Raw genomic sequence first — 224,263 nt, forward strand, 5'->3', positions numbered from 1 at the left:
CGGTGTGATGGCAACAAAGCACTGGTTTTCGATCGCCCGCGCGCGCGCCGAAAGATGCACGCGATTGAAACCCCAAAGCGTATCGGTGCAGGAGGGCGACAGGATCAGCCAGGCACCGGCTTCCACCTGCGCCCGCGCCAGCATGGGGAATTCGACGTCATAGCATATGGAAATGCCGATGCGGCCCCAGGGCGTCTCGAACACCTGGGGCTCATCCCCCGCCGCGACATGCCATTCTTCGTTCTCGAAGCGGGTCATGACCCGCTTTTCCTGAAACTGCACGACGCCATCGGCCGAGATGAAGGGCGCACGGTTGCGGACAAGACCGTCGCGCAGCATCGGCACCGAACTGCCGAGCAGCCAGATACGATGGCGCGTGGCCGCCTGCCGCATGATCTCGACGATACTCTCAGCCCTGATCACGATCGCGTCGCGTTCCGAGACGGCGTCACCGGCATCGGTGAAGGCAGCGGCCAGTTCCATGGCGGCGTATTCAGGCAGGACCAGCATCTGGGCCCCGTCTTCCTTCGCGGCACGGATGATGTCGTCGATCTTGACCTCGAAATCATCCAGGCTGCGCAGACGCTCGATCGGGTATTGCGCCAAGGCGAGGCGAAGGCGGGTCACGGCAATGCTGCTCCTGTCAGGGATTTGAGCCAGAAGGAAAGGCGATGTGCCGTTTCCTCGTCCTCGCCCACATCCCGCCAATGCATCAAACAGCGGAGCTGGGGGTAAGGCGTGAAGCCGCGCTTGCGCCAGAAGGCATCAAGCGGGACAGCATCCTCCGGCTTCGCCGGATGATCGGCCGGGCGCTGAACCGCGCAAAAGGCAGCAAAGTCGCAATCCGATACCGCGCGCGCATGAGCCTCACGCTCGGCAAAAAACCGCACGCCTGCCCCCGTCCCACGATAGTGGCGCAGCAGGATCGATTCGCCGAAATAGAAGACGCGGTCTATAGCAATGCCGGCGGCCAGGAAGGGCGCCTGAACATTGGGCGTCTCATCCGTAAGCGGCAGGCAGGTTGATGCGCCAACCACCGCGTCACCGTCCAATGCCAGCACAACGCCGGCGCGCGGGCTCAGCGCATAGGTGCGGAGATAGGTTTCCTCATAGGTCCGGTCACCTTCATACAGATAAGGCCAGTCGCGAAAGACCGTGATGCGCAGCCGGGCGAGTGCCGGCACGAAGGGAAGGACATCCGCACCGCTGACGGTGCGGATGGTCAATGCTGTTTCGCTCATCCGCAGGCATTGCCGCGCAGGATGACGGCGACGACGACTTCACCCGCACCGGTGCCAGACGGACCCATCTGGAAAGTCGCCTCGCAGCCCATCGTAACGACCGTGGTAGGTTGATACCAGCCGCCGCCCCAACCGCCGCCCCATGGGCCCCAAGGCCCGCCGCCCCAGCCAAAGCCGGGACCACCGCCGGGGATAACCTGGGTACTCTGCCAGTCATAGGCGAGGTATTTGATACCGCCGGTGGTGATGCTGCGCTGGGGCACGCCCAGGCCCTGGACCAGGGCCGTTTCCGGCTGGCCGATATAGGCGTGCAGCCGCTGAGACAGCGTCGGCCCGGTCTGGCAGCCAGCAAGGCCGAGAAGCGAAAGGGCGCCGAAGACGCCGAAGCGGAGTGTCGAGTAGCGCATCCGAATATCCTACCGGGAAGCGAGGCCTGCCTGCTAGCATGGCGTCATGAACGTCGCCATGCGCAAGCTCATGACCCTGGCCGAGTTCCTGTCCTGGGAGAACCGGCAGGAGCTACGCTACGAGTTCGACGGGTTCCAGCCGGTCGCCATGACCGGCGGAACGGCGGCGCATGCGGGCATTCAGGTAAACATTCTGAGCGCTTTGGCAACGCGGCTTCGTGGAAAGCCATGCCGTGCCTACGGCTCTCATCTTAAGATCGAGGTCGCCGGCCGGATCCGCTATCCGGATGCCTTCGTCATCTGCACGCCGGTCGCCAATGAAGCGCTTGTCGTCGCCGAGCCTGTCGTCGTGTTCGAGATTTTGAGCCGCAGCACAGCCGCGACCGATCTTTTCGCCAAGAATGCCGAATATCGCGCCACACCGAGCATCCAGCGCTATGTCATTCTGGAACAAGGCAAGGCGGCCGCTATGGTGTTCACGCGCGAGGGCGAGAACTGGCTGTCGGAGATCCTGACCGATAAGGATGTCCTGCCTATGCCGGAAATCGGCATCGAAATCCCGCTCACGGAATTCTACATCGATATCGACCTCAGCACCCCGCCCGAGGGCGACACGGTCGAGGTATGACACTTGCCTCCGACCTCATCGCTTTCACGCTCGCGGCATCGCTGCTGACGATCACGCCCGGGCTGGATACCGCGCTGGTGTTGCGGACCATCGCGGCAAGCGGACCCGGCCAGGCTTTCAAAGCCGCCTGCGGTGTCGCCCTTGGCTGTTTCGCCTGGGGACTGATCGTGGCCGCCGGGCTCGGTGCGCTGCTGGCGGCCTCCCACCTTGCCTATGAAGCGCTGCGCTGGGTCGGCGCCTTGTATCTGTTCTATCTCGGCGGAAAGCTGATCCTGTCGCCAAGGCGCGAGGGGATCGAACTGCGCGACGCCCGCATGCCCGTCGCCCCCCGCGTCTGGCTGCGCGGGTTTCTGACGAATATCCTGAACCCCAAGGTCGGCATCTTCTACGTGTCATTTCTGCCGCAATTCATCCCCCCACATGCCAGCGTGCCGGTGATGATCGTGGCGCTTGCCGCCATCCACGTCGTGCTTGGTATTGCCTGGTTCGGTCTGCTGATCGCGGCCGCGCGCTCGCTTCTGCCACTATTGCAGAAGCCGCGTGTGGTGGCCGCGATGGACCGGCTGACCGGCTTTGTATTCCTCGGATTCGGCTTGAAACTCGCGTTCAGCGCGCGCGTCTAACCGGCATCCTGCGGCAGCCACTGCACCTGGTCGATGCGGTCCGCCCCGGACGCGATCATCGCCAGACGGTCGAAGCCGAGCGCGATGCCGGCGGCAGGCGGCATCCCGTATTCCAGGGCCGCCAGAAAATCCTCATCCAGCGCCCAACCTTCCTCGCCATAGATCGCCCGCCGCCGTGCGCGATCTTCCATGAAGCGCGCCCGCTGCTCGGCCGCGTCCGTCAGTTCCACGAAGGCATTGGCGAGTTCCATGCCGCAGACGAAGAGTTCAAACCGTTCGGCGACGCGCGGATCTGAAGGGTCCCTGCGGGCGAGGGCCGCCTGCGCCGCCGGCCAATGGGTGAGGAAGGTGGGGTTGGCCTGGCCGATCGCGGGCTCCACCTTCGCGAGCAGGAGCCGGAAGAAAAGGTCCTCCCAATCCTCCCCTGCCCGCAGCTTTTCCCCCGCGGACGCGGCTAGGGCGGCTGCGTCCGCCGCCGTGCCGAGCAGATCGGCGCCGAGATAGCGCTGGAACGCGTCGGCGACCGTCAGATGTTCCATGTGTGACAGCTCTGTCGTGACCCCCTGAGACGTCACCACCGGTGGCAACACGGCGCGCAGAAAGGCCGAGGTCTCAGCGATCAGATCATCCATGCCGGCGCCGGGATTGTACCATTCCAGCATGGTGAACTCGGCCGCGTGGCGGCGGCTGCCCTCCCCGTTTCGCCAGACACGGGCGAGCTGGAAGATAGGGCCAGCCCCCGCCACAAGCAGACGCTTCATGGCAAATTCGGGACTGGTATGGAGGAAAAGCGGCGTGCGGCTGCCGTCGACCCCGATACGCTCCGTGCGGAAGGCCGAAAGATGGACCTCCTCCCCTGGCGCCGGCACCGCATAGGGCGTCTCGACCTCGGTATAGCCGCGTGCCGCGAAGAAGGCGCGGGTCGCGGCAAGCAGCAGGGATCGCCGCCGCAGGAAGGGTTGCCGGGCGGCAAGGCTTTCAGGATGCCAGACGGGTAAGGAGGCCATAACCTAGCCGGTTAGCATTTCCCGCCAGCGATCACGATAGGCGCGGAGCGCATCGGCCTGCGGCAATGCCTCAGACCCTGCCGCATGATGTTCCTTGGGCGGGATGAAGCCCGCCAGCCAAAGCACAGCCGCCGCGATACCGCCGCGTGTGCCGCTGGGCAACACCACATCGGCCGGGCGCAGGCTGGCGAGCAGGCCCGGAAAAAGCGGATTGGCGGCGAAAGGCCCATCGACCAGGATGGCGCCCTGCGTGCCGAGATGATCGAGGATAAAATCGGCCATCAGCGCGCAATAAAGCGTCGCGAGGGCCGCGCGGCCGGCGGGCGACAGGCCCTCATCCGCGATCAGCTTGCCGTCCCGTCCCTGACAGGGGCCGGCGAGGGCGAAGCTCGGCAGCGCCGTGGCTCCCGCCTGCAAGACCTCGGTGAGTGCGCCGATGTCTGGCGCGACGGCGCGACCGGCCTCTCCCGCTATCGCCGCATATTCCCGTCCACCCATGAAACGCGCCGTGGGTGTCGGCACGCCGAGTGCATCGACATTGGCGAGCATGTCCTCCGTCTCATGCAGAAGCGAGAGATCCGCGCCCTTGGCGAGAATGATGCACCAGGTCCCGCTGGAGATGACGGAGAAATTCTCGGCCGTATCGCGCGCAACGCGATGAGAGAGGTAGGAGGCGTTGGAATCGTGAATGCCACAGATGATCGAACAATTGTCTGGCAGACCGGTTGCCTCCGCGATCCCTACCCGCAAAGGCCCAAGCACCGCGCGTGCCGGCTGTATCGGCGGCATCAACGGCCCCCAGCCTTGCTGTGCCACCAGCGTGGAAAACCCTTCCGCAGCCGGATTCCAAAGATCGGTGTGGCAACCAAGCGAGGTCACTTCAGACGCCGCCACACCGCTCAACCGATAGGACCAATATTGCGGATAGGGCAGGATGTATTGCGTGCGGAAAAAAACATCCGGCAACAAGCGCTGCACGGCGAAAATCTGCGTGCCGAGATTGAGCCCGGCAGGAAGCCCCGGCGACAAGGTTTCCGCAAAGCTTGGGCGCAATGCGCGATAATCAGGCAGGATCTTATCGTAGCAGCTATCTTCGTAATCGGGCGCGAGCAGCACTTCGCCGTCCCGTCCGACCAGAACCATGGCGGCACCATGCGCCACGGGTACGATAGCGCGAATGCGATGCTTCTCGGATGCAGCCGTCAATTCGGCGATCAGCCAGGATTCGATGCCATGGACGTCAAGCTGCTTCGCGAAAGGCGCGACATCTGCCGTAACGATCGCGGGCGACGGTCTCTCCACCGACCAGAAGGTCCGGCCCGTCTCTTCCACCAGCATCAGCTTGGCATTGGTCTTGCCGATATCGATAACGGCCACCAGGGCAGACATGGCAGATCAATCCAGGTGAAAGACAGGGGTTAGCGGCACCACAACCGGCGATGAATCGGGATTGGTCGCCATGATATCGCCCATGTGTTTCCACCAGCGCTGCATCACCGCATGGGCCGGAAGCTCTGCCATGCGGTGATCCACATTCCGGCGCAGGACCGCGAACAGGGCGTGGGTCTCGGGATCCAGAAAGATCGAATAATCGCTGATCCCGGCTTCATGCAGCAGCGCCACCAGATCCGGCCAGATCTCATCATGCCGGCGCGTATATTCTGCCGCCTGACCTGGATTGAGCTGCATGCGGAAAGCGATCTGTTCCATTCCTATCGCCCCTAATGCCGCCGGCGCCGGCCGGAATAGCCAACGATGGAGGAGAGGGCCACGACCCCGATCAGCAAGCCGCCGGTGACGATGGCCAGCACGATACCCGGCACATTGAGCAGCGAGAGCCCAAAGGTCACAAGACCGATGAGCAGGGCAGAGAGCACGACGCCGAGAATGGAGCCCTGACCGCCATCGATGGAAATGCCGCCGAGGATCACCATGGTGATGACCTCCAACTCCCATCCCGTCGCGATGGAGGGGCGGGTGGAGCCGAGGCGGGAGGTCAGCAGCACCGACGCCAAACCCGAGACCGCGCCGAGGAGCACAAAAATCCAGAACTTGTAGGCATCCACGCGAATACCCGAGAGGCGGGCCGCCACCGGATTGGCCCCGATCGCGAAAATGCGCCGGCCGATCACCGTCGTATGCAGGACAATGGCGAAGACGATGGCGAGGGCCGCGAACAGCACCAGCTCGAAGGACACCGGTCCCCAGACATAGCCCTGGCCGAAATAGGCGAAGTCCGGCTTATAGGATTTCAGCACGCCGTCGCCGATGACGGCATAGGCGATACCGCGAAACAGGCTGAGCGTGCCGATGGTCGCGACGATGGAGGGAACACGGAAGACCGTGACCAGGACGCCGTTGATCCCACCCGCGAAGACCCCGACGACGATACCGGTGACGCAGACCATAGGCGTGCCGAACCCGGCCTTGGCAACAAGACCCATCAGCACCGAGGCCATGGCCATCGTGCTGCCCACGGAAATATCGATCTCACCGGCGATGATCAGCAACGCCATGGGCAGCGCCATGATGGCGCGTTCGGTGAAGTTGAAGCTGGCGTCGGACAGCGTCCAGGGGCTCAGAAAATAGGGCGAGAGTTTCGTATTGAGCAGGAAGTCGGCGATGACGACGAGGCCGAGCAGCGTTTCCCAGCGCAGCAGTCGTCGCCAGGTGAAAGGTTTGGACGTCGTCCTGCGCGTCGGCACGGAGGAAGAGAGCGTGCTCATGACGATGCCTCCGCGCGCTCAAGTATCTTGCGGCCATGGTTCTTGCGATAGCTGCCCGCGTTCAGGATGACGGCGACGGTGATGACGAAGCCGCTGACGGCCATCTGAAAAAACGGGGAAATGCCGACGACCGGCAGGGCGTTCTTGATGATGCCCAGAAACAACCCGCCGATGACGACGCCGACAACCCCGCCGACACCGCCGGTGATGGAGACGCCGCCGATGACGCAGGCCGCGATGACCTGAAGCTCGAAGCCCGAGGCGACATCGGTATAGGCGACCGCGAAGCGCGCAACCCACAGATATCCGGCCAGACCGGCAATGGCCCCCGAGAGCACGAAGGCAAGGCATTGCATGCGGCCGACATCGATACCGGCGTAACCGGCCGCATTCGGATTATTGCCGGCGGCATAAAGGTTACGACCCGAAACCGTATAGCGCAGAAACAGCCAGGCCAGCACCGCGACCAGCAAGCCAATCCAGCTCAACACGGAAATGCCGAGAATGGGAAAGCGCACGAAACTGAGGAAGAAGGGGGACATCTGGCCGCTATTCACCCAGGCGCCGCCGGAGACGAGATAGACGCAACCGCGATAGACCGACAGCGTGCCGAGCGTCACGACGATGGACGGGATACGGACCTTCCAGACCAGAAGCCCGTTGAACAGGCCAAGGGCCGCGCCCATGACAATCGCGATCACGAGGACGGGCAGAATACCCGCACCCGGATAATGCGCGTTGAACAGAGCGACGACCATGCCGGTCAGTGCCGCATTGGCCGCGACCGACAGATCAACACCGCGGGTGAGCAGCACGAACATCTCCCCCACTGCCAGCATGATCAGCAGCGCCGTGTCATCGACCAAGGACTTGAGATTGTCGATGACCAGGAAACGCGGAAAGGCGATGGTAACGAGAGCGAGCAGAAGTAAAGTCAGCAGGCCGAGGCCTACCTCATGCGGCAATCCGCGGCGGACACCAATAAGCTTAAGCATCGGTTGCTGCCTTCACAATGCTTTCGGGGGTCGCTTCCGCGCGCGTGAATGTCGCGCGCAGCCGGCCGCGTCGCATGACAAGAATACGGTCCGCCATGCCCATGACCTCGGGAAGTTCGGAGGAGACCATGATGATGCCAAGGCCTTGGGCCACCATTTCCCCCATCAGGCGATAGACGGCAGTCTTGGCGCCGACATCGATACCCTTGGTCGGCTCATCCATGATGAGCACGCGTGGATTGGTAGCCAGCCATTTGGCGATGACGACTTTCTGCTGATTGCCGCCGGAGAGTTCCTCCAGCCGCTGGCTGACGCCAGACGTCTTGATCTGCAGCTGCGTCACGTAATCCTCGGCCAGCGCACGCTCGTCCGAACGGCGCATGAAACCCTTATGCGACAGATGCGACAGCGACGGCAGCGCGATATTGCTGGTGATGGGAAAGCGCAGAATGCCGCCCTGAATCTGCCGGTCTTCCGGCACATAGGCGATACCGGCGCCGATGGCATCTTCCGGCGCTTTGATGGTGAGACGGCGCCCTTCCAGATTGATCTCGCCATGGTCGGCGCGCGTCAGGCCGAAAATCGCCTGCATCACCTCGCTGCGCCCGGCACCGACGAGGCCGTAGACGCCGAGGATTTCACCGCGCTTAAGGCCGAAGCTGACATCGGCGAATTCCTCGCCGCGCGACAGCCCTTCGACACGGAACAGTTCCTCGCCGATCGGGACGGTAGTTTTCGGAAAGATCTGATCGACCGAACGGCCGACCATCATGGCGATGAGCTGATCGCGGGAGACATCGCGGATCAGCCCCTGCCCCACCGCCGCACCGTCGCGGAAGACCGCGAAGCGATCAGCGACATCGAAAATTTCCTCGAACTTATGGCTGATGAACAGTATGGCGCGGCCTTCCGCCTTCAGCCGCCGCACGATCGTGAACAGCTCCTCCACCTCGCGATGCGACAAGGCGGCCGTCGGCTCATCCATGATGACGATGCGGGCCTCGTTGGAGAGCGCGCGGGCGATTTGCACCAGATGCTTCTGCGCCACGCTCAATTGCCGCATGGGCATGCGCGGATCGATGCGCGGATCGAGTTCTGCCAAAATGACGCGAGCGCGTTCGCGCATCGTCGCCCAATCAACCATGCCGCGTTTGCGCGGCCGGTCGGTGACGAAGATATTCTCGGCGACCGAAAGATCGTCGAAAACAACCGCTTCCTGGTGAATGGCGCTGATGCCGAGACGACCGGCATTGTCGGCCGAGCCGATATGCACGGGTTCGCCGTTGAAGCGGATATCGCCGCCATCGGCGTGATGCACGCCCGTCAGAATCTTCACGAGCGTTGACTTGCCGGCGCCGTTTTCGCCGATCAGCGCGGTGACTTCACCGGGATAGAGGTCAATCTCACCCTTCACCAAAGCGCGCACGCCGGCGAAGGATTTGGTGACGCCTGCCAGGCTGAGTATCGGTTCGCTCATGCGAGCATCCACCTTCATTTGTCATGCGCGGGGTCAGTCTGCGCATCTACTTGACCGAGTAGATCCCCGGGCCAGGCCCGGGGACGACACCAATCAAAACGCGACTTAGAAGATCTTCGCGAATTGCTCGACGTTCGACTTGTCGTACGTGAAGGGCACGGCCATCGCACCCACACCATTCGCGTCGAAGGTAATCTTGCCCATGCGGCCGTCCGGCAGGCTGTTGCCCGGTCCCTTGGCCCCATTGACGAGATCGACCGCGACATAAGTCGTGGCATAGCCCAGATCGATCGGATTCCAGATCGCAAAGCTCTTGATGGAACCGGCTTCGACATGGCCTGCGCATTCGGACGGCAGGCCGAGGCCGGTGACATAGACCTGGCCGACCTTCTTCGCGTCTTCCACGGCCTTGGCGCTGGCAACGATGCCGACGGAGCTGGGCGAGACGATGACCTTAAGGTCCGGATACTTCTGCAGCAGCGCCGTCGCTTCGCGGTAGCTGTCATCGGCCAGATCATTGCCGTAGACGGTGGAGACAAGATCAAGCCCGGGATACTGGGGCAGATACTTCTTCATCACCGCGATCCACGCATTCTGGTTCGTCGATGTCGGCGTCGCGGAGACGATGGCGAACTTGCCCTTCCCGTCCGGCGCGGCGGCGGCAGCCAGCTTGTCCAGCGCCTGGCCGATCAGCTCATCGGAGGAAGGGGCCACATGGACAATGCGACCGTCCTGGCCGACCGAGGAATCATAGGAAATGACCTTGATGCCCCGAGCCATGGCGCGCTTGCAGATGGGCACCAGTGCGTCCGGGTCATTGGCAGAGATCGCGATGGCATCGACATGCTGATCGATCAGCGACTGGATGACTTCGATCTGGCCTTCCGCCGTGGTCGAGGTCGGGCCGGTGAAGATGATCTTCACATTGCCAATCTGCTTGGCAGCCTCTTCCGCACCCTTGTCAACGGCAACGAAGAAGCCGTTGCCGAGCGACTTCGCGACCAGACCGACACGAATTTCGCCGGCCGCGCGTGCCGAGCGGGCAAATCCCGCCGGGATGGCGGCCGCACCCAAAGCGGCGGCGGTCGTCTTGATAAATCCTCTACGGTCCATGATCATTCCTCCCTTTATTGTTTCGACGTTTTGCCGTCGTTTAGGCGATCATCTTGTGGCGATTACTAGGCGACGTGCAACAATCCTTTTCCCACGGGCTCGGCGCCCGCTTCGTCCGGTTCCACCACGATCGTTTCTATGCCGGCCGAGCGCAGAACCTCCAAATCCTCCGCAGCCGCCCCGCTATCGGTGATCACGGTTGTGATCCGCGAAAGTGGCGCGACGACCATCGAAGAACGCTGGCGCAGCTTGCGGCTGTCCGCCAGAATAACAAGCTTTTCGGCGCATTCCAGCAGTTTGATCTGCGCCTGAACGATGAGCGGATCGGTCTCCATCATGCCGAAGCTATTGAGCCCGTAGCAGCCGGTCAGCAGCACCCGGCCCCAGAAATGTTTTGTCGTGTCATGATCGAAAGGGCTCAACACGATATTCTGCTGCGGATAGATGGTGCCGCCGGGAATGGTGATCCGGTGGCGATTGTCCTGCATCAGCTCAGACGCCAGCGAAAAGGAATTCGTCAGAATATCGAGTTTCAGCTCACCCAGAAATTCCACAAGCCGATAGGTTGTCGTGCCGCCATTGATGACGACACTATCGCCAACCTCCAGCAGGCCCGCGGCAGCGCGCGCGATGGCGCGCTTTTCAGCGAAGCAGACACGCTCTTCCGTCGCGAAATGCACGGCGCCGAGATGGGCCTGGTGGCGTGGCCGCAAAGCCTCCGCCCCGCCGCGCACGCGGCGCACCTCCCCCCGATCGGCCATGGCCGCGATGTCGCGCCGGATGGTGGCTTCGGAAGCCACCAGCAGCTCGACAAGCTCCGTCACCGAGACGACCGAACGGTCCTCGACCAGATTCAGGATGATACGATGGCGCTCGCGCTCAAGCACGGACGGTTGTTTCCCCATTGGTTGACCGCAGAAAGCGTCAGAAACGCGCATCCGTCAAGCATCTTCTTTCAGATAATGATCGTTTTTTATCGAAGATGGTTGATCATGAGCGAAGATGGGGTTAGGAGAACCAGAACGCCAAGCGGAAACCGGCCGCATCTACCGGTGAAAAGCGGACCAGCGGGAGGATCGAATGGACGCGCTCGACCATGTATCTTTGCTAGAGAATCGTTGGGATGACGCGACGGCGACGGGGCTGAGCCCCGAGGCGCTGCTGGTCTACCGGTCCAATCTGCTCGGTTCGGACAAGCGCATCACCAATTACGGTGGCGGCAATACCTCCTCGAAGATCGCGATGAAGGATCCGCTGACCGGTGAGACGGTGCAGGTCCTCTGGGTCAAGGGATCGGGCGGCGATATCGGCAGCATCAAGCTCGATGGTTTCGCGACGCTCTATATGGACAAGCTCCATGCGCTGCGCGGCATTTATAAAAGCACCGACCAGGAAGACGAGATGGTCGGGCTCTACAATCACTGCACGTTCAACCTGAACCCACGTGCGACCAGCATCGACACCGCCCTGCATGGGTTCATCAATCATCCGCATGTCGATCACGTTCACCCCGACGCGATCATCGCCATTGCCGCCTCGGCCGACAGCCGTGCGCTGACGCAGGAGATCTTCGGCGAGGAGATCGGCTGGGTGCCCTGGCGTCGCCCGGGTTTCGAGCTTGGCCTTTGGCTGAAGAAATTCGCCGATGAGAACCCGCAGGCGAAGGGCCTGGTTCTGGAAGCCCATGGCCTCTTCACCTGGGGCGAGACCCAGAAGGAATGCTACGAGACGACGGTTGCCACCATCAATAAGGCGACTGCCTTCCTGGCCGAGCGCAGCCGCGGCAAAGTCATTTTCGGCGGTGCGCGCATCGCGCCCGCAGCACCTGACACCCGACGCGCGGTCGCCGCCAGCCTGATGCCGGTCATCCGTGGCCTGATCAGCAAGGAAGGGCCGCTGAAACTCGGCCATTTCGATGACAGCCCGGAAGTGCTGGAATTCGTCGGGTCGAACGCGCTGGCGGAACTCGCTCCGCTCGGCACCTCCTGCCCTGACCACTTCCTGCGCACCAAGATCGCACCGCTGGTGCTGGATTTCGATCCGGCGACCCAGACGGTTTCCGACATCCTGCCCGCTCTGCCGGCAGCGCTGGAAGCCTACCGCGCTGGCTATGCCGCCTATTACGAACGCTGCAAGCACGATAATAGCCCGAAGATGCGCGACCCCAATGCGGTCGTCTATCTCATCCCCGGCATCGGCATGCTGACCTTCGCGGCCGATAAGGCAACGGCGCGCATTGCCGGCGAGTTCTACCGCAATGCCATCAATGTCATGCGCGGCGCCTCCACCGTTTCCACCTATCGCGGCCTGCCCGAGCAGGAAGCCTTCGACATCGAATACTGGCTGCTGGAAGAAGCGAAGCTGCAGCGCATGCCGAAGGCGCGCGCCATGGCCGGCAAGATCGCCTTCATCACCGGCGGCGCCGGCGGCATCGGCATGGCCTCCGCCCGCCGGCTGATGCAGGACGGCGCTTGCGTCATGATCTGCGATATCGACCGTGAGGTTTTGGAAACCTCCCGCCAGGAACTCGCCAAGACATATGGCGCCGATAATGTCGGCACCGTCTGGGCCGATGTCACCAAGGAAGATGCGATCATCGCGGCCTTCCGCGAGACGGCAGCGGCCTTTGGCGGGCTAGATGTTTGCGTCTGCAATGCCGGCATCGCTTCCGCCGCGCCGCTGGAAGATACCTCGCTGGCCCTGTGGCAGAAGAATATCGATATTCTCTCGACCGGCTATTTCCTGACCTCGCGCGAAGCCTTCCGTCTCATGAAGGATCAGGCCATCGGCGGATCCATCATTATGGTCGCGAGCAAGAACGCGCTTGTCGCCTCCCCCGGCGCCGCCGCCTATTGCACGGCCAAGGCCTCCGAACTGCATCTGTCGCGTTGCGTGGCTTTGGAAGGCGCGCCGCTCGGCATCCGTTCCAATGTCGTGAACCCGGACGCCGTGCTGCGCGGCAGCCGCATCTGGAAGGGCGAATGGGGCGATCAGCGGGCGGCCTCCTACCAGAAATCCTCGCTGGAGGAACTGGATGAGGTCTACCGTCAGCGCAGCCTGCTCAAGCGCAGCGTCTATCCTGAGGATATCGCGGAGGGCATCGCCTTCTTCGCCTCCGAGATCTCGGCCAAGTCCACCGGCAATATCATCAATATCGATGCCGGCAACGCCAACGCCTTTACGCGGTGAGCATCATGGATCAGATCATGTCTCCGGCACTGGACACAGACTTCATCGCTTCCCAGAACGCGCCGCTGGCGGCTGCCGTTCAGGAGGAGTATGACGCGCTCGGCCGCACGCTCGATCGGCGCGGCATCGATATCGCGGCGATCACAAGCGCCGTCGCGGCCTTCGCTGTCGCCTCGCCCAGCTGGGCTGTCGGGTCAGGCGGCACGCGCTTCGCGCGTTTCCCCATGGGTGGCGAGCCGCGCAATATCTTCGACAAGCTGGAGGATTGCGCGGTCGTCAATCGGCTGGCCGGTGCGACGCCCACCGTCTCGCTGCATTTCCCCTGGGATGAGGTCGATGACTTGTCGGGGTTGAAAGACTTCGCCGGCACGCTGGGTCTTGGCTTCGATGCCGTCAACTCCAATACCTTTCAGGATCATCCGGGCAATGCCTTGCACCCGCTATCCTATAAATATGGCAGCCTGAGCCATACCGATCCGGCCGTGCGCGCGCAGGCGGTGGCTCACAATATCCATTGCGCGGAACTGGGTGCCAAGCTCGGCGCCCCGGCGCTGACAATCTGGCTGGGTGATGGGTCAAACTTCCCCGGCCAGTCCAATTTCACCCGCGCCTTCGAACGCTATATCGATAGCGTGAAAACCGTCTATGCGTCCGTGCCGGGTGACTTCAAGCTGTTCCTTGAACACAAGATGTATGAGCCCGCCTTCTACTCGACGGTCATCCAGGATTGGGGTTCTTCGCTTCTCGCGGCGCAGGCCGTGGGTGAAAACTGCCTTTGCCTGGTCGATCTCGGCCATCATGCGCCCAATGTGAATATCGAGATGATCGTGGCGCGGCTGGTGCATGCCGGAAAGCTTGCCGGCTTCCACTTCAACGATTCGAAATACGGCGACGACGATCTGGATGCCGGTGCGATCGAGCCCTATCGCCTGTTTCTCGTCTTCAACGAGTTGGTGGACGCCGCCTATCGGAAGGCGCCGGGCTTCGCGCCGTCCTATATGCTTGACCAGTCGCATAACGTCACCGACCCGATCGAAAGCCTGATGACGAGTGCGGTGGAGGTGCAGCGCGCCTATGCCCAGGCGCTGCTGGTGGATCGCTCGGCGCTGGAAGGCTTCCAGGACGCGAATGACCCGATGATGGCGAGCCAGACCCTGAAACGCGCCTTCACGACCGATGTGCAGCCGATCCTGGCCATGGCGCGGCTGCAGAAGGACGCCGCCATCGACCCCGTCAGCGCCTATCGCGCCAGCGGCTATCGCGCGGCCGTCACCCGCATTCGCCCCGCCAAATCCGGCGGTTCGGGCGGGATTGTCTGAGGGGCGCCCTCTGCCTTGGATCCTGATCGGGCCGCCCGCGGGTTGTCGGCTGGCCGATCAGGGTCCAATAATCAACCCGAACGGGCGCCAGCCCAGCAACCGGGAGACAGAATTCCATGAAACTGCTGCGTTTTGGCCCTATGGGCTCGGAAAAACCTGGCCTTCTGGACGCTGACGGCCAGATCCGCGACCTGTCGGGCGTGATCGCCGATATCACGCCGGATACGCTGTCGCCCGCTGGCCTTGCCAAGCTGGCGGCGCTGGAGCCCACCAGCCTGCCGCTGGTCGACGGCAGCCCCCGCTACGGCGTGCCTGTGAAGAATGCCGGCAAGTTCATCGCCATCGGCCTGAATTACGCCGATCATGCCGCCGAATCCGGCATGCCGATCCCGAAGGAGCCGATCGTCTTCACCAAGGCCATCACCTCCCTCTGCGGCCCTAATGACACGGTCGTGATCCCCAAGGGATCCGTGAAGTCGGACTGGGAAGTGGAACTCGGCATCGTCATCGGCACCAAGGCGCAATATGTGGACGAAGCCTCAGCGCTCGACCATGTCGCCGGATATTGCGTCATCAATGACGTCTCCGAGCGCGAATGGCAGATCGAACGCGGCGGGTCCTGGGACAAGGGCAAGGGCTGCGATACGTTCGGCCCGACCGGCCCCTGGCTGGTGACGAAGGATGAAGTGGGTGATGTGCAGTCGCTCGACATGTGGCTGGACGTGAACGGCAAGCGCATGCAGACCGGCACGACCAAGACCATGATCTTCGGCGCCGCGACGCTGGTTGCCTATGTCAGCCAGTTCATGACCCTGCTGCCCGGCGATATCATCACCACCGGCACGCCGCCCGGCGTCGGCATGGGCATGAAGCCCGAGCCCGTCTTCCTCAAGCCCGGCGACGTGATGACGCTTGGCATCGAGAAGCTGGGTGAGCAGCGGCAGGATGTCGTTGCCTGGTCGCCCACGTAATCTGAAACCATGACCGTCGCCCTGGCCATTCCCTGCTTCATCGATGCCTTCTTCCCGGAAGTCGGCATCGCCAGCCTGGAGCTGTTGGAACGGCTTGGGGTCGATGTCACCTATCCGCAGGGTCAGACCTGCTGCGGACAGCCGATGGCGAATAACGGCTGCCAGGGCGCGGCGAAGGGTGCGGAAGCGCATTTCGTCGATCTGTTTGGCGATTTCGACGCGGTCGTCATGCCCTCCGGCAGCTGCGTGCATCACTTGCGCGACCATCTGGACGCGGTGCCGCAGACCGACCGTGTGAAGCATGTCCGCGCGCATACCTACGAACTCGTGGAATATCTGCATGACGTCTTGCAGGTGCGCGATTTTCCCTGGGCGGAATTCCCCCATAAGGTCGGGCTGCATAACAGCTGCGGCACCCTCCGATCCCTGCGCACGGCCAGCATGTCGGAGATGGGCGAGACGCCCTTCTCCAAACCGCTCGACCTTCTCCATGGCGTGCGCGGCATCGAAGTCGTGATGCCCGCACGACCTGACGAATGCTGTGGCTTCGGCGGCACCTTTTCGGTCGCCGAGGATGCCGTCTCCGGCCGTATGGGATTGGACAAGGTGCGTGATCATCAGCAGGCCGGTGCGGATTACATCGTCTCGGCCGATACCTCCTGCCTCATGCATCAGCAGGGCTGCGCCAGGCGCGCCGGCTTGCCGTTGCGCTTCATCCATATCGCGCAAATCCTGAACGGCGCGCGGGCATGAGCGCGGGCACCGACAAAACCAAACCGGTCGATCACGCCGGGGCGGCAGCGGCCTTCGTGGCCGATACGCCGCATCTGGCCTTCCATGACCGGCGCTTGTGGGAATTGCGCCAGAAGCGCGACGGGCAGATGCATGTCATCCCCGAATGGCAGGAACTGCGCAGCCTCGCCTCTGCCATCAAGGAACATACGCTCAGCCGTCTCGCCGATTACCTGGAGCAGTTCGAGGCGCAAGCCAAGGCACGCGGTGTCACCGTGCATTGGGCGAGAAACGCCGAGGAACACAATGCCACCGTGCTGCGCATCATGCGCGAGCACAAGGCTAAGACGCTTGCCAAGTCAAAGTCGATGTTGACGGAGGAGTGCGAGATGGCACCCTTCCTGGAGCGTCACGGCATCACCATCACTGAGACCGATCTGGGTGAGCGCATCCAGCAATTGGACGGACAGGCGCCGAGCCATATCGTGGTACCCGCAGTGCACAAGCTGCGTGAAGATGTCGCGCGCGTCTTCGCCCGCACCATCGGCGGCGACCCGAATAATGCCGATCCGAATGCCTTGGCAGAACATGCGCGTGTCACCACGCGGCCACTGATGCTGGATGCCGATATCGGCATGACGGGTGCGAATTTTCTGGTCGCCGAAACTGGTGCCGTCGTTGTCTGCACCAACGAAGGCAATGCCGATCTCTCGGCCAATATTCCGAAAGTGCATATTGTCTCGGCGGGAATCGAAAAGCTGATCCCGCGTCAGGCTGATCTGGGCGTCTTCATACGCCTGCTGTCGCGCAGCGCGCTCGGCTCCCCCATCACGCAATATACCTCGCATTTCCGGGGCCCGCGCGCGGGCGCGGAGATGCATATCATCCTCGTCGATAATGGTCGGTCGCAGCGGCTGGGCGAGGAAGATTTCTGGCCGAGCCTGAAATGCATTCGCTGCGGCGCCTGCATGAATACCTGCCCGGTCTATCGCCGCTCGGGCGGTCTCAGTTATGGCGCCGTCTATTCCGGGCCGATCGGTGCCATCATCAACCCATCCTATGACCCGATGCGCTATTCCACCCTGCCTTTCGCCTCCACGCTCAATGGCAGCTGCACCAGCGTTTGTCCGGTCAAGATCAATATTCATGACCAGCTGTATAAATGGCGACGGGTGATTGCCGAGCGCGGATTGCTGCCCAAGAACAAGGCTTTGTCGCTCCGCATCGCGGGCTATGTCTTGGCTTCGCCGCGTCTTTACCGACTGGCGACCGGGGCGGCCCGCATGGCGGTGCGTCATTTGCCCCGCGCGCTGCTGTACAGCAAGCTGAATTCTTGGGGCCGCGACCGCGAAGTGCCGGCAGCCCCAAAAGAGAGTTTCGCGGCCTGGGCCGCACGCAATCGCCCAGTGAAGCGATGAGCGCACGCGAAGATATTCTGGCACGACTGCGTGAGCGCCGGCCGGACGGTGAGTTTCCGTTGCCGGTGCTGCCAAGCTTTCCTGGGATCGAGGGCGATCTTGTCGCTGCCTTTCAACAGAATCTCGCCGCCATGGGCGGGCAATGCGTGCATCTGCCTGACCGCGAGGCGCTGGATCCCTTCCTGTGCGCGCGCCTTGGTGCCAGCCGATTGATCCGCACCTCCACCGACGAATTGCCGGGCTTCGCCCGTACCGATGCGGTGACAGATCCGCGTGATCTGGAAAACGTTCATACGGGCATCGTGCGGGCGCGCTTCGGCGTGGCGGAGACCGGATCACTCTTCCTCAGCGGCCGCGAGTTACAGGTGAATACCATCGCCTATCTCGCTCAGCATCTCGTCGTGCTGCTGGACCCGGCGGCCATCGTCCCCGGCATCGCGGATGCCTATCTGCGGGATGACTTTACATCCACCAACTATGTCTCGCTGATGACCGGGCCATCGGCCACCGCCGATATCGAGGGTGTGATGATCCGCGGCGCCCAGGGCGTGCGCAGCCTGACGGTTGTGTTTGCAAAGCCTATCTTCACAGACCCGACACGACCAGCGGATGCCCGGCAAGCTTAGCGTCACGCGTCAGCAGGCGCATGCCTTCTTCCTGCGCTTGCACAAGCAACAGTTCATCGAACGGATCTTTGTGACTGATGGCATGCGCGAGCGTCGCCGCGGCGTGGCGTGCAATCAATGGCATGAGTTCCCAATCAATCGCCTCCGCGAATGCCATGACGGCGTCGGGATCGAGCGGACCTTTGCGCGCGCCCGAGATATGAAAGCTGTGCCACTTTAACCGAAGTTCCCATACCGACACGGCCGAGAGCACGATCGGCATATCGGTTTCCGCCATCAATCTGCGTTCCGCATCGGTCAGAGAATCCGGATCGAGCGCCGCCCAAACAGCAATATGCGTGTCGAGCAGGAGTCTCACTCTTCCAGACCCAGCACCTGCCGACTGAAGGCGGGTTCGTCAAAATCGGCCGGCATTGTCACCTTGACGCCGTCCAGACCAAGGTCGCGACGGATGCGTTCAGCCTTTTCGAAATCCATGCCCGCGGGTCGCGCGACCGCAACCAAAGCGACGAATGGCACGCCATGCTTGGTCACGATTACCCGCTCGCCACGCGCGGCGGCGGCGGCCGCTTCAGCGAAGCGCGCTTTGACCTCCCGGATCGAAAATTCCATGGCGCATCCTCCGTCGCACAGACGCCCTTACCTGCGTCATGCCGACACTAGCAGGATGACGCATTGAGGTCACCCAGTGACTACAATTTGATAGAAGCCTCTGATTTTGCCACCGCTCATGTCTGGTCACGCCTGCGCCTGAGCATTGCGACCAGGGCCGCCAGCACCGCCGGCATCTGACGGCGCGAAGGGTAGTAGAGGAAATACCCTGGAAAAGGCGCCGACCAATCCTCCAGCACCCGTACTAAACGGCCGGCGGCGATATGCGGCAGCGCTGAACCTTCAATGACATAGGCGATGCCGAGCCCCGCCATCGCCGCATCCAGCATAACCAGCGGGTCATTGAAGGTCAGCGGACCGCTGACCTTGATGGCGATTTCGCGCCCGTCACGCTCGAAATCCCAGTCCATCGGCTGGCCGGCTGCCGCCATGCGCGCATTGATACAGGCGTGCTGCATCAAATCCTGCGGCACTTGCGGCAAGCCATGCTCGGCCAGATAGGCCGGCGAGGCCAAGACCGCCATGCGCAGCGGCGCGCTGACGCTGATGGCGATCATGTCCTGTTCCAGCTTTTCGCCAATGCGGATGCCAGCATCGAGGCGTTCGGCGATGATGTCCCGCCGCTGGTAATCGATCACCACTTCCACGCCGGCCTTGGGGTGGCTCGCCAGGAATGCGGGCAGCACCGGACGGATCACCGTCTCGTAGCCATGGCGGGTTGCGGTGATCCGCACCGTGCCGGCGACCGCATCTCGTGCCTGCCCCAAACGGTCAAGCGCACCGTCAATCTCCTCCAGCGCCGGCGCCAGCGTCTGCAGCAGTTGGGCCCCGGCCTCGGTGAGAGCGACGCTTCGGCTATTCCGCTGCAACAGCCGGATGCCAAGGCGCGCTTCCATCGTCTTGATTTTGTGGCTGAGGGCGGAGGTGGACAGCCGTAACTCGGCCGCAGCCCGGGTAAAGCTGAGCGTGCGGGCGATGGACGCAAAGGCAGCGAGATCATCCAAGCCTGCTCGGTTCATCATTCTGTCCTGCTCAACAGCTCATCCTAATCATGCCAGCTCATAAAATGATCGACCAAAGCCTAATTTCCCGCTCAAGGCTGGCATTCGGCCCGCCACGAAGGAGCAAGGACTATGGCTGGAGCAGAAAACAAGGTCGTTTTGATCACAGGCGCGTCGAGCGGCATCGGTGACGGCACGGCGCGCCTATTGGCCGCGGCCGGCGCCTGCGTCGTGCTGGGCGCGCGACGCATCGACCGGCTGGAGTCGCTCGCCGCCGAAATCGCCGCTGCAGGCGGCACCGTGCGCGCTCGCGCGCTGGACGTGACGGACCGCGACGACGTGGAAGCCTTCGTCGCCTATGCCGCCAGCGAATTCGGCCGGGTCGATGTGATCGTCAACAATGCCGGCGTCATGCCGCTGTCGCCGCTGTCGGCTTTGCTGGTCGATGAGTGGAACTGGATGATCGACGTGAATATCCGCGGCGTGCTGCATGGCATCGCGGCCGTGCTGCCGCGGATGGAGGCCCAAGGATCGGGCCAGATCATCAACGTCTCCTCCATCGGCGGCTTTACCGTTCAGCCTACGGCGGCCGTCTATGCCGCCACGAAATTCGCCGTGCGCGCGATTTCGGAAGGGTTGCGCAAGGAGAACGGCATCATCCGCTGCACCTGCATCTATCCGGGCGTGGTGGAATCCGAACTCGCCGAGACCATCACGGACCCGGTCGCCCGCGAACGCATGATTGCCTATCGCAAGACGGCCATCGGTGCGGACGCCATCGGGCGCGCCGTGCTCTATGCCATCGAGCAGCCAGCCGATGTCGATGTGAACGAGTTGGTCGTGCGCCCGACAGCCAGCCAGGTCTAACGCGCGCCGGGTATCCAGACGCAAAAAGCCGGCGGAGGTTGCCCTCCGCCGGCTTTTTGCAATCCAGAGTGAAGAACGCTTACGCGCTCTTCGCCATGATCTCGTCCGCCACGTTGCGGGGGACAGGATCGTAGTGATGGAACTGCATGGTGAAGGACGCGCGGCCCTTCGTCATGCTGCGCAGGTGCGAGATATAGCCGAACATTTCCTTCAGCGGCACATGGGCACGAACGATAACCGTGGAGCCCGAGCTCTCCTGGTTCTGGATCATGCCGCGGCGGCGGTTAAGATCGCCCACCACGTCACCGACATGGTCGTTCGGGGTCGTCACTTCGACGTCCATGATCGGCTCGAGGATGATCGGGCCGGCCTTCTTCATACCTTCGCGGAAGCAGGCTTTGGCGGCGATTTCGAAGGCGAGCGCCGAGGAGTCGACGTCATGGTACTTGCCGTCAACCAGCGAGTATTTGAAGTCGACGGTCTGGAAACCGGCGAGCACGCCGGTATCGGCCTGCACCTTGATGCCCTTTTCGACCGCGGGAATATATTCGCGCGGGATCGAGCCACCGACGACCTTGTTCTCGAACAGAACGCCCTGGTTCCGCTCCTGCGGTTCGAAGATGATCTTCACTTCCGCGTACTGACCGGAACCGCCCGACTGCTTCTTGTGGGTATAGGTCTCGGTATGGGACTTGGAGATCGTCTCGCGATAGGCCACCTGGGGCGCACCGATATTCGCATCGACGCCATATTCGCGGCGCAGACGGTCGATGATGATTTCCAGATGCAGCTCGCCCATGCCGGACAGAATGGTCTGGCCGGTTTCCTGGTCGGTCTTGAGACGCAGCGAGGGATCTTCGCCGGCCAGCTTCTGCAGGCCGATCGTCATCTTCTCAACGCCTTCCTTGGTCTTCGGCTCGACGGAGATGTCGATAACCGGAACCGGGAAAGCCATACGCTCGAGCACGACCGGATCATCGGAGGAGGCGAGCGTGTCGCCCGTGCCGGTGTCCTTGAGGCCGACGAAGGCCGCGATATCGCCCGCGGAGACTTCCTTGATTTCAGCGCGCTTGTCGGCGTGCATCTGGAACATGCGGCCGATACGCTCGCGATGCTCCTTCGTCGTGTTCATCACGGTGTCGCCGGACTTCAGCGTGCCGGAATAGACGCGGACGAAGGTCAGCGTGCCGTATTTGTCGTTGATGATCTTGAAGGCGAGGCCGGAGAAGGGGGCGTCCGGATTGGCCGGGATGACGCGGCGGGCAGCGGCCTTCTCGGGGGTGTCTTCCTCGTCTTCGTCAGCCGCGACCTTGATGCCGGGGACGTCGATCGGGGACGGCAGATAGTCGAGAACGGCATCGAGCAAAGGCTGCACGCCCTTGTTCTTGAAGGCCGTGCCGCACAGAACAGGGCGGAAGGCGCCGGAAATGGCACCCGCCTTGATGCAGCGCTTCAGGGTCTCGACCGAGACTTCACCCTTGTCGAAATACTCTTCCATCGCCGTGGTATCGACGGACAGCGCGGTATCGAGCAGAAGCTCGCGATACTCGGCGGCCTTGTCCGCCAGATCGGCCGGAATTTCTTCGTCATGGAATTTCGCGCCGAGTTCGCCGCCTTCCCAGACGATCGCCTTCATCTCGACCAGATCGACGACGCCGATGAAGTTTTCCTCGATGCCGATCGGCAGCTGCAGCGGCAGCGCGACGATGTCGAGCTTTTCCTTCAGGGTGTCGAAGGCGCGGTAGAAATCAGCGCCCGTGCGGTCCAGCTTGTTGATGAAGATGACGCGCGGGACGTTGTAGCGGTCGGCCAGGCGCCAGTTGGTCTCGGACTGCGGCTGCACGCCGGCCACGCCCTCGATGATGAAAATGGCGCCGTCGAGCACGCGCAGCGACCGGTTGACCTCAATGTTGAAGTCGATATGGCCGGGCGTGTCGATGATATTGATGCGGTGGTCTTTCCACTCGCAGGTCACTGCGGCGGAGGTAATCGTGATGCCGCGCTCACGCTCCTGGTCCATGTAATCGGTGGTCGTATTGCCGTCATGGACCTCCCCGATCTTATGGGAGACACCGGTGTAGTAAAGAATACGCTCGGTCGTCGTCGTCTTGCCGGCGTCGATATGCGCAGTGATGCCGATATTCCGGATCAAACCAAGCGGCGAGGTGCTGGTCACGATTTGCCTCCATGCAAGAAAAGCGCGGCAAGGGGGCGGCCCCGCGCGCTCAGTCACGTCCCAGCCCATTGCCGGTGATTTCGTGGTGTCTTTTGCTCTAGCGGCCAGGGAATATCAAGTCGTACGGCGTTGCGACTGGCGAAAGGCAGCTCGGCCGCTAGAATGCGCTTCGATTGTGAGAAAAGGTTCGCCCATGGATCAAGGCTTGAGATTGGCGGCAGCCGTCAGCGAAACGCGCCAATGGGACAGGCTGATGCGCCTGGCTCGGATCGGCGCCATTGCGGGTGACGGGGTCAATCGCCAGGCCCTGACGGCGCTGGACCGCGAGGCCAGGCGGCTGATGATCGCCTGGGCCGAGGAAGCTGGGGCCAGTGTCTCGGTCGATGATGCGGCCAATCTCTGGTTCCGGGTCGAGGGGCGCTTGGCTGATGCGGCGCCGGTCCTCACCGGCAGTCATATGGACAGCCAGCCTGCCGGCGGTCGGTTCGACGGCATGTATGGCGTCATGGCCGGGCTGGAGGTGCTCTGCGCGCTGAAGGATAGCGGTGAGACACTCGACCGGCCGCTTGAGGTCGTCGCCTGGACGAATGAGGAAGGCAGCCGCTTCGCACCCGGCTGCATGGGCAGCATGGCCTGGGCCGGGGTCAAGCCGTTGGCGGCCTTCGCCGAAACGCGCGATGCCGAAGGTGTGCGCTTCGCTGATGCCTTGGCCGAGCAACTGGCGGCGGAGGCCGATCTGCCACGCCGGCCGCTCGGCGGGACAGTGCATGCCTATATAGAGGCGCATATCGAACAGGGTCCGAAGCTGGAGGCCGAGGGGCTGGATATCGGCGTGGTGACCGGCATTCAGGGCAGCCGTTGGTTCACCGTGACGGTGATGGGGGATTCGACCCATGCCGGCACGACGCCGGTCTCCCTCCGCCGGGATGCGATGCAGGGGGCGGTTCGTGCGATCATGGCGCTCAACACGCTGACTGCTGATCCTACTGACGTGCTGCGCTTTACGGTGGGCAGTCTGGTGGTCGAGCCCGGCTCCTCCAACAGCGTCGCTGGCATGGTGCGGTTCACGATCGACCTGCGCCATCCCGATGCGGCCGTTCTGGCTGAAAAGGGCGACGCCATTGCGGAGAGCATCGCCCGCGTCATTGCCCCCTGCGACGCCAAGGTCGAGGAACGGTTTTCGGCGACACCTCTCCGTTTTGATCCGGAGTTGGTGGCTAGCGTGCAGGGAGCGGCTGACGCGCTGGGCCTGCGCTGGGCCTTAATGCCCTCAGGCGCCTTCCATGACGCGCAGCTTGTGGCCAGCGCCGTGCCGAGTGCGATGATTTTCGTACCGAGCCATAAGGGCATCAGTCACAATCCCGCCGAATTTACCTCTGCCACGCAATTGGCAGCCGGAACCCGGAGCTTGGCGGCCAGCTTGGCGCAACAAGCCAAGATCACGAAGTAGTTAAATTTAATCAATATTAAAGCCAAGTCTCTGTATGACCACGACATGAAACGTGCGTGCCTTGCCGTCATTTTGCTGCATTTGCTCACTTATTTGTATCGGGCTTACTAAGAAATGGGTATAGGGGACGGGCTCGCATCGATGCCGCAACCTTGTCTTTGCCTTCTTTCCACCGCGCGCCGGTGGTGTGGTTGCAACGCTGGTCTGATCGAGCTTTGGCATGGCGCCGTAAGGAAAAGCCGGCCTGTTGAAGGGTGAAAGAGAGATGGACGCTGCAGATCCGCATTCGCCTGAGGGATCGGGCCGCATCAATGAAGCATCGCTGAGCCGTGAGCCAGGTCTACATACCTGGCTGGTCGGGGCTCTCGCGATCGCGCGCTATCACGGTATCGACCTGGATCCGACGACGTTCCGGCTGGATCCGTCCACCCCTGTCCCATCTCCCGCCGTTCTGATCGAATGGGTGCGCGAACAGGGCATGTGGGCCAAGGCCGTTCGGCTGAAATGGCAGCAGCTGTTGCGTCTCGAATCGGCCGGTCCTGTCATGCTTCTCATGAAGGATGGCGGTGCCGTTCTCATGGTCGAAGCGGATGCGGCGCGCAATGTCGTCTTCGTCAAAGAACCGACGGTTTCCGGGACCGGGGTCGCCGTTCCTGTGGACGAACTCCGCCTGTCTCAGGTCTGGGAAGGCGAAGTCGTCATGATGCGCCCCCAGCGCAATGATGAGGAGCAGGATATACCGCTCAGCTTCGGCTTTCTGACGAAGCTCGTCATGCAAGAGCGCAGCATTCTACGCTCCGTCGCCTTTGCCTCCTTGATCATCACCTTTCTGACGATCATACCGATTTTGATCGTGTATTCCGCAGTTCAGCGGATCATTGAATATCACAGCATGAGCACCCTGCTGCTGGTAACGATCATTCTCATCGTGGCCACGCTGCTTGATGCCATCATTGAGCATGCACGCGGAAACCTCCTGCAGGTTGCCTCGACCCGAATTGACGCAAAAATTCAGCTTTTTGTCTTCAAACGTTTGTTGTCCTTGCCGCTGGACTATTTCGAACGCACGCAATCAGGCGTCATCGGGCAGGCGATCAGCAAGGTTTACCAGATTCGTGAATTCATCACCGGTCGTTTGCTGAATACCTTTATCGACGCATCAATGCTGTTGATTCTGTTGCCCCTGATGTTCTTCATGCAGGCGACGCTGGCCTGGACGATTGTCGCGGCTGCTGGGCTGATCATGCTCGTGATCGCCTGTTTCCTCCGGCCTCTCCGTATCGTAACGGGCCGTGTCTCGGCCGCTGAATCACGCAAATTCTCGGTGCTTGTCGAAAGCCTTCACGGCATCAAGACAGTGAAGTCGCTGGCGCTGGAATCCGCGCGTTATAGCCAGTGGGACGAATACGTTGCCCAAGCAGGCGACCTCCGCCTGCAAGCCGGCCGGCTGGCACTTTGGCCCGCCACACTCACCCTGCCGTTGCAACGCTATTGCCAATTCGGCGTCATGCTGCTCGGTGCCTATATTGCCGTCACGACGCAAAACAAGGCCGAAATCGGCTCGCTGATGGCCTTTACGATGATTTCCATGCGCGTCGCCGGCCCGCTGATCGGCTTCACTAAGCTCATGCAAGACTTCGAGGATGTGCGCGCCACGATGGGCGAAGCCCAAATGGTTCTGAACACCCCCCCTGAAGTTCGCGGCATCGATCGTGGTCTGCGCCCGACCTTTGCCGGCGCCATCGAATTCGACAATGTGGCCTTTACCTATCAAGGCTCGCAGCGCCCGGCTCTCAATGAGGTCAACTTCTCCGTGCCGCCGGGTACGATGCTGGGTCTTGTCGGGCGCAGCGGCTCGGGCAAATCGACCATCACCCGCTTGCTGCAGGGTATCAGCCGCGATTACACAGGCTTCGTGAAGATCGATGGCGTGGAACTGCGCTCGATCAACCTGCGCCATCTGCGCCGCAATTTCGGCGTCGTGTTGCAGGAAAACTTCCTCTTCCGCGGTAGCATCCGCGACAACATCATCGGCGGCCGTCCCGGTCTGACGATGGAGGATGTCGTCCGTGCCGCTCGCTTGGCCGGCGCAGAGGAATTCATTGAACGCATGCCTCAGGGCTATGACACGTTTATTCAGGAAGGCTCGCCAAATCTCTCCGGTGGCCAGCGTCAGCGTTTGGCCATTGCCCGTGCTCTGATTGTCGACCCCCGCCTCATGATCCTCGACGAGGCAACCTCGGCCCTCGATCCCGAGAGTGAAGCGCTGGTCAATGCTAATCTGAAGCGCATCGGCTCCGGCAGAACGATGGTGATCGTCTCCCACCGCCTCGCCTCTCTTGTCGATTGTAACGCCATCATCGTCATGGATCAGGGCAAGGTGCTCGACGTCGGCACCCATGCCGAACTCGTCGAACGCTGCTCGGTCTATCGGATGCTCTGGCTGCAGCAGAACCGCCACATGACGGAAAATCAGGGAAATACGCGCCATGGCTCGCCAACTCCTGTCCTCGCACAAGGCGACTGATCCGCAGGGAGACGCGCTGGCGGTGCTGGAATTCCAGTCCCCGACCAGTGCGTTGATCGCTACCCCGGTTCCCAGATCGGCGCGAAGCGTGTCGCTTTGGGTTGGCGTTGCTGTCATCGCCTCGATCGTCGCTGCGTCGGTCATCAAGATCGACAAGGTCGTGACCGGCCAGGGCAAACTTGTCTCCACTGAGCCCACAACGTTGATCCAGCCGCTCGACACCTCGATCGTGCGTGCGATTTACGTGCAGCAAGGCCAGCGTGTCACGAAGGGGCAGCTTCTGGCTGAGCTGGACCCGACCTTTGCGGCGGCGAATCTCAAGGCTGACCAGGAACAGGTGGATAGCTATACGGCGCAAGTGGAGCGTATACAGGCGCAGCTCGCGGGCAATCCTTACGTGCCAAGCGTGTCAAATCCCAATACAGCTTTGCAGCTTGAGACCTATAATCAGCTGCAGGCCCAGTATACGGCGGGCGTCGCTAACTTCGACCAGCAGATTGCGAGCCTGAAGGCCCAGCTGAACCAGTCGGAATCCGATATTCGGCAATATGCCCAGCGTCTCGAGCTTGCGAATAATGTCGAGGCGATGCGCCAGCAATTGCAGAAGATGCAGGTCGGCAGCCGTCTGGACTCTCTCGCTGCCGCCGACAGCCGCATCAGCATGGCAGGCAACTTGGCCGATGCTCAAGCGAGCGCTAATAAGGCCATTGGCGATATCGCATCCATTCAAGCCCAGCGCGATACCTATATTCAACAATGGAATGCCAATCTGTCACAGCAGATTCAGCAGGCGCAGAACTTATTGGCTCCGGCTCAGCAGAGCCTGACCAAAGATCTGCGGATGCATCAGCTGATCATGATCAAGGCGCCTAATGACGCCATCGTCCTCAATCTCGGCCAGACATCAGTCGGCTCCGTGTTGCAGGCGGGTCAGCAGTTCATCAGCCTAACCCCATTGGGAACGCCGCTTGAGGCGGATATCGTTCTCAGCGGGCAGGACACCGGTTACGTGAATGCTGGTGACAAAGTCGATGTTAAGCTCGACAGCTTGCCCTTCCTTCAATACGGCAAGCTCACGGGCGTCGTCCAATACGTGAGTTCGGACTCCTTCAATCCCGAACAGGTTCAGTCCGGTGCGGTTAAGGATGTCACTGGCTCGCTGCCGCAAGGTCTTTTCTACATGGCGCGCGTCAAGATTCTGCAGAACGATCTGCACAACACGCCGCCGGGCTTTGAACTTGCACCAGGCATGCCGCTTGCAGCGGACGTCAAAATCGGCAAGCGTACCGTCACCGAGTATATGATGAAGCGCGTGCTACCCGCCTTCACCGATGGGATGCGCGAGCCTGATTAAAGAAGTCTAGCTTTCCAAGCGCTAAACAGCCTGCTTTACCTGGATGGCGGTCCGTTTCATCCGGAGCGTCGGCAACTCGCCGGATCTCCATCCAGGGCGTAATAGAGGACAAGAGCTTTGGTTTTCGGCTGGCTGAACCTCGGGGGTGCGTCGGGGCTACTTAAAAAAGGTGAAGCCGCGCTCGAAGCGGGGGATCTGGACGCCGGATTTAAGCTCGTCGCCCGCGCTGCACAGGCGAAACTGCCAGCCGCGGAATATCGCATCGGCCTGTGCTACCTCCAGGGCAAGGGCGTGCCGGCCAGCCGCGCGGAAGGTCGCCGCTGGCTGGAGCTTGCCGCGACTCAGGGCAATCGCGACGCGCAATCGGCAATCGCGACGCTGCTGGTCACCGGTGACGTCGATGAAAACGCTTCCCGTCGTACGGGGGGTCTGTTTACCGATTCCGCTCCCGCGCAGCCCGACTTCATCGCGGCCGAGGGCTGGGCGCGACGCGCGGCAGAGGCCGGCTCGGCCGATGGTCAGGCGCTCCTGGGCTATATCCTGACGGCAGGCCCCGAAGCCATCCGCAACCTGGATCAGGCTGAACACTGGTACGGCCTGGCCTCCGAGGGCGGCAATCCGCAGGGCAAGCTTGGCCTTGGCCTCGCTATCTTACGACGCGCCGGCACCAATCCGGCGCTGCAAAAGCCCGGCATTGCGGCGCTGGTAGACGCCGCCGAGCTTGGCCTGCCGATGGCGCAGTACCTTCACGGCGTGCTGTTGGAACATGGTGTCGGGCTGACGCAAGACATCCCGGCGGCTGTGGGACTATATCAGAAGGCAGCGGCGACCGGCCTCCGCTCAGCCATGGCCCGCCTCGGTCTGGCTCTGCTTGAGGGGCGCGGAACCAAAAAGCCCGATCCGATCACCGGGGAATCCTGGCTGCGTCGTGCGGCACTTGCCGGCGATGTCGAAGCCGCCGCCATGGTCGGCGACCTTTACGCCAAGGGCGGCGACTTGCCGCCGAATTTCGCGGAAGCCGCCGTCTGGTTTCAGCGAGCGGCAGAAGGCGGGCACTCCATGGCCGCCCGCGCCCTCGGCATGCTCTATCTGACCGGTGCCGGCGTCCCTCGTAACGCGGATGAAGCGGCGACATGGTTCGAGCGCGCCGCCAGTTCCGGCAATGTCGCGTCACAGGTCGATCTCGCCAATTTGGTCCTGCAAGGTTCCGTGCGTGACGGCGATCCGGATCGCATGCGCTCCTGGTTCGAGCAGGCGGCCGAAAGCGGTGATCTTGTCGCCGCCTTCAATTTCAGCGTCTGCCTGGCGCGTGGTTTTGGCGTCGACCGCGACCCGGAGCGCGCGGCCTTCTGGATGCACCGGGCAGCAGACGGCATCGTAAATGCGCAGTTTCACTACGGCCGCATGCTGCTGGACGGCAGCGGAGTTCCTGTCGATCCGGCTGCCGCCCGTGCCTGGTTTGCAAAAGCCGCCGATGCCGGGATGGCAGACGCACAAGTTGCGCTCGCCGAGATGCTGGTCAACGGCCGCGGCGGCGAGCGTAATCATTTCGAGGCCGCCCGCATGTTCCAGCGCGCCGCCGATCTTGGTCATGGCGGTGCCATGTTCGGCCTTGGCGCGCTATACGGCGGCGGTCACGACTTGCCGGTGGATCGTGCCGCCGCATTACGCTGGTTCCGCCAGGCCGCCGAACGCAGCCACCCCACGGCACAGCTCATGCTCGGCCGCTACCTGCATCGCGGCCTGGCAAGCCCGCCCGATCTGGAGCAAGCGCAAGTCTGGTTCAAGCGCGCGCTCGACAACGGCGTCAATGAAGCGGCCACCGAGCTTGCACAGATCAACGCCGAGCAGGCGGCCCAAAACCGCCCCGGGCCGGTCGAATTGGCGCCACCGACCATGGCAAATACGGAGAAGGTGACGCGCGCACCGGGCCCGCAGCTTCTCCATAACTGATCATCCATGCCCCCGCGTAACAGGCCTCCGCTGGCAGCTTCGCTGGCCAACCTGAAATCCGACTGGCTGCTGTCCGGACCACGGAAGCATAATCGCCCTGAAGTTATCGGGCTTGCGATCGACGCCTGGGAGCGTGGCGAGAAAGCGCTGGCCAAGGGTGATCTGGCAGCCGCGCGCTTTGCTCTGGAGCGCGCGACCCGCCTCGGGCCTGACGATACACAGGTGCGGTTTCTGTTGGGCATAACCATGCTGCGGCAAGGTGATCCAAGCTGCGTCAGCGTCTTTCGCGCTCTCATTCCTGATTCAGATACCCAGCCAGCTCACCGCGGCTTGCTCTCCGCTCTGATGCTCGGTGGAGATCGTGAGGAGCAGATCGAAGCCGCAGGCGCGTTGCTGTCCCGCTTCGCAGCGCCGAAGGACGCCGATTTCAGCCGATTAGCGAGTGACCTTGCGCTGCGAGCCGGGCGTGCCGGCTGGTGCGCGGCCGACGCCGATGGACGCGTCACCCTTGTCTGCGACAAGCTCGTCGAATTCCGTCTGGATGGCGAACTGGTCCGGCCGAAACCTGACCGCAATCGGCGCTTCACCCTTCCCGCCAGCTGGACCGCCGCGCGCAGCCTTACGATCACGGCGGCGGCCCAGAACCTGCTGGGCAGTCCGATCGACCTCACCCGTCACCGTATCGTAGAAGGCTTCGTCTCTGTCGAGGATGGCGATCTCAACGGCTGGGCATGGTGTCCGGCCAATCCGGACACCGCGGTCCTGCTGTCCGTCGAGCAGGCGGACGGACGCAAGCTGCCTTTGACGATCAAAACCGGCGAACCCGCACATTTCCCTGACCGAGATGGGCTTTCCCTGCCCCTGGCCTTCCGGGTGCCGGCTGCAACTCTCCTGGCCTATCCCGGTCTTTTGCATATCCGTGACCGCTATGGGCGCGACATCACCGGCAGCCCGATCGACCCCGGCCGCTGGACGCGCTCTGCCGGCTACTCGGCTGAGCTGATCGGGCAATCACCCGGCCAAAACAGGAAAACGGACAGTCGGCCGGCGGAAAGATTGGTGCTGCCGATATGGGTCGACACGCCGCCGCCTGAACGTCACGCCAAGGCCAGCTCCGCACGAGGCACGGCGTCCCCCGCCGTTGTCATTCCGGTTTATCGCGGCCTTGACATGACGCTGCGCTGCCTTGCTCGGGTCTTCGCGACGGTGCCCCGTGGCACCAAGATCATCGTCGTCGATGACGCAAGCCCCGAACCCGCTTTGGCAGAAGCGCTCGATGCGCTTGCCCGCAAGCGGCGCATCCATCTTATCCGCAATCCGCGCAATCTCGGCTTTCCCGGCAGCGTCAATCGGGGCATCGCCGCAGCCGGTGGCCGCGATGTCGTATTGTTGAACAGCGACGCCCTGGTGCCACCGGGCTGGCTGACACGTCTGCGTGATGCCGCTCGCTCCGCGCCTGACATCGGAACGGTCGCGCCGCTGTCGAACGACGCCACAATCCTCAGCTATCCGCGCGTGAATACGGTCCAGGCACCGCCCGAAGAGGAACGGCTCGATGAGATCGATGCCTTTGCCCAATCCGCGAATGGCGGCGATGTGGTGGAGATACCGACCAGCGTCGGCTTCTGCATGTATGTGCGAGGGGCCTGCCTGGAAGAGACCGGGGCCTTCCGCGAAAACATCTTTGCCCAAGGCTATGGCGAGGAAAATGACTTCTGCCTGCGTGCGCGCCATCTCGGCTGGCGCCACATGGCTGCCACCGGCATCTTCGTCAGCCATATCGGCGGCCAGTCTTTCCGTGCGGCGCGCGTCCATCTTTTGAGGCGCAATCAGGCTCTTCTCGAACGCCTGCATCCCGGTTACGGGGCTTTGATCAGCCGGCACAATGACGCCGATCCGCTGGCACCGGCCCGCGCGCGGCTTGATATGACCCGGTGGAAAGCGTGGCGGCGGCCCAAACACCGCCCGCCATCCGTCATCATCATCACCCATGACGAGGGCGGCGGTGTCGAACGGCAGATCGGGACGCGCATCCGCGAGCTGGCAGCCAAAGGTTTAGCCGCGATCATCTTGCGACCGCAGGCAAATGGCATCTGCCAGATCGAGCCCGGAACCGTTGAAGGCGATGCCTGGCACGACGATTTCCCTAATCTTTGCTTCAGCATTCCCGATCAGATGAAGGAACTTCTGAGTTTCTTAAGATTTGAGCGCTCGCAACATATCGAGCTGCATCATCGCCTGGGACATGATCACGCCCTTCTGGAATTGCCGAAACGGCTTGGCATACCGCTTGACATCTACGTGCATGACTATGCGGCGATTTGCCCGCGGGTCACGCTGGTCACCACGACCCAGCGCTATTGCGGAGAGCCAGACACCGTCGAATGCGAAGCCTGCATTGCCGATCTTGGCAGCAGGCTGCGCGAAGACATCCCGGTCGCGGCGTTGAGGCAACGGACGGCCAATGATTTCGCGGCCGCGCGGCAGGTGATCTTCCCTGCGGCTGAAGTCGAGAGGCGCTTTCGCCGCTATCTCGGACAATTCGACAGTGCTGTCAGACCCTGGGAACAGGACGGACCGATCGTACGGCGCCTGCGACCCGCTAAGCCCAACAGAGACCGCAGTCGGACCCGTATCGGCATCATCGGCGCCATCGGGACGGAAAAGGGCTATGATGTATTGCTGGCCTGCGCGCGCGATGCGGCAAGACGTCGCTTGCCGCTCGATTTTATCGTTATCGGCTTCACCCATGACGATGTCCGATTGATAGAAACAGGGCAAGTGCAGATCACTTATCGTTTCTCACAGGAACGCGCTGTAGAAGAGATTGCGGCTCAAGATTGCGATTTGGCCTTTATTCCGTCGATTTGGCCTGAAACTTGGTGCTTTGCCTTGAGCGATGCGTGGAAAGCTGGCCTGAAGACTGCTGTATTTGACATAGGAACGCCTGCGCAACGGGTGCGTGAGACGGACAATGGCTGGGTACTTCCCCTTGCCCTGCCGCCTTCTAATCTTAACAACATGCTGATTTCTTTAGCCCAATCCGAAAATTAGCTAACTGGCCATATTGCGATCGGATCAGGGGCAAGGCACAAATCTAATCTGCATGCGAGACAGTGTCCGATTTTGATCGTTGCCTGTCCCGCTGCAAACCGCAGTCGATTCGTACAAAGAGGCGTCTATGTCACAGACAGACCGGCAAAGCCCTGCGCGCGCAGCCGAAAACCGAGTGCAGGAGCTGCGGGCTTCCGCTCATCTCATGACGCTCGACAGCGGTGTCTTCTGCCTTGTCCATGGCTCCCCGAAGCCGGCCGATCAGCAATTGACCGGCGTGCGGGTCTCGGCCATTGATCCGACCGACAGCACGATCAGCATCGCGACTTTCCGCCCGGACGGCTGGCTGACCGGTGGCGGCGATTCGGCCTTGATCCGCGTTCTGTCCGAATCAGCCCAAATCCTCATCACCATCTATCAGCCGGTGGGCAGCCTGGAAGGCGCGCCCAAGCTGCGCGTGCTACGCCTGTCGGAAGCTGCGGCCGAAGGCAATCTAGCTGCACCCGGCACCGCACCTGCGGCCATCCGCAAGCCAACCGCCGTGCTCAGCGATTCTCACGATATGATCGCCCATATCCAACGTACCGGCGACGTCGGCAAAAGCTTTGGAGACTGGATGGGCGAGCCGGGCAGCGAGATGGCCATTGAAGGCTTCAGCCTGACAGCACCCGAAGGTTTGGAGCCTGGCGACATCACCTATCAAGCGGTACTCGGTCGTGGGTGGCTTTCGCCCTGGAACGAGGCTGGCCAGTTCTGCGGCAGCCGCGGCATGGCGCTGCCTATCCTGGGGTTCAAGCTGAAGCTGAGCGAAGCGGCGGCAAAGCGCTTCACCCTTTCCATTTCCGCGTCCTTCCTGGACGGCACCAAGCTCGACGATCTCGGCAGTGACGAAAGCGTCGAGGCCCCGTCCCTGTCCCCGCTGGAAGCCTTCCTCATCGACTTGAAGCCGAAGGTCAGCAGCAAAAAGGTGCCTGAGCCGGCCAAGCCCGCCTCGCGTCCCGCACTGGCGCCTGCCCCGGCCCCGGCCCCGGTGGTTAAAGCGAAGCTCGCACCCGCGCCGGCCCCCGTTGCGAAACCAGCCGCAAGACCGGTCGTGAAGACTCCCACCAAACCCACCAAACGGTCTCGCTAAATCGAAATCCTGGCCTGGCGCTCGATTACCCGGTTCGACACCAGGGCCAAGGCTTTTTCGTGCAATAGGATCGGGAATAGGACTGGCGTCGTTGCGCTTTCTTTTCGTTCACCAGAATTTCCCCGGTCAGTATCTACATATCGTTCGGTATCTGACTGACCGTCAGCACGACGTCGCCTTTCTCTCCGAACCGAATGCCAACCACATGGCGAATGTGCGCAAGATCGCGTACGTCTCCCCGCGCGCCTCGGACGCCCGCATTCACGAACATGCCCGCGAATTCGAACTCGCCATCCGCCGCGCGGAAGCGGCGGCGACCGCTGCCCGCCAGATTAAAGCGCTGGGATTCAAGCCGGACATCATCATCGGCCATCACGGCTGGGGCGAACTTCTGAACATGCCCGATGTTTTCCCAGGCGTGCCGATCCTGGGCTATTTCGAGTTCTTCTATAATCTCGTTGGGCAGGACGTCGAATTCGATCCGGAATTCCCTATGTCCGAAAGCCGCAAGCCGATGGTACGGACAAAGAATGCCGTCAATCTGCTCGCCTTGTCGCTGCCCGGTGCGGAAGGGCAATCTCCGACCCAATGGCAGCTTGGCACTTATCCCGAATGGGGCAGACAACAGATCACGCTGCTGCCGGAAGGCGTGGATCTGGAAACTTGCAGCCCGGCACCACCACGCGCCAGCCGCCGCATGACCTTGCCCAACGGCGTGCAACTCGGCGCGCGCGACAAGCTTGTCACTTTCGTCGCGCGCAATCTGGAACCCTATCGCGGCTTCCATATTCTTCTGCGCGCCCTGCCGGCACTGCAAGCGGCAAGGTCGGACGTCCATGTCAGCTTCGTGGGTTTCGAGCAGCAGGGCTATGGCGCAATGCCCGAAGACGGGTCGAGCTGGCGCGAATTCCTGATGCGCGAGATGGCGGGAAAGCTCGACCTCGACCGGATCCATTTTATGGGCCAGGTGCCCTACGACACCCATGTGGCATTGCTGCGCCGGTCTGACGCGCATGTCTATTTCAGCTATCCCTTTGTCGCCTCCTGGTCGCTCCGTGAAGCCATGGCGATCGGCTGCGCCATCATCGGCAGCGATACCGCGCCGGTGACGGAATTTATCAAGCATGAAGAAACCGGCCTGCTGACACCCTTCCTGGAACCCGGAAAGTTGGCCTCCAGCATTCTGCGGATGCTGGAGGAGCCGAAGCTTGCCGAGCGCCTGCGCCATAACGCCCGCGCCTGGGCCGAGGCCAATCTCGACCGCGATGCTTATCTGCGCGCCTATGCCGGCCTGATCGAACGCATGACCGGCCAACCGGTGGAGCCGCCAGCAGTCCCGGTCAAAGCGAAGGCGCGGCCCGCCCAGACAAAACACGTCCTGGCAAAGCCGGCCCAGACAAAACAAGTCCAGGCGCGGCCGGCCAAGGCAAAGCCCGGCAAGCCTACCCGGCGCTGACCACGCGTCAGCGCCGGGACAAGGCGCCGGTCTTCCAAAAGAAGCGCAGGGTCAGCATCAGGGCTGCCAAGGTCAGCCCACTCATGAGACCGAACCAGACGCCGCGCACGCCCATATGCAGGCCGAAGGCGAAGGCCGCGCCGAGCGGAATGCCGCAGAGCCAATAGGCAAGCACCGCCAACAGCATTGGCACGCGCGTATCTTCCAGGCCACGCAGCGCCGCCATGGCAACCGCCTGCGTGCCGTCCGCGAATTGAAAGAAACCCGCCAGCACCAGAAGCGACGCGCCGAGGGCCGCGACCGCCGGTATATCGGTGAAGGCGCCGGTGATCGCATGCGGCAGCAACTCCATGCAAAGCCCGCTGCAGGTCTGGGTGCAGAGCATGACGATGAAACCCGCGAGTCCGGCGCGCAGGATCGCAGGCTTGTCGCGGGCGCCGACGGCACGGCCGACTCGCACCGTGACGGCGAGCGACAGACCGAGCGGCACCATGAAAAACACGGCCGAGGTCATCAGCGCGACCTGGTGTCCCGCAACGGCCACTGCGCCGAATTGACCGACCATGAGGGTTGCGACCGAGAACATGCAGACTTCCATGACGATCGCGACCGCAATCGGCGCGCCGACGCGGATCAGGCGGCTGATCACGGCGGGATCGATGCGAAAGGCCTCCGCCGTCCATTCCACCATCGGATAGCGGCCCGAAAGCCCGACCCAGAGCAGATAGAACAGCGCTTCCATCGCCAGCACGAAGGAGATGGCGATCCCCGCGCCCATCGGCCCATAGCCGCCGACGAAACCGAGCCCGGGCAGGTGGGCACCTTCCATCAGCAACCAGGCGGCCGGCACCAGGAAAGCGAGCCCGGCGCCGCCCACCAGCATGGTCGGCCGGGTCATGGACAAGCCTTCCGAAAGACCGCGGCAGGCCGCGACGATACCAAGCGCGGGGACCGAGAAGGCAGCGCCGTGCAGGAAGGCGGAGATACCCGGCAGCACCGCAGGCGGCAGATGCATCAGCGTCGCGAAAAGGGGGCCGGCAACCGCAAGCACGATACCGCCGAGCGTGCCGAAGCCGAGGCCGAGCAGCAGCGCCTGGGCGAAGACATGCCCGGCCTCATGCTCCCGGCCCGCGCCATGGAGCCTGGAGATAGCGGGCTGGCTCGACATCATGAGGCCGATCACCGCCATGAAGACGACGATCCAAAGGCTGCTGCCCAGCGCGACCGAAGCCATGACGGTCGCACCCATATGGCCGCCGACCATGGAGAGGATGACATCGGTGCCGATGCCGAAGAGCTGCCCCAGGATAAGCGGCAGCGCGAGGAGGACGAGCGTCCCCACCTCGCGGGCAAAAGGCCGCGCCTTCGGGGCGCGCAAAATATCGGTCGTCATTGGGTAACCTGTCGTTCAACCCAGCGTTCGGATGGGACGCTGGCAAACCATGAAAGCCTCGGCAGAAGCGATTTCGCGAAGCGAAGCGCTCTGGGCCTGAGATGCGTCAGCCGGGGATCATAGATCCGAGGACAAAGTCCTCAGCCGCGTACGGGCCAATCGGCGGTCGGATGACGCATGGTTCCAAAGGATCGGCGGTGATCGGCTTCGATGTAGCTATCCATCTGTGACCCTCCGCCGTTTCCAAAGTTGAACAATTTTTCAATAGCGTATCGATGCCTTGGGCGGCAATACGCGCGGCACGGGGGCTGCCCTGCCCATACAAACCAGTCGGCGCCCCTCACGACCGCGCGATTTGGGCTGTCGGGCGGATCGGGCTAAGGCTTCACGCTTATGCCGCTTCGGCTAAAGCGTTTCCTGTTCGCCTAGGCTCACAGGCGCCGCTCTAGATCATTGTTTTGCGAGCATCTTCACCCGGCCAGATGAGTCCATCTGACGGGATCTGCTCTGGGAGAGAATATGCTGCTTGTCCGCCCGACCCTTGTCGCCGCCTGCCTGCTCGCGGCGACAGCCCTCTCGCCCTTTGCCGCCCTGGCGCAGACGAATACGGCGACGACGCCGGCGGCCCCACCCGCGGCCGTGCCGCCCGGCCTCATCGGCGCCTGGGGATCGGATAGCAGCTGCACCGGCGATGTCGCGATCTTCCGGGCCGATGGTACGGTCATCAATCCCGGCGCACCCGACGGCGCGACGGCGCTGTCCTTCACGGTGAGCGGTGACGGCATCACCCTCAGCGACGGCAAGCAGAGCGGCACCTTCGCCTTCGCCCTTTCCGATCAGGCGGTCGCCTGGTCGAACGGCGCTTCCATGGTGCTGAAGGAACGTTGCGCCGATCAGGCGCCTTTTGCCGCCGCGCTGAACACGGCCGCAAATGCCCCCGGCAACGCCGCGACGATTCCCGCTGGCCCCTTGCCCGACCAGATCAGCGCACTCGCCGGCCAACCGCTGACTGTCCAGGGCAATCCGGTGCAGATTCAATCCGTGCAGAGCCATGCACCGAAAAAGGCCATCTACACGAATATCACGGCCCTGCCCGACCCCCAGGCAATTCCCGGAGACGCAAGGCTGTACTATCGCATCTTCCCGACCGCCGCTGCCGCCGCCAGCTATGTCTCGCTCGCCGCCGACGATCAGGCGAGCTTCCTGCGGGAGCCGCACGGCGCGGGCTTCTTTTCGACGGCCTCCGCGACCGATGAAGGGCCGCAGGGCAGCAAGCCCACACCCGTCACCATCGACTGCCTCCGCTTTCATCCCAAGCGCTTGCAGAAGGTCGTCATTTCCTGCTTCGCCGCAATGCCGGGCAGCAAGCTTGTCGCGGGTGCGGAGCAAAGCTTCGCTCTGCCGCCAGGCAAGACGATCGACCCAAAGGATATGGGGCAGCAGGACAATCTGACGCAGGTGTTGTCCCTGACCGGTCTTTCCATCGGCAAGCTGCGCGGCTTCCTGGCTGATCACCCGCAGCCCTGAGCAGCGCTCCGGGGATTGACGGGCGGCCCGGTTTTGATAGGAGCCTCGCTGGCCGCGCCTCGCCGACCGTCTGGCCTGGGCAGACAAGCCCTAGAGTCTGTCAGGTTTAGTTGGAAACGCCAAAAAATCTGTCGTGCGCGGGCCTAGCCGGCCGCACCCCGACCCGCGCATCTACCCGACGCAGCAAGCAATCGGCCGGCTGGGCGCCGCGGCGGGTAGGTCCGGGGCGCGTAGCCCGCGCAACAAGTGCGCGGATGACAAATTATCTATTAAAACCTGACAGACTCTAACGCCGCGCGGTCGCGTGACCGGACATTTCGTCGCCCGCTGATGCCGGCAGGCGCAGCGCCAGCAGCGCTGCCGGCACCATGAAAAGGGCGACCACGACAAAGGCGACCGAGAAATCCGCGAGCCGGGGATGCGGCTTGCCGGCGATAGCGCCTGACACGGCCAGCGCGGCCGCGCCGACGGTGACACCCAGGGTGATCGATAGCTGCTGCAATGTACTGTAGAAACTCGTCGCCCGGCTCATCCGTTCCGGGCTGATATCGGCATAGGCGATAGTGTTGTAGGCCGTGAATTGCAGGGAGCGGAACACGCCCCCGATCAGCAATACGGCATAGATCGCGATGATCGGCCAGCCTGGGCGAAAGGTGGCTGTGAGCCCAAGGACCACCGCCGAAATCCCTGCATTGACCGACAGCACGCTGCGAAAGCCGAACCGTTGCAACATGGGCCTTGCGACCGGTTTCGTCACCAGCGCCCCGGCCGCGCTGATGAAGGTGATCAGGCCGCTCTGAAACGCGCTGAATCCGAAGCCCAACTGCAGCATCAGCGGCAACAGGAAGGGCATGGCACCGATGCCGATGCGAAACAGCGAGCCCGCATAGACGGAGACCGCGAAAGTCGGCACGCGCATGAGGGTGAGGTCGAGCAGCGGATGGGCGTGGTGGCGGGCGTGCAGGACATAGCCCAAAGCGCCGAGGGCGCCGACGACCGTCAGTACCACGGCCGCGGACGGCGGCAAGGCGCCACGACCAAAGGACGATAATCCCATGATCAGCCCGGCCATGCCGATGCCCGCTAGGATCTGGCCGACGAAGTCGAACTGGCCGGGGTCCGTCCGCTCATCCTCCCGGATGAACCGCGTGACGAGCAAGACGCCCACGATGCCGATCGGGATATTGATGTCGAAAATCCAGTGCCAGGACAGCGTCGTCACCAGGAACCCGCCGACCGGCGGCCCGATAACGGGACCGAGCAGGGCGGGCATGGTGAGCCAGGACATGGCGGCAACCAGATTGGTCTTGCCGACGCGCCGCAACAGCAGCAGCCGGCCGACCGGCACCATCATGGCCCCGCCCAGGCCTTGCAGGATGCGCGCAGCGACGAGCATCGCCAATGACTGGGATACGCCGCAGAGCACCGAGGCCAGCGTGAACACGATGATGGCGGCGCGAAATACTGCGCGGGCGCCGTAGCGATCCGCGACCCAGCCGCTGGCTGGAATGAAGGCCGCCAGACTGACGAGGTAGGAGGTGATGGCGATATTCATCGTCACCGGCGAGACGTCGAAGGCTTTCGCCATCGTCGGCAATGCCGTCGCTACCACCGTCGAATCGAGATTCTGCATGAAGAGCGCGCTGGCGACGATCAGCGCCGCCATGCGCATATCCCGCGGAAGACCCTGTCTCCGCGACCGCGATGATCCGGGTTTCTTGCCCGGATCATCCTGCGATGTCAGGCGGCTGCGCGCCGCAAAAAGACTGCGGAGCGCCGCCAGCAACCTTTAGGCCTCCACCTCAGTCCCGTCCTGGCTCCAACGGGTGTGGAAGCTGCCGTCCTTATCGAGACGCCGATAGGTATGGGCGCCGAAATAGTCGCGCAGACCCTGCAGAAGGTTGGCCGGGCCACGCGCCCGGCGCAGACCGTCGTAATAGGCGAGCGCGGAGGAGAAGGCCGGCACAGCGACACCGTTCTGCACGGCCAGCACGATGACGCGACGCCAGGCGTCTTCCGCCTTCACCACGGCGTCACGGAAATAATCGTCCAGCAGCAGGTTCGAGAGATTGGCGTCACGGTCATAGGCTTCCTTGATGCGATTGAGGAAGCGGGCACGGATGATGCAGCCGCCGCGCCAGATGGTCGCCATATCGCCCAGTTTCAGATCCCAGCCGTATTGGGCGGAAGCGACCGCCATCTGCTCGAAACCCTGGGCATAGGCCACGATCTTGGAGGCGTAGAGCGCGTCGCGGATGGCGTCGATCTCGGCCCGGTCAGGATGGCGCGTGGCGACCGCCGCATGCGGCAGTTTCTTCTCGGCCTCGCCCCGCATGGCGCGACGACCGGACAGCGCACGGGCGAAGACGGCCTCGGTGATCGCGGTGACAGGCACGCCGAGTTCCAGCGCATTCTGCGCCGTCCAGCGACCCGTGCCCTTCTGCTCGGCTTCGTCCACAATGCTGTCGACCAGCGGCTTGCCGGTGCTGTCGGTCTTGCGGAGGACGGCAGCCGTGATTTCGATCAGATAGCTGTCGAGATCGCCTGCCTTCCAGTCGGTGAAGATGTCGCTCATGGCGGTCGCGTCGAGGCCGTACAGCGTCTTCATGAGGTCATAGGCCTCAGTGATCAGCTGCATATCGGCATATTCAATACCGTTATGAACCATTTTCACGTAATGGCCGGCGCCGTCCGAACCGATATAGGTGCAGCAGGGCACGCCATCGACCGAAACCGCCATCTTGGTGACGATCGGCGCGATGCGCTCATAGGCCGCGCGGTCGCCGCCCGGCATCATGGACGGGCCTTCCAGCGCGCCTTCCTCACCGCCCGACACGCCCATGCCGATGAAGCGGATATTGGCATCCTCGCAGCGCTTAAAGCGGCGGGCAGTGTCGGTATAGAGCGAGTTGCCGCCGTCGATGATGATGTCGTCCGGCTCCAGCTGGGCGATCAGATCCTCGATCATGTCATCGACCGGCTTGCCGGCCTTGACCATGATGATGACGGCGCGGGGCTTGGCCAGTGAGGCCACGAAATCCTCGATCGCATGCGACGGAAAGAAGCGGCCTTCCGAGCCGTGTTCGGCGATCAGTTTGTCGGTGCGTTCGTGATTGCGGTTGAAGACCGCAACGCCGAAACCCTTGCGCGCCGCGTTGCGGGCGAGGTTGGCGCCCATGACGGCCAGGCCGAGGACGCCGATATCGGCGCTACCGGTCGCAGATTGGTTAGACATCTTTCGCTACTCTCCCTTGGGATCAGGCTTTTTGCCGCGCAAGGGCGCCCCGTCTGTGGGGGCCTTAGCGCGCGGATTTGGTATGGAGACAGCCTACCGCGCTGGCGCTCAGATGCCAGGGGGTGCCGCCGCATAGTACATCGGCGGATAGGATCGCTGTCTTCGGATATCGTGATTGGACAGGGCCTGCGGTCGCCCACGGTCTGGCTCAGACATGACAAGGGGAAGAAAATTGTCCGACCTCGCGAAAGAGAATTGCATACCCTGCCGCGGCGGCGTGCCGCCCTTACCGCGTGAGGAGGCCGAGGCCTTGCTGCGCGAACTGGCCGGGTGGCGGCTAAACGCGGATGCCACCCAGATCGCGCGCGATTTCAAATTCCCGGATTTCGCGACGACCCTAGCCTTCATCGTCCATATCGGCGCGACGGCCGAAGGCGCCGGGCATCACCCCGATATCGCCTTCGGCTGGGGTTACGCGACGATCGCGCTGCATACCCATGCCATCGGCGGCTTGCAGCGCGCGGATTTCGTGCTCGCCGCCAAGATCGACGCCTTGCCGCTAGCGAAGAGCGCCGGCTGAGGCTGCTCTCGCGCTAGAGTTTGTCTGATTTTAACTGAAGCTTGTCCCTGATATCGTCATGCCCGGCCCCAGAGCCGGGCATCCATTCGTTGGGGCGCCCAAGGACTGGATGACCGGGTCAAGCCCGGCCATGACGGGGCAAGGGGTCGTTTCCACCTAAACCTGACGGACTCTAGGCGGGCAGAAGACCGGCGATACGGTAGCTGTCGATCAACTGATCGAAGAGCGCGATATCCGCGCGACTCCGCGCCACGATCTGAGCGCCGGCGACAGCGGCATATATAGCGCGGGCCCTATCCTCGCTGTTCTCGGCGCGAACGATGGAGGCCTCGGTCAGTCGCTTGCTCAGCCAGGCGACGTTGACGTCGGCGAAGGACTGAACCTCCTTCCGCACCGCTTCCGGAAGCTCGTCATATTCGGCGGCCATGAAACTGCCGAGACAGATCCGATTATCGTTCGCGAGCGACGTCCGGAAAATCTCGGGATAGCGGTGCAGGGCCTGCATCGGGTCCGGACTGGCGGCTGAGATCGCCTCCAGCTCGACCGCCGTATCCTCCCAATAGCGCTTGGCAACCGCTTCGCCGAGATCGGCCTTGCTCGGGAAATGGTAATGGATGCTGGCGGCCTTGATGCCGACTGTCGCCGCGATATCGCGGAAATTCAGGCCGCCATAGCCATAAGCCTTAGCAGCGTCTTTGGCAGCCGCCAGGATCGCTTCCTTGGCGCTCATACTCATGGTTTAGCCTTACCGCAGATCTATCTATCACATGGCAGATAGGCATTGGTGGGACAAGTTTCAGCACCTGAGCAAGTCGATCTGTCCCTAAAGCGCGGTCGCGAGCCCCCCGCCGCGCTTGTCGGTCAGCATGGCAGCGATCGCCCGGCGTGCCGGCGGCAGGACAGTGCCAAGGCCGATGATGGCGTGGCGCGCGATCCGCGCCGGCACGTCTTCCTTGCTGTAGAGCGTGGCGATGGCATTCGTGCCGGCGAATAGCGGGAAACTGGCGCGGCGATGACGGGATTCATAAGCCCGCAACGCGCCCGCCAGACCGGCATCGACGCCGGCCGATTTCAGCTCACCCGCCAGAATGGCGGCACCCGAAAGGCCGAGATTGAAGCCATGGGCGGTGACGGGATGCATGCCGACCGCCGCGTCGCCGATGAGCGCAAACCGCTGGCCCACGAAGCGATGGGCGAAGGTCGCGACCAGCGGGTAGGCATGGCGCGTGCTGAGGAGGCGCAGGTTGCCCAGCTTCCGCCGGGCAAGGCTGCGCTCCATCTCGGCCTCGAACGCGCCAGCCTCCATCGCCATCAGCTTGGCAATGTCGGTCGCGCTGCGGGTGATGACGACGGACGAAATCTGGCCGTTAACAGGAAGAAGGGCGGCCGTCTGCCCGTAATCGAACCATTCGACCGCCGTCTCATGATGCGGCGCCTCATGCGCCATGCGGCAGACCATCATCGACCGCTTGAAGTCATGCGTAATGGCGCCGATGCCCTGGCTTTTCCGCGACTGTGAAAACCGGGTGTCGGCGGCAACGGCCAACTTCGCCGTGATCGTCTCGCCATCAGCCAGACGCAGGGTGGCAAACTCCCGCATTACGGTCAGCTTTTCGAGCGCCGTGCCTGAGAGAAGGGCAATGCCCTCGGCTTGTTTGAAGCGCTTGAACAAAGCGCCGCGAATGAGGTGATTGGGGACAAGGAAGCCCAGCGGCTGGTCGCTCGTCTCCTTCGGGGGACTGAAGGTCAGCGCATGGGGCGCACGACCGTTCATCACCTGCGCGCGACGCAGCGGAGAGATGGATGCTCCCGGAATTTCGTCCCAGGCGCCCAGACTTTCCAGCACATGGCGGGAATGGTGGGTCAGCGCGATTTCCCGCCCATCGAAGGGCGGATCGGCGAGCACACTCTCCGGCTGACGCTCGACGATCGCAATGCGGAAGCCCTGGCCCGCGAGGCTTTGGGCGAAAGCGAGCCCGACCGGCCCAGCACCGATGATCGCGACGTCATACAAGGCAGCACACTCCCCGAATGCGGGTGGCAAGCCACCCGACCTCTTGTCTCACTATAATGCGGGGCGGCCCTCAGGGATGCGGGCCGCCGACGCATGGCCGCCTATATCAGGCGAGCTTGGCATCCGCCACGATGCGGACCATGGCGGCGAAGCCTTCCGGCGTCCAGGCCGACCGGCCGATGAAGAGCCCATCGACATTGGGCAGGCTGATGAGGCCGGCGCCGTTGGTCTGGGACACCGAGCCGCCATAGATGATGCGCGTGTCCTCCGCCGTCTTCTCGCCCCAGAGATCGACCAGCAAGGCGCGCAGCCCGGCATGGCGTTCGGCCACATAATCCGGCGGGGCGGCGTCCGACTGGCCGATCGCCCAGCGCGGCTCATAGGCCAGCACGACGCCCGGAATGGTCGCAGGCGTCTGCCCGGCAAGCGCCGTCATCACCTGATAGCGCAGCGTGTCGTCGGAGGTGCCAAGGCGCTTATCCTCGGCACTTTCACCCAGGCAGAGGATGGGCGTGAGATCAGCGGCCAAGGCGGCATCGACCTTGAGACGCACGCGTTCATAGGTCTCACCGAAATGCTGCAAACGCTCGGAATGGGCGAGTTCGGCATAGCGGCAGCCGACTTCCTTCAGCATCGGCGCCGAGATTTCACCGGTCCAGGAGCCGGCCTCATCCCAATGGATATTCTGCCCGCCGGTCTGCACAGGTGAGCCTGCGAAGCCGGCCGAGGCCGCCGAAAGCGAGACGAAGGGCGGCAGCACGAAAATATCCAGCCCCGCCGTTTTCTGCTCAGCCAGAAGCGCGCGCAGCCGCGCCGCATAGGTCAAAGCGGCCGCCGGACCGTGGTTCATCTTCCAGCCGGTACCAACCATGGGTTTGCGCATCTTGGCCTCTCTGTCGTCTATGCACGGATGAAGTCTTTCCATCCGCATTCCGTTGCTCGTGATTCCGCCCACCGATATCCCCGCATAACGGGATTGGACAGGCTATGATTGCCGTCATCGGCGCCGGACCGGCCGGCTTGATGGCCGCCGAAACCCTGGCGCAAGCCGGCGAAGCCGTGACGGTCTTCGACCAGATGCCGTCGGTCGGCCGCAAATTCCTGCTGGCCGGGCGCGGCGGCCTTAACCTCACTCATTCCGAAATTCTTCCGAATTTCCTGAACCGCTATGGCTCTGACGCATCGCCGCAGTTGATCGACGCCGTGCGGGCCTATCCGCCGGAGAGGCTGCGCATCTGGGCGGAAGGACTGGGCCAGACCCTGTTCGTAGGCTCCAGCGGCCGCGTCTTCCCGAAGGCGATGAAGGCAAGTCCGCTTCTGCGCGCCTGGTTGCAGCGGCTGGCGACCCTTGGCGTCACCTTCCGTCTCCGTCAACGCTGGCTTGGTTTCGCCGATGACGGCGCGCTGCTGTTCGAGGGCGCGGAGCCTCTGCGCGCCGAGGGCGTGGTGCTGGCGCTCGGCGGCGCGTCCTGGCCGAAGCTTGGCAGCGACGGCCATTGGACCGCCGTTCTGGCGGAAAACGGTATTCCCACTACCCCGCTGCGACCCGCCAATGCAGGGCTGCGCATCGGCTGGACCGAGCATTTCCGCGAGAAATTCGCGGGTACACCGCTGAAATCGGTCGCAATGCGGTGGCAGGATCGGGTCTCCCGGGGCGATGGTATAATCAGCACATATGGCATGGAGGGCGGGCTGGTCTATCCCCTGACCAGCGCCCTGCATGAAGCGACCGCTTCAGGCGGCAAAGTCGAGGTCGCCATCGACCTGCGGCCTGAGCTGAGCGAGCCGGCCTTGGCGGAAAAGCTGCGGCAGATCCGCCCGCGTGACAGCCTGTCCACGGGGTTGAAGCGCTGTCTGGCACTCGCCCCCAATGCCATCAGCCTGTTGCGGGAGGTGAGCCGCGATCTGCCGCGCGATCCTGGCCCGCTCGCCCATCTCATCAAGCATCTGCCGCTGACGGTCACCGGCACCGAAGGGCTGGGCCGCGCCATCTCCACCGCCGGCGGCGTCAGCTGGGATGAGATCGACGGCCGTTTCATGCTGAAGCAGTTGCCCGGCGTATTCGTGGCGGGGGAGATGCTGGACTGGGACGCGCCCACGGGCGGCTATCTGCTACAGGCGAGCTTCGCAACAGGCTTTGCCGCAGGCCAGGGAATGCTCGACTGGCGGAAGCCGGGTTGATAATCCCCACTCCGCCAAGGAGGCGCCTGACCGAGTCATGACGATAGCGATCGAGATGGGCCAGACGGCGGCCAATGCCCCTGCGGTCATGGACCTGGAAGAACTGCTGGCGACCCGGCTTCTGGTGCAGGGCAATTCCGGCTCCGGCAAGTCCCACCTTCTGCGCCGGTTGATGGAGCAGAGCGCGCCTTGGGTGCAGCAGGCGGTGATCGACCCGGAAGGCGATTTCGTGACGCTGGCCGATCGCTTCGGTCATCTGGTGATCGACGCCGAAGCGCATACCGAACACGGACTGCAACTGGCCGGGGAGCGCGCGCGCATGCATCGCGTCTCGACCGTCCTCAACCTGGAAGGGCTGGACGCTGAGAACCAGATGCGCCGGGCGGCGGCCTTCCTGGGCGGCTTGTTCGATGTCTCCCGCGACCATTGGTATCCCATGCTGGTCGTGGTGGACGAGGCGCAGCTTTTCGCCCCCGCCGTCGCGGGTGAGGTGTCGGACGAGGCCCGGAAACTCTCCCTCGGCGCCATGACCAACCTGATGTGCCGCGGCCGCAAGCGTGGCCTCGCCGGGATCATCGCGACCCAGCGTCTGGCCAAGCTCGCCAAGAATGTCGCGGCCGAGGCCTCCAACTTCCTGATGGGCCGCACCTTTCTGGATATCGACATGGCGCGCGCCGCCGATCTGCTGGGCATGGAGCGTCGTCAGGCCGAAGGATTCCGCGATCTGGAGCGGGGCCATTTCATGGCGTTGGGCCCGGCTTTGTCGCGCCGGCCTTTATCCCTGCGCATTGGGGACACCGAAACCGCGCCGCGCAATGCGACGCCGCGGCTGATGCCGATGCCGAATGCTGCGTTGGAAGACGCGGCCGCCGTCATTCTGGCCGCCCCGCCGCCTGAGGCGATGCGCGCCGCCATGCGCCGCGCGCCCGCGCCGCCGCCGCCCGATCTGCTCAGCCAGCTGATGGCCGCGAAACCGGCGGCGACCGAAGCAGCACGGGAGGTCGAGGTCGTACCACCCAGTTCCGAGGAAATCGCCGCGCGCCGAGCCCGGCTGGACGGTATCCTGCGCGCCATCCTGGCCGACCCCGAGGCCGGTTTCCGGGCCATCGGCGTGTTGTATCAGGATTTTCTGGTCCGCTGCCGCATCGAAGGATTGGGCGCCGGTGCGCCGGATCTATCGGCCTTTCGCCGCATGCTGACCCGCGCCCGCGCCGGTATCAGCGCGGACATGGCTGAGGATGCGGTGTGGCAGGATGTCTCGGCCCGCGCCTCCGTCCTACCCGAAGATATGCAGGGCATTTTCATGATGATTGCCGGTGCCGCGCGCGAAGGCGCCGCTTGTCCTGGCGACCCTGCCCTCGCCCGCGCCTATGGCACAAGGTCCCTCAGCCGCGCGCGGCGCCTGCTGACCTATATGGAGGAGCAGGGGCTGATCGTCTGCCAGACGGACGGCATCGGCCGGCGCATCGTGACGCTGGTCGAGCTTGCCTGGGCGACCGCACCCGGTGACCCGAATGCGGATGCCGCCCTGGCGGGTTGACCCGTCAGCTTACCGCCTGCTGCGAGACGGGCGTGAGCACGCGTTTGTTCGGCAGAAGCGCGCTGCCGACGACGATGATCGCCACATTGATCAGCAGGCAGACGAAGCCGGTGTTGAACCCGTCGAGATGGACATGCTCGACGTAAAACAGGATTGCCAGGACATCGGCGCAGAGGATGCCGGCCATGATGGCCAGCGGATTGGCCCGACGGAAGAAGATGATGGCGATGATGCCCGGAAAGAACTGGGTAATGCCGAAATACGCCGTATTCACCAAAGTCAGCATGAGTGACGGCGTGAGAAGCGTAAAAATGATCGACAACGCCAGATAGACGACGATGACGATCTTGGCACCGCTGCGCTGACGCGGCTCATCCAGATGGCCGAGCAGATTGCGCGAGACCAAGGGCCCGATGGCCAGGCAGATACCGGCCAGCACGACAAGACCAGACAAGGCCGCGCCTGATGCGACCAGCCCCAGCAGCCAACTCGGCAAAAGGTGCACTGCCGTCGTCAGCAGCGCCTGGTTGGGTGAACCAAGCTTGTAATTTTGCCCAATCGCGAAATAGGACGCGACGACCAGAAACGGAAACATCAGCATATAGAGCGGCATCACGATCTGCGTGCGGCGGATGGTCTGCTCGCTCCGCGCCGTGAAGATATTCGGGATGGAGAAGGGAAAGACGTAGAAGCCCATTGCCTGAAAGATGATGGTGGTGACCGAGAAGCGATCCTCCGCCGGGGTCATGTGATTGCGCACATGCTGGCTGGCGACCTGGAAGATATGGCTGACGCTGTCAGATGACGTCGCGGCGACGCCGATGACGACCAGCGACAGGACCAGCAGCGTGTCCTTGATGATCGAGACCATGGCCGGCGCGCGAATGCCGGATGCCGCGATATAGGCGAAAGCAAGCCCCGCCGAGATCAGCGTCAGGATCAATGGGTTGAACTGCCAACCCAGCACATGCAGCGCCAGGATCAGGCCGGTGAACTGCAATTGCCCCCAGGGGATCAGGAAGATGATGGCGGTAATGGTGACCGTCAGCTCAAGCGCGCGGCTGTTGAAATGGCTTTTGAACAGGTCCGGCAAGGTCAGCGCATTGTAGATTTTGCCCGCGCGCCAGATCCAGGGATTGAGGAAATACCCGATCGGATAGGCGAGGAGAATGTAACCCATGAACCAGATGGCGAAGCTCGGCCCCTTGGCATAAATGCCGCCGGGCAGGCCCAGCATCGTGCCGAGGCTGTAGATTTCGCCCGCCGCCAGAAAGAAGAACAGCGCGCTGCCGAACTGGCGTGAGGCGACGAGATATTCGCGGAGATCAAGCACGTTGTGCCCACGGACCGCAGCGAATGCCATGACCAGGGAGAGCGCGATGACGATCAGAAAGACGATGCTTGCCATTGTGTGATCTCCCTCAAACGCTATCGGGGCGATGGCGGTCGAAACAGAACCAGCAGATGGCGAGGCAGATTGCCGTCAGAATGAACCAGGCGAACATCCAAAGGTAGAGGAAGGGGATATTCCACAAGGTCCAGGAGACCTCATTTGCCAGCGGCACCATCAGCGCCACGGCGATAAAGGGAATGACCAATCCGATCACAACTCTCAACACGGCAAAGCCTCCTCGGTCTCAAGCTTTTCGTTCAAGCAAGATCACTGCCGTTTCTGGTTTTGGTGCGGACACAACTGAGTGATACGGCGGCAAAAGGAGGGATCCCCGGGTCAGGCCGATGGCGTCAGTGATATCGCGCCAATCGATACCACAAATCAAAATTGCCGATTGGCGTTATGTCTAGCCAGCAATCATAGCTTTGGGTCATCGGCCTGCACCCGGCAGGCTGGCAATGGAACGAAAAGATGGCAAACGAGATCATCTGGCCCGAGGGCTTTATCCCCGGCTTCTCCGATAATTTTGCATCGAATGAGGTCATCGTCGCAGGGCTGAGCGCGGCTGAGATATGGCCTTGGCTCAGCGAAGCTCCGCTATGGCCGCGCTACTATGCCAATGCCGCCGATATCGCATTCGACGGCGGAAAAGGCCCGCATCTGGAAGAAAATCTGCGCTTCCGCTTCAAGACCTTCGGCTTTCCGGTCGAAGCGCGCTGCACGGAATATCTGCCGCCAGCGGAAGGCCGGCCCGGCCGCATCGCCTGGCACGGCTGGGTCGGCGAGGACAGCGATGCGGAAAACCGTCTGGACGTTCACCACGCCTGGTTGATCGAGGATCTGTCCGGCGGCCGCGTGCGCGTGCTGACGCAGGAAACTCAGCAGGGCAAGCCGGCACGCGCACTGGCCGAGGCCAGCCCCAACCCTATGATCAACGGCCATCAGGACTGGCTGAACGGTCTCATCGGCGCAGCGCGCAAGGCGAAGGGACAGTAACGCCTCAGACCGGCAAGCGGACCCCCGCCCGCAGCCCACCCAGCGGACTGCGGGAGAGCACGATCTCTCCCCCGTGGGCACGCACGATATCGCGCGCGATGGTCAGGCCCAGACCATGGCCGCCGCTTGCCTCCCCGCTCTCGAACGGACGGAAGACCGCCTCCAGCCGGTCGGGCGCAATACCCGGCCCGTCATCATCGACCGTCACTTCCACCATATTGGCGGAGAGATAGGCGACGCCCACGGCGACATGCGGCGCATGTCGGCGGGCGTTATCGACCAGATTGGCGAGCGCTCGGCGGATCGCGTCGGGGCGGAGGAGCAGCACAAGATCCTGCCGGCCGTGCAGCGTGATGCGCGCCCCGGCGCGGCGGGCGCCTCCGACTACCTCTTCGAGCAGTGCCGAGAGATTGGTGATCTCGGTCTTCTCCTCGCCCTCGCCCCGCGCGAAGGCGAGATAGCCGCTGATCATGCGCTCCATCTCTTCGACATCCGTCGTCATATCCACGATATCGGGCTGAAGCTCAGGCGTCTTCGGCAGCATGGCGAGCGTCAGACGAAGCCGTGTCAGCGGCGTGCGCAGATCGTGGCTGACCCCCGCGAGCATATCGGTGCGCTGGGACAGGAAGCGTTTGATGCGCTCCTGCATGCGGTTGAAGGCAACCGCGGCCCGGCGCACTTCCCGCGCGCCTTCAGGCCGGATCGGGCCGCGATCCCGCCCCATGCCGAAGGATTCCGCTGCCCTGGCCAGGCGGCGGATGCCGCGCACCTGAATGCGCAGGAACAGGCTCGCCACGACAACCAACAGCACGGACGTGCCGAAAACCCAAAACGCGAACATGAGCAGCGAACCGGCCCAAAGGCGTTTGCGCGGAATATCCACGTGCACGACGCCGTTTTGCTGCTGCACGCTGACAATCACGAAATCAGGGTTCGATATCCAATCGGCCGTGAACGGCTTGCCGAGATGCTGGGCCAAGGCGCTGGACAGATCATCATCCATCGGCCCGAAGATATTGACGGTTTTGCCATGCTGCAGCCTGGCGCCGGGATCGAAAGCCATGGCCAGCTGAAATTGTTGCTGCACGTCATGCATAATGCGCCATTGCTGGGCCGGGTCCGGGCTGTGATCCAGCTGATCCAGCGTGAAGGCGATTTCGCCTGCGATGCTGAAGGCGAAGCGGCGCGAGACGATGCTGAGATGGCTGCCGTAGAAGACCTGCAATACCACCGCCTCCAGCAGCAGCACCGGCAGCAGGATGATCAGCAGGCTGCGGGCGAACAGACCGCGCGGCAGAAATTTCCGGAAGACGCGTTCAAAGGCCATGGTTCAGACGGCCTTCGATGCGGAGCGCCGCGTGCTCACAGACCCGGCTTCAGCACATAGCCCCGGCCGCGCACGGTATGGAGATAGCGCGGCTCGCGGCTGTCGCGCTCGATCTTACGGCGAAGCCGGGTGACCTGCACGTCGATGGCGCGCTCACCGGGCTCGTCCATGCCAAGCGCCTCGGCGATTTCCTCCCGCGACAGGATTTCATTGGGCTTGCGGGCCAGCGCCGTCAGCAGCGCGATCTCCCCACCCGTCAGACGGATCGGACCGCTCGCATTGCGTAGCTCGCCCCGGGCTGGATCGAATTCCGCCTCTCCCAGCCGGATCGGGCCGATATCGATCGCGGGTGAGTTCGCGACGCTGCCCGCACGTCGCAACAGGGCGCGGACACGCAGCACCAGCTCATAGGGGTCGAAGGGCTTGCCAAGATAATCATCCGCCCCGGCCTCGAACCCTGCGATGCGGTCCTCCGGCGCACCGCGCGCGGTGAGCAGCAGCACGGGCAGTTCCGGGTCGCCATTGCGGCGCAGATCATCGACCAATTCGATCCCGCTTTCGCCGGGCATGGTGACATCAAGCACCATGATGTCCGGACGGAGCGAGCGCAGGCTGTCACGGGCATGCGCCGCGTCCTCTGCCGCCGTCACCCGGAATCCGCGCTCTGTCAGATAGCGGACCAGCAGGCGCCGCAACTTCTCGTCGTCATCGACGACGAGAATATGGGCATTGAGGGTCGCGTCGGCCGGGGTAGAGGCGTTGCCGCTCATGGATGGTCCTTGGGAAAGTCTGGCTCAGGCGGATCGGGCGCGCAGCTCCCGCGCTGCCGCTTCCATCGCCGCAAGATGGGCCTGCCCCGTCTCATCCGTCAAAGCCCGCAACACGCGGCGGAACCCCTCCACCGCCGTGCTGCCGGCATCGCGATAGGCCCGCAGCAACAGATCGCGCTGCCGCTCGAACAGCTGCCGCTCCAACGCGGCGCCCTTGGCCGTCAGGCTCAACAGACGCTGGCGCCGGTCGACCCGGCCGGGCGCCTGGACGACATAGCCCTGCTCGATCAGTGTCGTCAGCACACGCGACAAACTCTGTTTCGTGATGCCGAGGATGGAGAGCAGGTCGGATACGCTCATCCCCGGCATGCGGGCGATGAAATGCAGCGCGCGATGATGGGCGCGGCCAAGCTCCAACCCATCCAGCACCTCGTCCGCCGCATGGGTAAAATCCCGATAGGCGAAGAACAGCATGTCCTGCGCCAAACGCAGCTCCTCCTCCCTCAAAAAGAGCAAGCCTGCGCCTGCATTCGATGGAGATTGGGCGCTCGGGGGCATAGCTGACATACAGGCAGTTTAAGGCAGCTTCATTGACTTAACAAGAATAGAGATCATAACTCCACCTTGTTTCGCGCAACAATATTTCGGAAATAACCCAAAATGGCGCTCATTCCTTTCGATGACCGCGATGGCATGATCTGGTGGAACGGGTCCCTTCGTCCCTGGCGCGATGCCAAGCTGCATGTCCTCAGCCATGGCCTGCATTACGGCAGCGCCGTCTTCGAAGGCGAACGCGCCTATGGCGGCCATATTTTCAAGCTCCGCGCGCATTCCGAGCGCCTGAAGCGCTCCGCCCAGTTGCTCGGCTACGACATTCCCTATTCGGTCGAAGAGATCGACGAGGCCTGTGACGCCGTGCTGGAAGCCAATGGCCTGACGGACGCCTATGTCCGCCCCATCGCCTGGCGCGGCACGGAGCAGCTGGCGGTCTCCGCCAAGCTCACCAGCATCAACCTTGCCGTCGCCGTCTGGGCCTGGCCGAACCTGTTTGGCGCCGACCGTATGAAGGGCGTGCGTCTGGCTTGGGCAGCGTGGAAGCGCCCGCACCCGGAGACGGCGCCCACCGCATCCAAGGCCGCCGGCCTCTATATGATCGGCACGATGTCGAAGCATAAGGCCGAGGATGACGGTTTCGATGATGCGCTGATGTTGGACTGGCGCGGCCAGGTGGCGGAAGCGACGGGGGCCAATGTGTTCTTCGTCATGGACGGCGCATTGCATACGCCGACACCCGATTGCTTCCTGGACGGCATCACCCGCCGCACGGTGATGGGCATCGCCCGCCGCCACCAGATCCAGGTCGTGGAACGCGCAATTCTGCCGGACGAAATCGGCCGGGCGAGCGAAGTCTTCCTGGCCGGCACCGCCGCCGAGGTCACACCTGTGCGACAAATCGGCGATCTGAACTTTACGCCGGGTCCGATCACCGAGCGTCTCTTGCGCGATTACGAGGCACTGGTTCAGATGTCGCCGCAGCAGGTCGCCGCTCTCGCCGCCTAGCGAGACGCCCTAGCCATGAGGAGCCCCGGATGAGCGAAAACTTGGTCGAAAAGGGTTCATCCGCGGGTATCGAGCCCTATGACGGGCCGGCCGGCGGCTGGGGCGCGCTGCGCGCCGTCGCGAAGGCGCTGCGCGAGCAGATGGATACCGTCTCGGGCGGCAAGCTGCTGCTGCGCAACAATCAGCCCAAGGGGTTCGATTGCCCCGGCTGCGCCTGGCCTGACCCGAAACACACCTCGACCTTCGAATTCTGCGAAAACGGCGCCAAGGCCGTGTCCTGGGAAGCGACCAAGAAACGCGCCACGCCGGCTGTGTTCGCCCAGCACAAGGTCGCCGACCTGCTGACCTGGACCGACCGCGATATCGAGAATCTCGGCCGGCTGACGCATCCGATGACCTATGACGCTGCCAGCGACACCTATGTCGAGATCAGCTGGGAGGCGGCTTTCGCGAAAATCGCCTTGGTGCTGAACGCCCTGCCCGACCCGAATATGGCCGAGTTCTATACCTCCGGCCGCGCATCGAACGAGGCGGCGTTCCTGTACCAGCTCTTCGTTCGCGCCTATGGTACCAACAACTTCCCCGACTGCTCCAACATGTGCCACGAGGCGACGAGCGTCGGCCTGCCGCAATCGATCGGGATCGGCAAAGGCACCGTCAGCCTGGAAGATTTCGACCATGCCGACGCGATCCTCTCGATCGGTCATAACCCTGGCACCAATCATCCGCGCATGATGACGACGCTGCGCGAGGCCGCGAAGCGCGGCGCCCCGATCATCGTCTTCAATCCGCTGAAGGAACGCGCGCTGGAACGTTTCGCCTCCCCGCAGGATCCGGTGGAGATGGCAACCTTCAGCTCCACCCCCATCGCCAGCGCCTATCATCAGCTGAAGGTCGGTGGTGACGCTGCAGCGCTGAAGGGCGTCATGAAGGCCGTGCTGGCGCTGGACGCGGCCGATATCGCGGCAGGCGGCACCGGTAAGCTGGACCGCGCTTTCATCGCCGAACACACCAACGGGTTCGAGGCTTTGCGCTCGGATCTGGAAACGACCGACTGGGCCGATATCGAGGCAGTCTCCGGCCTCACGCGGCAGGTTCTTGAGGATACGGCGCAGGTCTATTGCACGGCCAAATCCGTCATCGTCTGCTACGGCATGGGCGTCACGCAGCATCGTCGCGGCACCGAGAATGTGCAGCAGATCGCCAATCTTCTGCTGATGCGCGGCAATTTCGGTCGGCCGGGCGCCGGCATCTGCCCGTTGCGCGGCCATTCGAATGTGCAGGGCGACCGCACCGTCGGCATCGACGAGAAGGCACCGGCCGCATTGCGCGCCGGCATCAAACGCACCTTCGGGTTCGATCCGCCGGAGGCCAAGGGCCATGATGCGGTCGAATCGATCGAAGCGATTGCCGAAGGCCATTCCAGGGTGCTCGTTGCCCTTGGCGGCAATCTGGCGGTCGCCATGTCCGACCCGCTGACGACCTTCGCCGCCATGCGCAAGCTGGACCTTGCCGTGCATATCGCGACCAAGCCGAACCGGTCGCATCTTTTGGTGGGCCAGGAGAGCATCATTCTGCCCTGCCTCGGCCGTACGGAACTCGATATCCAGGCCGGGGGTGCGCAATCGGTGACGGTCGAGGATAGCATGTCCATGGTCCATGCCTCGACAGGCCGGCTGCCGCCGCCCTCCTCCGAGGTCCGCTCGGAACCCGCGATCGTCGCGGGGATCGCCAAGGCGGTGCTGGGCGACCGGCACGGCATCGACTGGGACGGCATGATCGCCAATTACGATCTGATCCGCGACAAGATCGAGGGCGTGTTTCCGGCCTTCAAAAATTTCAACGCGCGCATCAAGGAACCGGGCGGCTTCCGCCTGCCGCTGGCGCCGACCGAACGGAAGTGGCTGACGTCGTCGGGAAAGGCCGAGTTCCGGCTGTTCCCCGGCATCTACGAAGATCCCCGGCTGACCGATCCGAAGGTGCTGACACTGACGACGCTGCGCAGCCATGACCAGTACAACACCACGATCTATGGGCTGGACGATCGCTATCGCGGCATTTTCGGCCGCCGCGATGTCGTCTTCCTCAATGCCGATGATCTCGCCGCGCAAGGGCTGCAGGCGGGCGATCTTGTGGATGTGGCGGCAGAGCCGGAACAAGGTGAGACGCCCTATCCGGGTGCGGTGCTGAAGCGCCTGACCATCGTCGCCTATGATATCCCGCGCGGCTCGGCCGGTGCTTATTACCCGGAGGCGAATATCCTGATCCCGCTATCCCATCAGGATAAGCATAGCGGAACGCCGGGCTATAAATCCGTGCCGGTGCGGCTGACCCCGGTCACCCGCGCCGCCTGATCCTTGGCAGCCACCGGCGCGCCCTGGCTCCAGGCGCCGAAGGCCCGCCGCGCCTTTGCCTGGCTGCCATGGCGATTGGCATAGACCTGGGTGAACTCGGCGCCGAGCAGGAAAATCTGCGCCGAATAATAGACCCAGAGCAGCAGGATCACGAGCGCGCCCGCCGCCCCGTAGGAGGAGGAGACGTGGCTGCCGCCGATATAAAGCCCGATCCCGGCCTTGCCGACCGTATAGAGCACGGCCGTGAAGGCCGAGCCCACGAGCACGTCCCGCCAATAAAGCTTCTTATCCGGCAATACCTTGTAGACGGCAGCGAACAGAACCGTCGTGAAGACGAATGACACGGCGATATTGATCAGCGGCAGCATGAAGCCGACATCCGGCACCACCTGATTGATGCGCCGCCAGGCAGCCGCGATCGCAGCCGTAATGGCGAGCGAGACCAGCAGCAGGAAGCCGAGCGTCACGACCAGACCAAGGCTTTGCGCCCTTGCCCTGATCAGTCTCGAAACCGAGCCATGCGCCGAGGAATCGGTTTTCCAGATCACATTCAGAGAGGTTTGCAATTCCCCAAAGACGCCGCTGGCCGTCACCAACAGCATGACGATGGAAAAAATCGTCGCAATGAGACCGGTGCGGCGGTTGGCCGCGCTCTGGATCATCGACTGCACCAGGCCGGCCGCGTCCGCGCCCATCATGCCGTGCAGCTTCTCGAAGATCACACCGCGGGCCGCATCCTCACCGAAAACGAAACCGGCGATGGCGATGATGACGACCAGAATGGGAGCCAGGGAGAAAATCGTGAAATAGGCGATGGCCGCGCCCCGACTGAGGCAATTGTCCCCGATGAAGCTCATGATCGTGTCCTTGGCCATCTGCCAAGGGGCCATGGACTTGACCCTGGTGACGGCAGAAGACGCAAAACCCATAATCCCTACCCCGGCGAATGGTTCTTTAACCGAGATGAGGGGCCAGGACTGTCGATCAAGGCAAGAAGCGAAGCGGGGCGGGCGGATCGCGCCTGATCATCAAACTTTGACCGGCAACACCGCGCCGAGGAAGCGCCGGCAGGCGTCGCGCGCGGCCTGGCGGTCGAAACGGGCGTCGAGAAACAGGATATCCTGCCAGTAGCGATCGAGCAGGCCGGCAAAGGCGCGCGCCTGCACATCGGCATCGGCCGGACCAAGGCCAAGCTGGGCAAAACGACCGCGAATGGCGTCCATATACAGCGCATCGCGGTCGCCGCAGATTTCGGTATAGGCGGCGCGCCAAGGCGCCTCCGCCTGAAAGGCGAACCACACGGCTACATGGGCTGCGTCGGAAATGGCTGGATCGAAATTATGGTCGATGATGCCAGCGAGTGCGGCTTCCGCATCCTGGCCTGCTTCGGCAAGTGCCGTCTCCAACCCTTGCGCAAATTCCTCGGACAAAGTCCGTAGCGTTTCGACGAGGAGCGCTTCCTTGGTATCGAAATGGTGATTGACGATACCGGCGGTCAGCCCGGCCCCGGCCGCGACTTTCGCAAGCGTGGTGCCGGCAAGACCGTTACGCGCGATGATGGCGATGGCCGCTTCCACCAGATCGCGGCGGCGACCCTCGCGCGTGCCCCGCTCGTTCCGAATCGCCAGTTCCAAAACGCCGCCATCCCCGAAACCGGTCGGAAGGTGGAATAGGCGCACAAAGCCCGCAAGGGCTTCCCGGATTGGCCGCAGAATTCACGAGTCGCCGTCATCGGCGATCCGTGGGCCGTGGGGTTTTAGGTTTGCGAAGCCTGCGGCACGGCGATGGGACGAACGTCCCGCGCGCGGATGAGTTCCGGTGCTGGCAGGGCGGGGGGCCGTGTGATCCTGCTCACGGCCGGCGTGCCAGCCACGGTGCCGTGCTGGGGTCCGCCGCAGCTGCCGGCGCTGGTCCGCACCACATGCGGGGCCAGACCCTGACCCGCGCTGGTGATCTGGATGCTTTGCATGCAGCCACCGCCGACGCCGTTCGCAATGGAGATGAAGGTGTAACTCACCCCGTTGCTGCCGGCCGGCATCAGCGTGTGCATGCCGGGCAGATGCGGCCCCGTCATGATCTGCATGGCCTGCATCATCGCGGCCTGCCGTTGGTCCAGCATCGCCGAAATGCGATCTAGCCGGGCAAAGGGATCGGTTTGAGCGGAAGACGGCGCGAAGGGATTGCCCGCGGGCGAGGCCATCGCGTCCGTCGAATACGCCACGGGCATCACGGCACCGGGTGCGGGTTCGGTCTGCTGCTGCGCAGAGTCGGACAATTCGATCTGCGCGATCTGTCCGCCGGGAAGCTGCAGACGCAGCGTCTTGAAGCCACTGTCCCCAGCATAGGCGAGGCCGGCAAGACTGATTGCACCTGCCATCACGACACCAGCGAGGAGAAGGATGCGGCTAGGCTGCATGACGGGATTATCCATTACTTACGGTCCGTTTCTCAACCTCTACGGCAATTGCGCTATCGGCAGCTTAGCGGCCAGCTAAATTTCCTGTCATGCACCGTCAAGATGATGCGAGCGGCGCGACCAGGGCCGGTCAGCAGGACAGCTTCGGAATCGCCTTGGTCAGATTGGGGAAATCGAGCCGAAGCTCGCGCAACGCCGAAGCGTCATCGGCGTAATGGCCGTGCGTGGTCAGCGTCTCGGTCGGATAGAATTTCATATGGGTCCGGTTCAGGCGATAGAGCCAGACCTTGTAGCGATGCGGCGCGACATGCGGTTCGTCGCCCCAAATGAAATCCCAGACCGCCAGGCCGTAGCCGCGACGACCACCGAGGTCGCCGACATAGATGCCGCCCTCGGCCTGCGTATCCAAGGTCTTGGGCGTCCACAGGCTGAGCTTGCCGCGATCGGACCCGAAAACGATCGCCTCATAAGCGCAATCCGATCCGCCGGTTGCGGCGGCGACCGCCAGAACGGCCTTCGACGTCGCATCAGGCCCCGCCAGCACGGCGTAATGCACGGTCGGGTTCAAAGTCCCGTCCGCCCCTTGGGAGATGCGGAAGAAGCTGGACTGCGTGCCGCCGACCGTCGCGTTCAGCAGCACCTTGCCGTCCGGCCCTGCCAGCGCCACGCTGGGCAGGGCACCGACCGCCTTGATGGTGCGCAGCGTTACCGTGCCGATACCGGGAAAATCCACGTCGGAATGCTCGGCCCTGGCCCCGACGGACCCAAAGAGCAGCGTTCCCGCCAAGCCCAAAGCCAATGCACCGCTTCTTACGAAACGCATGGAATTTCCTGCCCTTACCAATCGACTCGGAAGTCTTACCCGAGAATCATGGTACCGACACCGCCTTCCGTGAAGAGCTCCAACAAGCAAGCGTGTTCGACACGACCGTCCAGAATGGTCGCACCCTTCACGCCGCCGCGGACCGCCGCCACGCAATTCTCGACCTTCGGGATCATGCCGCCGCTAATGACGCCACTGGCTATGCCGGCTTCGACCTGCGCGACCGTCAGCTCCGGCATCAACTCCTTATTCGCGTCCAGCACGCCCGGCACATCGGTCAGCATCAGCAGGCGATGCGCCTGCAGGGCCGCCGCGATGGCGCTGGCCGCCGTATCGGCGTTGATATTATAGGTCTGGCCGTCATCGCCGATGCCGACCGGCGCAATGACGGGCACCAGTCCGGCACCGGTCAGCGCATGGATGACGCGGATATCGATCTGCGCGGGCTCACCCACGAAGCCGAGGTCGAGCGCACGCTCGATATGGCTATCCGGATCGCGGACCATGCGCGTCAGCTTGCGGGCGCGGATCAAACCGCCATCCTTGCCGCAGATGCCAACGGCCAGCGCCCCGGCGCGGGTAATGAGCGAGGTGACGTGCTTGTTGACGGATCCGGCGAGGACCATTTCCACCACCTCGACCATCGCCTCGTCCGTGACCCTTAGCCCTTCGACGAAGGTCGACTGGATCTTGAGCCGGCTGAGCATGGCGTTGATCTGCGGGCCGCCGCCGTGAACCACGACAGGATTGATGCCGACCTGCTTCAGCGCCGCGATATCGCGCCCGAAGCTCGCCGACAGCACATCATCGCCCATCGCGTGCCCGCCGTATTTCACGACGATGGTGGCGCCGGCATAGCGACGGAGATAGGGGAGCGCGCGCGCGACGGTGGAAGCCTGTTCGGCCGCAAGCCGGTAGCGTTCGGAAGCGAAGCTCATCCCTGGTCCTTTCAGCATCTCTCAGGCTCTCGCGAGCCCGGCAGAAGCCTTTAGCCTTGGGAGATGGCGGGCGCCAGAGCCGCGAAGGCGGCGCGGGCTTCGGGAATGCCCATGCCGGTACGCGCGCTGGTAACAAGAATGGTCGGGAAGCCGGCCGCGTGTTTGCGGGCGAGCGCCGTCAGTTCCTCGGTCTTGCGCGCCAGGGCTCCGGGCTTCAGCCCATCCGCCTTGGTCATCACGATCTGGAAGGTGACGGCCGCTTTGTCGAGCAGTTTCATGACCGCCAGGTCAGAGTCCTTGACCTCGATGCGGCCGTCCATCAGCAGGGCCACGCGCGCCAGGTTGGGGCGGCCGCGCAGGTAGTTGAACATCAACCCTTGCCAATCTTCCTTCACCTTCTTCTCGGCCTGGGCATAGCCGTAGCCCGGCATATCGACCAGCACGAGGCGGCCGGAGAGATCGAAGAAATTGAGCTGGCGGGTGCGGCCCGGCGTATTGGACGCGCGCGCCAGCGTGTTCTGCCCGGTAATCGCATTGACGAGGGACGACTTGCCGACATTGGACCGGCCGGCGAAGGCGAGTTCGATGCCGCGCGGCTCGGGCAGCTGATCCAGGCTTTGTGACGCATAGAAGAAGTTGCAGGGCGCGGCGAAAAAGACGCGCGCGGCCTCCAGCTCATCCACGTCCGCCGGAGCGAGGTCGAGATTGAGACCCTCGACCTCCTCGCCATCAAGAGTCTTTACGGCCATCGGCGCGTCAGCCCCCCGCGTTCTTGCGTTCCGTGCGGATCATACGCGGCTTCTCAAGCCGCGTGCGGCGCATGATGTACCACTGCTGCGTGACCGAGAGCAGATTGTTCCAGCTCCAGTAGATCACCAGGCCCGCCGGGAAACGCGCCAGCATGAAGGTGAAGATGATCGGCATCAGCTGGAACAGGCGCGCCTGCGCGGGGTCCGGCGGCGGCGGGTTCATCTTCTGCTGCAGATACATCGTGCCGCCCATGATCAACGGCCAGACACCGAGATGCAGGAAGGGTGCGATCGCCGTCGGGTCCCAGGGGATGAGGCCGAACAGCGTGAAGATATTGGTGGGGTCGGTCGCCGACAGATCGTGAATCCAACCGAAGAAGGGCGCATGCCGCATCTCGATGGTCACGAAGATCACCTTGTAGAGGCAGAAGAAGACCGGGATCTGAATGACCATGGGCAAGCAGCCGGAAGCCGGATTGACCTTCTCGGAGCGATACAGGCCCATCATCTCAGACTGCTGCTTCGCCGGATCGTCCTTGTAGCGCTCGCGCACTTCCTTAATTTTCGGTGCGAGAAGCTTCATCTTGCTCATCGACTTGTAGGATTTGTTAGCGAGCGGGAAGAACAGCAGCTTCACGGCGAAGGTGAAGGCCATGATGGCGAGGCCGAAATTGCCGAGCACATGATAGAGGTAATCGAGCGCGAAGAAGATCGGCTTCGTCAGGAAGTAGAAGATGCCGAAATCGACCGCCTTGTCGAAGCTCGGGATATGGTACTCGGCCTCATAATGGTCGAGCAGCTTGACGACCTTGGCGCCGGTGAAGGCATGGCTGGTGGTCGAAGCGGAGCCGCCCGGCAGCACGGTCTGGGCTTGGGAGGACGTGAAATCGGCCTGGAAACCGTCCGTGCCGTTAGCGGTGATCGCGCGCACCGCGCCGGTCATATCGTCATGCTGATCGGGGATCAGCATGGTCGCCCAATATTTATCGGTGAAGCCAAGCCAGCCGCCGTCGCTCGTTTCGGAATAGCCGACGCCGTCATGCGTGGCGCCATCCTTCTGGATGGCCTTGTAGCCGAGTTCGTGCAGGGTGCCGTTGAAGACGCCGATCGGACCTTCGTGCAGCAGATAGAAGCCGGAGGTCGGCGGCATATATTCGCGGCGGATGCGCGACCAGGGGAACAAGGAGACCGGCTGGCTGGAGGCGTTCGTCACCTGCTGATCGACCGAGAACATGTAATGATCGTCGACGGCATAGGTGATGGCGAAGGTGAGCCCCTGCCCGTTCGCCCAGGTCAGCACCAGCGGCGTGCCGGGGGAAAGGGTCGTCTCGGAGGCGTGCCATAGCGTATTGGAATCGGGCAGACGGACCGGCTGGCCGCCGATCGTGGCGCCGGACGCGGCCGCCCAACCATACTGGACGTAATAGGGCTGCGCCTGATTCTGCGGCGAGAGCAGTTGCACGAGCGGCGACTTGGGATCGACCGTCTCATGATAATCCGTCAGCACCAGGTTATCGAGCAGCGCACCGCGCAGACTGATGCTGCCGTCCAGGCTCGGCGCCTTGATGGCGACGGTCGGCGAAGGCTCCGACGAGGCGGAGGAGGCCGAGGCCATCGCCATATTACCCATCGGCTTGCCGGACGCGGCCATGTCGCCGCTTTGCGACGTGCTGGCGATCGGCGGCGGCGCCTTGGGATGCGGCAGGTGCGGCGCCACCAGGAACTCGAAGCCGAGCAGGATCACGAGTGAAGCCGCGATCGCGATGAAAAGGCGCTTCTGTTCCATCAGCCAACAGGGTCCCAAGTTGAAGGCCGGGCAGAGCCCGGCGGCAAGCGGTGATCGTGGTCTTGGTCATCATGGCCGCAGCCATCATGAGACGGCACAGGGTCATAGCCACCCGGATGCCAGGGGTTGCACCGCAGAATGCGGCGCAGCGCAAGCCAACCGCCACGGACAGCCCCATACTCCCGCACGGCCTCGACTGCATAGTCGCTGCAGCTCGGGTGGAAGCGGCAATTTGAACCGAGGATGGGGCGGAAGACGATCTGCCAGAAGCGGAAGATGCCGATCAGCAGGGCGCGCAACAGAGTCGCGAGCATGTCGTTCATGCGCGTCCCGCTTCCGCGTTCGGCTCGGCGCCGGCTGTCACGCTGGCAGTCACCGACGGCTTGCTGGCCGTCGCGGCATTGCGGCGCGCGCGCGCCAAGGCCTTACGCACATCCTCGATCAGATCGGTGAAGGGCCGAGCAGCGGTCTTGTCACGGCCGATCACGACCATGTCGAAGCCGCGTTCGATATCGGGATCGAGGGCAAGGCGCACAGCCTCACGCAACCGCCGCTTGGTCCGGTTGCGAACCACGGCGTTGCCGACTTTCTTCGTGACGGTGAAGCCCACGCGAAAGGGCGCATCGTCATCGCGCGGCATGAACTGAAGCACAAGGCCTGGCATGGGCGCTTTCGCGCCCTTGCCGGCGACGGCCAGGAACTCCGCGCGACGTTTGAGACGTGGCGGCTGGCTCATGATCGAGTCGTCGCCACTCTCTCACTTGATCCCGAAGGGATCAGGCGGACAGACGCTTGCGGCCCTTGGAGCGGCGGTTGGCGATAACCTTGCGGCCGCCGACGGTCTCCATACGGGCGCGGAAGCCGTGCCGGCGCTTGCGGACGATCTTCGAGGGCTGATAGGTGCGCTTCACGTTACTCTCCAGTCTTTCCGGCCTCGGGCGGGCTCACCCGGCCGGGGGTCGGCAAAATTTTTGTCATCAACACAACACACGGGCGCCCCCACCTCTGACGGCAGCGGTCCCGTTCGGTCGGGCGGTATAGGGGGGTCTTCCTGCCGCCGTCAATGTGTAAGCATCTGTTGCCAGCTAAGACATTTCGCAAGATTTTATCCGCATGACGCTCTTTCCGCCGATCAATGACGCCAGACGGCCGCCACCCGGACATGGGTGTGCGCTGGCACTTCAGGGTGGCGCGGCGCATGGCGCTTTCACCTGGGGGGCCGTCGATCGGCTGCTAGAGGCCGGAAAACGCTTCGATTCGATCTGCGGTGTTTCAGCTGGCGCGATGCTCGGCGCCGTGCTGGTGCAAGGCATGGTCGAGAACGGCAATACCGGCGCGCGCGCCGCCATGCGCCGGCTATGGGAGGAGGTCAGCGCGATCGGGGCCATCGGCCCCCTGCAACGCTCACCCCTGGAACGTTTCCTTTATGGCTCCGATCTCAGCAGCAATGTCATGTGGGCAGGGCTGGAGACGGCGATGCGGCTTTTCAGCCCGCATCAGCTCAATCCGCTCGGCCATAATCCGCTGCGCCCGCTGATGCAGGACCTGCTGCGGCCGGATCTGCTCGCCGCCCCGGAAGCGCCACGGCTGTTCGTCGGCGTCACGGATGTCGAGACCGGCGCGCCGGTGATCTTCCGGAATGCCGCCATCACGGTCGAGGTGCTGCTCGCCTCCGCCTGTCTGCCACTGGTCTTTCCGGCGGTCGAGATCGACGGTCGCGCCTATTGGGACGGCGGCTATAGCGGCAATCCGCCGTTGGAACCCCTGCTCAGCCCTTTGCCGCATACCCTGTTCCTCGTGCGCGGCCAGCCCGCTCGGCGGCCGGGCGTGCCCCGCACCCCTGCCGAAATCATGAACCGGCTGAACGAAATCGCCTGCCATGCCGTGCTGGAGACCGAGCTGAACGCCCTGCCGCCCAGCATCGCGGTTATTACAATCGACGCCGATCCGGCGCTCGGCACCCTGCCCATATCAAGCAAATTCAACACGGATCGGTCCTTCCTTGCCGAGCTTTTCGAAGAAGGCCAGCGCGCCGCCGAACGCGCGCTTGAACAAACAGATCTGCAAACGGAACCTTTGCCTGCATGACCGATAACGAGACCCAGGACGCGCAGTCGCGCGAGCTAACAAGGCTTCGGCTGGAAGTCGCCGAACTCAAGGCCGTTTTGGGCGAGGACGGGTTTCGCCTGCGGCGCCTGGCAGAACTCGGCATGGCGCAAGCCAAGCTCAACCACGACCTGCGCAATGCCATCGCCCCGGCAATGATGGTCGCGGACCGGCTTAGCGAATCGGCGGACCCGAAGGTCGGACGGTCAGGCAAAATGATCGTCACAGCACTGGAACAGGCAGCCGCCCAGATTGCTTCGACGCTCGATTTTGCGGTCGATAAGCAGCCCGTGCTGGCGCATTCGGGCTTTCCCATCGCAGCAGTCATTGGGGAGCTGACGGTCGAGATCGGGCCCGAATTCGCAGCATTTCAGGTCGAAAACAGGATTGCGGTGGAGATCGAGATTACGGCGGATCGCGCGCTGATGCTGCGCGCCTTCGGCCATATGCTGCGCACCGCCGCGAAGGCTCAGGCGAAAACGATGGTCATTACGGCCGAGCGGACAGCCGACCAGCTTCACATCACGCTGCAGGATGACGGCCGTCCCTTCCGGGACCCTGGCGCCAATCCGCTGAGCGCCTTTTCAGGCGCCTTCCGCTACGGCAGCAGCGGCCTCGGCCTTGTCATCGCGCGCGAATTGATCGAGGCCCATGGCGGCCGCCTCACCCTGCTGCCCGACAGCGGCGCCGGGCGCACAGTGTTGGAAGTGACGCTGCCGGTTCAGATCTAGTTCCGAACCGGCCGTCTCATCAGCAGCGAGGCCGGCTAAGCCGCGCGCCCCATAATCATGTCCCGCCGTTCGATGCCGAAGGCAACGAGAACGGCGATGACCACGGCCACGACACCGGCCACACCCGCCAGCGCGTAGCTGTAATTGTGGTTGTAATGGGCGCCGATCGCCGTCTGCAGCGTCGCGTTATAGGACGCGAGGAAGTTGCCAAGCTGATAGACGAAGCCCGGAAAGGTGCCACGAATATCGGCCGGTGACAGCTCGTTGAGATGGGCGGGGATAACACCCCAGGCCCCCTGCACCATGAACTGCATCAGGAAGGCACCGAGCGCCAGCAACCAGGGCGAGTTGGAGAAAGCCCAAAGCGGGATGATCGGCAGAGACAGCACGGCGGCGATGACGATCGCGCGCCGTCGGCCGATCTTCTGCGACAGCGCTCCGAAGCAAAGGCCACCCAGCATGGCACCGATATTATAGGTGATGGCGATAGCCGTGATGGTCCCGTGGCTGAAGCCGTGCTGCACCTTCAGGAAGGCCTTGGGATAGATATCCTGCGTGCCGTGACTGAAGAAGTTGAAGGCCGCCATCAGGATCACCGCATAGACGGTGAGGCCCGCATGGCGGCGCAGCACCTCCATGATCGGTGTGCGCGGCCGGGCCTGGCGGGCATGCCAATCCGGGCTTTCCGGCACATTGCGGCGTATATAGACGACCAGCAGAGCCGGCAGGGCGCCGATGATGAACAGACCGCGCCAGCCGAGCCACTGGTTGAAGATCCCGTAGGCCAGCGTCGCCAGCAGATAGCCGCTGGGATAGCCCGCCTGCAGCAGACCGGAGACCCAGCCGCGCCACTTGGCCGGGACGCTCTCCATCGTCAGCGATCCGCCGACGCCCCATTCGCCGCCCATGGCGATGCCGAACAGCGCCCGCAGCACCATGAAGGCGAGCAGCGTCGGCGCCAGGCCGGAGAGCAGTTCAAGCGCCGAGAAGCACAGGATATTGGCCATCATCACGGGGCGGCGGCCGTATTTATCCGCAAGCCGCCCGAAGATCAGCGCACCCACGGCGCGCATCGCCAGGGTCAATGTGATGGCAAGGCTTGCGGTCGTCAGGCCGACACCGAAGGTCTTTGCCACGTCATCGAAGACGAAGATCATGATAAAGAAATCGAACGCGTCGAGCGTCCAGCCGAGATAGGCGGCAAGAACCACCTTACTGGCATTCCGGGTGTCGGACATCCATCCCTCACATTGTTCTTGTGACAGACAGGAGCCGACACAGTGCGGCGCCTGATGGCCCTATCCTGTCAGTTCAGACAGGAATTGCCAAGGCAGCGGCAATATTTGTGCTGGCGGCTGGCGCTTTACGGGTGGCGGTGGATGGGGTCGATCCAGGCAACAGATTCAGGTTTTTCGACGGGCTCGATATCAAGATTGACGACGACCGCCTCTCCGCCGCTGCGCACCAGGACGCATTCCAGCGGCTCCTCCGTGCCGGCATTGATCTCCTGATGGGGAACGAAAGGCGGCACGAAGATGAAGTCGCCGGGCCCGGCCTCGGCCACGAATTCCAGCGCTTCGCCCCAGCGCAGTCGCGCCCGGCCGCGCACGACATAGATGACGCTTTCCAGATCGCCGTGGTGATGGGCGCCGGTTTTGGCGTCGGGCGCGATGGTGACCGTGCCGGCCCAGATTTGCTGGGCGCCGTTGCGGGCCGCGTTGACGGCGGCAGCGCGCTGCATGCCCGGCGTATGGGCGGTATTGGGATCCAGCTGATCGCCGCGGATCACTTGCACGCCGTCATGCCGCCAGCGGGCGGGGCTGCCCTCGGCGCCCGGTTGCTCGCTCATGCCTGTTCACCCACGAAAGGATTGGTCTTCCGTTCCTGCCCGATGGTGGAGCGCGCGCCGTGGCCGCACAGAAACACGAAGCTGTCGTCGAGCGGCAACAGCTTCTCCCGGATCGAGGTCAACAGCAATTCGGAATCGCCATAGGGAAAATCCGTACGACCGACCGAGCCCCGAAACAGCACATCGCCGAAGATGCCGAAGCCGAGATGGCGGTCGACGAAGACGATATGGCCGGGCGTATGGCCCGGACAGAACAGCACCTCGAACTTATGCCCGGCAATGACGACATGGTCGCCCTCATGCAGCCAGCGATCCGGCGTGACGGGCCGGGCATCGGTCATGCCATAGCCCTCCCCCGTCACCTGCAACCCGTCGAGCAGGAACTTGTCCTCCTCGCTCGGCCCCCAGATCGGCACCGGCACGCCTTCGCGCAGGCTCAGTTCCTCCCGCAGCCGCGCGGCGCCGCCGGCATGGTCGATATGGCCGTGGGTGAGCAGGATCTGGTCGATATGCAGGCCGAAAGTGGTGATCGTCTCAAGCAGGCGATCGACGTCGCCGCCGGGGTCGATGACCACGCCATGCTTGGTCGCATCATCCCAGATGATCGTGCAGTTCTGCCGGAACGGCGTGACCTGCTCGACCGCGAGCTTCAGCTGGCTCAAAAGTGGACCTCACAGCTTTGCGTAGGTGACGAACGAACCGTCTCCCGCGCGGAAAGACAAGCCCACCCATTCCCAAGTCTCGCTGAAATAGGTGTCGAAATGCAAATCCCCCCGCGCGTTGAATTGCCGGGCGGGGATCTTGCGGCCGTCGGCGAGCGCGACCTGGCTGTCCCCTGCCGATGTCACGGTCGGGTGCATCAGGCGCCCATCCTCCGTATTGATCATCGGGCCGCGAAGCATGTCATGGTTCCACTGCGATGTCGGCAAAGCGCCCGGCGGCGCCTGATAGCCCTCCGGATGCGCCGTGCCGCGAACCATGAGATTGTCGCCCGCCTGCCAGCCCTGGGCGTAGAAATTCCGCCCGTTCTTTTGCGTCGTCGCTGCAAAGCTGAGCAGCCGGCCATTGTCCCAGGTCTCGGTTTCATGATGATGCAACCGATAGACCGGGATCATCGCCAGGGTGACGCGGATCGAAACGTCAACGGTCGCCGTCAGACGGTTGCCGGACTGCTCAAACCTGACCGTCTCACGCCCGATATGGCTGCCCTCGCGGATCAGATCGAAGGCCAGCTGGCCGCTGGGCGGCACCACCTGCGCGCGGGCGCTGCCCGTGGCGAGGAGCGCGGCACTGGCCGCGCCCATGCCGAGAACTGAGCGCCGACCTAGGGTTTTTTGCTCCAAATCCCGTTCGCTTCTGACCTTGATGACCATCTGGCTCGTCTCCCTTATGCGGTAAGGACCGTCGGCAGTCTGGCTTCGATGTGGCGCGCCCGGCGCCGAGCGCCAGAAGGCGCCGCACGACAAAGAGGTGGACGCGGTCGTTCCTCGGGCGGAAGCTGGGGACAGGCAGCAATTTTTGTGACAGAATATTGACCATGCGCCAGCTCCTCCTTTTGCGCCACGCGAAGTCCAACTGGGACGATCCTAGTCTCAACGACCATGACCGGCCGCTGGATGCAGAGGGTCAGTCCGCAGCCGTCGCCCTCCGCGCTGCGACCATCGCGCGGGGTTTGGCACCCGACCTTATCCTCGTCTCCTCCGCCCGTCGTACGCGCGAAACGCTGGAATTGCTGGAACCGCTGCCCGAGACGGTGCGCGTGCTGCGGACGAGCGAGCTCTACCTCGCCAGCCCGCGACAGATCCTGGACCAGATCGCGGATCTGCCCGCCGATACGGGCAGCGTGATGATCATCGCCCACAATCCCGGACTGCACGATCTGGCGATGATGCTGATCGGTCCGCATGCCGTCAGCCTGAGCCAGCCTTATACAATGCGCGTCGCACGCGGCTTTCCGACGGCAGCGTTGGCCGAGTTTTCGGTCGCCGGCTCCTGGCGGGACCTGCCGCAGGGCGCGCGGCTTGTCCGTTTCCTGACACCCCATGATTTACAGCAGACCGTTCAAGATAATGCCTGACACTACCGCCGTGATTACCGCTCCCGTCGTGATGCTGGAGCTTGTCTGCGCGCCCACTGCGCTGACCAAACTCACCCGGCATCCGGCGCTCAGAACCGCAAAGGTCAGGCGCCCACGCGCGCGCCCTTTCACCCTGACCTGGTACGACACGGCCAGCTATGCCCTGGCCGGACGGGACCTCGCGTTGGCCGATTGCGATGCCGAGCAGCTCTGGGAATTGAAGCGCCTCGGCCTTGGCTGGCCGCGTCGCCCCGGCATGGCGGCAGCGTCCATCGCGACCGCTGTCAACCCGGCCGGGCTGGAGGAAGCGGGATATGCGATCCCTGGACCGCTGCAGAAGACGGCCAGCCTGACGGGCGAGCGGCAGCGCTTCCCGGTTACGCGTGACGGCGTCGTGCTGGACTGCACGCTGATCACCGGTGAAGCCCAGCCGATCACGCCGCAAGGCGCGTCAGGCGCGTCCCGCCTTGTTGTGCGCCTGACGATCAGCGGACCGCTGACCAAGGCGCTCGACCTCGCCCAGGCTCTGGCCGCCGATCTGCCGATATTGCCTGCCTTCATGACGCTGCCGCAGGAAATGCTGCTGCTGCGTGGGGCCAAGCTGAAGGCCCTGCCCGCGCCTGCCCTCTCTGCCGAGATGACGACGACGGAAGCTTTCGCGATCATCGCCTCGGGCTTCGTGCAGACATTTCTGACCCGGCTGGAGCAGATCGAGGGGCGCAGCGGGCCCGAACCCGTACACCAGGCCCGCGTGACGCTGCGGCGGCTGCGCGCGCTCATGCTCGCCTTCCGTCCCATTCTGGGCGATGCCGAGGACAGACTGAAACCTCTGCTCGGCCGGCTGAAGACGGTGCTGGGACCCGCACGCGACTGGGATGTTTTCCTGTCGGAAACGGTGGACCCGCTGGCGCGCGCGCTGCCCGAAGCGGACCCGGCGATCGACTGGCTGCGGAGTGCTGCGACCGCCCGACGAGAGGCCGCCTATGCAGCACTGATCGACTGGCTGCGCCGGCCGGATTATCGCAGCCTCGTCTGGCGGCTTGTCGATCTCTGCCTCGGATCGGCCGAACCCGCCTTGCTCGTCGCAATCGACCAGCCGCCTGCCGCCGAGGCAGACGCGGCCTTGGCCGGCGAGACAAGTTCGCCCATTGTGATACCGGCCAGTACCGATGATCTGATCGGCAGCTTCGCCCAGCATTGCCTGGAGAGCCGTTGGAAAAAGACCATAAGGCCGGTCCGCGAGCTCATCCCTATGCCCCTGCCAGAGCTGCATGAGCTGCGTATCAAGTGCAAGAAACTGCGCTATCAGGCCGAGATGCTGCAGGACGCGCTGCCGGCCAAAAGCGGCCGCAAACTCATCAAACGGCTGACGGAAACCCAGGAGATCATGGGCTTGCTGAATGACGGCGCGGTCGCGACCGAACTGGCCGTCAGCTTAAGGCCTGGACAGGACATGGCTTTGCGCGAGCAAGTGCTGGCGGCCGAGGCGATCGGCGTCATTCACGGCTATAGCATCGGCCATACGCGAGACGGCCGCGCGGCCGTGATCGAGTCCTGGCGCAAACTGGCTAGGTTTGCCCCCTTCTAAGCCTAACGGCCAGTCCCTCACGCGCCAATTAAGACTCATGCTGCAAGCGCGAAGATTGCCAGGATCGCAGCACCGTCCTATGTCAAAGCTTCTCAAATCCGGCCTCTCAGGCGGCTAAGACAGCCGCCAGAGGCGCCGGCCACACGCACAACCTGAAGAATGAAGGGCGGCGGAATGAGCGACACACCCAAGGACGCGGTGACAGTCTCGCTAGAGGGAACGAATAAAACTGCGACGCTGCCGCTGTTGCACGGAACCATGGGGCCGCCGGTCGCGGATATCCGAAAGCTCTACGCCGATCTGGGAGTTTTCACCTTCGATCCGGGCTATGGCGGCACGGCGGCCTGCGCCAGCAAGATCACCTATATCGACGGTGACGAAGGCATTCTGCTGCATCGCGGCTATCCGATCGACCAGCTGGCCGAGGAATCGAGCTTCCTGGAAGTCGCCTATCTGCTGCTGAACGGCGAGCTGCCGACGGCCACCCAGGCGGAGGAATTCCACAAGGGCGTCACGCACCACACCATGGTGCATGAGCAGCTGCGCAATTTCTTCCAGGGCTTCCGCCGCGATGCCCATCCGATGGCCGTCATGTGCGGGGTCGTCGGTGCGCTATCGGCTTTCTATCACGACAGCCTGGACATCACGAACCACGAGCATCGCAATATCAGCGCCTTCCGGCTGATCGCCAAGCTGCCGACGATTGCAGCCTGGGCCCATAAATACTCGATCGGCCAGCCGTTCATGTATCCGCGGAACGATCTGAGCTACGCGGCCAACTTCCTGTACATGATGAACGCCGTCCCGGCGGAGCCCTACGAGGTCAGCCCGGTTCTGGCCCGCGCCATGGACCGCATCCTGATCCTGCATGCGGATCATGAGCAGAATGCGTCCACCAGCACCGTGCGTCTTGCCGGTTCGACGGGCGCCAATCCCTTCGCCTGTATCGCGGCCGGCATCGCATCCCTTTGGGGGCCCGCGCATGGCGGAGCGAACGAGGCCGTGCTGAAAATGCTCGCCGAGATCGGGCATAAGGACAATATCCCGGACTTCATCGCCAAGGTGAAGGACAAGTCCAGCCATATCCGCCTGATGGGCTTCGGCCACCGCGTCTATCGCAACTACGATCCGCGCGCGAAGATCATGCAGCAGACCTGTCACGAGGTTCTGGACGAACTCGGCATCAAGGACGAGCCGATGCTCGACCTGGCGCTGGAGCTGGAACACATCGCGACGACGGATCCTTATTTCGTCGAGCGTAAGCTTTACCCGAACGTCGATTTCTATTCGGGCATCATCCTGAAGGCGATGGGCATCCCGACCAGCATGTTCACCGTGCTGTTCGCCGTCGCCCGCACCGCCGGCTGGATCAGCCAATGGCAGGAAATGATCGAAGATCCGGCGAACCGCATCGGTCGTCCGCGCCAGATCTATACCGGCGCGCCGCTGCGCGATTACGTGCCGATCGACAAGCGCGGCTGAAACCGTCGCACTCGCTCAACAAAAAAGGCGCCCGGTTCTCCGGGCGCCTTTTTTGTTGCCGTCAGCGGAGCGCGATGCCTTTCTCTGCCATCACGGCCCTGGCACGATCGGGATAATCAGTGGTCAGCGCGCCGACGCCCCAATCGAGCAGGCGGGCCATGTCCTCACTCTCGTTCACCGTCCAGGGATTGACGAGAAGGCCAAGCGCATGGGCTTCCGCGACCTCGGCCTCGGTCAGCGCTGCGACATCCGGACCCCAGACGCGCCCACCGAGAGACGCGATCAGGCGAGGAATGGAACCGCCGAAATCCTCGGCCGATGCGCCATCCCACCACAGCCCTGCGGCCGCCTTGGTCTCGGCATCGGTCAGATAGCCGAGATCAAGCGCGGGTCGCACGCGGCGCAGATAGGACAGCACCCGGAAATCGAAGGAGATGATGCGTGTGCGGGCCAGCGCGGCCTGCTGATCCAGCACCGCCAGCACCGCCTCCGCCATCGCGTCCGGCGGCAAGGTGCGTTCAGGGTGATCGGGAAAGGTTTTGAGTTCGACCGCCAGATGCACCGAAGGGTCGAGCGCGATGACATCGGCCAGCCTGGGCAGTCGCACGCCATCTAAGCCCATCTGATTGGGAAAGGCCCTTGCCTGCGGACTGCCGGGCCGAATGCGGCCGACATCAAAGTCAGAAAGCGCGGCATAGGACAGATCGCGGATCAGGGCGCCGGGGGGCTCGATCCAGCTGCCATCGGGCCCCCGCGTGATCAGCGGGTCGAGGATCGGATCATGGCTAAGGATCGCAACCCCGTCCTGCGTCAGCGCGACATCCATCTCGATCGCGGTGACGCCGATTCCGATCGTGCCGAGGAAGCCAGGGATGGTGTTTTCGGGCCAGAGACCACGCGCACCGCGATGGCCATGCAATTCGATGCCGGGACGAGGCATGATCAGCCGGCGCGAATATCTTCCAGACGGCGCATCTGCCGGCCGGCGGCGTCGAAATTGGCGGGGTCCAGCCAAGCCTGGAAAGCCGCCGCCAGAGCCGGCCATTCGCCGTCGGTGATCGAGAACCAGGCGGTGTCCCGGTTCTGACCCTTGGCGACCATATGCTGGCGAAACAACCCCTCATAGGTAAAGCCGAACCGCAGCGCCGCGCGCTTCGACGGCTCATTGAGGTTGTTGCATTTCCATTCGAAGCGCCGATAGCCCAACACCTCGAAGGCGTATTGCGCGAACAGATAAAGCGCCTCGGTCGTCACCCGGCTACGCTGGATGGCCGGTCCCCAATGGATACTGCCGATTTCGATGACGCCATGGATGGGGTCGATGCGCATTAGCGCCTGACGGCCTTCGGTCCGGCCGGTCGCCTTGTCGATGACGGCGAAGAATAACGGGTCTGTCCCGGCGGCGGCTTTGCTCACCCAGGCGGCAAACTCAGCCTCGTCAGCGGGCTCTGACTCGAACAGATAACGGAAACGGTCTTCGGCGCCCGGCGCGCTCGCGGCGTCGAACAGATCGGGCGTATGGCGGAGGGGGTCCAGCGGCTCAAGGCGCGTATATTGCCCGTCCAGCGTAATACGCTCCGGGCGAGGAACGCCGGCCCAATCAGACAAAGACATGGGCAGCTTAACCTTTGGAGATCAGGGGCAGTCGCAACCGTCGGTCGGACCGTCATCGGCACGAACGATGTGATGGTCGATCCATTCGGCGACCAGCCGGTGCGCTTCCGTCAAAGAAGCTTCGGGATGATGGATGCGATAGAGGGTCGTGCAGGCGCGGAACGAGTCCATATCGCCATTACCGTGAACCATGAGTTCACGATATGCCGTCACGACTGCACGCTCACAACGCCGAGCGATGGTGCTTACGTCTCGCGCCATCCGAAAACCGCTCCTAAACTGGCTGGCCCACGCGCGCGGATCAGCCACTTCTCTTTATACGAAGGCTTGGTCTAACGCGAGAACTGGACCTATTCAAGGCAAGCCAGCATCGACAATAATGATGGCGGGACGCTGATGCCTATTCGCCACAAAAGGGATCTGCGCGTCCAATCCTTGCGACATGGCGGGAATCCGTTAGAAATCCCGCGATCTTTGGATCGGAGCACAGAATGACGGCCTTATCCCGCAAACTGGCAGGGCATGCGAGCGACTGGGACCGCGATGCGGCCATGACAGCCGCGCGAATCCTGCTCGAAATCAAGGCCATCAATTTCCGCCCGGAAGAGCCGTACACGCTGACCTCCGGCTGGAAATCACCGGTCTATATCGACTGCCGCCGCATCATCTACTTCCCGCAAGCGCGCACCAAGATCAGCCAGCTCGCGGTCGAGAAGATCCAACGCAATATCGGCTATGAGACGATCGAGGCGATTGCCGGCGGCGAGACGGCGGGCATTCCCTATGCCGCCTGGATTTCCGACCGCATGGGCCTGCCGATGTCCTATGTGCGCAAGAAACCCAAGGGTTTTGGTCGCAATGCGCTCATCGAAGGCGATGTCCCCGAAGGCAAGCAGACTTTGCTGGTCGAGGATCTGACGACGGACGGGCAATCGAAAATCCGCTTCACCCAGTCGCTGCGCGATGCCGGCGCGCTCTGCAACCATGCCTTCGTCGTCTTCTTCTATGGTGTCTTCGACGGCAGCATCGAGACACTGGCCGAAAACGACATCGCGTTGCATTACCTGACGACCTGGTGGGATGTGCTGGAAGCCTGCCGCGAGCGGCCGTATTTCCCCGAATCCTCGATGGCCGAGGTTCGCCGCTTCCTGGAATCCCCGGCCGCCTGGTCTGCCGCGCGCGGTGGCGCCACGTCCAACAAGGCGAAGCCTGAGGATTGACCTGCGTCGTCTGCCGCGGCGCATAGCAGCTGCAGTTTGACAGTTCGGAGACGGCCACCTAGAAGGCGCCTCCATTGCCGGGAATGTGGGTGATCAACGGCCTTCCGTAGATCGCCCCGCCACCCCAAGCGAAAGACCGCGACAGCCTGGGCCTTCGGGCCGATCTGTCGCCCTTTCGCTGCTCCCGATCTGATCAGCCGATCGTCGGAGGCAGGGGCGGACTACTGGCGCCATAGACGAAGGAGACGCGCATGACCAAGCGCACCGAAAGTAAGTTCAAGATTAACCGCCGCCTTGGCGTCAATCTGTGGGGCCGTGCCAAGTCCCCGGTTGCCAAGCGTGATTACGGTCCGGGCCAGCATGGCCAGCGCCGCAAGAAGCCCAGCGACTACGGCGTTCAGCTGATGGCGAAGCAGAAGCTGAAGGGCTACTACGGCAATATCAGCGAGAAGCAGTTCCGCAAGTATTATGAGGAAGCCGTGCGCCGCAAGGGCGACACCAGCGAAAACCTCATCGAGCTGCTGGAGCGCCGCCTGGACACCGTGATCTATCGCATGAAGTTCGCAGTGACCCCCTTCGCGGCTCGCCAGTTCGTCTCCCACGGCCATCTGCTGGTCAACGGCCGCCGCGTGAACATCGCGTCCTACCTCGTCTCCAATGACGATGTGATCGAAGTTCGCGAAAAGTCGAAGCAGCTTGCCGTCGTTCTCGACGCGACGCAGAGCGCTGAGCGCGACATTCCGGAATATCTGGAAGTCGACAATCGTTCGCTGAAGGGTCGTTACCTGCGCGCCCCGAAGCTCGCCGATGTGCCCTTCCCGGTGCAGATGGAACCGAACCTGGTCGTCGAATTCTATTCGCGTTGATCCAGGCTCGCAGCCAAATAAAAAAAGGGCGCCGCAAGGCGCCCTTTTTTGTTGGAGTGACTATGCCCGACAAGATCGAAACCCCGCGACTGGTCCTGCGGCGCATGACCCTGGCGGATGCGCCCGCGTTGCATGATTTCATGTGCGACGCGGAAACCATGCGTTATTGGTCCAGCCTGCCCCATGCCACGCTCGCCGAGACGGAAGCTTTCGTCGGCGATACCTTGGGTGCGGTGGCAGCCGGCACGTCCGATGATTTCCTGATTACCCACGGGGGCGCCATCCTGGGCAAGGCAGGGCTTTGGCATGGCAGCGAATTGGGGATTTTGCTGGGACGGCCGTACTGGGGACAAGGCTTTGCACAGGAAGCCTCGAAAGCCGTCGTGGAAAGAGCCTTCGCGCGCGGCAAGACCGAAATCGTCGCCGATGTCGATCCGCGCAACACGGCATCACTTAAAATGCTAGGTCGCCTAGGCTTCCAAAAAACGGGGGAAGCCAAGGCGACCTTTCGTATCGGTGAGGCCTGGGTCGACAGCGTCTATCTCAGCCTGACCAAAGACCAGTATGACAGCGCCAATCATCCCATCAGGTGAATGCGCCTGATGGGATAAGCCTTGGCCGATTACGGGACGTAATAGGCCGGGGGCGGCGCCGCGTAATAGACGGGCGGCGGGGGCGGCGCATAGACCACCGGCGGCGGCGCGTAATAGACGGGCGGCGGGGCCGCGTAGACCGGCGGGGCGGCAATGGCGCTACCGACAGCGGCACCGACGGCCAGGCCCAGAAGGCCGGCACCGACTGCAACGCCAGGTCCACCCCAGCCACCACCATGGTAATAACCACCGCCACCATGGTAGTAACCGCCGCCACCATGATAATAGCCACCACCACCGTGGTAATAGCCTTGGGCATTAGCCGAGCTCGCGACAGCCAGAGGGGCACCAAAGGCACCGATCATGGCAGCAACGGCCAAACCGCGCGCGAAGCGCGAATGCGACAAGAGTTTCATGTCAGAACTCCTTTCGACGTCACTATTGAGCAGGTTTGTAACACCCTGATTACCAACTCTGCCGCCAACGTCTTTGTGAGTTTGTAGATAGACAATGGTTGGGACGGATCTAGGGCAGGCTCGGCACAATGCCGCCGCAATGCCGCTCGTCCCTCCGCGATCAATCGGCGAAACGGCTGATGGAAACGCCGCCAACCTCAACCGGCATCTCAAAAAGGCCGCCCGCATCGGGAAATTCCCGGCGTTTCACTTCGTCACTCGGTAGCGCGGTTGTGATGAAGATCCGATCGCCCGCGAAGCAGGGCATGGTCGCATTCGGCACCGGCATGGCGATTTTTTCGACCAATGTGCCGTCCGGCGCGAAGCGGTTGATGACGCTCATGCCCGAGCCGGCCGACCAATAGACTCCATCCATATCGAGCGCACCACCGTCCGGCCGGCCCTCGGCATTGGGCACATCCGCGAAGCGGCGGCGATTGCTGATGGCGCCGGTCTCCGCATCGAAATCCCAGGTATCGATCCAGGGGCCGCGCGTATCGGAGTGGTACATGGTCCGCCCGTCGGCCGTCCAGGCGAGACCGTTGGAGTTCTTCAAGCCTTCGACCTTGATCTGGACCTCCCCGACCGGCGTGATGCGATACAGGTTGCCGGAAGGCAGACCGTCGGCGCCCTCATTGATGGTGCCGACCCAGAAACAGCCGTCCGGCCCGACCTTGCCGTCATTCAGCCGATTGGTCTGAGGCTCGTCGATCTCCGCCAGAAGGTCGAGGCTGCCGGTCGCCGTATCGAACAGCATGATCTTCTGCTTCTGGCAGACCAGAATGCGGCCCGAACGGCAGAGGGCGAGGCTGCCCAGAACCTCGGGCAATTGCCAGGTTTCCCGCGCATCGGTCGCGGGCGTGAAGCGGTGCAGACGACCGTTCGGGATATCGGTGAAATAGAGCTGCCCGGCATCCGCGTCCCAGGTCGGGCTCTCCCCGGTGCCGCATCCGCTGTCCCAGACGAGAGAGACTGTCCGCTGCGCCATCTACCCACTCCTAATCCCTGCGCGGGCGCCAGGAAGGCGCCCGCCTTTGGGCGAAATATGGGGTATCCCTCAGGCGGCGTCGACCTTCGGCCGGCTGCGGGCGAAGCTTTCGGCGTCGGGTTCGGTCGGCGCCGAGGTATCGCCCGAAGCCAGCGCCCGCAAAATCGCGTGACGCAGATTTTCAAGCTTGCGCTCGTTCTGAACCTTCAGACCGAAAACATCCTTGATATAGAAAACGTCGATCGCGCGGACGCCGTAGGTGCTGACATGGGCGGAAGCGATCTGCATGCCCTGCCCGGTGATCGCCGCCGTCACATCATGCAGCAGCCCGGGCCGATCGCGCCCATTCACCTCCACCACCGTATGGGTATTGGAGGCGTGATTATCGATGACAACGCGCGGCGGCACATGGATCGCGCGCATGCGCTGGCCCAGCAGCGCGTCCGACAGGCCGCGGATCTCATTTTCCATGCGCAGGCTACCGGCCAGCGCTTGTTCGATGAGCACGGACAGGCGGGCCAGGCGTTGGGGCGAGGCAAAGATGCCGCCATTCGCGTCCTGGATCCAGAAGGTATCCAGCGCCATGCCGTTGGTCAGCGTATGGATGCGCGCGTCGACGATGGACGCGCCGGCAATGGCGAGCGCTCCGGCAATCCGGCTAAACAGACCGGCATGGTCGGCCGCATAGACGGTGACTTCTGTCACCGCGCGATTGTGCAGCACTTCATGCTGGACGCTGAGCGGCGCCTGCCGGTGGCTGGCGTCACGGATGACGCGACCGTGACGCTCATGCGTCGCGGGATCGAAGCTCAGCCAATAGGCCGGATAGCCGAGATCGAGGAAGCTCGCGATATCCTCGGCCGTCCAATCGCTCAGCCGCTCGGCGGCAGCCTCCTTGGCGCGGGCCACGCGCACGTCCCGCTCGGTCGTGGCCAGACCGCCGGCCAGCACTTCCGCGACGCGGGTATAAAGCTCGCGCAGCAGCGTCGCCTTCCAGCCGTTCCAGACTTTGGGCGAAACCGCGCGCATATCGGCGACGGTCAGGACAAGGAGCAGCTTGAGACGTTCCGGCGACTGCACGGTATCGACAAGATCCAGAATGGTCTTGGGATCGTCGATATCGCGCTTGAAGGCGGTCTGGCTGAGCAGCAGGTGATGCAGCACCAGCCAGGAGACCATTTCGGTCTCCTCCGCCGACAGGCCCAGCATGGGACAGATATTGAGGGCGATTTCCGCGCCCAGCACCGAATGATCGCCGCCACGACCCTTGGCGATGTCATGCAGCAGCACGGCGGTATAAAGCGCGCGGCGGGATTGCAGGTGATCGACAAGGCTGGACGCGACGGGGGCTGCTTCCGTCAGTTCACCGCGTTCCAGAGAGGCGACGACACGCAGGGCCTCGATCGTATGCTCATCGACCGTGAAGACATGGTAAGTGTCGAACTGCATCTGGCCGACGATGCGCGCCCAGTCCGGCACGAGACGGCTGAGAATCCCGGTCTCGTTCATCAGCGACAGCCAGCGCGCCCCGTCCGACCGTCCGGTCTCACCGTCCTTGCCGCACAGCAGATCCATGAAGATCGCCATGGCCTGCGGATCGCGCCGCAGCTGGATGGTGGTCCGCTCGTTACGGATCATGGAACGCAGCGCCAGCGGATGGATGCGCAAATGCCGGTCACGCGCGAATTGCATGATCTTGAGCATGATGATCGGCGTTTTGGCGGCCGCATCGATATCGGTGCAGAGAAGCTGCCCGTCGGCCAGGATCACGCCTGCCTGCAGCAGAATCTGGTCGGTGGGTGCCACCACGGCCGGTGACCCACGGGCGACGCGGACGAGTTCCGGCTCCAGCACATGGGTGAGACGCGCGACGTCGCGGGCGGTCAGGAAGTAGTGGCGCATGAAGCGCTCCACACCGTCCTGAACGCCGTGCCGCGTATAGCCCATGCGCGCACCGACGATGGGCTGCAGATCGAAGGTCAACCGTTCTTCCGGGCGCCCAGCGACGTAATGAAGATGGAAACGGACGGTCCAGAGGAAATCCTGCGCACGGCGGAAGTGGCGCGCTTCCCGCAAGGTGAGCATGGGACCGTAGGGGCCATCGATCGACAGCAGATCGTCGACGTCAGCGATGTCATAGACGTAATTGGCGACCCAATGGAGGTAGTGCAGGTCGCGCATCGCGCCCCGGCCTTCCTTGACATTCGGCTCGACCAGGAAGGGGCTGTCACCGTAGCGGCGATGCCGGGCAGCGCGTTCCGCCTGCTTCACGCGAATGAACTCGGCCGCACCCAATTCCACGCATTGCGCGCGGAAGCGACGGCGGAATTCCTCGAACAGGGGCATTTCGCCGACCAGACAGCGGGCGTCGAGCAGCGTGGTACGCACCGTCGCGTCGCTCCGCGCCTCGGTCAGGCATTCCTCGACCGACCGGGTAGCGTGACCGACCTTCAGACCCAGATCCCACAGGAAATAGAGCATGAACTCAACCGAAGCGAGGGTCTCTTCGGAAGGGTCAGCCTCGGTCAGGAACAGCAGATCGATATCGGAAAAAGGCGCCAGATAGCCGCGTCCATAGCCGCCGGTGGCCACGACCGTCATGCGGTCGGGCGCGTTCGGCCGGGCCACCGAACCGGTATAGTCCATCAGCGCGATGACGACCGCGTCCATATGGTTGGCGAGTGCCGCCGCCGCCGTCAGGCCGGATAGTTCATCGCGCTCGAAGGCGAGCTGAAGCTGATGCTGGGTCCGGGACAGATGACGACGAAAGGCCGCCAGCGCCGCTTCGCGCGAAATGCTGCCGTCAGCGGCCGCGATTTCGGACAGGGCGTCGGTCAGGGTGGAGCTGGAAACGGTGTTATCGATGGACATTGTCACGATGCTAGAGAATCCGCGGCTGAGGCACCAGAAGCCAAATCCTTTAGGCGAAACAGCCAATCCAAAGCCTGGCGTGCGGTCAGCTGCTCAGGATCGATCTCGGCCAGCGCCTGACGCAGAAGATCCGCCTCAGGCTCCACGGCCAAGTCTGAACCGGGGGTGGCATCATGTTGCTGTTGCACCGCCGCAAACAAGGGCAATTCGGCAGATTGCGTCAGCGGACCTGCTTTTTCGAGACTGGCGAGCAAGGCGCCCGCCCGCTTGACGACCGGCGCCGGCACGCCCGCGAGGGCCGCCACATGCACGCCCCAGCTTCGCCCTGCTGCCCCTTTGGTGACTTCGTGCAGGAAAATGACGCTGCCCTTCCAATCCTTCACCCGCATGGTCGCAGGCTGCACTTGGGGCATTATGCCTGACAATCGGGCCAATTCATGGAAATGCGTGGCAAAGATCGCACGGCAGCGCACCGTATTGTGCAATGCCTCCAGGACTGCCCAAGCAATAGCCAGCCCGTCGAGCGTCGCGGTACCGCGGCCGATCTCATCCACCACGACCAGGCTGCGCGGACCGCCCTGGTGCAGAATGGCCGCCGTTTCCGTCATCTCGACCATGAAGGTCGACCGGCCACGGGCAAGATCGTCCGAGGCCCCGACGCGCGAGAACAAGCGATCGACCAGACCGATGGTGGCAGCGGCCGCCGGTACCGGCAGCCCAGCCTGGGCCAGGATGACGATCAAGGCATTCTGCCGCAGGAAAGTCGATTTACCGGCCATATTCGGGCCGGTCAGCAGCATCAGCCGCTGACCGGGCGAGAGCGCGCAATCATTGGGCACGAAGGGATTGCGCCCGGCGAGCGCTGCCTCGACCACTGGATGGCGACCGGCCTCGATCTGGAATTCCTCGCCCTCGGTCATCAAGGGACGCGACCAGCCCGTCTGCTCAGCAAGGCGCGCGGCGGCCTGCATTACGTCGAGCAAGGCCAGCGCCGCAGCACAGTCTGAAATGGCGTCGCGCGCCTGCATGACCGTCTCGACCAGACCGTCGAAGACGATCCGCTCCCGCGCGCCCGCGCGTTCGGCGGCGGCCGCGATTTTCTGATCGAGTTCGGACAGTTCGGTGCTGGTGAAGCGTGCGCCGGAAGCCAAACCCTGGCGCAACACAAGCTCGGGCCTGTCGCGCAGCTTTTCGGAAGCCGTGGCCGGCACCTCGATCACATAGCCGAGCTGGGCGTGATGCTTGATCTTGAGATTGGGGACGCCGTAGCGCTCCGCATAGTCCAGCTGAACGCGCGCGAGGATCTGTCGCTGCTCGTCGCGCAGGCTGCGTTCCTCATCAAGCGCCGCATCGAAACCGGGCGCTATGGCACGGCCGTCTTCCAACCGCACCGGCACCGGGTCCGTGAAGGCACCGACAAGGTATTGCCCGAGGTCAGGCAGCGCGCCCAGCGCCTGCCGTGCCGATTGCAGGATCGACGGCAGTTCGTCGGACATCAAAGCGCCGAGATTGGCCGCGACCGTCAGCCCTTGCCCGATCGCCGCGACATCGCGCGGACCCGCCTGGCCCAGCGCGACCCGGGCAAGCGCGCGGGCGAGATCAGGGGCCGCGCGCAGGCCGAGCCGCAATTCATCCGAGAGCGCGGTATGGGACAGCAGAAAATCCCAGCCGTCCTGGCGCGCGACGATCCCGCCGAGATCGGCGAGTGGCGCATGCAGCCAGGCGCCGAGCAGGCGGCTGCCGCCGGGTGTGCTTGTCCGCCGGATGGAAGCGAGCAACGTATGCTGGCTGCGATCACCCGCCCGCGTCTCGGTAATATCGAGGCTCACGCGTGTCGCCGCATCCATCGCCAGCACGCCGCGCTCCCCCTGCGGAGCAGGATGTGCCAAATGCGGCTGACGCCCGGCCTGAGTGAGGCGCAGATAGTCCAGCGCCATGGCGGCGGCCATCGCTTCCAGATCGGTGAAATTGCCGAAGGCATCGAGACTGGCGACATTGAAAGCCTGGGCCAGACGGGCGCGGGCATCCTCGGCCCGCGGCGGGGCGGGCGGCCAGTCGACACCGCGCTTGTCTTCCCAAGCGCCGAGCGGAATGGCGGCATCGGCCAGAATTTCAGCCGGAGCCAGACGGCCGAGTAGCGAGGCGAGATCGGCGCGCGATACCTGAGCCGTTTCGAACTGACCTGTCGAGATATCGAGCCAGGCCGCACCGATGAAAGCCGGCGCCTTTTCACGGCCGCGCGGTTTTTCGGCCTCGACCAGCGCCAGCAAAAGATTAGGCTGAGCCGCTTCCAGCAGCGCGTCTTCGGTCAGCGTGCCGGGGGTGATGATGCGTATCACTTCGCGCCGCAGCGGGGCCTTGCCGACACGTTTCTTGGGATCTTCCGTCTGCTCGGCCAAGGCAACGCGGAAACCGCGCCGGATCAGCCTGGCGAGATAGGCATCGCGCGCGTGGACGGGCACACCGCACATCGGGATGGGCTGGCCGCCATGCTCCCCACGCGCCGTCAGCGCGATATCGAGCGCCGCCGCGGCCGCCTGCGCATCGGCGAAAAACAGCTCATAGAAATCGCCCATCCGAAAAAAGAGCAAGGCATTGGGATGGTCCGCCTTCATGGCGAACCATTGGGCCATCGAAGGGGTCGCGCCGGCGGCACTCGGTATCTGCATAGATACTCTGTAGCCAGCCTGTCCTTATGGCGGAAGAGCTCTGGCAGGGACCTAGCCTTGCCCAAGGCTGCAGCGAGGACCGGGTAGCCAACACAGCTCGTTTGGCGCACAAAAGCAAAGGGCAAAAATTAAAAAACAAAACTGCAATGCGCCCGCAGCAATTCTTGCATTAATTCCAGCAACGACTAGTACATTTTTCTTCCATGCTGACAAAAATAAAAATTATAGGGCAATTGCTCGCGCGTGGATCATCCAAATTGATTAGTTTGTTATAAAAACCTTGAAACTTTTAGAATTTACCATAATTTTAAATCGAATACGAAACATAATATTGTCGGCCTTTAGAAAAAAGTTAGAGTATGGCTAATGAACATGTATTTATTATCTCACCTCAACTAGCCAGACATCTATCCCCCTCCCTTTAAGCTAAGGCGAAGACGCAAGATGGGCGCGAGCTTTTGCGGTGGCACGCGAATACTGACAACACGCGGGCGGGTCCGGGTCGAAAAACTGCGCCTGACCGACCAGGTTCTGACGTTGCAGCACGGCATCCTGCCGATCCGCTGGATCGGCCAGCGCGTCTATGGCCGGCACTTTGCTCGCCTCAGCCCGAACAGCATTCCCGTTAAAATCCAAGCACATGCGATCGATGATGGGGTGCCGTCGCGCGACCTTTTTCTGTCGCCGCTGCATAATCTGTTTATCGACGGCATCCTGGTCCCGGCCGAGACCCTGCTGAACGGCAGCACCATCACCCGCTGCGAGGAGATGGACCCGATCGCCTACTACAATATCGAAATGCCGGTTCACGCCGTGGTGCTGGCCGAAGATATGCCCGCAGAGAGCTATATCGACCGTGGCGACCGCGCGATGTTCATGAATTCAACCTCCTCCGGCGTCAGGGATGAGATGCCCAGCCAAGGCTGGAAAACCTGTGCGCCCATCCTTCAGTCTGGCCCTTTGGTTGACCGTATCCGCGCGCGCATCGCGCTGCGCGCCGGCATAACGGAGCCCGAAATTATGGAACGCCCGCAAGGCGGACCTTTGTCGGGCAAGGTGGAATGGGTCGATCGGGCGGTCTTGTCCGGCTGGGCTTGGCTGCCCGATCACCCTGATGTGCCGGTCGTGCTGGAGGTGATGGACAAGGGGACGATCGTCGCCGTTACGGTCGCGGACCAGTTTCGCAGCGATCTGCGACGCGCCGGTATCGGCAACGGCCATCATGCCTTTCATGTGGAGTTGCCTCGGCCACTCGATCCGCGCGAGCCGCACGAGTTGACAGTGCGACGTGCGGCTGATGGGAAAACCCTCAATGGTTGCCCGTTCAGCTTCTCCGCAATTGCGCCGTCCAGCGCGCTGACCGATCTCGATCTTGCCGCCATGATCGAAGAGGCCGATCTGCCCGAGACGTTGCGTGTGTTGGAATGGCTGGAACGCCAAGCCGTGAAACTGCATGCGCGCATGGTCGCGATAGACCCCGCAAATTCCACGACCGCGCCCGAGACCGTGATAACCCGTAACCGCCCTGGCCCGCGTCCCCGTCCGGTGCCTCGGCTGAGCGGCTCCAAACTCGCCCGTATGTAACGGCCACACGGTCGCCAGCGCTGTCACGCTGGGCTATGCATCGTGAGCCGGACAACAACCGGTTTGCATTGAGGCAGGGTGAGACAATGGCAGGTATCCCGACTTTCGCGACCGGTCCCGGTTTTCTCGGACGCAGCATCGCGGGCGTGGGGCCCAGCTTTACGGTCGCTGGCATTCCGCTCGATATCGGCGTCACCAATCGCGCCGGCGCGCGCTCCGGCCCGGGCGCCATCCGCCAGGCAAGCCGCATGCTGGTGGACGGTGAGCATCCTTATTTTTGGACCGATGTGAATGCCATGCCCATCGCTGATCTGGGCGAGTTTGAGATCGCACTCGGCGACCTGCCGAAAAGCCTGGCGCTGATCGAAAAGCAGGCGGCCGATATTCCGCATCTTCTCGCCATGGGCGGTGAGCACGGCATCACGCTGCCGCTGCTGCGCGCATTGCGCAAGCGCCTCGGCGAGCCGCTCAGCCTCATCCATTTCGACGCCCATGTTGATACCTGGGACGATAATTTTGGCCAGGTCTATGGCCATGGCTCGGTCTTCTACCACGCCATCAACGAGGGTCTGGTCGATCCGCATCGGATGATCCAGATCGGCATCCGCTCCCCGGTCCAGCGCGATGTCTGGGATTGGACGATCGGTCAGGGTGTCACCATCCTCTCCGCCCAGGATGTGCATGAGATGGGGGTCGCGGCGGTCGCGAAGCGGGCCATCGCGGTCGCAGGCCAAGACCGTCCCACCTATCTGACCTATGACGTCGATTGCCTGGACCCGGCCTTCGCCCCTGGCACTGGCACGCCGGAGATCGGCGGTCTCGCCTCCTGGCAGACCCAGGCCATCATCCGCCGCTTCACCGAAATCTTCTTCGTCGGCATGGATGTGGTCGAGGTTCTGCCCGCCCATGACGTGAGCGAGATCACCGCCCTCGCGGCCGCGACCGTGATGTGGGAATACCTCGCCCTTCTTGGCCGCGCGCAGGCCTGAGCGCGCATCATGCTCAATCTGCTGACCGATATTCCCGGGCTGATCGTCGGTCACGCGACCGACCTCGCCCTTGGCTCAGGCGTGACGGCCATCCTGTTCGACGAGCCCGCAACCGCGTCCGTCAGCATTCTGGGCGGCGCGCCCGGCAGCCGGGATACGGCGCTGCTGGAGCCTGAGATGACGGCCCTCAGGGTCGACGGTTTCGCGCTTGGCGGCGGATCCTGCTTCGGGCTTGATGCGGCCGGCGGTGTGCAAGCCTGGGCGCGGGAGCAGAAGCGGGGCGCCGTCTTCGGCGGCGTACAAGTGCCCGTGATCCCGCAGGCGATCGTCTTCGATCTCACCAATGGCGGCAACAAGGATTGGGGCCGGTTTTCGCCCTATCGCGAGATGGGCTATGCGGCGTGCGAGGCCGCGACCCGTGGCGCTTTCGCCCTTGGCACGGTCGGCGGTGGCACGGGTGCCACGACACCGCTCGTCAAAGGCGGCCTTGGCTCGGCCAGCGCCGAGACCCGCGCCGGTTACCGGGTCGCTGCCATCACGATCGCCAATCCGGTCGGCAATCCGCTGGTGGGCAAAGGCCCGCATTTCTGGGCCGCCCCTTTCGAACAAGGGGATGAATTCGGGGCACAGGGTTTTCCGGCCCATCCGCTTTCGGTCGAAGATCTGAAACTGCGGGCCAAGGGTATTCAGGACGAGGTCGATCCACCGACCGCGACCAGCATCGGGCTCATCGTGACGGACGCCCCGCTGTCCAAGGCGCAGGCCAAGCGGCTAGCGATCGCGGCGCAGGACGGCTTGGCCCGTGCGGTTCACGGCGCTCACTTGCCCTTCGACGGGGATACGATGTTCGCGGCCGCCACCGGACAAGGCGAAGCGGTGACGCCGCAGGTGCTGACCTTGCTATGCCATGCCGCCATGATGGTGACCGCCCGGTCCATCGCCCGCGGCGTGTACCAGGCGACCGCCCTGCCCTATCCTGGTGCCCTGCCGAGTTGGCGCGACCTGTTCAGGTAATCGCCTCGTATTCGGCGGCGAAGGAAATCAACCGCGCTTCCTTCCACAGGCGCCCCACGAACAGCAGGCCGAAACCGGCGCCGGAGGGGTAAAGCCCCGCCGGCACGGTGATTGCCGGCAATCCAGCGATATTGATCTCAGAGACCGCCGTTTCCAGGATCGGTTCAGGCGCATGGAGCAGCGGCGGCTCGGCTTGCGTTTGCGGCATGACCATCGCATCCAGCCGATGCGCGGCCATGACCTGCTTAAAGATCTGCAGATATTGCTCGCGGATCGCGAGGAAACGCGTGAGCGGCGGCGGGTCGCGATAATTCGCGACCAGATGCCGGAAATCCTCCAACTCCCACAGATAGCCGAGCGGGCCGGACGGATCGAAAGGATCGACGCCGGTGACGCGCTTCAGGCTCTCCAGCGAATTGATCGGGCTGTCGGGTCCGAAACCCGCCAGGTAGCGGTCGAGGTCATAGACGACCGATTCCTCGCCGCGCGGATCATAGGGCAGCGCGCTGACGAAATGCGCGAGATCGGCAAAGCCTGACCCCGCGAAAGGATCTTCGATGAGCTCCGCGCCGAGGGCCTTCAGCCCTTCGCAGGCGGTACGGAACAAAGCGTCGCTGGCAGGCGACAGAGTCGCATGGCGCCAGCCCGGCCCATAGAGGCCAAGCCGCTTGCCCTGCAGCGCGCCGGGTCGGATGGCGGCAGCATAGCCGCCCAGCGGCCGCCGCCCGATACCGGCGACGGTCTTCGGGTCCTCCGGCGTGTAACCCGCCAGCACATCCAGCGCGATCGCGGCACCCCGCACGGTCTGCGCCACCGGCCCCACGACATCGCGCGTGCTGTTCGCCAGCGGCATGATGCCGGAATTGGGCACCAGGCCGAAGGTCGGCTTGATCCCGACCAGCCCCTGGGCTGCAGCTGGGTTCTGGATCGACCCGCCGGTCTCCTCGGCGAGGCCGATCGCGGCATAGCCGGCAGCGACGCCGGTCGCCGACCCCGTGCTGCTGCCGCCGGGCGCACGCTCGGGCGCGATCGCGTTGAGCGTCGGACCCGCCCAACTGTCATTGGCATTGGTGCCACTGGCACTCATGACCGGGACATTGGTCTTGCCGAGCAGCAGGGCGCCCGCCGCGCGCATGCGCGCCACGACCGCACTATCACGCCGCGGGATGAGATCGATCCCGCCGGCCCGGACCGAGAGTTTGGACCAGCCGCCGGTCGTCGGCAGCCCGGCCATATCCATCGTGTCCTTGACCAGGACCGGGATGCCGGCCAAGGGCCCCACGGCCTCCCCCGCCGCCCGCCTGCGATCGATCGCCCGCGCATCCTCCATCACGCCAGGATTGGGCGTGATGATGGCGTTGAGGGTCTGATCCTCGGCCGCGATGCGGGCGAGCGACAGCTCGGCCACCGCCTCCGCCGTCACATCTCCGCGCGCCAGCGCGGCGCCAAGCGTTCTCACGGTCCAAGGCGGGGTCATGCACGTCTCCGTCGTCTTAAATCCATGGCGTCGCGCAAGCCGTCGCCCAGCATGTTGAGGCCAAGGACCGCGACTGCAATCGCCATGCCCGGAAATAACGTCAAAAATGGCGCGGTGTAGATATAGGTCTGCCCCTCGTTCAGCATACGACCCCAGCTGGGCGCGGGCGGCTGCGCGCCGAGGCCGACGAAGGACAGCCCGGCCTCGGCCAGAATGGCGAGCGAGAGCTGGATGGTGATCTGCACGGTCAGCACGCTGAGGATATTCGGCAGGATATGGACGCGGGTCACCGCGCCGCGACCACGGCCAAGGGCGCGGGCGGCACGGGCATAATCCTGCACCCAGATGACGCCGGCGGCGGTGCGGGTAACGCGCGCAAGCACCGGCGCGGTGAACACGCCGATCGCGATCATCACCGTATAGGCTCCCGGTCCACGCAAAGCCGTGATCATCACCGCCGTCAGCAGCGCCGGAAAAGCGAAAGTGAGGTCGGCGCCGCGCATCAGCAGCTCTTCCGTCCAGCCGCCGCGGGCGGCGGCCAGCAGCCCGGCCGGAATGCCGAGCGCCGCGCCGATGGCGACAGCGGCAAGCGAGACGATGATGGAGTTTTCGGCCCCCGCCATGATCATCGACAGCGTGTCCCGCCCGAACGCATCCGTGCCGAAGGGGTGCAGGCCCGAGGGCGCGGCCAGGCGATGCAGGATATCGATCGCGGTCGGCGCATAGGGTGTCCAGACCAGCGCCACCAGTGCGGTCAGAATAACAAGCACGGTAAGACCACCGCCGAGGAGAATGCGCAGATTGGTCAAGACCGGACCTTTGCCAATCTGGGGTCGATCACGGCGTTGAGCACATCGACCAGGAAATTGATCAGGATGACGAGGCCGGCGAAGAGAAGAACAAGGTCCTGCACCAGCACCAGATCACGCTGGCCGATGGCCTGGAACAGCAGCGAGCCGAGCCCAGGCAACGTGAACACGTTTTCGATGATGATTGTTCCAGCCAGCAGAAATGAGAATTGCAGACCCATCAGCGTGGTAACCGGGATCAGAGCATTGGGCACCGCATGCAGCCACAGGATAGCGCCTTCGCGCAGACCCTTGGCGCGCGCGGTGCGCAGATAATCCCGTAGCCCCACATCCAGCACAGCGCCGCGCGTGACGCGCGCCAGGATCGCTGCCTGCGGCACGGCGAGTGCGACGGTCGGCAGCACCAGCGCCTTCAGTGCCGCACCGGTGCCGTGCCACCAGCCGGGGAAGCCGCCCGCCGGAAACCACGTGACATGGACGGCGAAGATCAGAATGAGCAGCAAGGCGAGCCAGAAGTCCGGCACGGCGACGCCGATCTGGGTCGCCGCCATGATGCTGCCATCGACCGCCCCACGGCGGGAGGCCGCAAAAACGCCGATGGGAATGGCAAGCAGGGTCGCGAGAAGCATCGCGCCAATCGCGAGCGGGACAGTCACGGCGATGCGTTGCAGGATCAGCGTCGCGATCGATATGTCATAGGCCGTGCTGCGGCCGAAATGCCCGGTCAGCACGCCGCCGATCCAATGCAGGTAGCGCAGCCAGACCGGCAGATCGAGGCCGAGCTGGTGGCGCAGCGCCTTCAGCGTATCGGCCTGCGCATCCGGCCCCAGGATCACCAGCGCCGGATCGCCGGGCAGGATCTGCAGGACGACGAAGACGACGATGGAGGCGAAGAACAGTGCGGCGATCAGGGTGCCCAGCCGCCGCAGCAGAAAACCGCTCACTGCGCCCAGTACACCTGTGTCACGTCATCCGCCGGCATCGGATCGTTCGACCACATGCCTTTCAATTTCGCGTTCCAGATACCGATCTTGGGCAGGGCGAACAGGAATATATTCGGCTCATCCGCTGAAAGTTGACGTTGCAACTTCTCTACCAAAGCGGCCTGCTGCGTCGGATCCGTCGCTGCGATATATTGCGCGTAAAGCGCCTTATAGGCCGGGCTGTCGTAATTGAAGTAGTAATGCGGGCGGGCATAGATATCGAGATCGCGGGATTCGACATGCGCGATCACCGTTGCGTCGAAATCCGACTGGCTGAAAACCTGGCTCAGCCATTTCGCCCATTCGACGGATTCGAGTTTCACGTTGATGCCAACTTGCGAAAGATAGGCGGCAACCAACTGGCCGCTGCGCTGCGCGTAGCTCGGCGGCGGCATGGTGATGGTGAAGCTCATCCCTGGCTTGACGCCGGCTTCCTGCAGCAATTGCTTCGCCTTGGCGGGGTCGTAGGGATAAGCGCCGGACAGATCGACATAGTTCGGATCGCTCGGCGTGTAATGCGAGCCGATGACCTTGCCGTAACCGGAATAGGCGGCCTCGATGATCGCATTGCGGTCGATGGCATAGGCCAGCGCCTGCCGAAAACGGATGTCATTGAAAGGCTTGCGCGCATCGTTCAGCGCCAGGATGACCTTGCCTTCCGTGGTCCCGATATCGACGGTGAAACGCGGATCATGCTGGAATTTCACCACTGTCTCGGGCGCCGGAAAATCCGGATAGGCGTCGAGCGCGCCCGAGAGCAGAGCGGCCGTCGCCGCTGCCGGATCGGGGATGATGCGGAATGTCACGGCAGCGAGCTTGGGCGCTGGTCCCCAATAATGCGGGTTGCGAATCAGCTCGATCCGGTCGCCCGGCACCCAGCGGCTGAATTCAAACGGACCAGTGCCGACGGGATGCGTCTTGTTGGCGGCAGCCGATTTGGGCGCCACCATCACCGCGTCGCCCCAGGCCATATTGTAGAGAAAGGTCGAGGTCGGCTGCTTCAGCGTGATGACGGCCTGCAGCGGGCTCGGGCAATCGACCTTGGCGATCGGCGCGAATAATTGCTTCTGCGCATTGATGCTATCGGCCGCCATAGCGCGGCCATAGCTGAACTGGACGATGGAACAATCGAATTGCGTACCGTCCTGAAAGGTGACGCCGTTTTGCAGATCGAATGTATAGGTCAGCCCGTCGGGCGAGACGGTCCAGGACTTGGCCAGGCTGGGCACGACCTTGCCCGCCTCATCGATGCGCGTCAGGCCCTGAAAGATATTGTCATAGGTCACGTCACGAATGGCGCCGGCGGCACCAGCCGTCGGGTCCAGGCCCGGCGGCTCCAGCGCAATGCCGATCGTCAGGCTGTCGGGCGGTGCCGCCAGGGCCGGCACGGAGGCAAGACAGGTGCAAAGCCCCGCGAGCAGGGTTGAGGAACGCCAGAGGCTGGAAGTCTTCAACGGCCTGTCCTTCAGAGGTCTATGATGCGGCGCACACAGAAGATCATCGCCGCACGCCCTTGCCAAGGGCGTGCGGCGATGATCGTTCACCTGAAGCCGGCTGAGCCGCCCCTTCCGGCCGCGTCACCCCGCTTTGGCGACGCGACGCCATTCATGCAGGATGAACTCGGTATAGCCGTTCGGCTGGGTCCGCCCTTTGAAGACGAGGTCCGAGGCCGCCTTGAAGGCCGGGCCGTCGAACCCCGGCGCCATCGGTCTATAGAGTGCGTCACCGGCATTCTGACCATCGACGACGACAGCCATCCGGCGCAAAGCGGCTTCGACCTCAGGCAAGGTCACCACGCCATGATGCAGCCAATTCGCCAAATGCTGGCTGCTGATACGCAATGTCGCGCGGTCTTCCATCAGCCCGACGTCATGAATATCCGGCACTTTGGAACAGCCGACCCCTTGATCGACCCAGCGCACGACATAGCCCAGAATACCCTGGACGTTATTGTCGATCTCCTGCCGGATTTCCTCCGGCGACCAATTGGTGCCCTCGGCCACCGGGATCGTCAGCAGCGCGCCGAGCGAGGCCTGGGGACGGCTCGCGATCTCCTCCTGCCGCTCCACGACATCGACCGCATGATAATGCAACGCATGCAGCGTCGCGGCCGTCGGTGACGGAACCCAGGCCGTATTGGCGCCGGCGCGGGGATGGCCGATCTTCTGCTCCAGCATCTCCGCCATCCGGTCAGGGGCCGCCCACATGCCCTTGCCGATCTGGGCATGACCGCGCAGCCCGGCAGCGAGCCCGATATCAACATTGCGATCCTCATAGGCCTTGATCCAGACGGTGCCCTTCATCGCGCTTTTGCGCACCATGGCACCCGCCTCGATGGAGGTATGGATCTCATCGCCCGTGCGATCCAGAAAGCCGGTATTGATGAAAAACACACGGGTTTTGGCCGCTTCGATACAGGCACCGAGATTGGCCGAGGTCCGCCGCTCCTCATCCATGATGCCCATCTTGAGCGTATCGGGCGCAAGACCCAGCAAACTCTCGATCCGGTCGAAGACAGTATTCGCGAAAGCGACTTCTTCCGGCCCGTGCATCTTGGGCTTGACGATATAGACCGAACCCGCGCGGCTGTTGCGGATGCTGCCCGTCGACTGCAGATCATGCAGCGCGATCAGCGACGTCACCACGCCGTCAAGCAGATTTTCCGGAATCTCTTGTCCATCCTGCGTGAGCACTGCGTCCGTAAACATGTGATGGCCGACATTGCGCACCAGCATGAGGCTGCGGCCGGACAGCCAAAGCGTGCTGCCGTCCGGCGCCGTAAAGCGGCGGTCCTCTTCCAGCTTGCGCTCGATCCTGCGGTCGCCCTTGGTGAGCGTGGCGGACAGCGTCCCCTGCATGAGGCCGAGCCAATTGGCGTAGACGGAAATCTTATCCTCGGTATCGACCGCCGCGACGCTGTCCTCGCAATCCATGATCACGCTCAGTGCCGCTTCCAGCACGATATCGGCGACACCGGCCGGGTCATCCTTCCCAATCGGATGCGCGCGGTTCAGCAACAATTCCACATGCAGCCCGTTATGACGCAGCAGCACGGCCTCCGGCGCCTCCGGCTTGCCGCGATAGCCCACGAAAGCGGTCGCATCTTGTAACGGCCCGATGCCGGTCGCGACCAATGCGCCAGATTCCACGGTATAACCCTGGGCATCCGCATGACTGCCGCCGGCCAGCGGCGCGATTTGATCCAGCCAATCCTTGGCGTAAGCCACCACACGCTGCGCGCGGACAGGGTTGAGGCCGCGCCCACGCTCCGCCCCATTATCCTCGGCAATCGCATCCGTGCCGTAGAGCGCGTCATAAAGACTGCCCCAGCGGGCATTGGCGGCATTCAACGCGTAACGGGCATTGGTGATGGGGACGACAAGCTGCGGGCCGGCCAGCGTCGCGATTTCGGGGTCGACCGAGGCGGTCGTCACCGTAAAGGGCGCCGGCTCCGGATGCAGATAGCCGATATCGTTCAGGAAGCCGCGATAGGCGGCGGCATCGACCGCGCCCTTGTTATGCTGATGCCAGGCATCGATCTCGGCCTGCAGACTGTCACGCCTGGCCAGAAGCGCGCGGTTTTCGGGCGCCAGATCATGCACGAGCGCGGAAAAGCCCGCCCAGAAAGCGGCCACGTCCAGCCCCGTGCCCGGCAGCGCCTGGTTTTGGATGAAATCATGGAGCGGCCTCGCGACCTGCAGCCCATTCGCGTCAACACGATCCATTATGGCGATCCCTGTAGATGAGGCGCTTCAGATTTCGGTGTCCGAGGCTACTCTGCCATTGCCCCGCGCGGAAGCCGGCAGAAGCTCCGCTCGCAGCACTGTGCCTCCCCAGGCACCCAACCTGTCGGCGCCGATGATATCGGCCTCGGCGTGGCTTGAGCCCTTGACCAGAAGATCCGGCTTAAGCGCCAGAATCATCGCCAGCGGGCTCTCCTCCTCCAGCACGCAGACGAGATCGACCGCCGGCTGAGCGGCCAGCGCCATCGCGCGGTCGGCTGCACGGCGGGCAGGACGGCCGAGCGACCGCTTGGGCAAAGGCGGTTCGTCACCGTCGATCGCGACGATCAGCCGGTCGCAGGCGCCGCGCGCCTGTTCCAGCAGATGGGCATGACCTTGATGCATCCGGTCGAACTTGCCATGCGTGAATCCCACCCGCCAGCCACGCCGGCGCCAGCGCTCAGCCTGTTCGATGGCCGCCGCGGGCGTCACGATTTTGGTGTGGTCGCCGGTCTCGGGCGAGAGCCGCGCCTCGATATCGGGCAAGCGCGCGACCGCCGTGCCGACCTTGCCGACGACGATACCGGCCGCGACATTGGCAAGACGGGCGGCAATGGGCAGCGGCAGGCGCGCGCCCATGCCGGCGGCCAGAACGGCCGCGACGGTATCGCCGGCACCAGCGACGTCGTGCACGTCCAGCGCCTCGGCCGGGAAATGCCAGACCTCATCCGGCGTCACTAAGCTCATGCCGTGTTCCGACCGGGTGACGAGCACCGCGCCGATGGCAAAGCGCGCCAGCAGCGCCCGACCGGCGAGCATGATCTGTTCGTCGCTTTCGGCTGGCATACCGGTGACGGTGGCCAGTTCCCGCCGATTGGGCATGATGACGTCCGCGCCGCGATAGGCTTCGTAACCCTCGCCCCTGGGATCGACGATGATGGGCCTTCCGGCCTGCTTGGCAGCGGCAATGAGTTTCGCCGGCATGTCACCGGCCAGCACGCCCTTGTTGTAATCGGACAGCAGGGTGACGCTGGTGGCCGCCATGGCGTCGGTCGCGATCCGCAGCAGCCGCTCGGCGATCTTGTGATGCAGCGGCACCGGATCTTCCGTGTCGACCCGCAGCAGGTGCTGGCCTTGGGCCAGAAAGCGCGTCTTGACGGTAGTGACGCGCCGGCCCTGGACCAGCAGCCAGGGCTCTACCCCATTCTGCCGGCCGATCAGCGCCGTAAGGTCCGACCCTGCCATATCGTCACCCACGATCGAGACGAAGGCCGCGGCCCCGCCGAGGGCCGTGATATTGCGCACGACATTGGCAGCACCCCCGGGCAGGGAAAGTTCCCGCTGGACGCAAAGGACCGGGACCGGCGCCTCTAGGCTGATGCGCGTCGCCTCGCCATAGAAATACCGGTCGAGCATGGCATCGCCCACCACGAGCACGGACGCCCGGGCGAGTGCGCGCGCTGCCTCCAGCAGATCACGAGGCTTATCGCTTTGGAAGGATGGAGGGTTACCCGAAACATCGTTCATCATTCTGCAATAGCGCCCCTCCTTCCCGCCCGGTAGTGCAGAAAAAGGGGCAGGCCCAGGAGAGTGCGACGGCCGTGCCGATGGCAGGGTTGCTGGCAAGGCGTCACCGACGCGGGGTTCACATGAATTTCACGCATACGCGGCGGGTTGATCCGGGCGGGGGAGCATGGTAACTCGCCGCCATCCCGTTGGGGGATAGTTTAGCGGTAGAACTCCCGGCTCTGACCCGGGCAGCCTTGGTTCGAATCCAGGTCCCCCAGCCAGCGATTTTCCTGAAAATTGCCGCCAAAGCCAGGGCAGCTCAGCCGCTGACCTCCCAGGTCGACCTTACTGCCCCGCCAATCGGTAGACATCGACGTCATCCCGCCCGAGTTTGGCGCGAAGTGCCAGGTGGTAGTCCTTGGCCGTGTCAGCCAGCACGATCTGGCGGGCGGCTTCGTTTTCATCGCTATACGGCAAGCTGACGATCACCGTCGCCGGCCGGCTGTTCATGATGCGGTTGACCTCGGCCAGGGGATCGACGCCCAGCGCCTTCGCCTCCTCCAACCGCGACAGGTGGCTGGGGAAAGCGAACCGCGTCGCGATACAGGCATGGGTCGCGTTATAGAAAGCCGGATCGCCGCTATAGACATAAAGACAGCCTGCCGGGTCGATTGCCTGCGCAATCCTGTCGAACTGATGCGCCGAACCGTGATGCTTAAGACTGACCAGCATCATGCTCTCCCCCACCACAAAACCGATCGCGAGCATGGCGATCGCCGCCATCCGAAAGCGGGGACGCCCGAGCAGAGAGGCCGCCGCCGCTGCAGCCGGCACCAGAACCGGCAATAGATAATGGTGCAGATAGGTGCCGAAGATCAGCAGCCCCAGGATAGCGGCCGCGAGCCACAACCTGACGAAGCGGACGGCGTTTCGTGCGTCTGCCTTGGCATCAAGCAGAGGCAGGATGGCGCACAGAATCAAGGGCAGCAGCACGACCAGGATGAGCATCAGGCGCAGAAGCAACACGCTCCCCGCCGTATCCGCGCGCGAGAAGATCGATATGAAATTCGCAAAGATAAAGGCCTGGAATTGTCCCATGGCGAGATAGACGGCCGCCGCAAGCAGTGTCGGCAGCAGTGCGACCGCGATCCAGATCGTGCCCGAGGTCAGCGCATGTACCAAACCGCGCTCGCGATAGGCAAGAAACAGGAAGGTCAGTCCAAAGAACATACCTTCGAAGAGCGCGCTGTATTTGATCTGCATCGCCAGCCCCATCAGCAGCATGACGGCGCAGCCCGCCGCCAATAGACCGAGGAAGGGCGAACGGCGACCCAGCACGGCGCGCAGGGTAATCAAACCCGCGGCACAAACCGGAAGGTTGTAGAAAATGGGGGATTGGCCCGCACCGGCATGACCCAGATTGAGCCAGAGAATATAGGCCAGGCCGGCACAGACGGCGCCGAAGCTTGTGCTGAATTCTGCACTGATCCGTCGGATGAGTTCGGCTGTCAGCACAACGAAACCGGTGCCGACGATCTGATAGGCGAGCAAGCCATGGCCGCCCAAGGCGCGCATGGCCGCATAGAGCAGAAACAGTCCGACGGGTTTTCGGTCCCACAGATCGACATAGGGGATGGCGCCGTGGAGAATGCGCGAGCCGACGAGGAGATAGAATTCCTCGTCCGTATAGATGACCGGGTTGCCGAACATTGGCACCCGCGTCAGCAGCGCCGCGAGCAGAAAAATCAGTATTGGCGAGCGAAGCAGGCGCATGGGTCCCGGCGATCTCTATTGGCGCCCCTGCTTACACCGTTTCCCGCTACGGCGGGACCCCGGCGGGTCTTGGCGGTGAACCTCGCCCAGACCCGCCGTTACATTCGCCTTACGGCTTGGTGATAAGGCCCTTGATTTCCGGATACTTGGCCGTGATCGCGTCCCAGGTACCATTGGCCGCCAAGGCCAGGATGGCGTCGGAGACTTTCTTGTTCAGCGCATCATCGCCCTTACGCAGACCGCCACCGACGCCATAGCCCAGGATATCATTGCCCGGGCAGGTTGTTTTTACAACATAATCGGCGTTCTTGGCCAGGAAGGTCGCAAACGTGCTGATGCCTTCCTGAACATAGTCAATGCGGCCGCTGGACAGATCGGCCAGGGCATTATCGACCGTGTCATAGGTCTTCACCTGCACGGAATGCGGCGCCGCCTGCATATAGGAGGAGAAGATCGTCCCGGCTTGCACACCGATGACCTTGCCATTGAAGCTTGCCAGATTGCCGCAATCGACCTTCGTCGGATCGTCTTTCGAGCCGATCATGACAATCGCCGAGTTATAGTAAAAATGGGTGAAGTCGATGACCTTGCGGCGCTCCCCGTTGATCGTCATCGATGCCCAGACCATGTCGATCTGCTTCTGCTGAAGCGCCGGGACCAGGCCGTCCCAGGAAATCTCCTTCGTCTTGCATTCCGTCTTCATCTGCGCGCAGACGGCGGCGAGCATATCAAGCTCCCACCCATGCCACTTGCCGTCGGCCCCTTTCGAATAGAAGGGCGGATAGGATTCGTCGTCGAGCCCGACGGTGATGGAATCGGCATGGGCCTTGGACGAGACGAAGGGAACGGTTGCCATGCCGAGCAGGGGTGCGGACAGAAGAAGAAGTCGCAGAAGGCGTTTCATTCAGGGGAAAACCTTGATCTTGATGAAGAGAGCCGAAAAAAGCGCTCGCGACCAGTCACCCGAAGCCCGAGCCGAAATCGCGACGAACACTGAAAAAGCTATGGGCGGGCCAAAAGGACGGGACCGCAAAAACCTGCCTAAAATGACTTTTTTCTGGCGCCGGAGGCCATGAGTCGCAGCCTTTCTACCCGATAATGGTTGTTTCGTAGATCTGTCGGCTTTCTGCTCTTCAAGCCTTGGGATGGGATCATGCGGCGCCTAGGACGGCATCCAGGGAAGATATCAAGAACTGGCGCCGCCATTCCCCCGAGGCTTCATGGCTGATCCGATAGACGGTTTCGACCGCAAAATTCTGCGCCTGATCCAGCATGATTGTCACCTGAAAGCCGAAGCGATTGCCGAGGCCGTTGGCCTGTCCGCATCAGCGGTGCAACGCCGTCTGAAGCGGCTGCGGAGCGACGCGGTCATCGCAGCCGAAGTCGCCGTCCTCGACCGAAACCGAACCGGCCCATTGATGACTTTCATCGCAGGCGTCGAGATCGAACGCGACAATTACGATGCGCTGCCAAAATTCCGGCTTTGGCTTGCGAAACAGCAATCGATCCAACAAGCCTATTACGTGACCGGTCCGATCGATGTCATTCTGATTATCTTGGCTCAGGACATCGATGCGTTCGATTCCCTCTGTTCCCGTATGATGGCACAAAATCCGCAGATCCGCCGGATCAACACGAATGTCGTTCTCAACGTCGTGAAACTTGGCCTGAACCTGCCGATTGATCTGTTGACCTAGCACTGACCTTTATCAGACCAAAGCACAGCATCAGGTCAACCAGCCAGATTTTCATCCAATGAATATTTACAACCTGCAGTATTGCTTAGAATAATGCCTTTAAAAATTCACGAAAAGTGTTTTGTTTGTGAAACCTTGGGCATGACGAAAATTTGAACGCGCTGGCCCAAGTGAGTGGAGTATTTGGCGACCCTGCGCCAAAATCCTGACTTTGACCCAAATCAAGGCGAAGCTTGTACAATGCGCTAAGGTTCCGCGCATCGACAGTCCGGCTCCATCCGTGGTTGAGTAACGTCCTGCCTCAAGGATGCGACAGACATTCGGATGCAGGCGACTTGGACAAAGCTACCAGAGACGCTGCTTCGACAGATTGCCTCAAAAAACTTTGGTCTTGGAGATGTGCATGGCACCCGACACGCAGTCTATCACCGCCTATGGACCCGCTCGCGCGACGGTCAGTGGCGCGCCTTTGCAACCCGATGAAGTGCGCCGCATACAGCGCTACTGGGATGCCTCTCTCTATCTTTCGGCAGGCATGATCTACCTGCGGGAGAATCCCCTGCTCCGTGAACCCCTGAAGTCGGAGCATATCAAAAAGCGTCTGCTCGGCCATTGGGGTTCAGATCCGGGGATGAGCCTGATCTATATCCACATGAACCGGCTGATCAAAAAATACGATCTAGACAGCATTTTCATTGCGGGTCCCGGACATGGCGCGCCGGCCATCATCTCCAACGTCTATCTGGAAGGCTCCTATTCGGAAATCTACACCGATATCGGCCAGAACGAAGACGGTCTGCACCACCTGTTCAAGCAATTCTCTTTCCCCGGCGGCATCGGCAGCCATTGCACACCGGAAACGCCCGGATCCATCCATGAAGGCGGCGAGCTGGGCTATTCCGTCTCCCACGCCTATGGCGCGGCCTTCGACAACCCGGACCTGATCGTGACCGTGATGGTCGGCGACGGCGAGTCCGAGACCGGGCCGCTGGCAACGGCCTGGCATTCCAACAAATTCCTCAATCCCGTGCGCGACGGCGCCGTGCTGCCGATCCTGCATCTCAACGGCTACAAGATCGCCAATCCGACCATCCTCGCCCGCATTCCGCATGACGAGATCGAATACCTTTTCCGCGGCTATGGCTATGAGCCCTATTTCGTCGAAGGGTCGGACCCGGAGAGCATGCATCAGGCCGTGGCCGCCACGCTTGAGCATTGCGTGCAGGAAATCCGCCGCATCCAGACGGAAGCGCGTGCGAGCAGCGGGCCGATCCAGCGTCCGCGCTGGCCGATGATTGTGCTGCGCAGCCCCAAGGGCTGGACCGGCCCCAAAGAGGTCGACGGCCACAAGGTCGAAGGCTTCTGGCGCGCCCATCAGGTGCCGCTGGCGGAAGTGCATGAAAATCCGGCCCATCTGGCGCAGTTGGAAGCCTGGCTGCGCAGCTACAAGCCGGAAGAGCTCTTCGACGAGAACGGCTGTTTTATGCCGGAACTCGCGGCCCTGGCACCTGAGGGCGGCCGCCGCATGGGCGCCAATCTGCATGCCAATGGCGGTTTGCTGCGCAAATCCCTGAAGATGCCGGACTTCCGCAACTATGCTGTACCGGTCGAGACCCCCGGCCAGACCGAGGTCGGGCCGACCGCCGTGCTGGCCCAGCTGCTGCGCGACATTGCCCGCGACAATCCGCATAATTTCCGCGTCTTCAGCCCGGACGAGAATGCGTCAAACCGGCTGACCGCCATCTATGACGTGACCAAGAAAGTCTGGATGGGTGAGTATTTCCCGGAAGATGCCGATGGGACCGAGATCACCCAGGACGGTCATGTCATGGAAATGCTCAGCGAGCATACGCTGGAAGGCTGGCTGGAAGGCTATCTTCTCACCGGACGGCATGGCTTCTTCTCGACCTACGAAGCCTTCGTCCATGTCATCGATTCGATGTTCAACCAGCACGCCAAATGGCTGGAGAAGTCGAGCGAGCTGCCCTGGCGCGCCGATGTCTCCTCCCTCAACCTGCTGATCACCTCGACCGTCTGGCGGCAGGACCATAACGGCTTTACCCATCAGGACCCTGGCTTTCTGGATGTCGTGGCCAATAAAAGCCCGAGCGTGACGCGCATCTATCTGCCGCCGGATGCCAATTGCCTGCTCTCCGTCGGCGACCACTGCCTGCGCAGCAAGAACTACGTCAACGTCATTGTCGCCGATAAGCAACCGCATCTTTCCTATCTCGATATCGACGCGGCGCAAAAGCATTGCACCAAGGGTGCCGGTATCTGGGACTGGGCCAGCACGGACAAGGACAGCGAACCGGATATCGTCATGGCCAGCTGCGGTGATGTGGCAACCATGGAGTCGCTCGCCGCGACGGAATTGCTGATGGGGCATTTCCCGGATCTGAAAATCCGCTTCGTCAATGTCGTCGATCTCTTCCGGCTGGTGCCGGATACCGAGCATCCGCACGGTTTTTCGGACCGCGAATTCGATGCCCTGTTCACGCCGAACCAACCGGTGATCTTCAATTTCCACGCCTATCCCTGGCTGATCCATCGCCTGACCTATCGCCGCAACAATCACGTCAATTTCCATGTCCGTGGCTATAAGGAAAAGGGCAATATCAACACGCCGATGGAACTGGCGATCCAAAATCAGGTCGACCGCTTCACCCTCGCGATCGACGCGATCGACCGCGTTCCGTCCCTCAGACTGCGCGGATCGCATGCGCGGGAGACTTTGAAGGACCAGCAGATCGCTTGCCGCCACTATGCCTATGCCGAAGGCATCGATCCGCCGGAGATCGTCCATTGGACCTGGAAAGCGCGGGGCTGACACAGCCTCGGCAACAAAAGGCGGCCTCCGGGCCGCCTTTTTTATGCGCGGCCTCAACATAATCCCGAGCCCAGATCGGAACGCATGGCATCCGTCCGTGGACGCTGCCGCCGTGATGGCGGAGACTGCGCTGCCTATGTGTTGACGTCCGCCGCGATTGTTCGAAAGGTTCTCCGATGTCCGCTTATCCCGATACGCAGCTTTTCATTGATGGCGCTTGGGGGCCGGCCTTGGCCGGCGGGGTTCTGCCCGTGCTCAACCCCGCGACGGGCGAGCCGATCGGCACCCTGGCGCGGGCGGAGATCGCCGACCTCGACCGCGCACTCGCCGCCACCGAACGCGGCTTTCATATCTGGCGCAATACCTCGGCCTATGAACGCGCCCGCATCATGCGCAAGGCCGCCACCTTGCTGCGCGAGCGGGTGGAGGCCATCGCGTGGCTCATGACCCTGGAACAAGGCAAGCCTTTGGCCGAATCCAGGGTCGAGACCGCCGCCGCCGCCGATATCATCGACTGGTTCGCGGGCGAGGCGCAGCGTGCTTACGGCTGGGTCATCCCGCCGCGCGCCGGCCATATCATGCAGACCGCGGTGAAGGAGCCGGTGGGGCCGGTCGCCGCCTTCGCACCCTGGAACTTCCCGATCAACCAGATCGTGCGCAAGGTCTCGGCCGCCCTCGCGGCCGGATGCTCGATCATCGCTAAAGGCCCCGAGGAAACCCCGGCCTCCCCGGCAGCCCTCATCCAGGCCTTCCATGATGCCGGCGTGCCGCCGGGCGTGATCGGCCTGGTCTATGGTGACCCGGCAACCATCTCGACCTATCTCATCCCGCATCCCGTCATCCGCAAGATCACCTTCACCGGCTCCACCCCCGTCGGCAAGACGCTCGCCGCCATGGCCGGCCAGCATATGAAGCGCGCGACCATGGAATTGGGTGGCCATGCCCCGGCCATCGTCTTCGAGGATGCCGATCTCGATATCGCAGTGAAGCTGCTGGCCGCCAGCAAGTTCCGCAATGCCGGCCAGGTCTGCGTCTCCCCCACCCGCTTCCTGGTGCAGGAGCGTGTCTATGACCGGTTCGTCGCGGATTTCGCGGCGGCGGCCAGCGCCATCACGGTCGGCGACGGCCTGGCCGAGGGCACGGTGATGGGGCCGCTCGCCAATCCCCGCCGCGTGCAGGCGATGGAGGCTTTTGTGCAGGACGCCGTGCAGAAGGGCGCGACGCTCGTCACCGGCGGCGAACGTCTCGGCAATGCCGGCAATTACTTCCAGCCGACGGTGCTGAGCCGGGTGCCACTGGACGCGCGCGCCATGAACGAGGAACCTTTCGGTCCCCTCGCCTTGTTCCGGCCCTTCTCGACGCTGGATGACGTTCTCGCGGAAGCCAACCGCCTGCCCTACGGTCTGGCCGCCTATGCCTATACAAGCTCGGCCGCGACCGTACAGGCGCTGTCCACCCGGGTCGAAAGCGGCATGCTCTCGATCAATCATGCCGGGCTCGCGCTGCCGGAAACGCCCTTCGGCGGCATGAAGGATTCGGGCTATGGGTCCGAAGGCGGCGCCGAAGCCATCGACGCCTATCTCAATACCAAATTCGTCACCGTCGCTTGACCAAGGCGCGGCGCCGTCTTCGTGGATACTCCGCGCGGAAGCGCGAACCGGGTGACGGGGTGACGCCCCTTCCCCGGAACGGTTCCTCGTCGCTTGTCCGCTTTGTCTGATCCTTCTCCGCTCCCGCCAGGCCCGAAAGGACCCGGCACAGCGGCCGAAGTCTTCCAGGTTTTTCTGGGCCTGGGTCTGTCTGCCTTTGGCGGGCCGATCGCTCATCTCGGCTATTTCCGAGACGAATTGGTGCGGCGTCGGCGCTGGATCGACGAGGAAAGCTACGGCGATCTGGTCAGCCTATGCCAGTTCCTGCCGGGACCGGCTTCCAGCCAGGTCGGCTTCGCGCTTGGCCTGCTGAGGGCCGGTGGCTTGGCGGGCGGGATTGCCGCCTGGGCCGGTTTCACCTTGCCCTCGGCTGTGCTGCTGGTGCTGTTCGCGCTCGCCGCGCGCGATCTCCATGGGGCAGTCGCCCTCGGCCTGCTGCATGGGTTGAAACTGGTGGCCGTCGCCGTGGTGGCGCAGGCGGTCTGGGGTATGGCGCGGAGCCTGGCACCGGACAAAGCGCGGGCGGCGATTGCCCTTGTCGCCCTCGCGCTGACACTGATGGCGGGCGGTCTGGCCTCTCCCCTTGCCTGTATCGCGCTGGGTGCGGCGCTGGGACTGAGGTTGGATCGTAAGAGCCCAGCCGATGATGCCGGCCGCCTGACCTTTCCTGTCAGTCCGCGGACCGGCGCAATGGCGCTGCTGCTCTGCGCGATCCTGTTTCTGCTTAGCCTGATGCCTGCCGATACGACGCGGACGGCATGGTCTGTCTTTCGCGTTTTCTTCCATGCGGGCGCGCTGGTTTTCGGTGGCGGCCATGTCGTGTTGCCGCTGTTGCAACAGGCCCTGGTGCCGCGCGGCTGGATCACAGATCAGGATTTTCTGGCAGGCTATGGTCTGGCCCAAGCGGTGCCGGGGCCGCTCTTCACCTTCGCGGCCTATCTGGGAGCCATGATCGCCCCCGGCGGCCAAGCGATCGCTGGCGCCGCGGTCGCCCTCGCCGGTCTTTTCCTGCCCGGCATGCTTCTGGTCCTTGGCATGCTGCCCTTCTGGGACAAGCTGAGGCGCCGCCCCTATGCTCGCAATGCGATGGCTGGCGCGAATGCCGCCGTTGTCGGCGTCCTGGGCGCGGCGCTCTATAATCCTGTCTGGACAAGCGCCGTTATCAAGCCATCGGATTTCGTGCTTGCGACCCTCGGCTTCCTGCTGCTGACGCTGTGGCAGATCGCACCCTGGCGCCTTGTCCTGGTGCTGGCAGTTTTAGGTGCCGCGCAAGGATGGATACCGAACCTTTAGAGTCCGTCAGGTTTAGTTGGAAACGCCACCAAATCTGTCGTGCGCGGGCCTGGCCGGCCGCACCCCGACCCGCGCATCTACCCGGCGGAGCAAGCGATCGGCCGGCTGGCGCCGCGGCGGGTAGGTCCGGGGCGCGTAGCCCGCGCAACAAGTGCGCGGATGACAAATTATCTATTAAAACCTGACAGGCTCTAGCGTCAGGATAGGAACAAGGCTTAGCTGCGCTTGCCGATCGGCAAGGCATAGCGGCCGGGGCCGGTGACGTAGAGCAGCAGGAAGCCGCCGGCGATGCTGACATTCTTGAAGAAATTGATTTCGTTTTCGTATCTTGCTACGCCTGTCATCAACCAATATTTGTGGCCGATGAAACCGGTGGCGAGCGTATAAAGCGCCATCAGCACGGCCAGCGGCTGGGTGAAGATCCCGAGCAGAACCGCGATCGAAACGAAGAATTCGATAATGATCGCGACGACAGCCCCCAGGAAGGGCAAAGGCATGCCCGTCTGTGCCATATAGCTGACGGTACCAGCAAAATTCGTCATCTTGCTCCAACCGAAAATCAGGAACAGCAATACCAGCATCAGCCGTGCGACCAGCACCACTTCATCGCGAAACTGATGATTGCCTGAATTTTGCACGGGCCTATCCTTTATGCCGATTCAACAATGAATAGCGCCGAACACAAGCCGCGGCGCCCATGCCTTGCCTCTCTATGGGCGCTTCAGAAATGATTGGAAAGGGATCGCCACCGCGATCCCTTGTCCGGATCGTCAGCTTTGACCAGAGAACAGCGTACGCGTAGCGCCGCCGACCCATATCTGACCGTCGCCATCGCGCTCGATCTGCACACGTCCGGTACGCCCCAGAACCGTCCCCTGCGCCGCGATATAGGGACCGTCGACGCGGCCCGACGCGTAAAGCCATTGCGCGACCGAAGCGTTCAAGCTGCCGGTGACGGGATCTTCAATCACCGCGCCTTGCGTATCCGTGAACAGGGCGCGCACTTCGAACGCCGCTTCCTGCCCGATGGAATGCGGCCCGACGACGCCCACTTCAATGGACCGCGCATGGTGACGCTTCGGCTGCAAAGCCAGAACCTCGCCAGCGGAGCCGAGCATGATGCCGATCCAGCCAGGGCCGTTGTCGATCCAGGCGGCCTCGACAATCGCATCCCGACCGATATTGAGAAAATCCGCGATCTCCGCAATCTCGGCCTCGCTCGGCGGCCCGAAACGCAGCAAGGGCGGGGCCGCGAAGGCCAGACCTTGTTCCGACTGCCGGACGGTGATGAGGCCGGCGCCGCATTCCTGCACGATACGACCAGAGGTGCGCGGCTTGCCGCCGGCTTCCAGCCAGGCGTGGCAGGTGCCGAGCGTCGGATGACCGGCAAAAGGCAATTCCCGTGTCAGCGTAAAAATCCGCACGCGATAATCGGCCTCGGACGTCGTCGGCGGCAACAGAAACGTCGTCTCGGACAGGTTGAGCCAGCGCGTGATGCGCTGCATCGTCTCGGTATCCAACCCCTCGGCATCCGCAATCACGGCAAGCGGGTTGCCTGAAAAATCATCGCGGCCGAAGACATCGACCAGACGGAAGGGGCGGTTCATCGCAGCTCTCTTTCGTGATCCCAATTCATCATCCTAGGCAGCGGCCTTGGGACAAGGCCATCATCGACAAGGCATGACCGCCCCTGCCCGCCATCGCGCGAAGGCGGCCGGCATCTTGCATCCAGGCTTCAGCATTCTGACCAACCGTTTCGGGGGCGCGGTTGCCTCCGTCCGCAATCTGCATTGGAGCGTCTCTGCGATGACCGAAAGCCCTGCCCCCTCGCCTGCCATCGATCTTGTCGAACTCACGGTCGAAACGGCTCAGGCGGCCATGGCCGATGGCACCACGACCTCGGAAGCGCTGACGCAGGCCTTTCTCGACCGCATCGCGGAATACAACCCGAAATACAACGCCATCCTGTTCGTGAACCCGGATGCGCTGGAGACGGCGCGCGCCATCGACCGCCGCCGCGCGGCCGGCGAAGTGCTTGGGCCGCTGGCCGGTATTCCGGTCGTCGTGAAGGACCCGATGGATATGGTCGGCATTCCGACCACCGCCGGCTGGGCGCAGCTTTACAGCAAGACCGGCGGCGTCGATCTGATGCCCGCCACCGACAGCCCGGTCGTGGCGCGCATGAAAGCGGCGGACACCGTCATCCTCGGCAAAACCAATGTGCCGATCCTCAGCCATACCGGCGCGGATGCGAATGACAGTTTCGCGGGGCCGACGCTGAATGTCGCGGCCCCTGCTCTGCTGCCCGGCGGCAGCAGCACCGGCACCGCCGCCTGCGTCGCTGCCAGCCTCGCGGTGCTGGGCCTGGCCGAAGAGACCGGCGGATCGATCCAGAACCCGGCCTCGGCCCAGGGGCTGGTCGGTATCAAGCCGAGCCATGCGCTGGTGCCCAATGCCGGCGTGGTGCCGCTGTCGGCGCATCGCGACGTCGTCGGGCCCATCGCCCGCTGCGTGCGTGACGCCGCCCTTTGCCTGGACGTGCTGGCGGGCTTCACGGCGGAAGACCCCAAGACCATCGCGGGCGTCGGCCACAAGCCGAAGGGCGGCTATACGTCAAAACTCTCCAAGGACGCTTTGCAGGGCAAGCGCATCGGCCTCTATGGCGCCGGCTGGCGCAACCAGCCGCTGTCGGACGAAGCGGCCAGCCTTTATGCGAAGACGCAGGCGGAACTGACTGCCCAGGGCGCCATCCTGATCGCCGACCCCTTCGCGGGCAGCGGTTTCGCGGACCTCCGCCAGCAGACCGTGCCGGGGCAGGATTTCGACGCCCGCGGCATGGAATCCGTGCCCTATGACGTCGAGCAGTATTTAAAGCGCCTGGGTCCGGATGCCGCGCTGAAGACCTTCGCGGAATTCGCGGCGGCGACGGCGAAGGACGACGCCTTCGCCCCCGGCGGCGCGCTGCATTACATGACCTATGCCCGGCAATTCGCGGCCTGCCTGGCGAATCCCAGCGTCCCGCCCGACCTGTCGGACTTCGTCGAAGCGCGCGAAGCCTATATGGAGATCTTCAACACGGTCTTCGCGGCCGAGAAGCTCGACGGGCTCTGCTTCCCGCAGATGCGCACCGATCTGGCCGGGCTGCATAGCGGCGGCCGTATCGATGAGACGACGGTGAGCGAGATCAATATCGCCGGCCTTCCCGGCGTCACGGTGCCGGCCGGCTTCTATGCCTCCGGCGCGCCCTTCAACCTCATCTTCGTCGGGCCGAAATGGAGCGAGGCGGAATTGCTGGCCCAGGCCTATGCCTATGAGCAGGCGACGCATCACCGTCGCGCGCCCAAGCTGCTGTAATCTCGACCTCCGGGCCCGGCTCGCCTAAACAGGCGGCCGGAGCCCCACTATGACACCATACGTCACCGAAACTGTTCTGCGTACCATCCGCACGGAAATGCAGGGCCTGGCAGCCCTAGAAGCCGCCTTGCCGCACGGATTGAATGAGAGCTTCGCCGATGTCGCCAGCCTGATCGAGCAGAGCGGCTGCGTCATCGTCACCGGCATGGGCAAATCCGGGCTCATCGGCCGCAAGATCGCGGCGACGCTCGCCAGCACCGGCACGCCCAGCCATTTCGTCCATCCCGCCGAGGCGAGCCATGGCGACTTGGGCATGATCGCGCCGAATGACGTGGTGCTGGCGCTGTCCTGGTCGGGGGAGACACCCGAACTCGCCGATATCGTCGCCTATACCCGCCGCTTCGGCATCAAGCTGGTGGCTATGACGTCGCGCGCCGACAGCGCGCTCGGCCGCGCTGCCGATCTCAAACTGCTATTGCCCGTCGCCGAGGAAGCCTGCCCGAACGGGCTGGCGCCGACCACAAGCACCACCATGCAGCTGGTGGCGGGCGACGCGCTGGCGATCCTGCTGTTGGAGCGGAGCGGTTTCACGGCGCATGACTTCCAGCGCTACCATCCCGGCGGCAAGCTCGGCGCCCGCCTGCTGACGGTGGGTGCGCTGATGCATACGGGGGACCAGCTGCCGCTGGTTCCGGGCAGCGCCACGCTGTCGCAGGGCATCGTGGAGATGACCTCCAAGCGCTTCGGGATCGCGGCCGTGGTGGACAAGGCCGGACATCTGGTCGGTGCCCTGACGGACGGCGATTTGCGCCGCGCTTTCCGCGCCGGTTTCGTCGATATGCCGGTGGAGCAGGCGATGGGCCGGCGCCCGCAGATCATGGCGCCAGGCGATCTGGCCGCCTTGGCGCTCGCCCGGATGAACGAGATGCGCATCACCTGCATTTTCGTGGTCGAGGGTGATAAGCCTGTCGGCCTCGTTCATATCCACGATCTGCTGCGGGCCGGGGTCGCCTGAAGCATCTGCGCCATAGACGAAAACCCCGCGCAGCCGATGGCCGCAGCGGGGTTTTTCATCGCAAATCGCTGTATAGGATGGTTCCCGGGCCAAACCCGGAGACGACGAGGGGAAGGAGCTCCCCTTATCCCGTCATCCGCGCCTGTCTTGCGCGGAACACCCCATTGCCGCAGGCGGCGCCGATATCGACGCCAGCCAAATTACTTAATTTTGGCTTCGCGGAACACGACATGCTTGCGGGCAACCGGATCGTATTTCTTGAATTCCAGCTTGCCCGTCTGCGCACGGGTGTTCTTCTTGGTCACATAGAAATAGCCCGTCTCCGCGGTGGAGAGGAGCTTGATCTGAACGGTGTTCGACTTCGCCATAGGTCCACTTCCCGTCGCCGCCCTTGAGTCCGCCTCAACCGCCCTTGCGGTATCGGCGCCTTCGACCAGCGCGTTAATTTCAAAACAGGCGCGGGAAATGACCCATCGGCCCTGCGCGGTCAAGCCCAGACTGCGCAGAGCGGACCCTATTCGCCGGAAAGTTCCCGCCGCCGCCTGTCCAATTCCTCGGTATAGCGCCGCAAAGCATGCTGTTCCGTCAGCAGCCCGATGACATGCCTATGCTCGCTGCTATCGACCACGGCCAGCGCGTCACTCTCCGACTCCTCGAAAAGGGCGATGGCGGTTTTCACCGTCATGGCCGGTGTCAGGACGGTGTCGGGGACGTGCAGAAGCTCGCCCACACGATCGGCCGTGATATCGGGGCTGAAGGCTTCCGAGGTCTGCACGATCCCGGCGTAGCGCCCGCTTTCGTCCACCACGATGACACGATGCGTGGAGCCCAGCGGAAAATCCCGGCGGAACGTGTCCAGGCTGGTCGTGGTTGGGATGGTCCGCTGTTCCCGCCGCATCATGCGCCCGACGCTCAAACTATTGACCCAACCGATATCGACGGCGCTACGGATCGCCTCGCCGCGCAGATGGAAGCGCCAAGTCGCGAAGGAATAGCCGAAGGTGCGCCGCGCGGTGAGTGAGGAGACGATGACGGCAGCCAGCACCGCGACCGTGAGAGGAAAACTCTGAGTGCTCTCCAGCGCCAGGAAGCACATGGTCAGCGGCCCGCCGATGACGGCGACCGCCATCGCGCTCATGCCGATCAGCCCGTAGACCACGGGTGGCAGCACCGGCCCCACGGCCAGCAGCGCCAGCACGCCGGCAAAAACCTTGCCGACCAGCGAGCCCAGGAACAGCGAGGCGAAGAACAGGCCGCCGCGGAAGCCGGACCCGATCGAGACGGCCGAGGCGATAGATTTCAGCACAAGGCCGGTCAGGATCAGCAGCAGCGGATAATCCATGCCCAAACCGTCGCGCAGCGCGCCATGGCCGGAGGACAGCACCATGGGCGTCACCATGCCGCAGAGGCCGACGATCAGGCCTCCGACCATGGGACGTGACCAGACAGGCAGCGGGCTGCGGCGGAACCAGCTCTCCGCGATCGTGACGCCGCGCATGACCGCGATCGCGACCAAAGCGCAGATGATGCCCAAGGCGAGGATGGGCACGAATTGGACGACCGGAAAGGCATCCGGCAGCAGCAGATTGAACCCGTCGATGCCGCCATGCAGGCCGCGCTCGACGAAAACCGCCGTCAGCGAGGCCACCACGACCGGCGCCAGATTGCCGATGGTATAGGTGCCGATGACCAGCTCGATGCCGTAGAAGGCACCGGCGAGCGGCGCGTTGAAGGCGGCACCGATGGCGCCGGCAGCACCACAGCCGACCATCAGCCGCAGGTCGGTGCGCCGCAGACGGAAGCTACGCCCGAGGGAAGAGGCCAGCGCCGAGCCCATCTGGGTATAGCCGGCTTCGAGCCCGACGGAGGCGCCGACACCGCAGGACAGCAGCGTCTGCAGGCAGACGATGATGCTGTCGGTGAAAGACATGCGCCCGCCATACAGGGCATTGGCTTCGATCGGATCGATGGCGCGATGCGGCCGCCAACGCGCGAGGCCCAGGCCCAGCAGGCCCAGCAGCAGCCCACCCAGGGTCGGCACCAGCAGCAGCCGGGGAATGGCGATTTCGGAAGCCGAACTCAGCCTTCCGGTGCTGGGAATATCGAACAGCGTTTCATGCAGAAGCTGAATGGTGCCGTTCATGGTGACGACGATGATGCCGGCACAGACGCCGACCGCCGCTGCTAGAACGGTCAGCCAGATTTCGTCCGCGCGCACCAGCGCCCGCAAGGTCTGCGGGGCGTGGAGAACCCAGTCTCCCCATTGTTGGCGGCGGCTGCGGCCTGGCCAAGTGCGCGTCGACATCGTCCAAAGTCCCGAGGCTCAACCAACCGCCCGTCGAGCGGTGCCTGCCGTCATGCAAATAGAATTCCAGACCGCGGCCCGGATCGGCCGCCGCCCATTCCGCCTGCAGCCGCGGTGGATAACCGCGACCTCTCTCTTTTGCTCATAACTTCAAGGAGGAAGTAAGACGGGGAGCGGGGAAACCGGCCGAAAATCGTCTCCCCAACGATCACGACAGAGCAAAGCATTGCCACAAGCCGTGTGCGCTACAAAAAGGGCGCAGCTGCTGCCGCAACTGCGCCCTTTTTGGCGAAACTTTCGTCGGAAGCGGGACAGGCCCCGCTATAGTCGTCGCGCCGCCGTGATCGACATGACCAGGAAGACGAGAAAGATAACCAGGAAGACAAAGAACAATAGCTTCGCGATGGCTGCCGATGCGCCCGCAATGCCGGTAAAGCCCAGCGCGCCGGCGATAATGGCAATGATCGCGAAGATGATCGCCCATTTCAACATGACGAACACCTCTGTTTGTGATGAAAAACAGGTAGGGATTCCCGGACGTTTTCCAACGCCGGCTTAGCACCGCCACGGCAGGTCTTCCGCAAAACGTGAACAGGCGACGATCAGACCCGCAGCCGGAACCGACCCGATGCACCGTCTTTGGGCAGCAATGAGACCAGGCGCCCATCCTGCCATTGCGTGAGCGCGGTGAAGGCGCGCAGGTTCTGGCCGCCCGCTCCGAACAGCGCGCCCCAGCCATTGGCGAGCGTGCCCTGGGCCAGTCCCAGACCCTGCACGGTGTTCAGCACCTTGTCCTTGTCGGTCGTCTTGGCGAGACGCAGCACGTCGAAACACAGCCCGGCACCCGCGAAATGCGACAGGCTGAGGCCGGAACGCGGCGCGGCGCCGAAACGCTGCTCGTACAAGGTTGCGACCATCGCGGCGTCCGGCGCCAGCCGCGTATCGATACTATAGGGGGTGACACCGACCGCGAGCGTGCCTTCCAATGCCGGTCCCACCATCATCGCCGTGTCGCGGGAGCCATAGGCCGAGGAAGCGCCGATCATGGCGCGCGGCCGCCAGCGCCGGGTGGCGAGCGCGGCATGCAGCAGCACCACATCCTCGCTGCTGCCGTAATGGATCAGAACGTCGGGCTGCATGGCGGCGAGACGTGCGGCGATCGCCGTGAAATCCGCATCCTCCGACTGATAGGCGATGGTCATGGGCGCGGTCATCCCACGGCGCTGGGCGGCGGCGGCAATCAGCGGCAGCAGCGCCATGCCGCTCGATCCATCCGAATAGAGCAGCGTGGCGGAGAGCGACGCGGGGGCCTGTTTCAGGGCCGGCGCGACCAAAGTTTCGGCCGCTTCCACCGCACGGTCAGCCACGCCGTTTTCGGTGTCGCAGATACGCAGCAGGTAATGGAAGCCGCGCGTCGTGATCGACGGCATGGTCGCGCTGAGTTCCCAATAGGGAATGCCCGAGCCCTCGCTCGCTTCGCTGGCACCGAGGCTGAGCGTGCTGTCGCCGGTACCAAAGATCAGAACCGGCTGCTGATCGGAAATCATGCTGCGGGCGGCAGCGACCGCACGATCAGGGTCGGCGGCGTCACCCTGCACAAGGTTGATCTGCTTGCCGAACAGCCCACCGCCGGCATTGCAAAGATCGGTCGCCAGCTGCACGCCGCGCAGGCACTCATTGCCCAGCGTCGCCAGCGGCCCGGTCAGCGGAAACAGCGCACCGATAACGATGCGATCATCGTTCTTGCGAGGCGGCGTCGCGGCATGACCTTTGGCCGGCATTGCCGCTGCCGCAAACCCCGCCGCCAAGCCGCCCAAAACACTGCGCCGCCCAGCGGCCATCGACGAAAGCTCCTGAAACCCGTCAAGACAAGCATCACGCGCTGTCGCATGACTGATAGGCTGGCCTTACTACTGCCCTGGCCTTGGCGGCGAAAGGGCAGCGCTTTAACTAAATCGACCTGACCTGACGGCAGCGAGCGCCGTCAGCGTCAACTTTCGGCCGGCCCCACCCCCAGACGGACGAGACCCATTCCATGACGCTTCCGCAGTCCATGCTTGCGATTTTGGCCCAAGGCGTCGGCGGCCCCGAGGTCATGCAACTGGCCGAAGCGCCGATGCCGACATTGCGCCCCGGCGACATCCTCATTCGCGTGGAAGCGGCGGGCGTCAATCGGCCGGATGTCCTGCAGCGCCAGGGCGCCTATCCGCCACCGGCCGACGCCAGCCCGATCCTGGGCCTGGAAGTCGCCGGCACGGTTGCGGCCTTGGGGGAAGGCACCACCGGTTACGCGGTCGGCGACCGCGTCTGCGCGCTCGCTAATGGCGGCGGCTACGCGGAATATTGCGCGGTGCCGGCGACCCAGGCCCTGCCCTGGCCTACCGGTTATGACGCGGTGCAGGCGGCGGCGCTGCCGGAAAACTATTTCACCGTCTGGGCCAATCTGTTTCAGATGGGCGGCCTGCATGCGGGCGAAAGCGTGCTGATCCACGGCGGCTCGGGCGGTATCGGCATCACGGCCATTCAGCTGGCCGCCGAATTCGGCGCCGTCGTCTTCACGACCGTCGGCAGTATCGACAAGGCCCGTGCGGTCGAGCGCCTGGGCGCCCATGCCGCAATGGATTATCACACGGTCGATTTCGCCGATGAGGTCAACCGGTTGACCGCCCATCGCGGCGTCGATGTCATTCTGGATATCGTCGGTGCCCCTTATTTCGAGCGCAATATCGCATCCCTCAAGCGCGGCGGACGGCTGGTCTTCATCGCCTTCCTGCAGGGCGCCAAGATGCAGGACGTCGACCTGCAACCGATCATGGTGAAGCGCCTGACCGTAACGGGCTCCACCCTCCGCCCCCGCACGGCGTCCGAAAAGGCCGCCATCGCGCGCGGATTGCGGGAGCGCGTCTGGCCCGTTCTGGATGAAGGCCGCTGCGCCCCGGTGATCGAGACCGTGTTTCCGCTCGCCGACGTCGCCCGCGCCCATGCCCTGCTGGAGAGCCGCACCCATATCGGCAAGGTCATGCTGAAAGTGGCGGACTGACCCGGCCATGCTGCTGAAAACGATTACGCTGGGCGAAGCGGCGGACGGACGGACGCCGGTCATTCTGCTGCACGGCCTGTACGGCTCGGCTCGCAACTGGGGCCAGCATCAGAAGACGCTCGCGGGCGGCGGTCGCCAGGTCATTACCATGGACCTGCGCAATCACGGCGAGAGCCCGCATGGCCCCGTCGCCTCCTACGGCACCATGGCGGAGGACGTGGCCGAGACGCTGGCAGCGATGGGCATCACCCGCTGCCGGCTGCTGGGCCATTCCATGGGCGGCAAGATCGCGATGCGCCTCGCCCTCACCCGCCCTGACCTGCTGGAACGCGTCATCATCGCCGATATCGCCCCGCGCACCTATCGTCATGGCAATGCGGCCCTGGCCGAGGCCATGCTGGCGCTTCAGCTCACCCCCGGCATGACGCGCGCGGAGGCGAGCGCGGCGCTCGCCGACCGCATTCCGGATGCGATGATCCGTTCCTTCCTGCTGCTCAACCTGCGGCTGGGCAGTACCCAGCCCAATGGCTGGCGCATCGGCCTGTCGGAACTGGCGGAGGCCATACCGGTGATCGAAGGCTGGGAGCCGAGCGCGGCTCAATATCCCGGACCGTCGCTGTTCATCGCGGGCGGGCGGTCGCATTACCTGATGGATGGGGAAAAGGCCGGAATCCGCGACCTTTTCCCGGCCGCGCGCTTCGTCGTGCTGGAAAAGGCAGGGCATTGGCTGCACGTGGACGACCCGGCCGGTTTCATCGCCGCCATCTCGCCCTTCCTCGACGAGGGTTAGGGTCGGCCGAAAAGCGCCGCGAGCGTGACCGCGAACCGGTCGCCAAAGCCGCGCAGACCCGGCGCCTGATCCAGCGGGCGCTTCAGGTCACGCGCCGCGAGGATCGCCGGAAGGGCGGCGGCCCGCGCCACACGCGGTAGTGGCGGCGCCAGACGGGCCGCCTTCAGCCAGCCCGCGCCCTCGGCCTTCAGCGCCGACAATACCGGAACCAGCGCGGCATCCGTCGGCCGGGCTGCGGCGTCCTCCGGGATCAGCCCCTGATGCTCCAGCAGATCGACCGGCCAGGGCGCGAAGCCCTGCCGGGCCAGCGCGAAGCGGCTGCGCAGCAAACCGGCCGCGCCATAGGCCGCGCCACGCAGGCGCAGCCCGTGTAGCACCTGCGGGTCCCGTACACCCAGCGCCTGTCCTGCCGCGACCGCCAAGCCGCCGGCACCGGCGAGCAACCAATCCCGCCAGGCCTGCAGCGTCTCGAAATGCCCGTCGACCTCGGCCTCCCGCGCGTCGATCATCCCGAGCAGCGTCTCACGCTCCACCATTCCCGTCGCGATCAGGTCAAAAAGCGGCGTCGAAATCTCACCCGGCTTCGCCTCGCCCTCCACCACCTCCCGCCACCATTGCAGGCGGATCAGGGCGAGCAGGCTCTGGCTCGTCACCTCCCGCGCGCGGGCAAGCTCATGATTGAACGCGAAGAGGATCACCAGCGCCTCCCGCCGCTCCACGGGGGCAAAAAGCGTGGTCAGAAAACGGTCCGGATCATGCCGGCGCAGCGATTCGCCAAGGGGAGAGAGCATGGCCGGGTGATGGACCGCCCCAAGGCCGAAGGCAAGGTTACGCAAGAAGCGGTGAAGCCAAGCGGATCGGTGCGATCCGGCGATATCGGGCGCCGGGGGTGGGTTGACGCATCCTGGCCTCGGAATAAGTTAGGCTGTGTAGCAGGGCCCTGCTGGCTGACCTTTGGCCCTCAACCCGATCCCAAAAAACGAATGGAGCGCATCATGGCTTTCGAGCTTCCCGCACTGCCCTATGACGTCTCGGCCCTGGCTGGCGCCGGCATGTGCCAAGAAACGCTGGAGCTGCATCACGGCAAGCACCATCAGGCCTATGTCACGGCGCTGAACGGCTTCGTGGAGAAGAATGCGGCTCTGCAGGGCAAGTCCCTGGAAGAGATCGTGAAACTCTCCTACGGCCAGAGCGACCTGGCGCCGGTCTTCAACAATTCCGGCCAGCATTGGAACCACATCCTGTTCTGGAAGAACCTGTCCCCCACGGGCGGCGCCATTCCGGGCAAGCTGGAAGCCAAGATCACCGAGGATTTCGGTTCGGTTCAGGCCTTCAAGGACGCCTTCAAGGTGGCCGCGACCACGCAGTTCGGCTCCGGCTGGGCTTGGCTGGTTCTGGCCGCCGACGGCAAGCTGAAGGTGACGAAGACCCCGAACGGCTCCAACCCGCTCGCGACCGGCGAAGGCAAGGTTCTCCTCGGCCTCGACGTCTGGGAGCACAGCTACTACCTCGACTTCCGTAACCGCCGCCCGGACTACACCCAGAACTTCCTGGACAAGCTGGCGAATTACGAATTCGCCGAAGCCGAACTCGGCTGAGGCACAATTCTTCAGTCATCCCCGGCCCTGTCCCGCGGACCTACCCGCCATGGCGCATGGCGCCATATTGGCGCCTGCCCAACCGGGTAGATCCGCGCAACCAGTGCGCGGACGACATGAAGGATGGTTCCAATAAAAAAGCCCGGGGCAAAACCCCGGGCTTTTTTTTCGGTCGAAGCGATGGAAGCGTTAAGAAGCCTGCGTCACCGCCGGCTTCGCGTCATTGGCCGCCACCGGTTTGATGATGCCGGAGATCGTCGAGCGCATGACCATCACGCGGACATTCGGCGCGATCTCGACCTCAACCTCGTCCGAGCCTTCCTTGATCTTCTGCACGACGGCGATGATGCCGCCCGAGGTCAGAACGCGGTCGCCGCGCTTGATGGCGCTGAGGCTGGCCTTGAGGGCCTTCTGCTTCTGCTGCTGCGGACGAATGAGGATGAAGTAGAAAACGCCGAAGATCAGGACCAGTGGGGCGAATTGGGCCAGGCCCGCGAGAGAGGTGCCGCCACCAAGCGACTGGGCGAAGGCCGGGGAAATCAGGTGCATTGGGGCATCCGGTTCGGTTACTGCGTGAAGGCGCAAGGCTGCGTGATGGGATCTGGAAAGATCGTCATAACACGGCCCAGGCTCAAGTTCGCGGGACCATAGGGCGCGCTGATCCGCCGTCAAGCCTTGTCACGAGCAGGAGGCTGCCCTGCCAGAAATTACCTATCTCTTTCAAGGCAGAAGCGTTCGGCTGCCTGATGCGCGTCCGCGCCCCTGCCCTCGCCTTGGACGGAAAAGCCCGATGGATGCTTCGCTCACTGATCTTCTGACCCGCATCGCGGACGCGCTGGAGCGGCTGGCCCCCCCGGCCCCCGCCGCGCTCGATCTTGCAGCTGCCGAGGGCTTCATCTGGCAGCCGGCCGAGCGTCGGCTTGTGCCCGTGCCGCATATCGCGCGGCTGCCGATCGACCTCATTCAGGGCGTCGATCAGCAGAAACAGATCATTCTGGAGAATACGGGCCGCTTTGCCCGCGGTTTCCCGGCCAATAACGCCATGCTGTGGGGGGCGCGCGGCATGGGCAAATCCTCGCTGGTGAAGGCCGCGCACGCAGCCGTCGCGGCCGACAGCCGGGTGAACGGCGTCAGCCCCTTCAAGCTGATCGAAATCCACCGTGACGATTTGCGGACATTGCCGGAGCTGCTGAACCTGCTGCGCGGCCGGCCCGAGCGCTCGGTCGTGCTCTGCGACGACCTCTCCTTCGAGAAGGAGGACGCTGACTATAAGGCACTGAAATCGGTGCTGGACGGCGGCATCGAAGGCCGGCCCGACAATGTGCTGTTCTATGCCACCAGCAACCGCCGGCACCTGATGCCACGCGACATGATCGACAACGAACGAGCGACCGCAATCAATCCTGGCGAGGCGATTGAGGAGAAAGTCTCCCTCTCCGACCGTTTCGGCCTGTGGATCGGCTTCCATAACTGCGACCAGCCGACCTTCTTCGCCATGATCGAAGGCTATGCGCGGGCGCTGCACCTGCCGATCGAGACAGACGCGCTGCGCGCCGGCGCGGTGGAATGGTCCGTCACCCGCGGTGGCCGCTCAGGCCGCGTCGCCTGGCAATATATTCAGGAGACTGCGGGGCGCCTGGGCGTGACCATTCCCGGTAGCCTGGATTGACCGTCAGCGGGTAGATCCCCGGAACAAGTGCGGGGACGACAAAAAAGAGCGACTGGCGCCCCTTCAACCGTCATCCGCGGACTTGTTCCGCGGACCTACCCGATACCGCGCGTAAAACCCGCCTAACTCCGCTCGTCGATGGTGACGCCTAGCTGCTTGAGCTTCCGATGCAGCGCGCTGCGTTCCATGCCGACGAAAGCGGCGGTCTTGCTGATATTGCCGCCGAGGCGCAGCAGCTGCGCCTGCAGATACTGAATCTCGAACAGGTCGCGCGCTTCGCGCAGCGTCAGACCCATCATATCTGCCCCCGAATCCATGCTCAGCAGCTTGGGCGCATGGGCACCGACTTCCGCCGGCAAGACTTCCGCGCGGATCGGATCGGCCGGACTGCCCGGCGCCATGATCAGCAGCCAATCCATCAGATTGCGCAGCTGGCGGACATTGCCCGGCCAATCATAGGCCTGCAGCGCCGTCATGGCGTCCGGCGCCAATTCGCGCGGCGCCATGCCTGCATTCTCCGCCGCCCGGACGAGGAAATATTCGGCCAGCATCGGCACATCCTCGCGCCGCTGCCGCAGGGCCGGCACCTGCAAGGGCACGACCGCAAGCCGGTAATACAGGTCCTCGCGGAAACGCCCGGCTGCGATCTCGGCCTGCAGATCGCGGTTTGTGGTCGCGATGACGCGCACATCGACACTCACGCGGGACGAGCCGCCGACCCGCTGAAAGGCCTGATCCTGCAAGGCGCGCACGATCTTGCCCTGGGTTTCCAGCGGCATGTCCGCCACCTCATCCAGCAATAGCGTGCCGCCATGGGCCCGTTCCAGAACGCCGGCACGCCGCGGCTCGCGATCCGGGCCCGTCGTCGCCTCCACCCCGAACAGCTCATCCTCGAAGCGGCTCGGGTTCAGCGTCGCGCAGTTCAAGGCGACGAAAGGCTGGTCCGAGCGGCGGGACAGCGCATGCACCATGCGCGCCGCCACTTCCTTGCCGACACCCGCAGGTCCGCTAATCAGCACACGCGAGCCGGTCGGCGCCACCCGCTCGATCGCGCCGCGCAGCCCCTGCATGGGCGCGCTTTCGCCCAGCAGACTGTTCTCGGCGCCGATGCGCAGCTTCAACTCGGCATTCTCAGCCGCCAGACGCGCCGCTTCCAACGCGCGGCGCACCATCAACAGCAGACGATCGGACTTGAACGGCTTTTCGATGAAGTCGTAGGCACCCTTCTGGATTGCCGTCACCGCCGTCTCGATCGTGCCATGGCCGGAGATCATCATCACCGGGACGCGCGGCTCCTCACGGCACAGGACATCGAGGATGCCCAGACCGTCGAGGCGGGAATTGCGCAGCCAGATATCGAGAACGACCATGCTGGGGCGCCGCCCCTGGAAGGACGCGATCGCCTCGTCCGCGTTGGACGCCTGACGGGTATTGTAGCCCTCGTCGCGCAGGATGCCGTCGATGAGCATCCGGATGTCCGGCTCATCATCGACGATCAGAATATCAGCCGCCATTATCCCTCGCCACGATCAGCTCGGCCGTATCTTGTCTGGTATCCGCCGGAAGAACCAGGGTCGCCACGGCACCCGGACCGGGCTTCCGGTCCTCTAGAATCAGTTTACCGTCATGATCTTCCATCACCTTTTTGACGATGGCGAGACCAAGGCCGGTGCCCTTCGCCTTTGTAGTTACGTAGGGTTCGGTCAACTGGTTGCGCTCGGCCTCCGGCAAGCCGATGCCGTCATCCGCCACGCTGATATGGACCTCCGACCCCTGCTGTGAAACGGTCAGGATGATATTTCCTGCGCCGTCACGGGTCGCGATGGCATCGGCCGCATTCTGCAACAGATTGGTCAAGGCCTGGCCGATCAGGCGCTGATCCAGACGGGCCGTGAGGCCGCCGGCCGGAATCTCCGCCGTGAAATTGATGTCGGGCCGCGCATGCTGCTGCAGCATCAGCGCATCCCGCGCGACCTGGCCGACATCCTCTGCATGGATCACCGGCTGCGGCATGCGCGCAAAGGCTGAGAATTCATCCACCATCCGTCCGATATCGCCGACCTGCCGCACGATAGTGTCCGCGCATTGCACGAATGTTTCTTTATCGGAGGTGATTTCCGCCAGAAAGCGGCGCTTCAGCCGCTCGGCGGACAGCTGGATGGGTGTCAGCGGATTCTTGATCTCATGCGCGATGCGCCTTGCGACATCCGACCAAGCCGCTTTGCGCTGGGCGGAGGCGAGCTCGGTGATGTCATCGAAGGTGATGACGAAACCATCGACACGGTCTTCCGTCATCTCGGCACCGAGACGCGCATTGAGCAGACGGTGCTGGCCCGGGCCCCCGATCGCGATCTCGGCCCGGCGCGGCCGGTCCGGCGTCGTCCGCACCGTCTCGATCAAGGTCGCGAATTCCGGCACGACCTCCTCCAACGGCCGGCCGAGGGCGGCCATCATATCGACGCCGAGCAGCGTGGAGGCCGCGCGGTTCGGCAGCTCGATCCGGCAATTACGGTCAAGCCCGATCACACCGGCGGAAACCCCGCCCAGCACGGCTTCCGTGAAGCGCCGCCGCTCGTCGATCTGGCTATAGGCGCGCATCAGTTCGGACCGCTGGGCATCCAGCTGCCCGGTCATGCGGTTGAAGGCGCGGGTCAGGCCGGCGACCTCGTCCTCGCGCCGGCTTTCCGGCAGGCGCACGGCCAGATCGCCCGCGCGGATGCGTTCCGCCGCGCGGATCAGACGGCCCACCGGTCGCGCGATCTGATTGGCAAAGACGAGACCGACGAGGATGGAGGCTGAGAGCACCAGCAGCGCCACCATCGCGAAAATGACGACGAAGGTGATCTGCAAACTATGCCGGTTCGATTCCAGCCGGTGATAGGCCTGCACCGCCGCCGCCGTATTCGCCATATGCGCCAGGATCGAGGGATCGACCGGCTTCTGGATCAGCAGCATCAGCGGCGGCGTGGAGGCAAGCTGGATCAGCCCGCTGACCGTCGTCCCGTCCTTGGACCCCAGCACGACGACGTCACCGTTATGGGCGGTCGAGATCGCCCAGGCCGGCGGCAGGCCAGTGGCGATGCCGCTCATGAAACCGGCAGAGGCGACCACCTGCCCGTTGGAGGGCTCGAACACCACGGCCTCGGTCAACCCGCGCAGCGAGACCTGGGTTTCCAGGAACTGGCCGAAATTCGAAATATCGGTGGTCAAAAACGGACCGGCGCGCGCCATGTCATCGGCCATGGCGAAGGCGTCGGTGCGGATTTCGTCCTTATGTTCGGTCAGATAGCCTTGGGCCACCTGCATGCTCTCATCCAGCGCGGTGCTGACGCGGTGGTTGAACCAGGCCTGGATGCCGAGCTGAAAGAAGATCGTCGCGAAGATCGCGACGACGATCGTGGGGGTGACGGCCACGACGCTGAACAGCAATACCAGCTGCGCCTGCATGCGCGCCCCCGCCAGACCGCGACGGCGATCCAGATAGACATGCACGACGCGCACCGACACCGCGATGACCAGCAGCATCAGCACGATGAAATTGGCCGGCACGAGCGAGATGATCGCCCGGTGACTGAGGCCGAGCGACGAACCGCCGGACAGCACGACGAAGGAGCCGATGGCCAGCAGCACCGCCACCATGGCCAGAAGCAGGGTCACGGTCTTGCCGAAGACCACGCGCAAAACCAGACGCAGGCGCGGCCATTTTTTGCTTATGGGCCCCTCGTCACCGACAAGAGGCATGGAGGCTGGCGTATTGCTGATCAGCATGGGCGCAGTTTAACCCGAACCCGGCCGATTGGACAAAGCGCTGGCCGCACCCTGGTCAGGCGACGCCGCGGACGACCGGCACTTCCAGATCACGAATTTTCTTGCGCAGCGTATTGCGGTTCAGCCCAAGCATGGCGGCGGCCTTGATCTGGTTGCCGCGCGTTGCCAGCAGCGTCAGCTGAATCAGCGGCCGCTCGACCTCCGCGATGACGCGGTCATAGATGTCGTTACCGACAAGCCCTTCCTCATGGGCCGCCAGAAACTGGCGGATATGACGCTCCATGGCGCGGGCCAAAGGCTCGGCCGTCTCACCACCGGCATCCTCGACGGTCATGACCGTCTCTGTCAGCTCACGGTCCAGCGCGTCCGCCGAGATGGTCTCCTCGGCATGGAGGGCGGCCAGACGACGCATCAAATTCTCAAGCTCGCGCACATTGCCGGGCCAGCGATAAGCCCGCAGCCGATCGACCGCGCCACTGTCGAGCGACTTGAAGGGCAGACCGTCGGCGCGCGCCTTATCCAGAAAATGACGGGCGAGCAAAGGAATATCCTCCACCCGCTCGCGCAGCGGCGGCAGGCGGATGGGCACGACATTCAGGCGATAGAACAAATCTTCGCGGAACAGGCCCTGGCGGATGGCGGCCCGCAGGTCACGATGGGTGGCCGCGATGATGCGCACATTGGCGCGCACCGGCTGACGTCCACCGACGGCGGTGAACTCGCCTTCCTGCAGCACGCGCAGCAAACGGGTCTGCGCCTCCTGCGGCATATCACCGATCTCGTCCAGAAACAGCGTGCCGCCGGCCGCCTGTTCGAAACGGCCCTGATTGCGGCTGGTGGCGCCGGTAAAAGCGCCGCGCTCATGCCCGAACAGCTCGCTTTCGATCAGCTCGCGCGGGATCGCCGCCATATTGATGGCGACGAAAGGCCCGCCGCGACGGCGCCCGTAATCATGCAGCGCACGGGCTACCAGCTCCTTACCGGTGCCCGATTCGCCATTGATCATGACGGTGAGGTCGGTCGTCGTCAGACGCGCGACGGTGCGGTAGATTTCCTGCATCGCGGCACTGCGGCCGATCAGCGGCAGACGTTCATCCGCATCGCGCGGCTCGGGCGGCGGCTGGTCACCGGCAGCCGTCGGCGAGGCAAGCGCGCGGGCCACGACCGCCAGCAGCTCCCGCAGATCGAAGGGCTTGGGCAGATATTCGAAAGCACCGCGCTGGGTCGCCTTCACCGCCGTCATCAGCGTCGACTGCGCGCTCATCACGACGACGCGCAGATCGGGCCGCACGCGGCGGATGCGGGGGATCAGGTCCAGCCCATTCTCATCCGGCATCATGACGTCGGTGATGACGAGATCGCCCTCGCCGTCCTCCACCCAGCGCCACAAGGTCGCGGCATTGCCGGTGGTGCGGACCTGATAGCCTGAGCGGCCAAGCGCCTGGGTCAGCACAGTCCGGATCGACCGGTCATCGTCAGCAATCAGAACGGTCGGCGTCATTACTGGGCATCCTCCTCGGCAAGCATCGGCAGATGCAGCCGGAATTCGGTACGTCCGGGACGGCTCTCAACCTCGATCAAACCGCCATGGTCGGCGATGATCTTGGCGACAAGGGCGAGGCCCAGGCCCTGTCCGGACGGTTTAGAGCTGACGAAGGGTTCGAACAGATGCGGACGGATATCCTCGGGGATTCCGGGTCCGTTATCGCGCACCACCACCAGCAGCGGCAGCTCCACGCGATTATCCGAGTCGGAGGTCGGGTTCGCGAGCCTGAGACCATGCTGATAGCGGGTGATCAGGGTGATCTCGCTTTCCAGCGCTCCACCCGCGATCAGCGCATCCGCCGCGTTCTTCACGAGGTTGAGCAGCACCTGCACCAGCTGGTCGCGATTGCCCCAGACGGAGGGTAAAGACGGGTCATAGCTTTCGCTGAAGCGCAGACCGTCGCCGAAGCCACTGCGCGCCACGCGCCGCACATGCTCCAGCACGCGGTGGATATTCACCGCCTCCATCGCGACCGGCTTTTCGCCGAAGACTTCCATGCGATCGACCAGGGCACGGATACGGTCGGCCTCCTCGCGGATCAGCACCGTCAGTTCCTGATCCGTTTCAGCGACGCTGCTTTCCAGCAGCTGTGCCGCGCCGCGAATGCCGGACAGCGGATTCTTGATCTCATGCGCCAGGATCGCCGCCATGCCGGTGATACTGCGCGCTGCATTGCGCGCCGCGATCTGGCGGTCTAGCGAGCGGACGGTGTTCCCATCCTGCAGGATCAGCAAGACGCTGCCCGGGTCTTCCGACAGCGTCGTGCCTTGGACGCTGATGCCCTTCTTGCTCAGCCGCGGACCGTCGAAGGACAGGTCGTGATCGGCGATCGAGGTCGCGCCGGTGCGCAACTGCCCGACCATCAGGAACAGCGGACTGTCCTCGGGCAGAACATCATCCAGCGACAGCTGGGCCAATTGCGGGAAGGACAGGCCCAGAAACTGCTCGGCCGCCGGATTGGCATAGGTGAAGCGGTTTTCTTCCGAGAGCACGACGACCGCGACCGGCATCGCGGCCAGGATGCTGACCGCTTCCGGCAATTGTGTGGTCGGCACGGGGCTGCGCCGCACGACCGACAGGACCGTGCGGCGGACCGCCTTGGTGACACCGCTCATATCAGGCGGCCTCGGCGAGCATGACGGATTTGTCAGGCGCCGGCGCCTCTACCCCGCGTTCAATCAGCGGGTCGAGGAAGCCATGGATAAGGCCCACGGCCGTCGCGCGGTCGGCCGCCCGCATGATCTGGGAGCGGAATTCGGCCGAACCCGGCAGGCCGCGCGAATACCAGGCGACATGCTTGCGGGCGAGACGCAGGCCCGGAATTTCGCCGAAATGGCTCAGCATAAGCTCGTAATGGGTGAGCAGGATCTGCTTGCGCGCGGCCAGATCAGGTTCGGGGATTTTTTCGCCCGTGCGCAGATATTCCGCCACATTATGCAGAAACCAGGGCCGGCCGTAGCAGCCGCGACCGATCATGACGCCGTCGGCGCCGGACTGCCGCAGGGCCTCCGCCGCGTCCTCCTCGACGATGATGTCGCCATTGGCGATCACCGGCAGTTTCACGGCGTCCTTCACTTGCCGGATGAAGGCCCAATCGGCCTGGCCGGTATAGAACATCTGGCGCGTGCGGCCATGGATGGTCAGCATGCGGATGCCGCTTTCCTCGGCGATCTTCGCCAGGCGTGGGGCATTGAGGCTGTCATGGTCCCAGCCCATGCGCATCTTCAGCGTCACCGGCACATCGACCGCGCGCGCTGTCGCTTCCAGAATGCGGGCAGCGCCGATCTCGTCCTTCATCAGGGCGGAGCCGGCCATCTGGCCAACCGCGACCTTTTTCACCGGGCAGCCGAAATTGATGTCGATGATATTGGCGCCGAGCCCCACCGCAATCCGCGCGGCCTCGGCCATCGCAGCCGGGTCGCAGCCGGCAAGCTGGATGGAATTGGGGGACCCGCCGGCGCCACCGCCCTCGGCGATCTTCGCCATGCGCAGCGTTGCCTGATTTTCCCGCACCATCGCCCAGGAGGCGATCATCTCGGACACCACGAGACCGGCGCCGAGGTCACGCGCCATCGTGCGGAACGGCAGGTCCGTCACGCCCGAAAGCGGCGCCAGGATAACCGGAACCTCGATCACCGGGTTACCGCGACCGCCAAGGGCGATCGGGGACAGCGTCGGGATCAGCGAGGATTGATCTGGAATCGTTCGATTGCCCATAGATTGTGCAGATACAGCACGAGCGGGTTGACGCGCAATCGGGCAGAGACGAGTTTGCGCGCTCCTGCCCCCCTCGCCCGCAATCCAAGGTGACCAATGACGACGACCTCTGGCCTTCCCTCGCTCGTAACCCGCGTCGGCACGGGTTTTGACGTGCATGTGCTGGAAACCGGGCGGCCGCTCATCCTGTGCGGCGTGACGGTGCCGCATGAGCAGGGGCTGGCTGGGCATTCGGATGCCGATGTCGGCATCCATGCGCTCTGCGACGCCATCTATGGCGCGCTGGCCGAGGGCGATATCGGCCGTCATTTCCCACCCTCCGAAATGAAGTGGAAGGATGCCGACAGCGCCCGTTTCATGCGCCACGCGGCCGAGCGCATCGCCGCGCGCGGCGGCATTCTGGTGAATGCCGATGTCACGCTGATCTGCGAACAGCCGAAAATCACCCCCCATGCGCCGGCGATGATCGCGCGTCTGGCGGAGCTGCTGGGCGTTCCCGTCTCGCGCATCTCCGTCAAGGCGACGACGACCGAGAAGCTGGGCTTCACCGGCCGGAAGGAAGGCATCGCCGCCCAGGCCGCCGTCTCCATCCTTGTGCCGCTGGACCACGCAGAAGGCTAATTGACGCGATGGGTGCCGAGACGATCCGCGATATCGACGGGCTGATCCGTGCGGGTTTCGCGACGGAAGCCGACCGTCCGGCGCTGACCGAGGTCGGTGAGCGATACGCGATCACCATCTCCGACCGCTTCACGACGTTGATCGAAAGCCCGGACGACGCCATCGGCCGGCAATTCGTGCCGCATGGCGATGAGCGCATCACCGCCCCGCATGAGAGCCCGGACCCGATCGGCGATGACGCGCTGTCGCCGCTGCCCGGCATCGTCCATCGCTATGCCGACCGCGTACTGCTGAAGCCGCTGCTGATCTGCCCGGTCTATTGCCGCTTCTGCTTCCGGCGCGAACATGTCGGGCCTGACGGCGGTCTTCTGACCGAAGCCCAGCTTGCGGCTGCCTATGCCTATATCGAGGCTCTACCGGACCTGCGCGAGGTGATCCTGACCGGGGGTGACCCGCTGATGCTCTCGCCCCGCCGGATGGCAGCTATCATGCAGCGCCTGGCCGCGATCCCGCATGTGGAGACGATCCGCATCCATTCCCGCCTGCCGCTGGCCACGCCTGAGCGGCTGACCGAGGCGATGGCCGATGCGCTGGATGTGGACCGCGCCGTCTGGCTGGTGGTCCACGCCAATCACGCCCGAGAATTTACGCAGGAAGGTGCCGCAGCATTGCGACGCGTGCAGCGTCGCGGAATTCCCGTCCTGGGCCAATCCGTGCTGCTGCGCGGCGTGAACGATACGTCAGAGGCGCTGGAAGCGCTGTTCCGCGCCATGATCGCGTCTCGTGTCAAACCCTATTACTTGCATCAGCTGGACGCCGCCCCCGGCACCGCGCGCTTTCATGTGCCGATCAGCGAAGGGCAGGCGTTACTAAGGTCTCTGCGCGGCCGCGTCACCGGTCTCGCCTGGCCGACCTATGTGCTGGATATCCCGGGCGGCCAGGGCAAGGTGCCGATCGGACCGGACTATCTGCTGGCCGAAGATCAGGTGCGCGACCCCGCGGGTATCACCCATAGGCTGGGCGCAGCCCGCGCAAGCTTGCCCGCAGATGGCGGAGCGGTTACAAGCCCCGCCTCTAATCCCGACGATATTGAGAAGTCCGATGAAGCAGCAGGCGAACCTTATCCGCGCCGGCCAGGTGATCGAGCATGAAGGCCGTCGTTGGACGGTTCTGAAGCAGCAGATCATTACCCCTGGCAAAGGCGGCGCTTTCATTCAGGTCGAAATGCGCGACCTGAAGACCGGCAACAAGACGAACGAGCGCTGGCGCACTGCCGATACGGTCGAACGCCTGATGACCGATAACAAGGACTACATCTACTCCTATACCGATGGGGACAATCTTGTTCTCATGGATAAGGAAACTTACGAGCAGACCTTGGTCCCGGCCGAGTTGCTGGGCGAAGCGGTCGCCTTCCTGCAGGACAATATGCAGGTCGAGCTTGATCTGGTCGAAGGCGAGGCCGTCGGCATCCACCTGCCCTCCTCCGTTATTCTCGAAATCGTCGAAGCCGATCCCGTCGTTAAGGGCCAGACGGCCGCCAGCTCCTACAAGCCGGCCATCCTGTCCAACGGCGTAAAGACAATGGTCCCGCCCTTCATTGAAAGCGGCGAACGCATCGTGGTGCGCACCGACGACGCTTCCTATGTCGAGCGGGCGAAAAACTGACGGTCTGACAATCCCATGGCCGCACGCCTCTCCGCCCATCTGACGATTATGGCCAATGCCGCCCAAAAGGCGGCCAAGCAGCTGCTACGCGATTTCAGCGAGGTCGAACAGCTTCAGGTCAGCATCAAGGGTCCGTCCGACTTCGTCTCCCAGGCCGATATCCGGGCCGAGGCGACGATCAAACAGGAACTGACCAAGGCCCGCCCCGGCTATGCCTTCCTCATGGAGGAATCCGGCGCCTCGGGCGGCGACAACTGGACTTGGCGCTGGGTTGTGGACCCGCTGGACGGGACCACTAACTTTTTGCACGGCATGCCGCATTGGGCGATTTCGATCGCGCTGGAGCGTCGCCTGCCGGACGGCACGATCGAAATCAATGCTGCTCTCGTCTATGCGCCTTGCACGGACGAGATGTTCTGGGCCGAAAAGGGCTCGGGCGCTTTCGTCAACGAGCGTCGGCTGCGCGTGGCCTCCCGGCGCGATTTCAGCCAGGCGGTGTTTGCGACCGGCATTCCCTTCGCGGTGACGACGCCGCGGCAGCGCCTGTCTTTCGCCCGCACGCTGAGCACGCTGATGCCGCAGGTGGCGGGCATCCGCCGCTTTGGCGCGGCCTCGCTCGACCTCGCCTGGGTCGCCGCCGGCCGTTTCGATGGCTATTGGGAAATCGGCGTGAAGCCCTGGGATATCGCGGCCGGCATTCTGATCGTGCGCGAGGCAGGTGGCTATGTGACGACGCCCACCGGCAGCGATCAGATCGCGGATGAGGTGGTCGCCGCCAATCCCGTGCTGCATCCGAAACTGCTGGAAGCCGTCGCCGACGGTGTCTCAGCCGCCGGCGGCTGATCCTTACCTAGAAAATCTAGCGTGGCCTCAAGCGTCGGCCGCCCTGCGAAGGGTGGCCGAACTGCTTTCAGATTGATCGGCCGAGCTTCGGCGTTATCAAGCGAATTGACTTGTGAGGCGCAGGAACAGTGTGTGGCACCGTCCAGGCAGTTCCAGGTGGTGCGGCATCAGCCTCGTCGACCATCAACGGCCACCAATAGATAAGCGCACGGATCAGGCCGCTGATGGGCAACTGCCCCCAGCTACCGTCCAGAATGAGCAGAATCAGTTGAGATGCCTTCCATGCCTCAAGCCGAACCGCCGCCCGGAGGATGGCACCGTCACGAGTAACGACCACATAGCGCCCCCGCGATCCCAGAGCCGGCATCCAGTCCTCGTCCGGCGCATTCGCGGCAAACCCAAGCTCCGTGAGTGTAGTTATCCCACCATCTGGTTGCATTTTGGCTATCTTGAGAAGCTCGACGATCCGGGAACCCAGATTTTGGTCGAAAACGAAGGTCAGGCTGCCTTTTTCGACTGCCATGGCCCCTCGAAGTTTATAGCGTCCAGCACCTCTCCAAGACTGAGGCAGTACCAGTCGGCAGTTGTGGTTATTGCCTCCGCACCTCCACCTTCTGCCGCGACCATGCTGGCAACGACCTCCGTGCGAATGCCTTTGGAAGCGATAAGCGGTGCGCCAAACTGCCGAGCAGGTGCGAGGACGACCGCATGGTCTTTCCCGAGCGGCCACCACTCACCTGCGCTATTCCCAGCGAATACGACATCCTTGAATAAGGACGGCTCGACGATGGCATGAAATTGCCGCTGGTCGGACAGGACATCGATCAGGTCTCGTTCCTGTCCCGGCACTGCCAAGTCGATGAAGACGCGGTTACCATCGCTTCGGAACTGCTTTGTTACGAATGGATTCGGACTGCCATAGACCTGCTGCGCCCGAGCGGCAGCGCGCTTAATGGTCGGGAGACCCAACCCACGCTGCCTGAAAGCTTGAACGAGCAAAAGCGTGAGGAGTTGCTCGAAGTCCAGAACACCGTCATGGCCATCATCGTCGGCTTTTGCCAGATACGGGATGGGCGCCGAGCGGCGCAGTTCGCCATCATGATCGTAGGTATAGCCCTCAATCCATCGACGGGCAGTGCGCGCATCAAGATGTGCCAACCGGGCAGCTACCCTCATCGGATATAAGCCAAGCCCCAGAAAATTTTGATTGTCCGGTATCACATACGCCGCATTTCATTGAGGCTGGCCACCCAACCTCGTCACCTAAGCTTTGGTTACCCTGAACCGAAACACAAGTTCTATATGTATCAAGCCAACCCTGCCGTTGGTTTAACCGATCATTCTAATCCTCACGTCATTCATCACGCGGCGGTGGAGCGCGTCCCGACGCCCAGGATCGCCCGCCCGCGCAACCCCGTGATGAGCAGCGTCGCGATCAATCCCAGCAGAGCCGCCAGCGAGAGCCATAGACCCGGCATCGCGCGATCCCCCGTCGAATGAATGAGCTGGGTGCAGATCGCCGGGGTGAACCCGCCGAAGACGGCCGTGGCCAGGCTATAGGCGAGCGAGAAGCCCGTCGTGCGAACGGCCTCCGGCATGATCTCGGCCAGGAAGGGAACGGCCGCTCCGTTATACAGGCCGAAGATGAAGGACAGCCAAAGTTCGGCCAGTAGAAGATGGGTGAAGCTGACATTGTGGGTCAGCCACAGCATCAGCGGATAGGCCGAGACCAGCGCCAGCACCGTGATCGCGAGCAGGATCGGGCGGCGGCCGATCCTGTCGGACAGGATGCCGCCGATCGGCAGCCAGATGAAGTTCGACACGGCCACACACAGCGTCACCAGCATGGCCAGCAAGGGGCTGAGATGCAGCTCATGGCCGCCGAAGGTCGGGGTATAGGCGGTGATGAGGTAGAAGCTCACCGTCGTCATGGTGATGAGCATCATGCCGAGCAACACGATCCGCCAATGCTCCACGAGGGAGACGAGGATCGCCCGGATCGCAGGATGTTTGCGCCGGGCGAAGGCTTCGGTTTCTTGCAACGAACGACGCAGGACGAACAAAAGCGGCACGATCAGGCAGCCGATCAGAAGCGGAATGCGCCAGCCCCAATCCGCCATCTGCTCATGGGTCAGGGACAGGCTGAGGACCACGCCGATGATGGCGGCGACAGCGACCGCCACCTGCTGGCTGGCGGATTGCCAGGAGCAGAAGAAGCCTTGCCGGCCGGGCGGCGCGATTTCCGCGAGATAGACCGAGACGCCGCCGAGTTCGACACCGGCCGAGAGGCCCTGAACGATGCGCCCCACCACGACGATGATCGGCGCGGCAATGCCGATCGTCGCGTAGCTTGGCGTCAACGCGACGAGGGCGAGGCCGACAGCCATCATGGCAAGCGTCAGGATCAAGCCACGACGGCGGCCGTAATGGTCGATATAGGCGCCGAGAATGATGGCGCCCAAGGGCCGCATGAGGAAGCCGCCGCCAAAAATACCCAGCGACAGCATGAGCGAGGCAAAGGGGTTCTTCTCGGGAAAGAAAGCACGACCGATATACGCCGCGTAATAGGCGTAGATCATGAAGTCATACATTTCGAGGAAGTTGCCGCTGGTCACGCGAATGACCGCCATGGCTTTCGAGCCGGACGGTACGACCTCAGCCTGACCGGCCGCCTGATTGATTGTTGCCATCTTCGGCAATCCTCCCTTGGAAAATCCGCTCGTCGTTTTCCTGCCTGCGCAAGGATGCCGTCGGACTTTCGTCGTCAACCTAGGACGAAATCAGACGCAGCGCCACGCGACCCCCCTCCCCGTCACGATCAAACTACCGTAGACCGCAGAGGACATGCGCCGCACACGCCCTCTCCTATTCGCTACCCTCGTCCTGGCCGCACCCTTGCCGGCTGCCGCCCAGGTGACGGTCGACCCTAATGCATTGAACAGGCTGGGTAGCCCGAGCTTGCCTGCGCCGCCGCCACCTGCAACCGGCCATGCGCATAAGCTTGGCACCTCGGCCCATCGCAGGCCGTCTAAACACAGGCATCCCGCGGTGAGCGCCGGGCATAAGACCCACCCGCCGACCGAGGAAAAAACCTTAGCGCCCGCAACGACGCCGGCACCGGCAAAGACAGCGCCCGGCGGGAAACCGCCCGTTGTGCTGCCGCCGGCTGGGGTGAATACCGAGAACAGATCGAATCTCGGCTCCTCCTTCGCGACCGTGCCGGTTCTGCCCGGCGCTGTCCCGGCTTTGCCGGCGCCGCCCAAGATCATCCTCGAAAATCCGGCGACCAAGAAACCCAAGAAGAAAACGGCCGAGCCTCAGCCGGCCGCGCCTCAGGCAGAAGCACCCGCACAGCAGCAGCCCGCGCCGGTCCCCGCCATGCCGGCCTTGCCCGCCGCCGTGCCGCCACCGGCTCCTCAGCCGGCCGCACCTCTGCCGGCTGCACCTCCACCGGCCGCACCGCCACCGGCTGAACTCTCCCCCGCCGCCCCTCAGACAGCGGCCCATGCAAAACCGCCTGTGGCGCCGGCCCCTGCCGCGCCAGCGCCGATCAAGCCGCCTGTCGCCAATCAGAACAACCTGCCGCCGGGTGCCGACCTGCTGACCTTGCCCTATTCGGGCCAGGATACCGACCCCGCCGGCGCCGTCCCTGCGCTGATCCGCGATTTCGTCTCCCGGCACGGCACCACGATCCTCTATATCGTGCGCGCCTATGCCAGCCAGCCGAAGGGCGATGATGATCCGTCGAGCCCAAGGCGCATCGCGCTGACAAGGGCCCAGGGGGTGCAGGCCGCGCTGACCGCTGCCGGCGTCGACCCCATCCATATACGTCTTCTTGCCCTCGGCAATTCGGGCAGTACGCCCGCCGATCGCATCGACCTCATCGCCATGCCGCCTTCGTCAGGGCATAGTAACGCCTCTTCCTCACCGTGAGCGGGTGCTAGCCTCCATGACACGGCCGACCTCTTACCTTATCCGTATGCTGATCTTCCTGGCTGCCGTCAGCGCGGTCGCGATTTTCCTCATCCCAAAGATTAGGATCTTCTTCGCCAGCAATCCGGCGCTGAACAGCTTCATTTTCTTCGTGATGCTGCTGGGGATCATCTGGAATTTGCGGCAGGTGCAGCGCCTTGGCCCGGAAGTCACCTGGGTCGGCGCCTATCAGCGCAGCCGCCAGAAGCTGATGGGCATCACCCCGCCGAAACTGCTCGCCCCCATGGCCCGCATGCTGGCCGCCCGCGCGGACGCAGCCGGGCGCGAGGGCCGCGTCTCGATTTCGACCCAGGCCATGCGCAGCCTGCTGGACGGTATCGGCAGCCGATTGGACGAAAGTCGCGAAATCTCGCGTTACGCCACGGCGCTGATGATCTTCCTCGGCCTGCTCGGCACGTTCTGGGGGCTTCTCCGCACCGTCAGCGCGGTGGCCGATGTCATCCAGGGCATGAGCGTGGGGGGCGGCGATATCAACGCTGTCTTCGACCAGTTGAAATCGGGCCTCGCCGGGCCGCTGGCCGGCATGTCGACCGCCTTCTCCTCCTCCATGTTCGGCCTCGCCGGTGCCTTGGTGCTGGGCTTCCTGGACTTGCAGGCGGGCCAGGCGCAGAACCGCTTCTATAACGAGCTGGAAGACTGGCTGGCGGGCTTCACGCGCCTGTCCTCCGGCGTGCTCGGCGGTGAGGGCGAAGGCGGCAATGTGCCAGCCTATGTCCAGGCGCTGCTGGAACAGACCGCCGAGAATATGGAAGGTCTGCAGACCGTTCTGACCCGTGGCGAGGAAGGGCGTGCGCAATCCTCCCAGGTCTTGGGCACGCTCGCCGACCGGCTCAATACCTTCACCGATACGATGCGGGCCAATCAACAGCTGATGCTGCGCATCGCGGAAAGCCAGCAGGCCCTGGCCCCGGCGCTGCAGCGGCTGGCCGATACGCGCGACAACCGCGCCTCGGACGAAATCGCCCATGCCCATCTCCGCAATATCGAACACGCGCTGCAGCGTTTGATTGCCGAATCCGAACAGGGCCGCGCCCAATCGACCTCGGAGCTGCGCAACGAATTGCGCGTGCTGGCGCGAACGGTCGCCGCCCTCGGCGACGGGGCACGCTGAGCCATGCCGGGCTATCACCGGCGGCGGCAACATAACGGGCTCGACGCCTGGCCGGGCTATGTGGATGCGCTGTCGACGCTCCTCATGGTCACGATCTTCGTGCTGCTGGTTTTTGTGCTGGCGCAGGGGCTGCTGTCGGTCACGCTGACCAGCAAGGACCGCGCGCTGGAGCGGCTGAACCAGCAAATCGCGCAGCTGACGGATATGCTCTCCCTCGAAAAAGGGCGCGCGGCCGATCTGCAGAATAACGTCGCGAGCCTCGCGCATGATCTTGGCGACGTCACCACGGCCCGCGACAGGCTGTCCAAGCAGCTGGCAGCGGCCCAGGCGCAGCTAACCCAGGACAGCGCCCAGGTGGCAACCCTCACCGCCCAGCGGGACAAGCTCTCCGCCCAGCTCGCCGATAGCTCCGTGCAGTCCCAATCGGCGAGTTCGCGCCTGAATGACATGCAGGGCCAGCTGACGCAGCAGACCTCGGCCGCGTCGGACGCGCAGACGCAGCTCTCCACGCTGCAGGCGAAGCTGGCCGAGGCGCAGGAACAGTTACAGCAGGACCAGTCCCAATTGGCCCAGGCGACGGCATTGCTCGCTACCGCCAAGACAGCGAGTGACGCTTCCGATCAGAAGGTGACGGCGCTGCAGTTGCAGCTCGCGGATATGGAGACGCGCGCCAAAGCGGCGGAAGCCAGCCTGGCGACGGCCACCGCCCAACTGGCGCAGGATCAGGCGCAGATCACGAAACAGACCGATCAGGTCTCGGCCGGCGATACCGCCCTGACGAAGCAGAAGCAGGAGACGGACGCGGCCAATGCGCAGCTCGCCCTGTTGAACCAGCAGATGGCCGCGCTGCGGGCGCAGCTGCAGGCGATTTCCACAGCCCTGCAACTGCAGGAAAGCCAAGGCCGGGACAAGGACGCGCAGATCGCCGACCTTGGTCGCAAACTCAACCTCGCGCTCGCCGCCAAGGTGCAGGAGCTGCAGCGCTATCGCAGCGATTTCTTCGGGGAATTGCGGCAGGTTTTGCAGAACCAGCCCAATATCAAGATCGTCGGCGATCGCTTCGTGTTCCAGAGCGACGTGCTGTTTCCGTCGAACAGCGCGGACCTGACGCCTGAGGGCCAGACGCAGATCGACAAGATCGGTCAGGCCATCAAAAGCATCATGACGGAGATCCCGGCCAATATTTCCTGGGTGCTGCGGGTGGACGGGCATGCCGACAGCGTGCCCATCACCGGCGGCCCCTTCAAGGACAATTGGCAGCTCTCGGCCTCGCGCGCGATCGCCGTGGTGCAGCTGCTCATTCTGGACGGCGTGCCGGCGAACCATCTGGCGGCCGCCGCCTTCGGCGACACTCAGCCGATCGACCCGGGCAACACCCCCGCCGCGCTCGCGAAAAACCGCCGTATCGAATTTCGGCTAACCGACCGCTGAATTTTTGGTTTCCATGCTCGATCAACCGCAAAAGCGCCAGGAATGGACCATTGGCCGGCAGCGTATCCTGCAGGCCGACTGCCTGACCGCGCTGGCCGATCTGCCGCCCGAGAGCGTGGATATCTGCGTCACTTCGCCACCCTATAACATCGGCATCGCCTATCGCAGCTATCAGGACAAACTGCCGCGCGAGACTTATCTGGACTGGCTGACGGAGGTCGGGCTCGCCATCGAACGCGTGCTCAAGCCGGAAGGCTCATTCTTTCTCAACGTCGGCAGCACCGGCAACGACCCTTGGATTGCGAGCGATGTGGCCGACACCATGACGCGCGAACTGGTCCTTCAGAACCACATCATCTGGGTGAAGTCGCTCAGTGTCGGTGACGACACGATCGGGCATTTCAAGCCCATCACCAGCAGCCGCTTCCTCAACAACAATCACGAATCAATCTATCATTTCACGAAATCGGGGCATGTGACTGTCGACCGGCTGGCGGTCGGCGTGCCGTTCAAGGACAAGTCCAATATCGCGCGCTGGGGTCATGCCCGGGACCGGCGTTGCGCCGGCAATGTGTGGTATCTGCCCTATAAGACCGTGAAGTCCCGCGCCCAGAAATTCGACCACCCGGCGGGTTTTCCGGTGGAACTGCCCATGCGCTGCATCAAGCTCGCGGGGATCGAAGACCCTGTTGTGCTCGACCCGTTTCTCGGTGCCGGCACAACGCTTGTGGCTGCCGAACAGCTTGGCGTGCGCGGGATCGGGTTTGAGATCGACCCTGACTACGCCGCCCGCGCGGCGGAACGGTTGAGACAAATAGCGGGCGCTTCGTCAGAAGTCTGAGACGACCGGTTCCGTTCAGCACCCGCCTGCCGCCATGTAATCGACCAATAAAGACGCATCAATTGACAATCTCTTGGCACGAATCAGTGAATTTTCATTGAAGGTTTTGTGTCAAAATTCTCTTGATATTGGCCTGACGGAAGAATTCTCACACGGTCGGTTCAACTTAGCGGGAGACTCCCGCCCCCGCATCTGGATGCGTGCCGCAATGCGTCGTACTGAGGTCACAAGGACGACGAGTGACAAGACGACGGGAGGCGGCTTTGAGCGATTCGGCTTTGACAAAAAATCGGCAGATTCTCAGCCATCTGCGACCTTTCAATTTGCAGATTCAAATCCAGGACTCAGTGTATTGGGGGGTTCTTTCTCAATATCGCTGGAATCTCGGCATGTCGGATTTCGACGGCGACATCATTTACGACTACAAAAAAACCCCGTTCGGGACGCTTCAATCGGTTAACGAAGCCGGTGTCATTGTCTATCGCCGCGTGATGGGTGATCCGCGGGGCGGCTTGGTGACATTGGTAGGCACCTATTTCGGCCCGAGCGGCTATTGGGGTGACCCGACCAGCAAGAATGCGGGCAACCACTTTCCGGGCCAACTGATACAATCTGCCCGATATAGCAGACCGTCGGACAATCATATCGTGTTTCAGATTTCGGCCATACGCGCGACTGAAACGAGCACGAATATCGGCCCAGGCAACAAGGTTTCCGCCGGCGTAAAAGGCGGAGGCGACATCGGTGTCGTCAATGTTGAGGGAAGTGGCGGCTACGAACACACATTCGCGACCCAGACCGAAGCCGCGACTTTGGCGGGAAAGCTTATCGGCATCATGTTGGTTTGGGTCAGAAAATGATGCGCCTCGTCATCATGGCTGTGATCGCCTGCACCGGTCTGATCTGCGCTACCGTTGCGCAAGCCGCCCCCAATGCCTCGGCAAGTCTGACCCAGCCAGAGAAGAGCCAAAGCGTCTCGATCCCGACGCAATTGCTCGGCACATGGAAGATATATGCCGTTGCAGGATCAAGCCCGATGTTTTTGCAGGTCGACGATAGCCGGGAGATGATCGGGCGCGAGATCAAGATAGAACCCGGTCAGGTGTCGATTTGGAACGCGATTTCCGGCAAGCCGATATCGGCCGATGAAACGACCGGCACCCTGACGTCGGTCATCTCAGAACCGGGATCCATGAAAAAAGATCATGACTTTCCCGATTCCGCCAAGGTTTTTGACTATGTTTCGATCGGCCTTTCCCATTGCGCCAGCAACGGAACACCGGTGCCCCAAGGCTGCCCATTTCTGTATTTCGCCCTCAACTCCAAGACGGGTGCTGTCAGCTTCGTCCCATTTGCATGGGGCATGGCCTATATGACGCGTATTGGCGATTAGAGCAGATCCCGGCCGGATGGAATCATCTGGCCGGGTGAAGATGCTCGCAAAAACAATAACCTAGAGCGGCACCTGTGAGCGTAAGCGAACTGGAAACGCTTTAGGACTTGCCGCGCCATCCGATCCGGGCGCCGGACCGGGTAGGTTCGCGGCACAAGGCCGCGAATGACGAAAAAGCTTAGCGCACGTAAACCCGGATCTGCTCGCCCGGCGCGCCGGCGGCGACCAAGGCGCCCAAAGTCACGCGGGACGCCGGCACGCCCGCCCCTTGCACAGCGCTCGCCACCTCGGCTGCCTGCGGCGTCAGGGCTTTCGCATCGGTGATCTGCGTCAGCGGCGTGCCGGTCTGCGGCACGGTGGAGACGACGTCGAAAGCGACATCCGGCTTCCGCGATTCGGCATCCTGCACCGCGCCGGTCAGCACCGAGAGGTAATCGGCGGCCGAGGTGCCGGCCGGGATCGTCACCAGCGGCACAAGGCCGGTTTGATCCTGGGTGACCGCAATGGTCGCCGCATTCGGCTTCGGTGGTTTGGCCGCCAGAAGGCCACGGCCGGGCGGCGCGCAGGACACGACCAGAAGCGCCGCCGCGCCGAGTGCCAAAAAGCTCTTCATGGAAACCGCCTTCACGCGACGCTCATACGGGTAAAATCGGCCAGGCCGACCTGCCGGGCGGTCGCCCGCTGCTCCGCGCGCAATATGGCGCGCAGATCGGCCAAAGCCTTGGCAAAATCCTGGTTGATGACGATGTAGTTAAACTCGCCCGCATGCTCCATCTCGCCATGGGTCGAGGCCATGCGGCGGGCGATCTCGGCCTCGCTATCCTCGCCGCGCAAACGCAGGCGCTGCTCCAGCTCCGTGAGCGACGGCGGCAGCAGGAAGATGCCGACGACATCCGGCCCGATCGCCTCACGCATCTGGCGAAAGCCCTGCCAGTCGATGGTGAAAACCATGTCGCGTCCAGCGGCGAGGGCCGCTTCCACAGGGTCGCGCGGCGTACCGTAGAGGGTTTCACGACCGAAGACATGTGCCCATTCCAGCAAGCCGCCGCTCTCGCGCAGCTGCTCGAACTCTTCCTGCGCGCGGAAATAATAGTGCTTGCCCTCGACCTCACCCGGCCGGGGGCCGCGCGTCGTCACGCTGACCGAGAGTGCGAGGTCAGGCTCCTCCGCCAGCAGCGCGCGGGTCAGGCTGCTTTTGCCGGTGCCCGAGGGCGCGGCGATGACGAAGCAGAGACCGCGGCGGCGGATGAGCGGTTCGGCAGAGGATGTCTCAGTCATTCGACGTTCTGAACCTGTTCGCGCAGCTGTTCGATGACGGCCTTGAGGGAGAGGCCAATCGCGGTCAAGGGCACGGAGGCCGACTTGCTGCATAGCGTATTCGCTTCGCGATTGAACTCCTGCATCAGAAAATCGAGCTTCCGGCCGACCAGCACACCCTCGGCCAAAAGCGTCCGGGCGGCGTCGATATGGCTGGCGAGCCGGTCCAGCTCCTCCCGCACGTCGGAACGGCTGGCGAGAAGGGCGACTTCCTGCGCGACGCGATCCTCCGGCAGGCTCATACCCTCGGCAAGCAAAGCGCGGACATTCTCCAGCATGCGCGCGCGCTGCAGCCGGGGCTGGTCCTCGGCCGCAATCTCAGACTCCGTGCGCAGGCGGGCGATGTCGTCCAGGAAGCCGGTCAGCACTGTATGAAGCCGCGCCCCTTCCTCAAACCGCCCGCGTTCCAGCTGCGTCAGCGCCTCCATAAAGCCCGCCACCACGGCGGCTTTGAGTTCAGGCGTCAGCGCGGGCAGGCCGCCAGACTGCGAGGCACGCAACACGCCGGGCAGGCCCAACAGCAGTTCCGCACGGAGCGGCGGGCTGCCAGGGATGCGGCCCGCAATCTCCTGCGCCAGTTTCAGCACACGCTCCAAGGCCTCGGGATCGGGCGCGGCGGCCCCCTGCTCCTCGGCCTTCAGCGACAGATTGGCATTGATGCTGCCGCGACGCAGGCGCTTGGTCAGCACCGGCCGCAGTTCCGCTTCCACCGCTTCCCAGCCGGAGGGCATACGAAAGCGCAGCTCCAGCCCCTTGCTATTGACGCTCCGAATATCCCAGGACCACGCGACGCCCGTGCTCACCGTGCTGGCCGCCGCACCGAATCCGGTCATTGAGGCCAGGGTCTGCTTTTCATCCATCCACGTGCTTCTATTGCGAAATCGTGCTTTGGCAAATCCAAGCTTTCGTCAAAGGTGCGGCAATGGTGTTTCGGCGGGTTCTTATTACCGGTGCCTCTTCGGGTGTCGGCCGCGCTCTGGCGCTGGCGCTCGCCGCCCCCGGCGTCACCCTCTTTCTCGGCGGCCGGGATGCGGCGCGCCTGGAGGAGACGGTGCGGGAATGCCAATCGCGCGGCGGCCAGGCCCTTCCCCACGCGCTATCGGTCACCGATGCCGCTGCGATGCAGGACTGGATCGGCGGTGCCGGGCCGCTCGACCTCGTCATCGCCAATGCAGGCATTTCCGGCGGCACGTCGGAAACGATGGAAAGCGAGGCGCAGACGCGGGCGATTTTCGCGACCAATCTGGACGGCATGCTCAATACCGTGCTGCCGGCGATGGCCGTGATGGCGGCTCAGCCGGTGGGTGAGAGCGGGTTGCGCGGACAGATCGCGGTGGTCGCCTCCGTCGCGGCCTTCCTGCCCGGACCCAGCGCACCGGCCTATTGCGCGTCCAAGGCGGCGGCCGATTATTGGGTGGTGGGCGCCGCACCCTCCGCCCGTGCCCAAAGGATCGCGCTGACCAGCCTTTGCCCGGGGTTCATCACCTCCCCCATGACGGCGACCAACGACTTCCCGATGCCAGGGATCATGAGTGCCGAGCGCGCGGCAGGTCTGATGCTGCGCGGCATCCGCGCGAAGCGGACGCGCGTCATCTTTCCGCTCTGGGTCGGGACGGCGGCGCGGCTGGTGGCTCTACTACCGGTCTCCTGGCGGGAAGCAGCCGCACGGCGCCTGCCGGCCAAAAAGGCGCTGTTAGCCTGACCTCAGCGCATCCTTCGCCCAGACGGGTAGATCCCCGGGATGAACAATGAACAAAAAGTCTGGGACGACAAAAATAGAAAAAGCTCGCTAAATTACCGTCATCCGCGGACTCGTTCCGCGGGCCTACCCGATGCCGCCAGCAAAACCTCCGCTGCGAACCAGCGATACCAGCAACACGGCCTTGTCACGCAACGCTGCGGGCGAAAGGTTCTATCTCTGATCCTCGGTCGCGGAAGGAATCCAGAGAATGAACGCCCCGCCCATCGCCTATGTCTTTTCTGTCCTGCTGCTGGTGGCCGCCGGGCTGATCGTCAAAGCCAGTGGCGCCGCTGCCTTCGGCATCGCCATCGCCGTCATCCTTGTCCTCGGCGCTGTCACCATCCCGTCCTGGCTGAAAATGACGGACCAGTGGAATCGCGCCATCATTCTCCGGCTCGGGCGCTACCGCGGCCTTGGCGGCCCTGGGCTGTTCACCCTGGTCCCCTTCCTGGAAACCATCGCGACCGTGGTCGATCTGCGTATCCGCACCACCGAAATCCGCGCCGAGGAAGCGCTGACGCGGGACACGGTCTCCATCGCCATGGACGCCATCGTCTTCTGGCGCGTGGTCGACCCCATGCGCGCCGCGACCGAGATCGAGCATTACCGGCTGGCGGTGGAGCGCGTGTCCCAGACCAGCCTGCGCGAGACGATCGGCAATCACGACCTCACCCAGCTTCTGTCCGATCGCAAGACAGCCGATGAAGAATTGCGTCACAGCATCAGTACCAAGACCAGCGTCTGGGGCGTGGAAGTGACCTCGGTCGAGATCAAGGACATCGCCATTCCGTCCTCGCTGCAGGATGCGATGAGCCGCCAGGCCCAGGCGGAGCGGGAGAAACAGGCGCGGGAGACCCTGGCTTCGGCCGAGATCGCCATTGCCGAGAAGGTGCGCCAAGCCGCCCGCATCTATGCCGCCGATCCGGTGGCCTTGCAGCTGCGCCAGATGAATCTGGTCTATGAGATGAACAAGGATCGCGGCACGACCATCATCATCCCAAGCGATCTTGCCAATAGCCTCGGCAGCATCGCCGCGGCAGTTGCCCAGAAGGGCGGAAATGGTATGAACAATCCCAGACAAGGCCCTGAACGGGCCGCGCAAGAAGAGGATCGTTCATGACTGAAACCGCGCGTTTTTTCACCCAGGCCGAGCCCATCCGCTTTGAAGGACAGGACAGCCGCAACCCGCTCGCCTTCCGCTGGTACGACAAGAACCGCATCGTGCTTGGCAAGACGATGGAAGAGCAGCTGCGCTTCGCGATCGCCTATTGGCATTCCCTCGCCTGGCCGGGTGGGGACCCGTTCGGTGGCGAAACCTTCCTGCGTCCCTGGATGCATGGGTCGGACGAGATGGCGCTGGCCAAGCATAAAGCCGAGGTCGGCTTCGAGCTGTTCCGCCTGCTGGATGCGCCCTTCTTCTGCTTCCATGACCGCGATGTGGCGCCTGAGGGCGCGACGCTCGCCGAGAGCAATCGCAATCTTGACGTGATCGCCGATATTTTTGCCGAGAAGATGGCGACTGAGAAGGTGAAGGTGCTGTGGGGCACCGCCAATCTTTTCTCCAACCGCCGCTTCATGGCGGGCGCCGCCACCAACCCGGACCCCGATGTCTTCATCTATGCCGCCGGTCAGGTAAAGCACGCCATGGACGTGACCAAGCGCCTGGACGGCGCCAATTACGTGCTGTGGGGCGGCCGTGAGGGTTATGAGACGCTGCTCAATACCGATCTGGGTCAGGAGACGGAACAGCTCGGCCGCTTCGTCTCCATGGTCGTCGACTACAAGCATAAAATCGGTTTCAAAGGCGCGATCCTGGTGGAGCCGAAGCCGCAGGAGCCGACCAAGCATCAGTATGACTATGATGTCGCAACCGTCTACGGCTTCCTGAAGCGCTTCGGTCTGGAAAACGAAGTCCAGGTCAATATCGAAGACAATCACGCGACCCTCGCGGGCCATACCTATGAGCATGAGATCGCGACGGCCGTGGCCCTCGGCATCATGGGTTCGCTGGACGTCAATCGCGGCGATCGCCAGTCCGGCTGGGACACGGATCAGTTCCCGAATGACCCGACGGGCATGGCGCTGGGCTTATATCACCTGCTGCAAGGCGGCGGCTTCAAGACCGGCGGCTGCAATTTCGACGCGAAGATTCGCCGCCAGTCGATCGAGCCCGATGATCTGTTGATCGGTCATGTCGGCGGCATGGATGTCTGCGCCCGCGCCCTGCTGATGGCGGCCGATATGATCGAGGACGGCGTGCTGCCGCAATTCGTGGCCGACCGCTACAGCGGCTGGCAGGCGCCGGAAAACCAGGCGATTCTGAAGGGCGAGCGCAGCCTGGAGGATGTGGCGAAACTGGTGGACGAAAAGGGCATCAACCCGAGCCCGCGCTCCGGCCGTCAGGAATACCTGGAAAATCTCGTCAATCGCTATCTTTGATTAGAGTCCGTCAGGTTTGGGTGGAAACGACCCCTTGCCCCGTCATGGCCGGGCTTGACCCGGTCATCCAGTCCTTGGGCGCCCCAACGAATGGATGCCCGGCTCTGGGGCCGGGCATGACGATATTAGGGACAAGCTTCAGTTAAAATCAGACAAACTCTAAGCGCTGACGCGTTTCGCTGAAGATTTCGGGTCGGTCCGCGGGTCAGCCCGCGGATAAGGATTGCTTGACTGTCGTCCCCGCGCTTGTCGCGGGGATCGACCCGTTTCAGCAAACCAAAGTTACGGCGCGTCGACCATCACGATCTCGCAATCGTCCAATGCTTCGAAAACGAGACTGTCTTCGTCAGCGACGGCGATGCCGTCGCGCTCGGCCGCATAAATGCCATTGATCAAAACTTTGCCGCTGGCCGGCACAAGATAAAGATGCCGGTTCCGGTCTGGACGGTATTCGATCCTCTGGCCGGATGTGAGCGTGAGGCCCAAGACGCGCGCACCGCTGCGCAGCGGTGCCGCCTCCTGATCCTGCTGAAATCCGCTGGCGAGAATCACAAACTCCCCGGCCCGGTCAGATTTCGGAAAGCGTCGGCCGGTCCATTCCGGCTGGCCACCGCTTTGCTCAGGCTTGATCCAAATCTGGAAGAGATGCGCCGGCACGCCGTCCGCATTGTATTCGGAATGACGAATCCCGCTGCCAGCGCTCAATACCTGCACCGAGCCCGCTTCCATCCGCGCACTGTTACCCAGGCTGTCGTCGTGGATGATGGCGCCTTGGCGTACAAAGGTTATGATATCGATATTGGCGTGGGGATGAGCCGGAAAGCCCGCGCCCGGCGCGATCTCATTATCATTCCAGACGCTGAGCGCGCCCCAGCAGTCGCGCTCCTCCTCCTGATAATCAGCAAACGAAAAATGATGACGGGTCTTAAGCCAACCGTGATGCCCGCCGCCCAAGGTCTTGTAAGGCCTCATGTCGATCATGGCGTTTCTCCCATGGACCAGCATGCCACCGGAGTTCGTCTGATCTCAAAACAAAAAGGCCGGTCTTGCGACCGGCCTTTGCGAATTCACTGTCTCGTGAAGAGAGTTCTGAATTCCTCCGAAGATTTAGGCGAGATAGGCGGGGCGCTGGCTCGGAAGAACTTCGCTGTTACGCGCGAGATAGGCCGGGCGCTGCTGCGGGGAAACCTGCTCGTTGCGAGCGAGGTAAGCCGGGCGCTGGCTCGGGAGAACCTCGCTATTGCGGGCGAGATAGGCCGGGCGCTGGCTCGGCAGAACCTCGCTGTTGCGGGCGAGATAAGCCGGGCGCTGCTGCGGGGACACCTGCTCGTTACGGGCAAGGTAGCCAGCCTGCTGGTTCGGCATCACAACCTGATTGGTCGTGCCCGAAGGCTGTTTCGCGGAAACATTGTCGGCCATCGCCGCGCCGGTCAGACCCAGCGTCACAGCAGCCACTGCAGCCATCAGGATCGTTTTCATCTTAATCTCCAAAATATGTTTGCCGTTAATCCAGTTACGGTCGGCAGCGGCGATGGGTTTCAGTCATCGCGTTCTGTTGTGATGGAGATACGACTACGCTCAGTCTGGCAGAACTGACGGCGCCAGCATGTTATTCATGCTGAAAATGTTTGAATTACCCCTTAAAGACGCTCACCTCTACGTGATATGACATTAAATCATGGCTGGATCTGTCCGCCTTGCATAGGTAGAGGCACGCCGGTCGTCATCGGCAGGCTGAGCGGCAGGCCGCGTTTCACGCGCATGGCAAGATAGGCGAAACATTGCGCCTCCAGAAAATCACCGTCCCAACCGACTGATTCAACAGGATTTACCGGGACGGCCAAGGTTCGCGCCAAGGCCGCCATGATCGCCGGATTACGCCGACCGCCACCGGTGATCAGCCAATGCTGCGGCCTTTGCGGCAGCCGTGTGGCCGCGACCGCTGCGGCCGTGAAAGCCGCGAGGGTCGCGGCCCCGTCAGAGGCAGACATGCCGCGAATGTTATCCAGCAATGCATGGAAGGACAGACGGTCAAGGGATTTGGGCAGCTCCCTTTCGAAATAGGAATGGCTCAGCCAATGCCTGAGCATATCCGCATCCGGTTTGCCCTCTGCTGCCAATCTGCCGTCGGCATCGAAGGCCTGTCCGGTATGCTGCTGCACCCAATCATCCAGCAGCGCATTGCCGGGACCGGTATCGCAAGCCGCGATCGACCCATCCGCACCGAGATAGGTGACATTGGCGACGCCCCCGATATTCAGAATGGCGAGCGGCTTCGGCAATGCCGCCGCAAGACCGCTATGAAATAGCGGCACCAGCGGCGCCCCCTCCCCGCCTGCCGCAACGTCGGCCGAGCGGAAGTCATAGGCAACGGGCCTGCCGAGGGTTTTCGCCAGCCAGGCCGCGTCACCGATCTGCCAGGTACGCCTGCGCTGCGGTTCATGCAGAATCGTCTGGCCGTGAAAGCCGATCAGATCATAGGGCGCATCCAGCGCGCGGACGGCGTCCGCATGCACCTCCGTCAACCGCCGGCTGACCGCCAGAAGCTGCGGGTCATCGGCGACCAAGGTCGGTGCAAGGTCCAGAAGCTCGCGGATCACCGCCCGCAAGGCGGGTTCATAGGGGATGGTCAGCGCCGGACCGAAGGCCCCCACCTGCTCGCCGTCCGTCTCCAGCCAGGCGGCGTCGACACCGTCCAGAGAGGTACCGCTCATCAGACCAATCACACGCAGCATTCCGCCCGCTCCTGTCCCGTGCTAGCCCAAGGCCCCAATCTTCTAAGTTACGCACGGATAGGCTCGATGACGAAAAGCGGATTCCTGACGGAAGCCAAGGCACGCGGCTTTGTCTTTCAATGCACGGACGAGGCAGCGCTGGACGAGGCGCTGCTGACCAATTCCGTCGCGGGCTATATCGGCTTCGACCCGACCGGCAATAGCCTGCATGTCGGGCATATGGTGCAGATCATGCTGCTGCGCCTGCTGCAGAAGCACGGCCACAAGGCGGTCGCGCTGCTGGGCGGCGGCACCGCCAAGATCGGCGATCCGTCCTTCCGCGAGGAAGCGCGGCAGTTGATGACGGATGAGACGATTGCCGAGAATATCGCCGGCATCCGCCGCAATATCGAACCTTTCCTGACCTTCGGGGAAGGCGAGACCGATGCCATCATGGCGAATAACGCCGATTGGCTGGACAAGCTCGGCTATATCGAATTGCTGCGCGAAATCGGGCCGCATTTCAGCATCAGCCGCATGCTCGCCTTCGACAGCGTTAAGTCCCGCCTGGACCGCGAACAGGGGCTGACCTTCCTGGAATTCAACTACTCCATCCTGCAAAGCTACGATTTCCGCGAGCTCAACCGCCGCCATGGCGTGAACCTGCAGATGGGCGGGTCCGACCAATGGGGCAATATCGTCTCGGGCGTCGATCTGGTGCGCCGCACGGATGCGAAGACCGTCTATGGCCTCACCGCGCCGCTGATCACCACCGCCTCCGGCGCCAAGATGGGCAAGACCGCCAAGGGTGCCGTCTGGCTGACGGCCGAGCGCACCTCGCCCTTCGACTATTGGCAGTTCTGGCGGAATACCGAGGACGCCGATGTCGGCCGCTTCCTGAGGCTGTTCACCGCCCTGCCGCTGGACGAAATTTCTCGACTGGAAGCGCTCGGCGGCGCCGAAATCAATGAGGCGAAAAAGATCCTGGCGACTGAGGCGACGGCGCTCTGCCATGGCCGGGCGGCGGCCGAGGCCGCAGCCGAGACCGCGCGACTGGCTTTCGAGGAGGGTGCGGCCGTCGATACCCTGCCGACCGTCACTGTGCCGGCCGCTGAGCTTGGGGCCGGCATTCCGGCCTTCGCGCTTCTGGTTCAGGCCGGCATGGCGGCAACCAATGGCGAGGCCCGCCGGCTGATCCGTGGCGGTGGCGCCCGCCTGAACGATCTTCCTTTCTCCGAGGAAGGGCAGCTTGTGACGGCCGACGATCTGCGTGACGGCGCGCTGAAACTGTCGGCAGGCAAGAAGCAGCACAAACTCATCCGCACGGAAATCCCCCAAGTGGAAACGAATAAAAGAAAAGGATTTCGCTCCTAATGACGCAGGAAGAAATCACTGCCTGGGCTTTGAGCAATGGCTGGCAGATGATCGCCGGCAATCTCAGCCTGACCAAGCCCCGCCTGCATAAGGAGGCGATCGTCCGCATCGTCCTGAAGGCGACGGTCGCCAATCTGGAAGTGAAGAAGCCTGCGGGAAATAAGTGGGAGAAGATCGCCGGTGCGGCCTATGCCGCGATCGAGCCTGACGAGGAAGACGGCCCGCCGCGCGGCTTGGGTTTTGAGACGATCCCAAGCTTTTCGATGCTCATGCAGGCGAACAAGGATTCGCAAACCTTTGCGAAGCTGAAATAGGCGCCTCCGCCGCCAGGCCTTATCCCCGCGCTTGTCACGGGGAACTACACGTTCAGGCGCCGCGAGGGTTAGACCCGCAACGCGTAGAGGGACAACGCGAAACTAGAACAAAATAAGAACATACTGTAACCTCGCTCCATGCCTTATGTGGAGCTTCAGGTTACCTCGCACTATTCCTTCCTCCGTGGCGCGAGCGGCGTGGATGAACTGGTCACGACGGCCAAGGCGCTGGGTTACACGTCCATCGGGCTGACGGACCGCAATACCGTCGCCGGCATGGTCCGGGCCTATCTGGCAGCCCGGGACGCCGGGCTCACGCTTATCCCCGGCTGCCGGTTGGATTTCACCGACGCGCCCTCCCTTCTCGTCTACCCGAAAAACCGCGCCGGCTGGTCGCATCTCTGCCAGCTGCTGACGACGGGCAAGGCGCATGGGTTCAAGGCGACCGAGCGCGCCGGCACCTGCCACCTGCATCAGGCCGATCTGGCGGCTGCCTCCGCAGGCCTGATCGCGATTTCGCTGGTGGAGGCGGATAGCGCTGACCTCGCGGATCATCTTGTCTGGCTGCGGAAGACCTTCGGCCGGGACGCCTATCTCAGCCTCTCACCCCGGCGCCTGCCGGGGGAAGCCGTGCGGCTGCATGCTCTGGCGACGGCCGGTCGTGCGGCCCGCCTTCCCCTCATCGCAACCGGAGATGTGCTGTATCACGCACCCGAACGACGGGTGTTGCAGGATGTGGTGACAGCCATCCGCACCCATCGGCAGATCGACGATGTCGGTTTTCTGCGGGAGCGCTATGCCGACCGTCATCTGCGCACACCGCAGGAAATGGCGCGGCTGATGCGGGCCTATCCCGAGGCGATCCGCAATACCGAGGCGCTGGCGGAAACGGCAAAATTCGACCTCACCGCCATCGAATATCAATACCCAACCGAAACGACCATCCAGGGCGAGAGCGCGCAGGACACCTTGTCCCGACTTGTCTGGACGGAAGGCATCCCCTTTCGCTATCCGCAGGGCGCTTCGGCAGCCATCATCAAGCAGATCAAACACGAACTCGCGCTTATCGAGGAATTTGACTACGCACCTTACTTTCTGACGGTACATACGATTGTCCGCTACGCACGCGGCGAAGAGATTCTCTGCCAGGGGCGCGGCTCGGCCGCCAATTCCGTCATCTGCTATGTGCTGGGCATTACCGAGATTGATCCTATCGACAGCAATCTCCTCTTCGAGCGTTTTCTGTCAGCCGCACGGCGCGAGCCGCCCGATATCGATGTCGATTTCGAGCATGAGCGGCGGGAGGAGGTCATTCAATGGGTCTATGACCATTACGGGCGACATCGCGCGGCGCTGTGTGCGACCGTCATGCGCTATCGCACGCGCGGCGCGGTGCGGGACGTCGGCAAGGCACTGGGCCTGACGGAGGATGTCACGGCCGCACTCGCCGGGCAGACCTGGGGCTGGTCTGAAGACGGCATCACGGATGAGGAAGCCGCCGGCATCAATATCAACGCGCAGGACGACCGCATCCGCCTGACGCTTGATCTATCAAAAATATTGATCGGCTTCCCGCGCCAGCTGGGCACGCATCCCGGTGGTTTTGTGCTGACGGAGGACAATCTGGCCGATCTTGTGCCGATCACGCCCGCCGCGATGAAGGATCGTCAGGTCATCGAATGGGACAAGGATGATATCAACGCGCTGCGTTTTATGAAGGTCGATGTTCTGGGCCTCGGCATGCTCGGCTGCATGCGCCGTGCCTTCGAACTTCTCGATGAGCATTACGACGAAACGCTGACGCTTGCTTCGATCCCAAAAGAAGACCGCGCAACCTATGCGATGATTTCCAAGGCCGATACGCTCGGCACTTTTCAGATCGAAAGCCGGGCGCAGATGTCCATGCTGCCGCGCCTGCGGCCGCAGACTTTCTACGATCTCGTCATTCAAGTCGCGATCGTGCGACCTGGTCCGATCCAGGGCGACATGGTGCATCCCTATCTGAAACGACGACAGAACCCGCAGGACGTCACCTATCCTACCGCCGCATTGGAACGCGTTCTCAAAAAGACGCTCGGCGTGCCGCTGTTTCAGGAACAGGCGATGCAGATCGCCATCCATTGCGCTGGCTTCACGCCAACCGAGGCCGATCAGCTGCGTCGCTCCATGGCGACCTTCAAGATGACAGGCGGGGTTTCCAAATTCCGCGACAAGCTGATCCAGGGCATGCTGGAACGAGACTATAAGCGGGAGTTTGCCGAAAATACCATCCGGCAGATAGAAGGTTTCGGCTCCTACGGTTTTCCTGAAAGCCATGCGGCGAGTTTCGCGCTCATCGCCTATGCCAGCGCCTGGATGAAGTGTCATCACCCGAATGTCTTTGCGGCGGCCCTGCTCAATAGCCAGCCCATGGGATTCTACGCACCTGCGCAGATCGTGGAGGATGCAAGGGTGCATGGTGTGGAGATCCGCCCGGTCTCTGCCGTTCATTCGCGCTGGGACTGCACGCTGGAACAGACGGCTGAACGCCGCCACGCGCTGCGGCTTGGGCTGCGCATGGCCAAGGGATTGAGCAATGTCGATGCGGCCCATCTCGTCACTGTCCGGGAAGCGGCCCCTTTCACCTCGGTCGAGGATCTGGCCGACCGCACCGCGCTCCCCCGGACAGTCCTGGAATATCTGGCCGGCGCCGATGCCTTCCACGAATTCGGGCTGGATCGCAGGCGCGCGCTCTGGCTCATCCGTGGTCTGGCCGACAGCGCCCTGCCGCTGTTCACGGCGCGCGCCGCGGGTGCGGCGGAGCCCGAGGTCAAGCTGACGCCGATGACCGAACCGCGCGAGGTGGTGGAGGATTATCGCAGTACCGGCCTGTCGCTGCGCGCGCATCCCTTGTCCTTCCTGCGCCCCCACCTCGCCCAGCGCGGTATCCGCCCCTGCGCCGATCTGCGGCATCTGCGTGATGGCCGTCGCGCGACACTGTCCGGGCTCATCCTCGTGCGTCAGCGCCCGGGCTCGGCCAAGGGCGTGATTTTCGTGACCATCGAGGATGAGACGGGTTTCGCCAATGTCGTCGTCTGGCCGAGCATATTCGAGGCCAATCGCCCGACCATTCTCGGCGCGCGGATGCTGGCCGTTCATGGCCGCGTCCAGAAAGAAGGCGAAGTCATTCACCTGATTGCCGATCGGGTTGAAAATCTCTCCCCTCTCCTCGATCATTTGAGCCTGAAGGACGAGCATTTCCCACTGCAAACCGCGCGCGGCGACGAAGCAAAACATGGCGGCGCACCGGACCACCGCACCGTGACCAGCCGCGCGCGTTCTGCCTTGCGCGTGCCGACGCGGGATTTTCGCTGACAGACAAGGCAACCGACACTGATTCGAATGGCAGAATGTCAGACCTTGGCGGAAAAGATAGAAAAGCCACCATTCCTTTGTTGACCCATATCGGATCATTTTTTGTCCCGAACGCATCAGCCTGCCGTGCGTCAGTCGCGCGACAGGGGCAGCCCCGCCAGAAGTGGAGCGTAAGCGGCGAGCCTGCGGGACAGGAACTCCGTGAACAGCCGCACGCGCTTCGTCTTGCGTGTCTCCCCCTGCGTGAGAAGCCAGAGCGTTCCATACATGTGCAGGCCAGTGCCCGGCACTCTGACCAGCAAGGGGTCGGCATCTCCGACGAAACACGGTAGTGTCGTCATCCCGATCCCTTGCTGAACCGCGACGATCTGTGCCTCGATATCCGTGCTCCTGAACGGAACCGCCGTGGTACGAACCTCACCCTCATGCGCCCAATTCGGGACGCCATACATGCTGACGACGATCCACCGGATGGGGTCGGACGCGCCCGCACGCCAGGCGGCCAGTCGCTCGCGAGACATATAGACGGCGCCGAACAGCTCCGGTCCCTTCAGGCCGTGAAGATTGAGCGGCAGGGTTTTGCGGTCGTAAACGACGCGGATCGCAACATCGGCCTCCCGGTTGGTCAGATTTGCCAACTCACCGGACGACAGGATGTCCATCTCGATATCCGGATGCAGACGCACGAAATCGGCGAAGTCCGGCATGAGCAGATGTGTCGCGAGGGGCGGCGCCAGCGTGACCCGCAGAAGCCCGCGCACGCTCTGGTCGCGACCGAAGACGCGCGTCTCCAACTGCAGCGACGACGCTTCCATCTGGCCCGCGAGTTCGAGAACCTCCTCGCCTGCTTCCGTCAGGCGGTAGCCCGAGGGTCGCTTTTCGAACATCTGCGCCCCGAGGCGCTCCTCCAGATGAGCGATACGTCGCAGCACGGTCGCGTGATTCACCCCGACGCGCTCGGCGGCAGCCCGCACCGAGCCTCCGCGCGCGACGGCAAGAAAGTAGCGAACGTCATCCCAGTCGATCATGGTGCAATCCGGCACCGCGCGATGCGCCTTTTAAAGCCCTTGTTCAACGCCATCGACCGTCCTCTCGGCTAAGGGCAGCACAGGCCAGGATCATAGTCGATGCCGACAGGCACGGCCATATTTCGAATGGCGGACAACCTCGTCATGGCTGGCGCCGGCTGTTCAACCGGATCGATTTCGCACCACCGATGTGCGCGCTTCTGCACTCAACGCCTGATGCCGGCAGACCTATGTCGAGGGTCTCGGGGGCTTCCCCGAAGGACCAAGTTTGAAAGGAAAAGTCATGGGAAAGCTGGACAGCAAGGTTGCCGTCATCACGGGCGGATCGAGCGGCATGGCGCTGGCGAGCGCCAAGCGGTTCGTCGAAGAAGGCGCTTATGTTTTCATCACGGGTCGGAAGCAGGCGGCGCTCGAGGAGGCCGTCAAGCTGATCGGCCGGAACGTGACCGGCGTGCGCGGCGACGCGGCCAATCTCGACGACCTCGACCGTCTGTTCGACACGGTCAAGCGGGAGAAGGGCAGGATCGACGTGCTGTACGCAAGCGCCGGCACGGGCGAAGCCGTCCCATTGGGCGAGATTACCGAGCAGCATTTCGATACGACCTTCAACCTGAATGCGCGCGGCACGCTGTTCGCGGTCCAGAAGGCGTTGCCGCTGTTCAACGATGGCGGGTCGATTTTCATGACCGGGTCAGTGGCGTCCATCAAAGGCTTTCCGGGTTACAGCGTGTATGCGGCGAGCAAGGCGACGTTGCACGCCTTCGCACGCGGTTGGCTCAACGAACTGAAGGGCCGGAACATCCGGGTGAATGTGCTGCACCCAGGGCCGATCGCCACAGCGATGCAGGACCAAGTTCTCACCGCGGAGGCGAAGCAGATGTTCGAATCCCTGATCCCGCGCGGGAAGATGGGGCTTCCAGAGGAAATTGCGGCAGCCGCGCTGTTTCTCGCCTCAGACGATTCAAGCTTCGTGAATGGGGTGGAGCTGTCCGTCGACGGCGGCTTCTCGGCCATCTGAACGATCGTGGAATCAACGTCAACACAGATCGGAGACGCACCATGAGCTACGCAATTGTAGGGTTCGGCAAGATAGGCCAAGCCCTCGCCCAAGCTTTCGCCCGTAAAAACATCGATGTGACCGTGGCCGGCCGCCGGCTGCCCGAGGCTTTGGCGTCGCAGGCCCGGGCGATTGGACCCAGGGTCGTCGCCACGTCACTGCAAGATGCGCTCGCGGCCGACACGATCATCCTGGCCGTGCCGTTCGAGGAGCATCACGCGGTGGCGTCGGCCCTTCCGAACTGGGGAGGCAAGACGATCATCGACACCATGAACACGTTAGTTTCCCCTGAGGAGCTGGATGGCCTCCCGTCCTCCGCCTTCGTCGCGAAGGCATTCACCGGCGCGAAGGTCGTGAAAGCCTTCAATCACCTGATTGCCGCCAAGCTGGCTAGCGACCCGGTCGTCGAGGGCGGCCACCGGGTCGTCTTTCTGTCGAGCGACGACGAGGACGCGACCGCTCCCGTGGCGGCCTTGGCCAAACAACTCGGGTTCGCACCCGTCAAGCTGGGAAAGCTCAACGAGGGCGGAGCGCTGGTGCAAGCACGCGGCGGTGTTTGGGGCCAGCTCATCTTCCAGGATGTATTCAAGAAGGAGCCGTAATCGATCCAGAGCGTTTCCTGTTCGCTTAGGCTCACAGATACCGCTCTAGATTATTGTTTTTGCGAGCATCTTCACCCGGCCAGATGAGTCCATCTGACCGGGATCTGCTCTAAGACCGTCTGATTTGGCCCGAGAGATACTCGGCCATCCATACGCTCAATGACAACGACGGGAAGGTGTCCCCGGGCCTCACGCATAGGGCCTTTGCTCCAAAATCGAGTGTCACGGAAATTTCTGCCGCAAGCCCGACATGATCACGGCGTTTGGTGCCTTATTCGCCCGCCGCCGCAGGAGCCGCTTTTGCCCGCCCGCTTTGCTTCCATCGTGCCCGTCCTGCTCGGCGTTCTGATCGCGGAAGTCGCGCTTGGGATGATGACGACGCTCATCCCGATCGATCTCGCGTCGCATGGGCTGAAGGCCAATGCCATCGGGTTGGTCGGATCAGGCTATTTCGTCGGCTTCCTCATCGGCACGCTGACCTGCGCGCGACTGGTGCGCGCGGTCGGGCATATTCGCGCCTTCGCGGTCTTCCTGGCGCTCTCCGCCGATTGCGCGCTGCTGATGACGCTGACGCATAATCCGCTGGTCTGGACGGCGCTTCGCCTCATCATGGGCTGGCAACTGTCGGGCATGTTCCTGGTCGCGGAAAGCTGGCTGAACGACAAGACGGACAATGCGACCCGTGGGCGCACCTTCGGCGCCTATCTGCTCATCTCCTGGGGTGGGGCGGCGCTGGGACCGCTTGCCTATGCCTGCCTCAAGACCGCCGACCGGTCGCTGATCCTGGTCGGCGTTGGCTTCGCAACCGCCCTGCTGCCCATGGCGCTGACCCCGGTTTCCAATCCGCCGCTGGGTGAACGCAAGCGCATCGGGCTGATGCGGCTGTTCAATATCTCGCCCATGGGCACGACCTGCGTGATCGCCTCGGGTTTCGTCAACGGGTCCTTCTATACGCTTGCGCCGATCTATCTGGAGCGGCACGGCATTTCCGCCAGCCAGATCCCGACCTTTCTCTCGGCCTCGCTGATTGCGGCTCTGCTGGTGCAATATCCAGTCGGCATGGCGGCGGACCGCTTCGGCCGGCGCCCGATCACGGTGGCGGCCCTCGGCCTCGCCGTTCTGACCAGCCTGCTCTTCGCGCTGCTCGGCGGTTCGGCCTTCTGGGTTCTGGTCGTGCTCGGCGCGGTCCTGGCCGGCGTCACCGCACCGCTCTACGGGCTTGGCGCCGGTCAGACGAATGATCGCGTCGCCCGGTCCGATTATGTCGCGGCGAGTGGCGGGCTGCTGTTTGCCTGGGCGGTCGGCGCCAGCGCGGGACCGCTGCTGGCGGGTGTGGTCATGACCCATGCCGGCGCCAATGCGCTGTTTTACTTCCTCGCACTGTTTCTGCTGCTGCTGTCGGGCTTCACCCTGCTCCGCATCCGCAACCGCGCCGGGGTCGAGACGGAAAGCGCCTTCATCCCCGCCCGCGCGGCACCGACGCAGGTCCCCGAACTCGACGAACCGCTGCCGGTCAGCGAAGAGGTGTCATCTCAGGACGAAGGCGCGGCCGCGGAATCCGAAGACGCGCCCTCTGACGATGAAACCGGGCGCGGCAGCAGCACATAAAGCTGCCCGGCCGCGTTCATCGCGCCCGCGCCGACAGAGGCTTTGCTGCCCGAGCCGAAGAACAGGTCCGCGCGCAATGGCCCGGTAATGGCCGAGCCCAAATCCTGTGCCACCGTCATCTGCTCCAGCGGCGCATGCGTGACGGGGTCCGTCGTCACCATCCAGACCGGCGCGCCGAGCGGCAGATAACGACGGTCGACCGCGATGGAACTGCCCGGGGTCAGGCTGACACCCAGAGCGCCCGGCGGGCCGGCGCCGTCCGGCAATTGCGGCGCGGTGCGGAAGAAGACGTAGGAAGGATTGGCATCCATGATCGCGCGGGCCCGTTCGGGATGCGCTTCCAGCCAGGCGCGGATGCTCTGCTCGGTCACGTCATTCGGCGCCAGCAGCTTCTGCTGCACCATGATACGGCCGATCGGCACATAGGGCCGGCCGTTCTTGCCGGCATAGGTTACGCGCATGATGCTGCCGTCCGGCAGGTCGATCCGCCCTGATCCCTCGATCTGGAGGAAAAAGGCATCGACCGGATCGGCGACCCAGGCAATAGCCAGATCGTCCGGATTCAGCGCGCCATTCTCGATCTGGAATCGGTCGAAATAGGGAACGACGTGATTGCCGTCCAGGCGGCCGATGGCGGTCTTGCCCGCAGCCTTCGCCGGATCGAAGGCGCCGAGGTCGATGGTGACGAGATCAGGCGGCAGGCCCAGAAGCGGCGTCTGGTCATTGGCGTCACGCGTGGCGGAGCCCTGCACTTCCGGCTCATAATAGCCCGTGATCTTGGCCGCCGAACTGCCGCCTTGCGTCACCAGATAAGGCTGGAAATAGGTCTGAAAGAAATTACGCGCGCCCCCGTCATCCGCCGGCGGCACGCTTTTGGCGGCGGAACAGACACCACCCCACAGAGCCGCCTTGCCGCCAAGGCTGGCCGCCACGCCAGATCCGCCCAGCGCCTGATCGGGTGGAAAATACTGGATGCGCTGGCAGCTGGCGACGAAGGCGGCAAGTGCCTGGGATGGCTTGGCCGCTGGCCACCCCGGCAATTGGCTCATCGATACGGGCTGGAACGTCGCAGACCCCGTCGTGGAACCGCTTGGCAAGGCGCAAGCCGAGAGCGCCGCCAGCGAAACACCGGCGAGCATCGCCCGCATCCGACCCATTCGCCGCACAGGAAACCTCAAGCGCTACGGGCGGCGGCCAGGCGCCAGGTCTGATCGCGCATGGAAAGTTCGCGCTCGAAGGTCCAAAGATCGGTGATCTCGGTCAGCGCATCGGCACCGGCGATCGGCTGACCGTCCTTGTTCGACGTCATATTCACCTGATCGGAGACGAAGCGCAGCGTGATATCGGCGACCGTGCCGGTGAGTTCCACGGCGACGATGGTGGCCGTCGTGATCTCCTTGATCTCGGTGCGCTGGGTTTCTCCGCTCGTCTCCCGCCCCGCGATCGCCATCTCAAAAGCGCGATAGGTTTCGTCCGTCAGAAGAGAGCGGAGCGTCACGCGGTCACCGGCCGCGAAGGCCGTGACGATGGTGCGAAAGGTATTTTCCGCCGCTTCCAGGAAGCGGGCCGCGTCGAAACCCGTATCGACGCCGCGCAACCGCCGCAGCTGTTCGCCGAGCGGGGAATTGAGGTCCGGCAAAGGGCGGACAGGGCGCGGCGCCACAGGCTCGGCGCGTCCGTCGATCACGGGTCCTTTCGCGTCGCGCGGGGCCGCGTTGTTGCGCGGTCCGGCAGGGGCTGCCGGCCGGGCACGCCCCTCGAAACCGGTGCGGCGACCAAGAATGCTCCTCAGCCGCAGGACCAGAAAGGCTGCGATCAAGCCGAACAGAACAAGATCGACAGGGAACCCGCCGGAAAAATTCATGAAACCCCAACCTTGGGATATGGCCGAACGGCCCTACCCATGCCAATGCAGGAAGACATAGGCCGCCGCTCGCCGCATCGCAACCAAGCGCACGAAAGCCGAGGTTTTGTCTCCCCGGCTGCCCGGATGGTCCGGACCACTTGAGTGAGATAATGTCAGGTCAGACGACGCTAAAACCTGAATCTCGCTTCGGTTAATTTAGAGGCCGATTGAGGCTTAGGGTCGGTCTACCCCGCAGTCATCGGCCGCTACGACGTCTATAAGGTTAGCATGATTCTGATCCGCCATGGCCAAAGTGAATTCAACGTCCAGTTTGCGGCCAACCGCGTCGACCCGGGCATCGAGGATGCGCCTTTGACGGCGCTTGGACAGGAACAGGCGGAGGCTGCCGCCAAGACGCTCGGCCATCTCCGCATCACCCGCATCATCTCGTCGCCCTATACCCGCACCCTGCAGACGGCCGCGCCCTTCGCCCGGCATTTCGGCCTGCCGGTCACGATCTCGCCCCTCGTTCTGGAGCGCTATGCCTATTCCTGCGATGTCGGCCGGCCGGTCTCCCATCTAACTCAGGCTTGGCCCGAACACGATTTCGGTGATCTGCCCGATATCTGGTGGCCGGCCCAGACCGAGAGCGAGCGCGCCACGCTTGCCCGCGCCGGCAAATTTCATGTCGAAATGGCCGCACAGCCGGATCATGAGGAAACCCTCGTCGTCAGCCATTGGGGTTTTATTCTCGCCATGACCGGGCGCAGCGTGACGAATTGCGAATGGGTCGTGCTTGAGCCCGATGCGGATTTTATGGCTCGGGGCTGATCGTTTCCAATATTGATCGTTGCCCTTACAGTTTGAACACGCCGGCTCTGGCGCGGGACACACCCCGATGCTAGGGCAACACAGACAAGACCAAGAGAGAAAGCCATGTCTCAGCAAACCCCCGAAGCTGCCACCGCACAGCCCGTTGCCGCCCCTCTGGTGGTGAACGCGCAATATGTGAAAGACCTCTCCTTCGAGGTCCCAGGCGCACCGCAAATCTATTCGGTGCTGCGCTCGGCCCCTCAGGTTGCCGTCAATCTCGACGTGCAGGTGAAGCGCCTGGCGGAAGACCAGCTGGTCTTCGAAGTGACGCTCGTCGCCCGCGTCGAAGCGACCAAGCCCGCCGATATGCCCAGCAATGGCAATGACGGCGGCCCCATCGTCTTCCTGGCGGAGCTCTCCTATGCCGGTATCTTCACGCTGAACGGCATTCCCGACAATCAGGTCGAGCCGGTTCTGATGGTGGAAGGCCCCCGTCTGCTCTTCCCCTTCGCCCGCAACATTCTGGCCGATGTGACGCGCGACGGCGGCTTCCCGCCGGTTCTGCTCGGCCCGATCGACTTCCTGTCGCTGTGGCAGCATCGCCGCAGCCAGGCGGCCAATGCCGCGACCGCGACCCCGGTCGGCAATGCCTGACCAGGCTTGACTGACCGAGAGGGCTTCATTCGCTGATGGCGATCCTCTCAGGACAAGCGCGACTGGCCGGCGTTATCGGCTGGCCGGTCGCGCATTCCCGCTCCCCCCGGCTGCACGGCTTCTGGCTCAACCGTCATGGCATCGACGGTGCGTATTTGCCTTTGCCGGTGCGTCCCGAGGATTTCCAGACCGCCGTGCGCGGTCTGGTCGCTTCCGGCTTTGCCGGCGCCAATGTCACCATTCCCCATAAAGAAGCGGCCTTCGCCGTCTGCGACCGGGTCGATCCCTTCGCTCATGCGGCCGGCGCGGTGAATACCCTCGTCTTCCAAGACGGGCGCATCACCGGAACCAATACGGACGGCATCGGCTTTCTGGAAAACCTGCGCCAGCACGGTATCGACCCGGCGGCGGGCCCTGCCCTTCTGCTTGGGGCCGGCGGTGCGGCGCGGGCTATCGCGGCGGCGCTGCTTGGCCTCGGTGTCGATGTCACGCTGACCAATCGGACGCCTGAACGGGCCGAGGCAATGGCCCAAGCCCTGCCCGGCTGCCGCACCCTCCCCTGGGCCGCGCGGGAGCACGCGCTGGCGGACCAGGCGCTGACCGTCAATACGACGTCGCTCGGCATGACCGGCCACCAAACGCTGATGCTCGACCTCGGCCGAGCCGCAGCGACGACGGCGATCGCCGATATCGTCTATGTGCCATTGGAGACGCCGCTGATCGCGGCGGCGAAAACACGCGGCTTGAAGACGGCCCCCGGCCTCGGCATGCTGCTGCATCAGGCCGTTCCCGGCTTCGCGGCCTGGTTCGGCGTCACGCCGGTCGTCGATGACGCGCTTTACGATTTCGTCGCCGCCGATCTGCTGCCCCGCCGTCGGTAACTTAGCCTTCGACGAAAACAAGGACGACCGCAGGTCTTGAAGGTCATCGGGCTAACCGGCGGCATCGGCATGGGCAAATCGACCGCCGCCAAGCAATTCCGACGTGCGCATATCCCGATGTTCGACGCCGATGCCGAGGTCCATCGCTTGCAGGCACGTGGCGGCGCGGCGGTCGCCGCGATCGACGCGGCCTTCCCCGGCACGATCCGGGACGGCGCGGTGGACCGCAGCCTGCTGCGCGCCAAGCTGATCGCGGAGCCGGCTGGCTGGCGCGTGCTGGAACAAATCATCCATCCCCTGGTCCGCGCTGCGCGCCGCGCCTTTCTGGCGCGCTGCCGCCGGCAGGGCGTGCGCATCGCCGTGCTGGATATCCCCTTGCTGTTCGAAACCGGTCCCAATCCGGATATCGACCTCACCATGGTGGTCTCCACCTCCACGGCCAACCAGACATCGCGGCTGCGCAAACGCGGGCGGATGACGGAGGTCGAGATCGCGGCCATTATCGCGCGGCAGATGCCCGATTCGGAAAAGCGCCGGCGGGCAGATCTCGTCATCCGCACCGGCCTGTCCCGCCGTCACGCCCAAGCCCGGATCGCCCGGCTTATTCAGGAGCTTCGGAGATGATCCGATCCGTTCTCTTCGATACCGAGACCACCGGGCTGGACCCGCGCGACGGTCATCGCGTGATCGAAGTGGCGGCGCTGGAGCTCATCAACGACCTGCCGACGGGTGTGCATTTTCACCGGCTGATCCACCCAGAACGCGACATTCCCGAGGATGCGAGCCGCATTCATGGCATCCTGCTGGAGCATCTGAAGGACAAGCCGCTGTTCAAGGCGGTGGCGGCGGATATGCTGGCCTTCATGGGCGAGGACGAGATGCTGGTCGCCCATAACGCGCCCTTCGACTTCCGCTTTCTGAATGCTGAACTGACGATTTGCGGCCTGCCGCCGCTTGGCGCGCATCGCATGGTCGATACCCTGGTCATGGCCAAGACGCGCTTTCCCGGCATGCCGAACAGCCTGGATGCGCTATGCCGCCGGTTCGGCATCGATCTGTCGGAACGCACCTCCCATAACGCGCTGCTCGACTGCAAGCTGCTGGCGGAAGTCTATGTCGAGCTGACGGGCGGCCGTCAGCGCGGCCTGTCACTGGCCGTCGAAGACGGCGGCAATGCGGTCGCGCAATATGAAGCGAATGACGGGCGCGTCAGCCGGCCCATTCCGGTCAGTGCCGAGGAAATCGAACGCCACGTGGCCTTCATCCAGCGACTGAAAAGCCCGATCTGGCTGAAGGACGTGGAGACCGAGAAAGCGGCGGCAGCCGGTTAGGCGCCGTCAGAAGTCGCTACAGCGGCCGTTCTTTTCCCAATCGCCGAACCGCGTCGGCTCGGGTCCTGTCGGGCCGCCGAATTCCTTCGGCATGGCGGCCTTGGGGTCCACAGGCGGTGTGTCCTGCGGCGGCGGCGGATCGTCCTGGGGAATGGGCTTGGGATCTGACTGGGTCATGCAATAGGACATAGACCGACCGGAGCTGCTGGCAAGGTCTGGCTGTTTTGTGCCTGGCGCAACGAATCGGATATGTCGCAGCGGCAGCTGGATATCCTACAGTCCGCCCATCAGCGAGGGAGCGTCGCATGCCTCTCTATATCAAGGACAATGAGACAGCGCGGCTCGTCGCGGAACTCGCGGCGGAACGCGGCATCACTAAACAGGCGGCGGTACGGCTTGCGGTTAAGGCCGAGTTGTCGCGGACGGCTGCAAGCTTGCCGTTGCGGCAGCGGATGTCGGTCTGGCGCGCCCAGCACCCACTGCCTGCAGCGACAGGCGACAGAGCCGATAAGGCGTTTTTCGACAGCTTGGACGGCGAGGGAGAATGATCTTCGTCGATGCCTCGGCCATGATCGCGCTGATCATAGGAGAGGCTGACGCCGACGATCTGGTAGACCGGCTGGCGCGTGATCCGCAACGCAGCTGCTCAGCTCTTTCGGTTTGGGAAACCGTGGCAGGTCTTTGCCGCAGCCATGGCCTGGCGGTTCCGGCGGCCGATAGGCTTGTGCGCAGCTTTCTGGACTTCAACGATATCGCGTTCATCGACATGGGCGAGACCCAATACGGTGCAGCCATTCAAGCATATGCCCGCTTCGGCAAAGGACGTCACCCGGCCGGCCTTAATATGGGTGATTGCTTCGCCTATGCCTGCGCCAAAACACAAGGCGCCACATTGCTGTTCAAAGGTGATGACTTCCCACAGACCGATATCCAGGCGGCCTAAGGGGACGCCGCACCGGACTGGGTCGACTGTTTCGCAACCGCCTCGGCCATGGCTTGCAGTTTCGCGAGCTTGGCGTCGTAGCGGATGGCGAGAGCCCGGCCCCAGGCATCGGCAGCGGCCGATGCATCGCCAAGATTGGCTTCCAGATTGCCCAATAGAACGAATCCTTGCCGCGCCTGATCGCTTTTCGGGTCGAGCGTCGCGATCTTGGCCTGCAGCATGCCGAGCATGGCGCGGTCCTGCATCATCTGCGCCTGAGCCGCTTGAATACGGGGCGCCAGCGGCGCCGCCGGCAGCAGCGGCGCACCCTGCGGCAGATAAAGCGCCAGGGCCAAAATCGGGATCACCAGGACCAGCATCGCCAAGCGGCAACTGAACCCGGATCGGCCCGTGATCGTCTCCTCCGCCAGGCCGCCGGCGGCGAGCAGGCGCCGCTCGATCTCCAGCTTGGCTTCCGCCTGTTCGCGCGGCTGAAAGCGTCCCCGCGCGCCGTCCTCGGCCACATCCTTCAACTGTGCGCGATACAGGGCGAGCGCGCTTTCCCGCCGGCCAAGCATGACCGTGCCGCGCTGCGCCCAGATGACCGGTGACAGGATGATGAGCGACAGGATCGCAAACCCGAGCCAGATCATGAGCGGAGCAATGCCTCAAGCCGCGCCTTTTCGGCGGGCGACAGTGGTGCCGGGGCAATCGTCGCGGCTTCCCGCCGCTGCCGACGGAAGGCCAGCAAGGCGATCATCGCCCCCAGCAATAGCGCGATGACCGGACTGCCCCACAGCAGCACCGTCAGCGGTTCGAACGGCGGCTCCAGCAGAATGAAGCTGCCGTACCGCTGCACCATATAGGCGGTGATTTGCTTGTCCGTGCGCCCAGCCACCACCTGCTGGCGGATGATGGCGCGGATATCCCGCGCCAATCCAGCGTCGCTCGCTTCGATGCTTTCGTTCTGGCAGACGAGGCAGCGCAGATGACTGCCGATCGCTTCGGCCCGCGCCTCCATGGCCGGGTTGGAGAGAAGCTCGCTCGGGTCGCTGACCGCAAAAGCGGGCGCGACCTGAAGCAGCAGCGTCAGCAGCCCAGCGGCGAGGCGCAGGCGCTTCACGCGCCGATCCGGCGCAGCAAAGGGGTCAAATCCTCGTCGACCACCCTCTGTGTCAGCGCACCGGCAAAGCGCCAGTGAACGAGGCCGGCCGCGTCTATCAGATAGGTTTCCGGCACGCCATAGACGCCCCAATCGATTGCGACGCGCCCCGGCTGGTCCACTGCAATACGGGCGTAAGGATTGCCGTTCTGGCTGAGGAATCGCTGGGTATCGGCCTGCTTGTCCTTGTAGGTGATGCCCCAGATCGGCAAGCCGTTTTTGGCAAGCTTGTTGAGCATGGGGGCGTCTTCCAGGCAGGGCACGCACCAGGAGGCGAAGAAGTTCACCAGCATCGGGCGACCCGGATTCTGCAATTCCGCCCCCGTCATCGCGACGCCGCCGTCCAGGCCCGGCAGCGAGAAATCCGGCACTTTTTTGCCGATGAGCTGGCTCGGCAGGCTATGCGGATCGAAATTGCCGCCGGCCATCCGTCGCAGCATCAGCGCCCAGCCACCGCCGACCAAGGCCAGCACCGCCAAAGGCGCGCCGAGCAGAAGGCGTCGCCCAAGAACAGATTTTTGAGGGACCTGCGCGCTCATTCCGCGGCGACCTTCATATCGGCGGCGCGTCGTCGTGCGAGCCGGACCGGTGCGCCGATGCGCAAGCGGCGGTCGGACAGGGACAAAGCGCCGCCGAATGCCATGATGAGCGCGCCGAACCAGATCCAGGGTGCCAGCGGGTTGACGTGGATCCGCAGCACGATGCCACCGTCACGCTCGTCACCCAGCGCTGCGTAGAGGTCGCGAAAGCCATTGGTCCGAATGGCGACATCGGTCGTGGTCTGCTGCTGCAACGGGAAGGTGCGGCGCGCGGGATACATCGTCGCTATCGCCTGACCGGTGCGGGCGTCGGTCACGGCAAGCGTCGCGATGCGGGCGGTGAAGTCGCTGCCGGCCCCGCTGGTCAGTGAGACCAGCCGCCAGTCATAATTGCCGACCTTGGTCGTATCGCCGGGATGCAGCAGAACGATGCTGTGACTGGCGAGCGTCATGCCGACCATGCCGGCGACCGCGACGCCCAATCCCGCATGAGCGACGGCCGCGCCGTAGCTCGCCCGCGGCAGACCGCGCAGCCGCGCCCAGGCTGTGCCGATGGGCTGGCGGAACAGCTGCGAGCGCTCGACGATTTCGGCGAGCGCCGACAGCACCATCCACAGCGCCGCGCCAAAGCCGACGGCCGCCCAGCCGAGGCGGCCGTAGAAGCCGACCAGCACGACGATCAGAGACGCGAGCGCCGCCCACCAAAGTCGCAATAAGGCGGGTGCGACCGCCGCGCGTTTCCACGACAAAACGGGGCCCAGGCCCATCGCCGCCATCAGCGGGGCGGCCAGCGGCACCACGGTCGAAATGAAGAAGGGCGGCCCGACGCTGATCTGCTGATCGAAGATCAGCTGCACGAAGGGCGGATACATGGTCCCGGCCAGGACCACCGCCATGATGGAGCAGAGCAGGATATTGTTCAGCACCAGCGCGCCTTCGCGCGACAGCGGTGCGAATAGCCCGGCCGGCTGCAACACCGGCGCGCGCCAGGCGAACAGCAGCAGCGACCCGCCGATGACGAGGCCGAGCAGCGCCAGGATGAACACACCGCGCGTCGGGTCATTGGCGAAGGCATGGACGGAATTGAGCAGACCGGATCGCACCATGAAAGTGCCGGCGAGGCTGAGGGAGAAGGTCGTGATCGCGAGCAGCACGGACCAGATCTTCAGCGCCTCCCGCTTCTCGACCACGATCGCGGAATGCAGCAGCGCCGTGCCGGTCAGCCAGGGGAGCAGAGAGGCATTCTCGACCGGGTCCCAGAACCAATAGCCGCCCCAGCCGAGCTCGTAATAGCTCCACCAGGAACCGAGCGCTATGCCGCTCGTCAGCAGGCACCAGGCGCCCAGCGTCCAGGGGCGGACCCAGCGACCCCAGGCGGCATCGACCCGGCCTTCAAGCAGGGAGGCAACGGCAAAGGCGAAGGCGACCGCGAAGCCGACATAGCCGCTGTAGAGAATGGGCGGATGGAAGGCGAGGCCAGGGTCTTGCAGCAGCGGATTGACGCCCTGCCCTTCCGATGGCGGCGGCCAGATGCGGCCCAGCGGGTCGGAGACGGTCAGCGTAAACAGAAGAAAGCCGCAGGAGACCAGGCCCAGGACGCCGATGACGCGAGCGCGGAGCGCGGACGGAAGATTGCGCCCGAAAACGGCGACCGCCGCCCCGCAGAACGAAAGAATAAGGCACCAGAGGAGAATGGACCCCTCATGATTACCCCAGGCGCCGGTGATTTTGTACAGCAGCGGCGTCCGCGCGCTGGAATATTCCGCGACATTGATGACGGAAAAATCCGAAACGATGCCCGACCAGACCAGGGCCAGAAAGGCGAAACCCACGGCCATCGCTTGAGAGAGCGCCAGGGCCGGCGCGGCCGCGATGAAACGCGCGTCGCCGCGATGCGCGCCCCAGATGGAGATGATCGCTTGTGATAGCGCAATCACGACAGCCAGAGCGATGGCGAAATGGCCGAGTTCAGGGATCATCGCGCTATCGCCTCAACCACCGGCGGCCTTGGTCGCGGCAGTCCGCTCCAGGCTGCCGTTAAAGGCAGCCGCCGGCGGCGGCTGGCCGGTGGCTGGATTCCACAGCCCGTCCTTTTTCAAAGCGGCCTCCACATCCGGTGGCATATAGCTCGCGCTATGCTTGGCCAGAACCTCGCTCGCGCGGAAGGTGCCGTCCGGCGTCATGGCGCCGACGGCGACGATGCCTTGGCCCTCCCGGAACAGATCCGGCAAGGGACCGGCGAATTCGGCCAGGACGATATGGCCGGCGCCGTCGGTGACGCCGAAGACGACACCGGGCTGTCCGTCGATCGTCCTGTCATGCAGCGTATTCTGTGCGACCAGCCCACCCAGACGAAAAACCCGACCCGGCGCGGGGTGCTTGGCCAGCACCGCGCCCGGCAGCATGAAATAGACGATATCGCCTGAAAAGGCGGAGAGCGTCAGTGCGGTGGCACTGCCGAAAGCGACAAGGCAGACGCCGACAAGCCAAAGCCGGCGGCGCTTGCGCGTCATCATCGGGCGCGACGCCTGGCGGCGCGGGGGGATGCGGCCTCCACGGCGGCCAAGCGCCGGCGGGCGCTACCGTGGCGCATCCAGGCGCCGACCCCCAGGCCCAGCATGGCGACAAGGACAATGGCGTAGGAGGCGATGATATAGGGTGCGTCGGTCAAGCGGCTCTCTCCTCGGCCGAGCGGGCGCGGGCCGAGAGCAGGCTGCGAATGCGCCGCTCCATCACCGCCGCACGCAGGCGCGCGATGACGATCGCCGCGAATAGCAGCGTGAAGCCGAGCGCTGAAACCAGCAGCGGGTCCAGCATGGCGGCCGGCATCGTCGTCTGGCTAAAAATATGGATGCTGTCGGGCTGGTGCAGCGTATTCCACCAATCGACGCTGAACTTGATGATCGGCAGATTGACGAGCCCGACCAAGGCCAGGATGGAGGCCGCGCGAAAACCGCGCTGCTCATTATCGAAGGCCCGGATCAGTGCGATATGGCCCAGATACAGAAAAAACAGCACGAGAACGGAGGTCAGCCGCGCATCCCAGACCCACCAGGCGCCCCAAGTCGGCTTGCCCCACAGACTGCCGGTGATGAGGCAGACCGCTGTGAACACCGCGCCGACCGGACCGATCTCCATGGCTGCCAGATCCGCCAGCGGATGGCGCCAGACGATGGAGAGCAAGCCGCATAGGCCCAAGGACGCATAGCCCATGGAGGCGAGCCAGGCCGAGGGCACATGCACATACATGATGCGCACCGTATCGCCCTGCTGCCAGTCCGGCGGCGAAAAAAAGAACCCCCAGACCAGACCGACCGCTGTGACCAGAATGGCGACAGGGACCAGCCAAGGCAGTACACGACCGGAGAGCCTTAGGAATTGCCCGGGATTGGCGAAACGGTGCAGGCTGCCCCCCGCAGGCGTCCTGGGCAGCGATGTGCTGAAAGCGTCCACGGACCTCTCCATAGCGAAGGCAAGCCTGGGTTTGAAGGCACAATCACCTCGTCTACACTGGCATGCGTTACACAGGAGACGGACCAGACCATGCTTTTTGCCATTAACAATCTCGACAAGCCCGATAGCTTCGCTCTGCGTGCCGCAACGCGGGAGACGCATCTGGCCTATCTCGACGGCTTTCTGTCCCAACTCGTGATCGCGGGTCCGCTGTTGAACGCGGAAGGCCAGGCGATCGGCAGCCTTATCGTCATCGAAGCCGACAATCAGGCGGCGGCGGAAGCCATCGCAGCCCAGGACCCCTATGCGATCGCGGGGCTGTTCCAGATCGTCACCGTGACCCCCTATCGGGCGGTCTACAAAGATCGTGCGCGGCTCGGTTAGACCAAAGCCATGACCGCTTATTGGCTGATCAAAAGCGAACCTGATGCCTTCAGCTGGGACCAGCAGGTGGTGAACCGAGTCGAACCTTGGACCGGTGTGCGCAGTCATCAGGCCCGCAATAATCTGAAAGCCATGAAGACAGGCGATTTCGCCTTCTTCTACCACTCGAATATTGGCCGCGAGATCGTTGGAATCGTGCGGATCGCCCGCGAATACTATCCGGACGCGACGGCCGAGTCCGGCGATTGGGTCGCGGTCGATATGGAGGCCGTCGGGCCGATGCCGCATCCGGTGACGCTCGCCACCATCAAGGCCGACCCGGCTTTGGCCGACCTCGCCCTAGTCCGCCTCTCCCGCCTGTCGGTGGCGCCCGTCAGCCCCGAACATTGGGCCTATATCTGCAAATTGGGCGGCTGGAAGGGGTGACAATTTGGCGTCACCGAGCGCCCGGCTTGACGCCATCGCCTCACGAAGATTGACTCGGCGTTACACACCGGGCTAACCCCCCGCCGCATTACAGCGCCGTCGTCGGCCGATCATCCTGGCGTAAGCTGATCTCCGTCGGCCCCCTGCGGGGCCCACTCCTCAAGGACAGTCAATGGTCGTTCGCGCTTTCATCTTCCCCGGACAGGGAAGCCAGTTCGTGGGCATGGCTCAGGATCTGACCGCTGCCTTCACCACAGCGCGTGACGTGCTCGCCGAGGTCGATGAGACCCTGAAGCAGCGCCTCTCGAAGCTGATGTTCGAGGGACCGGCCGACGAGCTGACCATGACCGAGAATACCCAGCCGGCGCTGATGGCGATGTCGCTCGCTGTGCTGCGGGTGATCGAACAGGACGGCGGCGTGCAGCTGACCCAGGCGGCCGCGATGGTGGCCGGCCATTCGCTGGGCGAATACAGCGCCCTGGCGGCGGCCGGCGGCCTCTCCATCGCCGAGACCGCTCAGCTGCTGCGTCTGCGCGGCAGCGCCATGCAGCAGGCCGTGCCGCCCGGCGAAGGCGCCATGGCTGCCCTTCTCGGAACCGACCTCGATCAGGCGAACAGCATCTGTGCCGAAGCGGCGCTCGACCCCGAGACCGGCAAAAAGCAGGTCGTGCAGCCCGCCAATGACAATGGCGGCGGCCAGGTCGTGATTTCAGGCCACAAGGCCGCGGTCGAACGCGCGGTCGAAATCTCCAAAGCCCGCGGCATCAAGCGGGCCATGCTGCTGCCCGTCTCCGCGCCCTTCCATTGCGCGCTGATGGCCCCGGCGGCCGACGCCATGGCGGACGCGCTGGCGGCGGCGACGTTGAAGGCACCGGTCTTGCCCGTCATCTCCAATATCTCCGCCGATAAGGCGACCGATCCGGCCGAAATCCGCAAACTTCTGGTGGAACAGGTGACCGGCATGGTGCGCTGGCGCGAAAGCGTGCTCGCCATGGCCGAGATGGGCGTCACCCATTTCGTCGAGCTCGGCGCCGGCAAGGTTCTGGCCGGCCTGGTGCGGCGCATCCTGCCCGATGCGACCACGACCTCGATCGGCTCGCCAGCCGATATCGAAGCCTTCCTGAAGTCGCTCTGATAGCGCGGCCGAAAAAGTAAAACGGAGAAAAACCCGTGTTTGATCTGAGTGGAAAGACCGCGCTTGTCACCGGCGCCTCCGGCGGCATTGGCGGCGCCATTGCCCGTGCGATCCACGCCCAGGGCGGTTCGGTCGCGCTGTCCGGGACTCGCCGCGAGGCACTCGAATCCCTTGCCGCCGAGCTCGGCGAGCGGGTCGCCGTCTGCCCGGCCGACCTCCGCCAGGCTGATGCCGCCGATGCGCTGGTGACAGCGGCTGAGGGCGCGCTCGGGCCGCTATCGATCCTCGTCAATAATGCCGGCTTTACCCGCGATATGCTGGCGCTGCGCATGCAGGACGCCGACTGGCAAAGCGTGCTGGACGTCGATCTGTCTGCCCCCTTCCGCCTGATTCGCACGACCTTGCGCGGCATGCTGAAGCGCCGGGCCGGGCGCATCATCAATATCGCCAGCATCGTCGGCGTGACCGGCAATGCCGGCCAGGCCAATTATTCCGCCGCCAAGGCCGGCATGATCGGTATGACCAAATCCTTGGCCCAGGAAGTCGGCAGTCGCGGCGTGACGGTGAATGTCATCGCGCCCGGCTTCGTGCAGACGGCGATGACCGATGTGCTGAACGATGACCAGAAGTCGAAGCTGCTTGGCTCCATCCCGCTCGGCCGCATGGGCCGGCCCGAGGATATCGCGGCCGCCGCCGTCTATCTTTCGTCCGAGGAAGCCGCCTGGGTCACCGGCGCCACGCTTCATGTCAACGGCGGAATGGCTATGATCTAGGGCGTTTCAACCCTTGCACGACGGGACAAGTTTCCCGTAACGCGTTGCCAATCCCGCCAGACTGCGGATACTTGACGCAGTGCAGTTGGCGGGTTCCGCAAAACCATGCTAAGCGCGCCGCAATCCGGGCTATAACCCTCGGGCCGGCGCGGATTATACGCCAGGCGCCCGGGCGGGCCCGGGCGGTATCGAAACCACTAGCCGTCACGCAGGAGTATCGAGGTCCATGAGCGAAGTCGCCGACAAGGTGAAGAAGATCGTTGTGGAGCATTTGGGCGTGGAGGAGTCGAAGGTGACTCCCGAGGCCTCCTTCATTGACGATCTCGGCGCCGACAGCCTCGACACGGTCGAGCTTGTGATGGCTTTTGAGGAAGCCTTCAGCGTTGAGATCCCCGAAGACGCCGCTGAGAAAATCAGCACCGTCAAGGACGCGATCGACTACATTGAGAAGCAGAAGGCCGCCTAAGGGCGCGCTAGCTACTATGACAGGTTTACGAACCACCGAGTTGCGGCGGGTCGTCGTCACGGGCATGGGCATCGCATCCCCCTTGGGGATCGGTGTCCCGCACGTTTGGCGCCGGCTGATCGAAGGCCAGTCCGGCCTCGGCGCAATCCAATCCTTCGACACCAGCGATTTGCCGGCGAAGGTTGCGGGTGAGGTCCCTATCGGCAAAAAGGCCGATGGTGCCCTTGATCTGGCCGAATGGATTCCGGTCAAAGACGTCAAGAAAATGGATCGCTTCATCCATCTTGGCATGGTCGCGGCCATCGAGGCCGTGGAGGATTCCGGCTGGGTGCCGCAGACCGACGAGGACGCCTGGGGGACCGGGGTCATGATCGGGTCCGGCATCGGCGGTCTGCAGTCGATCTATGAAGCCTCCGTGCAGGTCCATGAAGGCAAGGTGCGGCGGCTGTCGCCGTTCTTCATCCCCTCCGCCCTGATCAACCTCGTCTCGGGTCACGTCTCGATCCGTTACGGGTTCAAGGGACCCAACCACTCCGCCGTCACCGCCTGCGCCACCGGCGTTCACGCCATCGGCGACGCGGCCCGATTGATTTCGCTTGGCGATGCCGATGTGATGGTGGCCGGCGGTGCCGAAGCGGCTGTTTGCGCCTTGGGCATCGGCGGCTTCTGCGCCTCGCGCGCATTGTCCACCGGCTTCAATGACGAGCCGACCCGCGCCTCCCGTCCCTGGGACAAGGATCGCGACGGCTTCGTCATGGGGGAAGGTGCCGGCGTTCTCGTGCTCGAAGAATACGAGCACGCGAAGAAGCGTGGCGCGAAGATCTATGCCGAAATCGGGGGCTACGGCCTCTCCGGTGACGCGCATCATATCACGGCTCCGGCCGAGGGGCATGATGGTGCGTTCCGGGCGATGAAGGCGGCGCTGCGCAACGGCCAGGTCGATCCGTCGGAAATCCAATACGTCAATGCCCACGGCACATCGACGCCGCTGGGCGATGATCTGGAATTGGAAGCGGTCGAGCGGTTCTTCGGCGACCATGCCAAGACCATCGCCATGTCCTCCACCAAGTCGGCGACCGGACATCTTCTGGGCGCGGCCGGCGCGATCGAGGCGGTTTTCTCGATCCTTGCCATCCGCGACAACGTGGCCCCGCCGACCTTGAACCTGGAAGAGCCGAGCCGCGCGAGCGTCATCGATCGCGTCGCCAAGGTCGCCCAGGAACGGCCGATCAAGGTCGCGCTGTCGAACAGCTTCGGCTTCGGCGGCACGAACGCGAGCATTATTTTCCGCGAGGTCGTCTGAGCGTCGAGTGAAGGCTCTGCCGCTCATCTCTCGTCTCTCGCGGTGGCTTTTGCCGCTGATTGCCCTGCTCGTCATCGCGCAAGCAGGGCGGAGTTATATCGGCCAGGTCTGGAACGGACCTGGCCCCCTCTCCCAAAACACAGCCTTTGTGGTGCCGCACGGCAGGACCGAGATCGTCGGCCGCGCGCTGCGCGGTGCTGGTATCATCGACGGCGTCCTGGCCTTTCGCGTCGCGGAAAACCTGACCGATGACGACGGCGCTTTGCATGCCGGCGAATTCGCCTTTCCCGCCCATGCGAGCCTCGCCGACGTCTTTCGCATCCTGCGCCACGGCAAACAGGTCGAGCACCATCTGACGATCCCCGAAGGACTGACGGCCCAGGGCATCGCGGCCCTGATCAATCAGGCGCCGGCCATGACCGGCCAGGTTAAGGTGGCTTCAGAAGGCGCTATCCTGCCCAATACCTATGACTATCTGTATGGCACGCCCCGCACATTGCTGCTGAAACGGGCGGAGCGGGCGCTGGATGTGGCGCTGGCTGCGGCCTGGCCGAACCGGGCAGCCAATCTGCCCCTCTCTTCCCCCGAAGACGCGGTGACGCTGGCGAGCATCGTGGAACGCGAGACCGCGAAGCCCGACGAGCGTCCGATGGTCGCGGCCGTCTATCTCAACCGCCTCCGCCTCGGCATGAAGCTGCAGGCGGACCCGACCGTGATCTTCGGGCTGTCGGGCGGGCTTGGCACCATGGACCGGCCGCTGGCCCATGCCGACCTGCTGACGCCCTCGGCCTATAATACCTACCTCAATACCGGCCTGCCGCCGGGGCCGATTGCGGCACCGGGGATCGCCGCCATCCTGGCCGTGCTGCATCCGGCCGATACGGACGCGCTTTATTTTGTGGCGGATGGCAGCGGCGGCCATGTCTTCAGCCATAGCTACAAGGATCAGGTGCGCAATGTGGCCAGGCTGCGCGCACTCGACGCGGACCGGCAGGACGCCGTCGAGCGTAACTAGACGTTGTCAGGATTTTGCCAGAACCTGACAGTCACCGGCCGCTATTTCGGGACCAGTGTCTGACTGCCGCCCGGACTGCCGGCGGGTGGAATAACCGGCGTTCTGGTCGGTACCTTGGGCTTGATGACCGGCATCCGGCTAATACCGGTGGGCGGGGTAATGACCCCGTTATGCGGCGTCTGATGGGATAAAGCGGGTGGCGTCTGCACCGGGCTGGCCGGTCCTGGGGTCTGCGGCCCGGTCGGCACCATTGCCGCGACGGCCGCGGTCGGAATGCCGACCGCGGCCAGAAGCACGAGGCAGGCGATGCGACGCCCGGTCGGCGCCGCCGATGAGGACCGCCGCCCGTAAAATCTCCGACCTTTACTGTGTTTCATCGCCACGCCTCCCTCTGGGGATGCTCCAAACATGGGGCCGGGAGAATATCCTTGCAGGCCAATGGTCTTCACGAAGTCCGGACGACCTTCGCCTTCATCGGACAGCATATTGACCGCAAGGGCCGCGACGGGAATGCTATCAGTGGTTGCCGTCCGCTGCCGGCCCTTCTGGTCCGATTCGGGGTTTGGTGACGACGCGCCCAGGAGAGCATTGAGCGGATGAGACTTTTTGTCGCTCTCGACCTGCCCTGGCCCTTGCGCGAAAGGCTGTCGCAATTCGCCTTCGGGCTCGCTGGTGCCCGCTGGGTGCCACCCGAAAACATGCACCTCACGCTACGCTTCATCGGCGAGGTTCCGAATTGGCGGGCCGAGGAGATCGACCTCGCGCTGCATGCCATCAAAGCCCGGGTCTTCCCGCTGGTGCTGACCGGGGTCGGGGTCTTCGAAAAAGCCGGACGAGTGACCGCCCTTTGGGCCGGCATCGAACGCTCCCCCCAGCTCGACCATCTGCAGACGAAGGTCGAGACGGCGCTGCAACGGGCGGGGCTGGAGCCTGAGCGGCGGCGCTTCACGCCCCATGTCACGCTGGCAAGGCTTGATCAGCCGGCGAACGAAAAGATTACGCGCTTCATGCAGGGCAATAATCTATTCCGTGCCGAGGCTTTTTCTGTCGAGCATTTCACCTTGTTCAGCTCGCAACTGGGCAAGGAAGGCTCAGTCTATACGGCAGAGAACGACTATCGCCTGTCCTGAAGGCTCGGCCCTCATCCTATTGATCACGCTTTCTGACGCTTGTGTAACAGGCATCACGCTGTCTAGAAGGTTTCATGGCTATCAGAGACTTCAGCCCTTTTGCATCATTGCTCTCCGCCTTCCCGGACGGACGCAAAATGCCTTTCGCCGGATGGTTTGATGAGCGGTAAGTCTCCTCGTGGTGGCTGGCTGCGCGGCGCGCGGTTGGGCCTGGCTAAACTCCCTAGTCTGCGCCTGGCCCGTGTGCCGGATGCGCCGACCTTGCCCGTGCGCGATCTATGGCCTGGCGATCCCAGCCTTGGCGCGCGCCTTTTAAAGGGCGAGCTGACCGTGGGTAATTCCGTGTTGCTTTTGCAACCGGGCGCCTGGGCGGATAGTCGCGGATCGGTGCCGTTGCGCGCGGCCGCCCATACTTTCACCTGGCTGCGCGACCTGCGTGCGCTCGGCACGGATGCCGCCCGGCAACGCGCCCGTAGCCTGGTTTCCGAATGGATTTCAGCCGCGCATAGCGACCCGGTCGCGTCGCGCCCCGATGTCGCCGGTGCGCGAATCGCGTCCTGGCTTGGGCATTACGATTTCTTCGCGGCGAGCGCGGATGACGCATTTCGCCAAAAGTTGATGGGACGTCTGGTCGCCGATGCGCGGGCACTCTCAGCCGCTCTGCCGGCCGAGGAAGGCCAGGCGCGGGCGTTGACTGCGCTGAAGGGTTTGGTCGCGGCTGCCGTTGCCCTGCCGGATCAAAACTCCTTCCTCAGCCGGGCGCTGCGTTTCCTGCCTGCGGAATTGTCCCGCCAGATTTTGCCCGACGGCAGCCAGATCGAGCGCAGCCCGGCGACGCATCTGGCGGCGCTGCAGGACCTGACCGAGGTGCGCGCGCTGCTGCAGGCGGCCCAGGCCCCGCCGCCGCCGGCACTCGGGCCGTCCATCGAAAAGCTCGCAACCGCGCTCAGGATGTTGCGGCATGGCGATGGCGGGTTGGCGCTGTTCAACGGCACCAAGGAAGAAACGTCGAGCCTGGTCGATCTCGTGCTCACCCAGGCCGGGCGGCCGACGCGCGCGCCCAGTCAGCTGGTCGATGGCGGTTTTCATCGGCTGCAGGCCGGGCGCAGCGTTCTGATCATGGATACCGGCGCGCCGCCCCCGGCGGGCCTGGATATGAACGCTCATGCCGGCACGCTCTCCTTCGAGCTTTCGGTCGGGCGTGACCGATTGATCGTGAATTGCGGCTCGGCGCCGGCAGCGATGAGCGAATGGCGCGATGCGCTGCGCGCCACGGCCGCGCATTCGACGCTGGTCATTGCCGATACCAGCTCGTCCGAGGTCAAGGCCGACGGTTTCGGCACGCGTCGACCGGATAAGGTCGAAGCTCAGCGCCAGGAGGCGAATGGCGCGCATTGGCTGGAAGCGAGCCATGACGGCTGGCTGAAGACGCTTGGGGCCATCCATCGTCGCCGTCTCTATATGGCGGAAAGCGGCGAGGATATTCGTGGCGAGGATGCGGTGGAGGCAGAGACGCCGCGGCATTTCACGCTCAGATTCCATCTCCATCCGTCGGTTCAGGCCAGCATCCAGGGTGACGGCGAGGCGGTGCTGATGCGCCTGCCAAGCGGCCAAAGCTGGCGCTTCCGCGCCGAGGGCGCGGTGATGGCTCTGGAAGAAAGCATCTATATGGGCGGCACCGAGCCCAAGCGTACCGAGCAGATCGTCATGAGCGGCGATGAGGCCAGCGCGCAGCAGATCAAATGGGCGATCAGCAAGGTCGGCTGATCGCCGCTGGTCATCCGGTTCCGCGCCCGTGAAAATCATCGAGCTGACCAATACCGACTTCGCGATGCGCCATTTCCTGGCGCCGCTGCTGCGGGAGGGTCGTGCCCGCGGGCATGAGATGGTGGGCGCCTGTCCGGACGGGCCCCTGCTCGTGCCCTTGCGGGCCGAAGGGTTCCGCATCACGCCGCTGCCGCTGAAGCGAAGCGCGTCGCCCATCGCGCAGTTGCAGGGATTTGCGGCCCTCGTCTCCCTGCTGCGCGCGGAGAAGCCTGATCTGGTTCATGCCCATATGCCGCTGTCGGGCTTCTGGGGACGGATGGCGGCCCGCGCCGCCGGCGTGCCGCACATCGCCTATACCTGCCACGGCTTCCTGTTCAATCAGCCCAGCCCCTGGCCGCGCCGGGCTGCGTCCTTCGGCATGGAATGGACCGCCGGCAAGATCACAGACCTCTATCTGACCGTTTCGCAGGAAGAAGCGCGGGACGCGCGGCGATTAGGGATTGCGCGCAAGCCGATCGCCATCGGCAATGGCCGCTCGCCCGCGATTTTTCACCCGAACCCCGTCGCGCGCGCGCGCATTCGGGACGGTCTCGGCGTGCCGGAAGACCGGGTCGTCATCGTCATCGTCTCCCGCCTCGTCCGCCACAAGGGCCATCCGGAATTGCTGGCGGCGATGGAAAGCGTCCCGAATGCGGAGCTGTGGGTGGTGGGCGAGCGCCTGCCATCCGACCATGGCGAGGATCTCGACACCTATTTCGCGCAATCGCGCTTGGGCGCGCGTCTGCGCCGGCTGGGCTACCGGGAGGATACGGCGGATGTGCTGGCCGCCGCCGATATTTTTGCCCTCCCGAGCCATTTCGAGGGCCTGCCGATGTCGGTGATCGAGGCCATGCTGACGGGTCTGCCTGTGGTCGCGACCGATATTCGTGGCCCGCGCGAACAGGTGGCGGAGGGCGAGACAGGTTTTCTGGTGCCGCCGCGAGAAACGGCGCCGCTGGCCGAGGCCCTGGGCAAACTGGTCGCTGATCCAGGTCTCCGCGCCAGCATGGGCGCCGCCGGCCTGGCCTATGCGCGCGACAATTTCGACGAAACGAAGATCATCGGCCGAACGCTGGATCTGCTGGAGGCGACGGCGGGTTGAACGTCGACGGGCGCCGAGCACAATCCACGCGAGGGATCATTTTTGGGAACCGGGCATGTGCTGACGCAGCACGTCATTGATGCGCGACTGCCACCCCTTACCCTCTTGTCGAAACGCCTCCAAAACATCCGCGTCCAGCCTTAGCGTCTGGTTGACCTTCTTATCAGCTTTCACTGGTCGACCGCCCTTATTGCGCAGCAGCTCTTGCGTTGCCTTTTCCCCGATCAAGGCTGGCAATACTTCCGAAGCCGGCCGCGCAAGTTTGAAATCCGCTAATGTCCATTCCGGGTTTTCAGCGTCGGCCCGCGATGCCTGCGCCTCAGTGATCTTCTTCGTCATATCGCTTTACCTCCTTCCTGTTCGCTTTCCTCAGGCTGATGACCCGCAGGTCCTCGCCGCGTGGGGTAACGACAATGCAGTAAAGCCGCCCCTCGATGGCCGCCCAAACCTGCACCCGCGTCTCGCCGTATTCCTTGCGGTCATCGACGATAAGCCGGGCGGTGTTCCAGTCGATCTCCGAAGCCAGCTCAAACGAAATACCGCGCTCGGCTAAATTCTTCGCGCTTTTCTTCGGATCGAAGACAATTGCCATGTGAGTTATCGCTACAGCAAAAACCCATCAAGGTCAAAACATTGATGTGGGCTGGAGCGAGTATCACTCAGCATTTTCGATAGGCGGATGATGGGAACCCGTCCGCATCACTTAGCCATAACACGCGATAGGTTCTGGCCCGCGCAACTTCCATCTGCCGCACTCTGGACTGAGACGCCCCCGCGGCCCTATCTGCCTGCTTCAGTTGCCGGAGATTATCCTTCATGTCCGATCAAGCCCTTATTCCCGTCCGCCGCGCCCTTATCTCGGTCTCCGACAAGACGGGGCTCATTCCTTTCGCCCAGGCGCTGGCCGCAGCGGGCGCCGAAATCCTCTCGACCGGCGGCACGGCAAAAGCCATTCGCGAAGCGGGCATTCCGGTGAAGGACGTCTCCGACCATACCGGCTTCCCTGAGATCATGGACGGGCGCGTGAAGACCTTGGTGCCGCAGATCCACGGCGGCATCCTCGCCCGCCGTGACCTGCCCGAGCATCTGGCCGCCATGGAAGAACACAAGATCGCGCCGATCGACCTCGTCTGCGTCAATCTCTATCCCTTCGAGGAGACGGTCGCCCGCCGCGCCGATGCCGAAACGACGATCGAGAATATCGATATCGGCGGCCCGGCCATGATCCGCGCCGCCGCCAAGAACCATGATTTCGTCGCGATCCTGACCGACCCCGCGCAATATGCCGAAATCGAAGCGGCGCTGGCCGAAGGCGGCACCGATATCGCGCAGCGCCGCCGCCTGGCGGGCGCGGCCTATGCCCGCACCGCCGCCTATGACGCGGCGATCGCGACCTGGTTCGCGGGTGAGCGCGGCGAGGCCTTCCCCGATCGTTTTGCGGTCAGCGGCCAGCGTCGCCAGCTGCTGCGCTATGGCGAGAACCCGCATCAATCAGCCGCCTTCTACGTCACGGACAGCCGTCCCGGTGTCGCGACCGCGCGCCAGGTGCAGGGCAAGGAACTTTCCTACAACAACCTCAACGATACCGACGCCGCTTTCGAATGCGTGGCCGAATTCGAGGAACCGACCGTCGTCATCGTCAAACATGCCAATCCTTGCGGCATCGCTTCCGGCGCATCGATGGCGGAAGCCTGGGACCGCGCGCTGGCCTGCGACCCGGTCAGCGCCTTCGGCGGCATCGTGGCCCTGAACCGCACGTTGGACGAGGCGACGGCGAAGCGCATTTCCGCGATCTTCACCGAGGTCATCGTCGCCCCCGATGCGACGCCCGAGGCCGAGGCCGTGCTATCGGCCAAGAAGAACCTCCGACTGCTGCTGACCGGCGGCCTGCCTGACCCGGCAGCGCGGATGGCCGCCTTCCGCTCGCTCGCCGGCGGCTTTCTGGTGCAGGACCGCGACGCCGGCCGCGTGACCGCCGCTGACCTTCGCGTTGTCACCAAGCGTGCGCCGACCGAACAGGAACTGACGGACTTGCTGTTTGCCTTCCGTGTCGCCAAGCACGTGAAATCCAACGCCATCATCTACGCCAAGGCGGGTGCGACGGTCGGCATCGGCGCCGGGCAGATGAGCCGCGTCGACAGCGCCCGCATCGCGGCCTGGAAGGCCGGCGAGGCCGCCAAGGCGGCCGGTCTGGCCGAGGCTTTGACCATCGGATCGGTCGCGGCCTCCGACGCCTTCTTCCCCTTCGCGGATGGGCTGGAGACGATCATCGCGGCCGGTGCCACGGCCGTCATTCAGCCTGGCGGGTCGATGCGCGACAATGAGGTGATCGCGGCGGCGGACGCAGCCGGCATCGCCATGGTACTGACCGGGATGCGCCACTTCCGGCACTAGAGTTTGTCTGATTTTAACTGAAGCTTGTGCCTAATATCGTCATGCCCGGCCCCAGAGCCGGGCATCCATTCGTTGGGGCGCCCAAGGACTGGATGACCGGGTCAAGCCCGGCCATGACGGGGCAAGGGGTCGTTTCCACGTAAACCTGACGGACTCTAAACCGTTCCCTCGCACCTGCCGGCGTAAGCCGGCGGGCAGGGACGATCAGTCCAGGTCTTCGGTGCTGCTGCTCCAGGTGGCACTCGAAATGCCGGGCATGGCTTCCAGCTTGGCCGTGACAGCGTCCAGGTCACCGACTTCGACCGCGGTCGAAACCAGGGTCGCCCGGACTTCCGACAGACCGTCCGGGCGGTCCATCAGGTCGATATCGCTGATCGGATAATGGGCGGCCTGCAGCAGGGCCATGACGGCCTTCCGGGCAGCGGCCGCCCCTTCCACCGTCGTCATGACGCTGATCTCGTAAATCGCTTCCGTGGCGCTGCCATGGACCGGCGCGCGGTTGATGCGGTTGACCAGCGGCTGCAGCAGCGTATTGGCAGCGACGACGAAAATCGTCAGCGCTGCCGCCTGGGCCCCGAGATTGGCGCCGGCACAGGCGCCGACAGCCGCCGAGCACCACAGGGTCGCCGCCGTATTCAGGCCGCGCACATTCAGCCCGTCCTTCATGATGACGCCGGCGCCGAGGAAACCGATGCCGGAAACGACATAGGAGACGACCTTCACGCCGCCATGGCCGCCGTCGAGATTCATCGCGAGATCGACGAATTCGCAGGCCCCGAGTGCGACCAGCACATTGGTGCGCAGACCCGCGCTGCGCTGCTTCCATTGCCGTTCAGCCCCGATGGCGGTGCCCAGCACGAAGGCCACCACGAGCCCGACAAGGGTGTTGAGGAAGTCCAGGCCATGGAAGGTTTGGAACATGAGCATGATCGCCCCTACCCGGAAACGCGGTCACAACCAAAGAGACGAATTACGAAGAAATCGAGACAATCGCGGATCGGCCATCGCCTCGATCAAAACCCGACATCGCATTTGCGAAGCAATCGCAAACTTCGCAGTCCTGCACTTGCGAATGAAAATGCGAGCAATTCTCATCATTACGAAACCGACTTGATCGTTACGATCCCAGACGTCAGAATTGCGCCCATGCGAAACTTCTCCGAACTTACTGAAAAAGAAATCCTCGCCCTCGCGATTGCGAATGAGGAGGAAGACGGCCGGATCTATCTCGACCTGAACGAAGGTCTGCGCGCCGATTATCCGGCGACAGCCCAAGTCCTGAAGGACATGGCGGAGGAGGAGAGCGAGCACCGCCGTTCCCTGCTCGATCTGTTTCAGGAGAAATTCGGCGACCATATTCCGCTGGTCCGGCGCCAGCATGTGCGCGGCTTCATGACGCGCAAACCGATCTGGCATCGGCAATCGGTCACGGTCGAAGCGGCCCGCGCCCTGATGCAGTCGATGGAGGCCGAGGCCGAACGCTTCTACAGCCGGGCGGCAGCACGCAGCCAGGATACCGCCATCCGCAAACTGCTCGGCGATCTGGCCTTGGCAGAAAGCGGGCATGAACATCGGCTGGACGAGTTGGTCGAAGCCAATCTCACGCAGCGGGAACGGGGCGCGGAGGCGGACGCCGCGCGTCGCAATCTGATGCTGCGCTATATCCAACCGGGTCTGGCCGGGCTGATGGATGGCTCGGTCTCCACCCTGGCGCCGCTATTCGCCTCGGCCTTCGCCACCGGCAGCAGCTGGCAAGCCTTTCTGGTCGGCATCTCCGCCTCGCTCGGCGCCGGCATTTCCATGGCCTTCGCGGAAGCGCTATCCGACAATGGCTCCCTCACCGGTCGCGGCTCGCCCATCGTGCGCGGTGTCACCTGCGGGCTGATGACGACGATCGGCGGGCTGGGTCACAGCCTGCCCTTCCTCATCCCCAATTTTCACCTCGCGCTGAGCATCGCCATCTGCGTCGTTCTGGTCGAACTCGCGGTGATCAGTTGGGTGCGTTGGAAGTTTATGGATACGCCGCCGGTTTCCGCGACCCTTCAGGTCGCCTTCGGCGGCGCGCTTGTCTTTGCAACCGGCGTGCTTATCGGAAATAGTTAAGCAAGATCGCACCGCAGGCGATGAGCGCGATCTGCACGGCGCAGGCGCCGCGATAAAGACTGAGCGCGCGGCGCAGGTCGGCGACGGTCGCATCCGGCCTGCCGTCGCCCATCCAGCCGTCCGCGACCAAAGTCTGCCCATAGACGCGGGGGCCAGCGAGCCGGATACCGAGCGCACCGGCCATGGCTGCTTCGGGCCAGCCGGCATTGGGGGAGCGGTGATGCCCCGCATCCCGCCAGACTGCCTGCGCGCCGGCTCGCCAGTCCAGCTTCTGGAACCGGGCAGCGATGAGGATGAACGCCGCCGCCAGCCGTGAGGCTGGCAGGTTGATGAGGTCGTCGAACCGCGCCGAAGCCCAGCCGAATGCGCCGTGCTTCTCCGTCCGATGACCGATCATACTGTCGGCGGTGTTCACGACCTTATAGCCGGCCATGCCGGCGAGCCCGAGCGCTGCCCCCCAGAAGCTGGGTGCGACCACACCATCGGAGAAATTCTCGGCAAGGCTTTCGATCGCCGCGCGGACAACCCCGGCCGCATCCAGATGCGCCGGATTGCGGCCGACGATCTGGGAAACGGCAAGACGGCCGCCGGCCAGCCCTTCGCGCTCCAAACCGTCAGCCACCGCCGCGACATGGGCATGCAGGCTGCGCTGGGCGAGCAGGCTGGAGCCGAACACAGCGAGCACGACGAGGCCGAGCCAGCGCCCGCAGGCAACGAGAAGAATGAAATCGAGGATCAGAATCGCGCCGAAAACCACGCCCAGCAGAAACAGCAGCGCGAAAGCGCCCCGGATACGGCGATGCAGGTCCGACAGTTCAGGCTTGTTCAGCTTGGCATCCAGCCAGCCGATCAGACCACCGATCCAGACGACGGGATGGCTGATCGCCTGGAAGACGAAGCGCGGATAGCCGATCCCTGCTTCGATCAGCAGCGCCAGCACGGCCACCAGGAAGGCAGAGCCCAGCATCAGCGGCCCAGCGCATCACGCAGCAGCGCGTCGATCTGGCCCGGATCATCCCAGATGAGACCGACACCGCCGATCGCAATGCCGCCACGCTCTGACGCCGGCAGGCGCGCGCGATCCTTCGGCGTCGTCAACAAGACAGCGCCTGCTGCCTCTGCCTGACGGCGAAGGCCAGACAATTCGGACGCCGTATAGGGGTGATGATCGGCAAAACTCTCGGTTGCGACAAGCTGAAGCCCGGCGGTGCGCAAGCCGGCGAAAAATTTCTCCGGCCGACCGATGCCGGCGAAGGCGAGATAGCGGCCCGATGGGTCCAAATGGCCGAGTTCAGGCATCAATTGCCCGCGCAGAACAGGTAATGCGGCCGGCAATTGGCGCAAAGCGCCTTGCTCATCCCGCCCGATCAGCACGGCCGCGCGGCAGCGGCTGACAGCCGCCGCCACCGGTTCCCGCAAAGGACCCGCCGGGAGAAGGAAAGCATTGCCGAAGCCGAAACCGCCGTCGATCACCAGCAGGCTGCAGGTTTTGACGAGGCCAGGATTTTGCAGCCCGTCATCCATGACGATGGCCCCGGCGCCGGCCGCAACGGCGGCACGGCCACCGGCCGCACGATCCGCCGCGACCCAGGTAGGTGCAGCCTCGGCCAGCAACAAAGCCTCGTCACCCACCAGCGCGGCGTCGTGCTGGGCAGCGTCCACGCGCAGTGGCCCCGGCGTCTTGCCGCCATAACCGCGCAGCAGCGCATGCGGTTTGGCGCCCATCGCCGTCAGCCGATGCAGAAGATCCAGCGCCAATGTGGTCTTGCCGGACCCGCCGACGGTCGCGTTGCCGCAGCAGAAGACCGGGACCGGCGCCTGCCAGCCGGGTTTCGCTACGCGCCGGGCGGTCAGCGATGCCGTGATCAGGCCAAAGGGTGCCAGCAGGGTCGCGGGCCAGCCGCCATCCGTCCAGAAGCCCGGCGCACGCATCGGCGCGTCAGCTCTCGACGGCCGCGGTGCCGCCGGCGGCAAGACGGGACAGATGACCGGCGATCTCCGCCGGCAGGCCGGCATAGGCCTGCAACAGCCTGGCCCCCTTCTCACCCATCGCCGTGGTGCCCCAGGGGTCTTTCAGCCGCGCGTCCAGCCAGTTTCCCAAAGCCTGGGCGTCGGCGACACGCGTCAGCGCCCCCCCGGCCTCAAGCAGTGCCACGGTATCCGTGAAATTCTCGGTATGCGGCCCGACTGCAACGGCACGGCCCAGCCGGGCAGGCTCGGCCGGATTCTGTCCGCCATGGCGGATCAGGCTGCCGCCCAGAAAGGCGAGCGGCGCCAGGCGATAGATGAGGCCGAGTTCGCCGACCGTATCGGCGACCCAGATACCGCCCGACCGGGGCGGGTTCTCGCCCAGGCTGCGACGCGGTGCGCCACCGGCGGCGGCCGCCATCTCAGCCCCCCTCTCGGGGTGGCGCGGTACCATGATGGTCAGCAGGCCGGGATGGGTCGCGGACAAGCGTGCATGCGTCTCCTGGATCAGCGCGTCCTCACCCTTATGCAGGCTGGCGGCGATCCAGACCGGGCCGCCGATCATGCTGGAAAGCTGGGACAGCAGGGCATTGTCGGCGGGCAGCGGGGGGGCAGCCAGCTTCAGATTGCCGGCCGGCAGGATCGGCGTCTGGGCAAGCGAGGCGAACCGCTCCCCATCCATGGCACTTTGCGGGTGGATAAGGCTGAAGAAACCCAGAACCTGCCGCACCGTGCGCTCGGCCAGTTTCCAGCGCTTATGGCTGCGGACGGACAGCCGGGCATTGACCAGCATCAGCGGAATGCGCCGGCGGGCGGCGGCGGCCAGCAGATTGGGCCAGATCTCGCTTTCCACGAAACCCGCCGCATCCGGCTTCCAATGGTCCAGAAAGCGCGCGGCCCAACACGGCACGTCCAGCGGCACGAAGCGATGGATGACGCGCCCTTCCAACCCCATCTCCGGCAGGCGCTTGGCGAGCAACTTCTGAGAGGTGACGGTGCCGGTGGTCAGCAGCAGGCTGCCCGGCGCCTCGGCCAGAATGGCGAGCACGGGAAGGATGGAAATCGTCTCCCCCAGGCTCGCCGCATGCATCCAGATCAGCCGCCCGGCAGGGCGCGGCGTCGGGTCTATCGCCTCACGCTCGGGCAGACGTTCCGCGATCTCCTTGCCGCGCGCGACACGGCGGCGGAGCATGACACGCAGCGCAGGCGTGGAGACGCGGGTCAGGCCAGCCCAAAGGGCGAGCGGCAATGTCATGATGGCTTGTCTGACGACGTATCTGCGGAGGGTTTGATGCCGCAGAGCCGATCCGCCTTGGCGCTCGCTTCGTTCAAGGCCGAGACGACGGCAGGCAGATGCTCGGCCCAATTGGCACGCGGCACGGTGAAGGCAGGCTCCACCACGATCACGCCCCGGCTGAAAGGGATGGGGAATGGCAGGATCATGCGGTCCCAGCTCGGCATCCGCATATGAAAGCGGCATTGGGCGGAGGCCGCGTAAATCGGCGCGCCGGTCGCGGCGGCGAGTTGCGCGACACCGGCGGCCGCGACCTTGGCCGGGCCGCGCGGACCGTCCGGCGTGATCGCGATATTGCTGCCTTCACGCAGCAGCAGCAGCATATTGCGCAGGCTGGTCGCGCCCCCTTTGGAGGAGGAGCCGATGACGGTGCCAAGGTTGAAGCGCCCGACGGCCTGGCCGATGAAGCGCCCGTCGTTATGGCCGCTGACAAGGACATAGGTCCGCATCGAAGCGCCGAGCCGCTGCGCCTCGATCGCCAGCATCGACATCATCGGCAAGCGTTCGTGCCAGAAACAGACAAGGCCGGGCGTCTTCTCATGCGTCGTCGGCGCCAGATTCTCCAGCCCCACAAAATCCCACCGGGTCGTGCGATAGACCATGGCGAGATAGAAGCCGACGAATCGGGCGAAGCCGTCCTTCAGCCTGGGATGCCGCACCAGCCATTTGAACCATTTGGGCGTGCGGAATTTCCGCACCCGCTCCGGCTTCTGGCGCGATGTCTCGATTGGGTCGGGGGTAAGGCTGTCTGCCATCGCCGCGCGGTAGCACGCCCCCTGTCCGGCGGCAATCAAACGGCCCGTGCGTGGGATTTGATCATTTCATAATTGAATCGAATTGCATGGCCGGCCGATAAGGAAGGCATGCGCCCATTTCCCCTGCTCTCCGTGATCGCTGCCCTGATCTTCGCCGGCCTGCTGCTGGGCTCGGCCGCTTGGTTGCGCGGCCCGGAATATGACGAGGGCTATACGGCTTTCGTGACCGGCAAAGCGCCACGGCCGGCATGGCCGACCGCGCCCTTCCGGGCCGGCGATATGCGAGGCGCCTTCACACCCGCGCCCATGCCTTGGCGGATTGCGGGCAATCTGCGGCGGACGGATGTGCATCCGCCGCTGTATTTCTGGGCGATCTGGGTCTGGCGGCGGGTCTTCGGGCCGGACCTATGGGTCAGCCGCCTGCTTTCCGTCGCTTTCAGCCTCGGCGCGCTCGCTGTCCTGGCGGCACTGGCCAGGGAAGCCGGATTTCCGGTCGTCCCTGCCCTGCTGATCACAATCGGCGCTTACGGCTTTGTCGCAACCGGCATCACCATGCGCGGTTTCGCCTTGGCGCAATGTCTGATGCTGGCCGGTCTGCTGCTGGTCCTGCGCTGCGCGCGTAAGGAGCCCGGTCAGCCGTTGGCGGCCGGCCTGCTGCTCGGCGCCGCCAGCTTCTCGAACTACCTCACGGCCTTCACGGCGACGGCAGCGTTGCTTTGGCTGGCAATGCGAAACCCCCGGCGGGCGGTCTGGCTGCTGATCGGCCTGCTGCCCTTTATCGCCGGGGACGGGTTTTTCTTTCTGGCCCAACGCGGCAGCCGCATCGGCCAGTTTCCGCCTTTCACCATCGGCGGCATGGCGGCAGCGCTCGCCCATGCCGCCGGGGGCGCCTTATTGGGCGGACTGCCGCTCTATCTGCCTACCGGCGTCGGGCGTGTGGCGTTGACCGGGCTGCTCGGTGCGCTTCTGATCGCAATGCTCGGGCTTCCTGCGGTGTTGTGGCGCAGGATGACGCTGAAGGCCCCGGCCGCGCTGTTTGCCATGGCCGCCATCGCCCCGGTGCTGGGCCTTTGCGTGATGGGCCTCGTCGCCGGCACTATTCCCGTCGAAATCCGCTATCTGTGTTTTGCCATTCCGCCCTTTGCATTGATGCTGGCCGAGGCAGCCGTCCGGCTCTCACGGCCGATCGGCCTTTCGCTTCTGGCCGTCCTGCTGACGGTTCAGGGGAGTTCGATCGCAGGACTGCTGACACGGCCAGAGACGATGCAGCCGGAGCAAGCTGCCGCCCGCGCCGCCTGGGCGCAGGCTGGATCGACCGGGCTTGCACTGCTACCGCGCGGCAATGATGGCGTCGGTATCGTTTCAGCCTTTCTGACCGCAGCACCGGACGATCTGCATATCCTGCTGGTGACGCCGCAGACGACGGAAGCGGAACTCGCTGGTGTTTTGACCCGGGGTCAATGGCCCTGCGTGACAACCGCCATGATCGGTGCCGACCGCGACAGCCGTGCGACCCTGTCGCTCCTCGCCCGGATGCGAAACCTTAACTGCCAAATGCGTTGACGCCGCTATCACTGGCCTCCTACCGTGATCATCGATCCCTCAGGCAGGACGGAGCGATTTGCGGACCGGAATTCGTTTTCTTCTCGGGACAGAAACACGCAACCTGTCGGACGTCGATCCGACCCGGACCGTCCTCGACTATCTCCGCGACGACGAAAGCCTCTGCGGCACCAAGGAAGGCTGCGCCGAGGGCGATTGCGGCGCCTGCACCGTGATGCTGGCGGACCGTGACGGCGCAGGCGGCATCCGCTATCGCCCGGTCAATAGCTGCATCATGTTCCTGCCGGCGCTGGACGGAAAGCAGCTTGTCACGATCGAGCATCTCCGCGGCCCCGGTGGCGCGTTGCACGACGTGCAGAAGGCGATGATGGACCATCACGCTGCGCAATGCGGTTTCTGCACGCCGGGTTTTGTCATGTCGCTGGCGACGTTGCATCGCGCGGGGGTTGCCGTCGACCGCACAGAGATTGCGGATGCGCTGGCCGGCAATCTCTGCCGCTGCACGGGTTACCGTCCGATTTATGATGCCGCGCGCAGCGTCCTTGCCGTTCCGCGCGACAAGACAGACCGCGCGGCTGAAACCTCGGCCTTGGCTGCCAAGCTCGATATGCTCGATACCGAGAGCGAAAGCCTGGACATGACGGGCGCCGGCCGCCGCTTCATCGCCCCGCGCTCGCTTGGTGAATTGACCGCGCTTCTGGCCGTTCATCCCGATGCGCTGATCCTGGGCGGCGGCACCGATATCGGCCTTTGGGTGACAAAGCAGCGCCGCCATCTGCCCTTGCTGATCGCGACGGAGCAGGTGCCGGAACTGCGCCGGATCGAATCGAGCGAAACGCAGCTTTCCATCGGTGCCGCGGTCCCTTACGCCGATGCCATGGCAAGTCTCGCGGCCCTGCATCCCGCGACCGCCACGCTGCTGCGCCGCATCGGCTCTCGCCAGATACGCGAACGCGGCACGATCGGCGGCAATATCGCCAATGGCTCGCCCATCGGCGATATGCCGCCGTTGCTGATCGCCATGGGCGCCGTGCTTGTCATCGCCTCCGCGACAGGCGAGCGGCGCTTAGCGGTCGAGGCTTTTTTTCTCGGCTACCGGCAGACGGCTCTTCAACCGGGCGAGGTGCTGGCGCGGATCGAAATCCCGAAGCCTAGCCCTGACATCCATCTTGGCATCTACAAGGTTTCAAAGCGTTTCGATCAGGATATATCCGCCGTCTGCGCCGGTTTCGCGCTGGAATTGGACAACGGCCTCGTGCGTTCCATGCGGATCGGCTATGGCGGCATGGCGGCAACGCCGGTGCGCGCGCTGGATGTGGAGACGAAACTCATCGGCGCTGTCTGGGGACTAGCGATCGTTGAAACCGCGATGGACGCCATCGATCAGGCTTTCACGCCACTCTCGGATATGCGCGCCTCCGCCCAATACCGCCGCATGATCGCCCGCAATCTGCTGCTGAAATTCTATCTGGAGCACCCGGCGAAAGGGGAGACCGCCATCAGACTCAGGCTTGATCAACCGGAAAGCCTGACCGCATGACAAGCCCGATCGGTGCCTCCATCCCCCATGACAGCGCCCGGCTGCATGTCAGCGGCGAAGCGCTTTATATCGACGATATACCGGAGCCGCGCGGGCTGCTGCATGCGGCTATGGGCTTGAGCACCGAAGCGCATGCCCGCATCCTGTCACTCGATCTGACAGCGGTGCGCGCGGCACCGGGTGTCGTTGCCGTTATCGCCGCCGAGGATGTGCCCGGCATCAATGATATCGGGCCGATCTTTCCCGGCGATCCCATCTTCGCCGATGGCATCACGCAGTATCATGGCCAGGTTATCTTCGCTGTCGCCGCGCGCACGCGGGCGGAAGCGCGGGCGGCGACCGCTCTGGCAAGCATCACATACGAAAAGCTGACGCCGATCCTGACGCTGGATGAGGCGCTGGCGCGCGAGGATGCGCGTGTCGCCCCAAGCCGGCTGATGAAACGCGGCGAGCCTGACCTCGCTCTCGCCCGTAGCCGCCACCGGTTGCACGGCACGCTTTATGTCGGCGGTCAGGATCATTTCTATCTGGAAGGGCAGATCGCGGTCGCTCATCCCGGCGAGCAGGGCGACATGCTCATTCAAAGCTCCACCCAGAACCCATCGGAACTGCAGCATCTGGTCGCCCACGCGCTGCATGTGCCTGATCACTCGGTCATCTGCGAGACGCGGCGCATGGGCGGCGGCTTCGGCGGCAAGGAAAGCCAGGCGGCGATCCCGGCAGCCATCGCGGCCCTGCTCGCTACCCGCACGGGTCGATCCGTCAAATGCCGGATGGACCGCGATGACGACATGATCGTCACCGGCAAGCGGCATCCCTTCCGTATCGACTACGATGTCGGCTTCGACGATCAAGGCCTGATCGGCGGCGTTCATTTCATGCTGGCGGGTGACTGCGGCCATTCCGCTGATCTGTCAACCGGCGTCAACGACCGCGCGATGATGCATGCGGATAACTGCTATTTTCTTGAAAACGTTTCTATTCTCTCGCACCGCTGCCGGACGAATACCGTCTCCCACACCGCTTTTCGCGGCTTCGGTGGCCCGCAAGGCATCATGGCCATCGAATATGTTCTGGACGAGATTGCGCGCCATCTGAAACGCGACCCTCTTCTTATCCGGCAGCGCAATTTTTACGGCATCACCGCGCGCAACGTCACACCCTATAACATGGTGGTCGAAGACAATATCATCGCGGCCCTGGTGGATGAGCTTGCCCGCTCGTCAGACTACGCAGCGCGCCGCAAGGCGATCGCTGCTTTTAATCTCAACAGCCGCTGGATCAAACGCGGTATCGCATTGGTGCCGGTGAAATTCGGGATTTCCTTCACGGCGATCCATCTCAATCAGGCCGGCGCGCTAGTGCAGCTTTATACGGATGGCAGCGTCTTGCTCAATCACGGTGGAACCGAGATGGGGCAAGGGCTTTTCATCAAGGTCGCGCAAGTCGTCGCCGAGGAATTCGGCATCACGATCGACCGCGTGCGCGTCACCGCGACCAGCACCGCGAAAGTGCCCAACACCTCGCCGACGGCTGCCTCCGCCGGTACCGACCTCAACGCCAAGGCGGCCCAGGCCGCCGCCCATACTATCAAGCTGCGCCTGGCCCATGTGGCAGCCGAGATATTCGCCGTGCCGGCGACCGCAGTGATTTTCGCGAACGGCGAAGTTATCGCCGGACGCAATCGTCTGCCTTTCGCCGAAATGACGAAGCTTGCCCGGATGCAGCGCGTGTCGCTATCCGCTACCGGCTTCTATGCGACGCCGAAAATCCATTTCGATGCGGAGACGCAGACCGGGCGCCCCTTCTATTATTTCGCTTATGGCGCGGCCGTGACTGAAGTGGAGGTTGACGGACTGACCGGCGAATATCGCCAACGGCGTGTCGATATTCTGCATGATTGCGGCAAGTCGCTGAATCCCGCCATCGATCTCGGCCAGATCGAGGGTGGTTTCGTACAGGGCGCGGGCTGGCTGACGTCGGAGGAATTGTGGTGGGACGATCGCGGCCAACTACGCACGCATGCGCCCTCGACCTATAAAATTCCGGCCATGGGTGATCTGGCACCCAAATTTCGGGCGCGCATTTACGAGGCCGGCCGCAACCGGGAGAACGCGATTTTCCGCTCCAAAGCCGTCGGCGAACCGCCGCTCAACCTCGGCATCTCGGTCTTTCATGCCATCAAGGATGCGGTGGCGGCCTTCAGCGCAAACGGACTCTCGCCGCATTTGGATGCACCGGCCACGCCCGAGCGCGTGCTGATGGCGATCGAAAAGCTGCGCGCCGCGGCTAAGCCTGGCCTGGACCGCGCGAAGGCGGCCGAGTGATGCCGGCCTGGTTGGACGCGCTGAGCGCGCTCGACAGCCAGGGTGAAGCCGCTGTGCTGGTCAGCATCATTCGCGCCCAGGGGTCGGCTCCGCGAGAAGCCGGGGTCAAGATGGTCGTATCGGCCAGCAGCGTCTGGGATACGATCGGCGGCGGCAATCTGGAGTTTCAGAGCATCCAGGACTCCCGAACTCTGCTGGCGAGCGGCGCCAGAACACCGGTGACGCGCGACTTTCCGCTGGGACCTGCACTCGGCCAATGCTGCGGTGGGGCAACCACGGTATTGTTCGAGCCGATCCGCCCGCCCAGCTGGACGGTGGCGATTTTTGGCGCCGGCCATGTCGGCCGCGCGGTTGCCAAATTGCTGGGCGACCTGCCTTGCCGCCTCTTGTGGTTCGACAGCCGTGCCGACGTGCTTCAGACCATGCCGGTCCCCGGCAATACGCGCGCGCGCACCACGGCCATGGCCAGCGACATCGCTGCTCTGCCAGCCGGCACCGCCGTTTTGATCATGACGCATGATCACGGGCTTGATTTCGATCTGACCGAGGCGGCGCTGCGCCGGCCCGATCTCAGCTTCATCGGCACCATCGGGTCCGAGACGAAGCGGGCGCGCTTCGTCAGCCGTCTGCGCAAGGCAGGACTGGATGAGGCGACGCTCGGTCTGCTCTGCTGCCCGGTCGGCCTGCCCGATGTCGGTAGCAAGCTTCCTGCCGAGATCGCCATTTCCGTCGTGGCGCAGCTTCTGCAGCGACGGCCGGTGCAGACCATGCTGCCGGTCGATGATGATAAGTCACCGGCAGACCCTCCGCCGCTCCGCAATAGCGGTTGCGGCAAGGCAGGGTGCGACGCGGGGTGCGGCCCCGCTACCGCCGCCTGAGAACAAACAGCCCCTGCTCGCCGAAGAGATTGGCAAGTTGCGGAAAGCGCCGCCAAGGCGCGCGATGGCCTTCGTCATCCAAAGCGAGCCATTGTTCCACGACATAGCCCTCGGCTTTGCAGAGGTCGAAGAAGTCCTGAATGGTACAAGGATGGATGTTCGGCGTCTCATACCACATCCGGTTCCAGCTCTTCGTCATCGGCATGCGGCCGCCGAGCAGAAGCTGCGCACGCAGATACCAATGGCCGAAATTCGGAAAGCTGACGATGGCGCGCGTGCTGATGCGCAGCATCTGCTGCAGCACTTCCAGCGGTCGCTCCACCGCCTGCAAGGTGCGCGTCAGCACGACATAGTCGAATGCCTGATCGGGGTAATAGACCAGATCGGTATCGGCATCGCCCTGCATCACCGGCAGGCCGTGCGCCACCGCGCGCGTCACCAGGGCCATGTCGAGTTCGAGGCCGCGCGCATCGCAGCCACGGGTATGGAACAGATGACCGATCAAGGCCCCATCGCCGCAACCGATATCAAGCACGCGCGAGCCGGGCTTTACCAGATCGGCGATCAGTTGCAGATCGACGCGCATATGATGCGCGGCATGGGCTTGGCGACTGGCGCGCAGGCTTCCATCCGGCATTACACGGTCTCCTTATGCGGCAGGCCGCGATGATCGGCGCAGCCGGCGATGAAACCCGCCAGCGTGCGGTGGAAATCCGGCTCGTCGAGCAGGAAGGCGTCATGCCCTTTGTCGCTCATGATCTCGACGAAGCTGACATTGGCCGCCCCCCGGATCAATGCATTGACCACCTCTCGCGTCGCCTTCGTCGGGAATAGCCAGTCCGAGCTGAAGGAGACGAGACAGAAGCGCGTGCGGGTGCCGGCGAAGGCGCGGGACAGATCGCCGTCGCGATCGAAGGCGAGATCGAAGAAATCCATCGCGCGGGTGATGGAGAGGTAGGAATTCGCGTCAAACCGCCGCACGAAGGCGCTGCCTTGATACTGCAGGTAGCTTTCGACCTCGAACTTGTCGTCGAGCAGCGTCAGGCTGGAGGCGTCGCGCAGACGGCGGCCGAATTTCCGCGTCAGCGCGGCCTCGCTGAGATAGGTGATGTGGGCCACCATGCGCGCCACCGCCAGGCCGCGGGCCGGAATGACGCCCAGACGCCAATATTCGCCATTGTTGAAATCGGGGTCGGCGAAGATCGCCTGCCGCCCGACCTCATTATAGGCGATGTTCTGGGCTGAGTGATGCGCGCCGGAGGCGATGGGCACGGCCGCGAAGACCGCTTCCGGATAGGTCGCGGCCCATTCCAGCACCTGCATCCCACCCATGGACCCGCCGATGACCGCAAAAAGCTGGCTGATGCCGAAGTGATCCACCAGCTTCTTCTGGGCGCGGACCATGTCGCGGATCGTCACCGGCGGGAAATCATGCCCCCAGGGCTCATGCGGCTTGTCGTCATGCGGGCTGCGCGGCCCGGTGGAACCCATGCAGCCGCCCAGAACATTGGTGCAGATGACGAAGAAACGATCCGTGTCGATAGGCAATCCAGGCCCGACGAGATTGGCCCACCATCCCGCCCGCCCGGTTAGCGGATGCGTATCGGCCGCATATTGGTCGCCCGTCAGGGCATGGCAGATGAGGATCGCATTGCTGCGCTCGGCATTGAGGCTGCCATAGGTTCGATAGGCCACCGTCACCTGCCGCAGCATGCGCCCACAGTCCAACGCCATTCCTTCGGGAAAGACGACGGCCTGATGGGTGATCTCGGCGAAGGGCTCAATCTGATCCATTCGATTCTGATAGGATGCCGGATCACGGGGGGCAATGTTTCGAAGGGCGCGGCTGCCCAGAAGGATTTCGATGAAGGGTTTCGATTGATCGCGGCAAGGCTGGTATAAGAGCCGAGCCCCATGTCGCCGGTTTGCTTCCCCTGGCGGTTCAGCTATCAGTCAAACGGTTGAAATTCACCCTGGTTTGCCATTTATGTCGAGTTATGCCGAAGCCGCTCACGGCGCGGACAAAGCCTCACCAGCGTCCGCAGATCGCCTGCCTGCCCTGCGGGAGCAGTTGGACGTGCTGGACGACCGTATTCTCGACCTGCTGATCCAGCGGGCGCGGGTTGTGGAAGACGTGGCGGACGCCAAGCGCGGCCTGGGCTCGATCCGGCCCGGCCGCGAAGCCGCGATTCTGCGCCGGCTTCTGACCCACCATCAGGGCCCGCTGCCACGCGGTGCGATCATCCGCATCTGGCGGGAGATCTTCGCCTCCTCCATCGCTCAGCAGCAAAATCTGCAGGTCGCGGTCTGCGATCCGGCCATGGATGGGCGTTTCCTGGCGGCAGCGCGCGAGCATCTGGGCGCACTAACCCCCATGCGCGTCTATCGCAGCCCCGCCCAGGCCATCGGCGAAGTGGCGGACGGTCGCGCAAGCGTCGCCATTCTGCCGCTGCCCGGTGAGGGCACCGGCGACGGCAACGGCCCAGGCTGGTGGCCCGGATTGCTGCAGCACAATGCCAAGGGCCGCATCCATGTCGTGGCCCGCCTGCCCTTCTGGGCCAGCCGGCCCGAAGGCACCGCCAGCGTTCAGGCGCTGATCATCTCCAATACGCCGGCCGATCCCTCCGGCGAGGATATTTCCCTGATCGCGCTGGAAGTCCCGGCGCAGGTCAGCCTGGGCAGCCTATCGAACGCCATCAACGCCGCCGGCATCAAGCCGCTGTCCATGCTAGTCCATCGGCCGTCCGGCGTGCCGGTCGCCTTTCTGCTGGTTGAGGTCGATGGCTTCGTGACCGCAGACGACCCGCGCCTCGGCCTGATCGCCGGGTTGCAGGCGCCGCCCATGATCGTCGGCGCCTATGCGGTCGCCATTGCTGAGGAGTCCGCTGCATGACCGAGACCCGCCGTCCCACGCCGCGCCCCGAAATCCTGGCCATTGCCCCCTATGTCGGCGGCGCATCGACCATTCCGGGCTTGTCGCGCATCATCAAACTCTCGTCCAACGAAGGCGCCTTCGGCGCGCCGCCCGCGGCGCAGAAAGCCATCGCGGATGGCGCCGAAAAGATGGCCCGCTATCCGGACGGCAGTGTGCAGGGGCTGCGGGAGGCGATCGGCGCCCATTTCGGCCTCGACCCGGCGCGCATCGTCTGCGGCAATGGCTCGGACGAGGTGCTCAGCATGCTCATCCAGGCCTATGGCGGCCCGGGTACCGAAATCCTGATGTCGCAATACGGGTTCTCGATCTATGAAATCTTCGGGACGCTGGCCGGCAGCACGGTCCGCAAAGCGCCCGAGACCGATATGACCGCCGATATCGATGCGCTGCTCGCGGCCGTGACTGAGAAGACCACCCTTGTCTTCCTCGCCAATCCCAACAACCCGACCGGCACGCTGGTGCCGATGGAGGCGTTGCAGCGTCTGCGTGACGGCCTGCCGCCGCATGTGCTGCTGGTGATCGACGCGGCCTATGCCGAATATGTCGAGCGGCCGGATTACGACGGTGGCCTCAGCCTGGTGGAAGCCGGCGAGAATACGGTGATGAGCCGCACCTTCAGCAAGATCTGGGGTCTGGGCGGCGCACGCCTTGGCTGGTGCTATGGCCCGGCCGCCATCATCGATGTGCTGAACCGCCTGCGCCCACCCTTCAACATCAATGCGACCGCTGCCGCCGCTGGAATCGCCGCGCTGTCTGAGCCCGGCTGGGAAAAGATGTCGCGCGACCACAATACCGTCGCGCGGGCACGCGTTGCAGCGGCACTGACGCAAGCCGGCATCCGCGTCTGGCCGAGCGAAGGCAATTTCGTCCTCGCCGATTTCGGCACCGCCGATCAGGCGCGCGCGGCCGATGCCGCCTTGAAGGCCGAGGGCATCATCGCCCGCATGCTGGTGTCTTATGGCCTGGCGCATTGCCTGCGCATCACCATCGGCACCGATGAGGAATGCCAGATGGTGATCGATTCCCTGGTTGCCTTCATGGCCCGCGCCAATACACCCGCGACCACCGATGCCTGAGACCAGTCCTCCGATCTTTCAGCGCCTGACGCTGATCGGTCTTGGCCTCATCGGGAGTTCCGTCGCACGAGCGGCGCGAGAAAATGGAATAGCCGCCGAGATCGTCGCCAGCGACGCGAGCGAGACCGTCTGCGCGCGGGTCGCCGAACTCGGCATCGCCGATCGGGTTGAGCCGGATTTGATCCGCGCGGTGGAAGGTGCCGATTGCGTCATGCTCTGCGCGCCGGTGGGCGTGCTGGCCGATATCGCAGCCGTCATCGCGCCGCATCTGGCCCAGGGCTGCATCCTGACGGATGTCGGCTCGACCAAACTCTCCGTCGTGCGCGATGTGGGGCCCGTCGTGCCGGAGGGCGTGCATTTCGTCCCTGCCCATCCACTGGCGGGCACTGAATTTTCCGGCCCCGATGCCGGCTTTGCCGAACTTTTTCAGGGCCGCTACTGCCTAGTGGTGCCACCGGCCGGCACCAATGCGGACGCCGTCGCGCGTATCGTGGCCCTGTGGCAGCGCATGGGCGCGACGGTCGAGGAGATGGAACCCGCGCATCATGACCGCGTGCTGGCTGTCACCAGCCATCTGCCTCATCTGATCGCCTTTACCATCTGCGGCACGGCGGATGATCTGGCGGATGAGACCAAGGAAGAAGTGCTGCGTTTCGCGGCCTCCGGCTTTCGTGATTTCACCCGTATTGCGGCGTCGGATCCGGTGATGTGGCGCGATATTTTCCTGAACAACCGAGAAGCGCTGCTAGAAATGCTGGCGCGTTTCACCGAGGACGCCCAGGCCATGGCCAAGGCCATCCGCTGGGGCGACGCCGCCTATATCGAAGACAAGGTCCTGCGCGGGCGGAAAATCCGCCGCAGCCTGATCGAGATCAAGCAGGCCTAGCTGCCTGCGGCAGCCATCAGGGTCTGGCTCTGCGCCGCCTCGGCCTTCAGCCAATCCGCGAAAGCGCGTGCGGCGGGAACGAGGTCACCCAGATCGGGCGCCACGATCCAATAGCCGCCGGTACCGATGGTCAGCGGAAAGGGCGCGATCAACCGCCCGGCCGCGATATCCTCCGACAGCAACGGAATATCGCCCAGCGCCACGCCTTGCCCGCGCATCGCCATCTGAATGACCAGCGCGTGGTCGTTGAAAACCGGCCCACGTCGCTGCGGCAGACCGCCGACGCCGGCGGCTTCCAGCCAGGTTGTCCAGCCCGCACGCTCATCATCATGCAGCAGGGTAAGCCGCAGCAGATCGGCGGGTTTGCGGATCGGCGGGCCTGACGCCAGCAGGCTGGGCGCCAAGACCGGCGTCACCCGGCTGGACATCAGCGGCTCGGCATCGACACGCGGCCAATCTGCCTCTGCCGCCTCCGGGTCATAGCGAATCGCGAGATCGACGCGGGAGGAGCGGAATTCGATGACATGGGGATCGGCCAGAACCTCGACCTCCACATCCGGCCGGGCGGCGCGAAACCGGTCTAGCCGCGGCACCAGCCAGCAGGCGGCCAGACCGGGCTCGGCACTGACGACAAGCTCGGTCACGACCGGCACGGCGGTTGCCTCATCCACCGCGTCGGCGATGGCGTCGAAACTATCGGACAGACGGTCGAGCAGTTTGGCCCCCGGCTCGGTCAGCGTCACGGCACGATGATGGCGATGGAACAGTTTGGTGCCGAGCAGCGTTTCCAGTTCGCGGATCTGGCGGCTGATCGCGGCCTGGGTCACGAAAAGCTCGTCCGCCGCGCGGCTGAAACTCAGCAGCCGGCCCGCGCTTTCGAAGCTTCTGAGTGCCGTCAGAGGGATCCGGCCACGCCGCATCGCATAACCCTATGTTATCCGATGGCGACGATAAGCTCGTTTGAAGACAAAAGCCAATGGGTGTTCTCTGCCCCTCAAGGAGCAGTCACCATGACAAACACCATGTTCAACATTCTCGGTAATTCATTCCAGGTCGCGACCTTCCAGGCCGGCACGTCGTCTCAGACCCGCCGGCCGGAAGAGGCGCGACAGGATATCAGGCAGCAGCCAAAGCCGCTTTCATCCCGTCGAGCAGCATATCCGCGTGTTCAGTGGAAAATGGCAGCGGTGGCCGGATTTTTAGGCTATTTCCCGCTTTTCCTGAAGCACTGATCAAAATACGGCGCTGACGCAACTCATTGACCACACGACCCGCCAGCGCCGCATCCGGTGTTTTAGCAACCGGGTCACTGACAAATTCCGCGGCGATGAACAAACCGTCGCCGCGGATATCGCCCATCCGCTCGAAGCTTTTGGCAAGATCGCGCAAGCCCGCGCGCATATAAGCGCCGACGGTCGCCGCGTTCTCCATCAGCTTTTCGTCGCGCAGAATATCGAGCACCGCGAGCGCCGCCGCACAACTCACCGGATTGCCGCCGAAGGTATTGAAGTAGCGTGTGCGGCGTGCAAACTCATCGAACAGAGCCGGGCGCCCGACGACACCGGCGATGGGCGTGCCGTTGCCCATCGGCTTGCCGAGGGCAACCAGGTCAGGCTCCACGCCATGACGCGCGAAACCCCACATCGCTGTTCCCGTGCGGCCGAAACCCGGCTGCACTTCATCGGCAATGAACAGCCCACCCGCTTCGCGGATGGCCGCGACCGCCGGTTTGATGAAGCCGATCGGGTCGGTCACCACGCCGTCGCTGGAAAAGACGGTGTCGAATAGCAAGGCCGCCGGGGCCGCGCCGTGGCGTTTCAAATCGGCGATCGCCGCCCTGACATGCGCGGCAAAGGTCTCACCCATCGTTTCCGGATCGTCGCGGAAACTGTCGGGCGCGGGAATGGTGCGGATATGCACGCCCAGGGGCACACCGTCACCGAGGGAGGGCGAGAGTTCCGAGGCGGCGGTCGTGACACCATGATAGGCGTTCTCGGTCACGATCACGCCCATCGCACCGATATGGCTGCGCGCGATGCGAAGTGCCAGATCAATCGCCTCGCTGCCAGTGCAAGTCAGCATCACCTGAGAGAGCGATGCAGGGAATAGCGCTGTCAACCGTTCGGCATAGTCGACGACCATATCGGTCAGGTAGCGCGTATGGGTGTTGAGCCGTCCCATCTGCCGGGTCACGGCCTCGACCACACGCGGATGGCAATGGCCGACGCAGGGAACGTTGTTATAGACGTCCAAGTAAGCCGCGCCGTCCGGCCCATAGAGAAAGACGCCTTCGCCACGGTCGAGATAGACGGGATCATCGTAGAACAGACGGTAGGAGGCGCCGAGCACGCGCTCCCGCCTGCGGATCAGCGCGGCCGTCGCGTCCGGCAGATGATCAAGCTTGCCGCTGTCAAACGCATTGATCATGACAGCTTTGGGGCCGGATGCGTTCATGATGCTGTTTCCTGTTTCGCGCGGCCGCGTGCAGCCTGCCAAAGATCGAGAAGCCTAGCCTGACCGTCTGCCGGGTTCATCTCGGCCACGCGCTGCATGACCTGCCAGGCGCGCCCGGCATTGCGCATGAGATAGTCCCGGTTTTCCGGATAGAGCGTCGTGCGCCAGGCGGGGATGAGCGCACGCAAGGCCAGCCGCGTCGCGATAAGATCGAACAAGACGCCCGCTTCCAACGCGCTCAGGGGCCGGACGCGCTCATAGCCCGTCAGCAGATGCAGCAGAGGCGCGAATAGGTCAGCGCCTTCGACCAGATCGAGATGATAGGAGCCGGTAACACCGATTTCCTGCACGACCGGCGCGCTGACCAGATCGCCGAAATCCAGAATACCGGCGACGGTCTCGCCATCCATCAGCATATTGCTGCCGGTCAGATCGTTATGAATGACACCGCGTGGCAGTTGCGGCAGCACGGGCAAAACGCGCGCCTCAAACCGGTCCAGCAGGATCGAAACCCAGCCACGAGCCTGATCATCCGGGATCAGCGGCAGCAGCGGGCGCAATGACGCCGCATGCTGCATATCCCAGAGCAGCGGATGCGTTTCCGCCGCCGGATGCGAGAAGCCGGACAGGGCTTGTGCCACCCGCGCCAGCGCCTCGCCAAGCGACAAAAGCCCTTGCGGACGCAAAATCCGATGGGCGAGCAGGTCGCCTTCCAGCCAGGTGAAGAGACGCACAGGCAGCATCCGCCCGTCCCCGCCCGCGACCCGAGCGATGAGCACAGCATCCAGCGTCGGCACGATCCGCTGGACAGGGAGCGTGGGATCGCTGCGGCCGACGTGAACCAGGGCCTGGGTCTGAAAATCCGTGACGTCCGGATCTTCGTTGGCATTGGTGAATTTGAGGATGAAACTGTCGCCTGCCGGCGTCACCACACGGAAATTGCGGTCGCGCTCGCTATGCAGCGGAGTGGCTGTTCCGTCCTGCCCCCAAAGGCGCCGGAAGGCTGCCTCGGCGTCCTCCGCGCTCACGTCCGGCACCGGGCTTGCCAGCACAGCGGCGGCAGCACCGATCAAGGTTTCAGGCTTCATCGTAATCAGGCTTTCGGCAGGGTGATGATGAAACGCGCGCCCAGGACGCGCCCCGCCTCATCATGCCGATTTTCGGCGCGAATGCGACCGTTCAAAGCCTCGATAATCTGCTTGCTGATGGAAAGCCCGAGGCCGGAATGCTTGCCGAAGCTCTCGCCCTGCGGCCGTTCGGAATAAAAACGCTCGAACACATCTTCAAGCTTGCCTTCCGGGATGCCAGGACCCTCGTCGGAGACGGTGATGTCCACCATGCCCTCGGCCGTTTCCACCGCAGAAAGTTCGATCCGGCCGCTGGGCGGGCTGAAGGATCGCGCATTGCCGATAAGATTGCCCAGCACCTGCACCAGGCGGCCTTCGACGGCGGCCACGCCGAGGCCTGCCTTCATCTCGGCCGCCGTGACGATCGGCGCACCGGGCAGACGCGTTGCATCATCAATATCGGCCAGCGCGCCGAGCATGGCGACGATGTCTTGCCGCTCGGGCGCTGCGCGCGAAATTTCCGCATCAACGCGCGAGGCATCGGAAATATCGGTGATCAGACGGTCCAGCCTCAATACGTCATCGGCCATGATGGCCAGAAGATTATTGCGACTCTGGTTCGCGTCCTCGACCCTGCGCAGCGTCTCGATGGCGCTGCGGATGGAGGTCAGCGGGTTCTTGATTTCGTGGGAGACGTCGGCCGCGAAACGCTCGATCGCGTCCATCCGGCCCCACAGCGCGGTCGCGGAATCAGACAGCGCACGGGCCAGCGTGCTGATTTCATCGCCGCGTTCCAGCAGGCTGGCCGGCACCGCGCCGGTGCGGCCATGGCCCTCGCGCATTTCCTGGGCGGCGATGGCGAGCCTGAGGATCGGACGGGCGATGGTCTGCGCCAGATACCAGGACAGCAGCACCGTCAGCACCAAGGCGACGAAAAACAGGCCGAGGATGGATATCCGCACCGAGAGAACCGCCTGATCCACCCGCCGCGCATCATGGGTCAGCAAAATCATGCCGACGGTCTGATTGTCATGCGTCACCGGTTCCGCGACCGTCACCAGCAGGCGACCGTCCGTCGTGCGGCGGATATAGGGCGGTACCTCCTGCCCCGTGTCATTGCCGCGCAGCGCGAGCACGGCCTTGAGGTCAGGCTGCCAATCCGCGCCATCCGACTTGTCGAGCTGGCGCACGGGAATGCCACCGGCACTCGGCGCCCAGGCGAGAAGGTGATCGTAGAACCAGCTGACCAGACTGCTAAGGGCGCCACCATTGGCCGGCGGCGGCAGCGGCTCAGTCACGATGGCACCACCGGCCCCTTCGCGCACCTGGCTATCGGCGACGATATTGCCGTCCGGTCCGAAGAGCCGGGCCTGGGCGAAAGGTGTGGGATCGGTCAGGCGATAGAGCAGCGGCCGGGCCAGATCCTGCGTCAGCACCGGATGGTCGCCGGACCCGGCCTGAACCGCGCTTTCCCCCAGCGCGCCGGCATAGATCCGCGCCTGTTCGCGGAGTGCGGAGACATCCGCATCCATCAGCCCGTTCTGATACTGGTCGAGATACAGCAGCCCGATGACGAGCAGCGCCAGCGGCAGCGCGTTGACGAGGAGGATGCGCCGCAGAAAAGGAGAGGCGAAGCGCCGCCTTGGCGGCAGAGCCGGGCCGGACGCCAGCGCACCCGCATCCGCCATGTCTGCCTGTTTGGAAAGGGCAGCGCCGTCCGGCATCAGTTTTCCTTGTAGCGATAGCCGATGCCGTAGAGGGTTTCGATCTGGTCGAAACTGTCGTCCTGCACCCGGAACTTCTTGCGCACGCGCTTGATATGGCTGTCGATGGTGCGGTCATCGACATAGATATTCTCGCCATAAGCGGCGTCGATCAGCTGGTCGCGGGATTTCACCATGCCGGGACGCGCAGCCAGCGCCTTCACCAGCAGGAATTCCGTCACCGTCAGCTGAATATCGTTACCCTTCCACAGGCACTGATGCTTCGTCTCATCCAGCGTCAAATCGCTGCGGACCATGACGCCGGTGGGCGCGGCGCCCGACCCTTCGGCCCGGCTGACCTCATTGCGGCGCAGCAGCGTGCGGATCCGTTCCAGCAGCAGACGCTGGCTGAAAGGCTTTTTGATATAATCATCCGCGCCCAGCCGCAGACCCATCAGCTCGTCCACCTCCTCGTCCTTGCTGGTGAGCAGGATCACCGGCAGGGCGCTGCGCTGGCGCAAGCGCTGCAGCAGCTCCATCCCGTCCATTCGCGGCATCTTAATATCGAGCACGGCAAGATCGACCGGGCGGGCAATGAGGCCCTGAAGCGCGCTTTCGCCATCCGTATAGGTGCGAACCTGAAAGCCTTCCTGTTCCAGGGTCATGGACACGCTGGCGAGAATGTTGCGGTCGTCATCCACGAGCGCGATAGTGTGCTTCATCATAAACAGCTTTCGCCTGTTCTTGCCTGGGGTTTTGGCCCAGGGCGGAAATGCGGTTGGCCTTGCGGCTGACGGGTAATCGTCAGCCCGGCCTTTCTATTATCGAGCAGAGAACCTGGTCCGTGAACCAGGTTTGTCGAGCGGGAATCGTGAAATCCCCGCCATGAATCTATATCAGAACGCTACAAAAGACCCGAAAGACGCGCCTGGGCGAAGGCCGCAATGGTGACGGCGTCGCGAATGACGCCGTCTCGGATCATGCGCTCGACCTCGGCAATCGGAAAGCGGCCGAGCACCATATCCTGCTCTTCCACCTCGCGCGCCGTCTCGCCCATCACCAGATCGGTCGCAAAAAACACGCGGCCTTCCTGGTTGGAATAGCCGGCGGCCTGGACGATACGGCCGATTTCGTGAAGCTTACCGGCGACCAGCCCCGTCTCCTCCCGTAATTCGGCGGCCGCCAGCACCGTGGGTGCCACGTCCTGCCATTCCCAGGTGCCCATGGGCAATTCCCAGACGCACTGGCCGATCGGGTAGCGGAACTGCTCGACCAGATAGATCTCGCCGTCCTGCACGGGGCAGATGACGGCGAATTCCGCCCGTTCCAGCACGGAATAGATGCCCTCGGACCCGTCCAGCCGGCGGACCTTATCCTCCCGCAGGCGCAGCCAGCGATTTTCATAGACCAGGCGGCTGGAAATCTGGGTGATGGCTTCGGTCATCGGCCTCTATCTCGCGCGTCGAAACGTCAGGTTATAGCGGAACGGGCCGAAAAGCGGATCATCGCCCGGCTTCACCGGCCGGATGCCATGAAACAGCAACCTTGCCGGACCGCCGAAGACCAGCACATCGCCACTCTCCAGCCCGACCGAAAACGGCTTTTCATCTTTCTCCATACCCCCCACGAGAAAGACGGCTGGCAAGCCCAGCGAGACGGAAACGATGGGCTGGTCGAAATCCCGCTCGTCACCATCGCGATGCAGGCCCATGCCGGCGCGCACCGCATAGCGATTGATGAGGCAGGTATCGGGGGCGAATCCCGGAAAACCAGCCTCGGCGGCAGCCGTGTCCGCCAGAACAAGGAAGGCATCGGGCATAGCTGGCCAGGATTGGCCGGTCAGGGGATCACGGCTTTCATAACGATAGCCCCGCGCGTCTGAGACCCAGCCGGAAGCGCCCGCGCTGGTCATGGCAGCGGCCAGCTTGCCGCCACGCCGGGTCGTCATGAAACGGAAGGGCGCCTGCTCGGCCAAAGCCTGGATGAGGGCAAGAAGGGTTGCCGGGTCAGCCCAGCGGCGCAGCAGAACCATGCCCGCCGGCAAGGCGGGAACAGGCGCCGCGAGATCGGAAAAAAGATCGCTCAGGCCGAACCCATTTATGCAGACTGGGGCAGCGTGAACAGCCGGGACACTTCATGCAGGTCCGGCGCGACCGGGTGGCGGGTGGAGGGCAATGTGCCGTCCGCGTCCCGCACGATCTGGCAGGTGCGGAAACCGGCGGCCGCCGCCGCATCAAGCTCCGCCTCGACGTCCGACAAGAACAGGATCAGCCCTGCCGGCAAGCCAATCTCGGTTCGAATGGCGTCATAGCTCTCGCGCTCGCGCTTCGGCCCAATGCGCGTGTCGTAGAAGCCGGAAAACAGCGGCACCAGATCGCCCGCCTGACTATGGCCGAAAATCCCGCGCTGCGCTTCCTCGGACCCCGAGGAATAGACGTAAAGCGGCAGACCCTCCCGCTTCCAGAAAGACAGCATGTCCGGGACTTCCGGGTAGAATTGGGCGATGAGATCGCCTGCCGCATAGCCTTCCCGCCAGATCAGACCCTGAATGGTTTTCAGCGGCGTCACCTTCTGATCCAGATCGCTCCAGCGCAGCAGAGCGGCAACCGGATCGGCTTCAGGCTCCAATTCGCGCGTCTGCGCCAGCACGGACTGCACCGCCGGGTCGTCCCCGTGTTCGGCGACGAAATCCACCAGACGCGCCCGCGCATAGGGAAACAAGCTGTCCCGCACGAGGCTGATCGGCGTCACCGTCCCCTCGATATCGAGCAGCACCGCTTCCACGGGATGCGTCACGATGAGGTCGGTTTCCTCAGGCTGGCGATCGGCGATGTCGGTCATGCTAGCCTCAGGCTGCTGGGAAACGCTTGCTGATCTCATCCCCAGTGAAATGGGGAACCCAGCCCGAGGTGTCGGTAAACACACGGAGAGCGGTGAAGAAGGGCCGCTCACCGGCATCGAACCAATGTTTTACATTGGCCGGCACGCTGATCAGATCGCCTTCGGTGCAATGCGCGTCATAGACGCGGTCGTTGAGATGCAGGACGAAATTGCCGGAGCCATGGACGAAGAAGCGGATCTCGTCCTCGGTATGCAGATGCTCGTTGATGAACTTAGCGCGCAGCGGCGCGACCTGCGGATGATCGGCCGTCAGCTTGATGACATCGGCCGAACCGGCGCCGGCCGTGCCCATCAGCTTGTCGAGATAGGGGCGATAGGCGGCCAGGATGGTCTCGGCGTCATCTTCCGGCGACAGCACGACCGGGCTTTCCCAACGCTCGAAACGGACGCCGATGGCGTTCAGCTCACGCGTGATGATGTCCGCATCCTCGCTACGCAGGATAGCGGTATCGGGGTTGTCGTCGGCATAGATGGTCAAGCGGCTCATACGAGTTTCCTCCGTTCAATTTCGGTCGCCAGAAGGAATTCTAGCGCTTCCAATCGGTAGAGGGCAGCATTCACGTCTGAACCCCAGACATAGATCCCATGCCCGCGCAGGACATAGCCGATCGGCGCCCGGCCTTGCTCCAGCAGCGGCTGCAGCCGCGCCGCAAGCCGCGGCATGTCCTGATCATTGTCGATGATCGGCAGGGCCATGGAGACGTCATGCGTGGAAACCACATCGCTCCAGGCCTTGAGGATCTCATAACCCTCAAGATGGATCGCAGGTGAGCCCGGCAGCGCCATGGTCAGTGCCGTCGCCGGCACCGAATGACCATGCAGCACCGAGCCGATCTCGGGCCAAAGCGCGTAGATCTGGCAATGCAACAGGGTCTCGGCACTCGGCTTCATGCCCGGCGTCAACGAGCGGCCGGACAAATCGACCTCGATGATGTCGCTTGTTTCCAGAAAACCCTTGTGGACACCGCTGCGCGTGATGGCGATGCGCTCGCCCGGCAGGCGGGCGCTGAGATTGCCGCTGGTGGCCGGCACCCAGCCACGACGATCCATGCGCTGACCGGCTGCGACCAGCTTCTCTGCCAATCGCAGCGGGACCGACCCCGTGGCACTCTCAGCCACAGCCGAAGGGGCAATGCCCCCGGCTGCAAGCCCATCCGCCATCATCGCCATGCTTCTACCTCAGGCAACGTCGAGCCGGGCTTCAGCCCTGGCTGTGAACCGACGTCGTCTCACGCTTGGCGGCCGTCGCGTCGGCCCCCGGCGCGGACAGAGTGCTCTGCTTCTTGCCGTCGGCGGCCATCGACGCATCATCATCTTCGGCCATGTTTTTCTTGAAGGACTTAATGCCCTTCGCGAAATCGCCCATCAGGTGGCTGACCTTGCCACTGCCAAAAAGCAGCAACAGGACCACGATAACGATTAGCCAATGCCAAATGCTCAGCGAGCCCATTTTGCCTCCCTCGGGGATAAGCCCCCAAGCTGCATGTCTGATGTCACGGGGGCGGCAGCACGGCAAGCCGCAACCCCAGAGGATCATCATAGTCCCAATGCGTTGGTTTCACCAGTTGGCAGAGACGACGGGAGCTGACCCGGTCTGGCGATTTCGACTTGTCCACAGCTTTCTCGGCGCGACCCCCACTCAATCATTGGCGTCTGCCGTTAAGCTCTATACATTATCTAGTAGTAATTTGGGCGAGGGACCACGAGATGGAGTGGAACGAGACGATCATTGCTGAGCTCAGGACGCTTTGGGCTGAGGGGCTCTCAACCGCCGAGATCGGGCGGCGCCTCGGAATTTCCAAGAATGCTGTCGTCGGCAAGGCCCATCGTCTGGATCTTTCGCCGCGTCCTTCGCCTATTCGTCGTAACGAGCGTCCGCAGGGCGTGCAGGTGCCGGCCCCGCGGGTGACAGGCCCGACCCTGGCGCCTTTGCCGTCCGGTCCGCAGGTCGTCGCCACCGGCGCGCCCCGCATCGCCGTCGCACCGGCATCTGTCAAAGTGTCGCCCCCGCGTCGTCTGGCCGCTGTCGCTCCGGCGCCGGTCGCCCGTATCTCGGCTTGTTGCTGGCCAGTGGGCGAACCCGGCAAGCCGGGCTTCCATTTCTGTGATGGCGCCGCGGTCGCCGGCAAGCCTTACTGTGCCGAACACGCGCAGCTGGCTTACGTGAAGATCCGCGACCGTCGCGAAGACGCAGCCTGATCAGCAGTCCGGCAAGGCGATCATCGGTCGCCGGCCCGGCCTTTTTATTTTTGCTTGCCCACTAGGGTAACGAAGTCGATAGACGTAGCATCTCCGTCGCCTTATCTCGGGACTGTCATAATCCGTCCGTAAGATGGAGAGACGTCCCAATGGTGGTGGCAAGGATAAATGGCCGACAGCCTTGACTTCCTTTGGGCCGATGAAGGGACCAGCCAAGCGCCGGTCAAGCTGCGCTGTCCCAATTGCGGCAATCTAGGCGAAAAATCCCCCATCTGCTTCGCTCGTCCGGGCAATAGCCCGGCCTGGTCACTGCTGCTTTGCCCGGACTGCACCGCCGGATTCTACGAGAACCAGACGGTCAGCGACTATGCCGATGAGGGAATGTCGGCTGAGTCCACCACCTATTTTCTGCAACAGGGCGCGGCTGTCAGTATTTTCGCTGATATTCTCGCTCATATCCAAAAGCCCCCCGGCGCCGTCTATGTCGAAATCGGCTGCGGCTTCGGGTTCGGCCTGGATGTCGCCCAGCATGCCATGGGCTGGCAGGCGCGCGGCATGGACCCGGCCGAGTTGTCGGCCATCGGACGCCACCTGCTCGGCGTCGATATAACGCCCGCCTATTTCGACCCGACGACGGTGCCTTCCGGCAGTTGCGACGTCGTCATGGCGACGGAAGTGCTGGAACATCTGCCGGACCCCGCTGGCTTCCTGCGGGAAATTCGCCGCGGCCTGAAACCCGACGGAATCGCCGTGCTGACGACGCCAGACATCGCCGCGGTCAGACCGGCGATCGCAAAGCCCGTGCTGAGCGCGACCTTGACCGTAGGTTTACATCTGATCCTGCAAAGTGCCGCCAGCCTTGAATTTCTGTTGCGGCAGGCCGGTTTCACGGATGTGCGGGTCGAAAGCGACGGCTGGAAGCTCACAGCCTTCGCCGCAACCGTCCCGCTGGCCTTGCGGGACGACAGGCGCGCCCGGCAGGCCATCGCCATCCGCTATCTGATCGAGCGATCGGAATCTCGCGCGCAAGCGGACGATCTTTACTTCGGTTTCGCAGGACGGGCTTTTTTCGAAGCGGTCTCAGCGCAGGATCAGGCATCAGCCGCGCGGATTTGGAATAATCTTGGGCCGAGGCTGCACAATCGTTACAATATCGATCTTGATACGATAACGGCCAAGATCGAAGGCAAGCAGGCAGCCGATCATGGGGATATCTCGGCCCTCATGCCCCTTAATCTGGCGGCCATCATGCTCGCCCGCGCTTACCAGAGACTGCAATCGGGGGAAGCAAGGGCCGGGCTTTTGCCACGATTCGCCGCCATTAACGCTGTCTGCGCGCCGCTCTGGGCCTGGCTGAGCCAACTGCGGATCGGCGATATGCAGACGAGGCAGATCCTTTGGGTCGCCCAGGCGGAGGTTGTCCTCTGTATCGCAGCGCAAGGACGGGGAGCGGTTTTGACGATGATAGGGAGACTGCCCGAATCCCCGACCGGCGCCGGTCGGGACGCCATCGTCCGGCGGGCGGTCGAATTTCTCATCCACGGCGAAAGGCCAAATCTGGCAACCCGACTTGCACGTCAGGAATCCCTTCCCCACATGCGACAAACAGGGGACATATCGACATCCGCCCTGGCAAAGTCATTCGCACGGGAAATGTTCTATCGCGCGAGGCAAAAGCTTCGTGGCTGAGGAGACGAAGATCAGCGATCCATCGCCCCGCTACGCTCTCGGCGAACCGATAACCTGGCGCGTGCTTGTACGGAGATTTCGCCGGTCGGATAACCGCTTGGTGGCGGCACGCAATTTGGCCCAGCATGCGATGCGCGCTCTCATTCGGCGGATTTTAGCCGCTGACGCATTGGTCGGCCGGGCTTTGGGCGTCTCATCCCCTCTGCGCGGCTTCACACGGGAAGCCTCCGTTCAGATCAGGATTGCGGCTGCCTGGCCTTTGGGTTTCCTGCATTCCACCCACCAGGTGGTCGAACGATACGACGCGCCGACCCGTCCAATCAGACAGGATGTCGCGCTTTTCGTTCATTTCGATGCCGAAGGCCGCGTTTTGCCGGCAACACGCGACTTTCTACTTGGCTTGGCGCGCACCGACCTCTCGATCGTTTTCGTGACGAATTCCGGCTTTATCCTGGACGAGGACAAGGCCTTCCTGCGGGACTATTGCAGCGCCATTCTGATCCGCCGCAATATCGGCTATGATTTTGGTGCCTGGCGCGATGCCTTGGATACGCTCGGTCTGCCGCGGGCGGAGACGCGGGCGATCTATCTCGTCAATGACAGCGTCTATGGACCTTTCACCGATCTTGCGCCGCTGCTCGCCCCGATCGATTTCGCGAAAGCCGATATCTGGGGTGTCACCGAAAGCTGGCAGCATCGCTACCATCTCCAATCCTTCTTTCTCGCCTGTGGCGGCAAAGCCATCCGTAGTCGGGCTTGGCGGCAGTTCTGGGGCTCGGTCCGGCCGATTCCCTGTAAGGACTGGGTCATCCGCCATTGCGAAATCGGTTTCACCCGTGCGCTGGCGCAAGGCGGCATCACCACCGCCGCCCTTTTCCCGAACGAGACGCTGCTCGACCACACGGAACTTGAGCGGCTGGAGCAGGTCGTCGCGGCCGACGACCTGGCCGAGGGCCAGGACGCGAGGCTACGCGCCGAGGCCGTACATGCCGGGCGCATTTTGCACTACGCCCAGCGGGAGAGGGTGCCGCTGAACCCCTCCATCGATCTCTGGCGCCAGCTTCTGCAAGCTGGCTACCCCTTCCTGAAGCGCGAGCTATTGCTCCGAAACCCAACCAAGGTGGCGGATGTCTTCGAATGGGAAGAGGTCGTCAGCCGGTCGCTTCATGCCAACCCGCAGCCTTTGGCGGATGCAATCCGTCAGTCGCTCGGCGAGCGCCTGGGCGAAGTCTGGAATGACCCGGACAGAGAGCAGCCAAAAACCGCCGCTTGACCGCGCCTGACGAACATCAGGACGATTGCCACCGTGCGGCGGCGCTGTCGTCGGCGGCCTGAGCGTCCACCCAGCGCTCCATGCCGCCGGCCAGATGCTCCTTCTTCCAGAAAGGGGCAGCGACCTTCAACCAGTCGATCAGAAAGCTGGTCGCTTCCAAAGCCGCCTTGCGGTGACCAGCCGCCGTCAGCACCAGCACGATCTGCCCCGCAATCGGAATGCAGCCGGTGCGGTGAATGATGCGGCAGGCTGACAAGGCAAACCTCATCTCGGCCTCGGCTGCCATCCTCGCAATCGCGCGTTCCGTCATGCCGGGATAATGTTCCAGCGTCATCGCCGTGATGGGCGCGCCCGCCGCGCCACGTACAATGCCGATGAATGAGGCGACGGCGCCGATATCGCCGGCTTCGCCCCGCAACGCCGCCATCTCCTGGCCGAGATCGAAATCCTCCGGCCCGACACGGATGAAGGCCATGATCAGCCCCCGGTAATGGGAGGAAAGAACGCGATTTCGTCCCCCGCGCGGATCGGCGAGCTGTCGGACGCAAAGTCCTGGTTTACGGCGCTGCGAATGCGCGCGGTCTCCGTCAACACCTGCCGATAGGGTTCGCCCCGCGCGCTGAGCCAACCCAGCAGGGCGCCGACCGTATCGACCCCGGCCGGTAGCGTCACCTCTTCTTCGGCGCAGCCCAGTCTTTCACGCAGCCAGGCGAAATAGAGCAGCCGCACAACCATCACAAAACCTTCTCCGCGAACGGATGTGCGGCGAGTGCCCTGCCCTTATTTCGGGCTGGGAACGCTGCTGATGGTCCCGTTCGGCATAACGAGCGTGCTGGTACCATTGCCGTTCGGAATGAGGATCGCACCAGACTGGCCGTTGATGGGCGCCAGGGTCTGATAATTGGCAGTACCCCCGATAATCGTTGTCGCCCCCTGCGGGGTCGTGATCTGCGTGCCGAGCTTCGGCATCGTCAGGGATGGCGGCGCGGCAGTCGCGCTCATGCCCGACAAGGGCGCTGTCGTGCTCAGCGGATTGCCGACCGTCGGCGGACGCACCGCACCGCCCGATACCGGCGCCTGCGACGTGCCACCCTGCATGCCGGGCAGCGTGCTGAGATTCGGGATCTGGCCGGGGCTAGCAGGCACCGGTCCAAGCTGCGGTGATGCGCTGCCGCTCAAATCCATCTGCTTCTGAATATCGGCGAGCGTCGGCATCGTGGGGATGGCCGTCGGCCAGACCTGACCGGTCTGCGGCACCAGCGGCGTCACCGCGCCGGCATTGCCGTCAGCCCGCTGCATCGACAGGCTGTCATTGCCCGTCGGCTTGTTGGGGTTGCTCGCCAGGGTATGCGTCTGGCCAATGAAATGGTCGAAGCCGGTGCAGCCAGAGAGGAGAAGGAGCCCGGTCAGAGCAATCCGCCGCATGAAGGTCGCATCCTTGATCTTGCCCGAGATGGGCCGGTCGCGAGTCGGGCTGTCCCGTCACGCTTCGCCGCCTTGATGGCATGGCTGAGGGGGAGCCATCAAGGAAGCTGGGGAGGATAATCTTCCGCCCGCGTCAGCTACGCGCCTTCAAATCGTTCCGGGACGTGCCAAGCTCGGCATGGCGGATCCCCGCGGTGAGATAATCCCAACCCGTAATGATGGTTAGGGTGGCCGCAATCCAGAGCAAGACCGTGCCGATCAACCAGACAGGCAGCCAGCCGATATGCAGCAGCAGGGCCGTCCCGTTGCCGGCGATCAGGAAGCCGAGCGCACCGATCTGAAAGGTCGTCTTCCACTTGGCGAGACGGGTCACCGGCAGACCGACGCGAATTTCGGCAAGAAATTCGCGCAAGCCGCTGACCAGGATTTCACGGCACATGATGATGATGGCGGGGTACAGCCCCCAAGGGCCCAGCCGTCCGTCACCTGCCAGCATCAGCAGCACGGCGCCGACCAGAAGCTTGTCGGCGATCGGATCGAGCATGCGGCCGAGATCGGAGAATTGCTGGCGGCTGCGCGCAAGCTTGCCGTCCAGATAATCGGTGATGCCGGCGAAAGCGAAGACGAGGCAGGCGGCCAGATCCGCAGCCGGCAATCGCAGGGATGCCAGCACGATCAGCACCGGAATCGCGGCTATGCGCGAAAGGGTCAGCACATTGGGAAGGTCTGTGAGCATGCGGACCTCAAATCAAGCAAACTGAGCCGTCAGGAAACGCCTTCCATCCGGACGCCGGGATGAAAATGCGCATAGACGCGCTTCGCTGTCTCCCGATTAATTCCGGGAACAGCTGCGAGATCATGCAGACCCGCCTGTTTCACGCCGCGGGCAGAGCCGAAATGATGCAGCAGCGCGCGCTTGCGGGCGGCGCCGATGCCGGCGATCTCATCCAATTCACTCCGTGAAATCTCCCGCGACCGGCCGGAGCGATGGGTGGTAATCGCGAAGCGATGCGCCTCGTCCCGCAAGCGCTGCAGGAAATACAGCACGGGGTCGCGCGGCGGCAACTGGAAGGGCGCTTGCCCCTCCCGGTGAAACCATTCCCGCCCGGCATTGCGGTCCGGTCCCTTGGCAATGGCGACGAGGGGGATATCGCCCACGCCCATTTCCTCCATCACCGTGCGTGCGGCCGAAAGCTGGCCGGCGCCGCCGTCGATGATGACCAGATTGGGCCAGTGCGGATCGTCGCGATCCGCATGTTCCTTCAAGGCACGGCCAAAGCGGCGTTGCAGCACTTCCCGCATCATCCCGAAATCGTCGCCGGGTGCGACCGGACCCTTGATCGCGAATTTGCGGTAGGCTTGTTTCGTCAGGCCTTCGGGCCCCGCCACGACCATGACGCCATAGGCGTTGGTGCCCATGATATGGCTGTTGTCGTAGGTCTCGATCCGCTCGATCGGCGTCGGCAGGCCGAAAAGCTCGGCCGTCGCATCCAATAGCTTCCCCTGCCCCGCCGTCTCCGCCAGCTTGCGTTCCAGGCTTTCGCGGGCGTTCAACTCGGCATGGGCGACAACCGCCCGCTTCTCCCCGCGCTGTGGCACGGTGATGGTGACCGCACGACCGGCCTTGAGCGACAAGGCCTCGGCGATCAGCGCCTCCTCCTCCGGCGGATGGTTGAGCAGAAGAAGCGGCGGCGGCGGCTTGTCCTCATAGAATTGCGCGACGAAGGCTGCCAGCACCTCCCCCAACTCCTCGCCCTTGGTATGTGACGGGTAGAAGGCGCGGTTACCGTTGTTGTGTCCGCCACGCACGAAAAAGACCTGCACGCAGGTTTGCCCTGCGATCTGCCAGGCGGCGACGACATCGGCATCGTTAAGGCTGGCGGGGTTCATGATCCCCGTGCCTTGGACATGCGACAGGCCGCGAATACGATCCCGCAACGTCGCCGCACGCTCGAACTCCATGGCGACGGATGCCTGCTCCATCTCGCTCGCCAGTTGCTGCTGGATGGTCGCGGCCTTGCCGCTCAGGAAGGCCTTGGCCTGCGCGACCAGGCCCGCGTAATCCTCTTTCGAGATATGGTCGACGCAGGGCGCGGAACAGCGCTTGATCTGGAACAGCAGGCAGGGCCGGGCGCGGTTCGCGAAAACGCTGTCGGTGCAGGAGCGCAGCAGGAACAGCCGCTCCAGCGCGGTCAGGCTTTGATTGACCGACCAGGCGGAGGCGAAGGGTCCCCAATAGGTCCCCTTCCGCGTCTGGGCACCACGATGTTTCACGACCTGGGGAAAGTCGTGATCCTCGGTCAGCATGATCCAGGGGTAGCTCTTGTCATCGCGCAGCACGATGTTGAAGCGCGGCTTAAGACGCTTGATGAGATTGGCCTCAAGCAGCAGCGCCTCGGCCTCGGTATGGGTCGTCACGATCTCCATCGAGATCGTCTCGGCGACCATACGGCGCAGACGCTCCGGCAGCCGGGCGATCTGGGTATAGGAATGGACACGCTTCCCCAGGCTGCGCGCCTTGCCGACATAGAGCGCATCGCCCTTGCCATCCAGCATCCGGTAGACACCGGGCACCAGCGGCATCGTCTCCAACGCGCGCTCGATGACGGCCACGCCATTGGCGATCGAGACCGGGCGCGCCGGCGCCGGCGCGGCTTCGTCGGCGGGTTCAGGCGCAGGCTCGGCGGCCGGATTTTGGGTATCGCTCATCATGGTCATCTTAACGGAAAATTATCCCCCAGCCGGTGCTGACCCCTGTGGATAATGCTGTGGAGGAATCTGCGCAGAGCGGGCTTCTGCTTGGGGTCCAAGCCTTGAGGATCCTGTGGACGGTTCAGAGGGCTAAACCAACAAGTCATTGAAATGGTTAAAATTAATACTAAAGTTCAGGTTTTTGTGAGAACAAGACTGAAACCGGAGTGTAATCTTCGGCCCATCAGGCGACTGGTGGAAAAACCTGATCGCGCTCACGCAGAATCTCGACGCCGGCGGACGCAGCGTCCGGAAAAACCGTCAATTTTTCAACGGATACCCGGGCAGAGACGACCCGCGGGTCCTGCAGAGACAGGCGCGCAATCTCCTCCGCCATCGTCTCCACCAGCTCGACATGGGCGCTGTTCACGAAGGCCCGGATGCGCTTGGCGAGGGCATCGTAATCGACCACACGCCCGACCACATCCGGCCCGACACCGCCGGGATGATCGAGCCCGTCATCCCGCATCTCGAAGGAGATATTGATGCGCACCGGCTGGCGCCGTCCCTTCTCCGAGGCATAGACCCCGATCCGCGCATCCAGAACCAGATCGCGGATGAAGATGCGGCGTAGATGAGACCCGGGCAGGGCGGTCATTCCGCGATCTCCGACGTGGCCGGCGCCCATTGCAGATGCTGCGCGCCGTCCAGCGCGATCATCTGCCCGGTCAGCGACGGTAGAGACAGAATGGCGAGCGCAGCCTGGGCGACTTCCTGGGGCGAGGTGCCATGGCCCAGCGGCACCGAGGCCGCCTGACGATCGAAATCCGCCTGGCTCTGCCGCGGACTCGGCATCGCGGGTCCCGGCCCGATGCCGACGACGCGGATACGCGGGGCGAGCGCCAGGGCCATCGTCTGGGTCAAGGTCCAGAGGGCAGCCTTGGAGATGGTATAGGACATGAAATGCGGGGTCAGCGACCAGACACGCTGGTCCAGCAGGTTAATGATGACGCCCTGCGCGCCGTCGGGCAGCGTGCGCGCCATGTCCTGCATCAGCACGAAGGGCGCCCGCAGATTGGGTTCGATATGCCGGTCCCAGCTCTCGCGCGTCGCGTCATGCCATTCGTCACGCTCGAAGGTGCTGGCATTATTGACCAGCACGCCGATCGGCCCGAGCGCCGCTTCCGCCTGGGCGATCAGGGTTGCGACTTCGGCCTCCTGGCCCAGATCGGCCTTCAGCGTGATAGTGCGAATGCCTGTTCCGGCCAGGCTTTCCGCCAGCGCGACCGCCTCATCGCTGCTCGTATTGTAGTGAATGGCGACCGAAAAGCCGTTGGCCGCCAGGGCTTCCGTCACGGCTCGGCCAAGCCGCTTCGCGCCCCCGGTGATAAGGGCTGCGCGCGGGATACGCGGGTCGATCGTCATCGCTTGGTCCGTCCTGCTCCGCGGCTGGAGGATGATTTGCCGCCGCCGCGGCTGTTACCACGGCGCTTCTCAGGATCGTAGCCGCCACCGCCGGGGCCAAGCGGTTCAGGCATATAGTCCTTCCTCTGGCGCACGCCGCTGGCGGGCGGCGGTTCGATGCCGAGTTCCATCGCTTCCAGCCGCTTGAGTTCGTCGCGCAGCCGGGCCGCCTCCTCGAATTCCAGATCGGCCGCCGCCGCCCGCATCCGTTTCTCGATCTCGGCGATGGAGCTGCGCAGATCCTTGCCGACGAAGTCTGAGACGCCGCCACCCTTGACCGGTGCGACCGTCACATAATCCTGCTCAAAGACGGATTCGAGCACTTCGCTGATCTGTTTGCGCACCGACATCGGCGTAATGCCGTGTGCTTGGTTCCAGTCCTGCTGCTTCTGGCGGCGCCGATCCGTCTCCCCGATCGCGGCGGTCAGACTGCGCGTCATGTGATCGGCGTAACAGATCACGCGGCCGTCCACATTGCGCGCGGCGCGGCCGATGGTCTGGATCAGGCTGGTCTGGCTGCGCAGGAAGCCTTCCTTGTCGGCGTCAAGGATCGCGACGAGCATGCATTCCGGAATATCCAAGCCTTCCCGCAGCAGGTTGATGCCGACGAGCACATCGAAAACGCCCAGCCGCAGATTGCGGATGATCTCGATCCGCTCCAACGTATCGACGTCGGAATGCAGGTAGCGCACGCGCACGCCTTGCTCGGTCAAATATTCGGTGAGGTCTTCGGACATGCGCTTGGTCAGCGTCGTCACCAGCACACGACCGCCGCGATCGCGCACCATGCGCACTTCCGCCAGAAGATCATCGACCTGATTAGCGACAGGGCGCACTTCGACCACCGGATCGATCAGCCCGGTCGGACGGATGACCTGTTCAGCGAAGCTGCCGCCCGTGCGTTCCATCTCCCAGGGTCCGGGCGTTGCGGAGACAAAGACGGTCTGCGGGCGGAAGCGCTCCCACTCATCGAAGTTGAGCGGACGATTATCCGCGCAACTCGGCAGGCGGAAACCGAATTCGGAGAGCACGGTTTTGCGCGCGGCGTCGCCCCGCGACATGCCGCCGATCTGCGGCACGGTGACATGGCTTTCATCGACGATGAGCAGCGCATTCTCAGGCAGATATTCAAAGAAGGTCGGCGGCGGGTCGCCCGGCGCGCGACCGGTGAGGTAGCGGGAATAATTCTCGATGCCTTTGCAGGAGCCTGTCGTCTCCATCATCTCGATATCGAAGGTCGTGCGCTGGTTGAGGCGTTCCACCTCAAGCAGCTTGCCCTGGGATTCCAGCTCGGCCAGCCGCTCCTTCAATTCCTGCTTGATGCGGATGATGGCCTGGGTCAGCGTCGGGCGTGGCGTCACGTAATGGCTATTGGCATAGACCGTGACCTGCTCAAGCTCGCCAGTCACGGTGCCGGTCAGCGGGTCGAATTCGGAAATGCTCTCGATATCATCGCCAAACAGAGACACCCGCCAGGCGCGGTCTTCATAATGGCTGGGATAGATATCAACCACCTCGCCGCGCAGGCGGAAGGTGCCGCGGGCGAAAGCCGCGTCATTGCGGCGATACTGCAACTCGACCAGCGCCTTGGCCAGCCTGTCACGATCGATCTGGCCGCCGACCTCAAGCTTGACCACCATCTTGGCGTAGGTCTCGACCGAGCCGATACCGTAGATGCAGGAGACCGAGGCGACGATGATAACGTCATTGCGCTCCAGAACGGCCTGGGTCGCGGAATGGCGCATGCGGTCGATCTGCTCGTTAACCTGCGCATCCTTCTCCACATAGGTGTCAGTGCGCGGAACATAGGCTTCGGGCTGGTAGTAGTCGTAATAGCTGACGAAATATTCCACCGCATTGTCAGGAAAGAAGCTTTTCATCTCGGCATAGAGCTGGGCCGCCAGCGTCTTGTTCGGCGCCAGGATCAGTGTCGGCCGCTGCACCTTCTCGATGACCTTGGCCATGGTGAAGGTCTTGCCGGACCCGGTAACGCCAAGCAGCACCTGGTCGCGCTCGGCGCCGTCCGTTCCCGCGACAAGATGGCGGATGGCGGCCGGCTGATCGCCATTCGGCTCGAATTCCGAGACGACCTTGAATGCGGTCTTGGCCGGGCGCGGCGGCTGTTTCTGCGGCATGAAGGCCACAGGGAGATTGGGAAGCACGGAGGTACGACTGGCTGCCTGGGACATAAGGGGAACATAGTCCCTGGCAGCCAGTTTATCGAGAGGGTCTTGTGCGGCGCGGTACCAGATTCATAGCAGAGCCGATCAGCGGGGATTGCGCTCCCATGCCTCGATCTCGAAACCCAGCTGGGCGCGCGACATGCCGATATCCGAGAGCATGCGCCCATCCATGGTTGCCAGTTCGCGCTTGAGGCGGTTGGCCTTCGCCATCCGGGTGTAGCGGTCGCGGACCGTCTGCCAGACAAGGCCGGGGGAAGCGATCAAAGAACGGCTTGCGGTCTTGCGTCCAAGGGTGAGTGACATGGCCTTCATCCCATTCGGGTTTGTGATAGGCGCACGATGATCTTGCCACCGTAATAAGAAAAACGAATTGTTTTGATCGACAGGATCAATTATCTTGATCGTATGATCCGTCCTGCCACGCTCGACCCTGACCTGTTGCGCGCCTTCGTGCTCATCGCCGAGGAACGCAGCTTCACGCGCGCTGCCCAACTGGTCGGCCGCACGCAATCGGCCGTTTCCATGCAGGTGCAACGCTTGGAAGGGGTTTTGGGCCAGCAGCTGTTCCACCGTGGCCGCGGCGGTCAGGTGGAGCTGACCCGACACGGCCAGTTTCTGCTGGATCGGGCCCGAGAAATGCTGGCGCTGAATGACGATATCTGGCGCACCTTCCATCAGCCATCCGTCAGCGGTGGCGTCTGCCTCGGCGTGCCGGATGATTATGCGCTGCGCTTCCTGCCGCGCGTGCTCGTGCGCTTTGCCGAAGTGCATCCGGACGTCGAAGTCGAAGTCGTCTGTGCGCCTTCGAAAGAACTCATCCCCAAGCTGCGCGCGGGGGAGCTTGATCTGGCGCTGGTCTCGGAAGGCGAATCCGCCGCCGGCATGGACGGAAAGCCGCTATGGAGCGGCCCGCTCGTCTGGATCGGCTCCGACCGGCATGCGGCGCACCGGCTGGATCCGCTCCCCCTCGCCTTGGCCGATCCGACCTGCTGTTGGCGGCGATCAGCGATCGACGCCCTGGAAGCGACAGGTCGGCGCTATCGCGTGGCCTATACCTCCTCGGCGCAGACCGGCACGCTGGCCCCTGTCATGGCCGGTCTGGCGATCACGATGTCCCCCGCAACCGCGCTGCCTGAAGGTGTGAGGATATTGGGGCGGGAAGACGGTCTGCCGCCCCTGCCCGACTTCCAGGTATTGATGATCACGGCGAAGGAAGCGCGGCAGCCCGTGACAGACGCGCTGGCCGATTATATCTCGGAGACCTTCGCGCGCGAGGCTGTGAAAACCAGCCAGGCCGCGTGACTGCGGCCGATGTCGTTAAGGACCGACTGAACCGTTTCGTCCGAGGCTTTATGCGGCCGTGGCGGAAATCGACTTGACCAGATCCAGCACGCGACGGCGAACCTCAGGGTCGATGATGCGGGAGAAATAGGCCAGCAATTCGGCCTGATCCGCCGGAAGCGGTTCCGGTTCATCGGTCAAACCGACTTGCTCTTCGGCGACGGTGAAACTCAGGTCGGCTGGACCGCGCGACGGGCGCAACCTCGGCTTGGCTTCGAAATCCGTCAAACCCTCGAAAAAATAATCGGGACCAACGTCGAAGATCCGACAAAGATCATAAAGACGAGAGGCACCGACACGGTTGACCCCACGCTCATATTTTTGAATCTGCTGAAAGGTCAACTGAAGCGCGGCGCCCAGTTTTTCCTGCGACATGCCAAGTGCCATACGACGCAACCGAATGCGGGCGCCGACATGCACATCGATCGGACTAGGCGCGGACTCACCGTCACTGCTCGCCCGCTTAACCACGGCAGATCAGGAAGGGTCGGAAAAAGCGAGAAACATATCTAAAGATATAGCCCTGATCGCTAAAACTTAGAGAGACATCGGGTAGTGAAGCGGAACGGTTTAGGACTATCACAATAGTTCATCTCAAACTCAAATTGTCGAAACGTTCCATTCGTTAATCTGGTTAACAACCCCGCTAATCTAGTTAAGACTTTTGGCGGATGTCCAGGCGATAACCTAAGGATTCATGAAAAATCATAGTCCAAAGCGCTGATGTTATGGAAAGATTTATGATCTCTCCAACCGACGCAGACGAAAAACGAGCAACAAGCCCAGCAGCGTCGTGAGGATGGCCAGCACAGCCGGTGCCCATAGGCCCCAATAGGCAAACAAAGTTGGCGGCAGGCGCCCGGGCAGCGGCGCGACGAGATTGCCCTGACGCCCGAGACCGAGGCGCATCTCCTCCCGCCCGGACGCATCGAAAATCGCCGAAATGCCGGTATTGGCGGCACGGGCCAGCGGCAGCCCCTCCTCCACCGCGCGCATGCGTCCGGCGGCCAGATGCTGGCGTGGGCCGCTGCTATTGCCGAACCACGCATCATTGGTTGAAAGCGCGATCCAGTCCGGCCGGTCGCTCTCCTTGATGATCTGTCCGGAGAACACGGATTCGTAGCAGATGATGGGGCCAACCGGCGGGATGCCCGGCACATGCAGCGTCGTAGGGCCAGTCCCGCGGCTGAAACCCTCGCCCGGCAAAATCTGCAGCGGCAGCCAGGCCGGCTGATATTCGCCAAAGGGCACCAGATGCCATTTGTCGTAGCTGGCCAGCAGCGGCCCCGGACCGCGCAGGACGCCCATGCTGTTGTAGATTGACTGACCATCGGCGCCGAACCGCAGCATGCCGGCGATGACCGTGACATCCGGCCCGACCGTCTCGGCAATCGCCTGGCGGGCACCGGCATCGGTCTGCAGCTGGAAGGGCGATGCGGTTTCCGGCCAAAGCAGGATGATCGGCAAATTCTTCGGGTTGTTGGCCTGCGCCTCCGCGACGGCCTTCGCACTCAGCGCCAGATAGCGGCGGAACAGAGCCACCGCCGCCGTCCGGTCGGAGACGAATTCGGCCGTGCCGTCGCCCTGGATGACGCCGATGATGGCGGCGGGTGCGGCCGGTTTGGCGCTCGACAGACGTAGTCCGCCGACGACCGCCCAACCGATCATGAGGACCAGCGAGGTCGCGAAACCACGCAGGCCGAGCGCCGGCAGGGAGGCGACGAAAACGATGCAAAGGGTCAGGCCCAGCACGCCGATCCAGGCGGCCGGCTGAATCAGCACTGTGCCGATCAGCCCCGGGATCGCGACATCCGTGCCCCAAAAATTCCACGGAAAACCGGTGAAGACGAATTGCAGCGCGAGATCGGCCAGCGTCCAGGTCCCGGCCAGAACCAGCAGACGCGGTAGGCCGGACGGCGCGAACCAGGCGAGTGCCGCTGGCACGGCCGTGAAAACCCCGACGGCCAGTGCCAGACCGGGCACGGCAAAGGGCACCAGCCACCAGAATTGCGCAGCCTCGATCAGAATAGGTTCCGTGATCCAATAGAGACCAACGACATTGAGACCGAAACCGAAGGTTAGGCCGATCAGGCCAGCCTGTTTCCAGCTTCCCGCCCGACCGATTAGCCAGATCAGCCCGGGCAGGCTGATCCATAGCGCCGGAAGGAGGTAGATCGGCGGCAGAGCCAGGGCCGCCACTATCCCAAAGATCAGTGCGAGAATGAGAGTCTTGCGCATGCAAAGGCGGCTATAGATGCGGATTGCGCTTGGCAAGCCGCACCCGCGTCGCTTTGTGTAACAGCTACAGGACGTTCTGCTTTGACCACATCCGCTTCCCTCATCCTGGCGATCGACGCCGCCGCCAATCTGTGCTCGGCCGCCCTGTGGGAGGTCCCAGTCAGCGGGACCGACGGCCGGTTGCGCGGTCGCATTGAGCGGGAAGGACCGACCGGTGAAGCGGCCTTGCTGCCGCGCATGGTGGCAGACCTTTTGGCGGAAACCGGCCTGGCGCCCACCGCCCTCACCGCCATTGCCGTCAATGTCGGTCCCGGCAGTTTCACCGGTCTCAGGGCCAGCATCGCTTTTGCCCAAGGTCTGGCGCTCGGCCTTGGCCTGCCGGTGATCGCCGTGACCATGGCCGAAGCACTGCGCTTGGCAGCCGGGATCGATGACGAGGCAAGGCTGGTCTGGTGTGCGCTCGACGCAAGACAAGGCCGGCTGTTTCTGCATCAGGCCGGCTCACCCGCGGATTGGTCCGTCGACCAGCTTTCCAACCCACCCTTGCCCTCGGCCCCTCTGCTCATCACCGGTGACGCCGCAACGGCGCTCGGCGCCGTGCTGACGGAAGCGGGCGTCGCGGTGACGGTCAGCGACGAGACCCAGAGCCATGCCCGATGGGTCGCGCAGGCTGCGATGCTGCGGATGACGGGCCAATGGCCGCCGCTGGCCGCCGTGCCGCTCTATATCGATCCGCCGCGCGCCCTGCTGCCCCGTGGCGGGTTGCGGCCACCGCCGCAAGGGTGGAGCGTGGAGTCTTGAACGATCTGGCAGCCTCGATCCAAAGCGTGGGGCCGACCTATGCGGCCGTCCTTGCGGCCATCCACGCGGCTGCCTTTCCCGAAGAACCCTGGGGCGCGGCGGCCTTCCAGACGCAGTTGGAAATGCACGGGGTCGTCGGCCTGCTCGATAAGCGAGGTGGGTTGCTGGTGCTGCGCGTGACAGCGGATGAGGCTGAGATTTTGACCATCGGCGTGCTGCCCAGTCTCAGGCGACGCGGTCTCGCACGCGGCCTTTTGCATGCGGGCCTGGCCAGGGCGAGCGGCCTCGGTGCGACGTCAATCTTCCTGGAAGTCGATATGGGCAATCGCGCGGCCCAGGCGCTTTATGCCAAGTCCGGCTTCAGCGAGGTCGGCCGCCGCAAGCGCTATTACGCCAATGGTGCGGACGCGCTGGTGCTCAGGCTGGAGCTGCCGTCTGTCTCGCCCGCGTGACTTGCCTTGGCGTCAGAGTGACGCCAGTCTCCCCCCATGCGCATCCATATCCAGAATAATCCGAAGCAACCCGCCGTCTTCAATGTCTCGCCCGAGCAATGGGGAGAGGCCTTGGCCCGTGCCGGCAAGGCGGAAGCCGGCTATTTCGTCAGCTTCGGCGAGAGCGACGGCGAATTCACGGCGGTCGGCCCCGATATCGACATCCTGATCTCGGGTCCCGGCACCATCAAGCATCTGCTGCCGGATTTGCAGCCGGATCGCGCCCCCAAGTTGAAGATGATCTTTTCGGTCGCGGCCGGCATCGATGCCATCCCGGCCGATCGCGTGCCGCCCGTGCCCTATGTCAACAATCGCGGTGCGCATGCGGAAAAAGCCGGCGAATTCGTCGCCATGGCGCTTCTGATGCTGGCCGGCGGCATGCCGGAATGCATTGCCGATCAGCAGAACAAGGTTTGGGGCCAGCGCTTCACGCAAGGATTGCGCGGCCGGCGCGCGACCATCCTCGGTCTCGGCGCCATGGGCGGCGCCTCGGCCGAACAGGCCAAGCATTTCGGCATGCATGTGACGGGGTTGCGCACCCGTCCCGCGCCGCATCCCGCCTGCGACCGCGTGCTGCCGACCGATGACCTCGACGCCGTGCTGGCGGAGACGGATTTCCTGATCATCTCGGCGCCTCTGACGCCTGCGACCCGCAAGA

General features: G+C 63.6%; 216 protein-coding genes, 1 tRNA gene and 1 pseudogene (2 of these 218 running past the window's edge). 97 read left to right on the plus strand and 121 right to left on the minus strand.

Going from position 1 to position 224,263, the window contains the following annotated elements; genetic code table 11:
- The 3 genes in view from ACELLULO517_RS01815 to ACELLULO517_RS01825 are tightly spaced (each overlapping or abutting the next) and all read right to left on the minus strand, a layout consistent with a single transcriptional unit that may run on beyond the window.
- Window positions 1–627, minus strand: partial view of a carbon-nitrogen hydrolase family protein gene (locus ACELLULO517_RS01815; RefSeq protein ID WP_227305323.1) — the 5' portion only. The gene continues 249 nt to the left of window position 1, outside the view; the window shows 627 of its 876 coding nt (coding positions 1–627); it begins with the start codon at window positions 625–627; its stop codon lies beyond the left edge, outside the window.
- Complete coding sequence (locus tag ACELLULO517_RS01820; protein ID WP_227305326.1) at window positions 624–1,241, minus strand: GNAT family N-acetyltransferase; 618 nt, start codon at window positions 1,239–1,241, stop codon at window positions 624–626. The genes ACELLULO517_RS01815 and ACELLULO517_RS01820 overlap by 4 nt, the downstream gene beginning before the upstream one ends.
- Entirely contained in the window at window positions 1,238–1,648 is a 411-nt protein-coding gene (locus ACELLULO517_RS01825; RefSeq protein ID WP_227305328.1) for a hypothetical protein, read from the minus strand. Before ACELLULO517_RS01825 ends, ACELLULO517_RS01820 begins: the two co-directional genes overlap by 4 nt.
- A gap of 46 nt (window positions 1,649–1,694) precedes the next feature.
- On the opposite strand from ACELLULO517_RS01825, the gene ACELLULO517_RS01830 reads away from it, so the two are divergent.
- Window positions 1,695–2,276, plus strand: coding sequence for a Uma2 family endonuclease (locus ACELLULO517_RS01830; protein WP_227305331.1), 582 nt, complete (start codon window positions 1,695–1,697; stop codon window positions 2,274–2,276).
- Complete coding sequence (locus ACELLULO517_RS01835; RefSeq protein ID WP_227305333.1) at window positions 2,273–2,899, plus strand: LysE family translocator; 627 nt, start codon at window positions 2,273–2,275, stop codon at window positions 2,897–2,899. Before ACELLULO517_RS01830 ends, ACELLULO517_RS01835 begins: the two co-directional genes overlap by 4 nt.
- On the opposite strand, the gene epmA is transcribed toward ACELLULO517_RS01835, so the two are convergent.
- The 8 genes from epmA to ACELLULO517_RS01875 form a co-directional block, all read right to left on the minus strand.
- Window positions 2,896–3,906, minus strand: coding sequence for an EF-P lysine aminoacylase EpmA (gene epmA / locus ACELLULO517_RS01840; RefSeq protein ID WP_227305336.1), 1,011 nt, complete (start codon window positions 3,904–3,906; stop codon window positions 2,896–2,898). The two genes, ACELLULO517_RS01835 and epmA, sit on opposite strands and share 4 nt — an antisense overlap.
- A 3-nt stretch (window positions 3,907–3,909) precedes the next feature.
- Complete coding sequence (locus ACELLULO517_RS01845; RefSeq protein ID WP_227305339.1) at window positions 3,910–5,295, minus strand: FGGY-family carbohydrate kinase; 1,386 nt, start codon at window positions 5,293–5,295, stop codon at window positions 3,910–3,912.
- Between the two features lie 6 nt (window positions 5,296–5,301).
- Entirely contained in the window at window positions 5,302–5,616 is a 315-nt protein-coding gene (rhaM, locus tag ACELLULO517_RS01850; RefSeq protein ID WP_227305342.1) for an L-rhamnose mutarotase, read from the minus strand.
- Between the two features lie 11 nt (window positions 5,617–5,627).
- A complete protein-coding gene (locus tag ACELLULO517_RS01855; protein ID WP_227305344.1) occupies window positions 5,628–6,632 on the minus strand; it encodes an ABC transporter permease in 1,005 nt (334 codons plus the stop codon).
- Window positions 6,629–7,627, minus strand: coding sequence for an ABC transporter permease (locus ACELLULO517_RS01860; RefSeq protein ID WP_227305347.1), 999 nt, complete (start codon window positions 7,625–7,627; stop codon window positions 6,629–6,631). The genes ACELLULO517_RS01855 and ACELLULO517_RS01860 overlap by 4 nt, the downstream gene beginning before the upstream one ends.
- A complete protein-coding gene (locus tag ACELLULO517_RS01865; RefSeq protein ID WP_227305349.1) occupies window positions 7,620–9,104 on the minus strand; it encodes a sugar ABC transporter ATP-binding protein in 1,485 nt (494 codons plus the stop codon). Before ACELLULO517_RS01865 ends, ACELLULO517_RS01860 begins: the two co-directional genes overlap by 8 nt.
- 105 nt (window positions 9,105–9,209) lie before the next feature.
- The gene (rhaS, locus tag ACELLULO517_RS01870; protein WP_227305352.1) at window positions 9,210–10,217 is read right to left on the minus strand and encodes a rhamnose ABC transporter substrate-binding protein; all 1,008 of its coding nucleotides are present in this window, start codon (window positions 10,215–10,217) and stop codon (window positions 9,210–9,212) included.
- 65 nt (window positions 10,218–10,282) lie between these two features.
- A complete protein-coding gene (locus tag ACELLULO517_RS01875; protein ID WP_227305356.1) occupies window positions 10,283–11,104 on the minus strand; it encodes a DeoR/GlpR family DNA-binding transcription regulator in 822 nt (273 codons plus the stop codon).
- 193 nt (window positions 11,105–11,297) lie between these two features.
- Here ACELLULO517_RS01875 and ACELLULO517_RS01880 point away from each other — a divergent pair, with 193 nt between their 5' ends.
- The 6 genes from ACELLULO517_RS01880 (at window position 11,298) to ACELLULO517_RS01905 (ending at window position 18,472) form a co-directional block, all read left to right on the plus strand.
- The gene (locus ACELLULO517_RS01880; protein WP_227305358.1) at window positions 11,298–13,406 is read left to right on the plus strand and encodes a bifunctional rhamnulose-1-phosphate aldolase/short-chain dehydrogenase; all 2,109 of its coding nucleotides are present in this window, start codon (window positions 11,298–11,300) and stop codon (window positions 13,404–13,406) included.
- A 5-nt stretch (window positions 13,407–13,411) separates the two neighbouring features.
- Window positions 13,412–14,725 (plus strand): L-rhamnose catabolism isomerase, encoded by a 1,314-nt coding sequence (gene rhaI, locus ACELLULO517_RS01885; RefSeq protein ID WP_227305361.1) that lies wholly within the window; start codon window positions 13,412–13,414, stop codon window positions 14,723–14,725.
- 116 nt (window positions 14,726–14,841) lie between these two features.
- On the plus strand, window positions 14,842–15,696 hold the full coding sequence (locus ACELLULO517_RS01890; protein WP_227305364.1) for a fumarylacetoacetate hydrolase family protein: 855 nt from the start codon (window positions 14,842–14,844) through the stop codon (window positions 15,694–15,696).
- A gap of 9 nt (window positions 15,697–15,705) precedes the next feature.
- Window positions 15,706–16,449, plus strand: coding sequence for a (Fe-S)-binding protein (locus ACELLULO517_RS01895; RefSeq protein WP_227305367.1), 744 nt, complete (start codon window positions 15,706–15,708; stop codon window positions 16,447–16,449).
- Window positions 16,446–17,846, plus strand: a complete 1,401-nt coding sequence (locus ACELLULO517_RS01900; protein WP_227305369.1) for a lactate utilization protein B — start codon at window positions 16,446–16,448, stop codon at window positions 17,844–17,846. The genes ACELLULO517_RS01895 and ACELLULO517_RS01900 overlap by 4 nt, the downstream gene beginning before the upstream one ends.
- A complete protein-coding gene (locus tag ACELLULO517_RS01905) occupies window positions 17,843–18,472 on the plus strand; it encodes a LutC/YkgG family protein (protein ID WP_227305371.1) in 630 nt (209 codons plus the stop codon). The genes ACELLULO517_RS01900 and ACELLULO517_RS01905 overlap by 4 nt, the downstream gene beginning before the upstream one ends.
- On the opposite strand, the gene ACELLULO517_RS01910 is transcribed toward ACELLULO517_RS01905, so the two are convergent.
- The 3 genes from ACELLULO517_RS01910 to ACELLULO517_RS01920 all read right to left on the minus strand — a co-directional run bounded on the left by ACELLULO517_RS01910 (window position 18,432) and on the right by ACELLULO517_RS01920 (window position 20,103).
- On the minus strand, window positions 18,432–18,830 hold the full coding sequence (locus ACELLULO517_RS01910; protein ID WP_227305374.1) for a type II toxin-antitoxin system VapC family toxin: 399 nt from the start codon (window positions 18,828–18,830) through the stop codon (window positions 18,432–18,434). The genes ACELLULO517_RS01905 and ACELLULO517_RS01910 overlap by 41 nt on opposite strands.
- On the minus strand, window positions 18,827–19,084 hold the full coding sequence (locus ACELLULO517_RS01915; RefSeq protein WP_227305377.1) for a type II toxin-antitoxin system prevent-host-death family antitoxin: 258 nt from the start codon (window positions 19,082–19,084) through the stop codon (window positions 18,827–18,829). The genes ACELLULO517_RS01910 and ACELLULO517_RS01915 overlap by 4 nt, the downstream gene beginning before the upstream one ends.
- Before the next feature lie 116 nt (window positions 19,085–19,200).
- Window positions 19,201–20,103: a LysR family transcriptional regulator gene (locus ACELLULO517_RS01920; protein ID WP_227305380.1), complete on the minus strand. Its 903-nt coding sequence runs from the start codon at window positions 20,101–20,103 to the stop codon at window positions 19,201–19,203.
- Window positions 20,104–20,217: 114 nt separating this feature from the next.
- On the opposite strand from ACELLULO517_RS01920, the gene ACELLULO517_RS01925 reads away from it, so the two are divergent.
- Window positions 20,218–20,952 (plus strand): SDR family oxidoreductase, encoded by a 735-nt coding sequence (locus ACELLULO517_RS01925; protein WP_227305383.1) that lies wholly within the window; start codon window positions 20,218–20,220, stop codon window positions 20,950–20,952.
- A gap of 79 nt (window positions 20,953–21,031) precedes the next feature.
- Here ACELLULO517_RS01925 and fusA read toward each other — a convergent pair whose 3' ends face one another.
- Window positions 21,032–23,128, minus strand: a complete 2,097-nt coding sequence (gene fusA / locus ACELLULO517_RS01930) for an elongation factor G (protein WP_227305387.1) — start codon at window positions 23,126–23,128, stop codon at window positions 21,032–21,034.
- A 193-nt stretch (window positions 23,129–23,321) separates the two neighbouring features.
- Between fusA and ACELLULO517_RS01935 the strand changes: the two genes are divergently transcribed.
- Window positions 23,322–24,578: a M20 family metallo-hydrolase gene (locus ACELLULO517_RS01935; RefSeq protein ID WP_227305390.1), complete on the plus strand. Its 1,257-nt coding sequence runs from the start codon at window positions 23,322–23,324 to the stop codon at window positions 24,576–24,578.
- Between the two features lie 340 nt (window positions 24,579–24,918).
- Here ACELLULO517_RS01935 and ACELLULO517_RS01940 read toward each other — a convergent pair whose 3' ends face one another.
- Window positions 24,919–25,356 (minus strand): hypothetical protein, encoded by a 438-nt coding sequence (locus tag ACELLULO517_RS01940; RefSeq protein WP_227305393.1) that lies wholly within the window; start codon window positions 25,354–25,356, stop codon window positions 24,919–24,921.
- Between ACELLULO517_RS01940 and ACELLULO517_RS01945 the strand changes: the two genes are divergently transcribed.
- From ACELLULO517_RS01945 to ACELLULO517_RS01970, 6 genes are all read left to right on the plus strand, one after another.
- Window positions 25,351–27,105: a peptidase domain-containing ABC transporter gene (locus tag ACELLULO517_RS01945; RefSeq protein ID WP_227305396.1), complete on the plus strand. Its 1,755-nt coding sequence runs from the start codon at window positions 25,351–25,353 to the stop codon at window positions 27,103–27,105. The genes ACELLULO517_RS01940 and ACELLULO517_RS01945 overlap by 6 nt on opposite strands.
- Entirely contained in the window at window positions 27,068–28,459 is a 1,392-nt protein-coding gene (locus ACELLULO517_RS01950) for an HlyD family type I secretion periplasmic adaptor subunit (protein WP_227305399.1), read from the plus strand. Before ACELLULO517_RS01945 ends, ACELLULO517_RS01950 begins: the two co-directional genes overlap by 38 nt.
- Before the next feature lie 117 nt (window positions 28,460–28,576).
- Complete coding sequence (locus ACELLULO517_RS01955; protein WP_227305401.1) at window positions 28,577–30,412, plus strand: tetratricopeptide repeat protein; 1,836 nt, start codon at window positions 28,577–28,579, stop codon at window positions 30,410–30,412.
- Between the two features lie 6 nt (window positions 30,413–30,418).
- Window positions 30,419–33,466, plus strand: coding sequence for a glycosyltransferase (locus ACELLULO517_RS01960; RefSeq protein WP_227305403.1), 3,048 nt, complete (start codon window positions 30,419–30,421; stop codon window positions 33,464–33,466).
- A 127-nt stretch (window positions 33,467–33,593) separates the two neighbouring features.
- The gene (locus ACELLULO517_RS01965; protein ID WP_227305406.1) at window positions 33,594–34,598 is read left to right on the plus strand and encodes a hypothetical protein; all 1,005 of its coding nucleotides are present in this window, start codon (window positions 33,594–33,596) and stop codon (window positions 34,596–34,598) included.
- Between the two features lie 91 nt (window positions 34,599–34,689).
- Window positions 34,690–36,054, plus strand: coding sequence for a glycosyltransferase (locus tag ACELLULO517_RS01970; protein ID WP_227305409.1), 1,365 nt, complete (start codon window positions 34,690–34,692; stop codon window positions 36,052–36,054).
- Between the two features lie 7 nt (window positions 36,055–36,061).
- On the opposite strand, the gene ACELLULO517_RS01975 is transcribed toward ACELLULO517_RS01970, so the two are convergent.
- A complete protein-coding gene (locus ACELLULO517_RS01975) occupies window positions 36,062–37,447 on the minus strand; it encodes an MATE family efflux transporter (RefSeq protein WP_227305412.1) in 1,386 nt (461 codons plus the stop codon).
- Window positions 37,448–37,966: 519 nt separating this feature from the next.
- Between ACELLULO517_RS01975 and ACELLULO517_RS01980 the strand changes: the two genes are divergently transcribed.
- Window positions 37,967–38,974 (plus strand): hypothetical protein, encoded by a 1,008-nt coding sequence (locus ACELLULO517_RS01980; RefSeq protein ID WP_227305414.1) that lies wholly within the window; start codon window positions 37,967–37,969, stop codon window positions 38,972–38,974.
- Window positions 38,975–39,260: 286 nt separating this feature from the next.
- Here ACELLULO517_RS01980 and ACELLULO517_RS01985 read toward each other — a convergent pair whose 3' ends face one another.
- Window positions 39,261–40,640, minus strand: a complete 1,380-nt coding sequence (locus ACELLULO517_RS01985; RefSeq protein ID WP_227305417.1) for a DHA2 family efflux MFS transporter permease subunit — start codon at window positions 40,638–40,640, stop codon at window positions 39,261–39,263.
- Window positions 40,641–40,763: 123 nt separating this feature from the next.
- Window positions 40,764–42,209, minus strand: coding sequence for an NADP-dependent phosphogluconate dehydrogenase (gene gndA / locus ACELLULO517_RS01990; protein ID WP_227305420.1), 1,446 nt, complete (start codon window positions 42,207–42,209; stop codon window positions 40,764–40,766).
- 232 nt (window positions 42,210–42,441) lie between these two features.
- On the opposite strand from gndA, the gene ACELLULO517_RS01995 reads away from it, so the two are divergent.
- Window positions 42,442–42,789 carry a 4a-hydroxytetrahydrobiopterin dehydratase gene (locus ACELLULO517_RS01995; RefSeq protein WP_227305423.1) on the plus strand — a complete coding sequence of 116 codons (348 nt, stop codon included), beginning with the start codon at window positions 42,442–42,444 and terminating at the stop codon, window positions 42,787–42,789.
- A 172-nt stretch (window positions 42,790–42,961) separates the two neighbouring features.
- Here ACELLULO517_RS01995 and ACELLULO517_RS02000 read toward each other — a convergent pair whose 3' ends face one another.
- The 3 genes from ACELLULO517_RS02000 to ACELLULO517_RS02010 all read right to left on the minus strand — a co-directional run bounded on the left by ACELLULO517_RS02000 (window position 42,962) and on the right by ACELLULO517_RS02010 (window position 45,686).
- Window positions 42,962–43,525: a TetR/AcrR family transcriptional regulator gene (locus ACELLULO517_RS02000; RefSeq protein WP_227305424.1), complete on the minus strand. Its 564-nt coding sequence runs from the start codon at window positions 43,523–43,525 to the stop codon at window positions 42,962–42,964.
- Window positions 43,526–43,612: 87 nt separating this feature from the next.
- Entirely contained in the window at window positions 43,613–44,803 is a 1,191-nt protein-coding gene (gene ubiM, locus ACELLULO517_RS02005; RefSeq protein WP_227305426.1) for a 5-demethoxyubiquinol-8 5-hydroxylase UbiM, read from the minus strand.
- A 106-nt stretch (window positions 44,804–44,909) separates the two neighbouring features.
- Complete coding sequence (locus tag ACELLULO517_RS02010; protein WP_227305428.1) at window positions 44,910–45,686, minus strand: triose-phosphate isomerase family protein; 777 nt, start codon at window positions 45,684–45,686, stop codon at window positions 44,910–44,912.
- Window positions 45,687–45,790: 104 nt separating this feature from the next.
- Here ACELLULO517_RS02010 and ACELLULO517_RS02015 point away from each other — a divergent pair, with 104 nt between their 5' ends.
- Together ACELLULO517_RS02015 and ACELLULO517_RS02020 are read left to right on the plus strand one after the other, a co-directional pair.
- Complete coding sequence (locus ACELLULO517_RS02015) at window positions 45,791–46,984, plus strand: BaiN/RdsA family NAD(P)/FAD-dependent oxidoreductase (protein WP_227305430.1); 1,194 nt, start codon at window positions 45,791–45,793, stop codon at window positions 46,982–46,984.
- Between the two features lie 37 nt (window positions 46,985–47,021).
- Window positions 47,022–48,524: an ATP-binding protein gene (locus ACELLULO517_RS02020; RefSeq protein ID WP_227305432.1), complete on the plus strand. Its 1,503-nt coding sequence runs from the start codon at window positions 47,022–47,024 to the stop codon at window positions 48,522–48,524.
- Window positions 48,525–48,528: 4 nt separating this feature from the next.
- Here the strand turns inward: ACELLULO517_RS02020 and ACELLULO517_RS02025 are convergent, their stop codons facing one another.
- Both ACELLULO517_RS02025 and ACELLULO517_RS02030 read right to left on the minus strand, forming a co-directional pair.
- The gene (locus tag ACELLULO517_RS02025) at window positions 48,529–49,932 is read right to left on the minus strand and encodes a sodium:solute symporter family protein (protein ID WP_227305434.1); all 1,404 of its coding nucleotides are present in this window, start codon (window positions 49,930–49,932) and stop codon (window positions 48,529–48,531) included.
- A 13-nt stretch (window positions 49,933–49,945) separates the two neighbouring features.
- Window positions 49,946–50,143: a DUF3311 domain-containing protein gene (locus ACELLULO517_RS02030; protein ID WP_227305436.1), complete on the minus strand. Its 198-nt coding sequence runs from the start codon at window positions 50,141–50,143 to the stop codon at window positions 49,946–49,948.
- 245 nt (window positions 50,144–50,388) lie between these two features.
- Between ACELLULO517_RS02030 and ACELLULO517_RS02035 the strand changes: the two genes are divergently transcribed.
- Entirely contained in the window at window positions 50,389–50,913 is a 525-nt protein-coding gene (locus ACELLULO517_RS02035) for an SRPBCC family protein (protein WP_227305439.1), read from the plus strand.
- A gap of 4 nt (window positions 50,914–50,917) precedes the next feature.
- Here ACELLULO517_RS02035 and ACELLULO517_RS02040 read toward each other — a convergent pair whose 3' ends face one another.
- From ACELLULO517_RS02040 to ACELLULO517_RS02050, 3 genes are read right to left on the minus strand one after another with little or no spacing between them, the layout of a single operon-like run.
- Entirely contained in the window at window positions 50,918–52,240 is a 1,323-nt protein-coding gene (locus ACELLULO517_RS02040; RefSeq protein ID WP_227305440.1) for an ATP-binding protein, read from the minus strand.
- 35 nt (window positions 52,241–52,275) lie between these two features.
- Window positions 52,276–53,010 (minus strand): response regulator, encoded by a 735-nt coding sequence (locus ACELLULO517_RS02045; protein ID WP_227305441.1) that lies wholly within the window; start codon window positions 53,008–53,010, stop codon window positions 52,276–52,278.
- A 24-nt stretch (window positions 53,011–53,034) separates the two neighbouring features.
- A complete protein-coding gene (locus tag ACELLULO517_RS02050) occupies window positions 53,035–53,526 on the minus strand; it encodes a MarR family winged helix-turn-helix transcriptional regulator (protein WP_456304381.1) in 492 nt (163 codons plus the stop codon).
- Between the two features lie 144 nt (window positions 53,527–53,670).
- Here ACELLULO517_RS02050 and ACELLULO517_RS02055 point away from each other — a divergent pair, with 144 nt between their 5' ends.
- The gene (locus ACELLULO517_RS02055; protein WP_227305443.1) at window positions 53,671–54,570 is read left to right on the plus strand and encodes a branched-chain amino acid aminotransferase; all 900 of its coding nucleotides are present in this window, start codon (window positions 53,671–53,673) and stop codon (window positions 54,568–54,570) included.
- A 29-nt stretch (window positions 54,571–54,599) separates the two neighbouring features.
- Entirely contained in the window at window positions 54,600–56,924 is a 2,325-nt protein-coding gene (locus ACELLULO517_RS02060; RefSeq protein ID WP_227305444.1) for an FdhF/YdeP family oxidoreductase, read from the plus strand.
- Here the strand turns inward: ACELLULO517_RS02060 and ACELLULO517_RS02065 are convergent.
- The 10 genes from ACELLULO517_RS02065 to rpmH all read right to left on the minus strand — a co-directional run bounded on the left by ACELLULO517_RS02065 (window position 56,876) and on the right by rpmH (window position 64,547).
- Window positions 56,876–57,814: a YihY/virulence factor BrkB family protein gene (locus tag ACELLULO517_RS02065; protein ID WP_227305445.1), complete on the minus strand. Its 939-nt coding sequence runs from the start codon at window positions 57,812–57,814 to the stop codon at window positions 56,876–56,878. The genes ACELLULO517_RS02060 and ACELLULO517_RS02065 overlap by 49 nt on opposite strands.
- 138 nt (window positions 57,815–57,952) lie before the next feature.
- Complete coding sequence (locus tag ACELLULO517_RS02070) at window positions 57,953–58,558, minus strand: TetR/AcrR family transcriptional regulator (protein WP_227305446.1); 606 nt, start codon at window positions 58,556–58,558, stop codon at window positions 57,953–57,955.
- A gap of 122 nt (window positions 58,559–58,680) precedes the next feature.
- Window positions 58,681–59,355 carry a hypothetical protein gene (locus ACELLULO517_RS02075; protein ID WP_227305447.1) on the minus strand — a complete coding sequence of 225 codons (675 nt, stop codon included), beginning with the start codon at window positions 59,353–59,355 and terminating at the stop codon, window positions 58,681–58,683.
- Window positions 59,356–59,470: 115 nt separating this feature from the next.
- Window positions 59,471–60,163, minus strand: coding sequence for a hypothetical protein (locus tag ACELLULO517_RS02080; RefSeq protein WP_227305448.1), 693 nt, complete (start codon window positions 60,161–60,163; stop codon window positions 59,471–59,473).
- A gap of 35 nt (window positions 60,164–60,198) precedes the next feature.
- A complete protein-coding gene (argB, locus tag ACELLULO517_RS02085) occupies window positions 60,199–61,101 on the minus strand; it encodes an acetylglutamate kinase (RefSeq protein WP_227305449.1) in 903 nt (300 codons plus the stop codon).
- Between the two features lie 50 nt (window positions 61,102–61,151).
- A complete protein-coding gene (gene yihA, locus ACELLULO517_RS02090) occupies window positions 61,152–61,850 on the minus strand; it encodes a ribosome biogenesis GTP-binding protein YihA/YsxC (RefSeq protein ID WP_227305450.1) in 699 nt (232 codons plus the stop codon).
- A gap of 7 nt (window positions 61,851–61,857) precedes the next feature.
- A complete protein-coding gene (yidC, locus tag ACELLULO517_RS02095; protein WP_227305451.1) occupies window positions 61,858–63,636 on the minus strand; it encodes a membrane protein insertase YidC in 1,779 nt (592 codons plus the stop codon).
- Window positions 63,636–63,959 (minus strand): membrane protein insertion efficiency factor YidD, encoded by a 324-nt coding sequence (yidD, locus tag ACELLULO517_RS02100; protein WP_406566223.1) that lies wholly within the window; start codon window positions 63,957–63,959, stop codon window positions 63,636–63,638. The genes yidC and yidD overlap by 1 nt, the downstream gene beginning before the upstream one ends.
- The gene (rnpA, locus tag ACELLULO517_RS02105) at window positions 63,956–64,372 is read right to left on the minus strand and encodes a ribonuclease P protein component (protein WP_227305452.1); all 417 of its coding nucleotides are present in this window, start codon (window positions 64,370–64,372) and stop codon (window positions 63,956–63,958) included. The genes yidD and rnpA overlap by 4 nt, the downstream gene beginning before the upstream one ends.
- Before the next feature lie 40 nt (window positions 64,373–64,412).
- The gene (gene rpmH / locus ACELLULO517_RS02110) at window positions 64,413–64,547 is read right to left on the minus strand and encodes a 50S ribosomal protein L34 (RefSeq protein WP_227305453.1); all 135 of its coding nucleotides are present in this window, start codon (window positions 64,545–64,547) and stop codon (window positions 64,413–64,415) included.
- A gap of 202 nt (window positions 64,548–64,749) precedes the next feature.
- Here rpmH and ACELLULO517_RS02115 point away from each other — a divergent pair, with 202 nt between their 5' ends.
- Both ACELLULO517_RS02115 and ACELLULO517_RS02120 read left to right on the plus strand, forming a co-directional pair.
- Entirely contained in the window at window positions 64,750–65,724 is a 975-nt protein-coding gene (locus tag ACELLULO517_RS02115; protein WP_227305454.1) for a patatin-like phospholipase family protein, read from the plus strand.
- Complete coding sequence (locus tag ACELLULO517_RS02120; RefSeq protein ID WP_227305455.1) at window positions 65,721–66,473, plus strand: sensor histidine kinase; 753 nt, start codon at window positions 65,721–65,723, stop codon at window positions 66,471–66,473. The genes ACELLULO517_RS02115 and ACELLULO517_RS02120 overlap by 4 nt, the downstream gene beginning before the upstream one ends.
- Window positions 66,474–66,508: 35 nt before the next feature.
- On the opposite strand, the gene ACELLULO517_RS02125 is transcribed toward ACELLULO517_RS02120, so the two are convergent.
- The 4 genes from ACELLULO517_RS02125 to ACELLULO517_RS02140 all read right to left on the minus strand — a co-directional run bounded on the left by ACELLULO517_RS02125 (window position 66,509) and on the right by ACELLULO517_RS02140 (window position 69,626).
- Complete coding sequence (locus ACELLULO517_RS02125) at window positions 66,509–67,711, minus strand: MFS transporter (protein WP_227305456.1); 1,203 nt, start codon at window positions 67,709–67,711, stop codon at window positions 66,509–66,511.
- A gap of 125 nt (window positions 67,712–67,836) precedes the next feature.
- Window positions 67,837–68,322 carry a cupin domain-containing protein gene (locus ACELLULO517_RS02130; RefSeq protein WP_227305457.1) on the minus strand — a complete coding sequence of 162 codons (486 nt, stop codon included), beginning with the start codon at window positions 68,320–68,322 and terminating at the stop codon, window positions 67,837–67,839.
- A complete protein-coding gene (locus ACELLULO517_RS02135) occupies window positions 68,319–68,984 on the minus strand; it encodes an MBL fold metallo-hydrolase (protein ID WP_227305458.1) in 666 nt (221 codons plus the stop codon). The genes ACELLULO517_RS02130 and ACELLULO517_RS02135 overlap by 4 nt, the downstream gene beginning before the upstream one ends.
- 9 nt (window positions 68,985–68,993) lie before the next feature.
- The gene (locus ACELLULO517_RS02140) at window positions 68,994–69,626 is read right to left on the minus strand and encodes a DUF6134 family protein (RefSeq protein WP_227305459.1); all 633 of its coding nucleotides are present in this window, start codon (window positions 69,624–69,626) and stop codon (window positions 68,994–68,996) included.
- A gap of 233 nt (window positions 69,627–69,859) precedes the next feature.
- Here ACELLULO517_RS02140 and ACELLULO517_RS02145 point away from each other — a divergent pair, with 233 nt between their 5' ends.
- The 3 genes from ACELLULO517_RS02145 to gltA all read left to right on the plus strand — a co-directional run bounded on the left by ACELLULO517_RS02145 (window position 69,860) and on the right by gltA (window position 73,469).
- Window positions 69,860–70,399, plus strand: a complete 540-nt coding sequence (locus ACELLULO517_RS02145; RefSeq protein ID WP_227305460.1) for a SixA phosphatase family protein — start codon at window positions 69,860–69,862, stop codon at window positions 70,397–70,399.
- A complete protein-coding gene (locus tag ACELLULO517_RS02150; protein ID WP_227305461.1) occupies window positions 70,392–71,987 on the plus strand; it encodes a CYTH and CHAD domain-containing protein in 1,596 nt (531 codons plus the stop codon). Before ACELLULO517_RS02145 ends, ACELLULO517_RS02150 begins: the two co-directional genes overlap by 8 nt.
- A gap of 174 nt (window positions 71,988–72,161) precedes the next feature.
- Window positions 72,162–73,469, plus strand: coding sequence for a citrate synthase (gltA, locus tag ACELLULO517_RS02155; RefSeq protein ID WP_227305462.1), 1,308 nt, complete (start codon window positions 72,162–72,164; stop codon window positions 73,467–73,469).
- Window positions 73,470–73,530: 61 nt separating this feature from the next.
- Here the strand turns inward: gltA and ACELLULO517_RS02160 are convergent, their stop codons facing one another.
- Genes ACELLULO517_RS02160 through ACELLULO517_RS02170 form a run of 3 tightly spaced genes read right to left on the minus strand, consistent with a single transcriptional unit; the run spans window position 73,531 to window position 75,344 of the window.
- Window positions 73,531–74,409 carry a glycerophosphodiester phosphodiesterase family protein gene (locus ACELLULO517_RS02160; protein ID WP_227305463.1) on the minus strand — a complete coding sequence of 293 codons (879 nt, stop codon included), beginning with the start codon at window positions 74,407–74,409 and terminating at the stop codon, window positions 73,531–73,533.
- A 2-nt stretch (window positions 74,410–74,411) separates the two neighbouring features.
- Window positions 74,412–75,083 carry a GNAT family N-acetyltransferase gene (locus tag ACELLULO517_RS02165; RefSeq protein WP_227305464.1) on the minus strand — a complete coding sequence of 224 codons (672 nt, stop codon included), beginning with the start codon at window positions 75,081–75,083 and terminating at the stop codon, window positions 74,412–74,414.
- Window positions 75,084–75,104: 21 nt separating this feature from the next.
- On the minus strand, window positions 75,105–75,344 hold the full coding sequence (locus tag ACELLULO517_RS02170; RefSeq protein WP_227305465.1) for a hypothetical protein: 240 nt from the start codon (window positions 75,342–75,344) through the stop codon (window positions 75,105–75,107).
- Between the two features lie 230 nt (window positions 75,345–75,574).
- Between ACELLULO517_RS02170 and ACELLULO517_RS02175 the strand changes: the two genes are divergently transcribed.
- The 3 genes from ACELLULO517_RS02175 (at window position 75,575) to ACELLULO517_RS02185 (ending at window position 77,762) form a co-directional block, all read left to right on the plus strand.
- A complete protein-coding gene (locus ACELLULO517_RS02175) occupies window positions 75,575–76,303 on the plus strand; it encodes an orotate phosphoribosyltransferase (RefSeq protein WP_227305466.1) in 729 nt (242 codons plus the stop codon).
- 251 nt (window positions 76,304–76,554) lie between these two features.
- Entirely contained in the window at window positions 76,555–77,169 is a 615-nt protein-coding gene (gene rpsD / locus ACELLULO517_RS02180; RefSeq protein WP_227305467.1) for a 30S ribosomal protein S4, read from the plus strand.
- Between the two features lie 62 nt (window positions 77,170–77,231).
- Window positions 77,232–77,762 (plus strand): GNAT family N-acetyltransferase, encoded by a 531-nt coding sequence (locus ACELLULO517_RS02185; RefSeq protein ID WP_227305468.1) that lies wholly within the window; start codon window positions 77,232–77,234, stop codon window positions 77,760–77,762.
- 29 nt (window positions 77,763–77,791) lie between these two features.
- On the opposite strand, the gene ACELLULO517_RS02190 is transcribed toward ACELLULO517_RS02185, so the two are convergent.
- The 4 genes from ACELLULO517_RS02190 to mutS all read right to left on the minus strand — a co-directional run bounded on the left by ACELLULO517_RS02190 (window position 77,792) and on the right by mutS (window position 84,745).
- A complete protein-coding gene (locus tag ACELLULO517_RS02190; RefSeq protein ID WP_227305469.1) occupies window positions 77,792–78,178 on the minus strand; it encodes a hypothetical protein in 387 nt (128 codons plus the stop codon).
- 160 nt (window positions 78,179–78,338) lie between these two features.
- Window positions 78,339–79,205 (minus strand): SMP-30/gluconolactonase/LRE family protein, encoded by an 867-nt coding sequence (locus ACELLULO517_RS02195; protein WP_227305470.1) that lies wholly within the window; start codon window positions 79,203–79,205, stop codon window positions 78,339–78,341.
- A 69-nt stretch (window positions 79,206–79,274) separates the two neighbouring features.
- On the minus strand, window positions 79,275–82,076 hold the full coding sequence (locus tag ACELLULO517_RS02200) for a [protein-PII] uridylyltransferase (RefSeq protein ID WP_227305471.1): 2,802 nt from the start codon (window positions 82,074–82,076) through the stop codon (window positions 79,275–79,277).
- 2 nt (window positions 82,077–82,078) lie between these two features.
- Window positions 82,079–84,745, minus strand: a complete 2,667-nt coding sequence (gene mutS / locus ACELLULO517_RS02205) for a DNA mismatch repair protein MutS (protein ID WP_227305472.1) — start codon at window positions 84,743–84,745, stop codon at window positions 82,079–82,081.
- A 444-nt stretch (window positions 84,746–85,189) separates the two neighbouring features.
- Between mutS and ACELLULO517_RS02210 the strand changes: the two genes are divergently transcribed.
- From ACELLULO517_RS02210 to ACELLULO517_RS02220, 3 genes are all read left to right on the plus strand, one after another.
- Window positions 85,190–86,329 carry a Hint domain-containing protein gene (locus tag ACELLULO517_RS02210; protein WP_227305473.1) on the plus strand — a complete coding sequence of 380 codons (1,140 nt, stop codon included), beginning with the start codon at window positions 85,190–85,192 and terminating at the stop codon, window positions 86,327–86,329.
- 86 nt (window positions 86,330–86,415) lie between these two features.
- On the plus strand, window positions 86,416–87,318 hold the full coding sequence (gene speB, locus ACELLULO517_RS02215; RefSeq protein ID WP_227305474.1) for an agmatinase: 903 nt from the start codon (window positions 86,416–86,418) through the stop codon (window positions 87,316–87,318).
- A 9-nt stretch (window positions 87,319–87,327) separates the two neighbouring features.
- Window positions 87,328–88,332 carry a P1 family peptidase gene (locus ACELLULO517_RS02220; RefSeq protein WP_227305475.1) on the plus strand — a complete coding sequence of 335 codons (1,005 nt, stop codon included), beginning with the start codon at window positions 87,328–87,330 and terminating at the stop codon, window positions 88,330–88,332.
- Here ACELLULO517_RS02220 and ACELLULO517_RS02225 read toward each other — a convergent pair.
- The 6 genes from ACELLULO517_RS02225 to ACELLULO517_RS02250 form a co-directional block, all read right to left on the minus strand.
- Window positions 88,325–89,809 carry an amidase gene (locus tag ACELLULO517_RS02225; RefSeq protein ID WP_227305476.1) on the minus strand — a complete coding sequence of 495 codons (1,485 nt, stop codon included), beginning with the start codon at window positions 89,807–89,809 and terminating at the stop codon, window positions 88,325–88,327. The two genes, ACELLULO517_RS02220 and ACELLULO517_RS02225, sit on opposite strands and share 8 nt — an antisense overlap.
- Window positions 89,806–90,618, minus strand: coding sequence for an ABC transporter permease (locus ACELLULO517_RS02230; RefSeq protein ID WP_227305477.1), 813 nt, complete (start codon window positions 90,616–90,618; stop codon window positions 89,806–89,808). The genes ACELLULO517_RS02225 and ACELLULO517_RS02230 overlap by 4 nt, the downstream gene beginning before the upstream one ends.
- Entirely contained in the window at window positions 90,615–91,562 is a 948-nt protein-coding gene (locus tag ACELLULO517_RS02235) for an ABC transporter permease (protein WP_227305478.1), read from the minus strand. The genes ACELLULO517_RS02230 and ACELLULO517_RS02235 overlap by 4 nt, the downstream gene beginning before the upstream one ends.
- Window positions 91,559–93,055, minus strand: coding sequence for an ABC transporter substrate-binding protein (locus ACELLULO517_RS02240; RefSeq protein ID WP_227305479.1), 1,497 nt, complete (start codon window positions 93,053–93,055; stop codon window positions 91,559–91,561). The genes ACELLULO517_RS02235 and ACELLULO517_RS02240 overlap by 4 nt, the downstream gene beginning before the upstream one ends.
- Before the next feature lie 123 nt (window positions 93,056–93,178).
- Entirely contained in the window at window positions 93,179–95,326 is a 2,148-nt protein-coding gene (locus tag ACELLULO517_RS02245) for a malate synthase G (RefSeq protein ID WP_227305480.1), read from the minus strand.
- Window positions 95,327–95,353: 27 nt separating this feature from the next.
- The gene (locus ACELLULO517_RS02250; protein ID WP_227305481.1) at window positions 95,354–96,853 is read right to left on the minus strand and encodes a PfkB family carbohydrate kinase; all 1,500 of its coding nucleotides are present in this window, start codon (window positions 96,851–96,853) and stop codon (window positions 95,354–95,356) included.
- A 186-nt stretch (window positions 96,854–97,039) separates the two neighbouring features.
- On the opposite strand from ACELLULO517_RS02250, the gene ACELLULO517_RS02255 reads away from it, so the two are divergent.
- Window positions 97,040–97,113: transfer RNA gene (locus tag ACELLULO517_RS02255), tRNA-Gln, on the plus strand.
- Window positions 97,114–97,177: 64 nt separating this feature from the next.
- Here the strand turns inward: ACELLULO517_RS02255 and ACELLULO517_RS02260 are convergent.
- Together ACELLULO517_RS02260 and ACELLULO517_RS02265 are read right to left on the minus strand one after the other, a co-directional pair.
- Window positions 97,178–98,605, minus strand: a complete 1,428-nt coding sequence (locus ACELLULO517_RS02260) for a hypothetical protein (RefSeq protein WP_227305483.1) — start codon at window positions 98,603–98,605, stop codon at window positions 97,178–97,180.
- A 109-nt stretch (window positions 98,606–98,714) separates the two neighbouring features.
- Window positions 98,715–99,509, minus strand: coding sequence for a transporter substrate-binding domain-containing protein (locus tag ACELLULO517_RS02265; protein ID WP_227305484.1), 795 nt, complete (start codon window positions 99,507–99,509; stop codon window positions 98,715–98,717).
- A 316-nt stretch (window positions 99,510–99,825) separates the two neighbouring features.
- On the opposite strand from ACELLULO517_RS02265, the gene ACELLULO517_RS02270 reads away from it, so the two are divergent.
- From ACELLULO517_RS02270 to chrA, 4 genes are all read left to right on the plus strand, one after another.
- Window positions 99,826–100,302 carry an Lrp/AsnC family transcriptional regulator gene (locus tag ACELLULO517_RS02270; protein ID WP_227305486.1) on the plus strand — a complete coding sequence of 159 codons (477 nt, stop codon included), beginning with the start codon at window positions 99,826–99,828 and terminating at the stop codon, window positions 100,300–100,302.
- Between the two features lie 403 nt (window positions 100,303–100,705).
- A complete protein-coding gene (locus tag ACELLULO517_RS02275; protein ID WP_227305488.1) occupies window positions 100,706–103,132 on the plus strand; it encodes a phosphoketolase family protein in 2,427 nt (808 codons plus the stop codon).
- A 176-nt stretch (window positions 103,133–103,308) separates the two neighbouring features.
- Window positions 103,309–104,742, plus strand: coding sequence for an NAD-dependent succinate-semialdehyde dehydrogenase (locus tag ACELLULO517_RS02280; RefSeq protein ID WP_227305490.1), 1,434 nt, complete (start codon window positions 103,309–103,311; stop codon window positions 104,740–104,742).
- Between the two features lie 93 nt (window positions 104,743–104,835).
- Window positions 104,836–106,074: a chromate efflux transporter gene (gene chrA, locus ACELLULO517_RS02285; protein WP_456304382.1), complete on the plus strand. Its 1,239-nt coding sequence runs from the start codon at window positions 104,836–104,838 to the stop codon at window positions 106,072–106,074.
- A gap of 215 nt (window positions 106,075–106,289) precedes the next feature.
- Here chrA and ACELLULO517_RS02290 read toward each other — a convergent pair whose 3' ends face one another.
- A complete protein-coding gene (locus tag ACELLULO517_RS02290) occupies window positions 106,290–106,712 on the minus strand; it encodes a DoxX family protein (protein WP_227305492.1) in 423 nt (140 codons plus the stop codon).
- Between the two features lie 132 nt (window positions 106,713–106,844).
- Window positions 106,845–107,681, minus strand: a complete 837-nt coding sequence (locus tag ACELLULO517_RS02295) for a PhzF family phenazine biosynthesis protein (protein ID WP_227305494.1) — start codon at window positions 107,679–107,681, stop codon at window positions 106,845–106,847.
- Window positions 107,682–107,754: 73 nt separating this feature from the next.
- Here ACELLULO517_RS02295 and ACELLULO517_RS02300 point away from each other — a divergent pair, with 73 nt between their 5' ends.
- On the plus strand, window positions 107,755–109,428 hold the full coding sequence (locus ACELLULO517_RS02300) for an amidase (RefSeq protein WP_227305496.1): 1,674 nt from the start codon (window positions 107,755–107,757) through the stop codon (window positions 109,426–109,428).
- Between the two features lie 49 nt (window positions 109,429–109,477).
- Complete coding sequence (locus ACELLULO517_RS02305; RefSeq protein ID WP_227305498.1) at window positions 109,478–110,443, plus strand: KpsF/GutQ family sugar-phosphate isomerase; 966 nt, start codon at window positions 109,478–109,480, stop codon at window positions 110,441–110,443.
- Between the two features lie 200 nt (window positions 110,444–110,643).
- Here ACELLULO517_RS02305 and rpmG read toward each other — a convergent pair whose 3' ends face one another.
- The 4 genes from rpmG to ACELLULO517_RS02325 form a co-directional block, all read right to left on the minus strand.
- Window positions 110,644–110,811, minus strand: coding sequence for a 50S ribosomal protein L33 (rpmG, locus tag ACELLULO517_RS02310; RefSeq protein WP_227306051.1), 168 nt, complete (start codon window positions 110,809–110,811; stop codon window positions 110,644–110,646).
- 146 nt (window positions 110,812–110,957) lie between these two features.
- A complete protein-coding gene (locus tag ACELLULO517_RS02315; protein ID WP_227305500.1) occupies window positions 110,958–112,748 on the minus strand; it encodes a chloride channel protein in 1,791 nt (596 codons plus the stop codon).
- Between the two features lie 321 nt (window positions 112,749–113,069).
- A complete protein-coding gene (locus ACELLULO517_RS02320) occupies window positions 113,070–113,240 on the minus strand; it encodes a DUF1328 family protein (protein ID WP_227305502.1) in 171 nt (56 codons plus the stop codon).
- 110 nt (window positions 113,241–113,350) lie between these two features.
- Window positions 113,351–114,589 carry an ABC transporter substrate-binding protein gene (locus ACELLULO517_RS02325; protein ID WP_227305504.1) on the minus strand — a complete coding sequence of 413 codons (1,239 nt, stop codon included), beginning with the start codon at window positions 114,587–114,589 and terminating at the stop codon, window positions 113,351–113,353.
- Between the two features lie 194 nt (window positions 114,590–114,783).
- On the opposite strand from ACELLULO517_RS02325, the gene ACELLULO517_RS02330 reads away from it, so the two are divergent.
- A complete protein-coding gene (locus tag ACELLULO517_RS02330) occupies window positions 114,784–115,788 on the plus strand; it encodes an NAD(P)H-quinone oxidoreductase (RefSeq protein WP_227305506.1) in 1,005 nt (334 codons plus the stop codon).
- Window positions 115,789–115,795: 7 nt separating this feature from the next.
- Window positions 115,796–116,578 carry an alpha/beta fold hydrolase gene (locus ACELLULO517_RS02335; RefSeq protein WP_227305508.1) on the plus strand — a complete coding sequence of 261 codons (783 nt, stop codon included), beginning with the start codon at window positions 115,796–115,798 and terminating at the stop codon, window positions 116,576–116,578.
- Here ACELLULO517_RS02335 and ACELLULO517_RS02340 read toward each other — a convergent pair.
- Complete coding sequence (locus ACELLULO517_RS02340; RefSeq protein WP_227305510.1) at window positions 116,575–117,414, minus strand: squalene/phytoene synthase family protein; 840 nt, start codon at window positions 117,412–117,414, stop codon at window positions 116,575–116,577. The two genes, ACELLULO517_RS02335 and ACELLULO517_RS02340, sit on opposite strands and share 4 nt — an antisense overlap.
- Window positions 117,415–117,573: 159 nt before the next feature.
- Between ACELLULO517_RS02340 and ACELLULO517_RS02345 the strand changes: the two genes are divergently transcribed.
- Window positions 117,574–118,176, plus strand: a complete 603-nt coding sequence (locus ACELLULO517_RS02345) for a superoxide dismutase (RefSeq protein ID WP_227305511.1) — start codon at window positions 117,574–117,576, stop codon at window positions 118,174–118,176.
- Between the two features lie 189 nt (window positions 118,177–118,365).
- Here the strand turns inward: ACELLULO517_RS02345 and yajC are convergent, their stop codons facing one another.
- A complete protein-coding gene (yajC, locus tag ACELLULO517_RS02350) occupies window positions 118,366–118,725 on the minus strand; it encodes a preprotein translocase subunit YajC (protein ID WP_227305513.1) in 360 nt (119 codons plus the stop codon).
- A 241-nt stretch (window positions 118,726–118,966) separates the two neighbouring features.
- Here yajC and ACELLULO517_RS02355 point away from each other — a divergent pair, with 241 nt between their 5' ends.
- Complete coding sequence (locus tag ACELLULO517_RS02355) at window positions 118,967–119,845, plus strand: ATP-binding protein (protein WP_227305514.1); 879 nt, start codon at window positions 118,967–118,969, stop codon at window positions 119,843–119,845.
- Between the two features lie 122 nt (window positions 119,846–119,967).
- Here the strand turns inward: ACELLULO517_RS02355 and ntrX are convergent, their stop codons facing one another.
- The 5 genes from ntrX to dusB form a co-directional block, all read right to left on the minus strand.
- Complete coding sequence (ntrX, locus tag ACELLULO517_RS02360; protein ID WP_227305516.1) at window positions 119,968–121,359, minus strand: nitrogen assimilation response regulator NtrX; 1,392 nt, start codon at window positions 121,357–121,359, stop codon at window positions 119,968–119,970.
- Complete coding sequence (locus tag ACELLULO517_RS02365; protein ID WP_406566236.1) at window positions 121,349–123,586, minus strand: sensor histidine kinase NtrY-like; 2,238 nt, start codon at window positions 123,584–123,586, stop codon at window positions 121,349–121,351. The genes ntrX and ACELLULO517_RS02365 overlap by 11 nt, the downstream gene beginning before the upstream one ends.
- Before the next feature lie 82 nt (window positions 123,587–123,668).
- Window positions 123,669–125,114, minus strand: a complete 1,446-nt coding sequence (ntrC, locus tag ACELLULO517_RS02370; RefSeq protein WP_227305520.1) for a nitrogen regulation protein NR(I) — start codon at window positions 125,112–125,114, stop codon at window positions 123,669–123,671.
- Window positions 125,114–126,274, minus strand: a complete 1,161-nt coding sequence (locus ACELLULO517_RS02375; protein ID WP_227305522.1) for a two-component system sensor histidine kinase NtrB — start codon at window positions 126,272–126,274, stop codon at window positions 125,114–125,116. The genes ntrC and ACELLULO517_RS02375 overlap by 1 nt, the downstream gene beginning before the upstream one ends.
- A 1-nt stretch (window position 126,275) precedes the next feature.
- On the minus strand, window positions 126,276–127,376 hold the full coding sequence (gene dusB, locus ACELLULO517_RS02380) for a tRNA dihydrouridine synthase DusB (RefSeq protein WP_227305524.1): 1,101 nt from the start codon (window positions 127,374–127,376) through the stop codon (window positions 126,276–126,278).
- Between the two features lie 120 nt (window positions 127,377–127,496).
- Here dusB and ispF point away from each other — a divergent pair.
- The 4 genes and pseudogenes from ispF to ACELLULO517_RS02400 all read left to right on the plus strand — a co-directional run.
- Window positions 127,497–127,997, plus strand: a pseudogene (gene ispF / locus ACELLULO517_RS02385) (2-C-methyl-D-erythritol 2,4-cyclodiphosphate synthase); the annotation flags it as partial.
- A gap of 8 nt (window positions 127,998–128,005) precedes the next feature.
- Complete coding sequence (locus ACELLULO517_RS02390; RefSeq protein ID WP_227305529.1) at window positions 128,006–129,148, plus strand: lysine-2,3-aminomutase-like protein; 1,143 nt, start codon at window positions 128,006–128,008, stop codon at window positions 129,146–129,148.
- On the plus strand, window positions 129,099–129,665 hold the full coding sequence (gene efp / locus ACELLULO517_RS02395) for an elongation factor P (RefSeq protein ID WP_227305531.1): 567 nt from the start codon (window positions 129,099–129,101) through the stop codon (window positions 129,663–129,665). The genes ACELLULO517_RS02390 and efp overlap by 50 nt, the downstream gene beginning before the upstream one ends.
- Window positions 129,666–129,680: 15 nt before the next feature.
- Window positions 129,681–130,508 carry an inositol monophosphatase family protein gene (locus tag ACELLULO517_RS02400; protein WP_227305533.1) on the plus strand — a complete coding sequence of 276 codons (828 nt, stop codon included), beginning with the start codon at window positions 129,681–129,683 and terminating at the stop codon, window positions 130,506–130,508.
- Between the two features lie 67 nt (window positions 130,509–130,575).
- Here the strand turns inward: ACELLULO517_RS02400 and ACELLULO517_RS02405 are convergent, their stop codons facing one another.
- From ACELLULO517_RS02405 to tcuC, 3 genes are all read right to left on the minus strand, one after another.
- Window positions 130,576–131,031: a PIN-like domain-containing protein gene (locus tag ACELLULO517_RS02405; protein WP_227305535.1), complete on the minus strand. Its 456-nt coding sequence runs from the start codon at window positions 131,029–131,031 to the stop codon at window positions 130,576–130,578.
- On the minus strand, window positions 131,007–131,666 hold the full coding sequence (locus ACELLULO517_RS02410) for a hypothetical protein (RefSeq protein ID WP_227305537.1): 660 nt from the start codon (window positions 131,664–131,666) through the stop codon (window positions 131,007–131,009). The genes ACELLULO517_RS02405 and ACELLULO517_RS02410 overlap by 25 nt, the downstream gene beginning before the upstream one ends.
- 203 nt (window positions 131,667–131,869) lie before the next feature.
- Window positions 131,870–133,198, minus strand: a complete 1,329-nt coding sequence (gene tcuC, locus ACELLULO517_RS02415; protein WP_227305538.1) for an MFS transporter — start codon at window positions 133,196–133,198, stop codon at window positions 131,870–131,872.
- A gap of 154 nt (window positions 133,199–133,352) precedes the next feature.
- On the opposite strand from tcuC, the gene ACELLULO517_RS02420 reads away from it, so the two are divergent.
- The 6 genes from ACELLULO517_RS02420 to ACELLULO517_RS02445 all read left to right on the plus strand — a co-directional run bounded on the left by ACELLULO517_RS02420 (window position 133,353) and on the right by ACELLULO517_RS02445 (window position 139,277).
- Window positions 133,353–134,441: a hypothetical protein gene (locus tag ACELLULO517_RS02420; protein ID WP_227305540.1), complete on the plus strand. Its 1,089-nt coding sequence runs from the start codon at window positions 133,353–133,355 to the stop codon at window positions 134,439–134,441.
- A 16-nt stretch (window positions 134,442–134,457) separates the two neighbouring features.
- Complete coding sequence (locus tag ACELLULO517_RS02425) at window positions 134,458–135,612, plus strand: flagellar motor protein MotA (RefSeq protein WP_227305542.1); 1,155 nt, start codon at window positions 134,458–134,460, stop codon at window positions 135,610–135,612.
- Between the two features lie 3 nt (window positions 135,613–135,615).
- Complete coding sequence (locus ACELLULO517_RS02430) at window positions 135,616–137,043, plus strand: peptidoglycan -binding protein (protein ID WP_227305544.1); 1,428 nt, start codon at window positions 135,616–135,618, stop codon at window positions 137,041–137,043.
- 13 nt (window positions 137,044–137,056) lie between these two features.
- Window positions 137,057–137,884 carry a DNA-methyltransferase gene (locus ACELLULO517_RS02435; protein ID WP_227305545.1) on the plus strand — a complete coding sequence of 276 codons (828 nt, stop codon included), beginning with the start codon at window positions 137,057–137,059 and terminating at the stop codon, window positions 137,882–137,884.
- A gap of 263 nt (window positions 137,885–138,147) precedes the next feature.
- Window positions 138,148–138,744 (plus strand): hypothetical protein, encoded by a 597-nt coding sequence (locus ACELLULO517_RS02440; protein WP_227305547.1) that lies wholly within the window; start codon window positions 138,148–138,150, stop codon window positions 138,742–138,744.
- Window positions 138,741–139,277 carry a hypothetical protein gene (locus ACELLULO517_RS02445; protein ID WP_227305548.1) on the plus strand — a complete coding sequence of 179 codons (537 nt, stop codon included), beginning with the start codon at window positions 138,741–138,743 and terminating at the stop codon, window positions 139,275–139,277. The genes ACELLULO517_RS02440 and ACELLULO517_RS02445 overlap by 4 nt, the downstream gene beginning before the upstream one ends.
- Before the next feature lie 178 nt (window positions 139,278–139,455).
- Here ACELLULO517_RS02445 and ACELLULO517_RS02450 read toward each other — a convergent pair whose 3' ends face one another.
- From ACELLULO517_RS02450 to ACELLULO517_RS02460, 3 genes are read right to left on the minus strand one after another with little or no spacing between them, the layout of a single operon-like run.
- The gene (locus tag ACELLULO517_RS02450; RefSeq protein WP_227305550.1) at window positions 139,456–139,890 is read right to left on the minus strand and encodes a hypothetical protein; all 435 of its coding nucleotides are present in this window, start codon (window positions 139,888–139,890) and stop codon (window positions 139,456–139,458) included.
- A gap of 11 nt (window positions 139,891–139,901) precedes the next feature.
- A complete protein-coding gene (gmk, locus tag ACELLULO517_RS02455) occupies window positions 139,902–140,555 on the minus strand; it encodes a guanylate kinase (RefSeq protein WP_227305552.1) in 654 nt (217 codons plus the stop codon).
- On the minus strand, window positions 140,552–141,454 hold the full coding sequence (locus ACELLULO517_RS02460; protein ID WP_227305554.1) for a YicC/YloC family endoribonuclease: 903 nt from the start codon (window positions 141,452–141,454) through the stop codon (window positions 140,552–140,554). The genes gmk and ACELLULO517_RS02460 overlap by 4 nt, the downstream gene beginning before the upstream one ends.
- 62 nt (window positions 141,455–141,516) lie before the next feature.
- Here ACELLULO517_RS02460 and ACELLULO517_RS02465 point away from each other — a divergent pair, with 62 nt between their 5' ends.
- The 3 genes from ACELLULO517_RS02465 (at window position 141,517) to xylA (ending at window position 144,774) form a co-directional block, all read left to right on the plus strand.
- Complete coding sequence (locus ACELLULO517_RS02465; RefSeq protein ID WP_227305556.1) at window positions 141,517–142,296, plus strand: SDR family NAD(P)-dependent oxidoreductase; 780 nt, start codon at window positions 141,517–141,519, stop codon at window positions 142,294–142,296.
- Between the two features lie 247 nt (window positions 142,297–142,543).
- Window positions 142,544–143,455 carry a slipin family protein gene (locus ACELLULO517_RS02470; protein WP_227305558.1) on the plus strand — a complete coding sequence of 304 codons (912 nt, stop codon included), beginning with the start codon at window positions 142,544–142,546 and terminating at the stop codon, window positions 143,453–143,455.
- A complete protein-coding gene (gene xylA / locus ACELLULO517_RS02475; RefSeq protein ID WP_227305560.1) occupies window positions 143,452–144,774 on the plus strand; it encodes a xylose isomerase in 1,323 nt (440 codons plus the stop codon). Before ACELLULO517_RS02470 ends, xylA begins: the two co-directional genes overlap by 4 nt.
- Window positions 144,775–145,056: 282 nt before the next feature.
- Here xylA and ACELLULO517_RS02480 read toward each other — a convergent pair whose 3' ends face one another.
- From ACELLULO517_RS02480 to ACELLULO517_RS02490, 3 genes are all read right to left on the minus strand, one after another.
- Window positions 145,057–145,755, minus strand: coding sequence for a pirin family protein (locus ACELLULO517_RS02480; protein WP_227305563.1), 699 nt, complete (start codon window positions 145,753–145,755; stop codon window positions 145,057–145,059).
- Between the two features lie 126 nt (window positions 145,756–145,881).
- Window positions 145,882–146,253 (minus strand): hypothetical protein, encoded by a 372-nt coding sequence (locus tag ACELLULO517_RS02485; protein WP_227305565.1) that lies wholly within the window; start codon window positions 146,251–146,253, stop codon window positions 145,882–145,884.
- 197 nt (window positions 146,254–146,450) lie between these two features.
- Window positions 146,451–147,506 (minus strand): anhydro-N-acetylmuramic acid kinase, encoded by a 1,056-nt coding sequence (locus tag ACELLULO517_RS02490; protein WP_227306052.1) that lies wholly within the window; start codon window positions 147,504–147,506, stop codon window positions 146,451–146,453.
- Between the two features lie 69 nt (window positions 147,507–147,575).
- Between ACELLULO517_RS02490 and tyrS the strand changes: the two genes are divergently transcribed.
- The 3 genes from tyrS (at window position 147,576) to ACELLULO517_RS02505 (ending at window position 152,530) form a co-directional block, all read left to right on the plus strand.
- Window positions 147,576–148,862 (plus strand): tyrosine--tRNA ligase, encoded by a 1,287-nt coding sequence (gene tyrS / locus ACELLULO517_RS02495; protein WP_227305567.1) that lies wholly within the window; start codon window positions 147,576–147,578, stop codon window positions 148,860–148,862.
- A complete protein-coding gene (locus ACELLULO517_RS02500; RefSeq protein ID WP_227305568.1) occupies window positions 148,862–149,176 on the plus strand; it encodes a hypothetical protein in 315 nt (104 codons plus the stop codon). Before tyrS ends, ACELLULO517_RS02500 begins: the two co-directional genes overlap by 1 nt.
- A gap of 138 nt (window positions 149,177–149,314) precedes the next feature.
- Window positions 149,315–152,530: an error-prone DNA polymerase gene (locus ACELLULO517_RS02505; protein WP_227305570.1), complete on the plus strand. Its 3,216-nt coding sequence runs from the start codon at window positions 149,315–149,317 to the stop codon at window positions 152,528–152,530.
- Window positions 152,531–152,661: 131 nt separating this feature from the next.
- Here ACELLULO517_RS02505 and ACELLULO517_RS02510 read toward each other — a convergent pair whose 3' ends face one another.
- Entirely contained in the window at window positions 152,662–153,558 is an 897-nt protein-coding gene (locus ACELLULO517_RS02510; RefSeq protein ID WP_227305572.1) for a LysR family transcriptional regulator, read from the minus strand.
- Between the two features lie 283 nt (window positions 153,559–153,841).
- On the opposite strand from ACELLULO517_RS02510, the gene ACELLULO517_RS02515 reads away from it, so the two are divergent.
- The 3 genes from ACELLULO517_RS02515 (at window position 153,842) to ACELLULO517_RS02525 (ending at window position 156,825) form a co-directional block, all read left to right on the plus strand.
- Entirely contained in the window at window positions 153,842–154,576 is a 735-nt protein-coding gene (locus ACELLULO517_RS02515; protein WP_227305574.1) for an SDR family NAD(P)-dependent oxidoreductase, read from the plus strand.
- Between the two features lie 41 nt (window positions 154,577–154,617).
- A complete protein-coding gene (locus tag ACELLULO517_RS02520) occupies window positions 154,618–155,217 on the plus strand; it encodes an NADPH-dependent F420 reductase (protein ID WP_227305576.1) in 600 nt (199 codons plus the stop codon).
- 300 nt (window positions 155,218–155,517) lie between these two features.
- Complete coding sequence (locus tag ACELLULO517_RS02525) at window positions 155,518–156,825, plus strand: MFS transporter (protein WP_227305578.1); 1,308 nt, start codon at window positions 155,518–155,520, stop codon at window positions 156,823–156,825.
- Here ACELLULO517_RS02525 and mltA read toward each other — a convergent pair.
- Window positions 156,750–157,964: a murein transglycosylase A gene (mltA, locus tag ACELLULO517_RS02530; RefSeq protein WP_227305580.1), complete on the minus strand. Its 1,215-nt coding sequence runs from the start codon at window positions 157,962–157,964 to the stop codon at window positions 156,750–156,752. The two genes, ACELLULO517_RS02525 and mltA, sit on opposite strands and share 76 nt — an antisense overlap.
- Window positions 157,965–157,999: 35 nt before the next feature.
- A complete protein-coding gene (locus ACELLULO517_RS02535; RefSeq protein WP_227305582.1) occupies window positions 158,000–158,689 on the minus strand; it encodes a Tim44/TimA family putative adaptor protein in 690 nt (229 codons plus the stop codon).
- A gap of 270 nt (window positions 158,690–158,959) precedes the next feature.
- Between ACELLULO517_RS02535 and ACELLULO517_RS02540 the strand changes: the two genes are divergently transcribed.
- From ACELLULO517_RS02540 to dnaQ, 5 genes are all read left to right on the plus strand, one after another.
- Window positions 158,960–159,502 carry a histidine phosphatase family protein gene (locus ACELLULO517_RS02540; RefSeq protein ID WP_227305584.1) on the plus strand — a complete coding sequence of 181 codons (543 nt, stop codon included), beginning with the start codon at window positions 158,960–158,962 and terminating at the stop codon, window positions 159,500–159,502.
- Between the two features lie 105 nt (window positions 159,503–159,607).
- A complete protein-coding gene (gene secB / locus ACELLULO517_RS02545; RefSeq protein WP_227305586.1) occupies window positions 159,608–160,138 on the plus strand; it encodes a protein-export chaperone SecB in 531 nt (176 codons plus the stop codon).
- A gap of 35 nt (window positions 160,139–160,173) precedes the next feature.
- Window positions 160,174–161,019: a shikimate dehydrogenase gene (locus ACELLULO517_RS02550; RefSeq protein WP_227305588.1), complete on the plus strand. Its 846-nt coding sequence runs from the start codon at window positions 160,174–160,176 to the stop codon at window positions 161,017–161,019.
- Window positions 161,020–161,055: 36 nt separating this feature from the next.
- A complete protein-coding gene (gene coaE / locus ACELLULO517_RS02555; protein ID WP_227305590.1) occupies window positions 161,056–161,643 on the plus strand; it encodes a dephospho-CoA kinase in 588 nt (195 codons plus the stop codon).
- Window positions 161,640–162,350 carry a DNA polymerase III subunit epsilon gene (dnaQ, locus tag ACELLULO517_RS02560; RefSeq protein ID WP_227305592.1) on the plus strand — a complete coding sequence of 237 codons (711 nt, stop codon included), beginning with the start codon at window positions 161,640–161,642 and terminating at the stop codon, window positions 162,348–162,350. Before coaE ends, dnaQ begins: the two co-directional genes overlap by 4 nt.
- 6 nt (window positions 162,351–162,356) lie before the next feature.
- On the opposite strand, the gene ACELLULO517_RS02565 is transcribed toward dnaQ, so the two are convergent.
- On the minus strand, window positions 162,357–162,527 hold the full coding sequence (locus tag ACELLULO517_RS02565; RefSeq protein ID WP_227305594.1) for a DUF1674 domain-containing protein: 171 nt from the start codon (window positions 162,525–162,527) through the stop codon (window positions 162,357–162,359).
- A 128-nt stretch (window positions 162,528–162,655) separates the two neighbouring features.
- Between ACELLULO517_RS02565 and ACELLULO517_RS02570 the strand changes: the two genes are divergently transcribed.
- Both ACELLULO517_RS02570 and ACELLULO517_RS02575 read left to right on the plus strand, forming a co-directional pair.
- Window positions 162,656–162,898, plus strand: a complete 243-nt coding sequence (locus ACELLULO517_RS02570; protein WP_227305596.1) for a type II toxin-antitoxin system VapB family antitoxin — start codon at window positions 162,656–162,658, stop codon at window positions 162,896–162,898.
- Window positions 162,895–163,293: a type II toxin-antitoxin system VapC family toxin gene (locus tag ACELLULO517_RS02575; RefSeq protein WP_227305598.1), complete on the plus strand. Its 399-nt coding sequence runs from the start codon at window positions 162,895–162,897 to the stop codon at window positions 163,291–163,293. Before ACELLULO517_RS02570 ends, ACELLULO517_RS02575 begins: the two co-directional genes overlap by 4 nt.
- Here ACELLULO517_RS02575 and ccmI read toward each other — a convergent pair.
- Genes ccmI through ACELLULO517_RS02610 form a run of 7 tightly spaced genes read right to left on the minus strand, consistent with a single transcriptional unit; the run spans window position 163,290 to window position 168,426 of the window.
- Entirely contained in the window at window positions 163,290–163,925 is a 636-nt protein-coding gene (gene ccmI, locus ACELLULO517_RS02580; protein WP_227305600.1) for a c-type cytochrome biogenesis protein CcmI, read from the minus strand. The two genes, ACELLULO517_RS02575 and ccmI, sit on opposite strands and share 4 nt — an antisense overlap.
- Window positions 163,922–164,395, minus strand: a complete 474-nt coding sequence (locus ACELLULO517_RS02585) for a cytochrome c-type biogenesis protein (RefSeq protein WP_227305602.1) — start codon at window positions 164,393–164,395, stop codon at window positions 163,922–163,924. The genes ccmI and ACELLULO517_RS02585 overlap by 4 nt, the downstream gene beginning before the upstream one ends.
- The gene (locus ACELLULO517_RS02590; protein WP_227305604.1) at window positions 164,392–164,973 is read right to left on the minus strand and encodes a DsbE family thiol:disulfide interchange protein; all 582 of its coding nucleotides are present in this window, start codon (window positions 164,971–164,973) and stop codon (window positions 164,392–164,394) included. The genes ACELLULO517_RS02585 and ACELLULO517_RS02590 overlap by 4 nt, the downstream gene beginning before the upstream one ends.
- Window positions 164,970–166,952, minus strand: a complete 1,983-nt coding sequence (locus ACELLULO517_RS02595; protein WP_227305606.1) for a heme lyase CcmF/NrfE family subunit — start codon at window positions 166,950–166,952, stop codon at window positions 164,970–164,972. Before ACELLULO517_RS02595 ends, ACELLULO517_RS02590 begins: the two co-directional genes overlap by 4 nt.
- A gap of 12 nt (window positions 166,953–166,964) precedes the next feature.
- Entirely contained in the window at window positions 166,965–167,486 is a 522-nt protein-coding gene (gene ccmE / locus ACELLULO517_RS02600; protein ID WP_227306053.1) for a cytochrome c maturation protein CcmE, read from the minus strand.
- Window positions 167,486–167,644 (minus strand): heme exporter protein CcmD, encoded by a 159-nt coding sequence (locus tag ACELLULO517_RS02605; protein ID WP_227305608.1) that lies wholly within the window; start codon window positions 167,642–167,644, stop codon window positions 167,486–167,488. The genes ccmE and ACELLULO517_RS02605 overlap by 1 nt, the downstream gene beginning before the upstream one ends.
- Window positions 167,641–168,426 (minus strand): heme ABC transporter permease, encoded by a 786-nt coding sequence (locus tag ACELLULO517_RS02610; RefSeq protein WP_227305610.1) that lies wholly within the window; start codon window positions 168,424–168,426, stop codon window positions 167,641–167,643. The genes ACELLULO517_RS02605 and ACELLULO517_RS02610 overlap by 4 nt, the downstream gene beginning before the upstream one ends.
- A 90-nt stretch (window positions 168,427–168,516) precedes the next feature.
- On the opposite strand from ACELLULO517_RS02610, the gene ACELLULO517_RS02615 reads away from it, so the two are divergent.
- The 7 genes from ACELLULO517_RS02615 (at window position 168,517) to mltG (ending at window position 173,928) form a co-directional block, all read left to right on the plus strand.
- On the plus strand, window positions 168,517–168,810 hold the full coding sequence (locus ACELLULO517_RS02615; RefSeq protein ID WP_227305612.1) for a YciI family protein: 294 nt from the start codon (window positions 168,517–168,519) through the stop codon (window positions 168,808–168,810).
- A gap of 9 nt (window positions 168,811–168,819) precedes the next feature.
- Window positions 168,820–169,236 (plus strand): EVE domain-containing protein, encoded by a 417-nt coding sequence (locus ACELLULO517_RS02620; RefSeq protein WP_227305614.1) that lies wholly within the window; start codon window positions 168,820–168,822, stop codon window positions 169,234–169,236.
- Window positions 169,237–169,408: 172 nt separating this feature from the next.
- Window positions 169,409–170,371 (plus strand): ACP S-malonyltransferase, encoded by a 963-nt coding sequence (fabD, locus tag ACELLULO517_RS02625; protein WP_227305616.1) that lies wholly within the window; start codon window positions 169,409–169,411, stop codon window positions 170,369–170,371.
- Window positions 170,372–170,406: 35 nt separating this feature from the next.
- Window positions 170,407–171,144, plus strand: a complete 738-nt coding sequence (gene fabG / locus ACELLULO517_RS02630; protein ID WP_227305618.1) for a 3-oxoacyl-[acyl-carrier-protein] reductase — start codon at window positions 170,407–170,409, stop codon at window positions 171,142–171,144.
- 226 nt (window positions 171,145–171,370) lie between these two features.
- Window positions 171,371–171,610 (plus strand): acyl carrier protein, encoded by a 240-nt coding sequence (locus ACELLULO517_RS02635; protein ID WP_158804395.1) that lies wholly within the window; start codon window positions 171,371–171,373, stop codon window positions 171,608–171,610.
- A gap of 16 nt (window positions 171,611–171,626) precedes the next feature.
- Window positions 171,627–172,913 carry a beta-ketoacyl-ACP synthase II gene (gene fabF / locus ACELLULO517_RS02640; protein ID WP_227305621.1) on the plus strand — a complete coding sequence of 429 codons (1,287 nt, stop codon included), beginning with the start codon at window positions 171,627–171,629 and terminating at the stop codon, window positions 172,911–172,913.
- Window positions 172,914–172,920: 7 nt separating this feature from the next.
- Window positions 172,921–173,928 carry an endolytic transglycosylase MltG gene (mltG, locus tag ACELLULO517_RS02645; protein ID WP_227305623.1) on the plus strand — a complete coding sequence of 336 codons (1,008 nt, stop codon included), beginning with the start codon at window positions 172,921–172,923 and terminating at the stop codon, window positions 173,926–173,928.
- A gap of 41 nt (window positions 173,929–173,969) precedes the next feature.
- Here mltG and ACELLULO517_RS02650 read toward each other — a convergent pair whose 3' ends face one another.
- Window positions 173,970–174,305, minus strand: a complete 336-nt coding sequence (locus tag ACELLULO517_RS02650; protein ID WP_227305625.1) for a hypothetical protein — start codon at window positions 174,303–174,305, stop codon at window positions 173,970–173,972.
- Between the two features lie 219 nt (window positions 174,306–174,524).
- Between ACELLULO517_RS02650 and thpR the strand changes: the two genes are divergently transcribed.
- The 3 genes from thpR (at window position 174,525) to ACELLULO517_RS02665 (ending at window position 177,966) form a co-directional block, all read left to right on the plus strand.
- Window positions 174,525–175,058, plus strand: coding sequence for an RNA 2',3'-cyclic phosphodiesterase (gene thpR, locus ACELLULO517_RS02655; protein WP_227305627.1), 534 nt, complete (start codon window positions 174,525–174,527; stop codon window positions 175,056–175,058).
- A 159-nt stretch (window positions 175,059–175,217) separates the two neighbouring features.
- Entirely contained in the window at window positions 175,218–176,825 is a 1,608-nt protein-coding gene (locus ACELLULO517_RS02660) for a heparinase II/III family protein (protein ID WP_227305629.1), read from the plus strand.
- Between the two features lie 28 nt (window positions 176,826–176,853).
- Complete coding sequence (locus ACELLULO517_RS02665) at window positions 176,854–177,966, plus strand: glycosyltransferase family 4 protein (protein ID WP_227305631.1); 1,113 nt, start codon at window positions 176,854–176,856, stop codon at window positions 177,964–177,966.
- A 36-nt stretch (window positions 177,967–178,002) separates the two neighbouring features.
- On the opposite strand, the gene ACELLULO517_RS02670 is transcribed toward ACELLULO517_RS02665, so the two are convergent.
- Both ACELLULO517_RS02670 and ACELLULO517_RS02675 read right to left on the minus strand, forming a co-directional pair.
- A complete protein-coding gene (locus ACELLULO517_RS02670; protein ID WP_227305633.1) occupies window positions 178,003–178,305 on the minus strand; it encodes a BrnA antitoxin family protein in 303 nt (100 codons plus the stop codon).
- Window positions 178,286–178,558, minus strand: a complete 273-nt coding sequence (locus ACELLULO517_RS02675; RefSeq protein WP_227305636.1) for a BrnT family toxin — start codon at window positions 178,556–178,558, stop codon at window positions 178,286–178,288. The genes ACELLULO517_RS02670 and ACELLULO517_RS02675 overlap by 20 nt, the downstream gene beginning before the upstream one ends.
- 224 nt (window positions 178,559–178,782) lie before the next feature.
- Here ACELLULO517_RS02675 and purH point away from each other — a divergent pair, with 224 nt between their 5' ends.
- Entirely contained in the window at window positions 178,783–180,360 is a 1,578-nt protein-coding gene (purH, locus tag ACELLULO517_RS02680; RefSeq protein WP_227305638.1) for a bifunctional phosphoribosylaminoimidazolecarboxamide formyltransferase/IMP cyclohydrolase, read from the plus strand.
- A gap of 204 nt (window positions 180,361–180,564) precedes the next feature.
- Here purH and ACELLULO517_RS02685 read toward each other — a convergent pair whose 3' ends face one another.
- Window positions 180,565–181,287 carry an MgtC/SapB family protein gene (locus tag ACELLULO517_RS02685; protein ID WP_227305640.1) on the minus strand — a complete coding sequence of 241 codons (723 nt, stop codon included), beginning with the start codon at window positions 181,285–181,287 and terminating at the stop codon, window positions 180,565–180,567.
- A gap of 219 nt (window positions 181,288–181,506) precedes the next feature.
- Here ACELLULO517_RS02685 and mbfA point away from each other — a divergent pair, with 219 nt between their 5' ends.
- Complete coding sequence (gene mbfA, locus ACELLULO517_RS02690; RefSeq protein WP_227305642.1) at window positions 181,507–182,463, plus strand: iron exporter MbfA; 957 nt, start codon at window positions 181,507–181,509, stop codon at window positions 182,461–182,463.
- Here mbfA and cbiB read toward each other — a convergent pair.
- The 4 genes from cbiB to ACELLULO517_RS02710 are packed head-to-tail and all read right to left on the minus strand — an operon-like array spanning window position 182,447 to window position 186,480.
- Window positions 182,447–183,430, minus strand: coding sequence for an adenosylcobinamide-phosphate synthase CbiB (gene cbiB, locus ACELLULO517_RS02695; RefSeq protein ID WP_227305643.1), 984 nt, complete (start codon window positions 183,428–183,430; stop codon window positions 182,447–182,449). The genes mbfA and cbiB overlap by 17 nt on opposite strands.
- Window positions 183,430–184,395, minus strand: a complete 966-nt coding sequence (lpxK, locus tag ACELLULO517_RS02700; protein WP_227305645.1) for a tetraacyldisaccharide 4'-kinase — start codon at window positions 184,393–184,395, stop codon at window positions 183,430–183,432. The genes cbiB and lpxK overlap by 1 nt, the downstream gene beginning before the upstream one ends.
- Before the next feature lie 7 nt (window positions 184,396–184,402).
- Window positions 184,403–185,686, minus strand: a complete 1,284-nt coding sequence (locus tag ACELLULO517_RS02705) for a 3-deoxy-D-manno-octulosonic acid transferase (protein WP_227305647.1) — start codon at window positions 185,684–185,686, stop codon at window positions 184,403–184,405.
- Window positions 185,683–186,480, minus strand: coding sequence for a lysophospholipid acyltransferase family protein (locus ACELLULO517_RS02710; protein WP_227305649.1), 798 nt, complete (start codon window positions 186,478–186,480; stop codon window positions 185,683–185,685). Before ACELLULO517_RS02710 ends, ACELLULO517_RS02705 begins: the two co-directional genes overlap by 4 nt.
- Window positions 186,481–186,588: 108 nt before the next feature.
- Between ACELLULO517_RS02710 and ACELLULO517_RS02715 the strand changes: the two genes are divergently transcribed.
- The 4 genes from ACELLULO517_RS02715 to xdhC are packed head-to-tail and all read left to right on the plus strand — an operon-like array spanning window position 186,589 to window position 192,788.
- Complete coding sequence (locus ACELLULO517_RS02715; protein WP_227305651.1) at window positions 186,589–188,043, plus strand: glycosyltransferase family 39 protein; 1,455 nt, start codon at window positions 186,589–186,591, stop codon at window positions 188,041–188,043.
- A gap of 58 nt (window positions 188,044–188,101) precedes the next feature.
- A complete protein-coding gene (gene xdhA, locus ACELLULO517_RS02720) occupies window positions 188,102–189,583 on the plus strand; it encodes a xanthine dehydrogenase small subunit (RefSeq protein WP_227305653.1) in 1,482 nt (493 codons plus the stop codon).
- Complete coding sequence (gene xdhB, locus ACELLULO517_RS02725; protein ID WP_227305654.1) at window positions 189,580–191,910, plus strand: xanthine dehydrogenase molybdopterin binding subunit; 2,331 nt, start codon at window positions 189,580–189,582, stop codon at window positions 191,908–191,910. The genes xdhA and xdhB overlap by 4 nt, the downstream gene beginning before the upstream one ends.
- Window positions 191,910–192,788 carry a xanthine dehydrogenase accessory protein XdhC gene (gene xdhC / locus ACELLULO517_RS02730; protein WP_227305656.1) on the plus strand — a complete coding sequence of 293 codons (879 nt, stop codon included), beginning with the start codon at window positions 191,910–191,912 and terminating at the stop codon, window positions 192,786–192,788. Before xdhB ends, xdhC begins: the two co-directional genes overlap by 1 nt.
- On the opposite strand, the gene metW is transcribed toward xdhC, so the two are convergent.
- Complete coding sequence (gene metW, locus ACELLULO517_RS02735) at window positions 192,775–193,374, minus strand: methionine biosynthesis protein MetW (protein WP_227306054.1); 600 nt, start codon at window positions 193,372–193,374, stop codon at window positions 192,775–192,777. The genes xdhC and metW overlap by 14 nt on opposite strands.
- A gap of 50 nt (window positions 193,375–193,424) precedes the next feature.
- Window positions 193,425–194,582, minus strand: coding sequence for a homoserine O-acetyltransferase MetX (gene metX, locus ACELLULO517_RS02740; protein WP_227305658.1), 1,158 nt, complete (start codon window positions 194,580–194,582; stop codon window positions 193,425–193,427).
- A gap of 193 nt (window positions 194,583–194,775) precedes the next feature.
- Here metX and ACELLULO517_RS02745 point away from each other — a divergent pair, with 193 nt between their 5' ends.
- From ACELLULO517_RS02745 to ACELLULO517_RS02755, 3 genes are read left to right on the plus strand one after another with little or no spacing between them, the layout of a single operon-like run.
- Window positions 194,776–195,681, plus strand: a complete 906-nt coding sequence (locus ACELLULO517_RS02745) for a chorismate mutase (protein ID WP_227305660.1) — start codon at window positions 194,776–194,778, stop codon at window positions 195,679–195,681.
- Window positions 195,678–196,799: a histidinol-phosphate transaminase gene (gene hisC, locus ACELLULO517_RS02750; protein WP_227305662.1), complete on the plus strand. Its 1,122-nt coding sequence runs from the start codon at window positions 195,678–195,680 to the stop codon at window positions 196,797–196,799. The genes ACELLULO517_RS02745 and hisC overlap by 4 nt, the downstream gene beginning before the upstream one ends.
- Window positions 196,792–197,685 carry a prephenate/arogenate dehydrogenase family protein gene (locus tag ACELLULO517_RS02755; protein ID WP_227305664.1) on the plus strand — a complete coding sequence of 298 codons (894 nt, stop codon included), beginning with the start codon at window positions 196,792–196,794 and terminating at the stop codon, window positions 197,683–197,685. Before hisC ends, ACELLULO517_RS02755 begins: the two co-directional genes overlap by 8 nt.
- Here the strand turns inward: ACELLULO517_RS02755 and gcvA are convergent.
- From gcvA to ACELLULO517_RS02810, 11 genes are all read right to left on the minus strand, one after another.
- Window positions 197,682–198,605, minus strand: a complete 924-nt coding sequence (gene gcvA / locus ACELLULO517_RS02760; protein WP_227305666.1) for a transcriptional regulator GcvA — start codon at window positions 198,603–198,605, stop codon at window positions 197,682–197,684. The genes ACELLULO517_RS02755 and gcvA overlap by 4 nt on opposite strands.
- 196 nt (window positions 198,606–198,801) lie before the next feature.
- Window positions 198,802–200,139 carry an aspartate aminotransferase family protein gene (locus ACELLULO517_RS02765; RefSeq protein ID WP_406566224.1) on the minus strand — a complete coding sequence of 446 codons (1,338 nt, stop codon included), beginning with the start codon at window positions 200,137–200,139 and terminating at the stop codon, window positions 198,802–198,804.
- Complete coding sequence (locus tag ACELLULO517_RS02770; RefSeq protein WP_227305668.1) at window positions 200,136–201,227, minus strand: phosphotransferase; 1,092 nt, start codon at window positions 201,225–201,227, stop codon at window positions 200,136–200,138. Before ACELLULO517_RS02770 ends, ACELLULO517_RS02765 begins: the two co-directional genes overlap by 4 nt.
- A gap of 5 nt (window positions 201,228–201,232) precedes the next feature.
- Window positions 201,233–202,894, minus strand: coding sequence for a stimulus-sensing domain-containing protein (locus ACELLULO517_RS02775; RefSeq protein ID WP_227306056.1), 1,662 nt, complete (start codon window positions 202,892–202,894; stop codon window positions 201,233–201,235).
- A gap of 35 nt (window positions 202,895–202,929) precedes the next feature.
- Complete coding sequence (locus ACELLULO517_RS02780; RefSeq protein WP_227306057.1) at window positions 202,930–203,631, minus strand: response regulator transcription factor; 702 nt, start codon at window positions 203,629–203,631, stop codon at window positions 202,930–202,932.
- 182 nt (window positions 203,632–203,813) lie between these two features.
- Complete coding sequence (locus ACELLULO517_RS02785) at window positions 203,814–204,353, minus strand: NUDIX domain-containing protein (protein ID WP_227305670.1); 540 nt, start codon at window positions 204,351–204,353, stop codon at window positions 203,814–203,816.
- A 6-nt stretch (window positions 204,354–204,359) separates the two neighbouring features.
- Entirely contained in the window at window positions 204,360–204,953 is a 594-nt protein-coding gene (locus ACELLULO517_RS02790; RefSeq protein ID WP_227305671.1) for an alpha-ketoglutarate-dependent dioxygenase AlkB, read from the minus strand.
- Between the two features lie 53 nt (window positions 204,954–205,006).
- A complete protein-coding gene (gene mtnC / locus ACELLULO517_RS02795; protein WP_227305673.1) occupies window positions 205,007–205,750 on the minus strand; it encodes an acireductone synthase in 744 nt (247 codons plus the stop codon).
- A gap of 7 nt (window positions 205,751–205,757) precedes the next feature.
- A complete protein-coding gene (locus tag ACELLULO517_RS02800; RefSeq protein ID WP_227305675.1) occupies window positions 205,758–206,297 on the minus strand; it encodes a 1,2-dihydroxy-3-keto-5-methylthiopentene dioxygenase in 540 nt (179 codons plus the stop codon).
- The gene (locus ACELLULO517_RS02805) at window positions 206,294–206,980 is read right to left on the minus strand and encodes a methylthioribulose 1-phosphate dehydratase (protein WP_227305676.1); all 687 of its coding nucleotides are present in this window, start codon (window positions 206,978–206,980) and stop codon (window positions 206,294–206,296) included. The genes ACELLULO517_RS02800 and ACELLULO517_RS02805 overlap by 4 nt, the downstream gene beginning before the upstream one ends.
- 31 nt (window positions 206,981–207,011) lie before the next feature.
- Entirely contained in the window at window positions 207,012–207,260 is a 249-nt protein-coding gene (locus ACELLULO517_RS02810) for a twin-arginine translocase TatA/TatE family subunit (RefSeq protein ID WP_264481292.1), read from the minus strand.
- A gap of 257 nt (window positions 207,261–207,517) precedes the next feature.
- Between ACELLULO517_RS02810 and ACELLULO517_RS02815 the strand changes: the two genes are divergently transcribed.
- The 3 genes from ACELLULO517_RS02815 (at window position 207,518) to ACELLULO517_RS02825 (ending at window position 210,971) form a co-directional block, all read left to right on the plus strand.
- Complete coding sequence (locus tag ACELLULO517_RS02815; RefSeq protein WP_227305678.1) at window positions 207,518–208,009, plus strand: GcrA family cell cycle regulator; 492 nt, start codon at window positions 207,518–207,520, stop codon at window positions 208,007–208,009.
- 168 nt (window positions 208,010–208,177) lie between these two features.
- Window positions 208,178–209,698: a class I SAM-dependent methyltransferase gene (locus tag ACELLULO517_RS02820; protein WP_227305680.1), complete on the plus strand. Its 1,521-nt coding sequence runs from the start codon at window positions 208,178–208,180 to the stop codon at window positions 209,696–209,698.
- Between the two features lie 100 nt (window positions 209,699–209,798).
- Window positions 209,799–210,971, plus strand: coding sequence for a rhamnan synthesis F family protein (locus ACELLULO517_RS02825; RefSeq protein WP_227305682.1), 1,173 nt, complete (start codon window positions 209,799–209,801; stop codon window positions 210,969–210,971).
- A 16-nt stretch (window positions 210,972–210,987) separates the two neighbouring features.
- Here ACELLULO517_RS02825 and ACELLULO517_RS02830 read toward each other — a convergent pair whose 3' ends face one another.
- From ACELLULO517_RS02830 to ACELLULO517_RS02870, 9 genes are all read right to left on the minus strand, one after another.
- Complete coding sequence (locus ACELLULO517_RS02830; RefSeq protein ID WP_227305683.1) at window positions 210,988–211,446, minus strand: molybdenum cofactor biosynthesis protein MoaE; 459 nt, start codon at window positions 211,444–211,446, stop codon at window positions 210,988–210,990.
- 2 nt (window positions 211,447–211,448) lie between these two features.
- Entirely contained in the window at window positions 211,449–211,706 is a 258-nt protein-coding gene (moaD, locus tag ACELLULO517_RS02835) for a molybdopterin converting factor subunit 1 (protein ID WP_227306058.1), read from the minus strand.
- Between the two features lie 45 nt (window positions 211,707–211,751).
- Complete coding sequence (locus ACELLULO517_RS02840) at window positions 211,752–212,396, minus strand: hypothetical protein (protein ID WP_227305685.1); 645 nt, start codon at window positions 212,394–212,396, stop codon at window positions 211,752–211,754.
- 133 nt (window positions 212,397–212,529) lie between these two features.
- The gene (gene pgsA, locus ACELLULO517_RS02845) at window positions 212,530–213,132 is read right to left on the minus strand and encodes a CDP-diacylglycerol--glycerol-3-phosphate 3-phosphatidyltransferase (protein ID WP_227305687.1); all 603 of its coding nucleotides are present in this window, start codon (window positions 213,130–213,132) and stop codon (window positions 212,530–212,532) included.
- A gap of 29 nt (window positions 213,133–213,161) precedes the next feature.
- A complete protein-coding gene (gene uvrC, locus ACELLULO517_RS02850) occupies window positions 213,162–215,108 on the minus strand; it encodes an excinuclease ABC subunit UvrC (protein WP_227305689.1) in 1,947 nt (648 codons plus the stop codon).
- Window positions 215,109–215,331: 223 nt separating this feature from the next.
- Window positions 215,332–215,745 (minus strand): dihydroneopterin aldolase, encoded by a 414-nt coding sequence (locus ACELLULO517_RS02855; protein WP_227305691.1) that lies wholly within the window; start codon window positions 215,743–215,745, stop codon window positions 215,332–215,334.
- Window positions 215,742–216,512, minus strand: coding sequence for an SDR family oxidoreductase (locus ACELLULO517_RS02860; protein WP_227305693.1), 771 nt, complete (start codon window positions 216,510–216,512; stop codon window positions 215,742–215,744). Before ACELLULO517_RS02860 ends, ACELLULO517_RS02855 begins: the two co-directional genes overlap by 4 nt.
- Window positions 216,509–218,740 carry an excinuclease ABC subunit UvrB gene (gene uvrB, locus ACELLULO517_RS02865; RefSeq protein ID WP_319796406.1) on the minus strand — a complete coding sequence of 744 codons (2,232 nt, stop codon included), beginning with the start codon at window positions 218,738–218,740 and terminating at the stop codon, window positions 216,509–216,511. Before uvrB ends, ACELLULO517_RS02860 begins: the two co-directional genes overlap by 4 nt.
- A 78-nt stretch (window positions 218,741–218,818) precedes the next feature.
- A complete protein-coding gene (locus ACELLULO517_RS02870; protein ID WP_227305694.1) occupies window positions 218,819–219,037 on the minus strand; it encodes a DUF1127 domain-containing protein in 219 nt (72 codons plus the stop codon).
- Between the two features lie 72 nt (window positions 219,038–219,109).
- Between ACELLULO517_RS02870 and ACELLULO517_RS02875 the strand changes: the two genes are divergently transcribed.
- A complete protein-coding gene (locus tag ACELLULO517_RS02875; protein ID WP_227305696.1) occupies window positions 219,110–220,036 on the plus strand; it encodes a LysR substrate-binding domain-containing protein in 927 nt (308 codons plus the stop codon).
- A gap of 48 nt (window positions 220,037–220,084) precedes the next feature.
- Here the strand turns inward: ACELLULO517_RS02875 and ACELLULO517_RS02880 are convergent, their stop codons facing one another.
- Window positions 220,085–220,546, minus strand: coding sequence for a helix-turn-helix domain-containing protein (locus ACELLULO517_RS02880; protein ID WP_227305698.1), 462 nt, complete (start codon window positions 220,544–220,546; stop codon window positions 220,085–220,087).
- 267 nt (window positions 220,547–220,813) lie between these two features.
- Window positions 220,814–222,313: an apolipoprotein N-acyltransferase gene (lnt, locus tag ACELLULO517_RS02885; RefSeq protein ID WP_227305700.1), complete on the minus strand. Its 1,500-nt coding sequence runs from the start codon at window positions 222,311–222,313 to the stop codon at window positions 220,814–220,816.
- Between the two features lie 81 nt (window positions 222,314–222,394).
- Here lnt and tsaB point away from each other — a divergent pair, with 81 nt between their 5' ends.
- The 3 genes in view from tsaB to ACELLULO517_RS02900 are tightly spaced (at most 36 nt apart) and all read left to right on the plus strand, a layout consistent with a single transcriptional unit that may run on beyond the window.
- A complete protein-coding gene (tsaB, locus tag ACELLULO517_RS02890; RefSeq protein ID WP_227305702.1) occupies window positions 222,395–223,114 on the plus strand; it encodes a tRNA (adenosine(37)-N6)-threonylcarbamoyltransferase complex dimerization subunit type 1 TsaB in 720 nt (239 codons plus the stop codon).
- Entirely contained in the window at window positions 223,111–223,566 is a 456-nt protein-coding gene (locus ACELLULO517_RS02895; protein ID WP_227305704.1) for a GNAT family N-acetyltransferase, read from the plus strand. Before tsaB ends, ACELLULO517_RS02895 begins: the two co-directional genes overlap by 4 nt.
- Window positions 223,567–223,602: 36 nt before the next feature.
- Window positions 223,603–224,263 carry the 5' portion of a D-2-hydroxyacid dehydrogenase gene (locus tag ACELLULO517_RS02900; RefSeq protein ID WP_227305706.1) on the plus strand. Its footprint extends 329 nt past the window's final position, so only the first 661 of its 990 coding nucleotides appear in the window; the start codon lies at window positions 223,603–223,605; its stop codon lies off the right edge, out of view.

Origin of the sequence: Acidisoma cellulosilyticum, assembly GCF_020621385.1 — a bacterium.
Taxonomy (GTDB): domain Bacteria; phylum Pseudomonadota; class Alphaproteobacteria; order Acetobacterales; family Acetobacteraceae; genus Acidisoma; species Acidisoma cellulosilyticum.

Excerpts from the sequence above, each read along its gene's own strand:
- ACELLULO517_RS01820 (WP_227305326.1), bottom strand. The coding sequence starts at position 1,241 with ATGAGCGAAACAGCATTGACCATCCGCACCGTCAGCGGTGCGGATGTC.
- ACELLULO517_RS01825 (WP_227305328.1), bottom strand. The coding sequence starts at position 1,648 with ATGCGCTACTCGACACTCCGCTTCGGCGTCTTCGGCGCCCTTTCGCTT.
- ACELLULO517_RS01830 (WP_227305331.1), top strand. The coding sequence starts at position 1,695 with ATGAACGTCGCCATGCGCAAGCTCATGACCCTGGCCGAGTTCCTGTCC.
- ACELLULO517_RS01835 (WP_227305333.1), top strand. The coding sequence starts at position 2,273 with ATGACACTTGCCTCCGACCTCATCGCTTTCACGCTCGCGGCATCGCTG.
- epmA (WP_227305336.1), bottom strand. The coding sequence starts at position 3,906 with ATGGCCTCCTTACCCGTCTGGCATCCTGAAAGCCTTGCCGCCCGGCAA.
- ACELLULO517_RS01845 (WP_227305339.1), bottom strand. The coding sequence starts at position 5,295 with ATGTCTGCCCTGGTGGCCGTTATCGATATCGGCAAGACCAATGCCAAG.
- rhaM (WP_227305342.1), bottom strand. The coding sequence starts at position 5,616 with ATGGAACAGATCGCTTTCCGCATGCAGCTCAATCCAGGTCAGGCGGCA.
- ACELLULO517_RS01855 (WP_227305344.1), bottom strand. The coding sequence starts at position 6,632 with ATGAGCACGCTCTCTTCCTCCGTGCCGACGCGCAGGACGACGTCCAAA.
- ACELLULO517_RS01860 (WP_227305347.1), bottom strand. The coding sequence starts at position 7,627 with ATGCTTAAGCTTATTGGTGTCCGCCGCGGATTGCCGCATGAGGTAGGC.
- ACELLULO517_RS01865 (WP_227305349.1), bottom strand. The coding sequence starts at position 9,104 with ATGAGCGAACCGATACTCAGCCTGGCAGGCGTCACCAAATCCTTCGCC.
- rhaS (WP_227305352.1), bottom strand. The coding sequence starts at position 10,217 with ATGGACCGTAGAGGATTTATCAAGACGACCGCCGCCGCTTTGGGTGCG.
- ACELLULO517_RS01880 (WP_227305358.1), top strand. The coding sequence starts at position 11,298 with ATGGACGCGCTCGACCATGTATCTTTGCTAGAGAATCGTTGGGATGAC.
- rhaI (WP_227305361.1), top strand. The coding sequence starts at position 13,412 with ATGGATCAGATCATGTCTCCGGCACTGGACACAGACTTCATCGCTTCC.
- ACELLULO517_RS01890 (WP_227305364.1), top strand. The coding sequence starts at position 14,842 with ATGAAACTGCTGCGTTTTGGCCCTATGGGCTCGGAAAAACCTGGCCTT.
- ACELLULO517_RS01895 (WP_227305367.1), top strand. The coding sequence starts at position 15,706 with ATGACCGTCGCCCTGGCCATTCCCTGCTTCATCGATGCCTTCTTCCCG.
- ACELLULO517_RS01900 (WP_227305369.1), top strand. The coding sequence starts at position 16,446 with ATGAGCGCGGGCACCGACAAAACCAAACCGGTCGATCACGCCGGGGCG.
- ACELLULO517_RS01905 (WP_227305371.1), top strand. The coding sequence starts at position 17,843 with ATGAGCGCACGCGAAGATATTCTGGCACGACTGCGTGAGCGCCGGCCG.
- ACELLULO517_RS01915 (WP_227305377.1), bottom strand. The coding sequence starts at position 19,084 with ATGGAATTTTCGATCCGGGAGGTCAAAGCGCGCTTCGCTGAAGCGGCC.
- ACELLULO517_RS01920 (WP_227305380.1), bottom strand. The coding sequence starts at position 20,103 with ATGAACCGAGCAGGCTTGGATGATCTCGCTGCCTTTGCGTCCATCGCC.
- ACELLULO517_RS01925 (WP_227305383.1), top strand. The coding sequence starts at position 20,218 with ATGGCTGGAGCAGAAAACAAGGTCGTTTTGATCACAGGCGCGTCGAGC.
- ACELLULO517_RS01935 (WP_227305390.1), top strand. The coding sequence starts at position 23,322 with ATGGATCAAGGCTTGAGATTGGCGGCAGCCGTCAGCGAAACGCGCCAA.
- ACELLULO517_RS01945 (WP_227305396.1), top strand. The coding sequence starts at position 25,351 with ATGCAAGAGCGCAGCATTCTACGCTCCGTCGCCTTTGCCTCCTTGATC.
- ACELLULO517_RS01950 (WP_227305399.1), top strand. The coding sequence starts at position 27,068 with ATGGCTCGCCAACTCCTGTCCTCGCACAAGGCGACTGATCCGCAGGGA.
- ACELLULO517_RS01960 (WP_227305403.1), top strand. The coding sequence starts at position 30,419 with ATGCCCCCGCGTAACAGGCCTCCGCTGGCAGCTTCGCTGGCCAACCTG.
- ACELLULO517_RS01965 (WP_227305406.1), top strand. The coding sequence starts at position 33,594 with ATGTCACAGACAGACCGGCAAAGCCCTGCGCGCGCAGCCGAAAACCGA.
- ACELLULO517_RS01975 (WP_227305412.1), bottom strand. The coding sequence starts at position 37,447 with ATGACGACCGATATTTTGCGCGCCCCGAAGGCGCGGCCTTTTGCCCGC.
- ACELLULO517_RS01980 (WP_227305414.1), top strand. The coding sequence starts at position 37,967 with ATGCTGCTTGTCCGCCCGACCCTTGTCGCCGCCTGCCTGCTCGCGGCG.
- ACELLULO517_RS01985 (WP_227305417.1), bottom strand. The coding sequence starts at position 40,640 with ATGGCGGCGCTGATCGTCGCCAGCGCGCTCTTCATGCAGAATCTCGAT.
- gndA (WP_227305420.1), bottom strand. The coding sequence starts at position 42,209 with ATGTCTAACCAATCTGCGACCGGTAGCGCCGATATCGGCGTCCTCGGC.
- ACELLULO517_RS02000 (WP_227305424.1), bottom strand. The coding sequence starts at position 43,525 with ATGAGTATGAGCGCCAAGGAAGCGATCCTGGCGGCTGCCAAAGACGCT.
- ACELLULO517_RS02010 (WP_227305428.1), bottom strand. The coding sequence starts at position 45,686 with ATGCGCAAACCCATGGTTGGTACCGGCTGGAAGATGAACCACGGTCCG.
- ACELLULO517_RS02015 (WP_227305430.1), top strand. The coding sequence starts at position 45,791 with ATGATTGCCGTCATCGGCGCCGGACCGGCCGGCTTGATGGCCGCCGAA.
- ACELLULO517_RS02020 (WP_227305432.1), top strand. The coding sequence starts at position 47,022 with ATGACGATAGCGATCGAGATGGGCCAGACGGCGGCCAATGCCCCTGCG.
- ACELLULO517_RS02025 (WP_227305434.1), bottom strand. The coding sequence starts at position 49,932 with ATGGCAAGCATCGTCTTTCTGATCGTCATCGCGCTCTCCCTGGTCATG.
- ACELLULO517_RS02035 (WP_227305439.1), top strand. The coding sequence starts at position 50,389 with ATGGCAAACGAGATCATCTGGCCCGAGGGCTTTATCCCCGGCTTCTCC.
- ACELLULO517_RS02040 (WP_227305440.1), bottom strand. The coding sequence starts at position 52,240 with ATGGCCTTTGAACGCGTCTTCCGGAAATTTCTGCCGCGCGGTCTGTTC.
- ACELLULO517_RS02045 (WP_227305441.1), bottom strand. The coding sequence starts at position 53,010 with ATGAGCGGCAACGCCTCTACCCCGGCCGACGCGACCCTCAATGCCCAT.
- ACELLULO517_RS02055 (WP_227305443.1), top strand. The coding sequence starts at position 53,671 with ATGGCGCTCATTCCTTTCGATGACCGCGATGGCATGATCTGGTGGAAC.
- ACELLULO517_RS02060 (WP_227305444.1), top strand. The coding sequence starts at position 54,600 with ATGAGCGAAAACTTGGTCGAAAAGGGTTCATCCGCGGGTATCGAGCCC.
- ACELLULO517_RS02065 (WP_227305445.1), bottom strand. The coding sequence starts at position 57,814 with ATGGCCCCTTGGCAGATGGCCAAGGACACGATCATGAGCTTCATCGGG.
- ACELLULO517_RS02075 (WP_227305447.1), bottom strand. The coding sequence starts at position 59,355 with ATGGATAATCCCGTCATGCAGCCTAGCCGCATCCTTCTCCTCGCTGGT.
- ACELLULO517_RS02080 (WP_227305448.1), bottom strand. The coding sequence starts at position 60,163 with ATGCGTTTCGTAAGAAGCGGTGCATTGGCTTTGGGCTTGGCGGGAACG.
- argB (WP_227305449.1), bottom strand. The coding sequence starts at position 61,101 with ATGAGCTTCGCTTCCGAACGCTACCGGCTTGCGGCCGAACAGGCTTCC.
- yihA (WP_227305450.1), bottom strand. The coding sequence starts at position 61,850 with ATGGCCGTAAAGACTCTTGATGGCGAGGAGGTCGAGGGTCTCAATCTC.
- yidC (WP_227305451.1), bottom strand. The coding sequence starts at position 63,636 with ATGGAACAGAAGCGCCTTTTCATCGCGATCGCGGCTTCACTCGTGATC.
- yidD (WP_406566223.1), bottom strand. The coding sequence starts at position 63,959 with ATGAACGACATGCTCGCGACTCTGTTGCGCGCCCTGCTGATCGGCATC.
- rnpA (WP_227305452.1), bottom strand. The coding sequence starts at position 64,372 with ATGAGCCAGCCGCCACGTCTCAAACGTCGCGCGGAGTTCCTGGCCGTC.
- ACELLULO517_RS02115 (WP_227305454.1), top strand. The coding sequence starts at position 64,750 with ATGACGCTCTTTCCGCCGATCAATGACGCCAGACGGCCGCCACCCGGA.
- ACELLULO517_RS02120 (WP_227305455.1), top strand. The coding sequence starts at position 65,721 with ATGACCGATAACGAGACCCAGGACGCGCAGTCGCGCGAGCTAACAAGG.
- ACELLULO517_RS02125 (WP_227305456.1), bottom strand. The coding sequence starts at position 67,711 with ATGTCCGACACCCGGAATGCCAGTAAGGTGGTTCTTGCCGCCTATCTC.
- ACELLULO517_RS02130 (WP_227305457.1), bottom strand. The coding sequence starts at position 68,322 with ATGAGCGAGCAACCGGGCGCCGAGGGCAGCCCCGCCCGCTGGCGGCAT.
- ACELLULO517_RS02140 (WP_227305459.1), bottom strand. The coding sequence starts at position 69,626 with ATGGGCGCGGCCAGTGCCGCGCTCCTCGCCACGGGCAGCGCCCGCGCG.
- ACELLULO517_RS02145 (WP_227305460.1), top strand. The coding sequence starts at position 69,860 with ATGCGCCAGCTCCTCCTTTTGCGCCACGCGAAGTCCAACTGGGACGAT.
- ACELLULO517_RS02150 (WP_227305461.1), top strand. The coding sequence starts at position 70,392 with ATGCCTGACACTACCGCCGTGATTACCGCTCCCGTCGTGATGCTGGAG.
- gltA (WP_227305462.1), top strand. The coding sequence starts at position 72,162 with ATGAGCGACACACCCAAGGACGCGGTGACAGTCTCGCTAGAGGGAACG.
- ACELLULO517_RS02160 (WP_227305463.1), bottom strand. The coding sequence starts at position 74,409 with ATGCCTCGTCCCGGCATCGAATTGCATGGCCATCGCGGTGCGCGTGGT.
- ACELLULO517_RS02165 (WP_227305464.1), bottom strand. The coding sequence starts at position 75,083 with ATGTCTTTGTCTGATTGGGCCGGCGTTCCTCGCCCGGAGCGTATTACG.
- ACELLULO517_RS02170 (WP_227305465.1), bottom strand. The coding sequence starts at position 75,344 with ATGGCGCGAGACGTAAGCACCATCGCTCGGCGTTGTGAGCGTGCAGTC.
- ACELLULO517_RS02175 (WP_227305466.1), top strand. The coding sequence starts at position 75,575 with ATGACGGCCTTATCCCGCAAACTGGCAGGGCATGCGAGCGACTGGGAC.
- rpsD (WP_227305467.1), top strand. The coding sequence starts at position 76,555 with ATGACCAAGCGCACCGAAAGTAAGTTCAAGATTAACCGCCGCCTTGGC.
- ACELLULO517_RS02185 (WP_227305468.1), top strand. The coding sequence starts at position 77,232 with ATGCCCGACAAGATCGAAACCCCGCGACTGGTCCTGCGGCGCATGACC.
- ACELLULO517_RS02190 (WP_227305469.1), bottom strand. The coding sequence starts at position 78,178 with ATGAAACTCTTGTCGCATTCGCGCTTCGCGCGCGGTTTGGCCGTTGCT.
- ACELLULO517_RS02195 (WP_227305470.1), bottom strand. The coding sequence starts at position 79,205 with ATGGCGCAGCGGACAGTCTCTCTCGTCTGGGACAGCGGATGCGGCACC.
- ACELLULO517_RS02200 (WP_227305471.1), bottom strand. The coding sequence starts at position 82,076 with ATGTCCATCGATAACACCGTTTCCAGCTCCACCCTGACCGACGCCCTG.
- mutS (WP_227305472.1), bottom strand. The coding sequence starts at position 84,745 with ATGCAGATACCGAGTGCCGCCGGCGCGACCCCTTCGATGGCCCAATGG.
- ACELLULO517_RS02210 (WP_227305473.1), top strand. The coding sequence starts at position 85,190 with ATGGGCGCGAGCTTTTGCGGTGGCACGCGAATACTGACAACACGCGGG.
- speB (WP_227305474.1), top strand. The coding sequence starts at position 86,416 with ATGGCAGGTATCCCGACTTTCGCGACCGGTCCCGGTTTTCTCGGACGC.
- ACELLULO517_RS02220 (WP_227305475.1), top strand. The coding sequence starts at position 87,328 with ATGCTCAATCTGCTGACCGATATTCCCGGGCTGATCGTCGGTCACGCG.
- ACELLULO517_RS02225 (WP_227305476.1), bottom strand. The coding sequence starts at position 89,809 with ATGACCCCGCCTTGGACCGTGAGAACGCTTGGCGCCGCGCTGGCGCGC.
- ACELLULO517_RS02245 (WP_227305480.1), bottom strand. The coding sequence starts at position 95,326 with ATGGATCGTGTTGACGCGAATGGGCTGCAGGTCGCGAGGCCGCTCCAT.
- ACELLULO517_RS02250 (WP_227305481.1), bottom strand. The coding sequence starts at position 96,853 with ATGATGAACGATGTTTCGGGTAACCCTCCATCCTTCCAAAGCGATAAG.
- ACELLULO517_RS02260 (WP_227305483.1), bottom strand. The coding sequence starts at position 98,605 with ATGCGCCTGCTTCGCTCGCCAATACTGATTTTTCTGCTCGCGGCGCTG.
- ACELLULO517_RS02265 (WP_227305484.1), bottom strand. The coding sequence starts at position 99,509 with ATGAAACGCCTTCTGCGACTTCTTCTTCTGTCCGCACCCCTGCTCGGC.
- ACELLULO517_RS02270 (WP_227305486.1), top strand. The coding sequence starts at position 99,826 with ATGGCTGATCCGATAGACGGTTTCGACCGCAAAATTCTGCGCCTGATC.
- ACELLULO517_RS02275 (WP_227305488.1), top strand. The coding sequence starts at position 100,706 with ATGGCACCCGACACGCAGTCTATCACCGCCTATGGACCCGCTCGCGCG.
- ACELLULO517_RS02280 (WP_227305490.1), top strand. The coding sequence starts at position 103,309 with ATGTCCGCTTATCCCGATACGCAGCTTTTCATTGATGGCGCTTGGGGG.
- ACELLULO517_RS02295 (WP_227305494.1), bottom strand. The coding sequence starts at position 107,681 with ATGAACCGCCCCTTCCGTCTGGTCGATGTCTTCGGCCGCGATGATTTT.
- ACELLULO517_RS02300 (WP_227305496.1), top strand. The coding sequence starts at position 107,755 with ATGACCGCCCCTGCCCGCCATCGCGCGAAGGCGGCCGGCATCTTGCAT.
- ACELLULO517_RS02305 (WP_227305498.1), top strand. The coding sequence starts at position 109,478 with ATGACACCATACGTCACCGAAACTGTTCTGCGTACCATCCGCACGGAA.
- rpmG (WP_227306051.1), bottom strand. The coding sequence starts at position 110,811 with ATGGCGAAGTCGAACACCGTTCAGATCAAGCTCCTCTCCACCGCGGAG.
- ACELLULO517_RS02315 (WP_227305500.1), bottom strand. The coding sequence starts at position 112,748 with ATGTCGACGCGCACTTGGCCAGGCCGCAGCCGCCGCCAACAATGGGGA.
- ACELLULO517_RS02320 (WP_227305502.1), bottom strand. The coding sequence starts at position 113,240 with ATGTTGAAATGGGCGATCATCTTCGCGATCATTGCCATTATCGCCGGC.
- ACELLULO517_RS02325 (WP_227305504.1), bottom strand. The coding sequence starts at position 114,589 with ATGGCCGCTGGGCGGCGCAGTGTTTTGGGCGGCTTGGCGGCGGGGTTT.
- ACELLULO517_RS02330 (WP_227305506.1), top strand. The coding sequence starts at position 114,784 with ATGACGCTTCCGCAGTCCATGCTTGCGATTTTGGCCCAAGGCGTCGGC.
- ACELLULO517_RS02335 (WP_227305508.1), top strand. The coding sequence starts at position 115,796 with ATGCTGCTGAAAACGATTACGCTGGGCGAAGCGGCGGACGGACGGACG.
- ACELLULO517_RS02345 (WP_227305511.1), top strand. The coding sequence starts at position 117,574 with ATGGCTTTCGAGCTTCCCGCACTGCCCTATGACGTCTCGGCCCTGGCT.
- yajC (WP_227305513.1), bottom strand. The coding sequence starts at position 118,725 with ATGCACCTGATTTCCCCGGCCTTCGCCCAGTCGCTTGGTGGCGGCACC.
- ACELLULO517_RS02355 (WP_227305514.1), top strand. The coding sequence starts at position 118,967 with ATGGATGCTTCGCTCACTGATCTTCTGACCCGCATCGCGGACGCGCTG.
- ntrX (WP_227305516.1), bottom strand. The coding sequence starts at position 121,359 with ATGGCGGCTGATATTCTGATCGTCGATGATGAGCCGGACATCCGGATG.
- ACELLULO517_RS02365 (WP_406566236.1), bottom strand. The coding sequence starts at position 123,586 with ATGCCTCTTGTCGGTGACGAGGGGCCCATAAGCAAAAAATGGCCGCGC.
- ntrC (WP_227305520.1), bottom strand. The coding sequence starts at position 125,114 with ATGACGCCGACCGTTCTGATTGCTGACGATGACCGGTCGATCCGGACT.
- ACELLULO517_RS02375 (WP_227305522.1), bottom strand. The coding sequence starts at position 126,274 with ATGAGCGGTGTCACCAAGGCGGTCCGCCGCACGGTCCTGTCGGTCGTG.
- dusB (WP_227305524.1), bottom strand. The coding sequence starts at position 127,376 with ATGGGCAATCGAACGATTCCAGATCAATCCTCGCTGATCCCGACGCTG.
- ACELLULO517_RS02390 (WP_227305529.1), top strand. The coding sequence starts at position 128,006 with ATGGGTGCCGAGACGATCCGCGATATCGACGGGCTGATCCGTGCGGGT.
- efp (WP_227305531.1), top strand. The coding sequence starts at position 129,099 with ATGAAGCAGCAGGCGAACCTTATCCGCGCCGGCCAGGTGATCGAGCAT.
- ACELLULO517_RS02400 (WP_227305533.1), top strand. The coding sequence starts at position 129,681 with ATGGCCGCACGCCTCTCCGCCCATCTGACGATTATGGCCAATGCCGCC.
- ACELLULO517_RS02405 (WP_227305535.1), bottom strand. The coding sequence starts at position 131,031 with ATGGCAGTCGAAAAAGGCAGCCTGACCTTCGTTTTCGACCAAAATCTG.
- tcuC (WP_227305538.1), bottom strand. The coding sequence starts at position 133,198 with ATGGCAACAATCAATCAGGCGGCCGGTCAGGCTGAGGTCGTACCGTCC.
- ACELLULO517_RS02420 (WP_227305540.1), top strand. The coding sequence starts at position 133,353 with ATGCGCCGCACACGCCCTCTCCTATTCGCTACCCTCGTCCTGGCCGCA.
- ACELLULO517_RS02425 (WP_227305542.1), top strand. The coding sequence starts at position 134,458 with ATGACACGGCCGACCTCTTACCTTATCCGTATGCTGATCTTCCTGGCT.
- ACELLULO517_RS02430 (WP_227305544.1), top strand. The coding sequence starts at position 135,616 with ATGCCGGGCTATCACCGGCGGCGGCAACATAACGGGCTCGACGCCTGG.
- ACELLULO517_RS02435 (WP_227305545.1), top strand. The coding sequence starts at position 137,057 with ATGCTCGATCAACCGCAAAAGCGCCAGGAATGGACCATTGGCCGGCAG.
- ACELLULO517_RS02445 (WP_227305548.1), top strand. The coding sequence starts at position 138,741 with ATGATGCGCCTCGTCATCATGGCTGTGATCGCCTGCACCGGTCTGATC.
- ACELLULO517_RS02450 (WP_227305550.1), bottom strand. The coding sequence starts at position 139,890 with ATGAAGAGCTTTTTGGCACTCGGCGCGGCGGCGCTTCTGGTCGTGTCC.
- gmk (WP_227305552.1), bottom strand. The coding sequence starts at position 140,555 with ATGACTGAGACATCCTCTGCCGAACCGCTCATCCGCCGCCGCGGTCTC.
- ACELLULO517_RS02460 (WP_227305554.1), bottom strand. The coding sequence starts at position 141,454 with ATGGATGAAAAGCAGACCCTGGCCTCAATGACCGGATTCGGTGCGGCG.
- ACELLULO517_RS02465 (WP_227305556.1), top strand. The coding sequence starts at position 141,517 with ATGGTGTTTCGGCGGGTTCTTATTACCGGTGCCTCTTCGGGTGTCGGC.
- ACELLULO517_RS02470 (WP_227305558.1), top strand. The coding sequence starts at position 142,544 with ATGAACGCCCCGCCCATCGCCTATGTCTTTTCTGTCCTGCTGCTGGTG.
- xylA (WP_227305560.1), top strand. The coding sequence starts at position 143,452 with ATGACTGAAACCGCGCGTTTTTTCACCCAGGCCGAGCCCATCCGCTTT.
- ACELLULO517_RS02480 (WP_227305563.1), bottom strand. The coding sequence starts at position 145,755 with ATGATCGACATGAGGCCTTACAAGACCTTGGGCGGCGGGCATCACGGT.
- ACELLULO517_RS02485 (WP_227305565.1), bottom strand. The coding sequence starts at position 146,253 with ATGAAAACGATCCTGATGGCTGCAGTGGCTGCTGTGACGCTGGGTCTG.
- tyrS (WP_227305567.1), top strand. The coding sequence starts at position 147,576 with ATGACGAAAAGCGGATTCCTGACGGAAGCCAAGGCACGCGGCTTTGTC.
- ACELLULO517_RS02500 (WP_227305568.1), top strand. The coding sequence starts at position 148,862 with ATGACGCAGGAAGAAATCACTGCCTGGGCTTTGAGCAATGGCTGGCAG.
- ACELLULO517_RS02505 (WP_227305570.1), top strand. The coding sequence starts at position 149,315 with ATGCCTTATGTGGAGCTTCAGGTTACCTCGCACTATTCCTTCCTCCGT.
- ACELLULO517_RS02510 (WP_227305572.1), bottom strand. The coding sequence starts at position 153,558 with ATGATCGACTGGGATGACGTTCGCTACTTTCTTGCCGTCGCGCGCGGA.
- ACELLULO517_RS02515 (WP_227305574.1), top strand. The coding sequence starts at position 153,842 with ATGGGAAAGCTGGACAGCAAGGTTGCCGTCATCACGGGCGGATCGAGC.
- ACELLULO517_RS02520 (WP_227305576.1), top strand. The coding sequence starts at position 154,618 with ATGAGCTACGCAATTGTAGGGTTCGGCAAGATAGGCCAAGCCCTCGCC.
- mltA (WP_227305580.1), bottom strand. The coding sequence starts at position 157,964 with ATGCTCGCCGGTGTTTCGCTGGCGGCGCTCTCGGCTTGCGCCTTGCCA.
- ACELLULO517_RS02535 (WP_227305582.1), bottom strand. The coding sequence starts at position 158,689 with ATGAATTTTTCCGGCGGGTTCCCTGTCGATCTTGTTCTGTTCGGCTTG.
- ACELLULO517_RS02540 (WP_227305584.1), top strand. The coding sequence starts at position 158,960 with ATGATTCTGATCCGCCATGGCCAAAGTGAATTCAACGTCCAGTTTGCG.
- secB (WP_227305586.1), top strand. The coding sequence starts at position 159,608 with ATGTCTCAGCAAACCCCCGAAGCTGCCACCGCACAGCCCGTTGCCGCC.
- ACELLULO517_RS02550 (WP_227305588.1), top strand. The coding sequence starts at position 160,174 with ATGGCGATCCTCTCAGGACAAGCGCGACTGGCCGGCGTTATCGGCTGG.
- dnaQ (WP_227305592.1), top strand. The coding sequence starts at position 161,640 with ATGATCCGATCCGTTCTCTTCGATACCGAGACCACCGGGCTGGACCCG.
- ACELLULO517_RS02565 (WP_227305594.1), bottom strand. The coding sequence starts at position 162,527 with ATGACCCAGTCAGATCCCAAGCCCATTCCCCAGGACGATCCGCCGCCG.
- ACELLULO517_RS02570 (WP_227305596.1), top strand. The coding sequence starts at position 162,656 with ATGCCTCTCTATATCAAGGACAATGAGACAGCGCGGCTCGTCGCGGAA.
- ACELLULO517_RS02575 (WP_227305598.1), top strand. The coding sequence starts at position 162,895 with ATGATCTTCGTCGATGCCTCGGCCATGATCGCGCTGATCATAGGAGAG.
- ccmI (WP_227305600.1), bottom strand. The coding sequence starts at position 163,925 with ATGATCTGGCTCGGGTTTGCGATCCTGTCGCTCATCATCCTGTCACCG.
- ACELLULO517_RS02590 (WP_227305604.1), bottom strand. The coding sequence starts at position 164,973 with ATGAGCGCGCAGGTCCCTCAAAAATCTGTTCTTGGGCGACGCCTTCTG.
- ACELLULO517_RS02595 (WP_227305606.1), bottom strand. The coding sequence starts at position 166,952 with ATGATCCCTGAACTCGGCCATTTCGCCATCGCTCTGGCTGTCGTGATT.
- ccmE (WP_227306053.1), bottom strand. The coding sequence starts at position 167,486 with ATGACGCGCAAGCGCCGCCGGCTTTGGCTTGTCGGCGTCTGCCTTGTC.
- ACELLULO517_RS02615 (WP_227305612.1), top strand. The coding sequence starts at position 168,517 with ATGCTTTTTGCCATTAACAATCTCGACAAGCCCGATAGCTTCGCTCTG.
- ACELLULO517_RS02620 (WP_227305614.1), top strand. The coding sequence starts at position 168,820 with ATGACCGCTTATTGGCTGATCAAAAGCGAACCTGATGCCTTCAGCTGG.
- fabD (WP_227305616.1), top strand. The coding sequence starts at position 169,409 with ATGGTCGTTCGCGCTTTCATCTTCCCCGGACAGGGAAGCCAGTTCGTG.
- ACELLULO517_RS02635 (WP_158804395.1), top strand. The coding sequence starts at position 171,371 with ATGAGCGAAGTCGCCGACAAGGTGAAGAAGATCGTTGTGGAGCATTTG.
- fabF (WP_227305621.1), top strand. The coding sequence starts at position 171,627 with ATGACAGGTTTACGAACCACCGAGTTGCGGCGGGTCGTCGTCACGGGC.
- ACELLULO517_RS02650 (WP_227305625.1), bottom strand. The coding sequence starts at position 174,305 with ATGAAACACAGTAAAGGTCGGAGATTTTACGGGCGGCGGTCCTCATCG.
- thpR (WP_227305627.1), top strand. The coding sequence starts at position 174,525 with ATGAGACTTTTTGTCGCTCTCGACCTGCCCTGGCCCTTGCGCGAAAGG.
- ACELLULO517_RS02660 (WP_227305629.1), top strand. The coding sequence starts at position 175,218 with ATGAGCGGTAAGTCTCCTCGTGGTGGCTGGCTGCGCGGCGCGCGGTTG.
- ACELLULO517_RS02670 (WP_227305633.1), bottom strand. The coding sequence starts at position 178,305 with ATGACGAAGAAGATCACTGAGGCGCAGGCATCGCGGGCCGACGCTGAA.
- ACELLULO517_RS02675 (WP_227305636.1), bottom strand. The coding sequence starts at position 178,558 with ATGGCAATTGTCTTCGATCCGAAGAAAAGCGCGAAGAATTTAGCCGAG.
- purH (WP_227305638.1), top strand. The coding sequence starts at position 178,783 with ATGTCCGATCAAGCCCTTATTCCCGTCCGCCGCGCCCTTATCTCGGTC.
- ACELLULO517_RS02685 (WP_227305640.1), bottom strand. The coding sequence starts at position 181,287 with ATGCTCATGTTCCAAACCTTCCATGGCCTGGACTTCCTCAACACCCTT.
- mbfA (WP_227305642.1), top strand. The coding sequence starts at position 181,507 with ATGCGAAACTTCTCCGAACTTACTGAAAAAGAAATCCTCGCCCTCGCG.
- cbiB (WP_227305643.1), bottom strand. The coding sequence starts at position 183,430 with ATGCTGGGCTCTGCCTTCCTGGTGGCCGTGCTGGCGCTGCTGATCGAA.
- lpxK (WP_227305645.1), bottom strand. The coding sequence starts at position 184,395 with ATGCGTGCGCCGGGCTTCTGGACGGATGGCGGCTGGCCCGCGACCCTG.
- ACELLULO517_RS02705 (WP_227305647.1), bottom strand. The coding sequence starts at position 185,686 with ATGACATTGCCGCTCGCCCTTTGGGCTGGCCTGACCCGCGTCTCCACG.
- ACELLULO517_RS02710 (WP_227305649.1), bottom strand. The coding sequence starts at position 186,480 with ATGGCAGACAGCCTTACCCCCGACCCAATCGAGACATCGCGCCAGAAG.
- ACELLULO517_RS02715 (WP_227305651.1), top strand. The coding sequence starts at position 186,589 with ATGCGCCCATTTCCCCTGCTCTCCGTGATCGCTGCCCTGATCTTCGCC.
- xdhB (WP_227305654.1), top strand. The coding sequence starts at position 189,580 with ATGACAAGCCCGATCGGTGCCTCCATCCCCCATGACAGCGCCCGGCTG.
- xdhC (WP_227305656.1), top strand. The coding sequence starts at position 191,910 with ATGCCGGCCTGGTTGGACGCGCTGAGCGCGCTCGACAGCCAGGGTGAA.
- metW (WP_227306054.1), bottom strand. The coding sequence starts at position 193,374 with ATGCGCGTCGATCTGCAACTGATCGCCGATCTGGTAAAGCCCGGCTCG.
- metX (WP_227305658.1), bottom strand. The coding sequence starts at position 194,582 with ATGGATCAGATTGAGCCCTTCGCCGAGATCACCCATCAGGCCGTCGTC.
- ACELLULO517_RS02745 (WP_227305660.1), top strand. The coding sequence starts at position 194,776 with ATGTCGAGTTATGCCGAAGCCGCTCACGGCGCGGACAAAGCCTCACCA.
- hisC (WP_227305662.1), top strand. The coding sequence starts at position 195,678 with ATGACCGAGACCCGCCGTCCCACGCCGCGCCCCGAAATCCTGGCCATT.
- ACELLULO517_RS02755 (WP_227305664.1), top strand. The coding sequence starts at position 196,792 with ATGCCTGAGACCAGTCCTCCGATCTTTCAGCGCCTGACGCTGATCGGT.
- gcvA (WP_227305666.1), bottom strand. The coding sequence starts at position 198,605 with ATGCGGCGTGGCCGGATCCCTCTGACGGCACTCAGAAGCTTCGAAAGC.
- ACELLULO517_RS02765 (WP_406566224.1), bottom strand. The coding sequence starts at position 200,139 with ATGAACGCATCCGGCCCCAAAGCTGTCATGATCAATGCGTTTGACAGC.
- ACELLULO517_RS02770 (WP_227305668.1), bottom strand. The coding sequence starts at position 201,227 with ATGAAGCCTGAAACCTTGATCGGTGCTGCCGCCGCTGTGCTGGCAAGC.
- ACELLULO517_RS02775 (WP_227306056.1), bottom strand. The coding sequence starts at position 202,894 with ATGGCGGATGCGGGTGCGCTGGCGTCCGGCCCGGCTCTGCCGCCAAGG.
- ACELLULO517_RS02780 (WP_227306057.1), bottom strand. The coding sequence starts at position 203,631 with ATGAAGCACACTATCGCGCTCGTGGATGACGACCGCAACATTCTCGCC.
- ACELLULO517_RS02785 (WP_227305670.1), bottom strand. The coding sequence starts at position 204,353 with ATGACCGAAGCCATCACCCAGATTTCCAGCCGCCTGGTCTATGAAAAT.
- mtnC (WP_227305673.1), bottom strand. The coding sequence starts at position 205,750 with ATGACCGACATCGCCGATCGCCAGCCTGAGGAAACCGACCTCATCGTG.
- ACELLULO517_RS02800 (WP_227305675.1), bottom strand. The coding sequence starts at position 206,297 with ATGAGCCGCTTGACCATCTATGCCGACGACAACCCCGATACCGCTATC.
- ACELLULO517_RS02805 (WP_227305676.1), bottom strand. The coding sequence starts at position 206,980 with ATGGCGATGATGGCGGATGGGCTTGCAGCCGGGGGCATTGCCCCTTCG.
- ACELLULO517_RS02810 (WP_264481292.1), bottom strand. The coding sequence starts at position 207,260 with ATGGGCTCGCTGAGCATTTGGCATTGGCTAATCGTTATCGTGGTCCTG.
- ACELLULO517_RS02815 (WP_227305678.1), top strand. The coding sequence starts at position 207,518 with ATGGAGTGGAACGAGACGATCATTGCTGAGCTCAGGACGCTTTGGGCT.
- ACELLULO517_RS02820 (WP_227305680.1), top strand. The coding sequence starts at position 208,178 with ATGGCCGACAGCCTTGACTTCCTTTGGGCCGATGAAGGGACCAGCCAA.
- ACELLULO517_RS02830 (WP_227305683.1), bottom strand. The coding sequence starts at position 211,446 with ATGGCCTTCATCCGTGTCGGGCCGGAGGATTTCGATCTCGGCCAGGAG.
- moaD (WP_227306058.1), bottom strand. The coding sequence starts at position 211,706 with ATGGTTGTGCGGCTGCTCTATTTCGCCTGGCTGCGTGAAAGACTGGGC.
- ACELLULO517_RS02840 (WP_227305685.1), bottom strand. The coding sequence starts at position 212,396 with ATGCGGCGGATTGCTCTGACCGGGCTCCTTCTCCTCTCTGGCTGCACC.
- pgsA (WP_227305687.1), bottom strand. The coding sequence starts at position 213,132 with ATGCTCACAGACCTTCCCAATGTGCTGACCCTTTCGCGCATAGCCGCG.
- uvrC (WP_227305689.1), bottom strand. The coding sequence starts at position 215,108 with ATGATGAGCGATACCCAAAATCCGGCCGCCGAGCCTGCGCCTGAACCC.
- ACELLULO517_RS02855 (WP_227305691.1), bottom strand. The coding sequence starts at position 215,745 with ATGACCGCCCTGCCCGGGTCTCATCTACGCCGCATCTTCATCCGCGAT.
- ACELLULO517_RS02860 (WP_227305693.1), bottom strand. The coding sequence starts at position 216,512 with ATGACGATCGACCCGCGTATCCCGCGCGCAGCCCTTATCACCGGGGGC.
- uvrB (WP_319796406.1), bottom strand. The coding sequence starts at position 218,740 with ATGTCCCAGGCAGCCAGTCGTACCTCCGTGCTTCCCAATCTCCCTGTG.
- ACELLULO517_RS02870 (WP_227305694.1), bottom strand. The coding sequence starts at position 219,037 with ATGTCACTCACCCTTGGACGCAAGACCGCAAGCCGTTCTTTGATCGCT.
- lnt (WP_227305700.1), bottom strand. The coding sequence starts at position 222,313 with ATGCGCAAGACTCTCATTCTCGCACTGATCTTTGGGATAGTGGCGGCC.